We start from the raw sequence: 229,429 nt of genomic DNA, 5'->3' as shown, positions 1-229,429 counted from the left end.
GGCCTTGGGCGCGCGGTTGAGCACGACATCCTCGCAGGCCTCGCGCAGATCAGGCTCGATCGTATCGTAGACGGCGAGCTGGCCGGCATTGACGATGCCCATGTCCATGCCGCGCTGGATGGCATGGTAAAGGAATACGGCATGCATGGCCTCGCGCACCGGCTCGTTGCCACGGAACGAGAAAGACAGGTTCGACACGCCGCCAGAAATGTGGACATGCGGCAGCGTGGCGGTGATCTCGCCGGCCGCCTCGATGAAGTCGACGCCGTAATTGTCGTGCTCCTCGATGCCGGTGGCGATGGCGAACACGTTGGGATCGAAGACGATGTCCTCGGGCGGGAAGCCGGCCTGCTCGGTGAGGAGCTTGTAGGCGCGGGTGCAGATCTCGACCTTGCGCGCCTTGGTGTCGGCCTGGCCATCCTCGTCGAAGGCCATGACGACGACGGCGGCGCCATAGGCGCGGACCAGCCTGGCATGATGCAGGAAGGCTTCTTCGCCCTCCTTCATCGAGATGGAGTTGACCAGCGGCTTGCCCTGCACGCATTTCAAGCCGGCTTCGATGATCTCCCATTTCGAACTGTCGACCATGACAGGAACGCGGGCGATGTCCGGCTCGGCGGCGATCAGGTTGAGGTATTCGACCATGGCCTTCTTCGAATCGATCAGACCCTCGTCCATGTTGATGTCGATGATCTGCGCGCCGTTGGCGACCTGGTCGCGGGCGACGTCGAGCGCGGCGACATAGTCGCCCGCCGTGATCAGTTTCCGGAACTTGGCCGAGCCGGTGACATTGGTTCGCTCGCCGACATTGACGAAGGGGATCTCGTCGGTGAGCGTGAATGGCTCCAGCCCGGACAGGCGCATCCTGGGCTCAATGTCCGGAATGGCGCGCGGCGGATACTTCCGCACCGCCTCGGCGATGGCGCGGATGTGCTCCGGCGTCGAGCCGCAGCAGCCGCCGACGACATTGACCAGTCCCTCACGCGCGAAATCCTCGATCTGGGCGGCCATGAAGTCCGGGCTTTCGTCATACCGGCCGAATTCGTTGGGCAGGCCGGCATTCGGATAAGCGCAGACAAAGGTGTCGGCGACACCGGATATTTCGGCCAGATGCGCTCGCATGGCGTTGGCGCCGAGCGCGCAGTTGAGGCCGATGGTGAAGGGGTTGGCATGGCGCACCGAATGCCAGAAGGCGGTCGGCGTCTGGCCCGACAGCGTGCGGCCGGAGAGGTCCGTGATGGTGCCCGATATCATCACGGGCAGGCGCACGCCCTTCTCGATGAAGATCTCTTCCGCCGCGAAGATCGCCGCCTTGGCGTTCAGCGTGTCGAAGATGGTCTCGATCAGGATGATGTCGGCGCCGCCATCGATCAACCCGCGCAGCTGCTCGCCATAGGCGAGGCGCAAATCGTCGAAGGTCACGGCGCGATAGCCGGGATTGTTGACGTCGGGCGACATCGAGGCGGTGCGGTTTGTCGGCCCGAGCGCTCCGGCGACAAACCTTCGTTTGCCGTCCTGCTGCTCGGCCCGAACAGCGGCGCGCCTGACCAGCCGCGCGCCATCGCGGTTCAGCGCATAGACGGCATCTTCCATGCCGTAGTCGGCCTGGGCGATCGAGGTCGAGGAGAAAGTATTGGTCTCCAGGATGTCGGCGCCTGCGATGGCGTATTGATAATGGATCTCCTCGATCGCCCCGGGCTGGGTCAGGATCAAAAGGTCGTTGTTGCCCTGCTGATGGCAGGCGCAGCCGGCGAAAGCCTCGCCGCGGAATTGGTCCTCGTTAAACCCGAGGCCCTGGATCTGGGTGCCCATGGCGCCGTCGAGGATGAGAATGCGCTCGCGTGCCGCCGCTGTCAGCGCGGCAAGCACTTCCGGGCCGTCCGGTTTTGCCGCGACGGGGCCGAACAATGCGTCCAGCGAGGCAGAATTCTGCGACATTTTTTATCCCTTTGGCGACAGGCCTTTTCATGTCACATAAGGATATCTTTATGTCAATATACGACAGATGCGCGTGATTGTCACCCACCCAACGCGAAGGCGGGTCCGTGGCGCCGGTTTCCGACGGACCTACGCTATGTCGACGCTTGCCAGGAAGCGGGCGAGGACCGGATTGAAGCGATCCGGCGAATCCCAGAACGGCGCGTGGCCGGATTTGTCGAGCAGATGGGTCTTGCCTTCCCATAGATTGGAGAATTTCACAGCGGAGACGAAATCGGTGTTGACGAATGGCTCGTCGATGCCGTTCAGAACGGCGATCGGCGGCGTCTTGCCGGCCACGATCTCGCGCTGGTTCCGGCCAGTGCCGGCCGCGAACTTTTCGAACATCAGGCGCCGCGCCCGTCCATCGGTGCGCGCCACCGTGTCGATGAGAAACGGCTCGAACGGCTCGCCGCAAGTGCTGCGCGCATAGGCCTCCACGTCGGCGCCGGTGAAGGTCTCCTGCCCGGCGAGATGCATATGCGGGCTCGGCTTGAATCCGCTACCGACCTCCTCGGGCGAGACAGGCGGCGTGCCGGTGATCATCAAGCCAAGCAGGCCGGGAAAGCGGTCGATCATCTCAAGCCCGATATGGCCGCCGAGCGACCAGCCGAAGACGATGGCCTTGTCGATGCCGAGCAGCCCGAGCACTTCGGTCATGGCATCGGCATAGCCTTCCATGCTGTAGGAACGCTCTGGATCGATCGCATCGCCGGACGCTCCATGGCCGGGTAGGTCGGGAGCGATGAGGTGATATCGCTCGCCCAACGGGCCGTCCAACTGGTTGCGGAAAACGGCACTGGAAGATGAATTGCCGTGGATCAGCATGACAGCGGTTCCCTGGCCGCTGGTCTCACGCACCGCGATCTTGCCGTGGCTGGTTTCAAGGGTCTTCTGCGAGATCGTCATTGTCCGCTCCGTCGGGACTTGCCCTGTTTTAATGCAGTTGCGCAGCAAAGCGCCACGGCTTCCATACCTTTGCGGGAACCATCTTCCCGGCCAGGTTGCGTTGAAAAATCCTTTTCAAATAAGAACAATTATGCGTAGATTGTCAATTATCCAACTCCCGATGAACGGGAGGAAAACAGGGAACAGCACGATGAAGCCCAAATCCGCCGCAAGTCGAATCCGCCATATGCTGATGAGCACGACGTTGATCGGCATGTTTGCCGCATCAGCCGCCCCCGCCTTTGCCGACGTCGTCAAGATCGGCCTGCTTGCGCCGCTCACCGGCCCTGCCGCGGCGGACGGCCAGGAATTCCAGCGCGGCGTGCAGATGGCCATCGACGAAGCGAACGCAGCCGGCGGCGTTGCCGGGGATACGTTCGAACTGGTGGTCGGCGACGTCAAGGATCAGTCCGCCGGCAACGTCACCAGCGCCGTCGAACGCCTGCTTGGCGATCCGGGCGTACACTTCATGCTGACCGGCTATGCCAGCCTGACCAATTTCGAGATCGACAACATGGCCGAGGCGGAAATGCCCTACATGCTGGCGGCCACCTCGCAGCAGACCAGGGACATCATCGCGCCGAGCCCCGACAAATACATGTGCTGCTGGTCACTGACGCCTTCCTTCGACGCCTACAACACCGACGTCACCCTGTTCGTCGAGAAGCTCGCGGCCGACGGCAAGATCACCCTGCCGACCAAGAAGGTCGCCATCATCTCGTCCGACAATGCCTATTCGAAGACCATCTCCGAAGGCATGAAGAAGACGTTCAAGGAGAAGGGCTGGACCATCACCGTCGACGAGATCGTACCCTTCGGCGAAGTGACCGACTGGCGTTCGATCCTCGCCAAGGTGCGCGAGAACGTTCCCGATGTCGTCATCAACACCGACTATCTGCCGGGCAATTCGGCGTCGTTCCTCAACCAGTTCCTCGAGCAGCCGACCAAGAGCCTCGTCTTCCTGCAATACGCGCCGAGCGTTCCGGAATTCGTCGAGCTGACCGGCAAGAAATCGGATGGCATCATCTACAACCTGCTCGGCGGCGCGCTGACGACGCCGAAGAACCCGCGCGCCGATGAGGTGGCAGCCAAGTTCAAGGCAAAATACGGCGTCGAGAGCGGCACCTACGGCGTCGGCCTCTACGAAATGACCAATGTCTATTTCGATGCGGTCAAGAAGGTCGGGGGCGCATCCGACCATGCGGCGATCATGAAGGCGCTGTCGGAGACCGACAAGCAGGTCGCGGAAGGGCGGCTGAAATTCGATCCCGCCACCCACCTGGCCACGCAGGGCGACGACTATATTCCGATCACCTTCTTCCAGATCTGGGATGGCCAGCGCACGCTGATCTCGCCTGAGAAATATGCCACCGGCGCCTTCAAGCTCCAGCCCTGGATGAAGTAGGGAATGGCCCTGCTTGAACTGGACGACGTGTCGAAGGCCTTCGGTTCGCTGAAGGCCGTCGATGGCGTGTCGTTCAAGGTCGAGGCCGGCGAGATCTTCGGTATCGCCGGCCCGAACGGCAGCGGCAAGAGCACGCTGTTCAACATCATCACCGGCATCCCGTTCGGGCCCGACCGGGGCAACATCCGCTTTGACGGCATTGCCATAAACGGCAAATCGGGACACGCCATCGCGCGCCTCGGCCTTGCCCGGACCTTTCAGCGGGAGACCAGCTTCGACGGGCTGACCGTATTCGAGAACGCGCTGATCGGCGCCAGCTACGGCAAGCAGGAAAAGACAGCGGCCACGGCCCGCAATGCCGCCGCCGAGGCGCTGGAGTTCGTCGGCCTGGGATCCCAGTCGTTCGGCCGGCTTGCCGGCGAATTGTCCGTGTTCGAGCGCAAATGCCTGATGCTTGCCACGGCGATCGCCATGCAGCCACGCATGCTCTTGCTCGACGAGCCGGCATCGAGCCTGACCAAACCCGAGATCGAGACGTCGATCGGCCTGATCCGCCGCACCGCCGAACGCGGCATCACCATCCTGTTGATCGAGCACGTGCTGACTTTCCTGATGAGCCTTTCGCAGCATCTGCTGGTGCTCAACAATGGCCGCGTCCTGGCCGCCGGCGATCCGGCAGGCGTGATCGCCGATCCGCACGTCATCGAGGCCTATCTCGGCACGAGGAGGTCGGCGGCGTGAATCCCATTCTCAGCGTCGAAGGCGTCACCGCCGGCTATGGCCGCGTCACCGTGCTGCACGATATCTCGCTGGAGGCCGGCCGTTTCGGCAATGTCGGCCTGTTCGGCCCCAACGGCCATGGCAAGACGACGCTGCTGCGTGCTATCTCCGGGCTTCTGCAGCCGAAGAGCGGCCGCATCCTGTTCGACGGGCAAGACATTGTCGGCCACAGCGCACGCGCCATCGTCGGCGCCGGCCTGATCCATGTGCCGCAAGGCAACCGGCTGTTTCCCGATCTCTCGATCGCCGACTGCATGGCGCTCGGCGCCTATTCGCCGCGGGCCCGGCCGCATGAGGCGGAAAACCGCGAAAAGGTGGTCAAGCTGTTCCCGAAACTGGCGGAACGCTGGCGCCAGCGCGTGCGCACGCTGTCGGGCGGCGAGCGCCAGATGGTGTCGATCGGCACGGCGCTGATGAGCCATCCGCGCCTGCTGATCCTCGACGAGCCGACGCTTGGGCTGGCGCCCAAGATCAAGGACGAGCTCTGCGCCTCCGTCATGGACATTTCGCGCGGCGGCGTACCGCTCATCGTCGTCGAGCAGGACATCGAATTCCTGCTGGAACTGACGCAGCAACTCTACCTCGTCAACCATGGCGCCGTTGCGACCGAGATCAAGCCGGGCGAAAGCCTCGACCACGGCGAGATCATGTCGATGTATTTTGGCCATTAGGAAAATCCGAAGATGAGCGCATTGGCGGAAATCCTGTTCGGCGGCCTGTTCCAGGGCTCGCTCTACGCCATGATGGCGGTCGGGCTGGCTCTGGTCTGGACGACGATCGGCGTGTTCAATTTCAGCCATGGCGTGTTCATGATGCTGGGCGCCTACATCGCCTGGCAGCTGGTCGAACTCGGCCTGCCGGCGGCGGTCGCCTTTCCCATCGCCGTCGTCGTCATGGCCGGCGTCGGCTGGATCCTGCAGGCGAGTGTCGTGCGGCCGCTGATCGGCCGACCCAACATCGTGCTGGTCGTCGTCATCACCACGCTGGCAGCCGGGTCGCTGATCGAGAACGGCGCGCTGACCATCTGGGGACCGCGCTCGAAGCAGATCCCGGCGCTGATCACCGGCAACACCACCATCGGCGGCGTCGGCGTCTCCCTGCACCAGATCGCCATCATCGTCATCACGCCGCTGATCCTGGCCGCACTTTGGATGTTCCTCAACCGCACGCGGCTCGGGCTGGCGCTGCGCGCCGTGGCGCAGAATGAAGATGCCAGCCATCTGGTCGGGCTGAACGTCACCGCGCTCTATGGGCTGGCCTTCGCCATTGCCGCGTCGCTTGCAGGCCTCGCCGGCATCTTCATGGGCGGCTATCGTTTCATGTCGCCGGTGATGGGCAGCGACCCGCTGCTCAAGGCGCTGATCGTCGTCGTCTTCGGCGGAATATCGAGCATCTCGGGACCGATCTTCGCCGCCTATCTGATCGGCTTCTTCGAGGCCGCCTGCAGCTATTATTTCGGCCTGTACTGGACGCCGGCGCTGCTGTTCGGCGTGCTGATCCTGACCCTGATGGTGCGCCCCGAGGGCATCTTTGCCAGCCGCTCCCGAGGCCTAGCATGACCGACACGACATCGCCGATCACCCTTAGCCACACAGAGGCGGCAACCCCGATCGCTCCCGGCCGCACGCCGTGGAAGCAGGAGGCCATCGGCTTCGTGCTCGGCTTCGCCTTTCTGGCACTGCTGCCGCTGATCTTCGGCGACACCTATGCCCGCCACATTCTGATCATGGCCTTCATCTATGCGATCGTCGCCTCGAACTGGGACCTCAGCCTCGGCTATGGCGGCGTCTTCAATTTCGGCCATCTGGCGCTGTTCGGCATCGGCGTCTATGCCTACAGCCTGCTCACCAAGCTGGCCGAATTCGACCCGTGGATCGCGCTGTTTGCCAGCGGTGTCATCGCCACCCTGGCGGCGATCCTGGTGACCATCCCGATCCTGCGGCTGAAGGGCATCTACATCATCCTGGTCACTTTCGGCTTCGCGCAGCTGGTGATGCAAGTAATCATCAGCCAGTCCGCCATCACCGGCGGCACGCAAGGGTTGGTGCGCATTCCCGGGCTATACGTGTTCGACCACAACATGGTCCGTGACGGCAAATCAGCCTATTTCTACATCGCGCTGGCGCTGCTGGTGGCGAGCACCCTGTTCCTGCGCGTGTTCGTGCGCTCACGCACCGGGGCCAGCATCGTCGCCTTGCGCGACAATGAGGAATACGCCATCAGCCGCGGCGTCTCGATCGTGCGCCAGCGCATGCTGACGCTTGCCGCGAGCGCCTTCTTCACCGGCATCGCCGGCGCCTTCTACGCCGCCTACCAGCGCAATGCCTCGATCGACGTCTTCGGCATGAGCCTTGCGACCATCATCCTGTCGATGGTGCTGCTTGGCGGCACCAGCACTATTTACGGCGCCATCATCGCCTCTTTCGTGCTGACGATCTTCGCCGAATGGATGGCCGATTTCGGCGCGTGGCGGCCGATGATCACGGCGGTGCTGATCATCGGCGTGATGCTGGCCTACCCGAGCGGCCTGGTCGGCATGATCAAGGCTTCATGGGGCGCCGTCGCCGGACGCCTGAAGCGCCCGGCCTGACCGTTTCGGACTGGCGGCTCCGCCTCAGCGGATGCCGCACCAGTCGATGACCGAAGCGGCGATCACCTTGGCGGTCTCGACCACCGATTCGACTTCGACATACTCGTCGGAACCGTGAAATCCGTCGCCTGACGGGCCGAAGATGACACCGTCGACGCCGGCGCCGGCATAGTGCGCGGCATCGCACACGGCGACGAAGCCACGCGCCTGCGGCGCCTTGCCGACCATGGCCTTGCGCTTCATCAGCGATCTCACCAGCGGATGGTCGACCGGCGTGTTCATCGGCGGAAAATGCAGCCCGCCGAGCTCCCATTGGATCGCAGGCGGGTTGTCGCGCAGCCACGCATCGGTCTGCGCGAAATGGTGGACGAACGCCTCGAAATCGCGGCGGTAGTCGGCCGAATTCTCGTCGGGCAGGAATTTCATGTCGAGATCGAGCACCGCGACATCGGGAATGATGGCCGGGTTGGTCATCACGGTCGGCAGGCCGTGCTCGCCAAGGCCGGTGCCGCCATGCATGACGCCGATGTTGATGGTGTTCATGCCGAGCGGCAGCAGCGGATGCGATTTTGCTCGCGTCCGGTCCAGCTCATACTGGCGCACGGCGGCAATGAAGCGGGCGGCGATCTCGATCGCATTGACGCCCGGCTCCAGCCGGTCCTTGTCGTGGCGCTGCGGATAGATCTCGTTGTAGCGCAGCGCCGAATGGGCGTTGCGGCCACGGATCGTCACCCGCGCCCATTCCAGCCCGCCTTCGACCGGCAGGACATCGCCCCAGGTCGGTTCGGCGACCAGCACCGCCTTGGCGAGCTTGCCCTTCTTCACCGCGTCCATGGCGCCGAAGCCGCCGGCTTCCTCGTCGACGACCGAGTGGATGGCGAGCCGGCCCTGCAGCGTGATGCCCGCCTTGCGGATCGCGCGCGCGGCGGCGATGCAAGCGGCGACGCCGCCCTTCATGTCGACGGCGCCGCGGCCATAGAGCCGGCCATTGGTGATTTCGCCGCCGAACGGATCGACCGACCAGTCCTTCATCGCGCCGACCGGCACGACGTCGATATGGCCGCACAGGATCAGGCTGCGGCTCTCGTCTCCCGCCCATTCGCCGACCAGATTGGGCCGCCCGGGCAAGGCATCCCATTGCTCTGTCCTGAACCCGTCCTGCTTGAGGATCGGTTCGAGCAGCGCCTGGACATCCGCCTCGCGGTTGATCGCCGGATTGGGCTCGAATTTGGGGTTGACCGAAGGGATGCGGACCATGTCGCGGGTCAGGCCGATCAACCAGTCGCGATCGGTCTCGATCTCAGCCTGCACGGCGTCGATGATGGTCTGGTTGTCGGGCATTGTCGCTTCCTTTTCTGCGTCGCGGCGCTTTGCATCGCTGCACTGAGCGCAACGACACTATTTCCTTGTGGCTTTGGATTTGGCGGCGTCGTCGGCCGATGACGATAGGACGGTATCGAGCGTGACCGCGTTGGCGCTGCGGATCTTCTCGATGTCCTCGATGCGCTTGCGCACCCCGGCGCCATGGCCCTCCAGCGCGTGGGCAAAGACGGTTTCCATCTGGGCAACGGCCGTCGCCAGCGTGTCGAACGGCGAGTTGGCGTCGATCGCCGCGACCATGGTCAGGTCCGCGATGTCAGATATCGGCGACAGCCAGACATCGGTGAACAGCAGGATGGAGACGCCGCGCTCCTTGGCCTGCTGGGCAAAGCTCACCACGTCCGACTGGTAGCGCCGGTAATCGAACACGACGAGGAGGTCGCGCTTGCCAAGGTCGATCAACAGGTCGAAATCGGCGGGACTCAACGAACCGATGTCGCGCACGCCGGAGCGGAACTGCAGGAGATAGCCGGCCAGCATGGAGGCGATATGCCGGCTGAACCGGCCGCCCAGCAGCACGACCTGGCCCTTGCTCTCGAGCAGCATGTTGACAGCGCGCGTGTAGGCCTGCACCGGCACAGCCGTGCGCGTACGCTCCAGGCTGTCGGAAACCGAATGGAAATAGGCAAGTGCGGTGCCTTCGCTGGAGCCGCCCGGACGCTTGGCCTCCATCATCAAAAGCGGCGAATGCAGCCTGGATTCGACTTCGGTGAGCAGGCGTGCCTGGAAATCGGCAAAGCCGACATAGCCAAGCTTGGTCATCAGCCGCGTCACGCTCGGGTCGCTGACGCCGGCGCGCCGTGCCAGCCGGGTTGCGGTGCCCAGCCCCGACATCGGGTAATCGGCGAGCAGGACCTGGACGATCTTCTCTTCCGCGGAGGTGAACGCCACGGTCGTGTTGGCCAGTTCTTCGCGGATCGACATGGTCATCGCCTATCGCTGACGGAAGATGATTATCTTACAATTTTGTGAAATGGTGTCAAATCTGGAAAAAGTTTTACAGGATTGAATCTAGCCGCGTAGATCGCCCGCATCCGCCAGAATCCAATCCTTGCTCACTGCCATATGCACTTTCGATCTCGCTTGAGTATCTTGGCGGCGAGCCTGGTTCTCACGGACCCCGTTTCGGGGCCGGTTGTTACGGACGTGAAGTGAGGGTCATAACCTCAATCCAAAACCCCATCAAAGCGTCATTGGTGAACTGGTGCCCGCCGAACACGGATCGTGACGAAGCTGAACTGGCATTCGAACTTTTTCGCCAGTTGATGCATCTTAAGTCCATGGGCTACGAAACTCATATCGTGCCGAGTGATGCCGAACTGGCCCTTGCCGCTCGGGGCGGCGATTGTGGTTGCCTCGGCCTGCTGCTGGAACGTCATCGCGCACGGCTCTATGCGATAGCGCTGAACATGCTCGGCTATGGGTCGGACGCCGAAGATGCTGTGCATGAGACTTTCCTGATCGCGCTGAGGCGCATCGGCGAACTCAAGGATCCGCAAGCCGTCGGTGGCTGGCTTCGCACTGTGTTGCACCGCTGTTGCCTGCAACAATTGCGTCGACGACGACGCGAGATCTTGACCGCCGACATTCCAGACCGCCCAGACGAACGCGCAAGCATTGAGGAGCGGCTGGAGAAAGTCGCGCTTCGCGAATGGGTTTGGGACGCGCTACGCAAGCTTCCCGAGCCGCTGCAGGCTACCGCCATGTTGCGCTATTTCGGAAGCTATCAGTCTTACGAGGAACTGGCCGCCATTCTGGGTGTCCCGATTGGGACGGTTCGCAGTCGTTTGTCGCAAGCCAAACGCAAGCTTGCCGAGATGCTGCTGGAAACGGCGGGCCTTGCCGACACAGAGGCTCGCTCGCAGTCTCGCGAGCGCCAGCGATTCTACTCCGAAATTTTCAATGGGCTCAACCAGCATGGCGAGCGTGACCGCTTCCTTGGGCACTTTGCAGAGGACCTGCATCTTGTCCGCGGGACGAGCAAACCAGTGCTGGGTCGCTCATTCCTTGCCTGGGAAGTCGACGCCGACACGGAAGCCGGCGTCCGCCTGGAACCGCAGCGCATTCTCAGCGCCAGCCAGGTCACCGTGATCGAGGGACTATTCGTCAATCCGCCGGAAGACCCTTTCCACTGCCCGCCGGGTGTCGTCCTGGTGATCTTTCAGCGAGACGGCAAGGCCCGACGCTTGCATCTTCATCTTTCGCCGCGTCCGCCTAGAATCGACGACGACTGATCGAACTTTTTCTCCCGTCCGTGACTCCTTACAGCACGCGGGCATCATCTGGCCCGGACGCAAATGGTTCCAAAGAGGAGAGAGATCATGTTCGCCTTCGCAGTTTCCCATGTTGCTTCCATCGCACACCACGGCGAGCTCGGGCCCAGCCGCTCGCGCCGCCTCCTTCACACGGCGTTCGCATCGACTGTCGTCTGCGCCACATTGTTGTCATCAGGCTTAGGCTGGGCCGGTCAAGCTGAGGTCGACGCCACCTATAAGGACGTCGAGCGGACGCTCGGCTCGGTGCCGACCTTTCTCCATCAGGTTTCAAAAGCAGCGCTGCCGGGCGCCTGGGCAGAGGTGAAGGCTCTGCAGTTCTCCAGCGAAACCGCCCTGCCGCCGAAGGTCAAGGCTCTGATCTCGCTCGCCGTCTCCGCACAAATTCCCTGCCAGTATTGCATCTGGGAAGACACCGAGAGCGCAAAACAGGCGGGCGCAACGGAGGACGAGATCGAAGAGGCCGTCGCTATCGCCGCTCTGTCACGGCACTGGAGCACGATCTTCAACGGCATGCAGGTCGACTTTGAGACCTTCAAGAAGGATCTCGGCGGCGACGCTCAGGCTGCCGCGCCTGCCAAGTAGCGCGAGCCTTGTCGGCACATTGTCGGGATTGGGGCCAGGCCGCGGCAACCATCGTCGGCATCCGCGGACCGGAATAGGGAGTGGAATTCTCATTTTACAGGGAGGTAAAGATGCCAGTAGTCTTCGGAGAAACCGTCAGCACAGTCAAAGATATCGTGTCCGTGCTAAAGAAACACGGTGACGCGGTGCGTGGCACCTATCGTGCCCGCTACCGCTTCGACCCGCAATCAGGCGATCCTTACACAACACCGCTACTGGAGCGACCGGCGAGCCTCAAGGACAATTCGCCGACCGCCGTCTTTCCCTGGGAGCAGATCTTTGCCGCGGCGGCTGTGTGCGCCGGCTCGGATTATCCGATGCTGGCAGCGCATGCGGGGGTCGATCTTCGTTCGGTCGATTTCATCGCGGAAGGCGTGTTCGACCCGCGTGGCGAGTTCGACGGACTTGATGGGCTCACGGCGCCCGTGGACGCCCGGCATTGCTACGTGTCCCTGCACCTCAGCGCGACCGTGTGTTCTTCGGCGCCCCGCGCCGATCTGGAGAAAATTCATGAGCGCGCGATCTCGCACAACATGGTGCTTGGCGCCCTTAGAGGAATTCCCATGACCAGCGAATTGGTGATTCACCAGGCGTGATCCTTGTCGCAGAACTCGCCCGCTGGGCGGTCTGTGGCTTAGTCCCGCCGGTTGCGGCCGGCGGGCCAAATGTGCCTCGTGCACGTTTGCGCCACCACGATCCTGGCAATTTCGCGGGGCGATCTGCTCGAAAGGCAACGGATGGCGGCCGACAGCAACGAGCCGACTGCCCGCTGCAGTAGCGCGCTGCTCGCCAAGTGTTATAGCGCGGAAGGGTTCGGCATTGCGAACCCCGTGACCGCCCCGGCCATCGATATGGCGCAACACATTTCGATACTGGATCGAACGGTGCTTTCGCCCTCTATTTGAAACTGGCGATGGGCAGGAATTTCACCGCGGAGCCGGTGAAGCGGCGGTGATCGGACGTCCGTCCCCGCGGTTGGAATCCATCGAGATAGACATGCTCCGGCGCCGTGCGGATGAAATTGGCGGCAATCATGGGCGCCCCTGTTGATGCGGCCCCACCGGTAATAGCGCGATCTGCCTCGGAATCGGGGCGCCGCTGGACACGATCGGCCTTGGGGTTCGTCCTGACGCGATCTTCTGGCTTTGACGCCGGCGCCGCGATCCGCTCGCCGGCCAGCCCGTCGTCGGGGTGATGCATGGCCAGCAAGACACCGATGGCATCGCCAGATTTGGCTGCTTCCAACTGGCGCGTCGGGCTTGACTGGCTTTCCGGCCGCCATGTCGGCAATGGGACGTTGAGCGCCATCATCTCCGGCGCGACGCTCGTGGCAGCGGCATCGGCATTCGCGGCGTCCGGCTTGGCAACGGCCAGCTCGGCCTGCGCCGTGGACGCGCCGGCGATTGCCAACGGTGCGGTTTCCGGGGTGGGAACGGGTGCCGTGAACTCGGCGCGCGGTGCGAAGGCCGGCAGCGGCACTGAGCCCGGCGCCATCGCCATGACGATCGCTTCAGGCGTCTTCCCCTTCTGCCCGGCAAGCGGTTCTTCGCCTGGATCGCTGCCAGCAATCTGGATGTCAGCCCGCTGGGCATCCTGCGGCGGCACGATAGCGATACCCTGTCCGGCCGGTCTGGGTTCGACGGACCTCGCCGGTTTGCGTGGCGCCGGCACCGCTTCGGCGACATCATCGGACTCGTCTGCGCCGCCCCCGCCCAAGAGCGTCGCCAGCAGGCCACGCGGCCTGCGTTGGCCGCCGTCGACGCTTGCCAGCTCGATGTTGGGCGTGCCGGCGCCCTTGCGCGATTTGTAGGCGGCAAACGCCTGCTCATAGCCGGGCAGCGGTTTGCCGTCGCTCGGCACATGCAGTGTGTTGCCGTTCGGAAATACCTTGGCGAGTTCCTGGCGGCTGATGCCCGGCCAATGCCGCACATTGCCGACATCCATGTGTATGAAAGGCGAACCGGAGGTGGGGTAATAACCCACGCCGCCGCCCTGCATTTTGAGGCCGATGTCGCGCAGTTTCTTCAGCGGCACATCCGGCAGGAAGAAGTCCATCGCGCGGCCAACCATGTGTTGGCTCTCCCGGGCCACACCCTTCGAGCGGCTGCGCAGCATGGCGTTCGTCGCCGGCGAACGATAGGCGCTGACCACATGGATATAGGCTGTCGAGCCGCTGGCGCGATAGGCCTGCCAGACAAGATCGAGCAGGCGCGGATCCATCTTCGTCGGTTCGTTGCGACGCCAGTCGCGCAGCATGAGATTGATCTTCTTCAATCCCGCCGGATCATAGCGCCCATTGCGCTTGAAGACGATTTCAGCCTTCTCGCCCGTATGGAGATGTTGAATCCTCAAAGCACGCGTCTCCGCGAACGCGCCGGTAGCGCACAGGCAAAGGAACGCTGCGATGATGGCAGGCAGGGTCCAAAGACGGGAAGCACCGGGGGCGTTTTGCACGTTTTCGCTCACGTTCATGCCTTGCACGTTCTTTTGTTTCGGGCGATTTAGATTTCCGCCCAGATCAGGAGCCTTTCGGCCCTCTTCCTGACAAGCATGGATCTGACCGGCGAAGACGGGCATCCATGCCACAATACGTCATGTCGATGAATAGCATCTTGGTTAATGAATCGTGTCTTGCCGGAATGCGCTTCGGCTGGATTTGCCTGTGGCAGCCATTTTCTGAAGCAATGAACCGCTGATCGGGTCTGCCGGCACGAGGGCCGCGCCATCCCATGTACCCGCCTCGCCCTCGCAAATGCAGAGGACGATCGTGCGGCAACAGGGATGTTGGAAACTGGTGCTGCGAGAGAGGATTGAACTCTCGACCTCTCCCTTACCAAGGGAGTGCTCTACCACTGAGCTACCGCAGCCGCTGATGGCGGGGCTTCTGCCATATCGAACCGGCAAGCGCAAGGCCAAGTGCAACGCTTCTGTGAAAGGCTTTGCCGGATGGCTTTTAATGACATGGCAGTGCCACAATGTTGGCTATCCCTGAACAGCAAGCTGGTGGGTCGCCGGCGGGATGGGCGATGGACGACAAGACAATTCCAGTGAAAAAGGATGGTCCACCGAAAAGCAGCGCAACAATCCGCAAGGATCGGCTCGCCGAGCAATTGCGCGCCAATCTGCAGAAGCGCAAGGCGCAGTCGCGCTCGCGGCGGACCGGCGAGGCCGACCTGCGTCCGGACGGGCTCGCTGCATCGAAGAAAATACAAAAAGATTAACTCAAATAGGTCACTCTTGGCCTGGGGTGGGCGAAATCCTATTTCTTGAACCAGATTGGCCAATGGTCTAGACGGGCCGCTACTCAAACGATTGAACCGGCCCTTTTTTGGCCGAGAGGGACGTTCTTCCATGGATCGCATCAGAATTGTCGGGGGCAACAAGCTCTCCGGAAGCATTCCGATCTCGGGCGCGAAAAACGCGGCGCTGCCTTTGATGATCGCCTCGCTTTTGACCGACGACACACTGACGCTGGAAAACGTGCCGCATCTGGCCGATGTTGAGCAGCTGATCCGCATCCTGGGCAATCACGGCGTCGATTATTCGGTCAATGGCCGCCGCGAGAAGCAGAATGAGGGCTATTCGCGCACCATCAACTTCTCCGCCCGCAACATCGTCGACACCACAGCGCCCTACGAGCTGGTGTCGAAGATGCGCGCCTCGTTCTGGGTGATCGGCCCGCTGCTGGCGCGCATGGGCGAAGCAAAAGTGTCGCTGCCGGGCGGTTGCGCCATCGGCACGCGGCCGGTCGATCTGTTCCTCGAGGGCCTCCAGGCGCTGGGCGCTGATATCGACGTCGACACCGGCTATGTCATCGCCAAGACCCGGAATGGCCGCCTTGTCGGCAACCGCTATATCTTCCCGAAGGTCTCGGTCGGCGCCACCCATGTGCTGATGATGGCCGCGGCACTCGCCAAGGGCGAGACGGTGCTGGAAAATGCCGCCTGCGAGCCCGAGATCGTCAATCTGGCCGAGTGCCTCAACGCCATGGGCGCGAAGATTTCCGGCGCCGGCACGCCAACCATTGCCATCGACGGCGTCGAATCGCTCTCCGGTGCGCGCGTGCGCGTCATTCCCGACCGCATCGAGACCGGCACCTATGCGATGGCCGTCGCCATGACCGGCGGCGACGTCGTGCTCGAAGGCGCGCGTGCGGACCTGCTGCAGACCGCACTGGACGTGATCGCCCAGACGGGTGCGGAGATCACGCCGACCAATTCCGGCATCCGGGTGAGGCGCAACGGCGCCGGCATTTCGCCGGTCGACGTGACGACAGCACCCTTCCCGGCCTTCCCGACCGATTTGCAGGCGCAGTTCATGGGCCTGATGACCATGGCCAAGGGTAAGTCGCGCATCACCGAGACGATCTTCGAGAACCGCTTCATGCATGTGCAGGAACTGGCGCGGCTCGGCGCTCACATCACGCTTTCGGGCCAGACGGCGATCGTCGACGGCGTGCCGAAGCTGAAGGGCGCGCCGGTCATGGCGACCGATCTTCGCGCCTCTGTCTCGCTGGTCATCGCCGGCCTGGCGGCGGAAGGCGAGACCACGGTCAACCGCGTCTACCACCTCGATCGCGGCTTCGAGCGGCTGGAAGAAAAGCTGTCCAACTGCGGCGCGGTGATCGAACGGATTTCGGCGTAGCCCGCGACCTCGGCTCCTCTCTAGCAGCGCAGGAGATTGGCGAAATCCTTCGCGGCAGCGTCCTTCTCCCCGTCACTATCCGGGGAGAAGTGCCCGGCAGGGCGATGAGGGGCAGCGCAGAGCTGCAGCTGTTGGTGCGGTTGCACCGATCGCCAAGACCGCCTAACAGAAGGCTGAACAATCAACCTTCAGGTGCGAAATCCGTATGACCGCCCTTAAGCTTATCGCGCTCGACGACCAGGATCTGAGCATCGTTTCGGCTCATGTCCAGGATGCCGTGCTGAAAGTCAGCGACCTCGAATTCCTCCCCGCGGCCAAGCGTTTCCTGCTGACCATGAACCGTTTCGTCTGGGAGGCAAAATCCGGCCTGTTTCGCCAGCATAATGAGCGACGGCAGGCCGTGCTGCATTTCGACCGCGTGCTCGGGGCCAAGACCAGCGGTATTGACCGCGACAAGCCTGCCGAAGTCCTGTCGCTGCTGGCGATCAGCTTCATCGAGATCAGCAAGCCGGCCGGCATCGTCGAGCTGATCTTCTCGGGCGGCGGTGCGATCATGCTCGACGTCGAGTGCATCGAGGCCCGTCTTGCCGACATCGGCGGGGCGTGGGAAGCCACCTCGCGCCCCATCCACAAGGCCTGAGCGTCCGATGGCCATCACGCTTCGTCAGTCCGATGCCGATTTCGAGCAACGTTTCGCCGCCTTCCTCACGACCAAGCGGGAGGTCTCCGCCGATGTCGATGCCGCGGTGCGCGACATCATCGCGCGCGTGCGCGCCGAGGGCGACGCGGCACTGATCGACTATACGCGGAAATTCGATCGCGCCGATTTGACCGGCCTCGGCATTGCCGTGTCTAAGGAAGACATCGCAACCGCCTACGAAACGGCCGACCCAAAGACGATCGAGGCGCTGGAGTTCGCGCGCGACCGCATCCGCTCGCATCATGAACGGCAGCGGCCGAAGGACGATCGCTATACAGATGCCGCCGGCGTCGAGCTCGGCTGGCGTTGGACGGCGATCGAGGCCGTCGGGCTCTATGTGCCGGGCGGTACGGCGAGCTATCCGAGCTCGGTGCTGATGAACGCCGTGCCGGCCAGAGTGGCCGGCGTCGAGCGCATCGTCATGGTCGTGCCGGCGCCGGGCGGCATCATCAATCCGCTGGTGCTGGTGGCAGCGGACATATCAGGCGTGTCCGAAATCTACCGCGTCGGCGGCGCGCAGGCGATCGCCGCCCTCGCCTATGGCACCGAGACAATCCGGCCGGTCGCCAAGATCGTCGGCCCGGGCAATGCCTATGTCGCGGCAGCCAAGCGCCAGGTTTTCGGCACCGTCGGCATCGACATGATCGCCGGGCCATCGGAAGTGCTTGTCGTGGCCGACGGCAGCAACGATCCGAACTGGATCGCTGCCGACCTGCTGGCCCAGGCAGAACACGACGCTTCGGCGCAGTCGATCCTGGTCACCGACGATCCGGCTTTCGGCATCGCGGTCGAACAGGCGGTCGAGCGCCAGTTGCAGAGCCTGCCACGCGCTGAAACGGCAGCGGCGAGCTGGCGCGATTTTGGTGCCGTGATCCAGGTGTCGACCATCGACGCCGCGCTGCCGCTGGTCGATCGCATCGCCGCCGAACATGTCGAACTGGCCATCGACGACGCCGAGGGCTTCCTGTCGCGGATGCGCAATGCCGGTGCGGTCTTTCTCGGCCGCCACACGCCGGAAGCCATCGGCGACTATGTCGGCGGCTCTAACCATGTGCTGCCGACGGCGCGCTCGGCGCGTTTCTCGTCCGGCCTGTCCGTGCTCGATTTCGTCAAGCGCACGTCGATCCTCAAGCTTGGACCGGAGCAGTTGCGTATCTTGGCGCCGGCGGCGATTGCGCTGGCCAAGGCGGAGGGTCTTGACGCGCATGGACGCTCCGTCGCCATACGGTTGAACATGTAGGCGGCGATGTCTGGCCCCGATCAAACCCGCGCCAGGCTGATCGATGTCGAACTCGATGAATCGATCGGCCGGTCAACGCCGGATGTCGAGCATGAACGTGCAGTGGCGATCTTCGACCTGATCGAGGAGAACAGTTTCCAGCCCGTCAATGACAGCGGCGACGGCCCTTACCGGCTGAAACTGTCGCTGGCCGAGCAGCGGCTGGTGTTTGCCGTGGCGCGCGAGGATGGCACCGCCGTCGTCACCCATATCCTGTCGCTGACGCCGCTCCGGCGCATCGTCAAGGATTACTACATGATCTGCGAAAGCTACTACGACGCCATCCGCTCCTCGACGCCGAGCCATATCGAGGCGATCGACATGGGCCGCCGCGGCCTGCACAATGAAGGTTCGCAGACGCTGATGGACCGGCTGTCCGGCAAGATCGACATCGACTTCGATACGGCGCGCCGGCTGTTCACGCTGGTCTGCGTGCTGCACTGGCGGGGCTAGCCCTGTCGCCCGGCGCCCTGCCCCGTTCGATCCTGTTCCTGTGCGGCATGAATGCCGTGCGCTCGCCAATGGCGGAGCAGCTGGCGCGCCGGATGCTGCCCGCCACCGTCTTTGTCGCTTCGGCCGGCGTTCGCGCCGGCGAGCGCGATCCGTTCGTCGATGCGGTGCTGGCCGAAGAAGATCTCACGCTGGGCGAGCGCCACCCAAGGACGATGGACGATCTCGAGGACGACTATTTCGACCTCATCGTCACGCTGGCACCCGAAGCGCACCACGCCGCACTCGAACTCACCCGCTCGCTCGCCGTCGAGGTCGAATATTGGCCGACGCCGGACCCGACCGACGCCGGTGGCACGCGCGAACAGATCATGGCAGCGTACCGGGACGTCCGCGAGCGGCTGAAGGTGCGCATAGGCCGACGTTTCTTGCTTCCAGAGGCAAAAAACGCGACGGATTAAGCGTGTTCACAAGCGGACGATTATCATATAGGTTCCGCCGAAATTCCGGCCAGGGTGCTGGAACTACCATCCAAGCAAAGGTATCGAATGCCGAAGGAAGAAGTCCTCGAGTTTCCGGGTGTCGTGACGGAATTGTTGCCGAACGCGATGTTCCGGGTAAAGCTCGAAAACGAACACGAAATCATCGCCCATACGGCCGGCCGCATGCGCAAGAACCGCATCCGCGTGCTGACCGGCGACAAGGTTCTGGTCGAGATGACGCCATACGACCTGACCAAGGGCCGCATCACCTATCGTTTCAAGTAAGCAAAGCCCGACTGGTCCGCGATGAGCATTTTGCAGAAGCTGGTGCTTGCCTCGGGTTCGCCGCGCCGAATCGAGCTCTTGCAGCAGGCCGGGATCGAGCCGGACCGCGTGCTGCCGGCCGATATCGACGAGACGCCGCTGCGTGCCGAGCATCCGCGCTCGCTGGCCAAGCGGCTGTCGAAGGAAAAGGCCGAAAAGGCGTTTGCGTCACTGAAGACCGAAGCCGACTATGCGCCGGGTTTCGTGCTGGCCGCCGACACGGTGGTTGCCGTCGGGCGGCGCATCCTGCCCAAGGCAGAAACCCTCGACGACGCCGCCAACTGTCTCGGGCTGTTGTCGGGCCGTTCGCATCGGGTCTATTCCGGCATCTGCCTTATCACCCCGGGTGGCAAGCTGCGCCAGCGCCTGGTCGAGACGCGGGTGCGTTTCAAGCGGCTGCCGCGCGAAGAGATCGACGCCTATATCGCCTCGGGCGAATGGCGCGGCAAGGCGGGCGGCTACGCCGTCCAGGGCCTCGCCGGCGCCTTCGTCGTCAAGCTGGTCGGCTCCTACACCAACATCGTCGGGCTGCCGCTGTATGAGACCATCGCGCTGCTGAGCGGCGAAGGCTTCAAGGTGCATGGCGGCTGGCTGGCGGGAACCCGGCTGTGAATTCCGATCCCAAAGTCACGCCCTTGCGCCCAAAGCGCCCCTGTCCCGAATGCGGCAAGCCCTCGGCGCGCGACAGCTTTCCGTTCTGCTCGACGCGCTGCAAGGACATCGACCTCAACCGCTGGCTGAAGGGCGCCTATGTCATCAAGGCCCGCGATGACGAGGAAGAGACGGATCCCGACGCTCCGAAATGAGGTCGTCAGGCGGCCTCGGTCTTGCGCGCCACCCGCGCCCAGCCCGGCAGCCAGTCGCCGTGAGCGGCCAAGAGATCGTCGACCAGTGACCAGATCTGGTCGAGATCGAGTTCGGCCGCGGTGTGCGGATCCATCATCGCCGCGTGGTAGATGTGCTCGCGGTTCTCGGTCATCAGAGCCCGCACCGTCAGTTCCTGCACGTTGATGTTGGTGCGGATCAGCGCGGTCAATTGCGGCGGCAGCTCGCCTATATAGGTCGGCTGGATGCCGGAGGCATCGACCAGGCACGGCACTTCGGCGGCGCAATCCCGAGGCAGCGAGGTGATGCAGCCATTGTTGCGGACATTGCCGTAGATCACCGACGGCTCGCCGGTCCAGACTGAATTCATGATCGAGGAGGCATATTCCCGGGACTGCTCTACCTCGATGCGATCGGCCGAGCGATAGGCTTCAGCCTGCCCCTTCCAGCGCTCGATCTGCTCGATGCAGCGCTTGGGATATTCATCAAGCGGGATGCCGTACTTCTCGATCAGGTCCGGGCGGCCGTCCTTGATGAAATAGGGCGTATATTCGGCAAAATGCTCCGAGCTCTCGGTGACGAAATAGCCGAGCCTGGTCAGCATCTCGTAGCGCACCTTGTTGGCACAGCGCGGGTTCCAGCCGGGCTTGGGCGCGCGGCCTTCGCGATAGGCGCGCACGAGATCTGGGTAGAGGTCGCGGTAGGAACCGTCCGGCTGGCGATGCTCGAACTTCAGATAGAACGCCATGTGGTTGATGCCGGCCGAGCGATAGCGGATCCCTTCGTAGGGAAGGTCGAGGTCTTCAGCCAGCTCCATTGCCGTGCCCTGCACCGAATGGCAGAGGCCGACCTGCCTGATCTCAGGGTATTTCTCTGCTATCGCCCAGGTGTTGATCGCCATCGGGTTGACATATTGCAGCATGATCGCCTGCGGGCAGACGGCGAGCATGTCTTCGCACACCTTCCACAGATGCGGCACGGTCCTTAAGCCCCGCATGATGCCGCCGACGCCGAGCGTGTCGGCGATCGTCTGGCGCAGGCCGTATTTCTTCGGCACCTCGAAGTCAGTGACGGTGCAGGGCTCGTAGCCCCCGATCTGGAAGGCGACGACGACGAAATCGGCGCCGGCCAGCGCCTTGCGCTGATCCGAATGGGTCTCGGTCTTCGCCTTGACGCCAAGCGTCGCGATCAGCTTGTTGACGACAATGGCGCTCTCTTCCAGCCGCTGCGGATTGATGTCCATCAGCGCGATCGTCGCGCCGGACAGCGACGGGCGCTGCAGCACGTCGCCGACAATGTTCTTCATGAACACCGTCGAGCCGGCGCCGATGAACGTGATCTTGGGATTTCTTGCCATGCTAACCTCCGGCATATGTTCAGGCCACATCGAAAGCGGCCCTGACGAGCCGTTCGGTGTAAGCGGTCTTGGGATTGGACAGGACGTCGTCGACGGGGCCCTGCTCGACGATCTTGCCGTTCTGCATGACGATCACGCGATGGCATAGCGCGCGCACCACCTTGAGGTCGTGCGAGATGAAGAGGTAGCTGAGGCCGCGCTCGTCCTGCAGCTTGCGCAGGAGGTCGATGATCTGCGCCTGGACGGAGAGGTCCAGCGCCGATGTCGGCTCGTCGAGCAGGATGAATTCTGGTTCGAGCGCTATGGCGCGGGCGATCGCGATCCGTTGTCGCTGGCCGCCGGAGAATTCGTGCGGAAACCGCGACAGAATATCGCCCGGCATGCCGGCGCTGACCAGCGCGTCGCGCACCCGTTCGACCCGCTCGCGCCGCGTCGCCCCTATGCTGTTGACGATCAGCCCTTCCTCGATGATCTGGCCGATCGTCATGCGCGGGTTGAGCGAGGAGAACGGATCCTGGAAGACGATCTGCATGCGCGAGCGCAACGGCCGCATCTCGGCCCGCGACAGGCCGTGGATCGGCTTGCCGTCGAAACGGATCTCGCCGCGCTTGGCGTCGATCAACCGGAGCAGGGCCTGGCCGAAGGTGGTCTTGCCGGAGCCGGACTCGCCGACCAGCCCCAGCGTCTCATGACGACAGAGTTTCAGGCTGAGATCGTCGACGGCGACCAATTCGCGCCAGTCGGGTTTCAGAAAGGTGCCGTGGCGCAGCATGAATGAGACGCGCACGCCGCTGGCCTCGAGAATGGTGCCACAACCCTCCGGCAGCGGCTTCGGCTGCCCGTGCGGCTCTGAAGCCAGCAGCCGCCTCGTATAGGGATGCCGCGGATCGCCGAACAGCCGTTCGGTGGCGTTGTGCTCGCACATTTCGCCATGCTGCATGACATAGACGTAGTCGGAGAACTGGCGCACCACGGTGAGGTCGTGGGTGATCAGGATCACCGCCATGCGCAGCTCTTTCTGCAGGCTGCGGATCAGGTTCAGGATCTGCGCCTGGACGGTGACATCGAGCGCCGTGGTCGGCTCATCGGCGATCAGCACGTCGGGATTGTTGGCCAGCGCCATGGCGATCATCACCCGCTGGCGTTGCCCGCCCGAGAGCTGATGCGGGTATTGTCTGAGCCGCGCGGCAGGATCGGGAATCTGCACGTGCTGCAGAAGTTCGAGCGCTCGCGCCCAAGCCTGTTTGCGGCTGACCTTACGATGCACCCGGATCGCCTCGACGATCTGGCTGCCGACCGTATAGATCGGGTTGAGCGAACTCATCGGCTCCTGGAAGATCATCGAGATGCGGTTGCCGCGCAGCTTGCGCCGGGCGCTCTCGGGAAATTTCAGGATGTTTTGCCCGTCATAACAGACGCTCGAGCCGGGCGACACCGTGGCGCGCCGTGACAGCAGGCCCATGACGGTGCGCGCCGTCACCGACTTGCCCGAACCGGATTCGCCGACGATGGCGATCGTCTCGCCGCGATAGAGCTGGAACGAGATGTCCTTGACCGCTTCGACGACGCCATGCTCCACCTTGAAGGCCACGGCGACGTTGCGGGCATCGATGATCGGCTGGTCCTGGCGTCCATCATGGTCGTGACGGACGATCGGTGCGAAGGATTCGGCGAGCGCGACGGACATCTCAGCACCTCAATAAGGGTCGACGGCGTCGCGCAGGCCGTCGCCCAGCGCGTTGAAGGCAAAGACGGTGACCAGCACAAAACCGACCGGCGACAGGATCCAGGGATAGGTGCCGATGACGGAATAGGTCGCGGTGTCCTGAAGCATCAGGCCCCACGAGATCAGCGGCGGCTTGACGGCGAAGCCGAGGAAACCGAGGAAGGATTCGAGCAGCACCACGGTCGGGATCGCCAGCGTCACGGCGACGATCACATGGCTCATCACATTGGGGAAGATGTGCTGCATGATGATGCGCCGGTCGGTGGCGCCGACCGCCATGGCGGCGCGCACATACTCGATCCGCGCCAGCGCCAGCGTCTTGCCGCGCACTTCGCGCGACATCTGCGCCCAGCCCAAGGCCGACATGACGATGATGACGAAAGCGAGGAAGACGTTGGTGGGAGCGGTGACCGGGATCAGTGTCGTCAGCGCCAGATAGAGCGGCAGCTGCGGGAAGGCGAGCACCAGTTCGACGAAGCGCTGCATCCAGACATCGAACCTGCCGCCGAAATAGCCGGAAACCATGCCGACGGTGGTGCCGATGACGGTGATGATGAAGACGACCGTCAGGGCGATCATCAGCGAGACGCGCGAGCCGTGGATGGCGCGCGACAGCACGTCACGGCCGAACTTGTCGGTGCCTAGGAAATGCACCGGCTGGCCGTCCAGCGAGCCGAACAGATGCCGGTCCGCCGGCAGCAGCCCAAACAGCTTGTAGGGCGCGCCATGCACGAAGAAACCGAGCAGCCTAGGATGATCATAGTCGGGGCCGACGACGGGCTGGAAAGTGACCGGATCGAGGTCCGCCGAATCGGCCAGCGCATAGACCCTCGGCCGTGCGGTGAAACCGCCGTCTCTGTCATGGAAGCTTGGCACCTGCGGCGGAGCGAAGCCGACATCCGTGACCTTCGGGTCCATTGGCGCGATGAATTCGGCGAATACGGCCATCACCAGCAGCAGCACGACGAGCCAGAGCCCGGCCATGCCGGTCCAGGAGCGCTTCAGCCGGCGCCAGACAAGCGCCATGTAGCTTTCGTTGCCATGCGCCGGTTCGGCGACGATGGGCCCTTCGGCAGGCAGCGGTGGAGGGGATGGATCGCGCGCCAGCATCTCAACGCTCCCCGAACTGGCGCACGCGCGGATCGAGCAGCACGAGCAGCATGTCGGCGATGATGTTGCCGACGATGAGCGTCGCCGACAGGACCATCATGAAGGTGGCGGTGACATAGACGTCGCCGACAGCCATGGAGCCGACGATCGCCGGGCCGACGGTCGGCAGTGCGAAGATGATCGCCGTCTCGATCTCGCCGGTCAGCATATAGGGCAGCACCACGCCCTGATACATGATGAGCGGATGCAGCGCGTTGGGCACGGCGTGGCGCATGACGACGGCAGCACCCGTCAGCCCCTTGGCCCTTGCCGTCTCGACATATTGCGCGTTCAGCGTATCGAGCAGATTGCCGCGCATGACGCGCATATTGTAGGCGAGGCCGCCGAAAGTGGCGATCGCCACCACCGGCCAGACATGTTTGTCGAGGTCGACGAATTTGGCCCACGACCACGGCGCACCACCATATTGCGGCGAGAAGAATGAGCCGATCTCAGACACGTTGAACTGGAAGACCAGGAGATAGACGATGATCAGCGCCATCAGGAAGCGCGGCACCGTCATGCCGAGGAAGGAGATGGCCGACAGTGTCGAGTCGATCCAGGTGTATTGCCTTGTCGCCGCCCATATGCCGAATGTGATGCCCAGCACCGAGGCCAGCAGATGGCAGACCAGCGCCAGAAGGAGCGTGCGCGGCAGGCGCTCTCCGACCACATCGGCGACCGGTTTGTTGTAGTACAGGCTGTAGCCGAAATCGCCGCGGGTGACGATGCCGACGATCCAGTTGAGATACTGCACGGGCAGCGGCTTATCGAGGCCATGCTCGATGCGATAGGCCTTTGCCTGCGCGTCGGCCTCGGCAAAGGAAGCTCCACCCTGGTTGATCGCCTGCGAGCGGATGTAGTCGGCATAGTCACCCGGCGGCGCCTGGATGATGGCAAAGGTGGCCAGGCTCAAGATGGCGAGGACCGGGATTGCCGACGCTATGCGCGTGAGCAGGAATCGCAGCATGGACGGTTCATTTCCTTGTCTCGCCGATCGCGCCCTTGGTTGCGTCCGGAGGTTGGTTTGTCCGGCCGCGCCAGCGGCGCGGCCGGAGGTCTCTCAGTCAGGGAGGTAAACCTAATTCATCAGCCCCTTCTCTCCGGGTTTGCCGGGCAGCTCATCGGGGAACAATTCATATTTCGCCTGCTTGTCTGCGGCGACAAATACCCGTTCGCGGATGATCGAATCCTCGGCCCAGTTGAACATGAAGATCGGCGTGCCCTGCGGAATGTTCGAGAATCGCTTATTGACGATCAGCGCGCCGGGATATTCCGTCAGGCCGACATTGTAGACGTGCTCCGTCGAGATCTTCTGGAATTGTTTCATCAAGCTGGCGCGCTGGTCATTGTCCTGCGTGGAGACGAACTTGTTGACGATGTCGACGAGGTCCTTTTCGAACGGCATCACATCGACCTCGCCATTTTCCGGCGCACGATGGTCCCAGCTGGTGCGCGGGCCGACAGGGGCAAGCTGCACGGTGTTCTGCACCACCGAGGTCAGTTCCTGTTCGTTGCGCCGGACCAGCCAATCGAAGCGGCCGGAGTATTGCGAAGCGTCCCGCTGGGTGCCGTTGAGGCCGTTGAGCACGACCCGCAGCCCGAGCTTTTCCATCTGGGCGACGACGCCTTCGGCAAGGCTTTTGTCGGTCGTGTAGTCGTTGTTGACCAGCATCACGATCTCGACATTCTTGCCGCCGGCGGTGCCGGAAGGGAAATTCACGAAGCCGTCGCCGTCCGTATCCTTGAGGCCGGCCTTGGCGAGTTCAGCCTTGGCGCCATCGAGGTCGAAGGGGTAGTAGACCGTCGAATTGCGGTCGTAGAAGCTGGTTCCTGACGACAAGCCGCCGGGATAGATGGCGGTGAACGGCCCCTTGACCAGCGAGTCGCCGAGCGCCTTGCGGTCGAGCGCCATGGTGACGGCCTTGCGGAAATCCTCGTTGCGGTTCAGCTCGCGGATCGCCTGGCCGCGTTCGTCCGGATTGCCCCAGCCATTGGCGGAAAAATTAAAGCGCAGATTGTAGCCGATGAGCCGCGGGCCGAAAGCAAGACGGGCAGGCGCGTTCGCCTCCGCCGCACGCTTCAGCGAGGCGACGAAGTTTTCCGGCTGCTCCAGATTGGAAAAATCAGCCGCGCCGGCCACCGCCTGGACGTCGCGATCGGCCCAGGTCGACAGCTTGTAGTGCAGTTCGTTGAGATAGGGCAGTTGATTGCCCTTTTCGTCGACCTTCCAGTAATAGGGATTTCGGCGCATGACGATGATGTCGTCCGGCCGGTATTCGACCGGGACCCAGCCGCCCATCACCGGCATGTTCATGAATTCCGGCGGGAAGGCATTTTTGAACTGGTCATAGGTGTTCTTCGAATATTTCGGATGCTGCGGCTTCAGGATGTGCGCGGGACCAGGACAGAAGGTGCCGTAGGCCATGGCATACAGGTACTGCTTCGGGAAGGCGTCCTTGAAGGTCCATTCGACGGTGTAGTCGTCGATCTTCTTCAACGTCGTGCCGACGCCGAAGGTTTCCGGCGTGGCGCCGTTCAGCGGCGAGACGTTGGGATCGACGACCTCGTCGTCCCAGTAGAACATGACGTCGTCGGCATTGAACGGCACGCCGTCCGACCACTTCGCGCCTTCGATGAGGTGCATGGTCAGCTTGTGGCCATCGCTCGACCAATCCCAGCTCCTGGCCAGGTTCGGCAGCGGCTCGGTGTCCTTGGCCTCGACCTGGAACAGCGGGGCGGTGCGCGTCAGGCATTCGGAGAGGCCGATGTCGATGCCGCCCCAGCCTTGCGTCTGACCGGCGCCGTAGTTCCAGCCTTCCGGCCGCCCTCCGATGACGTGGCGCATCGTATCGCCATAGACGCCGATGCCGTCTTGCATATTGCCCGTCTTGAAGACCAGCGGCTCCTTCGGCAGCCTGTCTCTCACCGGCGGAAGCTTGCCGGTCTTGACGTATTTCTCGGTGACCCAGTCGGGCTCGTGATATTCGGGAAGCGCCTTGAACTCCAGAATGGAGTCGCGCGCGACATAATTGATCTTGCCTTCGGCGGGAAACGGTGTCGGCGCCGGCGGAACCGTCGGCTCGGAAGCGTATGCACTGAGTGCCGAGACCGAGACGCTCAGCGCCAGTCCGGCAGCAAGGCCGATATTGCGTAAATTCCTCACTGTCTCTCTCTCCCTCTTGTTGGTCCGGAGCGTTTGCACCCGCTCCGCCTCTCCTCGAATTCAAACGGCTTCGTGGCAGTGGATCCGCCTCCCATGGATCCACCATCACCGCATGAATTTCCAGCCGGCCCGTTTCAGCCGGCCCGTTTCAGCCGGCTTGCTTCAGCGCGGCTTTTTCGGCGCGCAATTCCTCGATCGAGCGAATGCTGCGCCGTGCGGCGCCCGCCCACTCGCGGGTCTTCACCTTGGATGTCGACAGCCGCTCCCTGGCGGCCGGAACCGCATGGGCGTATTGCGGCAGCCAGGCTGCCTGGGCGACGACCATTTCGTCGACCATCTGCCAGACCTCCTCCGGCGTCGAAACCGCGCCGACCAACGGGTCATGCAGCACGGCGAGCTTCAGAAGATCGATGTCGCCCGATATCGCGGCATGCACCGACATGCGCTGGACGTTGATCGAAGCGATGCAGGTGGCGGCGCAAGCCTCCGGCAACGTGATGCCGGCGGCCATGTTGATGCCGAAACGGTCGACGAAGCCCGGCGACTCGATGATGGCATCGTGCGGCAGGTTGGTGATCACCCCATTGTTCTTGACGTTGAAGTGGCCGCGATAGACGCGGTTGGTCTCCAGCGCCTCCAATATGTGGCTGGCATGCTCGTTGGAGCGTTTCTCGCGGTCGATCGGCTTGGACGCCGCTTCGAGGAACTGCGGATATTCCGTCTCGAACCAGTTGCGGGTTTCGGTGGAGTAGCGGAGATAGCCGCCGGTCTCGCCGTGAATCCAGTCGGACATATCGATCCAGCGCGTGATCTCGTCGGGACGTTTGCGGTACCAGGGCAGATATTCGGAAAGATGACCGTTGCTTTCGGTCGAATAGACGCCGAAGCGCTTCAGGACGTCGATGCGCAGCTTCTCCTGCCTGGAATAGACCGGATGCGCCTCGAAAGCGGCCACCAGTTCATCCTTGCCAATGGGGCGGCCGTTGAGGCGCAGATCGATGAACCAGGTCTGGTGGTTGATGCCGGAACAGACATAGTCGAGCTCCTGCGTGGACTTCGCGCCAAGCACCTCGGCGATCTGCTCGGCGCCGTGCTGGACGCCGTGACAGAGCCCGACAGTGTCGACCTTGCCGTATTCGATCGCCGCCCAGGTGTTCATCGCCATCGGGTTGGCGTAGTTCAGGAATTTGACGTTCGTCTCGGCGACCTCGCGTATGTCCTTGCAGAAATCCAGGATCACCGGAATGTTGCGCTGGCCATAGAGAATGCCGCCGGCACAGATCGTATCGCCGACGCACTGGTCGATGCCGTATTTCAAGGGAATGCGGATATCGTCGGCGTAGGCTTCGAGGCCGCCGACCCGCACGCAGCTGATGACGTAGCGAGCGCCTTCGAGCGCCTTGCGGCGGTCGGTGGTCGCCGTCACCGTGGTCGGCAACCTGTTTGCCTGGACGATCCTGTCGAGGATCGCCTTGATCATCTGAAGATTGTGCTCGCTGACGTCGGTCAGCGCGAATTCGATGTCCTTGAATTCGGGCACGCACAGGATGTCGGTGAACAATTTCTTGGTGAAGCCGACGCTGCCGGCACCGATGATAGCGATTTTGAAACTCATCAGCCGCACCTCATTCCATTTCGAATTGCAGGCAAGGAATGACAATGGGAGGCTCTAGCCACATGCCGCGACATGTATGCAGGACAAGCCGGAATCCGGCTCGCCAACCTCCCTGTCCGCTCCTTGACTGCGGATCTCTCTCGCTTTTCGATGGGGATTATGCGCTTATTCGCGAGCGCGACCAGAGAAGGATTATGCTTTCAGGGGTAATTTTGTGCTGCATGATTTGATAGAACACGGACAGTCCATGCGCACGATCTCGCTGCCGCGCGGCCGCCAGCGCCTGCACGCCATGCCGACGAGCACGGGCTACGAAGTGCGCGAGGACGAAATCTACGACTGGGACGGCCGCAAGCGCGGTCAGACACCGTTCACCGTGCTCCAGCACACGATCAGCGGGACTGGCCGGCTGCGCTACGAAAACCGCAACTACCGCTTGCAGAAGAACGACACATTGCTGGTGCTGGTGCCGCACAACCACCGTTACTGGCTGGCTGGAGATGAGCGCTGGGAATATTTCTGGATTTCGATGAACGGCGAGGAAGCGCTGCGCATCCACAAGTCGATCCTCAGCGTCTCGGGTCCTGTATTTCGGCTGCAGCCGGCGACAATCGATCATCTTGCCGATTGCAGCCTGCGCCTGATCAAAGGCGCCGCTTCGCCGGGTGCTGCTTCCGCGATAGCCTACGAGGCTGCGATGGCGCTCTATGACGATGTCTTCGGTTCCCATGCCTTCGCCGAAAAACTAAGCGCCATGCAGCCGGTCATCGATCACATCAACGCCAATCTCGACAAGCCGCTGCCGGTGGCGGACCTGGTCCAGATCAGCGGCCTCAGCCGAGCCCATTTCTCACGCTGTTTCGCCGAGAGCGAAGGCCTGCCTCCGGCCGAGTTCGTGCTGCAGCAGCGCCTGCAACGCGCGGCGAAGCTGCTGACCAAAGCGGATTTTTTGCCGGTGAAGGAGGTCGCCATCCTGTGCGGCTTCGAGGAAGCGAACTATTTTTCAAAGGTCTTCCGCCGCTGCTACGGCATCACACCGAGCCAATTCCGCACCACAGGCATGTACGCGAATTTGCGGACTCCGGCCAGGCGCGGCGTCAGGGCGTTCGATGACGAGACCTGACGCCGCCACGGTTAAACAGGCAGCCAACTAGGCAGCGCGCAGGCTGCCGCCGTCCAGCCATTCGAGATCGGCTTGCGAAAGCGTGATGTCGAGAGCGCGCAGGCTGTCGTCCAGTTCATCCAGCGTGCGTGGCCCGATCAGCGGGATGGAGGGGAAGGGCTGAGCGAGCACATAGGCCAGCGCAATATGGATCGGGCTCTTGCCCAGTCTCGCGGCAAGTTCGATCGCCCGGTCGCGGCGGCCGAAATTCCGCTCGGAGTACCAGACCCGCACCAGCTCCTCATTGTCTTGCTTGTCGCGACCCGCCCGATCGGTGAAGAAGCCGCGCCCTTGGCTCGACCAGGCGAAATTCGGCATCTTCCTGGATGTCAGCCAGGCCTTCCACGCATCCGTGGAGGACGTGACGCAGCCAGCCCAGATCGGCTCCAGCATTTCGGCCAGCGAGAAATTGTTGGACAGCGCACCGGGCTTTTGCTTGCCGGTGCGTTCGGCGTAGGCAATTGCCTCATCCATGCGTTCCATCGTCCAGTTCGAACCGCCGAACGGGCCGCGGATGCGGCCGGCCTTGACCTCGCGATCCATCGCATCGACGAATTCGCCGACCGGCACATCCGGATTGTCGCGGTGCATGAAGTAGACATCGACATGATCGGTCTGCAGGCGTTCGAGCGTCTGGTCGAGCTGCTTGCCGATCACATCAGGATAGCACAGCGGCGAGTGCGCGCCCTTGGCGATGACCACCGATTGCGCGCGCACGCCACGGTTTTTCAACCATTCGCCAAGCAGCTTCTCGGTATAGCCGCCGCCATAGACATAGCCGGTATCGAAGAGATTGCCGCCGGCCTCGAAAAAGGCATCGAGCAGGATCGAACCTGAGGAAAACGTACGGAAATCCTCGAAGCCGAGCGCCACCACCGATGCCGGTTTCGACAGGCCAGGAATGGTGCGCTTGGCGACCGCCGTGCCGCCGGACCGTAGCGGCCGGCCGGAGATGGTGTTGGTGCGCTGCTCGGCCTTCTCGATCCCGTATTCGAGGCCGGCTGCCGTCCGCCATTTGTCCAGCACACGCAAGGTGCCGAGGCTTTCCGCCCACGCCATGCCCGGCCAGGCGAATTCTTGGCCGCCGGCGCGGATCGCCTCGCCGGCTGCGTCGACCTCGAAGGAATAGACATGGCGCTTCTCGTCGACGCTGATGGTCTGGCGCGTACCATCGGAGGCGATGACGTCTATCCGGCCGAGACCGACATCGCGGTTGCCGCCGGCGAACCAGAAGTCCGGCACTTCGATGCGGCCCCTTGTGCCCAGGATGCGCAGCACATTGTCCTGGTTGAGCGAGATGCTGCAGGAGACTTCGGCGACAATGCCGCCGGGGAAATGCAGCAGCGCGGAGGCCCATTCGTCGACGCCGGACTGGCCCAGATGGGCGGTGCCGACCACCTTGTCTGGCTCGCTGAAGGGCTTTCCGACGGCCGCACCGGCAATCAGCCGGACCATCGAGACGGGATAGCCGCCGACATCGAGAATACCGCCGCCGGCGAGATCGTTGGCATAGAGCCGGTGCTGCGGCATGAAGCCCGGCATGGCGAAACCGAAGCTCGACTTGATCATCCTGATCTCGCCGATGACGCCGGACCTGATCAGCTCCACCAGCTTCTTGGTCTGCGGGTGCAACCGGTACATGAAGGCTTCGCCGAGGAATGTGCCGGCCTTGCGCGCAGCATGCATCATGGCGTCGGCCTCGAAGGCGGTCAGCGCCAGCGGCTTTTCGCACAGCACATGCTTTCCGGCCTCGGCCGCCTTGATCGCCCATTGCGCATGGCCTGGATGCGGTATCGAAATGTAGACGGCGTCGATGTCGGGGTCGGCGAGCAGCGCGTCGTAGCCGTCGAGGATACGGGCACCGGGAAAACGCTCGGCAAGCCCCGGCTTGGCGGGATTGCGTGCGCCGATGGCGACCAGCTTGCCGGTGTCCGAAGCGGCCACGCCACCGGCAAAGGACTGGGCGATGCTGCCCGGGCCGAGAATGCCCCAGCGAATGGGCGTGGTTGCGGTCATTGTCATTCTCCTTGAAGGCTGGAAAGGGCTGGCGGTCAGCGCAGCCGCAGTCCTTTTTCGTCGAACAGGTAGGATTTGCGGATGGAAACGGTGATCTCGGACGTGTCGGGGACCTTTGCCGCGTCGCGCTGGATCACCACGTCGTCACCGTTGGCCGTTCTGGCATAGAGGAAACTTGTGCCGCCCAGGTGCTCGATCACGTCGATGGCAACCACAAGGTCGGCGTCGCCTTCTCCGGCATTGCCGAAATGTTCGGGCCGCACACCGACAATGACCTTGCTGCCGATTTTTGGGCTGCCTATTTCGGGCGCAGTGCCAGTCAGCGGTAGCGTGATGCGGGTCTTCTCCTGGCCCGCCAGTTCGACCACGACGCCAGGTGCATCGTGCCCGACAACCCGGCCTTTGATGAAATTCATCTTCGGCGAGCCGACAAAGCCGGCGACGAACTGATTGTCGGGGTTGTCGTAGAGATCGAGTGGCCGGCCGATCTGCTCGATATGGCCGGCGCGCATCACGACGATCCTGTCGGCGAGCGTCATCGCCTCGGTCTGGTCGTGGGTGACATAGATCATTGTCGTGCCCAGTTCCTTATGGAGCCGGGAGATCTCGACGCGCATCTGGACGCGCAATTCGGCGTCGAGATTGGAGAGCGGCTCATCGAACAGAAACACCTGCGGTTCGCGTACGATGGCGCGGCCGATGGCGACGCGCTGGCGCTGGCCGCCTGAGAGTTTTTTCGGGCGCCTGTCCATCAATTCGCTGATGCGCAGGATCTCGGACGCCCGCTTCACCCGCCGTTCGGTGTCGGCTTTTGGATTGCCGGTCATGCGCAGGCCGAAAGAGAGGTTCTGTTCGACGCTCATATGCGGATACAGCGCGTAGGACTGGAACACCATGGCGATGCCGCGGTCGGCCGCCTCGACATCATTGACCACCTTGCCGCCGATGGCGATTTCGCCGCCGCTGATGTCCTCGAGCCCGGCGATCATCCTGAGCAGCGTCGATTTTCCGCAGCCGGAGGGGCCGACGAAGACGACGAACTCGCCGTCCTTGATGTCCATGCTGGCGCCATGGACGACCTCGAAGACGCCGAAGCGCTTGACGACATTGGTGAGCGTGACCGTTGCCATGCTGCCCCTTACTTGACCGCGCCGGCGGCAATGCCGGCGATGAAATGGCGCTGCAGCAGCACGAAGACGACCAGCATCGGCACCGTCAGCATTACAGCGCCCGCCATGATGCCGCCCCATGACACCTTGGTGAGGCCGATCAGCGTGCCGAGCGCCACCGGCGCCGTCATCGAACCAGGCTGGCTGTTGATCAAAAGCGGCCACAGATAATTGTTCCAGGAGGCGAGGAACAGGATGATGGCGAGTGCGGCCAGCATCGGCCGCGCCAAAGGCAGCGCGACAAAGAGGAAGATGCGCCACTCCTTCACGCCCTCGACGCGCGCCGCATCGAAGAGGTCGTCCGGCATCATCGAAAAACTCTGCCGCATGAACAGCACGCCGAGCGAATTGAACAGCGGCGGAACGATCAGCGCCACCCAGGTGTTGGCGAGCTTGAAGTCGCGCGCCACCATGATGAACTGCGGGATCAGCACGACCGCATAGGGCAGCGTTATGGTGCCCAGTATGATGGCGACGACCGCGCCCTTGCCGAAGAACTGGTATCGGGCCAGCGCCCAGCCGGCCATCGACGTCAGCAGCACCGACAGGATGGTGTAGGTCACCGCCACCGAGACCGAAATGCCGATGGCGCCGACGAAGTTCGTGTCACGCTGCAGATTGTTGAAATTGTCGATGAAATTGCCGTGCGGCAAAAGCTCGATGCCGGGGCTGAAGATGCCGTTGTCGGGCATGGTCGAGAACACCACCATCATCCACAGCGGAAACAGCCAGATCAGCGCCAGCGGCGTCAGGAACAGATGCAGAGCGATGCTGCGTCCCAGCCTGGCGGAGGAGCGCGAACTCATTTCGGTTCCCTCGTCAGCCACAGCTGCGCCAGCGTGATGGCGATCGCCAGCCCGGCCATGGTGTAGGCGACGGCCGAGGCGTAGCCGAAGTTGAGCGACCGAAAGCCCTGGCGGTAAAGCAGCAGGCCAAGCGTCTCCGTGCCGCCGCCCGGCCCGCCGCGCTCGGTGATCAGGAAGGGCTCGGTGAACAGCTGCATGGTGCCGATGATCGACAGCACGAGACAGAACACGATGACCGGCTTCAGCAGCGGCAGGGTGATGTAGAAGAACTGCTTGAGCTTGCTGACGCGGTCGAGCGTCGCCGCCTCGTAGACGTCTTCGGGAATGGACTGCATGCCGGCGAGCAGGATGATGGCGTTGTAACCGGCCCAGCGCCAGGTCACCGCGATCATGATCAGCGCCATCGCCGGCGTGACGTTGGAGAACCAGTCGATCTTGGGCAGGCCGACGCTGTTCAGGAGCTTGTTGATGATGCCGAAATCGAGGTTGAACATCAGCCGGAACACCGCCGAATAGGCAACCTCGCCGACCACGACCGGGGCGAAGAAGGCGAAGCGGTAGAGGCCACGCGCCTTCAAGAGCGGCGAGTTCAAAAGCACCGCCATGACGAGCGCCAGCGAGATCATCACCGGCACCTGGATGACCAGGATGAGCAGCGTGTTCTTCAGGGCGTTGAAGAAGGCCGGATCGCCGATCAACCGGCCCCAGTTGAAGCTCGGCGCGAACCGCCACGGCACGGTGCGCGTTGCCTGGAAGGAGATCATGAAGGAGCTGATGATCGGCCACACCCAGAAGATCGCGAAGATCAGCAGATAGGGCGTGAGGAAGCGATAGGCCGTGGCGTTACGATTGCGCATCTTGCTCCTCCTTCTACCGCTTGTTGTTTCACGCCGTCGCCTGGGTCTTCCCTTCTCCCCTTGTGGGAGAAGGTGTCGCCGAAGGCGACGGATGAGGGGGTGTTCCAGAGAACGCAAACGTCTCACTCCGCTGGAGCACCCGTCATCCGTCTCGGCGCTATCGCGCCGATCCACCTTCTCCCACAAGGGGAGAAGGAGAAGCGGTGATCAAGATTTGACGGGCAGTCCGGTCGCCGCCGCGATCTGGCTTGCGGCATCGTCGAGCGCCGCCTTGGCGTCAGGATAGCCGCCGGCCAGATACTTGGTCTGCACGGCGCGGACGATGATTTCGGCGTCGCTCTGGAACTGCGTGCCGCGGCTCGGAACAACCTTCGGCAAGGTGCCGAGAATGTCCTTCCATACCGCCTGGCCGCCCCAGTAAGACAGGCCTTGTGCGACATAGGGATCGTCGAGTGCCGAGACCAGGGACGGTACCAGGCCGAACTCCTTCAGCATCGTGATCTGGCCTTCATTGGTTCCGAGCGTGTATTTCAGATAGGCGTAGGCAGCCTCCTTGTTCTTGGAAGCCGAGGTGATGGCCAGCGAGGACCCGCCGAGATTGGCGGCGCGCGGCCCGTCGGCGGTGAGGCTCGGCATCAGATAGACGCCCCATTTGCCGTTTTCGCCGGCAGATTCGGTGCGAATGGTGCCCTCATACCAGCCGCCATAGATCTGGGTGGCGACGGTGCCGGCGGTGTTGTTGGTGATCTTGGTGCCCCAGTCGGCCGACGAGATGATGCCGGCGTCCTTCATCTCCTTGACCTTGGTCATGGCATCGATGCATTTGGGCTGGTTGACCGTGATCGATTGTCCGTCCTCGGAGAAATAGGCGCAGCCCTGTTCGTTGGAGATCATGCGGAAGAATTCCGAGTCGCCATTGAAATCGGCATTGGTCATCGAGACGCCAGGATTGGCGGCCTGGATTTTCTTGCCGGCGGCGATGAAATCGTCCCAGGTCTTGATCGAAGCCGGATCGACGCCGGCCTTTTCGTAGAAGTCGCGGCGATAAAAGGCGGCCACCGGGCCGGAATCCCACGGCATCGCGTAGGCCTTGTCGCCCACTTCCAACTCGGTGCGCTTGAAATCGGGGAATTTTTTCTGGTCGTCGGCTGTGTAACCGAGCGTATGCAGGTCGACGAAGCAGTCGGGGAACTGGCTCCAGTAATTCTCGGCCTCGCCGTTCTCGATGGTGACGACATCAGGCAGCCCGACGCCGCCGGCGGCGCAGCCGGCGATCGACTTGTCGTAAGTCGGCTGGTTGCCGAGATCCTGGACCGTGACCTTGACGTCGGGAAATTGCTTGTTGAAGCCGGCAATGGTCGCTTTCAGCGATGAAGCCGCGACATTCCAGCTCCAGATGGTGATTTCGCCGGATTGCGCGAAGGCCGGGGCTGAGCCCAGGGCAAGCGCGAGCGCGGCGCAGGTCATTGTGATGCGCATTGAAATCCTCCCATTTCATTTGCTCTCTCACTGTGAGCGTGGCTAGACTATGCACCGGGCAAGGCCTGTCGCCGTCAAAGGGAATATGAAATTGGCGGAAAGTAAGATGCCTGAACGGCCGTTCTACCAGCCTGGGGCCAGCAGCGTGGAAGGCCTGCCGCTGCTCCTGCAGATGTTTCACACCAATCCGTTGGTGATGCTCAAGCCGCATTGGCACGCCCAGGTCGAGGTTAATTTCATCGTGCGCGGCAGCGTGCATTACCGCATGAACGACCACGAGATTTCGCTTTCGGCCGGCGAGATGTGCCTGTTCTGGGGTGGCCTGCCGCACCAGATGGACGATTTGTCCGACGACGCCATCTATGCCGGAGCGCATCTGCCGCTGGTGCATTTCTTCCGGCTGCACCTGCCCACGGACATAAGGCACCGGCTGATGACGGGCGCAACACTGGTGACATCGGCCACCGACCAGTCCGACAACCATAATTTCGAGCGCTGGAACCGCTACGCCCGGTCCGGCGACCAGGCCAAGGCCGAACATGCCGTCAACGAATTGCTGCTGCGGCTGGAGCGAGTGCGGTTCGAGCCCTATCGGCTGGTATCCGCAACTCCGACCGACCAAGAAACAGGCAGCCCCTTTGACCAGCAATCGTCGCGGAATGTCGGACGCATGTGCGATTTCATCGCCGAAAACTTCCTCTATGACATCGATTGCGTGAACATCGCCGCGGCCGCCGACATCCATCCCAAATACGCCATGAGCCTGTTCAAGAAATCCACCGGCATGACGCTCAATGAGTATGTGAACCTGTTGCGGCTGAGCTATGCGCAGGCGCTTTTGATGCATCAGGACGCCAATGTGCTGCGTGTCGCCATGGATTCGGGTTTCGGCTCGCTCAGCGCCTTCAACAAGTCGTTCCGCAAGCTCGCCGGCATGTCGCCTTCCGATTTTCGGCGCGGCGTGACCGGCGCCAGATAGGCGATGGCGACTTGCGGGCGCCCAGTGCCGCGAGCATTGCTGCGCCTCGACCGCCGGCTAAAAGACATGTCACGGCGTTTCAGCCTGCAATAACGACGCCGACCAGGGTGAAGAAGGCCAGATAGTGCCATGCCGTGCGCGATTCCGGCCCGCAAGCGGCATGGAAACCCGGGCGCCGCACGGCATCGCTTTTCCTGCCTGAAATCGCCACCTAGGCGCTGGACAGGCCGAATTCCCGTGCTATAACCCACGCGCTTTCAAGGGGCGCCCCACGGCGCCTCGATGAATTCCGGCCTGCGAGTTTTCGTTTGCCGGAACAGGCCCAGATAGCTCAGTTGGTAGAGCAGCGGACTGAAAATCCGCGTGTCGGTGGTTCGAATCCGCCTCTGGGCACCATCCCCTCCTGGTCCGTTCTGGGCACCCCCCGTCGCGTCGCCGCCTGCATCGCCAAGTGGAATCACTTTGCGCACATTGGCCCGCCGGCGGATTTAATTTGCTTGGCCACCCCTCAACCCTGGGGCAAACTGCCCGTTGGGGCTGCAGGAGGTGAAATGAGAGCACGCGCAGCAACGCTTGGGGATCTGGAGGATGTCTTTCGCGGTCTGTCCAAGCGAATGTCGGACGAATACGTCGCTGCCGGCAAGGACAGCAAGATCGCCTACGACAACCTTATGATGAATTTGAAGGAGGGCCGCGCGCACGCGCTTGTCGAGGGTGACAAGGCCGTGGCGATCATCGCCTGGCATGAGAACAGCGACGCCGCCGACACGCTGTTCGCCGCACGGGAGGACTTCTTCCGGGCCACGACCGTCCGTTTCTGCAAGCGGCATATCAGGCATATCCAGGCGCTCGCCGGCAACCTCGCCATCCATTCGCGCAGTTGGCTCCAGGGGCCGGATGTCGCAAGATGGTTCGGCGTCATCGGCTATGTCGAGCGCGGCCGGGAGAACGGCGCCACTTTGTTCGAGCTGCCGCCGGCTCGCATCGGCTAGGAAACCCTGGGCTGGTCAAGATCCCTTGCCGCAAACACCGCCACCCTCTCGCGATCGCCCGCACAGGTTCGTCGATGCGGGTCACCGTCTTCGGCTCCAGGATCCCTTGCTCGGCGGCCTTCTGAACTGCCTTAGCAAGCGGCTTGCGCCGGGCGCCGATTGGCGGGATGTTATGGGAGGGCAACCGGGGGGCAAACCGGCACGCCGAGACAGATATGGCTGCTGGAAATGTCACGAGCTTGCTTCGCCTTTCTTGCCTTTGTTGCCTTGGTGAGGCCGGTAGGGGCAGGCGAGTGGACGTCTCATCTGCTTGACCGCCCAAGCCTGGCAACCGCCTATTTTCGCCAAGCCGATCTTGTGACTGCATACGCGACCGCAATGGCGCGCTTCCGTCTGCAGCTCGCAGGGCGTGCCGGCGAAAACAACCTTGCGGTCCCTCTCGAACCACTGCTTTTGCGGGCGGAATTCCGTGCGCGGACATGGCGCTCGGCGGACGGCAGCCTGTTGCAAGGCTTCGCCGGCAAGGGCGGCTTCCGGCTGACTATCGGCAACTGCCTGGCGCGCATCTGCGCTGCCAGCGAATGCAGCGATGCCGGTTGGCCGGTTTACGCCTGCAGCGACGGAGGCAAGCGCAAGATGTCCGTCACGGATTTTGTGACGGCAAACTTCGGCGGCGTCTCCTACCGCCGATTGAGCGCCTCCCCTTCACAGGAATGACAGCGCCGACCGTCTTGCTGCGGCGTTCAGCAAAGGGCGGTGTCCCTCCTCACCGCAAACGCCGCCTGCACCGCGCGATTGACGGTGACCGGCAGGATCGACATGTGGTTCTCGCCGGCATGCAGTTCGAAACTGGCGCGCACGCCCGGGAGAGCATCAAGACGCTGCGCCATTGCCCGCGCGAATGCGTCGGTGCGTGTCACCTTTTTCTGCTTCAGGCGCTTTTCCTCGTCCTCGGCGCCAATCTGGAACGGCGCCAGCTTCTCGGTCTCGTACTCGCCGGCCGACAGGATCATGGTCGCCGCCAAACCATCGGGAATGGCGGCCTCGAAGGCTTCGAGAAAGCGGTCGATGGCACGCTCTTCCCAATAGATGGCGGGGCTCGCCGCGATCCAGGTCTGAAAGGAAGAAGGCCGCGTGAACAGGGCGTAGAGCGCAAACAGGCCACCGAAAGAATGGCCGTAAAGCGCCTGGCGGCTGGCATCGACCGTGACCCGGCTGGCGACCCACGGCTTCAGCTCATCCTCGATGAAAGCAAGGAATTTCCCTGCCCCACCGGTCCGGACTTCGGACGTGCCTTCGTGGAAGGGCGGGTAGGTCTTGCCTGGCGGCGGGCCGAGATCCCATGAGCGGCGCAGCGGATCATAGGCGCCGTCGACGGGATAGCCGATGGCGACGATGACGCCCCAGCCGACATTGGTGCCCGTGGGATAGAAGGCCTGCGCGCGCATGGCGTCGACCGCCGTGCCGATGACGGCGTTGCCGTCGGTCATGTAGAGGACCGGCCAGCCGGCCTCGGGCACCGGCCCGGACGGCACATGCAGGAATATCCGCCAGGGCGCGCCGCCCTGCGCCGGAACAAGATCGTGGACCGCCGTGTTGGCGATCAGGGCTGGCGTCGCGTTGGACATGGATATCTTGGACATGGATATCTCCAGGCAAAACGGTCAGCGGCGGCGCAGCAGCCACATCAGCACCGGGCCGCCGATCAACGTGGCGACGAGACCGGCCGGGATCTGGCGCGGGAAGATGGCGATCCGGCCCACCCAGTCGGCGGCGACCATGATCAGCGCGCCGGCGAGCACCGCGCCAATGGCCTGCGGCAGCGCACGGGAAAGGCCAAGGCGACGAGCAAGATGCGGCGCCATAAGGCCGATGAAGGTCAGCGGACCGACGATCAGCGTCGAAGCCGCGGTGAGTGCCGCGACGGCCAGCAGCACGAGAAGCCGCGCCCTCTTCAGGTTGATGCCAAGGCCCTGAACGGCGGCGGAGCCGAGCGGCAGGATGTCGAGCCAGCGCATGAAGAAAGGCGCGAGCGCGAAGAGGCAGACCGCGATACCACCGGTCAGCAGGGCGTCACCGACATCGACGCCATAGGTCGAACCGGTCAGCCAGTTGAGCAGCAGCATGGCGCGAGGATCGCCGGTCGCGGTGAGCACCAGGATCAGCGCGTCGAACAAGGCCGTCAGGGCAACGCCGGCAAGCAGCAGCCGCTCCGGCGCATAGGCGGCACGACGGCCGATCGCCAGCGTCACCAGCAAAGCGGCGAAGGCCCCGATCGTTGCCGCCGCCGTCTGAACCGGGCGCCCGGCATCGACGAGCGCAAACAGCGCCACCATCATGCCAAGGGCGGCACCGGCACTGATGCCCAGCACTTCGGGGCTGGCCATCGGATTGCCGGTCAGCCGCTGCATCATCAGCCCGGCAAGCGCCAGCATCGCCCCGGCACTCAGCGCGGCAAGCACGCGAGGCCACCGCCACGACAGCAAAGGCTGCAGCTCGTCGCCGAAGGCGAAGGTCCAGCCATGCGGACCCGGTTCATGGAGCAGGGCCAGCCCGAGCAGCAGAAGCAGAGCCAGGCCGAGTGCCATGAGAACAAGGCCGGGCCGGCTTGCGCGCGGCAGGCGCACGGCCATCAAGGTCGGGGCTTCCGAGCCAAGCGCAAGGCGCGGCAGCAGCCAGAGCAGCAGCGGCGCACCGAGAAGTGCTGTGATCGCTCCGGTCGGCAGCAGGTCGCCTTGCGGCCCGGTGGCGATCTGCACGCCTTGATCGGCGGCCCACAGCAACGCGCCGCCGATCAGCGGCGCCATCACCAGTTGTTGGCCAAGCCGCCGGCCACCGCCGATGCGCGCGAGCGTCGCCGCGGCCAGGCCGACGAAGCCGATGACGCCGACAGCGGCAACGACAAACGCGATCAGCGCGACGGCGGCCGCCAGTCCGGCGAAGCGATAGGCGCCGAGCGGCACGCCAAGGCTGCGCGCGCCTTCATCGTCGAGGCCAAGCAGGGTCAGGGGCCGCACCATGAAGAAGATCGCAAGCGCAGCAGTGCCGATGCGGGGCAAAAGCCACAGCGTCGTCGACCAATCCTGCTGGCCGAGCGAACCGGCGCCCCAGATGAACAGGCTGGCCAGCCATTCATGCCGCAGCACGATGAGAGCGGCACCGATGGCGCCGGCATAGAGGCTGACCACAAGCCCCGCCAGCACCACCGAAAGCGGCGACAGGCCCTTGTGCCAGGACAGAGCGATGACGGCGGCAAGGGCCATAAATGCGCCGGCCAGCGCCACCCATTCGCGGCCGAAGGCAAGCAGGGACGGTGACAGAAGCGTCGCCAGTGCCAGCGCCAGATAGGCGCCGGCCGAGACGCCAACGGTTTCAGGCGAGGCGAGCGGGTTGCGCAGAACCTGCTGCAGGACAGTTCCGGCAAGCCCGAGCGCCGCACCGCACAAAAGGCTGATCGCAAGACGGGGCAGGAAGGCATAGTGGACGAGCACCTGCCGCATGTCAGCGATGTCGGGAGCGGCGAGCGATTGGAGCCAGAGCGCCGATGGCAGTTGCACGGTGAGGTTCGAGACGGTTGCCGCTGCCGCAGCCGCGAGCAGCACCGCGCAAAGCAGGATCGCGCCTACCGGCTGATTGCTGGAAAAGCTCCACACGGGGGCCCGGCCGGCCGACGCAGGCTTCCCCCTTTGGGCAATGGCAGCATCCTCAGCCATGGGCGGCCTCCGCGGTCATCGCCGATGCCAGGACCCGAGCAAAACGGCTCGCGGATGGAAGCGCGCCAAACATCAGGACGGCAGGAAGGCGCATGATCGAGCGGTTGCGCACGAAGGGCATGGCATTCCAGACCGGACTTTCGGTCAGCGTGCCGCCGGCGCCCTCAGGCAAGGGTTCGAGATAGGCGAGGCGCGCATCGCTGGATGTCGCCAGCCCGTCGATGCCGACGGTCGAAAACCCCCAATAGTTGGTCTCGGCCGTCCACGCGTTGCTGAGCCCGATGCGGTCGAACACCTCCTGAAACAGGCTCTTTGCGCCGTAGACGCGCACATTGCGGGGGTCCAGGAAGCTGACGACATAGATCGGCCGTGCCGAAAGCGGCGCCAGTTGCTGGCGAACCTCCAAAAGATACGCGTCTGTCGCCGCGATCAGCGCCTCGCCTTCGCTTTCCTTGCCGACAAGCCCGGCGAGCTGGCGCGTCGCCTCGAGCGCGCGCCGATAGGGTTGCCCGGCCTCGGTATAGAGCCCGATCGTCGTCACTGGAGCCACGCGTTCGAGCAGCGGCTTGATGCCCTCGAGATACGGCATGGACAGGATGATGTCGGGCCTGAGCTGCTGCAGGAATTCGAGATTGGGCTCGAGCAGCGTGCCGAGATCGGCGACGTCGGGCGGCAGCCGCGGCTCGACCACCCATTTCTCCCAGACCTCCCGATCGGCAATGGCGACCGGGCTGACACCGAGCATGAGCAAGGTCTCGGTCAACCCGTCATCCAGGCAGACGATGCGCAACGGACGGGCTTCAGCCGTGGAGGACCTCATGCCGGCGAACGGCAGCGAAAAAAGCCCGAGCGCCTGGCGCCGGGTCATTCGGCTGCGCAAATGATCGGGCGCGGCTCTCGACTGGGGCTCTTGGTCTCTCTGCAATGCGGCCGGCCCTGCTTTTCGGGGGTTGGTCTCCAGTGACCACTGCCCGGTGACTATGAAACATGAGTATACTAGTCAACATTTAAGATGCCTGCCCAGTCAACTTTCACGCAACCGCATGCCAAGCGCAGACGCCCACTGGCCGCAAGGCGATTCGCCCGTACAACAACCCTGTGCGACGTCACCGTCCGAATCACGGTTTGCGAAGCCCAATCCGCGCCCCGCATCATTTTTCCTCCACGAATGCATTCCATGATAGAGGGAGCTACGGTCGCCTTTGGGCAGCCGTTTCCTGGATTGCCTGAGAGACCAAAGACGGCCAAGAACCAAAAGCCGGCAGCAAGCCGCCACCTGAAGACGTCAAGGACCGGTCGAACGCATCAAGGCAGCGTGATCGGGTTGCACTCGGCAAGGCTTGATGATTTGTTGCCGCTATACGGAGAACGAATGATGCGAGAGCCTGCCGGTCAAGACGAATACGGGTCGACGAACCCTTTCGATCCGGACGACCTGCCAACCTTGAACGCAATCGGCCCGAGCATGGGAAGCGGCAATGATTTCGAGAGATATGCCGTTGCCGTGATCATCGTGTTCGGTGCGCTGATCATCGGCGGGCTGATGGCCGCATCGATGGTCTTCGGGCACCGCAACGGCTTCCTCTTCGCGCTTGGCGGCGCCACATCCGCCTGGATCTCCGGAAATGCGCTGCTGCTCGACCGGCCGCGCATCTATGCGCTGTTCGTCGGCATTGCCGCCTTGATGCTGGTTGCGTCCACCCTCACGCTGGTCTTGTGACGGTCAAGTCGGTGTGAGCCGATCCACTTGAGCAGCGGGCGATCAACCCGAATCGCCACGCTGCTCCAAGCTTTTCCTCCGAGCTGTCAGTATCCGAGCGCCTCGCCAGAGGCCGCGCGGCTGTCGATGGCGCCGTTGTAGCGCGCGCCGCCGCCTTTCTCGATTTCCGCCAGGCTCTTGCCGCCGACCAGGATGCCGGCGGCCTGACCCCAGGTCTGGTCGGCGAGATCGAGGTGATATCCCATGCCGGCCAGCAGCTTTTCTGTGTCCGGCGACAGGCCGAACGGCTCGACATACACCTTGTCGGGCAGCCATTGATGGTGGATGCGCGGCGCGTCGATCGCCTCCTGGATGTTCATGCCGTGGTCGATGACATTGACGATCGCTTCCAGCGTGATGGTGATGATGCGCGAACCACCGGGGCTGCCGATGACCATGAACGGCTTGCCGTCCTTGGCGACCACGGTCGGGCTCATCGACGACAGCGGCGTCTTCTTCGGCTGGATGGCGTTGGCCTCCCCCTGGACCAGGCCATAGAGGTTGGGCACGCCGGGTTTCTGGGTGAAATCGTCCATTTCGTTGTTGAGCAGGATGCCGGTGCCGTCGGCGACGACGCCGGCTCCAAAGGAACCGTTCAACGTGTAGGTGACCGCGACCGCATTGCCCGCATCGTCGATGATCGAATAATGCGTCGTCTCCTTGCTCTCGCCAAAGCCCTTCGGCATCAAATCCTGCGACACGCCGGCCCGGAACGGGTCGATCTTGTCGCGGATATCCTTGGCATAGGCCTTATCAAGCAGTTTCGAGACCGGGTTATCGACGAAATCAGGATCGCCAAGCGCTGAATTGCGGTCGACATAGGCGTAGCGCATCGCCTCGACCATGACGTGGACCGTCTCGGCGGAACCTGCGCCGAGATAGGACAGCGGGTAGCCCTCCAGCACGTTGAGGATTTCGCAGATGATGATGCCGCCGGAGCTGGGCGGCGGCGAGGAGGTGATCTCGTAGCCGCGATAGGTACAGGTCACGGGCTTGAGCTCACGCACCGCATATTGCTCGAAATCCGGCTTGGCGAGAATGCCGCCCTTGGCGCCGCTCGCCTTGATGATGGCGTCAGCGATGGCGCCTTTATAGAAGGCATCCGTACCCTTTTCGGAAATGGCGGCGAGCGAGGCGGCGAGGTCGGGCTGGACCAGCCGCTCGCCGATGCCATAGGGCTTGCCGTCGGGTTTCAGGAATATGGCGGCGGCCGCGGGGTCCTTCGCCAGCCTGTCGGCACTGCCGGCAAACGAGGCAGCGTCGCCCTGGTTGAGGATGAACCCGTCCTTGGCGTAGCCGATTGCCGGCGCCATCAGATCCTGGCGGGACAATTTGCCGTATTTTTCACGGGCCATCTCGAAGCCAGCCACAGAGCCCGGTACGCCGACGGCGAGATAGCCGTCGAGGCTGGCGCCCTTCACCGGGTTGCCGTCCTTGTCGAGATACATGGTTTTTGTCGCCGCCAGCGGCGCCCGCTCGCGGAAATCGAGAAAGGTCGATTTGCCGTCCTTGAAGCGGATGGTCATGAAGCCGCCGCCGCCGATATTGCCGGCATTGGGGTAGACGACGGCGAGCGCATAGCCGACGGCAACCGCCGCGTCGACAGCATTGCCGCCCTTCTTCAACACCTCGATGCCGACTTCGGACGCCAGATGCTGGGCCGTCACCACCATGCCGTGCTCGCCCTTGGCCGGCGCCGGCGAGGCGGCGAAGACACTCGTCAACGGCGCCAGGACAAAGGTGATGGAAAGACTGGCGGCGATCAGTGTCCGACGGTTGAGAGGCATGGCGGTTCTCCGGGCGGGGGGATGCCTAGAAGACCGTGTTGGACGGATCGAGTCCACTAACAATTAAGGGAGCACGAGAAAGAGCCCCCTCACCCGGATTGCCAACCGAATTGCGAAGGGCAATTCGGGGCAATCCGACCTCTCCCCGAGGGGAGAGGAGGTGTCAGCGCTGACGCCAGTCTCTTCTCCCTGCGGGGGTGAGGCGTGGTCCGCGCAGCGGGCGAAAAGCCAACTGCTTGGCTTTTCGAACAACGAACGCCCGGAGGGCGGTGGCCGCAAAGCGGCCGGATGAGGGGGCCGGCTCGGCCTCAGACAATGCCGCCCGAACCGCCAGCGACTGCAGGGCGTTCCGCTGCAACCTTGGCGCGGTAACCCGCCGCTCGATAGGCGGCGACCGGGTCGATGGCGCCGCCGGTCTTCAGCCGCGCCATGGCGAGGATCGGCTCGACATCGGTGCGGTAGGCCGCTTTCAGCGTCTGCGTCGCCATCAGCGCGTCATTGCTATCCTGAAAATCTTCCAACGCCTTGCGGTCGACCAGCAGCGCCTGCGCATAGGCGCGCTGCACCTCGACCGCCGATAGCATCAGGCTTTCGATCGGATCGGTGACGTTGTGGCTCTGGTCGAGCATGTGGGCCGGGTCGAACCCCTCGGCGCCGGAAAGTTCGGCGTCGACCAGTTCGTTGAAGACGAGAAACAGCCGGTAAGGATCGATCGAACCGGCATCGAGATCGTCGTCGCCATATTTCGAATCGTTGAAGTGGAAGCCGCCGAGTTTTTTGAACTGGATCAGCCGCGACACGATCATCTCGATGTTGACGTTTGGGGCATGGTGGCCGAGGTCGACGAGACAGAACGCCTTGTCGCCCAGCTCCTGCGCGATCATGTAGTTGGTGCCCCAGTCCTGCACGACGGTGGAATAGAAGGCCGGCTCGTACATCTTGTGCTCGCTGAACAGCTTCCAGTCGGCGGGCAGTCCGGCGTAGACCTCTTTCATGGCGTCGAGATAGCGCTCGAATGCCTTGGCGAAATTGACCTGGCCGGGAAAGTTCGAACCGTCGCCGATCCACACCGTCAGCGCCTTGGAGCCGAGCGTCTTGCCGATCTCGATGCATTCGAGATTGTGCTCGACCGCTTGCCGGCGCGTGCCGGCGTCGGCATGCGACAGCGAGCCGAATTTGTAGGAGAGCTTCTGGTCCTTGGCGTCGGAAAAGGTGTTGGAGTTCATGGCGTCGAAGCCGAGGCCAAAGCGCGAGGCCGCTTGCTTCAGCCGGTTCGGATCGGCCTTGTCCCACGGAATGTGCAGGGAAACGGTCGGCGTCGCCTGCGTCAATTGCTGGATGACGGCGCAATCCTCGATCTTGTCGAAGATATCGCGTGGCTCGCCGGCACCGGGAAAGCGGGCAAAGCGCGTGCCGCCGGTGCCGACGCCCCAGGACGGGATCGCCACCGCGAATTTCTCGACCTTGTCTCTGATAGCGTCGATGGCGATGCCGCGACGGTCGAGCCGCTCGCCGAGCGAGGCGTAGTCGCGCTCGAGGTTTGCCTTGCGCGCGGCGTTGTCCTTGTCGACGAGGTCGGCGGAGATGATGTGTTCCATCGTCCCCTCCGCTCAGCGCGTGAACGACTGGGCGTTGCCCGCGTCGACATTGATGATGTTGCCGGTCGACTTGGCCGACATGTCGGACGCCAGGAAATAGATCGCCTCTGCGATGTCTTCCGGGAAGACCGAGCGCTTCAGCATCGAACGCGAGCGATAGTGCTCCTCCAGATCGTCGGTCGACATCTTGTAGGCGGCGGCGCGCTGTTCCTTCCACTCGCCGGTCCAGATCTTCGAGCCGCGCAGCACCGCGTCCGGGTTGACGACATTGACCCTGATCTGCGCCTCCGCGCCCTCCAGCGCCAGGCAGCGGGCGAGATGGATCTCGGCAGCCTTGGCGGTGCAATAGGCGGCGGCGTTCGGCGATGCGGCAAGGCCGTTCTTGGAGGCGACGAAGACGACGTTGCCGCCAATCTTCTGCGCGCGGAACAGCCGGAACGCTTCCCGCGAGACCAGGAAATAACCGGTCGACAGGATGTCCATGTTCTTGTTCCACAGCGCCAGCGTCGTCTCCTCGATCGGCGCCGAGGAGGCCAGCCCTGCATTCGATACCAGAATGTCGATGCCGCCGAACTCGACCGCTGTCTCGGCAAAGCCCGAAATGACCTGCTCCTCCGAGGTGACATTGATCAGCACCGGCCGCACGAAGTCCCTGCCGTAGACTTTCGCCAGTTCGTCATTGGCGCTGGCCAGTGCTGTCTCGTCGATGTCGGCCAGCACCACGCAGGCGCCTTCGCGCAGCAGGCGGTTGGCCGTGGCGCGGCCGATGCCGCCGGCGCCACCCGTGACCAGGGCGATCTGGCCGGCAAGCGACTTCGGCTTCGGCATACGCTGCAGCTTCAGGTCTTCGAGCAGCCAGTACTCGATGTCGAAGGCTTCCTGTGCAGGCAGGCCGACATAAGACGACACGGTGGAGGCGCCGCGCATGACGTTGATGGCGTTGACATAGAATTCGCCCGAGATGCGCGCCGTCGCCTTGTCGCCGGCGAAGGTGAACATGCCGACGCCGGGCATCAGGTAGACGACGGCATTGGGATCGCGGATGGCGGGCGAGTCCGGATGCTTGCAGCTGTCGTAATAGGCCTGGTAGCCAACGCGATATTCGGCGATGTCGTCGGCAAGACGCGCGATGACGGCATCGACATCGGGCTTTGCCGGATCGAATTCGATGACCAGCGGGCGGATCTTGGTGCGCAGGAAATGGTCGGGGCATGAGGTGCCGAGTGCCGCCAGCGGGCGCAGATCCCTGGAGTTGACGAATTCGAGCACAGCAGTGGAATCGTCGAAATGGCCTGTTTTGTGGCTCCTTTCCGAGATCAGGCCGCGAATCCTCGGCATCAGTTTGGCCGCGATGGCACGGCGCTCAGTGGCGTCGAGCGACTTGACCGCTTCACCGCCGAAGATAGCGACACCCTCGGAGCGGCGCTCGAACCATTCGATCGCCTGGTTGATCACTGAGATCGTCGTCTCGTAGCATTCCCTGGGGGTGTCGCCCCAGGTGAACAGGCCGTGGCTTTCCAGGATGACGCCCTTGGCGGCTGGGTGTTCGAGGCAGAATTTCTCCAGCCACAGGCCAAGTTCGAAGCCAGGGCGCTTCCACGGCAGCCAGCCGATGGCCTCGCCGAAGATTTCTTTCGTCAGCGCCTTCGAATCCTTCGCCGCGGCAATGGCGATGATGGCATCGGGATGCATGTGGTCGACAAAGGGCTTCGGCACGTAGGCATGCAGCGGCGTGTCGATCGAAGCCGCACGCGGATTGAGGTTGAAGGTGCAGTGCGGCAGGAAGCCGACCATCTCGTCTTCGTGCTCGACGCCGCGATAGAGGCCTTTGAGCGCGCGCAGCTTGTCCATGTAGAGCGTGGCAAAGCCGTCCAGCTTGATCGAGGCGCTGTCGCCGCCCGATCCCTTGACCCACAGCACTTCGACATCCTCGCCGGTGAGCGGGTCTTTCTGCCAGATCTTCGACGACGTGTTGCCGCCGCCATAGTTGGTGACCCGCTTGTCGGAACCAAGTGTGTTCGAACGGTAGACCAGAAGTTCCGGCCCGCTCATGGCGTGAGCCTTGGCCTCGTCCCACAGATTGGCGAGGCGCGCGCCGGTGCGCTTGTCGAGCATAAGAAATCCTCCCGAAGGCACGCAGAAGGCGCGGCCATTTGGCCCCGAATTTCCACGGAAGCGCTCGGCTTGTCAATCACAAACGATCAATATCGATCATACTGCACTGCACAATGAAATTATATGATCGGAAATGATTGACACTGCGCGTTTTGGGTGCCTAGATGCCCGGGCAGGGAGGAACCATGCACGAAAAAGAGCGCCACAGGATCATTCTGTCCGCCGTCCAGGAAAAGCCTGTGGTGACGGTGCAGGAGATGGTCGACCTGACGGAGTCCTCCGAGGCGACGATCCGGCGCGATATCGCGGCTCTCCACGTCCAGAAGCGCCTGCGCCGCGTGCGCGGCGGCGCCGAGGCAATCTCGCCGCCGCAGTTCATCGGGCTGGCCGGCCGGCCCTTTTCCGTCAACGAAACCATCAACGCCTCGCAGAAGCGGGCGATTGCGCGTGAAGCGGTCGAGCTGTGCAACGACGGCGAACCGATCATCATCAATGGCGGCACCACCACCTTCCAGATGGTGCATTTCCTGACCGGCCGCCGCATGCCGATCTTCACCAATTCGTTCCCCATCGCCGAGCATTTGCTCAAGCATTCCAAGAATACGGTGATGCTGTCGGGCGGCACCATTTATCGCGAGCAGAACATCATCCTGTCGCCCTTCGACAACGACGTGACGCGCAATTTCTATGCGCGCCGCATGTTCATGGGTGCGCAGGGTCTGGGGCCGCTCGGCCTGATGGAGGGCGATCCGCTCTTGATCCAGGCGGAGCAGAAACTGATCGACCAGGCCGACGAGTTGGTGGTGCTGGTCGATTCCTCGAAATTCCGCAAACGCTCCAGCCTCATCCTGTGCGGCCTGTCGCGCATCGCCACCGTCATCACCGATGACGGCATCGACGATCGTGAAGCCAAGATGCTGGAGACCGCCGGCGTGACGCTGATCGTCGCCCGCACATCCGCAACCAACAAGGAAGAATCTTCACTGCAGGCCTGAGGCCAACTCGCGCTCGCAGCGGCGATGGAATGCAACGCTCAAGGGAGGAAATTCGATGAGCTTCTTGAAGAAATTGATGGTGACGGCTGCATTCTCGGCCGCCATGTTCGTGAATGCCGCCTATGCCGAAAACGTCAAGATCGCGCTGGTGGTGAAGTCGCTCGGCAACGGCTTCTTCGATGCCGCCAACAAGGGCGCCGAAGAGGCGGCCAAGGAACTCGGCGATGTCGACATCATCTACACCGGCCCGACCAAGGCGACCGCCGAAGCGCAGATCGAAGTGGTCAATTCGCTGATCGCGCAGAAGGTCAACGCCATCGCCATTTCGGCCAATGACGCCGACGCTCTGGTGCCGGTGCTGAAGAAGGCCATGGAACGCGGCATCACCGTCATCTCGTGGGATTCGGGCGTCGCCAAGGAAGGTCGCCAGCTTCACCTCAACCCGTCCGACACCGGCCTGATCGGCGAGACCATCATCAAGCTCGCCGCCGACCACCTGCCGGAAGGCGGCGAGGTCGCCATCCTGTCGGCCTCCTCGACCGCGACCAACCAGAACGCCTGGATCGACGCGGCCAAGAAGATCCTGCCGGAGAAGTTCCCCAAGATCAAACTCGTCGCCACCGTCTACGGCGATGACGATTCGGCCAAGAGCACCGACGAAGCCAAGGGCCTGTTGAAGTCCTATCCGAACCTGAAGGCGATCATCGCGCCGACCACCGTCGGCGTCGTTGCCGCCGCCCAGGTCGTCACCGACGAGAACCTGATCGGCAAGGTCAATGTCACTGGTCTCGCACTGCCGTCCGAGTTCAAGAAGTTCATCGACAACGGTTCCAGCCAGGCGGTTGCCCTGTGGAACCCGATCGACCTCGGCTACTCGGCCGTCTACCTCGCCCATGATCTGGCGGTGAAGAAGGAAGAGGCCAAGCCCGGCGCCACGCTGTCGATCGGCCGCGTCGGCAAGGTCACGCTCGACGACACCAACTCGGCTGCAATGGCTCCGCCCTTCCAGTTCGACAAGTCGAACATCGAAAAGTTTTCCAAGATCTATTGATCTGGAGTTCTCTAGAGCTGACGCGGCGGGGCTCACGTCCCGCCGCGGCTTTAAACGAACCTTGTTTCAGGGCTTGATACGACTATGGACACGACAGCCCAACACGGCGCGGTGAAGGAGCGGCCTCCGGCCCCGGCTCCACGCCTGACGCTGTCCGGCATCTCCAAGAGCTTTCCCGGCGTGCGCGCGTTGCACAATGTCAGCCTGTCGCTCTATCCGGGCCAGGTGACAGCGCTGATCGGCGAGAACGGCGCCGGCAAGTCGACGCTGGTCAAGATCATGACCGGCATCTACCAGCCCGACGGGGGCACGATCAGCATAGACGGCCACGCCGTCACCCTGCCCAGCGCGCATGCCGCCTTCGGCCATGGCGTCACCGCCATCCACCAGGAAACCGTGCTGTTCGACGATCTGAGCGTCGCCGAAAACATCTTTCTCGGCCACGCGCCACGCACGCGTTTCGGCACCATCGACTGGCGCACGATGCGCAAGAATGCGCGCGAAGTGCTGGACACCATGCATGCCGGCCATATCGACGCCGACGCGCGGCTGAAGGACCTCGGCATCGCCAACAAGCATCTGGTCGCGGTTGCGCGTGCCATGTCGATCGACGCGCAGATCGTCATCATGGACGAGCCGACCGCCGCGCTTTCCATGAAGGAGATCGAGGAGCTCTTTTTGCTGATCGAATTCCTCAAGAGCGATGGCAAGGCGATCCTGTTCATCAGCCACAAGTTCGACGAGATCTACCGCATCGCCGACCGCTACACGGTGTTCCGCGATGGCGAGATGGTCGGCGAAGGCCTGATCAAGGATGCCGGCCAGAGCCAGATCGTGCGCCTGATGGTCGGCCGCGCGGTCGATCACATCTTCCCGCAGCGCAAGGCCGAGATCGGCGCACCGGTGCTCTCCGTTTCCGGCCTGTCGCATCCGACCGAATTCAACGATATCGGCTTCGAACTGCACAAGGGCGAGATCCTCGGCTTTTACGGCCTTGTCGGCGCCGGCCGCAGCGAGGTGATGCAGGCGATATCGGGCATCACCCGCACCTCAGCCGGCACGATCACGCTGGAAGGCAAGACGATCGCGCCGAAATCGGCTGCGGATTCGATCGATGCCGGCATCGTCTACGTACCGGAAGAACGCGGCAAGCAAGGCGTGGTGATCGGCCTGCCGATCTTCCATAACGTCTCGCTGCCTTCGCTCAAGCGCACGTCGAAATCCGGCCTGCTGCGGCTGTCGGAGGAGTTCGATCTGGCCCGCTCCTACACCGAGCGACTCGACCTCAGGGCCTCTTCGCTCAGCCAGGATGTCGGCACGCTGTCGGGCGGCAACCAGCAGAAGATCGTCATCGCCAAATGGCTGGCGACGTCGCCCAAGGTGATCATCCTGGACGAGCCGACCAAGGGCATCGACATCGGCTCGAAGGCCGCCGTGCACGGCTTCATGGCCGAGTTGGTGGCGCAAGGCCTGTCGGTGATCATGGTGTCGTCCGAGCTGCCCGAAATCCTCGGCATGTCCGACCGTGTCGTGGTCATGCGCGAGGGGCTAGTCGCGGCGGTCTACGACAACAAGGGGCTGGACGCCGAGACGCTGGTTCGGACGGCAGCGGGGATCGCGGCATGAAGGCTTTCCTCAAATACCGCGAAATCTGGCTGGCTGCTGCCATCATCGTCTTGATCGGGCTGATCTCGACGCGTTTTCCGGCCTTCGCCGATCCGGCCAATCTGCGTCAGGTGTTCAACGACACCTCGATCCTGATGATCCTGGCGCTTGGCCAGATGGTGGTCATCCTGACCCGGTCGATCGACCTGTCGATGGCGTCCAACCTCTGCTTCACCGGCATGGTGGTGGCGATGCTGAACGCCGCGCATCCGGCGATCCCGATCCCGCTGCTGATCGTCATTGCGCTGGTCGTCGGCCTGGTGCTCGGCGCCATCAACGGCCTTTTGGTCTGGCGGCTGAACATCCCCTCGATCGTGGTGACGTTGGGCACGCTGACCATCTATCGCGGCGCCACCTTCGTCCTGTCCGGCGGTGCCTGGGTCAATGCCGACAAGATGAGCCCGGAGTTCATCGGCTTCCAGCGCGCGGCCTTCCTCGGCATTCCGGTGCTGTCGTGGATCGCCATCCTGGTCATTGCGCTGTTCTTCGTTGTGATGACACGCACCGCGCTCGGCCGCTCGATCTACGCAATCGGCGTCAACCCGACGGCGTCGGTCTATGCCGGCATCGATGTCGGCCGGACGAAATTCATCGTCTTCTGCATCTCCGGCATGATTGGCGGCCTGTCGGGCTATCTCTGGATCTCGCGCTACGTGATCGCCTCGGTCGAGGTCGCCAATGGCTATGAGCTCAACATCATCGCCGCCTGCGTCATCGGCGGCATCTCGATCGCCGGCGGCATCGGCTCGGTCGGCGGCGCGGTATTAGGGGCGCTGTTCCTCGGCATCATCTCCAACGCGCTGCCGGTCATCAACATCTCACCCTTCTGGCAGATGGCGATTTCGGGCAGCGCAATCATTCTGGCCGTCGTGCTCAATGCGCGCGGCGAGCGCCAGCAAGGCCGCATCATCCTCAGAAAGGTGGAGGCGTGACCGACAGCCCTGCCCCGCGCCACATTCCCGACCGGCTCGACAAGCCGCTGCGTTCGGCGATCTTTTCCTGGGAAGCGCTGCTGGTCGTGGTGGCCGTCGCCATCTTCGCCATCAACAGCTTCGCCTCGCCCTATTTCCTCGATCCGTACTCGCTGTCCGATCTGACCTTCAATTTCACCGAGAAGGGCCTGATCGCCTTCGCCATGGCGCTGCTGATCATCTCGGGCGAGATCGATCTGTCGGTGGCCGCCATCATTGCGCTGGCGTCGACCATGATGGGCATGGCGGTGCAGGCCGGCGCCGGCACGCCAGTGCTGGTGGCAATCGGCATCGTTGTCGGGCTCGGCTGCGGCGCCTTCAACGGTCTGCTGGTGACAAGGCTCGGCCTGCCCTCGATCGTCGTCACCATCGGCACGATGAGCCTGTTTCGCGGCATCGCCTTCATCATCCTCGGCGACCAGGCCTACAAAGGCTATCCCTCAAGCTTCGCCTTCTTCGGCCAGGGCTATGTCTGGTGGGTGGTGTCGTTCGAGCTGGTGCTGTTCCTGATCGCGGCTGTCGTCTACTGGTTCCTCTTGCACCGCACGAGTTTCGGCCGACGCGTCTTCGCCATCGGCAACAATCCGGTCGCTGCGCAATTTTCCGGCGTGCGCGTCGGCCGCACCAAGTTCATCCTGTTTTGCCTGACCGGGCTGATGTCGGGCATCGCCTCGGTGCTGATCACCTCGCGCCTCGGTTCGACGCGGCCCTCGATCGCGCAGGGTTATGAACTCGAAGTCATCACCATGGTGGTGCTCGGCGGCGTCAGCATCCTCGGTGGCGCCGGCAGCATTCTGGGCGTCGTGCTCGCCGCCTTCATCATGGGGCTGGTGACCTTCGGGCTCGGCCTGCTCAATGTGCCGGGCATCGTCATGTCGATCTTCATCGGCCTGCTGCTGATCATCGTCATCGCCTTGCCGATCGTCTGGCGGCGGCTGCGCGGAGGGCGTTGATGGCCGAGAAATACGCGTTCAAGATGAAGCTGAAGCCCGGCATGAAGGCAGAGTACAAGAAGCGCCATGACGAGATCTGGCCGTCGCTGGTCGCGCTGCTGAAGCAGGCCGGCGTCTCCGATTATTCCATCCATCTCGACGAGGAGACCAATATCCTGTTCGGTGTGCTGTGGCGGCAAGACGACCACCGCATGGACGAATTGCCCGGGCATTCGGTGATGCAGCGCTGGTGGGCCCACATGGCCGACATCATGGAAACCAGGCCGGACAACGAGCCGGTGGCCGTGAAGCTGGAAACAATGTTCCATATGGCATGACTGCGATGCGCCACATCGCCGTCATCGACATAGGCAAGACCAACGCCAAGGTGGCGCTGGTCGACCTCGCTGCGTTGAGCGAGGTGGCGCTGCGCCGCATGGCGAATGCGCCGGTGCGGCAGGCGCCTTACCCACATCACGATGTCGAGGCCTTGTGGGCATTCATCCTCGAAAGCCTTGCCGGCCTCAACCGCGAACAGCGCATCGACGCCATTTCGATCACCACCCATGGCGCGACCGGCGTGCTGGTCGACGCGGCGGGTGAACTGGTGCTGCCGGTGCTCGACTATGAGTTCGACGGCCCCGACGGGATGGCCGAGGATTACGACGCGATCCGCCCGCCTTTTGCCGAGACCGGCACGCCGCGCCTGCCGCTCGGCCTCAATCTCGGAGCACAATTCTTCTGGCAGCAGAAGAGCTTCCCGGCGGAATTCGCCAGGGCCGCGGCGCTGCTGATGTACCCGCAATACTGGGCCTTGCGCCTGACCGGCATCGCCGCCAACGAGGTCACCTCGCTCGGCTGCCACACCGACCTGTGGAACCCGTGGACAGCGGATTTTTCATCCCTGGTCGAGAGGCTGGAGTGGCGAAGCCTGACGGCGCCGGTGCGGCCAGCCGGGGACCGCCTCGGCCCGATCCTGCCCGCTGTTGCGGTGCGAACCGGACTCGATCCGCAAACGCCGGTGTTCTGCGGTCTGCATGATTCCAACGCGTCGCTGCTGCCGCATCTGCTGTCCGACAAACCGCCTTTCTCGGTGGTCTCGACCGGCACCTGGGTGGTGTCGATGGCGGTCGGCGGCAAGCAGATTGTGCTGGATGCGGCGCGCGACACGCTGGTCAATGTCAACGCGCTCGGCGATCCCGTTCCCTCTGCGCGCTTCATGGGTGGCCGCGAGTTTTCGGTGCTGACAAAGGATCAGCCGGAGCCGTGGACCGAGGATGATGTCGGCGCCGTGCTGGCGCGAAAGATGCTGCTGCTGCCGTCGACCCAGCAAGGTTCGGGGCCGTTCCCGCACCATGCCGCGGCATGGCTCAACGCCGACGGCATCAACAAAGGCCAGCGCTTTGCCGCCATCTCATTCTATCTGGCCCTGATGACGGCGACCTGCCTCGACTTGATCGGTGCCGACGGCCCGACCACGGTCGAAGGCCCCTTTGCCCGCAACCGGCTCTTTGTCGGCATGCTGGCGGCAGCCACGGCGCGCGCCGTGGTTGCGTCGGAGGCCGCCACCGGCACCAGCATCGGCGCGGCGCTGCTGGCATGCGATCGGCCGGCGACGCACGGCAAGGGCGAAAGAATAGAACGGCCTATAGACCCAGCATGGGTCGACTATGTCAGCGCATGGCGGGCGGCAGTGGAAGTGCAGGGCTGATCAGAGAATCCGTTTGCCGAAGGCAGACATGACGAAGTTGACCGCGTCGGTGCCGATCCGCGGCTCCAGATCCGCCGTCAGGCCCGAAACATCCATCGACAGCAAGCCGCCGGAGAGCGCGATCGCCTCCATCGCCTGATGTGTTTCGCGCACGGTCAGCCCACCGGAGCCCGCAGCCCAGCCGGCGAATTCGGTCGCGGTCGGCGAATAGCTGACATGAAAGCCTTGCGTGCCTGATGTGGCGATACGGATCGCTTCATGCATCAGGTCGCGCATGCCCATGGCGTCGATATCGGTCATGGTGAAGGCGGAGACGCGCGAATCCTTCAGCACCCGCGCCTCGGCCGGATCGGCGTGGCGCAAGCCGACGATGACGACATTCTCCGGCGACAGTTGCGGCTGCAGGGCGCCCGCCTTGTGGTCGAGGCCAAGCGATCGCGCCAGGACCGAGCCTTCCGGCAGGTCGATGCCGTCCTCGTCCTCAGGCATCAGGGCGGCGATGGAATCGATCCAGATCAGGCCGAAGGAATGCGTGGCGCGCGCCGTTGCGGTCAGAGCCTTATGCGCGACGCGACGGTCGGTGCCGGCGGCCAGCCGGATCAGCCCCGATGGCGGCCGCTCGACATCGGCGAGTTCCACGACATCGAAATTCATCGCCTCCAGCCGCGCGCCGGTGCCTTCCCGGGCCAGGATGCCGGCAGCCCCCGGCCCGGCGGAGATCTGCACCATCTTGCGGCCGGAAAAATCCTCGACATCGTGCATCGGGGCCTTCTCGACATATTCCGAGGTCATCGCCAAAAGCATGGCGCCATAGCTCATGCGGAAGGCGACGCGGTCGCCGACGGCCAGCGGCGGGTCGGCATCGGCGACATCCAAAAGCAGATGGTCGCTGGAGGCGCCCAGCACCCGGATCCCCCTGGCGATCGGCGTCAGCCCCTCGACCAGCACGTCCTCGCGGCCGATATTGGCGATGGCGCGCAGCCTATCGCCCTCGTCGGGGAAGACCGGCTGGTTGCCGAAGGCGTCGTAGCCCGATTGGCCGATCGGCCGTGACGGCTTGAGCTTGACCTCGATGATGTCGCTGGTCAGCCGGCAGGCATCGGGCTCGAGCTCGGCCCATGGCACATCGCGGAAGGTTTCGACGCCACCTTGCAGGATCGCCTCGCCGACGCGCAGATTGTTGATGCCGGCCGGAAGCCTGCCTTCGAGCAGCAGCGGCAGCGACGACGAGGCGCCGCCGGAAATCACGTCGAGGCTTTTGCCGGACAGGCGCTCGGTCTTGTAGGCATGGGCGACGAGCTGCCCAAGGTTTTCCGGCGTCGGCATGATGGCGCCGAAGCAGCCGAGATTGGTGCCGATGCCGGCGATGCGCACGCCCTTGAACTGCAGGATCTGCTCAACCGTGGGGATCAGGTCGTTCGGCCAGATGCCTTCGCGGAGATCGCCGAGATCGATCATCAGCATGATGTCGTGGACGCGGCCCATGCGCTCGGCGATGCGCGAAACTTCGCGGATGGTGGCGAGTTCCGATTGCAGGCTGATGTCGACGGTGCGCACCACCTCCTCGACCCGCGCCATCGGCGGGCTGCGCAGCAGCATGATCGGTGCGTTGATGCCGCTGTCGCGCAGCCGGCGGATGTTCTCGAAACGCGATTCGGCGATGCCGGCGACACCGCCGCGCAGCATGGCGCGTGCCACTTGCGGCATGCCGCAAGTGCCCTTGGTGACGCCGAACACTTTTATGCCCGACAGCGCGCAGCGCTCGACGATGGTGCGCGCGTTGCGCTCGATGCGGCCAAGGTCGATGGCGACTTGCGGTCCCGACATCCTAGCCCCCGTAAACCAGCCCCTGCGGGTCGATCTCCGGCTTGCGGCCCGAAACGAGGTCGGCGAGGAATTTTCCCGAACCGCAGGCCATCGTCCAGCCGACATGGCCGTGGCCGGTGTCGAGATAGAGATTCTTGTAGCGCGCCTGGCCGATGACCGGCACCGAGTTCGGCATCATCGGGCGCAGACCCGCCCAGAACACAGCCCTCTTCTCGTCGAAGGCACCCGGGAAAAGATCCTTGCCGGTGCTGATGATCGTCTTGAAATCGGCGGGCTTGAAAGTGCGGTCGAAGCCGGTGAATTCGGCCGTCGAGGACATCCGCAAGCGGTTGCCCAGCCTTGAATAGCCGATCAGCCGGTCCTCGTCGGCGCCGCCCATGGTCGGTCCCCTGCTTTCGTCCTCCAGGGGAATCGTCGCGGTATAGCCTTTTACCGGATAGACAGGCAGGTCGATGCCGTAACGGCGCCCGAGCAGGCCGCTTTCCGGCCCCATCGAGATGACAACCGCATCGCCGGCGACCGGGCCGGCCGAAGTCATCACCGCGCGCACCCGGTCGCCCTCGATGTCGAGGCCTTCGACTGTCGTGCCGAACAGGAATTCGACGCCGAGCTTCTCGGCCGCATAGGCGGCCAGCCTGTCGACAAACTGCTTGGAATCTCCGGTCTGGTCGGTTGGCGAATAGACGCCGCCGGCAATCTTGTCCTTGACGCCGGCAAGGCCGGGTTCCAGCTCGACCAGCCGGTCGCGGCCGACGATTTCGATCGGCAGGCCGTGCTTGGCAAGATAACGGTAATTGTCGGTGCCGGTGTCGAGGCTCTTTTGCGAGCGGAAGAAATAGAGAATGCCCTTCTTGCGCTCGTCGTAATGGATGCCGGTCGCTTCCGAAAGCGCATTGATGCAGTCGCGCGAATAGAGCGCGAGCCTGAGCTTGATGTCGGTGTTGGCGCGCAGGCGCGCCACCGTGCACTGGCGCAGGAAACGCAGGCTCCAGGCGAGGAAATAGGGATCGAGGCGCAACCTGACCTTGATGCCGAGATCATGGTTGTAGAGCCCGCGCAGGAAGGTCTTCAAAGCCGCCGGCGAGGCCCAGGCGGTGGCGTCACCCGGTGACACCAGGCCGGCATTGGACTGGCTGGTGCCTTGTGCCGCCGCCGGATGGCGCTCGATCACCGTCACCTCATGGCCGTCGCTGGCCAGATAATAGGCGGCCGCCGTACCGACGACACCGGCCCCGAGCACCGTTATTTTCATGCCATCCCCCCAAGATCTCCTCGCGGCGCCGCGCGTCCGCGCCTTGCCGCGAACGCCTTCAATAGCGCTTCACTGCCCGGCTTGCGAGCCCTTGGGAGAACCCGGCTCAGCCGCGCGCGGAGTTCTTGCCGGTCAGGATGCGCTCCCAGGCGAGCGCATCGGCGACGATCTGGTCGAGATCGTCGCGTTGCGGGGTCCAGCCGAGCTCGGCGCGGGCGAGATCCGAATTGGCGACAACCGCCGCGGCGTCGCCAGGGCGGCGATCACCCATCTTCACCTCGAAATCATGGCCAAAGGCGCGGCGCACGCTGTCGATGACCTCCAGCACCGAATAGCCATGGCTGTAGCCGCAATTGGCGACGAGGCTCTGTCCCCCGGCGCGCAGCCGCTGCAAAGCCAGGCGATGCGCCGCCGCCAGGTCGCTGACATGGATGTAGTCGCGCATGCAGGTGCCGTCCGGCGTAGGATAATCGGTGCCGAACACCTGCATGAACGGCCGCTTGCCGAGTGCCGTCTCGCAGGCGACCTTGATCAGATGGGTTGCGCCCGGCGTCGACTGGCCGGTGCGGCCCTTCGGGTCGGCGCCGGCGACGTTGAAGTAGCGCAGCGCCGTATAGCGCAGGCCATGCGCGATCGACGCGTCGCGCAGCATCCACTCACTCATCAGCTTGGACAGGCCATAGGGCGATTCCGGCGCCAGGCGGGCGTCCTCGCGCACCGGCTCCAGCCCGGCGCCGCCGTAGACGGCGGCGGTCGAGGAAAAGATGAAATTGGGCACGCCTTCGCGCACCGCGGTTTCGATCAGCGTGCGCGTCTTCGAGGTGTTGTTCTCATAATAGCCGAGCGGGTCGGCGACCGATTCCGGAACCACGATCGAGCCGGCGAAATGAATGATCGCGTCGACCTTGTTCTCCCTGATGACCGCGCCGACCAATTCCTTGTCGGCGACATCGCCGACGACCAGCTTGGCCTCCGGCGCCACTGCCCATTCGAAACCGGTGGAAAGACGGTCGAGAACGACCACGCTTTCGCCGGCATCCAGCAGCTCCCAGACCATATGGCTGCCGATGTAACCGGCGCCGCCTGTCACCAAAACTGTCATCCGCGTCCTCGCTTATCCAAGATTTATCGGAAACTGTCTCAACCCCGCTCTACTGGAAAGCCCGCCGCATGGCCATTGGAACCCCCTGGTAACCGGCATTGCCGGCCAGTGGCATTGTCCTGAAACAAAGTTCATCCACATCAAGGGAATAGGCCACGATCCGCGGTCGTTAGGAACAGGTCCGGGGCGTGGCATTTTGACCAAAAAGGCCAGGTGGACGACCAACGGGCCAATGATTATGATCCCGCGCAAAAATTGGGAAGTCGACATGAACTATCAGCGGTTCTTCGAGGAAGCGATCGACCAGCTCCATGCCGAGCGTCGCTACCGCGTTTTCGCCGACCTCGAGCGGATCGCGGGCAAGTTCCCGCGCGCCATCTGGCGTTCCAATGGCCGTGCCGAGGAAATCACCGTCTGGTGCTCCAACGACTATCTCGGCATGGGCCAGCATCCCGACGTCATCGCCGCGTTCCAGAATACCGCTGGCAAGATGGGTTCGGGCGCCGGCGGCACCCGCAACATTTCCGGCACCTCGAACCCGCTGGTCGAGCTTGAGGTGGAGCTTGCCGATCTGCACGACAAGGAAGCGGCACTGGTCTTCACCTCCGGTTTCGTCTCCAACGAGGCCTCGATCTCGACCATCGCGAAGCTTTTGCCCAACTGCCTGATCATCTCGGACGAATTGAACCACGCCTCGATGATCGAAGGCGTGCGGCGTTCCGGCGCCGAAAAGAAGATCTTCCGCCACAATGACGTGGCGCATCTGGAAAGCCTTTTGCAGGCGGCGGGGCGCGAACGTGCCAAGCTGATCGTCTTCGAAAGCGTCTATTCGATGGATGGCGACATCGCGCCGATCAAAGAGATCGTCGAACTCGCCGAGCGCTACAACGCCATGACCTATATCGACGAGGTCCATGCCGTTGGTATGTACGGGCCGCGCGGCGGCGGCATCACCGAGCGCGAAGGCCTGGCCGACCGCATCGACATCATCGAAGGCACGCTGGCCAAGGCATTCGGCACGCTGGGCGGCTACATCACCGGCACCAGCGCTGTGATCGACGCCGTGCGCTCCTATGCGCCGGGCTTCATCTTCACCACGGCACTGCCGCCGGCGATCGCTGCCGCCGCGGCCGCTTCGATCCGCCATCTCAAGCGCTCGCAGGCCGAGCGCGACGCCCAGCAGCAGCAGGCCGCGAGAACCAAACACATCCTGTCGGCCGCCGGCCTGCCGGTGATGGATTCGCCGACGCACATCGTGCCGCTGCTGGTCGGCGATCCCGAGGCCTGCAAGATGGCCAGCGACCGCCTGCTCGGCGTGCACGGCATCTACATCCAGCCGATCAACTACCCGACCGTGCCGCGCGGCACCGAGCGGCTGCGCATCACGCCAACGCCGTTCCATTCCGATGCGCTGATCGCCGAATTGCAGGATGCGCTGGTCGAGACCTGGGATGCGCTCGGTATCCCCTACGGCTCCGCCGGTCGGCCTTCGGTGGCCAAGAGCGACCGCATCATTCCATTGCTGGTGCCCAAGTCAGGCGGCTGATGCCGTTTGGAACTCTACTCCGGCGGCCATCTGGCTCGCCGGAGCGATTTCAATTCGGGCTTCGTCAGCGGCTCAGGCGTTCTTCATCCACTTCGCCAGCCGGTGTGCCGCTTCCTCGATCTGGTCGAGACGGCGGTGGAAGCACAGCCGCAAAAACGCCTCGCCGCCGGGGCCGAAAGCGGTGCCTGGCGCCAGGCCGACATTGGCCTTGTCGACGATGTCGAAGGCAGCGGTGCGTGAATCGGTGATGCCCTCGACGGTGAAAAACAGATAGAACGCGCCCTGCGGCACCGTAAACCCAGCGCGGCCGGTGGCGCCGAGGATGCCGCAGACAAGGTCGCGCGCCTTGCGCGCCCGCTCCACCTGTTCGGCGACGAAGGCGTCGCCCTCGTCAAGGGCGGCGACCGCACCGCGCTGCATGAACTGGGCGACGCCGGAGCTCGAATACTGGATCAGGTTCTCGAACACCTGCTGCAAGCTCGGATGCGTCTTGATCCAGCCGACGCGCCAGCCGGTCATCGCCCAGTTCTTGGAAAAGGAGTTGACGTACAGGATACGGTCTTCCGCCGACGCTATGTCGAGGAAGGACGGCGCGCGGCCGTGGCCGTAGTGGAACAGTGAATAGATCTCGTCGGCGATGATCCAGAGGTTTTTCGCGCGCGCCAGAGCGAGGATCGCCTGCAAGGTCTCGTGATCGGCGGTCCAGCCGGTCGGATTCGACGGCGTGTTGATGAACAGCGCCTTTGTGCGCGGCGTGATCGAAGCGGCGATCTTCTCGACGTCGCAGGACCAGCCATTGCCGGAATGATCGAGCGTGACCGCGACTGGAACGGCTCCCGCTATCCCTGCTGCGGCATCGAAATTCGGCCAGGCCGGCGACAGGTAGACCACCTCGTCGCCGGCGCCGGCGAGCGCGTCGAGCGCCAGCTGGATGGCATGCATGCCGGAGCCGGTGACGATGAATTCTTCCTCCGGGAAATTCTTGCCGAAATGCCTGGCATAGTAACGGGAGAGTGCCTGCCTGAGATCGGGGATGCCCCTTTGCCAGGTGTAGAATGTCTCGCCGCCGGCCAGCGCCTTCGACGCGGCATCGGTGATGAAGGCTGGCGTCGGCAGGTCGCCTTCGCCGGCCCAGAGCGGAATCATGCCTTCGCGCAGGCGGCCGTAATTGACGACGGCGACAATGCCACTTTCGGGTGCCGCACGGGCCTCGGTGCGCAAGCTGTCGATCAGGGTCATGGGCGGATCCGTTTTTGGTCTGCGGTTTTCGTCAGCGGTCCTTACCAGATGCGAAAACAGAAAACCCCGGCCGCCAACGACCGGGGTTTTGGTCCAGCAATGCTGCCCGTGGTCAGCGCCTGGCGAGCAGATCGCGAATTTCGGTGAGCAGCGCGACGTCGGCTGGCGGCGGAGCCGCCGGTGCAGCGGGCTTCTCGCGCTCAAGCCGCTTGCGCATGTTGTTCACCGCCTTGACCATCAGGAAAATGATGAAAGCGAGGATGAGGAAGTTCAACGCGACAGTGATGAAGCTGCCGTAGGCAAAGACCGCGCCTTGCTTCTTGGCGTCGGCCAGCGAGGTGGCGTTGACGGCCGAGGAGAGGCCAAGGAAATAATTGTTGAAGTCCAAGCCGCCGAAAATCGCGCCGACGATCGGCATGATGATATCGTTAACAAGGGAATCGACGATCTTGCCGAAGGCCGCGCCGATGATGACGCCGACCGCAAGGTCCATCACATTGCCCTTGGAAATAAATTCCTGGAATTCTTTCAGCATTCGACCCTCCTTGTCGTGACTGGCCGAGCTGCCGTTTCCGTCCTTGCGGCATCGACCTGAGGCAACATAACAAAAACCTCCTGACGCAACATGGGTAAAAGGGAGAAAACAACCGCTTTCTCCTTACCTTACGGCACTTTGGGCGGCAGCTCTGCCGAATTTGACGCGTTGCGTACAAGGGCGTGAAATTTCATATCCCCGCGATGCAAATCGACACAGATGCCGCCGAATCACTGCAAAACGACCACGCTGGACCAGATTGCCGCCGAGCACGGCATGGGCCCCTGGTTGTTGACGCGAGCGATCAATCGCTCTTTGCAAGGTTTCCCGCATTGACGGCACGGCAAAGCCAGCATTGAATTTCTGGAAATTATAGGCGTTTTCGCCTATAATGTTCTCATGAACATGCTCGAAACCATCAGCATTGATGTTTATCCGTGGGCGGCTCCAACAAAGGAGCAGCGCGCTTGGTTTGACGCGCTTTCGCCCGACGAGAAGCGGAAAGCGATTCAGGCGGCGATCAACGAAGGTTTTGAGAGCCCGGTCAGCGAAAAGTCGATCGACGACATTATTCGGGAAGCGCGTGCCGAACTCCCGCATGCGCCATAGGATAACGCATCGCGCCGAACGCGATCTGAAAGACATTTACCGACACACCTTCGAAAACTTCGGCCACACTCAGGCCGAAAAGTACCTGCGCGAACTCGACGCGGTGTTTGAGTTGCTCGGCGACTATCCGAGTATGGGCCGGCTCTATGAAGGCAGGACCCATCAGTTCGTCCACGGCAAGCACATCATCCTCTATCGCATGGGTTTGGAGGAGGTCGTCATTGGCCGTATTTTCCACGGCGCTCAGCGGCGATCTTCACCATAACGACACCGACGCGCCGCCCTGATAGCCGTCCTGCACAGCTCTGCAATGGACTCGGACGCCAAGCTGTGGTTGCGTCCGGGCAAGCCGGATAGAAAGACGGCAGAGGAGGAAAGTCCAAGCGTGCAGGGCTTGTTCATCGTCATCATCGCGGTCGCCTATGTGACGCTGCTGTTTGCCATCGCCAGCCTCGGCGACCGCCGCTCGGCCATCTCCGAGCCGAGCCGGGGGCGGCCTTTCATCTATGCGCTCAGCCTCGCGATCTACTGCACATCCTGGACTTTCTTCGGCTCGGTCGGTCTCTCTTCCGAACGCGGCCTCGAATTCCTCGGCATCTATACGGGCCCGGTGCTCGTCTTCGTCTTCGGCTTCCCGCTGCTCAACCGTATCGTGCGGCTGGCCAAGACCGAGAAGATCACCTCGATCGCTGATTTCCTCGGCGCACGCTACGGCAAGAGTTTCACCGTCGCGGCGATCGCCACGCTGATCGCCACCATCGGCGCGGTGCCCTATATCGCGCTGCAGTTGAAGGCGATATCCGGTTCGGTCAGCCTGATGGTCGAGCACTATACGGGATCGCCGCCTTCGTTCGATCCCTTCGTCAGCGACATCTCGCTGGTCGTCGCCATGCTGTTGGCGCTGTTCGCGGTGCTGTTTGGAACCCGTCACGCCGACGCCACCGAACACCAGGACGGACTGGTGCTGGCGGTGGCGGTCGAAACCGTCGTCAAGCTCGCCGCCTTCCTGGCGATCGGCCTGATGGTCACCTTCCTGATCTTCGGCGGCCCGGGCGACATGTTCGACAAGCTCGCCGAGAACGCGCAGGTCCGGCAGGCGATGAGCTACAACACCTCGCTCGCCACCTGGCTGGTGCTGACGTGCCTGAGCGGCTTTGCCATCATCATGCTGCCGCGGCAGTTCTACGTCACCATCGTCGAAAACCGCGGCGAGGCCGAACTGCGCACCGCGACATGGGTGTTCCCGCTCTACCTCGTGGCGATCAACCTGTTCGTGCTGCCGATCGCCTTCGCCGGCCTGTCGCTGGTCGGCACCGGAACCAGCAGCGATCTCTATGTGCTGTCGCTGCCCCTGTTCAGCGGCCATGATGTGCTGGCGATGGCGGCTTTCATCGGCGGCCTGTCGGCGGCGACGGCGATGGTGATCGTCGAAAGCGTGGCGCTGTCGATCATGATCTCCAACGATCTCGTCATTCCGCTGTTCGTGCGCCGCCTGCTCAAGACCTCGACCTCCGAGACCGAGGACTGGTCGACGCTGATCCTTAATGTGCGGCGCGGGGCGATCTTCATCCTGTTGTTCATCGCCTTCCTCTATTACCGCGAGAGCACCAACAGCGCGCGCCTGTCGTCGATCGGCCTGATGTCGTTCGCGGCCATCGCCCAGTTCGCCCCCGCCCTGATCGGCGGGCTGATCTGGCGCGGCGCCAACGGCCGGGGTGCGGCACTCGGCATGGTCGCCGGCATCCTCGTCTGGGGCTACACACTGCTCCTGCCGTCGCTTGCCGCGGCCGATACCGGCATCATCGTGCACGGGCTGTTCGGCTTCGAGGCGCTGCGGCCGCAGGCCCTGTTCGGCACCGTCGCCGAACCGCTGAACCACGGCGTGTTGTGGAGCCTGTCGATCAATGCGGTGTTTTTCGTGCTTGGCTCGCTGTCGCGCGCGTCGGTGCCGCTGGAACGCATCCAGGCGTCGATCTTCGTGCCGCGCGATGCCGGCCCGATGCCCAGCCTGCGCCGTTTCCGCACCGCCATCACCGTCAACGACCTGAAGGACACGATCGGGCGCTATCTCGGCGTCGAGCGCACCGAGCGCTCTTTCCAGTCGTTCGAAAAGACCAACGGAACCTCGCTGCACGGCAACGAACAGGCGAGCATGGACGTCATCCGCTTTTCCGAGCAGCTGCTGGCCAGCGCCGTCGGCTCCTCCTCGGCACGGCTGATCCTGTCGCTGCTGTTTCGGCGCCACGACCGCGAATCCCGAGATGCCTTCCGCTTGCTCGACGACGCCACCGAGGCGCTGCAGCACAACCGCGACCTCTTGCAGATCGCGCTCGACCAGATGGAACAGGGCATCACCGTCTTCGATCGCGATTTCCGCCTGATCTGCTGGAACCGCCAGTACCGGGCGCTGTTCGACCTGCCCGACGAGATGGGCCAGGTCGGCGTCTCGCTCGACCGCATCCTGCGCCATCTCGCCGAGCGCGGCGACATTCCCGCCGATCAGCGTGTGGCCATGCTCAACCGGCTGACCAGCTTCGTCAGCCCGTGGCAGATGGAGCTGAAAACCTCGGGCCGCATCCTGGAACTGCGCTCCAACCCGATGCCGGACGGCGGCATCGTCGCCACCTATGCCGACATTTCCGGGCGCGTCGAGCAGGATCTTGCGCTGAAAAGGGCCAATGAATCGCTGGAGCAGCGGGTCAAGACGCGCACCATCGAGCTGACCCGGGTCAATGAGGAACTGGCGCAGGCACAGATGCTGGCCGAGGAGGCCAATCTCGGCAAGACGCGCTTCCTCGCCGCCGCCGGCCACGACATCCTGCAGCCGCTGAACGCCGCCCGGCTCTATTGCTCCTCGCTGATCGAGAAGGCCGGCAAGGGACCTGCCGGCAAGGCGGCCGTGAACATCGAATCCTCGCTGGAATCCGTCGAGACCATTCTCGGCGCCGTGCTCGACATCTCCCGCCTCGATGCCGGCGCGATGAAGCCGGATGACACCGCCTTCAACCTCGACGGATTGCTGCGCCAGATCGGCAACGACTTCCGGCCGCTGGCCGCCGAAAAGAAGCTCGAGCTGACCATCATGCCGTCATCGCTGACGGTGACGACGGACCGCAATTTGCTGCGCCGCCTGATCCAGAATCTCGTCTCCAACGCCATCAAATACACGCGCCGCGGCCGCGTGCTGGTTGGCGTCAGGCGGCGCGGCGAATTGGCCGAGATCCAGGTGATCGACACCGGCATCGGCATCGCCGGCGACAAGCTGAACACCGTCTTTCGCGAATTCACCCGGCTCGACGAGGGCGCGCGCGAGGCCGAGGGCCTCGGTCTCGGCCTCTCCATCGTCGACCGCATCGCCCGGGTGTTGCGCCTGGAGATCCGCATCTTTTCCAGTCCGGGCAAGGGCACGCGATTCTCCGTTATCCTGCCCGTCGCGGCCGTGCAGGCACGACGCGAGATCGAAGCCAGGGCTCCCGCCCGCGCGACAGCCTCGCTGGCCGGTCTGCACGTGCTGTGCATCGACAACGACGCCCGCATCCTCGAAGGCATGCGGCTCCTGCTCGAAGGCTGGGGTTGCAACGTCGACACCGCGTCCGGTTCAAAGGATCTGGAGACCGCGAAGATACATCGCCCGGACATCGTCCTTGCCGACTACCATCTCGACGGCGAAACCGGCCTCGAACTCGTCGTCAGGCTGCGTGCGATCCATGGCGACACCCTGCCGGCCGTGCTGGTCACCGCCGACCGCTCCAACGAGGTGCGCACGACCGCCGGCGGGCTCGAGATTGCGGTGATCAACAAACCGCTCAAACCAGCGGTACTGCGCTCGATGATGGCCAGGGTCAGGCCGCTGGCGCCGGCGGCGGAATAGGGGTCTAACCCGCCGGCTGCAGCGGGTCGCTGCCGATCTTGGACAGCAGGATCACCGCCTGGGTGCGGCTGTCGACGCCGAGCTTCTGCAGGATGGCGGAGACATGCGCCTTGATGGTGGCCTCGGAGACGCCGAGTTCATAGGCGATCTGCTTGTTGAGCAGGCCCTCGGCCAGCATGCCGAGCACCCGGGTCTGCTGCGGCGTCAACGCCTGCAGCCGCTTGATCAGGTCGGATATTTCAGGGTCGCGCTCGATGCCGAGATCGACGCCGACGGGTGCTGCAATATCGCCGGCAAGCACCGATTGCACGGCGCTGCGGATTTCTTCCATGCTGGCCGATTTGGAGATGAAGCCGGAAGCGCCGAGGTCGAGCGCCCGCCTGATGGTCGCCGGATCGTCATGCGCCGACACCACGACCAGCGGCACCGCCGGATGGATGCCACGCAGCGAGATCAGGCCGGAGAGGCCGCTGGCGCCCGGCATCGACAGGTCGAGCAGCACCAGATCGACGTCCTCGTTGGCCACGACCAGCGCCTTGGCGCTCTCGAAATCGCCGGCTTCATGGATGGCGGCGACATTGCCGATGCCGGCGAGCGCTTCGCGCAGCGCACCGCGAAACAGCGGGTGATCGTCGGCGATGACGAAAGAATAGCCTGCCGGCAAATGTCCCTCCCCGAATCCCCGATGATTTTTGGCTTTTCGGGTTCAACTGGACGATTATGAGCGGCTGCGCGCTGTTTTCAAGCGGCAAAGCCAGTGCGCCGCCTCCCGTGGTTGAAACGCTCAGGTCTTCTGCGAATTGGGCTGGGCGCCGTTGTCCTTGTCCATATCCCTGACGATGCCCATGAAGCCGCGCAGGAAGCGCTCCATGTAGCCCATCGTCTTGTTGAAATCCTCTTCGCTCGGCAGTTTCGATTCGAGGCGGGCGGAGAGCGAATTCTCGAGCTTGGTGACGCGCTCGTCCATCGCCTTCATCGAGGTCTGCAAGCGGTCGACCTCGTCCTGGAAAGCGGCGCGTTCGTCGGCCGCCATCTTGCAGACGAGCTGGCCGGAGCGTTCGTCGCAGATCGACATGGCGCCGGTCTGGGTGTCCATGCGGATATAGCCGGTGGCCGACTTTTCCAGCCGGTAGCGGTCGGTTTCTTCCGAATAAGCTGAAGCCGCGACCAGCGAAACGAGCGCGGCGGGGATCAAGATGTGCTGCAGACGCATGTTGTCCTCCATGGCAAAGGCCTCAGATATCGCATGTTTGCGCCGGAAATGGGGAAGACCCTTGGCGTGGCCTTTCCCGAATGGCTGGTTCGGAATCTTTTGAAGCAATTCCCAAGGGAAAGCGCTATGCGCTTTTCCCGGGAAAACCGTTTCACACTTTTCCTGGAACTGCTCTATAGCGCAACCATGTCTCAGATTATCTACAAGATAACCCCGCAGGCGCTTTGGCGCGAGGCCGAAACGCATGGCCGCTTCACCGGCGCGCCGATTGATGTCGCAGACGGCTTCATCCACTTCTCCACGGCGGCGCAGGTCAAGGAAACGGCGGCAAAGCACTTTGCCGGCCAGACCGACCTTCTGCTGGTCGCCATCGACGGCGCCAGCCTGGGTGCTGCGCTGAGATACGAGGTCTCGCGCGGCGGTGCGCTGTTTCCGCATCTTTATGGTCCGCTCGGCCTCAAGGCTGTGCTGTGGGTCCGGCCACTGCCGCTTGGCTCCGATGGTGTGCACCAGTTCCCGGCACTGGAGGGGCAATGAGCGTGCTCGACCGGCTCGGCCAGAAGCTGCTGTTCGCCTTCGATCCGGAAACCGCGCATGGCCTGTCGATCGCGGCCTTGCGATGCGGCGTTCCGGTTGGTGCACCAGCGATCCGCGACCACAGGCTGACGGTCAGCATCTGCGGCCTCGATTTTCCCAATCCGCTCGGCATGGCGGCCGGCTATGACAAGAACGCCGAAGTGCCCGACGCGCTGCTTGGCCTGGGCTTCGGCTTTGCCGAGGTCGGCACGATCACGCCGCTGGCGCAGGCCGGCAATCCGAAGCCGCGCATTTTCCGGCTGACGGCCGACGATGCGGTGATCAACCGATTGGGCTTCAACAATGAAGGCCATGCGGCGGCCGAAAAGCGCCTTGCCGCGCGCAAGGGGCGTGGCGGCATCGTCGGCGTCAACATCGGCGCCAACAAGGACAGCAGCGACCGCATCGGCGACTATGAGCGCGGCGTCGCCCGGTTTGCGCAATACGCCAGCTATCTGACCGTCAACATCTCCTCGCCCAACACGCCGGGCCTGCGCAACATGCAGGCGCGTGAGCAGCTTGGCGAGCTCTTGTCGCGGGTCATGGCAGCGCGCGCCGCGGCAAGCGCCCAGCCGCCGGTGTTCCTGAAGATCGCGCCGGATCTGGTCGAGGCAGAGCTGGAGGACATCGCCGCCGAAGTCACGGAAAAGCGGGTGGACGGCGTCATCGTCTCCAACACCACCATCTCCCGACCGCCACTGCGCAGCGGCGACACCGCGCGCGAGAGCGGGGGGCTCTCCGGCAAGCCGCTGTTCGAGCGTTCGACCATCGTGCTGGCGAAGATGCGCAAACTGCTCGGGCCGGAGCTTGCCATCGTCGGCGTCGGCGGCGTCGATTCCGCCGATACGGCGCTGGACAAGATCCGTGCGGGTGCCGATCTGGTGCAGCTCTACACCGGCATGATCTATGCCGGGCCTTCGCTGCCAGGCCGTATTCTTTCCGGAATGGCCCGTTTCGTCGAAAAAGAACGGCTGAAGTCGATTTGCGAGTTGCGCGACAGCCGCCTCGACTTCTGGGCGTCCAGGCAACTCTGAACTGCTCTCAGGAGCGCAGGTCGCGGCTGACGGCCCGCTCGCAGATGGTGCAACGAACTCGGGTCAAAGGGTTCCTTCGGAGCTTTCGCCGGGCGTTGGCTGACGGCGCATCAAACAAAAAACCCGCCAGTGCGGCGGGTCATTGGCGCAAATCAGCACCATGGGCAAAAATCTACCACAGCTGAGGTCACCGAGTCAAGAAAAAATTCCTATCGCGAAGCTGCCGCTCAGTGTCCTGGACGGCGCAGGGCCTTCCGGGGGACACCGTCTAAAACGCCGTCCGCACCCTGAGCCGCAGGATCGTCAGCAGGCTGAAGCCTCGCACCAGCAGGAAGACGTGCAGCGCCGCCCAAAGTCCAGTGTTGCCGAAGGCCGGCGCAAGGGTCAGCAGCGCGGCCGCGAAAACCAGGAACGACAGCAGCATCATGTTGCGCATGTCGCGGGACCAGGTCGCGCCGATGAAGACGCCATCCATCTGGAACGCCAGCACACCGCTCAGCGCCGTGAATGCCGCCCATGGCAGGTAGATGTCGGCCACCGAACGGACGTCCTCCGATGTCGTCACGAGAGCGACCAGATTGGCGCCACCAGACAGCATTACCAGCGTCGCGGCTCCCGCCAGCCCGAAACCCCAGAACAGCGTCAGCCGCACGGCCTGGCGGAACGGTGCGGCGGCACGTGCGCCGACGGCACGGCCCGCCAGCTGTTCGGCGGCGGTGGCAAAGCCATCGAGGAAATAGCCGGCGACGAGGAAGAAATTCATCAGCACGGCGTTGGCGGCCAGCGTCACCGTGCCGAACTGCGCGCCCTGGCGGGTGAACAATGCAAAGGCGGCGAGCAGCGAGAACGAACGGATCATGATGTCGCGGTTGAGCGACAGCATGCGCAGGAAGGCGGTCATGTCGAGCAGGCGATGGCGCGGCAAGGGCGGGGCCGCGCGAAACCGGCGGATCACGATGGCCAGGCCGAGCAGCATGGCCAGGAACTCACCGGTGACGGTCGCCCAGGCAACGCCGGCGACGCCCCAGCCAAGTTCCAGCCCAAGCAGGAAGCACAGCGCGATGTTGATGCCGTTCAGCACCAATTGCAGCACCAGTCCAAGCCCGCCCTCGCCCCGCCCCAGCACGTAGCCGAGGATGGCGTAGTTGATCAGCGAAAAGGGGGCTGCAAGCAGCCTGATCCTGATGTAGACGCCCATCGCCTCGCTGACGCGCGGTTCGGCGCCCATGAATTTTTGCCCGGCGATGGCGACCAGCGGCGCAAGGGCAGCGAGCACGATGCCGGCGATAACCGCGATCAGCACGGCGCGCCAGAACACCGCCTGTTCCTCCAGGGCATCGCCACGCCCGAACGCCTGTGCGACAAGGCCGGTGGTGCCCGAGCGCAGGAAATTGAAAGAGGTGAAGACGACGTCGAAGATCAATGCGCCGGCCGCCAGGCCGCCAAGCAAGGCGGCATCGCCGAACTGGCCGACGACAGCCGTGTCGACCAGGCCGAGCATCGGCGTCGTCAGATAGGCTAGCGTCATCGGCACCGCGATGGCGAGCACGGAGCGGTTGGTGACGACAAATGATCCGGAGTGAATCGGCGATCCCGAGAGGATCGGGGATCCGGCGTCGGCTGGGGTTGCACCTTTGTCCAAGGATTGCTGCCTTGCTGATTGCGGCTTGATGGAACCGTCGATGTGCCCCATTTTCCGGCCACCGCGCAATCACCTATCCCTTGACGGCCAACCGAAATCCCGGTCTGGCGTGAGCCAGCCGGATACGAGTTCATGCCTCTGCAGATCGTCCATCATCCCGACTACGACGCCGGCTTCGCCGTCAACCATCGCTTTCCGATGAGCAAATATCCCCTGCTGATGGAGGCGCTGCGGACACGCGGCCTCGCCGGCCCCGAGGCGCTCAGCACCGCCGAACCGGCGCCGGCTTCATGGCTGGAGCTTGCCCATGCGGCGGACTATGTCGACCAGGTCGTCAACTGCCGCGTGCCCGAAAAGATCGAACGCGAGATCGGTTTTCCGATCGGCCCCCGCGTCTCGCTGCGCGCGCAGCTTGCCACCGGCGGCACGGTGCTGGCGGCGCGGCTGGCCTTGCGCCACGGTATCGCCTGCAACACTGCCGGCGGCAGCCACCATGCGCGGCGCGCGCAAGGCGCGGGCTTCTGCACCTTCAACGATGTCGCCGTCGCCGCATTGGTGCTGCTGGCCGAAGGCGCGGCACGAAACATCCTGGTCGTCGATCTCGACGTGCACCAGGGCGACGGCACGGCGGATATTCTCGCCGATGACCCGCGCGTGTTCACCTTTTCCATGCATGGCGACCGCAACTACCCCGTGCGCAAGATCGCCTCCGACCTCGATGTCGCGCTGCCCGATGGCACGGGTGACGCTGCCTATCTCGAGAGGCTCGCCGCCATCCTGCCGGAGCTGTCCGCCCAGGCGCATTGGGACATCGTGTTCTACAATGCCGGCGTCGACGTCCATGCAGATGACCGGCTTGGCAGGCTGTCGCTGTCGGATGACGGTCTGCGCGCCCGTGACGACATGGTCATCAGCCATTTTCGCGCGCAGGGCGTTCCGGTCTGCGGCGTCATCGGCGGTGGCTATTCCACCGATGTGCCCGCCCTTGCCGCGCGCCACGCCATCCTGTTCGAGGTCGCCGCAGGCTACGCCCGGTAGTTCTTCAAGCATGATCTCGGGACAAACGGTTTCCGTTTGTCCGAGAAAACCGGTTCCCACTTTTCGGGATCATGCTCTACTTCCGGTAGTTGGCAAGCCTGAGCAGGATGAAGGCCGGCACGACGATAGCCGCGCCCAGCAGGATATAGCCGAGGAAGCGGTCGATGGCGTGGAAGCCGAGATTCCACAGGTCCATGAAGAACTTCCGGATGCCGTAGAGCACATCCATCGGCGACCAGCCGAAGGCATTCATGACCAGGCCGACGAGGAAAGACACCACCAGCAGTTTCAGGATCACCTTGAGCGGCGAGTCGCCAAGAAAGCGCGTCAGTGCGGACAAGGCTCGTCTCCCGATTGAGGCACCCAGGCTCGAGGGCGTCGGCCAGACATACGCACTTGGCTTGTCCGCTTCAAGCCGGGAGTTTTGCGGGATGCCAACGGCCTGCACCGCGCGATTGCATGGCAGGCTTGTGCTGCCAAACGGACTAAACCCGCGCCAGACTGTTAAATTTGCGTAAACAACATCGCTTTAATTTATTGAAAACAAAGCGAAAAACCTTCATTTTTCGATTTCCCGCAATGTGCGTGCAATTTTCGCCTGCGAGACGGTCGGCGTCTTTCAGGCGATTGGCCGCGCGGGCGATCTGACCCCCTACCACAACTGGCGAAAGCCAGTCCCAGGACCGCGCAACCATCCCTGAAAGACACCAAATCGGAGCCCGACCGCCTCAACGGTCGAGTTCTTCGGGAAACCTGCGCATCGATTGCCGGATGCGCGCGTGTGTTGGAGTAATGCAGTGTTCTCTCAAGCAAAGATCATCCTGACGGCAAGTGCCCTTGCCATGTACCTCCTGGGGCCGGCGATGGCCGCCGACCTTTCGCCCGCCTACAATGATCCCCCCGCGTTCCAGTGGAGCGGCGCCTATGTCGGCGTGCATGGCGGCACGGCGTTCACCGGGATGCCGAACCCGTTTGCCGGCAGGAATGGTCTCAGCGGCGGCGTTCAGGCCGGCTACAACCAGCAGATGGGTCCAGCGGTTCTCGGTGCCGAGATCGAGGGCTCCTATCTGGGCGGCGCCGAGCACGACGTCCGGGGCGGCAAGATCAAGGAAAAATGGCGCGGTGCCGCCAAGGCCAAGGCCGGCTTGAGCTTCGACCAGACGCTGCTGTTTGGAACCGGCGGCGTCGCCATGACCAAATTCGACAAGGGCGACAAGGTGAACGATATCGACGGATGGAAACTCGGCTATCTGGTCGGCGGCGGCATCGAGCAGGGTTTTGCCGGCGGCCTCTCGGCCAAGGTCGAATATGACTATGTGCGCACCCCAGGCGTCGAAACGACGTCCGCCCTGGGCAAATCCAAGGCGACGATCGGCAGCCATGAACTGAAGGCCGGCATCAACTACCGGTTCTAGGGCAGGCCATGGGTTCCGTTGAACCTGTTCTGTATTCTGCTTGAACGACCTTGCGCGGCGCCCGGATGCAACGGGGCCGCGCGATTGCTTTGCCTCCATCCGCACCGTCATCGACGCATGTCGGCAGACCGCATTTGGGTGCCAGGTCCTGCGTAATGCCGATGCAATCTTCACGTCCTAAAGCGCGTCGCATCGAAACGGATCATGCGGCCCGCTTCAGGTTTTGTTTTGTGCATGTCGTTGTCCCAAAACCGGGACCGCTTTTGGGCGACATGCATTCGGTGCCGCGGATGACCTTGATGACGGGAATCGGATATGTCCAAACGCAGCGCAAACCATCTGGTGTGGATCTCCAAGGCGTTCTTCATCGCGATCGTGCTGGTGCTGACGGGATGCGCCTCCGACATCATGAAGAACTACATCGGGCAACCGGTCGAATCGGTCATTCTGGACTACGGGCCGCCGACCGCCGTCGTTGATCTCGGCCGGGGCGAGCGGGCCTATCAGTGGCGGAAAATATCCACCAATGCGGTTTCCGGAAGCTCCAGCGGCGAAGTTCGCCACACAAAACACGGAACCGTCTACGAAGAAACCGAAACGCCTGGCTATATCGAGCGCCAGGAATGCTTCTATACGTTCTATGCCCGCGCCTCGGGCGGCAGATGGTTCATCACCAATTTTCGTCAACCGAAGCTGGAATGCGAATGAATTGCCACAGCGTGCCGGCTGCCTGTGACGGAGAGTGCGCATGCGCATCCTGCTGATCGAGGACGAGCCGGAAATGGCCTCGGTGCTGAAGACCGCGCTCGAGCGCCAGGACATCATCGTCGACCATGCCGCGACACTGGCGGATGCCGAAGCCGTGGCGCGGCTCGGCCACCATGACGCGGTGGTGCTGGACCGCCGGCTGCCGGATGGCGATGGCCTCAGCCTGATCCCGCGCCTGCGGGCCTTGCATCTGGACGTGCCGGTGATCGCGTTGACGGCGCTCAGCGGGCTCGACGATCGCGTGGCGGGGCTCGACGCCGGCGCCGACGACTACATGGTCAAGCCGTTCGCCACGGTGGAACTGGTCGCCAGGCTCAATGCCTTGCACCGGCGTTCGTTCACCACGCGTGCCAATCAGGTGATGGTCGGCCGCCTCACCTATGATTTCCGCCATCGCGAGGCGCTTGTCGAGGACCAGGCGCTGGAACTGCCGCGGCGCGAGCGGCTGGTGCTCGAAACGCTCATCCGCAGGCCGGGGCGGACGATCATGCGCGGGGCGCTGGAAGAAGCCGTCTATGCTCTCGACGACGAGATCGGCTCCAATGCATTGGATGCGCACATTTCGCGGCTGCGTCGCAAGCTCGACGACGTCGCTGCCGGCATCGAGATCAGGGCGATCCGCAACCTCGGTTATCTCTTGCGGGCCGCCTCGTGAAGAAGTCGCGCACGCGATCGCTGCAATGGGTGCTGGTGCGGCGGATGATCCTGTTGCAGGCGGCGACGCTTCTTGTCTTCATCGTGCTGTGCGCGGCCGCGCTGTGGATCGCCGATCCACGGCTTCTTGTCGACAACGAGGCTGCCGTCGCCACCCTCAAGGATGCCGTCGATCGTGACGGCAACGGCAGATTGATCGTCCATGAGACCGATGGATTGCGTTCGTTTCGTAAGGGGTTCCCCAATGTCTGGTACATCATCCGCGACAACAACGGCCAGAGCATCCGCTTCGGCAGCATACCCGACGTCTACACCAGGAATTTTGGCGATCTGCTGGGCCAGGCCGATCACGCCACCATCGGATTTTCCGAAGATGATTTGAGGCCGGAGGCCTACCTCGAAAAAGTTTCGACCAAGGCTGGCACGGTTCAGATCATTGCCGCGACGCGATCGTCGCGGGAAGAGACCGACGGCCTCGAAGTCACCATTTCGGCCACCATCGACGTCGCCAAGAACCCGGACGGCAGCAGGAACTGGGAGAAGGCGCTTCCCGCTCTCGCGGCCATCATCGTCATCCTGCTGCTGCCGATCGTCCTCGTCATGGGAGCCACGACCCTGGTGACGACGCCAGCCGTCGTGCGCCGGTCGTTTGCCGGCCTCGTCGACACCGTCCAGCAGGCCGCGCGCATCGACATCGGCACCCGTGCGATGCAGCTGCCGGTCAAGAATGTGCCGCAGGAGATCGCGCCGCTGGTGCATGCCTTCAACCAGACGCTGGCGCGCCTCGCCCAGGGCTATGACCGGCACAACCGCTTCCTCACCGACGCGGCGCACGAACTGCGCACGCCGATCGCCATCCTGCGCACGCGCGCCGAATTGCTGAAGCAGGAACCGCAAAGCGCGCGCCTGCTGCATGACATCGAGCGCCTGTCGCATCTTGCGCAACAGCTGCTCGACCACCAGCTGCTCGACCGCCCGGCGGACCAGCGCCAGATCATAGACCTCTGCGATCTTGTCGGCCGGGTCGCCGCCGACTTCGCCCCGCTCGCCATCGAAGCAGGCTACGATCTTGCCTTCGAGCCGCCAGCCAACAAGGTCCATGTCGAGATCAACGTGCTGCAGATCGAGCGGGCGCTGGCAAATCTCGTGCGCAATGCCATCGATCATGGCGGCGGTTCCGGCACGATCACCATAGCGATCGATGAAAACGGCGGCGTCGAAATCCGCGACGAAGGCCCAGGCATTCCAGCCGATGAGCACGAGAACGTTTTCGAGCCCTTCTACCGACTGCGGCCGCAATCGCGCGGCGCGGGCCTGGGATTGAACCTTGCCCGGCAGATCGCACTGCTGCACGATGGCTCCATCCGGATATTGGCCGGCTCCTGGCAAGGCGCCCGCATCCGCATGGAGTTGCCGGTTCGGGCGGTGGCCGCGTGCGGCAGAAATGATGGCCGGCCCACGGTTGCGGCCGATCCCGCTGGCTTATCTGTTTTCTAACCAATTGCCGCTATTCCCAATCGGATAGCGGGAGCAAGGCTTTGGTGGAGACGGAGAGAAACACCGCGCGACGCGGCGTCATGCTGTCGGTGGTCATCCCATGCTACAACGAGCTGGATGGCGTGGCCGAACTGCATCGGCGGGTAACGGCCGCATGCCTTGGGCAAGGCCCTTCCTACGAGATCGTCCTTGTCGTCGATGGCGCGACCGACGGTACGCGCGAGGCCATTCTGCAGCTGGCCGAAAAGGACGACCATATCGTCGCCATCGACCTTGCCCGCAATTACGGCCACCAGATCGCGTTGAGCGCCGGGCTCGAATTCTGTCGCGGCCAGCGCATTCTCATTCTCGATGCCGACCTGCAGGATCCGCCTGAACTGCTCGGCGCGATGATGACGAAGATGAACGAAGGCTTCGATGTGGTTTACGGCCAGAGGCTGACGCGCGATGGCGAAAGCTGGTTCAAGCTCGCCTCCGCATCCATGTTCTATCGCTTGCTGCGCCGGATGGTCGACGTCGACATAGCCCCGAATACCGGTGATTTCCGACTGATGAACCGTCGCGCGCTCGACCATCTGAACGCGATGCCAGAACGTTACAGGTTCATTCGCGGCATGGTGAGCTGGATCGGGCTGAGACAGGTGGCTTTCCCCTATGAGCGGCACCGCCGCTTTGCCGGCACCACCCACTATCCGCTGAAGAAAATGCTTCTTCTGGCGGTCGACGCCATGACCAGCTTCTCCATCGTGCCCTTGCGGTTCGCCTCGCTGCTCGGAATGATGTTCGGGCTTCTGGGGCTGGTCGTGCTCGGCTACACGCTGCTCGAATGGTCGGTCGGAAACGTGTTGCCCGGCTGGACCAGCCTCGCCGCGATCGTGCTGATCCTCGGCAGCGTCCAGCTTATGGTGCTTGGAATCTTCGGCGAGTATCTCGGGCGCATGTACATGGAGACAAAGCGGCGGCCGCTCTACTTCGTCAACGAGATCGTTTCGCGCAGCCAGGCGGTGGAGGACGGCGAATTGCCGGTCCATCGCCTGCAGGAGATGGCAAAGAGGGCCGCACGTGCTTGAGGCGGAATTCGACCAGTTTGCGCGGGAATATCAGGAGCAGCATGCCGCAAGCATAAGGCTGAGCGGCGAAAACCCGGATTTCTTCGCCAGGTACAAGATCGACGACGTCGCCGCGACGCTGCGGCGGGCCGGTGTCAAACCGCGACGAATACTGGATTTCGGCGCCGGCGTCGGCAATTCGCTCGGCCATATGCGCAACGCGTTTCCCGACGCGGAGATCACCTTGCTCGATCCTTCGCGGGAATCGCTCGACATCGCCAGCAAGCGCTTTCCCGGCCAGGCCGCCTTCACGCATTTCGACGGCAAGACAATTCCCTTTGCCGACGGCAGCTTCGACCTGGCCTTCGCGGCCTGCGTCTTCCACCATATCCCCGAGAACCTGCAGATCGGACTGTTCGCCGAGATCGGCAGGGTGCTGGCCTATGGCGGCAGCTTCTTCGTCTTCGAACACAATCCTTGGAACCCGCTGACCACGCACGCGGTGAGGAACTGTGCCTTCGACGAAAACGCGGTTTTGATAAATTCGCGCGAGATGCGCGGGCGCATGGCCGAGGCGGGCCTTGCCAATACGAGGATCGTCTACCGGATTTTCTTTCCTCGGATGCTTGCGAGACTGAGGCCGTTCGAGCGCTTCCTCACCAAGGTACCTGTCGGAGCCCAATATTTTGCGCATGTGGTCAAGCCTGCCGTTTGACTTCCCGAGGATGCTGCGATTTGGCGCCGTCGGTCTGTTGAACACGGCGCTGGGATACGCGGTCATTCTGGCCGGGCTTGCGCTGGGTCTGGGCGACATCCTTGCCAACGCCACGGGCTATGCCGCCGGCCTTGTCCTCGGCTTCTTCCTCAACCGCCAATGGACCTTCAGCAGAGCCGATGGCTTCAAGCCCGGGACCGCGCTGCGCTATGGGGGTGTCTTTCTGGTCGCCTACAGCATCAATCTGGCCGTCGTAATCGCCGCCCGTTCAGCAGGCATCGTCGAAAACCCGCTGGTCCACCTCGCGGGAATCTGCGTCTATTCGGTTGTTTTCTATCTTGGCTCGGCTCGCTTCGTGTTTGTGGGGCGTGGGGACGACAGCACCGACCGCACAGTTCGGGTGGCCGACAAGCCTCGGCGGCAGCCCGCCAATCCAACACCTTGAACACCCAACTGTCACCGGAACCGATTAGAGGCGGCGCAGCATGAACGACGCTCAGGCCAGTGCGGCGGCCGCGACATACAACGAGCGGAGCAGGCTGATCTTCTGCCTGCTCGCGGCCTTGGCGATGGCGGGTGCGTTGGGTGCCCAGGCAGGCGCCACCCTGCAGGATCCCGACAGCTGGTGGCAAGTGAAGGTCGGTCTGGATTTCCTGACTAACCGGACATTTCCGACCGTCGATCCCTATTCCTACACGTTTGCCGGCCAGCCCTGGATTGCCAAGGAATGGCTGGGGCAGGTCCTGCTGGCTCTTGCCTACCGGGCGGGCGGCTGGAACGGGGTCGTCAACGCGATCATCGCCTCGATCTCCCTGACGGTTTTCCTGATGGGGTGGTTTCTCAGCGCATGGCTGAAGCCGATCCTGGCGATTACACTGGCGTTCGCCGCGGTGTTCCTGATCAACCCGATCTTCACGGCGCGTCCGCATGTCTTCACCTTCCCGATCATCGTCATCTGGACAGCGGTCCTCTTCGGTGCGGCAAGGGAAGAACGGGCGCCGCCCTGGTGGCTGCTTGTGCTGGTCGTATTATGGGCGAACCTGCACGCCACCTTCACCTTGAGCTTCGTCATCGCGGCTTTCGCCGGTCTCGATCTGCTGGCGCGCACGGGCCTGTCGAAACCGTCCCTGCTGGCGAAGTGGATCGCGTTCGGCCTGCTTTGCCCGCTGGTGAGCCTGATCCACCCCTACGGCGTCCAGGCCATCCTCGCGACGCTCGCCGTGGCCTACGGCAATGAGGCGGTGTCGCTGATCATGGAATGGAAACCGTTCAGTCAGCCGGACAGTCCTGTCCAGGAAGCGGCGATGCTGCTGGCGCTTTTCGGGCTTCTGGTGTCCCGGTTGCGAATTGGCTGGGCCAAGGCGTTGTTCGTCGTCTTCACCCTGCATGTCTATCTCGCCCATGTGCGCTTCATGTATCTGTTCTTCCTGCTGATTCCGCTGGTGATGGCGGCCGAGGTCGCACAGCAATATCACTCGCTTTCAGCCACCGCATGGCTGGCCGAAAAGCGCGACGGGCTGGAGAGATTCTTAGCCAGACGGTTCTACGCCATCTGCGGCACGGCAGCCGTTCTGCTGATCGGCGGGATCGCCGTGCTCGGCAGCGCCTATCAGGTCGCGCCGAGCCCGAAGACATCGGCCAGCGGGGCGCTGGCCTTCGCGCAAAGCCATCATCTGTCCGGCAATGTGTTGAATTCCTACAATTTCGGCGGCACGCTGATTTTCCATGGGTTCAAGACCTATATCGACGGACGGACGGACCAGCTGTTCCTGGGCGGCTTCACAAAGAGCGACAACGACACCGGACGCGGAGACGGCAAGCCGCTCCTCGAAGCCCGCCTGAAGAAATACGCAATAGATTGGGCGCTGCTGTCGGCCGACGACAGCCGGATTCCCTTCTTCGACCAGTTGGGCTGGAAACGGGCCTACTCGGACGATTACGCGGTAATCTATCTGCCCGGCGCCTGATCCTGTGCGTTCCTGGCGGATTTCGCGACAGCCAATATATGCCTTGACACCCATGTTGCAGCGCAGCAAAATTGCTGCCTGAGGGTAAGCCTGTGAGACCGACGAGCCGGGATTTTCAGCACGACCGAAGGCATCGCCGCATGAGCGTGTCGGGTGCGGCCGCACGGATCATGGTGGTCGCGCGCGAGCCGGCCGGATGAACTACCGGCGCGACATCGACGGCCTGCGGGCCGTTGCGGTGCTGCCCGTCGTGCTCTTCCATTTCGGCGTGTCCGCCATTCCTGGCGGCTTCACCGGTGTCGACATCTTCTTCGTCATATCGGGCTATCTGATCAGCGGCAGCCTGCTCGATGATCTTGAGCGGGGCCAGTTCTCGATCGGCCGCTTCTACTGGCGCCGCGCCCGGCGCATCCTGCCGGCGCTGACCTTCGTCATCCTGCTCTCGAGCATTGCCGCCTGGTTCATCCTTCTGCCTTCGGATCTCCACGAATTCAGCCTTAGCGTGATCGCCGCCGCGACCTTCTGGTCGAATATCTATTTCTGGAGAACGATGAACTATTTCTCCATCGACGCAGAACTGCGGCCGCTCCTGCACACATGGTCGCTTTCGGTGGAAGAGCAGTATTATATCTTCGCGCCGATCCTGCTTTATCTGATCCACCGATACGTCTCGAAGCGCTGGCTGACGGTACTTCTGCCGATGGCCGTCGGCAGCTTTGCCCTGGCAGTCATAGCAACCTCGCTGGCACCGACGGCAGGCTTCTATCTCTTGCCGACGCGCATATGGGAGCTGGCGCTGGGCGCCATGCTGATGTTGCGGAAGCCTCCGGTCCTAGCCGGTCGGCTGGCGGTGGAACTGATCGGCCTCGCCGGCTTTGCCCTGATTGCGTTTGGCTTTGTGATGATTTCGGACAGCGATCCGTTTCCCGGCTACAATGCCCTATTCCCCTGCATCGGAACAGCACTGCTGATCTATGCTGGCCAGGATAACGCGGACAGGCCGGCACCTGTCGCCACTCGCGTGCTTCGGTTGGCGCCGCTGGTCTGGGTCGGCCTGATTTCCTATTCGCTTTACCTCGTCCACTGGCCAATCAACTCGTTCGTCCATTATCTCTCGCTGAAGACCGTCGGTGTGCCAACGATTGTCGCGATGACGGTGGCCAGTTTCGCCCTGGCGGCATTCTCCTGGAAATATGTCGAGCAGCCCTTCCGCCAGAAACGAGCCTATACCGCACCGCTGCCTATCTTCGCTTTTTCGGCGACGGCCATCGCGCTGCTGTGCGCCGGTGGTTTGGCCGGTGCACTGGGCAACGGTTTCCCGCAACGGTTCCCGGACTTCTCGACCGAACGTATCCGGGTCGGCGACTGGCGCAACGGCATCTGCTTCAACGAAAACGGGACCCGCATCGAAGACTGGAATCTCGCCGACTGCACCCGTACAACGGGCTTTGCCACCAATGTGCTGCTGTGGGGCGATTCTTTCGCTGCCCATTATGTATCGGGACTTGAGCCCAACGCCCAGAAAATCCAGGCCAATGTCATCCAATACACCTATGCCGGCTGTCCGCCCGACCTGACCTATTTTTCCTATGCTCGGCCCGCCTGCACCCGCTTCAACGAACGGGCCTTGTCGATCATTCGCGACGCAAACATCCAGGCGGTGATCCTGAGCGGCCGATGGACCGACTACCAGGCCAGGGGCTTCGCCGGCCTGCAGAAGACGATCGACCGGCTTCGCGAGATGGGGGTCAAGGTCTATACCGTCGGCCAGTCTCCGGAATTCATCGCCGACGTCCAGAAGATCGCTTTCTTGGTGAAGCGGGAGCATGCCGGAACCACATCCTGGCCTATGGCTATGGATCCGGGCATCAACGCACGGGTTCTGCCGTTCACCAAAGGGGCCGATTTCATAGATCCGCTGACGTATCTGTGCGACTCGGCCGGTTGTTCATACGCCGACGCCAAGACCAATGAATTTCTCTACTTCGACTATGGCCACTTCTCTTCCGCCGGCGCGACGCTGGCCATCTCGAAATACTGGCCAAGTTTCGCCACCAGCGACAAGGCCGCGAAGGCAAACCGGCAATTCACGGCCGCAGGCGCGCCGTGATCCGCAGCACGACGGCGTCGTGCCGAAACGGACCGCTTTGCGATTGCCCGAAGGCCAACCCTCATGCTAACGAGGGCGCACGCGGGTATGATGTAATGGTAGCTTGTCAGCTTCCCAAGCTGAACGCGCGGGTTCGATTCCCGCTACCCGCTCCAGCCTAAGGCGTCAGAACCATTTCAGCGCCTGCCTGTTCGTCGAACACAACCGAGCAGCCTCTCGCCAGCGCCACCGTTGCGAGGGCGTTTGCCGCCGCGTCATCCGATGAAACGAAGTCGCCGGTCAACACCCGCAATTCTTCCACGCCTTCAGCCATGGACACGAAATTGCCGACCGATCGATCGTGCTTGCAGGCCTCGATCACGCAAAGCAGGTCGATGATTTCGAAGCTGCGCATGTTCAGCCTCCAGAAGAAATCGTCCCTTGCAAGATCATGAACGCATCGGCGGGAAATAATGTTCCCAGTTCGCTTTCGCTGGCCTCGGCCTGGCGGCGCTTTCGCCGGAGAAGCTTACCTGATCCAGCCATCATCCCACTTCCCTCAGAATGAAGTCGTGCAGCATCTTGGCGGCCGGCGACAGCGCGCGATTCCTCACCGTGATCAGGCTGTAGGGCCTGACCTCGATGTCGAATTCGGTCTGGACGACGTCGATGGCGCCGGCCAGCCCGTCAGGGTTCTGGATGAATTTCGCCACCTGGACAGAGACCGGTGCGATGGCATCGGATTGCGCGACCATGACCAGGGTCAGGAGCAGCGAACTGGTGTTCAGGATACGGTCCGGCAAAGCGATGTTGCGGTTGAGGAAGTTGCTCTCCATCGCCTGGCGCAAGGGCGAGCCGCCCGACTGGAAGACCCAGTCATAGGCGGCGGTGTCTTCCAGCCGCACCACGCTGCCCCTGGTGAGCGGGTGGCCACGGCGCACGATCAGGCAGGCTTTCTCGACGCCGATGACGCGCGACTCGAACAGCCGCGGATTGAGGTCGTCCGGGATGCGCGCGATGATGAAGTCATGGCGCGTGGCGATCAGCTCGCGTGCCAGCACATTGGAGGTCTCGACCTGCATGGTGATCTCGATGCGCGGATAGATGCGGCGGATTTCACGAATTGCCGGCACCGCCAGCTCGATTGCCGGCGCGGTCACGGCACCCAGGAAAACCGAACCACCCTTGCCCGCCTTGAGCTCGGAAATCTCGCGGTCGACCTCGCGCATCTCCAGCAGGATCGAGCGCGCGCGCCTGGCCAAAGCCTTGCCGTATGGCGTCAAGGTGATGCCGCGCGGCAGCCTCTCGCACAGCTTGACCTCCAGCACCGCCTCCATCTCCGCGATCATGCGCGAGGCCGCCGGCTGCGAAATGTTCAGAACCTGGGCTGCCGCGCTGACCCGGCCATGGTCGTCGAGCGCGACGATCATGCGCATGTGACGCAGACTGAGACCGCTGCGCAGCAGGGTTTCGCCATCGCCCGGTGCTTCTCTGTAACCATCTGAAGCTGTTGTCGGATTCGCTGGCCGCGCCATCGCTTTCCCTGCCTTCTGCTCGTGTACGACCGACATCGGGGTCAGCCCGTCACGTCGCAATACATATACCAACCATGATATAGCAACCATCAAAGATCGCATTTGACAGTTATGGCAAAGACCCACACCCTCCGCGCGTTCCAAGACGTGACGGTCGCCGACGAGAAAAATCGTATCGATTGAATCAGCGTCTCGGGGCCATGGGAGGATACCGGAGATCGATATGACGGCAGCGGTGCCTTGGCGCTTCTGCACGATTGCGCGGCCCGCGACCCCCGGGGTGCCGCGTCCATCAAACAGGGAGAGTTAAAGTGAAAATCATCAAGACACTGGCCGCCGTCGCGGCCCTTGGCATCGCTGCCATGACCTACTCGGCGCACGCAGCCGACAAGGGTCTCGTCGGCGTGCTGATGCCGACCAAGACCTCGCAGCGCTGGATCAATGACGGCGATGCCGTCAAGTCCCAGCTCGAGGCTCTCGGCTACACCGTCGACCTGCAATACGCGCAGGACGACATCCCCAACCAGCTCAGCCAGCTGGAAAACGAAATCACCAAAGGCCCGAAGGCGCTGATCATCGCTTCTATCGACGGCACCACCCTGTCGGATGCTCTGCAGAAGGCCGCTGACGCGGGCGTCGTCGTCGTCGCCTATGACCGCCTGATCAAGAAGACCGCCAATGTCGACTACTACACCACCTTCGACAATTTCGGCGTCGGCGTGATCCAGGCGAATTCGCTGGTCAAGGGCCTCAAGGAACGCTTCCCGAACACCAAGCCGTGGAACGTCGAACTGTTCGGCGGCTCGCCCGACGACAACAACGCCTTCTTCTTCTACAATGGCGCCATCTCCGTCCTGCAGCCGCTGATCGACGACGGCTCGATCAAGATCAAGTCCGGCCAGACCGGCATGGACAAGGTCGGCACGCTGCGTTGGCTCGCCGCCACCGCCCAGGCACGCATGGACAATCTGCTGTCGGCCAACTATTCGGATGGCAGCCGCGTCGATGGCGTTCTTTCGCCCTATGACGGCCTGTCGCGCGGCATCACCGCCTCGCTGCGCGCCGTCGGCTACGGCACCGAGGCTCAGCCTTGGCCAATCGTGACCGGTCAGGACGCTGAGACCGCTTCGGTCAAGCTGATCATCTCGGGCGAGCAGTACTCGACCGTGTTCAAGGACACCCGCGAACTGGCCAAGGCCACCGTCGAGCTCGTCGACAAGGTGCTCTCGGGCGGCAAGCCGGACGGACTCGATGAAAAGACCTACAACAACGACGTCAAGGTCGTTCCCTCGATCCTGTTGACGCCGCATGAAGTCGACAAGTCGAACTACCAGGCGCTGGTCGTCGACTCCGGCTACATCAAGGCCGACGAACTGAAGTAATCCCGGTTACAAAGTCAGGGGGTCCTGCGCAACGCAGGGCCCCTTTTCGTTCACCAGCGAGCCCGGTATTGTCACCGACCTCGCCGGCAATATTTGCCGAGCTCTCAAGGAGCGGTAGTCCCCATGGCCCCGACGATTTTGGAGATGCGCGACATCACCAAGACGTTTCCCGGCGTGAAGGCGCTGTCGAACGTCAATCTCAGCGTCGAGGAAGGCGAGATCCACGCCGTGGTCGGCGAAAACGGCGCCGGCAAGTCGACGCTGATGAAGGTGCTGTCGGGCGTCTATCCCTCCGGCACCTATGACGGCCAGATCATCTTCCAAGGCCAGGAATGCCAGTTCAAGGGCATCCAGGACAGCGAACACAAGGGTATCGTCATCATCCACCAGGAGCTAGCGCTGGTGCCGATGCTGTCGATCGCCGAAAACATCTTCCTCGGCAACGAGCACGCGAAATTCGGCGTCATCGACTGGGACGCCAACGAGGAGCGCACCAGTGCGCTGTTGAAGAAGGTGGGCCTTAAGGAGGACCCCAAGACGCTGATCACCAATATCGGCGTCGGCAAGCAGCAGCTGGTCGAGATCGCCAAGGCGCTGAGCAAGGAGGTCAAGCTCCTGATCCTCGATGAGCCTACGGCATCGCTCAGCGAAAAGGACAGCCAGGCGCTGCTTGACCTGCTGCTCGAATTCAAGCGGCAAGGCATGACCTCGATCCTGATCTCGCACAAGCTCAACGAGATCAACCGGGTCGCCGACAAGGTGACGGTGATCCGTGACGGGCGCACCATCGAGACGCTGGCCAAGAAGGACATCTCCGAAGACCGCATCATCACCTCGATGGTCGGTCGTTCCCTCGACGACCGCTATCCGCCGCGCGAGCCTGATATCGGCGAGATCGTGTTCGAGGTGAAGAACTGGTCGGTCTATCACCCGCTCCATGCCGAGCGGCAGGTGATCAAGGGTATCGACATCAATGTGCGCGAGGGCGAAGTGGTGGGCATTGCCGGGCTGATGGGCGCCGGCCGCACCGAATTCGCCATGAGCCTGTTCGGCCGCTCCTACGGCCGCCGCATCACAGGCGAGGTGCTGCTCAAGGGCAAGCCGATCGATGTGTCCTCGGTAAGCAAGGCGGTCCAACACGGCATCGCCTACGTCACCGAGGATCGCAAGACCTACGGGCTCAACCTCATCGACCATATCAAGCACAACATCACGCTGGCCAATCTCGGCGGCGTGGCCCGCCACAGCGTGATCGACGACATGCGCGAGCTCGCCGTTGCCAACGACTATCGCAAGAAGACCAATATCCGCGCTTCCAGCGTCTATCAGTTGACCGGCAATCTTTCCGGCGGCAACCAGCAGAAGGTGGTGCTGTCGAAATGGCTGTTCGCCGACCCGGACGTGCTGATCCTCGACGAGCCGACACGCGGCATCGATGTCGGCGCCAAGTACGAAATCTACACGATCATCGCGCGACTCGCCTCGGAGGGTAAGGCGATCGTGGTCATCTCGTCGGAAATGCCGGAATTGCTCGGCATCACCGACCGCATCTACGTCATGAACGAAGGGCGCATCGTGGGCGAAATGCCCGCCGCGGAAGCAAGCCAGGAAAAAATAATGCGCGCCATCGTTCGTGGAGAAGGAAAAGCAGCATGAGCACCGAAAGCGCCCCCGCCCCGCACGGCAATGTCGCCGAAGAGCAGCGCGCACGCATCGCCGTCTCGGCGCTGGCCACGAACCTGCGCGAATACGGCCTGATCATCGCGCTGATCGTCATCATGCTGTTTTTCCAGTTCACCACGTCGGGAACGCTGTTCAAGCCGGTGAACCTGAGCAACCTGGTGCAGCAGAACTCGTTCATCATCGTGATGGCGCTGGGCATGCTGCTGGTGATCGTTTCCGGCTATATCGACCTCAGCGTCGGATCGGTCGCCGGTTTCATCGGCGCGCTGGCGGCAAACATGATGGTCATCTGGCAACTTGGACCGCTCAGCAATCCGCTGGTGGTTTCGATCATCTGCCTCGTCGTGGGCGGCCTGATCGGGGCGGCGCAAGGCTACTGGATCGCCTATCACAGAATACCGAGCTTCATCGTGACACTGGCCGGCATGCTGATCTTCCGCGGCATCTGCCAGGCGCTGCTGGGCGGCGGATCCTCGGTCGGTCCGCTTCCCGACGACTTCAAAATGCTCAGCTCGGGCTTCATCCCGGATGTCATCGGCCCGCTGACGCTGATCCCGCCGACGGTGAACGCGGCCGGCAAGACCATCATGGGCAGCGGCCTGACGCTGCACATGACGACGATCGTGCTGGGCCTGATCGCCGTGCTGGCCTATGCCTATTTCGGGGTGAGGACGCGTCGCAAGCGCGAACGCCATGGCTATGAGGCCGAGCCCTTTGCCCTGTTCGTCGTCAAGACGCTGGTCGCCAGCGCCCTGGCGCTGTTCCTGGTCTATGAGTTCGCCAGCTACAGAGGCCTGCCGGTCGTGCTGCTCGTCATGGGCGTGCTGATCTCGCTGTTCGTCTTCGTCACCAAGCGCATGACCATCGGCCGCCGTATCTACGCCATGGGCGGCAATGCCAAGGCCGCGCAGCTGTCAGGCATCAACACCGAGCGGCTGACGCTGATGGTGTTCATCAATATGGGCGTGCTGTCGGCGCTCGGCGGCCTGATCATCGCGGCGCGACTGGGACAGGCGGTGCCGGCCGCGGGCCTCGGCAGCGAGCTCGACGTCATCGCCGCCGTCTTCATCGGCGGCGCCTCGGCGATGGGCGGCGTCGGTCAGGTCATCGGCGCGGTGGTCGGCGGCTTCATCATGGGCGTGATGAACAACGGCATGTCGATCATGGGCGTCAATGTCGACTGGCAGCAGGTGGTCAAAGGCCTGGTGCTGCTCGGCGCCGTGATCTTCGACGTCTACAACAAGAACAAGGCTTGAACGGACTTAAGAGCAATTCCAGGAAAAGTGTGAAACGGTTTTCCGCCCGGAATTGCGCCAAGACAATGAGTTAGAGCGGTTCGCCGTTTCCGTGAAACGGTGAACTGCTCTGATCGAGGAAAGCAGGAGGCATACGATCGCGACGCTGCCGGCAACCCGCCGGTAACAGAAGTCCCTGAGGGACCAGGCCCGCGAGCGCAATCCGAACTGAGAATTTAAACCGTGGCATGGACGAGGTCCCGGCCGCGCTGAGCAAGGTTTGCCGTTTTGGCAGCCCTGCCAAGGCAAATGAGAGAGGATTCATCATGCTGATCTCCCAGATCCTTGACGACGCCGAGACCATCCGCGTCGTCGCCCGCAATGGCGGCAAGACCCGGATCATCAATGGCGCCCGCAGCGTCTATTCGCTGGCGATGGAGGCCGCCCGCACCGGCGTCGGCCTCGTCGCGCTGATCGAACGCAAGGGGCTTGGCGAGACGGTCGATCTCGAGGCCGCTTACAAGAAGGGGCGGCTGCTGTCGCCGATCAATCACCCCGATCCGGCGCATCTGCACCTGACCGGCACCGGGCTGACGCATCTCGGCTCCGCCGCGACGCGCGATTCCATGCACAAGAAGCTGAGCGCCGACGGCGAGGAGCAGCTCACCGATTCCATGAAGATGTTCCGCATGGGGCTGGAGGGCGGCAAGCCGGCGAAAGGCCAGATCGGCGTGCAGCCGGAATGGTTCTACAAAGGCAACGGCACGATGGCGGTGGCACCAGGCGCCGCACTCCTGTCACCGGCCTTTGCCAAGGACGCCGGCGAAGAGCCCGAGGTCGCCGGCATCTACGTCATCGGCGACGACGGCGCACCTTTCCGCGTCGGCTTCACGCTGTCGAACGAGTTTTCCGACCACGTCACCGAGCGCGTGAACTATCTGTTCCTCGCGCATTCCAAGCTGCGCAACGCCTCGTTCGGGCCGGAGATCCTGATCGGCGACCTGCCGTCCGACATCCGCGGCACCTCGCGCATCGTGCGCGACAGCGAGGTGCTGTGGGAAAAGCCGTTCCTGTCCGGCGAAGCGAACATGTCGCACACCATCGCCAATCTCGAACATCATCATTTCAAATACGCGGCCTTCCGCCAGCCGGGTGACGTGCATGTGCACATGTTCGGCACGGCGACGCTGTCCTTCGCCGACGGCATCACGACCGAGGCCGGCGATGTCTTCGAGATCGAGGCCGGGGATTTCGGCCTGCCGCTGCGCAACCCGCTCGAGATCGAGCAGCCGGTGAAGGTGGCTGTGAAGGCGCTTTGAGAGCGCGCCTTTTCCTTCTCCCCAAGTGGGAGGTGGATCGGCGCGTTAGCGCCGAGACGGATGAGGGGTGTTCCAGCGGAGTGAAACGTTGGCGTTCCCTGGAACACCCCTCATCCGTCGCCTCCGGCGACACCTTCTCCCACAAGGGGAGAAGGAAAAGGCGCCTCTGCCTCAATAAATATCGAAGTCGAAATACTTGGCCTGGATCTTCTTGTAGGTGCCGTCGGCAACGATCGCGTCGATGGCCGCGTTGAGCTTGTCGCGCAGGGCCGTGTCGTCCAGGCGCACGGCGATGCCGGCCTGGGTCTCGGTGCCCTTGACGTCGCCGACCAGCTTGCAGCAGCCGTCGCTTGCCTTCTTCAGCCAATCCATCAGCACGAACTTGTCCGAGATCACGGCGTCAAGACGACCGTTGGTCAGGTCGGTGATCGCCTCTTCCTGGGTGGGATAGAGTTTGGCCTCCGCGCCCGCCTTGCCATATTCATTCTGGGCATAGTCGGCCTGCGTGGTCGAAGCCTGGGCACCGACCGTCTTGCCGGCAAGGGCCGCCGGTTCGGTCGAGGTGAGATCGGTGTCCTTCGGCGCCACCAGAGCCAGCGGTGTCGTATAATATTTGTTGGTGAAGGCGACCTGCTTCTTGCGCTCCTCGGTGATGCTCATCGAGGCGATGATGGCGTCGAACTTCTTGGCCTGCAAAGCGGGAATGATGCCGTCCCAGTCCTGGGTAACGATCTCGCATTCGACCTTCATCTGCGCGCACAGCGCATTGGCGATGTCGATGTCGAAGCCTTCGACCTTGCCGTCGGCGGTAATGGTGTTGAACGGCGGATAGGCGCCCTCGGTGCCGATCTTGATTTTCTCCGCCGCCTGCACCGACAGAGAGCCGGCCAGTGTTGCCAGCATGGCAGCGCCCGCCGCCGATATGACCCATTTCGAAAATCGCATTTTCTTGGTTCCCCTTGAACGCCGCCAGCTTGACGGGCGGCAAGGCAGCCAAGCATGGCGAGCCGGTACAGGCAAGTATTTTGCCTTGGGGCAATGAGGGTCAGCGCGCGGCGCGGAAATGCTTGGACAGCTTCAGGCCCTGCGCCTGGTAGTTGGAGCCGAGATCGGTGCCGTAGAGCGCCTGCGGCCGCTTCAGCATATGCTCGTAGACCAGCCGGCCGACGATCTGGCCGTGGTCGAGGATGAACGGCACTTCATGGCTGCGCACTTCCAGCACCGCCCGGCTGCCGGTGCCGCCGGATGCGGAATGGCCGAAGCCCGGATCGAAGAAGCCGGCATAATGGACGCGGAATTCGCCGACCAGCGGATCGAAGGGCGTCATCTCGGCGGCGTAGAGCGGCGGCACATGCACCGCCTCCTGGCTGACGAGGATGTAGAATTCATCGGGGTCGAGCACCAGTTCGCCGGCGCCGCTCTTGTGGATCGGTTCCCAGAAGTCGACGACTTCCTGGGCCGCGCGCTTGTCGACATCGACGAGGCCGGTGTGATGCTTGCCGCGATAGCCGACCAAGCCGCTTTGATCGCCGTTGAGGTCGATCGACAGCGCGATGCCGCCGCCGGAAATGTTCGGCGGCTCGGTGGCGACAAGCATCTGCGTGCGATGCAGGTCGTGCAACTCGGCTTCGGAGAGCAGCGCATTGCCGGTGCGGAAACGGATCTGCGACAGGCGCGACCCGGTGCGGACGACGATCGGGAAGGTGCGCGGGCTGACTTCCAGAAAGAGCGGGCCATGATAGCCGGCCGCGATCTTGTCGAACTCGTGGCCGCGATCGGTCATGACGCGGGTGAAGATGTCGAGCCGTCCGGTCGAACTCTTCGGATTGGCCGAGGCTGAAATGTCCGCCGGCAGCGCCAGGCTTTCAAGCAGGGGCACGATGTAGACGCAGCCGGTCTCCAGCACCGCGCCCTCGGCCAGATTGATCTCGTGCAGCTGCAGCCGGTCGAGCTTTTCCGAGACCTTGTGATTGGGGCCGGGCAGGAAGGAGGCGCGCACCCGCCAGGCCTTGTCGCCGAGCCTGAGATCGAGGCTGGCCGGCTGGATCTGGTCGGTGTCGAGCGCACGCGCCGACTTCAGCGCGCCGGACTGGAGCAGCGCCGATATGTCCTGGTCGGGAAGAATGCCTGTCTGCCGCAAGGCTCCACTCCTGCTTGGTACAAACCTCTTAATGAAGCCGGCAATTGACGCAAGCGCGGTGCGGGTCTAAAGGGTCGTTATCCCGTGGTGATTTGGCCGGTCGGCTTGCAGCCACGTTAAACAAGTCGCTAAAGGACCGTCGGGCCGCAAGGCCGTATGGACCGGTTGCGACTTTCGCGGCCGGTTTTTTTGTGTCTGGAAGAAAAGCGATGAGCACCAAGAAGCGCAACTGGAAGCCTCAGACGGCACTCGTGCACAGCGGAACGCTGCGTTCCGGTTTCGGCGAAACGTCAGAAGCGATCTATCTCACCCAAGGCTATGTCTACGAAACGGCGCAAGCCGCCGAAGCCCGTTTCAAGGGCGAAGAGCCGGGTTTCATCTATTCGCGCTACGCCAATCCGACCGTCGACATGTTCGAGAAGCGCATGTGCGCGCTGGAAGGTGCGGAAGACGCGCGCGCCACCGCGTCGGGCATGGCCGCGGTGACGGCCGCCCTTCTGTGCAGCGCCAAGGCCGGCGACCATATCGTGGCGGCGCGTGCGCTGTTCGGCTCCTGCCGCTGGGTGGTCGAGACGCTGGCGCCGAGATACGGCATCGAGGCGACGCTGGTCGACGGCACCGACATCGCCAACTGGGAAAAGGCGATCAAGCCGAACACCAAGCTGTTCTTCCTGGAAAGCCCGACCAATCCGACGCTGGAAGTGGTCGATATCGCCGCTGTCGCTTCGCTTGCCAATTCGATCGGCGCCAGGCTGATCGTCGACAATGTCTTCGCCACGCCCCTGCAGCAGAAGCCCTTGCAGCTCGGCGCCCATATCGTCGTCTATTCGGCGACCAAGCACATAGACGGCCAGGGGCGCTGTCTCGGCGGCGTCATCCTGTCGGACAAGAAGTGGATCGACGAGAACCTGCACGACTATTTCCGCCATACCGGCCCAAGCCTTTCGCCTTTCAACGCCTGGACGCTGCTGAAGGGCCTGGAAACGCTGCCGCTGCGCGTACGCCAGCAGACGGAAAGTGCCGGCCGGATCGCGGATTTTCTGGCCGAACGGCCGGAAATCGCGCGCGTCATCTATCCCGGCCGCGCCGACCATCCGCAGGCCGACATCGTCAAGAAGCAGATGTCGGGCGGCTCGACGCTGATCTGCCTGGACGTCAAGGGCGGCAAGCAGGCGGCCTTCGCCTTGCAGAACGCGCTCGACATCGTCCTGATCTCCAACAATCTCGGTGACGCCAAGAGCCTGATCACCCACCCGGCGACGACGACGCACAAAAATCTCAGCGACGAGGCGCGCGCCGAGCTCGGCATCGGGCCGGGCACGCTCAGGCTGTCGGTTGGCCTGGAGGATGCCGACGATCTGCTCGAGGACATCGCGCAGGCGCTGAAGGCCAGGTAGGAGGCCTTCAGGCGCCGGACGGCGTCTCTTCCAGCTCGGCCGTCTTGGTGCCGATGGTCATCGCATTGCCGCGCCAGTCGACGGCGCCGCCGAGCCAACCGCGCCCCCACATCGCCGGCAGGATCAGGTCGCGCGCCATGATCGCGGCGACCATGCGTGGCGACAGGTACCAGCCCTTGGACCAGGCCAGGGCGCACTCCGGAAGATAGAAGGCCGCCAGCACGGCAAGGGCGGTTGCCCAGAGGCTGAAGCCGGCGCTTGCCGCTGCAATCAGCGCAAGCACCAGCGGCACCACGGCGCCCGTCAGGATTTCGGGTGCGAAGAACAGCGGGAAAGTGACGCGGCGCAGGCGCGCCCAACGGGCCTGACGCGACCAGATCTCGTCAAACGAGCGCCGGCCAAGCGGCTGCTCGAAGGGGGCGGCGACGAGATTGACGCGCAGGCCGAGACTGTTCACCAGCTTGGTCGCAGCGGCATCCTCGGCGATCTCGGCGGCCAGCACGCGGATGCCGCCATTGGCATCGAGCATCGGCTTGTTCCAGAGCATGCTCTTGCCCTGGGCAAAGCCGAGGCCGAGCGCCTCACCGGCATATTGCCAGCGCGCCTGCAGCGTGTTGAGGAAAGCGCATTCGACCTCGGCCCAGAAGCCGGCCGGCCGCGAGCCGATCGGCGTCGAGCAGACAAGGCCGGTGCCGGGCCGCCAGGCAGCCATCAGGTGCTGGATGTAGTCCCTCGGCATCAGCACGTTGGAATCGGCCAGGACGACCCAGTCGTGCCGCGCCGCTTCCCAGCCCTTGACGCAATTGTTGAGTTTCGGATTGGCGCTGATGCGGTCATCGCCGACAAGCAGCCAGGCCGGCACTTTCGGAAACCGGACGATCGTCCTGTTTATCAATTTGATCACCGGATCGTCGGCATGGGCGACGCAGAAAATCAGCTCATAGCGCGGCCAGTCGAGCGAGAAGGCGCGCTCCAGCGTCTCCTGCGTGAACGGCTCGACGCCGCGCGACGGCACGACGATCGACACCGGCCGCGGCTTGCCGGCCGGCGGCGCAATGGTGCGACGCCGTCTCAGACGCGACACGGCGAGCACGATGCTGGCGAGATTCGAGAGGATGAGGACGGTTGAAAGCGTGGCGGCTATGAGAGTGAGTTGCATCGAGATCCGGTCACTCCAGGAAAACCGGTCCGCAAGATGACCGGTTTCAACAGTTCAGCAGAGCGCCCGAGTCGCGCGTCACCAGTCCGCGCACACCATCATTGTCATATGTCACTTAAATGACATTCTTTGTCGGCACCTGCCCGCGAGGCCGGCCAGAGGAGGCTTCGATCGGTTGACCTAACCGCACGGAGCGCCGAAAGTTCCGCTGGAACCGTTTTTTGGAGCCGCTTATGTATAGCGCCGTCACGCGCAACATCGAAGTGCAGGTCAGGCCGTTCTATCTGGAGGACCGTTCGGATCCCTCGGAGAACCGCTATGTCTGGGGCTATCAGATAACGATCGACAATCAGTCGGACGATTTCGTGCAGCTTCTGTCGCGCTATTGGCACATCACCGACGGCACCGGCCGGGTCGAGGAAGTGCGCGGCCCCGGCGTGGTCGGCGACCAGCCCGAACTCAATCCCGGCGACAGCTACCAGTACACGTCCGGTTGCCCGCTCTCGACACCGTCCGGCATCATGGTCGGGCATTACACGATGCGCAACAAGCGGGGCGAGACGTTCGACATCGCCATTCCGGCGTTTTCGCTGGACTTGCCGGGGACGCGGCGGACGGTGAATTGATTTCGCCTCACCGGCCGCGGAGCGACCGGTGAGGCGTGGTTTCTACTCTACTGGGCCGCAAATTCCGCCGGGTCGAAATCATATTGCTTCGAACAGAATTCGCAGGCGACGTGGATGCCGCCGTCTTCGGTGCTGTCCTTGATCTCCTGGGCGGAAAAACCCTCGAGGATGCCGCGGATCTTGTCCCTGGAGCACGAGCACTGGTCGGCGACCGGAACGCCGCCGAAGACGCGCACGCCATGCTCGTGGAACAGCCTGTAGAGCAGCCGCTCGGCGCCGATCGTCGGGTCGATCAGTTCGGTCGGCTCGATGGTGCCGAGCAGAGCCAGCAACTCCTGCCAGGAATTGTCGACCGGATCGTGGATCTCCTCACGCGGATCGCCATCGCCGCCCGGCAGGTCCGGGACGCGCATGCGCTCGGGCGACTGCGGCAGGAACTGCGCCAGGATACCGCCGGCGCGCCATTGCTCGCGGGCGCCGCCGGGACCGGGCGTCAAAAGCTTGGCCACCGACAGCCTGATATCCGTCGGGATCTGCTCCGACTGACGGAAATAGGTGCGTGCCGCGTCTTCCAGGGTCTCGCCATCGAGCTGGACGATACCCTGATAGCGCTGCGTATGGGCGCCCTGGTCGATGGTCAGCGCCAGCACGCCACTGCCGAGCAGCGTCTGTTGGGAGGTTTCGCCCGCCGCGACCAGCGCTTCCAGCCGGTCGGCATCGAAACGCGCATAGGCGCGCAGCGCCGAGGGCGTGGAAAAATCCGCAACCAGCATGTCGACGGGTCCGTCGGTGCGGGTCTGCAGGATGAACTTGCCCTCGAACTTCAGCGAAGTGCCGAGCAGCACGGTCAGCACACAGGCCTCCGCCAGCAGGCGGGCGACCGGCTCGGGATAATCGTGGCGGCTGAGGATGGCGTCCAGCATCGGCCCGAGTTGGACCGTGCGGCCGCGCACGTCGAGAGGGCCGACCTCGAACGGCACGACGTGATCGTCGCCGGCATAGCCGAATTCGCCGAGTTTGGGGTGATGTTCAGTCACTTGATAGGTTTCCAACATGACAAAGCTCCAGGGCGCGGCCATGCCGCCCTCCGGGGCGCATGCGTCGAAACGCGCTTGATTTGCGTGATGCGGCGCAAATAGGCATCACACGCCCGCAGATCAAGCTCCCAGGGATCAAGCGCCCAGACACTTCAAGCGCCTAGACACCAGGCAAGCACGGCCTTCTGGGCATGGAGCCGGTTCTCGGCCTCGTCGAAGACCACCGAATGCGGTCCGTCGATAACCTCGTCTGTCACTTCCTCGCCGCGATGCGCCGGCAGGCAGTGCATGAACAGCGCGTCCGGCTTGGCTCTCGCCATCAGCTTGGCATTGACCTGGTAGGGCGAGAACACATTGTGGCCGCGGGCGCGATGCTCCTGGCCCATCGACACCCAGCAATCGGTGACGATGCAGTCGGCCTGATCGACGGCTTCCTCGGGCGAGCGGGTGAAGTGCAGCTTGCCGCCATGCGCCTGCGACCAATCGATATGCTTCTGCGCCGGCTCGCTGCCTTCGGGAACGGCGACGTTGAGGTTGAAGCGGAACCGGGCCGAGGCCTCGAGCAGGGAATGCAGCACATTGTTGCCGTCGCCGGTCCAGGCGATGGTCTTGCCGGCTACCGGACCGCGATGTTCCTCGAAGGTCATGATATCGGCCATCAGCTGGCAGGGATGGGTATCGTCGGTCAGTCCGTTGATCACCGGCACGGTGGCGTTCTCTGTCAATTCCAGCAGCCGCTCATGCGAGGTGGTGCGGATCATGATCGCATCGACATAGCGCGACAGCACCTTGGCGGTGTCGGCGATGGTCTCGGAACGGCCGAGCTGCATCTCGGTGCCGGTCAGCATGATGGTCTCGCCGCCGAGCTGCCGCATGCCGACGTCGAAGGAGACGCGCGTGCGCGTCGACGGCTTGTCGAAGATCATCGCCAGCACCTTGCCTTCGAGCGGTTTGGTGCGCTCGCCGGCCTTGAGCCGCGCCTTTCGCACCACCGCGTCGTCCAGCATCAAGCGCAGGTCGCCTTCGGAAACGGTGGAAAGATCGGTGAAATGGCGAACTGACATCAGCAATGATTCCGGGATTACTTCGCCGCGGCGGAAGCGATCGCCTCCGCCAGGCCCTTGGCGCCGGCGCGGATGCGGTTGAGCGCGTCATGGATCTCGGCGTCGGTGACGGTGAGCGGCGGCAACAGGCGAATGACGTTGTCGCCGGCCGGAACCGTCAACAGGTGCTGGTCGCGCAAGGCCATGTTCACCTTGGTGTTGGGCATGGCGCATTTGAGGCCGAGCATCAGCCCGGCACCCCTGATGTCCTCGATGATTTCGGGAAACTCGTCGGCGACCGACGCCAGACCCTGCTTCATCAGCAGCGCCTTGCGCTGGACATCTTCGAGGAAGCCGTCTTCCAGCACGACATCGAGCACGGCGTTGCCGACCGCCATGGCAAGCGGGTTGCCGCCGAACGTGGTGCCATGCACGCCGGCGGTCATGCCGACCGCCGCTTCATCCGTGGCAAGGCAGGCGCCCATCGGGAAGCCGCCGCCGATACCCTTGGCAATCGCCATGATGTCGGGCGTTACACCCGACCATTCATGTGCGAACAGCTTGCCGGTGCGGCCGATGCCGCACTGGACCTCGTCGTAGATCAACAGCAGGCCGTGCTGCTCGCACAATTGCCTGAGCCGCTTCAGCGACTGCGTCGGCACCGGGCGGATACCGCCCTCGCCCTGCACCGGCTCGATCAGGATCGCGGCCGTCTCCGGCGTGATCGCCTTTTCGGCGGCGTCAATGTCGTCGAAGCCGACCTGGTCGAAACCTTCGACCTTGGGGCCGAAGCCCTCGAGATACTTGTACTGGCCGCCAGCCGCGATGGTCGCCAGCGTGCGGCCATGGAAGGCGCCTTCGAAGGTGATGATGCGAAAGCGCTCGGGATGGCCTTTGACGAAATGGTAGCGCCGCGCCGTCTTGATCGCGCATTCCAGCGCCTCGGCGCCGGAATTGGTGAAGAACACCTTGTCGGCGAAGGTGGCGTCGGCCAGCCGTTCGCCAAGCCGGCTCTGCCCGGGGATCTCGTAGAGGTTGGAGACATGCCACAGCTTGGCTGCCTGCTCGGTGAGTGCGGCGACCAGGTGCGGATGGCTGTGGCCCAGCGAATTGACGGCGATGCCGCCGGCGAAATCGAGATATCGCTCGCCCTTGTCGGTAATCAGCCATGTGCCTTCCCCGTGGTCGAAGGCCAGGGGTGCGCGAGCAAAGGTCTCGTAAAGCGCCGAACCGCTCATTATATGCGTCTCCGGTACCGGAAAATCAAAAAAGCCGCCAAAGCGGCGGCCTGTGCGGCTTATCCTGTTTTTCGGCCATGAAGTCAACGAAAACGTCGCGTAGTGGCGCGCGGCAAGCCCCCCGACGGGACGCCGGCTCATAAGCGACCGGGCAAGTTGGGGAAAACCGAAAAAACCGATTCGTGTTGCACTTGGGACTCTTGTCACCGAGTCAGCGCATAGAGTAGTTGTAGTCGAGAAATAACTAGATTTCGTGCGGCGGACCTAATCACCAGATATATGTGGTGTCTGCCCTGGCAAATGTTGCCGGGTCGGGAGAAGGATTCCGATTGCCGCACGCTTAGAGGAGCGCGGTCTCATGAACTGGACTGACGAGCGGGTAGAACTCTTGAGAAAACTGTGGTCGGAGGGTCTGAGCGCAAGCCAGATTGCTGCGCAGCTTGGAGGGGTCAGCCGCAATGCGGTCATCGGGAAGGTGCATCGGCTGAAACTGTCGGGCCGCGGTCGCTCGACCGCCACGCCAACACGCCAGAAGAAGGCAGCGCAAGGATCGACTGTCCAGAAATCGGTATCACGCGCCGCAACCACGGCACGCCATGTCACGACATCGGTCGGCGCGACCGCTTTGCAGACGCAGTTCGACGCCGAACCCGTGGCACGCCATTACATCCGCCCGGTCGAAAATGTCGTGCTGCCGATCTCGCGGCATCTGCAGCTGGTCGAGCTGACCGAGCGGACCTGCAAATGGCCGAACGGCGATCCGCTTTCAGAGGACTTCCATTTCTGCGGCAACGATGCCGCCGAAACCGGTCCCTACTGCAAGTACCACGCCCGCGTGGCATTCCAGCCGGCATCGGAGCGGCGGCGGAGCAGGTAGATAAGGGAATAGGGGAGTAAGGCAGTAGGGCAGTATGTGCGCGGAAAGTCGCGCTCACGAAATGCCACCCTACTGCCCTACTGCCCTACTGCCCTACTGCCCTACTGCCCTACTGCCCTACTGCCCTACTGCCCTACTGCCCTACTGCCCTACTTCACAACCAGCCATTCTTCCTGAACCGCCAATACAGAAACGCGCAGATCAGCGCGATCGTGGCCAGAACCACCGGATAGCCGTATTCCATCTTCAGTTCCGGCATGTCGCTGAAGTTCATGCCGTAAATGCCGGCGAGCGCCGTCGGCACCGCCAGGATTGCGGCCCAGGAAGCGAGCTTCTTGGTGTTGGCCGTTTCCTGACTCTGGCCGACCAGCAAGCTCGCCTCGAAAGCGAATGCCAGCACCTCGCGCAGGCTGTCGATCTTCTCCTGAACGGTGCGGATGTGATCGGTGACGTCGCGGAACAGCGGATGCATGGCGGTGTGGATCTGCGGCAGCTCGGCGCTGGTCAGCCTTCGGCAGACTTCGACCAGCGGAAGCGCGGCATTGCGCAGGCGCAGGAGATCGCGGCGCAGCATATAGAGCCGCTCTATGTCGGGAGCGGTCATCGGCTTCAGCAGAACCTTGTCCTCGATCGCCTCGACCTCGTCCTCGATCTGCTCGAGCACCGGCATGTAATTGTCGACGATGAAATCGAGGATGGCATAGAGGACGAAATCCTCGCCCTTGGCCAGCGAGTGCGGGCAGCTTTCCCAGTGCTGACGAACGGCGGCATAGGACGTCGAGGGACCGTGCCTGACGCTGACTATGTAGCCTGAGCCGACGAACAAATGGGTCTCGCCGAAGGTGACCCGGCCCTCGATCAGCTGCGCGGTGCGGGCGACGATGAACAAGGCGTCGCCATATTGCTCGATCTTCGGCCGCTGGTGCGGGTGCTCGGCATCCTCGATCGCCAGCTCATGCAGGTGAAACTGCGCCTGGACGCGCAGCAACAGGTTACGGTCGGGCTCCAACAGGCCGATCCAGACGACGTGACCGGATTTTTTTGCCCATTCGCCGGCTTCCTCGATGGGAATGTCGGCGATGCGGCGGCCCGCGGTGTAAACGCCGCAAGCGATAATGCCGGATATCGGCGCAGGCGCCGGGGTCAGGTTCCGAACATTTTCCATCACGACCTCCCGGAGCAAATCCACGGACGAGGATAGAGGCAAAGCCCGGAAAGCTTATCGTAAATCGGGTGACGGTTCGAGAGGCGGCGTTCACTTCACCGGCTGCGTCTCGGAAAGGCTGATTTTGTCGGTCTTGTCGCCCTTGGGCCGCTCAGCCGGCAACTGATCGCCGGTGACGATGTAGTAGATGGTCTCGGCTATGTTGGTGGCGTGATCACCGATACGCTCGATGTTCTTGGCGCAAAACAGCAGATGCGTGCAGGGCGTGATGTTGCGCGGATCTTCCATCATGTAGGTCAGCAATTCGCGAAACAGCGATGTGTACATGGCGTCGATCTGGTCGTCACGATCGCGCACGAAGCCGATCTTCTCCACCGAACGGGACGCGTAGACGTCGAGCACTTCCTTGAGCTGGGTCAATGCCAGGTTGGACAGAGCCTCGAGGCCGCGGAACAGGCTGGTCGGCTGGCGTCCGTCGGTGACGGCGACAACCCGCTTGGCAACGTTCTTGGCGAGATCGCCAACCCGTTCGAGGTCGGCGGAGATGCGGATGGTCCCGACTATCTCGCGCAAATCCGCCGCCATCGGCTGACGCTTGGCAATGATGATGATCGCCTTGTCGTCGATTTCGCGCTGGCCCTCGTCCAGTACGGTATCGTCGCGGATGACCTTCTGGGCAAGGCCCGGGTCGGCATTGACGAGAGCGGTGACCGCCTGTTCGACCATGCGCTCGGCATGGCCACCCATCGCGGCGATGCGCTTCGACAGATATTTCAACTCCTCGTCATAAGCGCTGACGATGTGCACGGACTGCATGGCAAATGCCTTCCCACGGGGTGTTTTGATTTTGAGTCGTTTCCTCGAATCCCCGCTGATACGCTAGCCGGATGACAGAAAAAAGAAACAGTGCCCTTGAATTAGGGCGATATCAGTGCGCCGGCAAATGAACCGAGAATGCCGCGCCGTTGCCGACTTCGGACTTGATCGAAAGCCGGGCGTTGTGGCGCGTCAGGATATGCTTGACGATCGACAGGCCGAGGCCGGTGCCTTTCTGGGTCCGGCTGGTCTCGACATCGACGCGGTAGAAGCGCTCGGTAATGCGCGGAATGTGCTCCTCGGGAATGCCAGGGCCAAAGTCCCTGATCGTCACGTCGATGCCCGGCTCTGGTCCGGCATCGCTATGCGCTATGGATACAACCACGCGCCCACCCGACTGCCCGTATTTGCAGGCGTTTTCCAGGAGGTTCTCGAAAACCTGGAAAAGCTCATCGCGATCGCCAGGCACATGAAGCGGTCCGTCGGCGTAGCGCCGCTCGATGGCAACGGCGTTTTCGCTGGCCAGCGGTCCGAGCGAGTCGATGACGCTGTCGACGGTCTGGCGCAGGTCCACCTCGGTTCCCGGCTTCAGATAGGGTTTCATCTCGAGCCGCGACAGCGACAACAAATCGTCGATCAGACGCGCCATGCGGCCGGTCTGGCTCTGCATGATCTGCAGAAACTGGTCGCGCGCCGCCGCGTCGTTGCGGGCTGGCCCGCGCAGCGTTTCGATAAAGCCGGCGATGGAGGCAAGTGGGGTGCGCAGTTCGTGGCTGGCATTGGCGATGAAGTCGGCGCGCATGCGGTCGATCCTGCGCGTTTCGCTCTGGTCCTTGAACACCAGCACATAGAGATCGGTGGCGTGACCGACCGAGGACACGCTCACCCGGTAAGCCCGTTCGACCGGCAGCTTCTCCGTATAGTCGACGATATCGGAGGCGACATCGCCCGATAGCACGCCATCCAGCAGAGCCTGCATTTCCGGCGCCCGGAATTTCAGCGACAGCGACATGCCTGGCGCGATGCCGCCGAAAGCGGCGAAGGCGGCGGCGTTGGCATGGACGATGGTGGCAGCCCGGTCGAAGATGATCAGCGGATCGGCGACGGCGGCGGCCAGATATTCACCCGAGAGCCTCTGCAGGCCGGTGGCCTCGATGGCGGCTCCGCTGCCAGTGGATTGGCGCGCGCCGGCGGCCGGCAGTATTGCCGCTGCAAATAGCAACAGCAGCGCCGCGAGGACGACATAGGCTGAAATCCCGGCCAAGGCATAAACGGCGACGACCGCGACGACGCCGGCCGCAAGCAGCCAGCGGCTGTTCCACAGCCGTGCGGCCATGGTTTGCGCGATGCCTCTCTGCTCTGTGTCCAGGTCAGCCATCTGCCCGCGGGCCCGCACCCCATGCCTTCGCACCCGGTCCACGGTGGCGGAAAAACTTCCACTAGACCGTTCCGGAGGCTCCCCATAGCATGAGTCCGGAAGCTGGAAAGGGTTCGTCTCGATGAAAAAAGCCAAGGAAAGTCCCGCCGCGCCAACTTCGGGGCCGCTGAAGATCAGGATCGGCGGCAAGGAACGGGAGTTCGACATCGAAAACCCCGTGCTTCCCGACTGGGTCGAGGACAACAAGCTGACTGCCGGCGGCTATCCCTACGACAAGAAGATGAAAAGTGATGAGTATGACGAGACGCTCGAGAAGCTGCAGATCGAGCTGGTCAAGGCGCAGGCCTGGCTGCAGTCGACCGGCAAACGGGTGATGGCGCTGTTCGAGGGCCGCGACGCTGCCGGCAAGGGCGGCACGATCTTCGTGGTGCGCCAGTACCTCAATCCGCGCACGGCACGCAACGTGGCGCTGACCAAGCCGACCCCGACCGAACTGGGGCAATGGTACTACCAGCGCTATGTCGACCACTTCCCGACTTCAGGCGAATTCGTCACCTTCGACCGCTCCTGGTACAATCGCGCCGGCGTCGAGCCGGTGATGGGTTTCTGCACGCCGCAGCAGCACGAGCAGTTTCTCGACGAGACGCCGCATTTCGAGCGGATGATCTCCAACGAGGGGATTCACTTCTTCAAATTCTGGCTGAACATCGGCCGGGAAACGCAGCTCGAGCGCTTCCACGACCGCCGCTACAGCCCGCTGAAGAGCTGGAAGTTTTCGCCCATCGACGTTGCGGGCATCACCAAGTGGGACGACTACACCAAGGTGCGCGACACAATGTTCGAGCGCACCCACAAGGAATTCGCGCCGTGGATCATCGTACGGGCCAATGACAAGCGGCGCGCGCGGCTTGCGGTCATGCGGCGCATCCTGTCGTCTCTGCCCTATGAGGGGCGCGATCTCGAAATCATCGGCAAGGAAGACAAGAAGATCATCGGCGAAGGGCCGTCATTCCTGGGAAAACAGGATTGACGCTTTTTTGCGTCGCGCGGCAGGAACCGCGCGACGCAATCATGATGCTTAAGCCGCCAGCCTGGCGATACGCTGCAATCGCCGCAGCGTCGTATCATCCTGCAGCGCCTGCTGGAAAAGCGAGATCTCCTGATCGATGCGATCGCAGAGGGCCTCGGTGTTCCCCTTCAGCAGGCCGCGCGTCTGCAGCAGGGCGGCGACCGGCTTCTTGACGAGCTGTCTTGCCCGACCAAGGGCCGCCTCCTCGACGGTGCCTCCCGGCACGATCTCCGCGACCAGGCCGAGCGCCCTGGCATCTTCGGCGCGAAGCGTGTCGCCGAGGCAGAAGAAGCGGAAGGCACCGGCGTAGCCGAGCTTCTGCGGCGCCAGGATGCTGGTCGCCGCATCCGGCACCAGGCCGAAATCGACGAACGGCACCCTGAACGTGCTCTCATCGGACGCGATCACCATGTCGCAATGGAACAGGATGGTGCAGCCGACACCGACGGCATCGCCATCGACGCAGGCAAGGATGGGCTTTGGAAACGTCGCCAGCGTGCGGAACAGGTCGGTGACGGCGGCGATCAGTTTCTGGTGCTTGGTGGCGTCGAGGAATTCGGAGAAGTCGCCGCCCAGACAGAAACAGCCTGCCAGGCCGCGCAAGACGACGACGCGAACCTCCTCATTGTCGGCTGCTTCATGGAAGGTCCTTGCCAGGCTTTCATAGGCCCTCCTGTCCAGCACCGGCCGGCCGTCACTCGACGACACGGTGACCACCAGCGTGTGGTTGCGAAGTTCAGGTTGCGGATGTGTGCTCATGACTGTCTCCGATCTCATGACGCACGCCTTTGCCCGAGCATGTCGGGATATCCCCTGGCCAGCACGGGAGCAAAATGATTGCGGCGCGACCGCACCACATCGAGTGTGTGCTCGTTGAAGGTCAGCAAGGTGGCGACCACCTGCTGGTTGCCATAGGTGCGCTGATAGCCAAGCGGGGTCGCCAGGAAATGCAGTTGCAAGGCGCGCAGCACCCACATCGGCTCGAACTCGATGATCACCTTGTCGACGCCGCGCTTCAGCCCCCACTCGACGAAACCGGCAATCAGTTCGGTGCCGACGGTCGAAACGCCGCGACGGCCATCGCGAAAACCGGGAGCCACCGCATAGCGGGTCAATTCCCAGATGTTTGGACCCGACGGCGGCGTTCCTTCGGAAAGATCGGTCAAGACCTCGGTCAGCAGATGTGGCCGCGTCGTCGGCAACATCCTCTGATAACCCGCCACTTCACCGCCCCTGATGACGATCTGATGGACCGCCTCGTCGTGATCGAACTGGTCGAGTTCGAGCCCGTCGGGGCGTCTGAGGTCATCCCACCCCATCTCCTCGACGAATATCTTGTAGCGCAAACGATGGACGGCCTCCCAAAGGTCGGGACGTTCCATCAATTCCTGGGTTGTAAGGGAAAAAAGCATTCCGCCGTCTCCTGCGTTCAGAGGAAGATACGGCCGTGCTTTGATGAGAAAATTGCGTGATCGCGTAGGCAAGGATTTCAGGTCGGCACGGCCGACCTAACTAATGTAGCCGCGCCGTATCGCTTCCGCGACGGCCTGCACCCTGTTGACGGCACCTAGTTTGCTTTTGGCGTTAAGAAGATGTTTCTCCGAGGTGTGTTCGGAAATGCCGAGGATTTGCGAAATCTCCCATTCGGACTTGCCGACGGCGGCCCATTGCAGGCATTCGCGCTCGCGCGGCGTCAGCACGATATGATCGATGGTCCTGTTCGCCATGGTGTGGAGTTGCATGGCGCGGCCAACCGCGTAGGTCGAGACCAGCGACACCTGGCCGAATTCGGCGGCGGACAATTCCACGGCCTCGCCGCCCAGCGACACCATGACGATCTGGCCGTCGAGCGTGATCAGCGGAAAGGCCAACCCATCGCGCAGTTTGAAGGCGCCGGCATCGCCCATCACCTCGCCGCTGCTCTTGTCTATGCGGATGCCTTGGGACGCTTCGTGCCACTGGAAGGGCGCCTGCAACTGTTTCATATGGCTGACGACCGGGTCATGATCGACATAGTTGCGCGCGACATAGCGCTCCAGCCACTCGCCAGGCCAATCGCAGAGAAGCACATGCTGCTTTTGCTGGCCGGCCGGCGTGCCTGGCTGCGGGACGGTTCCCGCCATCAGTGCGGTGAGACCGAAATCCGATGTTATGCCCAGCAGCCTTTCGCAGACCGCCGCCGCCGTTGCGGCGTGCTGCAGTTGGTCTATGTATTCCAGCGTGCGATCGAACTGACCCATCGCAACATCAACCCCATGTTGCCTTGTGCATTGCGGCCAATGATGCGTGCCTGATTTACACTTCGCCACCGACCACGGATTGCAAATCGCATACTTATTTTGTGGCTCCCTCTCATCGAGGCGACCGAAGCTGATTTGCAAACCGGCTAAATCATATCCTGAAATCGGCGTGTTGAAATCAAAAACCATTGTGCCTGTACCATTTTCGTACCAAAACCGGTGCGAGCACGACTGTGGCGGAGTTTTATCTTGGCGTTCCGGTGGAGGTCCTTCGCCTTTGCGATGCTGATCGGGTTGCTGTCGTTCGCCGACGGTGCGCGCGCCGCGGCGCCTCAGGTTCCGGTGCTGTGGGATGCCAAGGAGCGGCTGCCCAAGCCAGACCTTTCGAAGCTGCCCCGGCTGAGATTCCTCACCACCACGGACTTCCCGCCTTTCAACTTCCTCGACGGTGCGGGAAAGCTGTCCGGCTTCCACATCGATCTGGCACGCGCCATCTGCGCCGAGCTTGGCATTGTCGAAAAATGCCAGATCCAGGCCCTGCCCTGGGCCGAGCTGGAAGGCGCACTGCGGAAAGGCGAAGGCGAGGCGATCATCGCCGGCATCGCCGCCACACCGGAATCGCGCGCGACCTACGCCTTCTCACGCTCCTATCTGCAGTTTCCGGCGCGCTTCATCATGCCGAAGGGCAAGGCGCTGACCGAGCCCGTCTTTGACAAATTGCACGGCAAGCGTGTCGGCGTGATATCAGGCTCGGCGCATGAGCGCATGCTGCGCGACTATTTCAACACGGTCCAGGTCGTCCCTTTCGACAGGCCGGAAGAACTGTATGCCGATCTCAAGGCCGGCAAGGTCGACGCCGCCTTCGGCGACGGCATGCGCCTGGCTTTCTGGCTGGGCGGCTCGGACGCGGCGGGCTGCTGCCGCTTTGCCGGCGGGCCCTATCTGGCGCCCGAATATCTGGGCACGGGCATGGCCATCGCCACCAAGGCTGACAATCCGGCGCTGGCCGCAGCGATCGACTACGCGCTGCAGGAAATTTCAATGAAAGGCACGTTCGCCGAATTTTATCTGCGCTATTTCCCCGTCAGTTTTTTCTAAAGCCAAGGACTTTCAGGTCAGGGTACGCAGCCGCGCCTTGGCCGCGCGGCCGATGGCAGCAACCGTCAGCGTGTCGAGATCGAGCTGACGCCGGATCAGCTGCAGCACCCGCACCTCTTCCATGCGCATTTCGAGGTCGACGGCGGCAACCTCGAAGGCGGCGGCATAGGCGGTGTCGCGCAGCCGCTCGGGCAAGACCTCGGCGACTTCAGCCAGCACGCCCTCCAGCCCATCCTTTTCGTGCAGGCGCTTCTGGCAGCCCTGGGCGACGCCGACCAGCCTGTCGTGGTTGAAGTCCTCGAACACCGGCCAGGAGCGGACGACCTCGCCGATCCGCGCCAGTTCAACATCGGTCATGTCGCGGTCGGAGGCCGAGGTGATGACCATCAGATAGATCAGGGCTTCATGAGGTGTCGGCAATTTTTTCTCCTTGAACCGGGCCTCGAAGTTAGGAACGCCCGTTCTGCACCGCAAGGAAAAAGCGCCGCACGCGTTGACGCTCCGGCGCTGCACGCCTAGAGACCGGTTGAAAAACCCTTGCTGCGGCCCGCCTTCGGGCCGGCAGATGATTTGGAAAACTGTGACATGGCGGGATCAAACATCATCGATCTCAACCCCGAGCTGCTGGCGGCCGCGACCGAAAGCAAGGCGTGGCCGTTCGAGGAAGCCAAAAAGATCATCGAGCGCTACAAAGGCGCCGACTTTCCGCAAACAGTCCTGTTCGAGACCGGCTACGGGCCGTCCGGCCTGCCGCATATCGGCACGTTCGGCGAGGTGGCGCGCACCTCGATGGTGCGCCATGCCTTCCGTGTCCTGACGCAGGACAAGGTCGCGACCAAGCTGCTGTGCTTTTCCGACGATATGGACGGCATGCGCAAGATACCCGACAGCGTGCCGGACCGCGCCGCACTCGAGCCGCATCTGCACAAGCCGCTATCGTCGGTCCCCAACCCCTTCGGCGGCGACTATGCGAGCTTCGCCGACCACAACAATGCGATGCTCTGCCGCTTCCTCGACACGTTCGGCTTCGACTACGAGTTCGCCAGCGCGACGCAATACTACAAGGCCGGCCGTTTCGACGCGATGCTCAAGCGCGCCGCCGAGCGCTATGAGCAGATCATGGCGGTGATGCTACCGACGCTCGGGCCCGAGCGGCAGGCGACCTACAGCCCGTTCCTGCCGATCTCGCCGAAGAGCGGCCGCGTGCTTTACGTGCCCATGAAGCATGTCGACGCCAAAGCCGGCACCATCACCTTCGACGACGAGGGCACCGAGACCACGCTTTCGATCACCGGCGGCCGCGTGAAGCTGCAGTGGAAGCCGGATTTCGGCATGCGCTGGGCAGCGCTTGGCGTCGATTTCGAAATGTTCGGCAAGGACCACCAGACCAATGCGGTGGTCTACGACCGTATCTGCAACATTCTGGGCGGACGGGCGCCGGAGCATTTCGTCTACGAACTGTTCCTCGACGAGAACGGCCAGAAGATCTCGAAGTCGAAGGGCAACGGGCTGACCATCGACGAGTGGCTGACCTATGCGCCGACCGAAAGCCTCGGGCTCTACATGTACCAACGGCCGCGGCAGGCCAAGAAGCTGTATTTCGACGTTATCCCGCGGGCCGTGGATGAATACTACACGTTCCTCGCCGCCTATCCCCGCCAGGACTGGAAGGAGCGGCTGGGCAACCCGGTCTGGCATATGCATGACGGCAACCCGCCAGCGATCGACATGCCGGTGCCGTTCTCTCTGCTGCTCAATCTGGTCAGCGCTTCCAACGCGCAGAACAAGGATGTGCTGTGGGGGTTCATTTCACGTCATACGCAAGGCGTGACGCCGGCGACGCATCCAGAGCTCGACCGGCTGGTCGGCCATGCGATCCGCTATTTCGACGATTTCGTGAAGCCGACGAAAACCTTCCGGCCCGCCGACGAGGTCGAGCGCGAAGCGCTGGCAGCCCTCGACGAAGCACTTGGCGCGCTGCCGGCGGACGCCAGCGGCGAAGCGATCCAGAACGCCTCGCTCAACGTCGCACGCAGGATCGAGCGCTATCAGGATCATTCCAAGCAGAGCCCGGAAGGCGGCCCCGGCGTATCGGGCGCCTTCTTCCAGATGATCTACCAGGTGCTGATCGGCCAGGAGCGCGGCCCGCGCTTCGGCTCGTTCGCAGCACTCTACGGCGTTGCCGAGACGCGTGCGCTCATTGAGCGGGCGCTGGCTGGTCAGCTGGCTTGAGCACGCCGTCGACCTCTTCCAGGATCGAACCCGGCGCCTGAGGTGCCGGGCCTGGCGCGGCCGGCATCGCCGGCATGCCCGACAGATCGGGCGCCGATCCGAAAATGCCCTTCTTGCCCATGCGCGCCTTGTCGCCGGCCTCGACATAGGGGCCGCCCTTGGCGGCGCGCGCCCAGCCATTTTCGACCAGCCACTGACCTACATCCTGCTTGCCGATCCGGCACTCGGCTGCGATCAGGTCGCGGCCGCCCTGCGGCGGCACCGTGCAGACCACCGCGCGGCCGCGCAGGAAGGCGCGGAACGCTGTCCTCGCCCGGACGCCGCACGGCCAGGACTTGCCGTCCTCGCTGCAAATCTCGTCCTGCCTGACGATGTCGATGCCGGAAACCGCGACCGAGTAGCCCTTCGCCTCGATCAAGCCGGCGGCCGGCGCAACCGGCTGGAACAGCTTTGTGCCGTTCCAGTCGTCAGGCATTTTCGGCTTGGGCGGCACGGCCAGCGCGAGTTTGCTCAGCGGCTCGCGCGGCTCGATCCGTTCAAGCCCGTCGGCGGGCAGTTCCGGCGGCGCGACGATTTCGGGATCGATCGCCCTCGAATGCGTCGCCGGCTGCGGAGCTGCGATGGCCGATGTGGCCGGCTCCTCGGGCAGCGTCCCGGCAGCCTGCTGCGCCATCGCATCGGCGCCCGGATCAAGCTGGTCCACGGTGATGACGCTTTCACTACCTTTCAGAGTGTGACCGCCAGTGACGACAATGGCTGCCATCACAGGGACCATCAGAACCGCCAGCGCATGATGGAGAAGCCGCACCAGCTTGACCTATTGGCTTGCCCAGACAATCCGCGCCACCCATTCGACATCGCGCATGGGAATATCGCGGTCGGGATGATCGGGATTGAGCGAGACCAGCGCAATCGACCTGACGGTCTGGCGCTCGAGCACCTTGGCCATCACTTCGCCTGATGTGGTCTTGACGACGACGCGATCGCCCTTGCGGGTAACGGCGCCCGGTTCGACGATGAGGACGTCGCCATTGCGGTAGAGCGGCAGCATGGAATCGCCCTGCACCTGCAAAGCATAGGAACTCTCGGTCGATTGCGTCGGCAGTTCGATCAGATCCCAGCCCTGCCCGGCTGGAAAGCCGGCATCGTCGAAGAAGCCGCCGGCGCCGGCCTGGGCAAAGCCGAGCAGCGGCACGGAGCTTCGGCGGGCGACCGAAGCCGCATGGCTGGCCCCGGCCCGACCTTCAATCAAACCGGTGAATTCGTCGAGGGAAGCGCCCGTTGCCTCCATAATCTTTGCCAGTGATTCGGTCGAGGGCCAGCGCGGCCGGCCATCCGACGACAGGCGCTTCGACTTGTTGAAGGCGGTGGAATCGAGCCCCGCACGCTTGGCCAGCCCCGAGGCCGAAAGCGAATAGCGCTCGGCAAGAGCATCAATGGCAGCCCAGACACGGTCATGCGAGAGCATGTGTCGCTCTCCTTTGAACAGGAAAAAATACCTTCCCTGTTCTAACCCCGGACCGCCATCTTGTCCACAGTGCAAGGCTTACTCACGCCGCTTTCCTGGTCTCGCCTTTCGCATAGGGATCGAAGCGCTGATAGAAGCTCTCACCCTTCTCGGCCATGTCGAGCAGCAGCTTGGGCGCCTTGAACTCGGCGCCGTATTTCTTCTGCAGGTTTCTGGCGATCTTGACGAACGCCTTGGCGCCGATGCCGTCGATGTAGGACAGCGCACCGCCGGTATAGGGAGCGAAGCCGAAGGCGAGGATCGAGCCGACATCGGCCTCGCGCGGGTCGGTGACGATGCCTTCTTCCATCACCCGGGCCGCTTCCAGCGCGATGGTGACCAGCAGCCGCTGCTGCAGTTCCTCATAATCGACCTTCTCGGGCGCAAGCTGCGGATAGAGATCCCTGATGCCCGGCCACAGCTTCTTCTTGGCGGGCTTTGCCGGATAATCGTAAAACCCCTTGCCGTTCTTGCGGCCGAAGCGGCCGTGATCGTCGACCATGGTGTTGATCAGCGCCATCTGCTTGGGATCGACCGCCTTGTCGCCCAAATCCCTGATGGTCTGCTTCATGATCTTCTGGGCAAGGTCGATGGCCGTTTCGTCGGTCAGTGCCAGGGGGCCGACCGGCATGCCGGCTGCCTTCGCCGCGTTCTCGATCATCGGCGCGGGCACACCTTCGATCAGCATCTTGTAGGCTTCCGACATGTAGCGCAGCACGCAGCGGTTGACGTAGAAGCCGCGCGTGTCGTTGACGACGATCGGCGTCTTCTTGATGGCGCGAACGAAGTCGATCGCGGTGGCCAGCGCCTTGTCGCCGGTCTTCTTGCCCAAAATGATCTCGACCAGCATCATCTTGTCGACCGGCGAGAAGAAATGGATGCCGATGAAATTCTTCGGCCGCGCCGAATTCTTGGCCAGCGACGAGATCGGGATGGTGGAGGTGTTCGACGCGAAGATCGCCGATGGCTTCAACACGGCTTCCGCCTGTTCGGTGGCGCTCTTCTTGACGCCCGAATCCTCGAACACCGCCTCGACCACCAGATCGCAGCCGGCAAGGTCGGCGTAGTCCGCCGTCGGCGTGATCAGCGACAGCAGTTTGTCCTTGTCCTCCGGCTTGGCGCGGCCCTTCTTGACCTGATCCGAGACCAGGCTGTCGGAATGCGCCTTGCCCTTGGCGGCCGACTCCAGATCACGGTCGAGCAGCACCACCGGGATGCCGGCCTTGGCGGTGACATAGGCGATGCCGGCGCCCATGAAGCCGGCGCCGAGAATGCCGATCTTCTTGAACTTGGTTTCGGGCACGCCGGCCGGGCGGCGGGCGCCCTTGTTCAGTTCCTGCAGCGACACAAACAGCGAGCGGATCATCGCCGCCGCTTCCCTGGTCTGCATGATCTCGGTGAAATAGCGCTGCTCGATGCGCAAGGCGGTGTCGAATGGCACCAGCAGGCCTTCATAGACGCATTTGAGGATCGCGGCGGCGGCCGGATAGTTGCCATAGGTCTCGCGGCGCAGGATGGCGATGGCCGGCGGCCACAGATTGAAACCGGCCGGCGAATAGATCTGGCCGCCGGGCAGCTTGAAACCTTTCTCGTCCCATGGCGCCACCGGCTTCAGGCCATTCCTGATCATCGCCTTGGCGGTCTCGACCAACCTTGTCGGCTCGGCGATCTCATGGATCAGGCCCATCGACTTGGCCTTCTGCGGCGACAGCGTCTGGCCGGAGGTCAGCATCTGCAACGCCTGCTGCTGATCGGTCAGCCGCGGCACGCGCTGGGTGCCGCCGGCGCCCGGGAAGATGCCGATCTTCACCTCGGGAAGCGCCATCTTCACCTTGTCGCTATCGGCGGCGACACGGCCGTGGCAGGCGAGCGACAATTCGAAGGCGCCGCCCATGCAGGTGCCGTTGATCGCCGACACCCACGGCTTTCCTGATGTTTCCAGCTTGCGGAACAGGCCGGTCATCATGCCGGCATTGTCGAACAGCGCCTTGGTCGCCTTTTCGGCGTCCTTGCCCTTTTCCGCGGCGAAGGTCGTCAGCATCTTCTGCAGCAAAGAGATATCTGCACCGCCGGAGAAGGTATCCTTGCCGGAGGTGATCACGGCGCCCTTGATGGCGGCGTCACCAGCCACCTTGTCGACAATGGCGTTCAATTCCCGCATCGCCTCTTCGGTGAAGACGTTCATCGAACGGCCGGGCATGTCCCAGGTGACCAGCGCAATGCCGTCGGCGTCGGTGTCGAGGGCGAAATTGGTGTAGCTCATCGTTTCTCTCCCCGTCAGACGCGTTCGATGATGGTTGCGGTGCCCATGCCGGCGCCGATGCACAGCGTCACCAGAGCGGTGTTGAGATCGCGCCGCTCGAGTTCGTCCAGCACCGTGCCGAAGATCATCGCGCCGGTGGCGCCGAGCGGATGACCCATGGCGATGGCACCGCCATTGACGTTGATCTTGTCATGCGGAATGTCGAAAGCCTGCATGTAGCGCAGCACCACCGAAGCGAAGGCTTCGTTGAGCTCGAACAGGTCGATGTCCGAGAGCTTCATCTTGGCGCGCTTCAACAGCTTCTCGGTGACGTCGACCGGACCGGTCAGCATCAGCACAGGCTCGGAGCCGATGTTGGCGAAGGTGCGGATACGCGCGCGGGGCTTCAGCCCCATCGCCTTGCCGGCCTTCTTCGAACCGAGCAGCACGGCCGCCGCACCATCGACGATGCCGGACGAATTGCCGGCATGATGGACGTGGTTGACCTCTTCCACTTCGGGATGCTTCTGCACCGCGACCGCATCGAAGCCGCCCATTTCGCCGGGCATGACGAAGGACGGGTTGAGCGAGGCCAGCGACTGCATGTCGGTCGACGGGCGCATATGCTCGTCATGGTCGAGGATGGTCAGGCCGTTCTGGTCCTTGATCGGAATGACGGATTTCTTGAAGCGGCCATCCGCCCAGGATTTGGCGGCGCGCTTCTGGCTCTCGACCGCATAGGCGTCGACGTCGTCTCTGCTGAAGCCGTATTTGGTGGCGATCAGGTCGGCCGAGATGCCTTGCGGCACGAACCAGCCGGGCAGGCCGACCGAAGGATCCATGAACCAGGCACCGCCCGAGGCGCCCATGCCGACGCGCGACATCGATTCGACACCGCCGGCAATGACGATCTCGTCCGCTCCCTGCGCGATCTTGGCGGCACCGAAATTGATGGCGTCGAGCCCGGAAGCGCAGAAGCGTGAGATCTGCATGCCGGGCGCCTTGGTGTCGTAGCCGGCCTCGAAGGCGGCGGCGCGCGGAATGACCGAACCCGCCTCGCCGACCGGATCGACGCAGCCGAAGATGATGTCGTCGACGTTTGCAGTGTCCAGCCCATTGCGGTCGCGCAGCGCCTCGAGCGTCTTGGCGGCAAGCCGCACCGCCGGCACCTCGTGCAGCGATCCGTCTTTCTTGCCCTTGCCACGCGGTGTGCGCACGGCGTCATAGACATAAGCTTCAGCCATTTGCTTGCTCCTTGGGTTTGCCTGATGTCGCCTTCAGAGAGAGCGTCCGATCAGCAATTTCATGATCTCGTTGGTGCCGCCGTAGATGCGCTGGACGCGGGCGTCGCGGAACATGCGGGCGATCGGGTATTCATTCATGTAGCCATAGCCGCCATGCAGTTGAAGGCATTCGTCGACGACTTTTCCCTGCAGGTCGCTGAGCCAGTACTTGGCCATCGACGCTGTCACGGGATCGAGGCCGCCCGCGATGTGGCGGGCGACGCAATCATTGTAGAAGACGCGGCCGATGGTGGCCTCGGTCTTGAGTTCGGCCAGCTTGAACTGGGTGTTCTGGAAATCGATGATCGCCTTGCCGAACGCCTTGCGCTCCTTGACGTAGTCGATGGTCAGCGCCAGCGCCCGCTCGATCATGGCGATGGCGCCCGTGCCGATCTGCAGCCGCTCCTGCGGCAGTTGCTGCATCAACTGGACGAAGCCCTGCCCTTCCTCGTGGCCGAGCAAATTGGAGGTCGGCACGCGCATGTCGTTGAAGAACAGCTCCGACGTGTCGTTGGCCTTGAGCCCGATCTTGTCGAGGTTACGGCCGCGCTGGAAACCTTCGACCTCGTCGGTCTCGACGACGATCAGCGAGGTGCCCTTGGCGCCCTTCTCCGGATCGGTCTTGGTGACGACGATGATGAAGTTCGCAAGCTGGCCGTTGGTGATGAAGGTCTTGGAACCATTGATCTTGTAGTGGTTGCCATCCTTCTGCGCCCGCGTCTTGACGCCCTGCAGATCGGAACCGGCGCCGGGCTCGGTCATGGCGATGGCGCCGATCAGCTCGCCGGTCGCCAGCTTCGGCAGCCATTTCTTTTTCTGCTCCTCGGAGCCGTAGTGGAGGATATAAGGGGCGACGATCGAATTGTGCAGGCCGATGCCGAACCCGTCGACGCCGACATGGCCAATGGCCTCGATGATGGCGCTCTCATGCGCGAAGGTGCCGCCGGAGCCGCCATATTCCTCCGGCATAGAAGCGCAGAGCAGGCCGGCGGAACCTGCCTTCAGCCAGCTTTCGCGATCGACCATCTCGTTCTTCTCGAACTCGTCGTAGCGCGGCGCGATCTCCTCCGACATGAAGCGATGCGCCATGTCGTAGAGCATGCCGACCTCGTCCGCCGCCCAGGCGGGCTTCGGCAAAGAGAGCACTTCGGCGGGATTTGTCGCCACGATTTCCTCCGCGTATCGACAGACAGAAAGGCCAGTGAAGTCGAGCTTAGAACGCTTCCGCCGGCAGTGCCATCAATGTGTCAGCGCCGCTCGAAATGCGGGCGAGATGCGCCGATGTCTCCGGCATGATCCGCTCCATGAAGAAGCGCCCCGTCACGATCTTGTTGTCGTAGAAGGATTGCGCGCCATTGGCGTCCGTCTTGCCAAGTGCCACCTTGGCCATCTGCGCCCACATATAGCCCAGAGCGACCAGGCCGAAGAGATGCATGTAGTCGGTCGAGGCGGCACCCGCATTGTCGGGCTTGGCCATGCCGTTCTGCACCAGCCACATGGTCGCTGCCTGCAAATCGTTGAGACCTTTCTTCAACGCCTTGGTGAACGGCGCCATCTTCTCGTTAGCGCGGTTCTCCTCGCAGAATTCGCCAACCTCCTTGAAGAAGGCCTGCACGGCGCGGCCGCCATGCAAACCAAGCTTGCGGCCGACGAGGTCGAGCGCCTGGATGCCATTGGCGCCTTCATAGATCATAGCGATGCGGGCATCGCGCACGAACTGGCTCATGCCGTGCTCTTCGATATAACCGTGACCGCCGAACACCTGCTGCGCCATGACGGCGTGGTCGAACCCTTTGTCGGTGAGCACGCCCTTGACCACCGGTGTCATCAGGCCGGTGTAGTCGTCGGCGGCCTGGCGATCCTTGTCGTCGCCGGAGCGGTGGGCGATGTCGGACTTGATCGCCGTCCACAGCGCCAGCGCGCGGCCGGCCTCGTTGAAGGCTTTCATGGTCATCAGGCTGCGGCGGATGTCGGGATGGACGATGATCGGATCGGCCTTCTTGTCCGGCGCCTTCGGCCCAGACAATGAGCGGCCCTGCAAACGGTCCTTGGCGTAGCCGACAGCGTTCTGATAGGCGATCTCCGACAGCGACAACCCCTGCAGGCCGACACCGAGGCGCGCCTCGTTCATCATCGTGAACATCGCCTTCAGGCCGCCATTGGGCTCGCCGAGCAGCGTGCCCTCAGCCTCGTCATAGTTCATGACGCAGGTCGAATTGCCGTGGATGCCCATCTTCTCCTCGATCGAGCCGCAGGAGACGGTGTTCCTGTTGCCCGGATTGCCCGACGGGTCGAGCTTGAGCTTCGGCACGATGAACAGCGAGATGCCCTTGACGCCTTCCGGCGCACCCTCGATGCGGGCCAGCACCAGATGGACGATGTTGTCCGACATGTCGTGTTCGCCGGCCGAGATGAAGATCTTCTGGCCTGAAATCTTATAGGTGCCATCGCCGTTCGGCACCGCTTTGGTCCGCAACAGGCCGAGATCCGTGCCGCAATGCGGCTCGGTCAGGTTCATGGTGCCGGTCCAGGCACCCTCGATCATCCTCGGCAACCATGTCGCCTTCTGCTCGTCGGTGCCGTGGGTGATGATTGCCGCGATCGCGCCCTGCGTCAGGCCCGGATACATCATCAAGGACATATTGGCCGAGACCATATATTCGGCGACGGCGGTGTGCACGGCATAGGGCAGGCCCTGGCCGCCGAACTCGACGGGTGCGGCCAATCCCATCCAGCCGCCCTCGCGGTACTGGTCGAAGGCCTCCCTGAAGCCTTTCGGCGTGGTCACCGAGCCATCGTCGTGACGCACACAGCCTTCCATGTCGCCGACACGGTTCAGCGGATGCATGACGTTTTCGGCGAGCTTGGCGCCTTCGGCGAGGATCGCCTCGAGCACATCGGGCGTGGCGTCGGCAAATCCGGGAAGGTTCGAATAACGCTGGTAACCCAGAACCTCGTTGAGCACGAACAGCGTATCCTGGACCGGAGCCCTGTATGTCGGCATGCTTTTTCTCCACCCTGCAAACCCGGTCCGAATGCCCCGAAGACAAGCCAGGGCGGCATGCGGACCCATATTGGGAGCGGGATAGCAAAAATTGACGTTTGCGTAAACGTCAATTTTCTCGATGCGACAAGATTCCCCGCCCCCTGGAGCAATGAGCGTAGCGGCGCGACGTTGCGCAAGCCAGCGCCGAAAGGCCATAAGAGTGGGCCAGGACAACGAAAAGCCGCGTGGCAGGCCACGCGGCTAGACAGAACTCGGACAATCAGCAGACGACTTGGTGTCTGGCGCAATTCCTGACGGAATTGCTTCAGCTGGCGGCGCTCGCCTGCGGCGCCGAACGCTCGCTCAGCATCTGGCGCACCGCCGACATCGAGCCGCTGAGCTCGTTGATGGCGTCGTCGATCAGCGCCCGTTGCTTCTGCAGGCGGGCAAGCTGCTTTTCCGACTTGTCCAGCGCAAGCTTGAGCTGCTTGGTGTTTGAACCGGTGGGATCGTAGAGATCCATCATCTGCTTGACGTCGCGCAGCGAGAATCCGACCTTGCGGCCAAGCAGGATCAGCTTGAGGCGGGCCTTGTCGCGGCGCGTGTAGAGACGGGTCGAACCGTCGCGCTGCGGGTTGAGCAGGCCCTTGTCTTCGTAGAAACGCAGCGTGCGCAGCGTCACTCCATATTTCTTCGCCATCTCGCCGATGCGGACGAGGTCCTCGCCGGCTTCGGCAGACATATTGGTATTGGCCGCGGTCTCGCCGGCCGAGATAAGCTTCATGGTCACTGGCTTTCCCCGTCTGGTGGCGTCGCGGTCCTGGACCGTGCGTCGCCTGACTGGAAGCGGGGGCCTGCTTCCAGTCGTGGTTTCAACAAACAAATCGCAAACATGCGCTCAATGCGCCTTTTACGTTTACGTCAATTCTATACCGATTGCCGCAGGATGACGCAAGGGCGTTCTGCGCCCCGCCCTTTATGCCGCACCGTCAGGCCAGCAGCCAACATCCTTTCGATTTCTTAAGTTTGGTTAACGCGTTGTTTACCACGTTGGGGGAAATGTGGGCGCGTCGGCTACCCGTGTTTATCCTGTATCGAATTTTTCACGGTTTTTCGGAGCGCGGGCGAGAGCCCGGGAAGCTCGTCTTCCGCCGCGGCATCGCCGCCGGTCGCCTTCGTTCCGATAGGGACCTGGGGGAACTGGCCGCGAGCCAGCCATTCTGAAAGACGGACGCACCGATGAACAGCAAGCGGTCCTATCTCGATACACTCAATGCCGGCAGGCAGCGCAGGCCGCAGACCACGCTCGATCAGTTGAACCAGTCGCTGGAGACACTGGAGCAGCGGCTGGAGCGGACGCGCGAGGATCCGATGGCACGTCCCGAACTCCGCCAACCCGATCCCCGCCAATATGGTGCCGATGCGCGCTACCCCGCCGCCCGGCCCTCTGGCCAGCAGCGCTGGTATGAGGACCCGCAGCCCGCGTCGCGTCCGAAGAGCCCGATGCAGGGAGCCGCCGCTTTCGAGCAGAATTACCAGGCCATTGCCCGCGATATCGATCGCGTGCGCGGCCAGGAGGATGGCGTTGCCATGGTCGGCAAGATCGCCGGCGAATTGCGCGGCATGCGCGAGGAATTGCGCCACCAGATGACCGCAGGCCTGCAGCGGGAATTCGAAGCGCTGCGCAAGGACATCGAGCGGGCCTTCCAGTCAGGCGCAAGGCCCGGTGCTTCGGCCAAGGGCAGTGCTGAACTCGGCCTTGAGTTCGAGCGTCTTTCGGGCGCCATCCAGACCCTGGCCGAGAAGAGCGACGACAGAAGCGTCAACATGCTGCGCCTCGAGCTCGAACAGGTCAAAGCCGCACTCGAAACGCTGGCACGCGAAGAGAGCGTGCAGAAGGTCGACCGCCGCTGGGACGATTTCGATCGCCGCTGGACGGCGTTCGAAGACCGCCTCGACGCCGACCAGCGCAAGCGCTCGGACGACCCGGGCCTGTCTGCTCTCACCGCCCGGCTCGAGCAGATCAGCAATGCCGTCAACAATTTGCCGGAATCGTTGTCGCTGCGCTCGCTGGAGGAGAAGGTGCGGACGCTTGCCGGCGCTGTCGACCATTTCGCCAGCCAGCAAGACAATCGCGGCAGCGACACGCTTGGCATGATCGACGAGCGGCTGGACGAGATTTCCCGCGCCATCGTGGCATCGACGGTCGCCGCGCAAGCCAATTCATTCGACCACGAGGCTTTCGAGCGCATAGAGAGACGGATCGACTCGCTTGCCGGCCAGATCCAGGAAGTGGCGCAGGATCGTCCCGGCAACGCGGTCATGGACCGGTTGAGCACGCTGTCGGGCCGGGTCGACGAACTCGCCGGCCGCGCCAATCTGCCGGAGCAGGCGATGGAGCGCCTGGCCAAGCAGATCGCATTCATCGCCGACAAGATCGACCAGGCACCCGCCATGCCTGACGCCGACTACATCTTCCATGGGCTGGAGCAACGCTTCGACGTGCTGTCGAGCATGATGGAACGCCGCCAGGGTGACGCCATCGAACAGGGCAACATGCTGTTCCGCGATCTCGAGCGCAGGCTGGACGAGGTTGCTGACAGGCTCGACCAGCGCATGCCGCAGGTCGACAGCGTCGGCATCATGGAAGCCATCGATGCCCGCTTTACGGCGCTCGCCAAGCGCCTTGAAACGCGTGTGCCCGATCCCGCGGGCGAAGCGGCGATCCGCGGACTGGAGAGCCGGCTCGAAGACATTTCAAGCCGGCTGGACGCGTCGGCCGCACAGGTCGCCGGCATCGATCCGGCGCTGATCCGCAGCCTGGAAGCACAGGTTGCCGGCCTGTCGGCTCATCTTTCCAAGCCCAGCACCCCGCTGCCGGAATTCGAGGACATCAGCCCGCGTCTCAACGAAATTGAAAAGTCGCTCGCAGGAACCCGCGATTCCATTCTCGGCGCGGCGCGCGAAGCGGCCGAGAACGCAGTGCAATCGCTGGCCGGTTCGAGCGCCAATGCGACCGCGGTTTCCGGCCTCGCCCAGGATTTGAAGACGCTTGAAACACTGACGCGGCGCTCCGACGAACGCAATTCGAGAACGTTCGAGGCCATCCACGATACGTTGCTCAAGATCGTCGACCGGCTGGGTTCGCTCGAACCCGGCGAGCCGGTCGAGGCGATGAGCGAATTGCTGGATGCGGCACCGGCCGAGCCGAGCAACTGGCGCGGCGTGCGCCGACCCAAAATGGCCGTCGACGCGCCGTCGATGGATATCGATCAGCCCCTGCCATTGACTGGGGACATGGCAGATCTCGATGGCCGTGCCGCCGCCATCCTGCGCAATGAGCCGGGTGCACGCGGCGACCTGGGTATGCGTAGCGACCTCGGTATTGGTATTGGCACGCGCACGCCGGCCGAGGCTGCCGCGGCGGCGGCCATGGCCGCGCTCGGTTCGGACACGATCGCCGAGAAAGGCGGACAGGCCGGCGGCCGCAAATCGTTGTTCGGCGGGCTGGCCCGCGCCTTCAAGGGCAAGAAGGAGGCGGATATCCCGCCACTGGCCGGCTCAGCGCCGAGTGCCCCAATACCGAGCGTCGATCTCGACGAGCCGCTCGATCCGAAAATGGCCAACCGGCCGCTGGAGCCCGGCTCCGGCGCACCTGACCTCAATGCCATCATGAAGCGCGTGCGTGACGAGCGCGGCCAGCCGGCCAAGCCCAGCGACACCGATGCCGCGAAATCGGATTTCATCGCCGCTGCCCGGCGCGCGGCGCAGGCCGCGGCCGCCGAGGCCGATGCGCTGAAGCGCCAGTCGACGGTGACCGGACCGGTGAAGGCACTGCGGATCGGCGACCTGCTCAAGGCACGGCGCAAGCCGATCCTGATGGGGACAACCGCGATCCTGCTGGCGCTGGGCGCCCTGCAACTGGGCAAGGCCTTTTTCGCCGATCCGGCCCAGGTGGCGAGCAACGATGTCGTGCCGATCGTCGCCTCGCAGCCGATGCAAACCGCCTCGCTCGATGCCGCGAGCCAGCCAAAGACGGACGCGCAGCCCGCGGCAGTGGAAAGCGCGCCGGACCATGCCGTCAGACAGGCCGAGCCATCCGCACCGGCAACCAAGGACGACATGGCCGCGCAAAGCATGATTGCCACGCCGTCAGGCGCCGAGCCGTCGATGGGTGCCGCGCCGATCGCAGAACCGGTTCCCGCCCCCGTCGCCTTGGCTACATCGGCCGATGCAAACCCAGCGGCGTCCGAGACGACGACAGCTTCGGCTGCGCCGGCCTCGACCGTTCCGGTCGCCGCCGAACCTGCCGATACCGATACCGCCACCGGCATCCAGCCTATGGCGACAGAGCCGACCACCGCCAAGGACACCACGGGCGCGGTTCCGCCGGTGGACGCTTCGCCGGCGACGACGGCAAAATTCGACATTCCCGCTGACGCCGGCCCGGCCGCCTTGCGTGATGCCGCTGCCAGCGGCGACGCCAAGGCGCTGTTCGAAATCGGCTCGCGCTATGCCGAGTCGCGCGGCGTCAAGGAAGACATGGCGGCAGCGGCCAAATGGTACGAGAAATCGGCGGAACTCGGCTTCGCGCCGGCCGAATACCGTATCGGAAATTTCTACGAAAAGGGCATCGGCGTCGCGCGCGACATCAAGAAGGCGAAGACCTGGTACCAGCTTTCCGCGGCACAGGGCAACGCCAGCGGCATGCACAATCTGGCCGTGCTGTTTGCCATGGCGGCTGACGGCGTGACCGACAATGAATCGGCCGCGCACTGGTTCCAGGCGGCGGCCGACGTCGGCGTCAAGGACAGCCAGTTCAATCTCGGCATCCTCGCCGCCAAGGGCGTCGGCATGAAGCAGAACCTCGAGGAGTCCTACAAATGGTTCGCGCTCGTCGCCAAGACAGGCGACAAGGATGCGGCGGCCAAGCGTGACGAGATCGCCAATGCGCTGCGGCCCGAGCAGCTCGAGCGCGCCCGCGCCGCGACCGAGCTGTGGAAGGCCAAGCCGCTGGATGCGGCAGCCAACTCGGCCGACATTCCCGAGTCCTGGCAGGACGGCGCGCCGCAGACGACCGCCAGCATCGACATGAAGAAGGCCGTCCAGAACATCCAGCGCATTCTCAACAAGAACGGCTACGACGCCGGCGGCGCCGACGGCAAGATGGGCCAGAAAACGAAGACCGCGATCATGGCTTTCCAGACCGACAACAAGATGGCGGCGACCGGCGAAGTCGACGAAAACCTGGTGAAGGCACTGCTGGCGCGCAAATAACGGCAGAGGCGTCGCTTCCACGACGCCCTTGCCACACATTCGCCTGTTAACTGATTGAGATGTTTTTTGTTTCGGCGGCGTAGCGCGGTTTGACTTCGCAGCACCTCCGGCGCAAGAACGAATTGGCTTGTCGGTCCAAGATGCCCGCAACGGTTGCATTCGCCGACAGGCAGAACTGATCGAGACTGACGGGTGGGCATCTATCTCCCGATCGCGGAAATTTCCGTCAATATCTTCGTCCTGCTGGCCATGGGCGCGGCGGTGGGTTTCCTGTCGGGCATGTTCGGCGTCGGCGGCGGCTTCCTCATCACGCCGCTCTTGATCTTCTACAACATCCCTCCGGCGATCGCTGTCGCCACTGGCGCCAACCAGGTCATCGCCTCCTCCGTCTCCGGCGTCCTTTCGCACATGAAGCGCGGTACGCTCGACCTCAAGCTCGGCGGGGTGTTGCTGGCCGGCGGCATTGTCGGTTCCACCGGCGGCATCTACGTCTTCGCCTTCCTGCGCAGGCTCGGCCAGCTCGACCTGTTCATCTCGCTGCTCTACGTCGTGCTGCTCGGCACCGTCGGCGGGCTGATGCTGGTCGAAAGCGTCAATGCGCTGCGCGCGACGCGCAGCGGTGCGGCGCCGGTGCTGAAGAAATCCGGCCAGCACAACTGGATCCACCGCTTGCCGCTGAAGATGCGCTTCAGGGCGTCAAAACTGTTCGTCAGCGTCATCCCCGTACTTGGGCTTGGCGCCGGCATCGGCTTCCTGTCGTCGATCATGGGCGTCGGCGGCGGCTTCATCATGGTGCCGGCACTGATCTATCTGCTGAAAGTGCCGACCAATGTCGTCATCGGCACCTCGCTGTTCCAGATCATCTTCACCTCCGCCTATACGACGCTGGTCCACGCCACCACCAACCAGACAGTCGATGTCGTGCTGGCCTTCCTGTTGATGGCGGGCGGCGTCGCCGGCGCGCAGTACGGTGCCAAGGCCGGCCAGAGGCTGCGCGGCGAGCAGCTCAGGGCCTTGCTGGCACTGCTGGTGCTGGCGGTGGCGATACGATTGGCGATCGATCTTTTCGTCACCCCGCCCAACCTCTATTCGCTGTCTGCCGCGGGCCTCAACTGATGAAGGCTCGCAGCACATTCGCAACCGCCATTGTCCTGTCGCTGCTTGCGGCCGCCGTGCCGGCGAAGGCACAGGTCCCGCTGACCGAAGGCATCCAGATCGGTCTCTCCACCGACAACGTCTCGATCACCGCCGGTTTTTCCGGGGCCGATCTGACCATCTTCGGTTCGCTGGAAAACCCGGATCCACTCGTCGCGCGCCAGGGCCGCTACGACGTCATCGTCGTGCTCGAAGGTCCGCCCAAACCGGTGGTGGTGCGCCGCAAGGACAGGGTGCTCGGCGTCTGGGTCAATCTGGACTCTGAGACCTTCGAAAACGTGCCGGTCTCCTATTCGGTGGCGACGACGCGGCCGCTGCAGGACATCACCGAACCCAACAGCTACAAGCAGCTGTCGCTCGGCGCCTCCAACCTCTATATGCAGCCCGCCGATGCCGGCGACAGCCCGGCGACGATCGAGGAGTTCACGGCAGCACTGCGGGAGCGCAAGTCAGCGACCGGCCTCTACAGCGAGAATGTCGGCGGCGTGCAATTCCTGTCGCAGAACCTTTTCCGCGCCACCGTCAGGCTGGCGCCGAATGTGCCGGTTGGAACCCACAAAGCCCGCGCGTTCCTGTTCAAGAGCGGTCTGTTCATCAAGGAAAGCTCGGCCCAGCTCGAAATCCGCAAATCCGGTTTCGAGCAGTCGATCTTCCGTGTCGCCCACAATTATTCCTTCCTCTACGGCGTCTTCGCGATATCGCTGGCCATGCTGACCGGCTGGCTCGGAAGGCTGATCTTCCGGCGAGATTAGGATTTTCCCCGAAAAGTGGTTTCCCTTTGCCGAGGCATGCGGTAGATCGCGCTCCCCAGCCAAATGGCAGACACAAACAATTCGGTTCGGCAGAGCAGCCCGTCCCCGGACAGCGCGCGATTTCTCATGGCGCCTGTCGGCTCGCCGACGACAAATGCAGGAACTTGTCATGCGACCAGCCTTCGGCGGCATCGACTTCGGCACTTCGAACTCCACCGTGGGCGTGGTCCGCAACGGGCAGCCGCGCCTCGTCGCGCTGGAGAACGGCCAGGTCACGCTGCCCAGTGCCGTGTTCTTCAACTTCGAGGACAACCGCACCTGCTTTGGCCGCCAGGCCATCGCCAATTACACCGACAGCATCGAAGGCCGGCTGATGCGTTCGCTGAAGAGCGTGCTCGGCAGTTCGCTGGCCCATGAAAAGACCCGCATCAAATCGCGGTCGATCGGCTTCATGGAGATCGTCGGCATGTTTCTTGGCCATCTCAAGAAGAGGCTGGAAGCCGATGCCGGCGATACGGTCGAGACCGTCGTTCTTGGCCGGCCGGTGCAATTCGTCGATGACGATGCCGAGGCCGACGCGAAGGCGCAAAGCGAACTCGAGAACGCCGCACGTGCCCAGGGCTTCAAGCACATCGCTTTCCAGTTCGAGCCGATCGCGGCGGCGCTCGACTACGAGCAGAAGGTGACACGCGAGGAACTGGCGCTGATCATCGATATGGGCGGCGGCACGTCGGACTTCTCGATCGTGCGGGTCTCGCCGCAGCGCTCCCGTTCGCTCGACCGCAAGGACGACATCCTGGCCAGCCGGGGCGTCCATATCGGCGGTACGGATTTCGATCGGCTGCTGAGCATCGCCCATGTCATGCCGCAGCTCGGCTATTTGACGCCGACCAAGGACGGCAAGCGCAACCTGCCGGCAAGCTATTTCATCGACCTCGCCACATGGCAGCGCATCAACCTGGTCTACACCGCCAAGGCGATGACGCATCTGCGCCAGATCCGCTACGAGGCCGAGCGCGCCGACCTCGTCGACCGTTTCATCCACGTCGTCGAACACCGCTACGGACACGCGCTGGCCGCACGTGTCGAGAAGGCCAAGATAGAGCTGACCGACAGGTCATCCGCAGAGGTCGCTGTGAAGCTGCCGGGTGCGGAGTTCACCGCCGAAATCACGCGCAGCGGGCTCGACGCGACGATTGCCAGGGACATCGAGCGGGTCACCGCAACGGTCGGGCAGACTATCAGGGACGCTGAGGTGAAGCCGTCCGACATCACCGCGGTGTTCCTGACCGGCGGATCGACCGCGATCCCGCTGGCCAAACGAGAGATCCTGTCGCTGGTGCCGCAGGCATCCGTCATCGAAGGCGACATGTTCGGCTCGGTCGGACTTGGCCTGGCGCTGGATGCGCAACGCAAGTTCGGCTGAGGCTTTCTTCGAGCGGTCCAGCTTTTCAGAGATTACTGATCCGCTTTAGGCCAGGTCGTGTACCCATAACCTTCGGCGTGATGCGATGAAGATCACGTCCGCTTTGCGCCGATAGCGACCAAGCTCGTGCGCCAGCGCGATATGTCGCAATGGGCCAGAAGCTGTCGTGGGGCCGCCGTGACAGATGCCTACCCGCGTGTCGTCAAAGTCGAGAGCTGGTCAGTATCGTAGCGGTTCCGCAGCTCAGCGAGGGCTTTTGGGTCCGGCGCACCCTGCGCCGCGAGTTTGGCAAGTTCTTCGAAGTAGCGTTCGTGGCCAGGCGGAGAGACGGTCATCAGCACGCGGGCGGGTCTCTCACTGACATTCGTGATGTCGTGCGGCACTCCCGGTGGAATGAACAGATAGGTTCCGGGCGTTGCGCGAACCGTCTTGTCGCCGACATGCCACGCACACTCGCCTTCGAGCAGGTAGAACGTCTCTTCCTGCACACGGTGAACATGCCGTCCGGTGGCGAATCCCGCTGGGATCGTCCAGTCGAACATGCTCGTGTGCTTGGTGTTTTCGCCGGTGACGAGGAAGACCATAGGTTGACCACGCAGCATGATCCCCTTCTTCTCGTCGGGCATGCGAATAATGGCATTGGCGCTCATAGGATCCTCCTTTGACTGGGTGCTTACTTCCGGCAAGCACCTGTGCGACATTGGCCGTCGATGCCGGGAAAGTCGTGAATTCGTTCCCAAAAATTTGCTAAAAGCGTTGGATGACAATCGGAGGCGACCTTTATCAGTTTGGCCCGTTCCGTCTCGATCAGGTGGCGGGCATTTTGTATCACGGCACCGAGCCAACCATGCTTGGGCAACGCGCCGTTTCGCTTCTGCGTTTGCTGCTCCAAAACGCGGGCGTACCGGTATCCAAAGACGCGCTGGTCGAAGCCGGCTGGGGCAAATTGGCGGTTGCCGACAACAACCTGACGGTCCAGATCGCGGCCTTGCGCCGGGTATTGGCCGACGCAGCGGATGCTGAGAGCTGGATCGAAACACTGCCGCGCCGAGGCTATCGCTATGTAGGACCGGCTGTTGCGACGAGTGTCCCTGATCGTTTTGCAGCCGCCCGCACCGCGTCGGCGCCGACCTTGCCTGAGAAGCCTTCCGTGGCGGTCCTGCCGTTCTCGAACTTGAGCGGAGATCCGCAACAGGAGTACTTCGCCGATGGAATGGTCGATGACATCATCACCGGCCTGGCACGCATAAAATGGCTTTTCGTTATCGCGCGAAACTCGACCTTCGCTTACAAAGGCCGCGCCGTGGACGTGAAGCAGGTCGGCAGCGAGCTTGGCGTACGATATGTCCTCGAAGGCAGCGTGCGCAAAGCTGGCGGTAGTGTGCGCGTAACCGCTCAGATGATCGATGCATCGACCGGCGCGCACGTGTGGGCCGAGCGCTACGACCGCAGTTCGGAGGACATTTTCGCGCTTCAGGACGAAATCGCGCTATCAGCGGTGGGCGCGATTGCTCCAAGCTTGCGAAAAGCGGAAATTGAACGTGTCAGGCGGAAGCGCCCAGAGAGTCTCGACGCATACGATCTCGTGCATGATCGCGCCGCTGCATTCACGGCATTAGACGCAGCCCTCGCCATTAGCCCGTCATCGGCGCTGACTTACATTCTTGGCAGCGTCGTTCTCGGATGGGCCGGCGAAGCAGAGCGCGCGATAGAATGGAGCGAGAAGGGTATCCGGCTAAGCCCGTTCGATTCGTGGGCTTGGGCCGCGTTTGACGCCCAAGCAATGAGCCATTTGCTGCGCGGGCGTTACGAAGAAGCTTGTCGCGCAGCCTACAAGTCCGTTCAAGCCAATCCGGCACACAGCATCACCTACGTGCAACTGACCGCTGCGCTCGCCAAACTCGGCCGGCTGGACGAAGCGAGGGCCGCCGCCGCGCGCGTGCGCGAGCTTCAGCCGGGCTTCCGCTACAGCCGCCAATTTGCTGGCGTGCGCTGTGCGCCAGCGCTCGCGGAGACTCTGGGAAGCGCGCTGCGGGACGCCGGATTGCCAGAGTGACGGCTGGGCGTCGAGGCGGACAGCGCTAGCGAGCCCATCTGGGGAGGAAGGTCGTGGTGAGGCGTTTCAATCAGCCACTCGATACAAAGTACCAAGACCTCCGAGCCAACGGCAAAGCCGCAAACTCTGATACTCTAGCCCGCCGACGGGGCATCCGCCTTGCCGTCGAGATGCGCCTTAAGCGCCATCTGGGCCAGGCTTGCCTGGCGATCGCGATGGGTGATCATGGCGAAGTCGCGTTTCGGCAATTCGAGCGGCACGGATCTGAGACTGCCTTCAGCCACGGCGCGGGCCACGACAAGCTCCGAAATGATGGTGGCGCCGGCTCCCGCCTCGACCGCCTGGCGGATAGCCTCGTTGCTCGGCAGCACCAAAAAAATCTGCAAGTCGGCGAGCGAAATGCCTTCGTGGCGCGCCAGATCCTCCAGCACTTCGCGTGTGCCCGAACCGCCCTCGCGGATGATCCAGCGCAGGTCCTTGATGTCGGAGTGGCCGGGCGCAACTTCGGCGATCTCCGGATGCGTGCTGGCAACCACCAGCATCAGCCTGTCGACGTCGACCTTGGTGCGGCGCAGGATGTCGGACTCGGTGCGCCCCTCGACCAGGCCGAGATCCGCCGCGCCATCGAGGACATTGGCCTCAACCTGCCTGGTGTTGCCGATGGAGACGCTCAGCCTGACGGCCGGATAGGCTTCATGGAAGGAAGCCAGCCGGCGCGGCAGCCAGTAGCTGGCGATGGTCTGGCTGGCGGCGATCGAGAGGCTGCCGGTGACGGTCTGCGAGACATGCTCCAGCACATTGCGGGCGGCGGCGGCCCGTTCGAGCACGGCCTTGGCCTCCGGCAGGAACCGGTGGCCGGTCTGGGCAAGCTCGATGTTGCGGCCGACCCGGTTGAACAGGTGGACGCCGTGCTGTTCTTCAAGCGCCCGGATGGCCGCCGATGCCGCCGACTGCGAAATGCCCAGCAGTTCCGCCGCCTTGGTCATGTGGCCGCGCTCGGCGACGGCGACGAAAATCCGCAACTGATCCAGGGTCATGTCCACATTAAGAACCAATATCGATCGAATTTACAAGAACAACTGATTAGACAGATCGATACCTTTATTCTAAGTTTTCCGGCGAAGTTAGAAAAAATTCGCCGAAAGATCGCAGAGAGCAGAATGATCGGGCGGCTCAGATCCCTGCTTGCGCATTGGACCCGCGGCTTAAGGCGGCGGCTGGCCGGCGATCGCTATCACCCGGAAGAGCACTATATGCGCGGCCCCGGGCCGAAGACGCGGGCCAAATCCATGCGCCGTACAGGCGCCACCGGATCATGATGCAGGGACCGCCGCGCGGCGCGAATTCGGCACCATCGCAACGCCCGCTTGCCGACACGCGAGCGCCCGATGAAGGCGACGGCGTCGACACCTCGCCTGCCGTTTCCGACAGCATCGCCAAGACGACCTGCTACATGTGCGCCTGCCGCTGCGGAATCGATGTACACATCAAGGATGGCAAGGTCCGCTACATCAACGGCAACAAGGACCACCCGGTCAATCGCGGCGTGATCTGCGGCAAGGGCAGCTCCGGCATCATGCAGCATTACAGCCCGGCAAGGCTGAAGAAGCCATTGCTGCGCGCCGGCCCGCGCGGCTCCGGCGAGTTCCGCGAGATCGAGTGGGAGGAGGCGTTTTCTATCGCTACGGAACGGCTGTCGAACATCCGCCGGACCGACCCCAGGAAACTCGCCTTCTTCACCGGCCGCGACCAGTCGCAGTCGCTGACCGGCTGGTGGGCGAGCCAGTTCGGTACGCCGAACTTCGCCGCCCATGGCGGCTTCTGTTCGGTCAACATGGCGGCCGGCGGCCTCTATACGATCGGCGGTTCGTTCTGGGAGTTCGGCGAGCCCGACTGGGACAACACCCGGTATTTCATGCTATTCGGTGTCGCCGAGGATCACGATTCCAACCCGATCAAGATCGGTCTCGGCAAGCTCAAGGCGCGCGGCGCCAAGGTCGTCTCGATCAATCCGTGCCGCACCGGCTACAATGCCATTGCCGATGACTGGATCGGCATCCGGCCCGGAACAGACGGCCTGTTCGTGTTCGCCCTCATCCACGAATTGCTCAAGGCGGGTCGCGTCGATCTCGAGTATCTGCTGCGCTACACCAATGCCCATGTTCTCGTCGTGCAGGAGCCAGGTGCTGCCGATGACGGGCTGTTCGTGCGCGATGCCGACGGCAATCCGCTGGCTTGGGACAGGGTGGCGAAGACACCGGTCAGCGCCGCCGATGCCGGTGCGAAACCGGCGCTGACCGGCAGCTTCACGATCGGCGGGCGCCGCTGCGTCCCGGTGTTCCAGCTGATCGCCGACCGCTACCTCGATGAGAGTTACGCACCGGACTCGGTCGCCGAGCGCTGCGGCATTGCCGCCGACACGATCCGCAGGATCGCCGCCGAACTCGCCCATGTCGCCTTCGAACAGACGATCGAATTGCCGATCGCCTGGACCGACTGGGCCGGGCGCCGCCACGAGACGATCAAGGGGCGGCCTGTCTCGATGCACGCCATGCGCGGCATCTCTGCCCATTCGAACGGTTTTCACACCTGCCGCGCCATCCATCTCCTTCAGGTGCTGTTGGGCACGGTGGATGTCCCCGGCGGCTTCCGCTTCAAGCCGCCCTACCCTCGATCCGCGCCGCCCGGACCGAAGCCGGCGGGCAAGACCGTCAAGCCGATGACGCCGCTCGACGGCATGCCGCTCGGCTTCGTCTGCGGGCCGGACGATTTGCTGGTCGGCGAGGCCGGCACGCCGCTTCGCATCGACAAGGCCTATTCGTGGGACGCGCCGCTGGCCGCGCACGGCCTGATGCACACCGTCATCCGCAACGCCTGGGCAGGCGATCCCTACAAGATCGACACGCTGATGATGTACATGTCGAACATGGCGTGGAATTCCTCGATGAACACCGTCGAGACCATGGCGATGCTGACCGACAGCGACGAAGCGGGCAACTACAAGATCCCTTTCATCATCTATTCCGACGCCTATTATTCCGAGACCGTGCCGTTCGCCGATCTGGTGCTGCCGGACACGACCTATCTCGAGCGCCACGACTGCATCAGCCTGCTCGACCGGCCGATCAGTCATGCCGACGGACCGGGCGACGCCATCCGCCATCCCGTCATCGAGCCCGACCGCGACGTCCGGCCGTTCCAGTCGGTGCTGATCGAACTCGGCGCCCGGCTCGGCCTGCCTGGTTTCGTCGATGAGGACGGCTCGGCCAGATACCGCGACTATGCCGACTACATCGTCAACCATGAGCGCACGCCCGGCATCGGCCCGCTCGCCGGCTGGCGCGGCAAGGATGGGACCTCGACCGGCAGGGGTGAGGCCAACCCGGACCAGTTGCAGCGCTACATCGACAATGGCGGCTTCTGGCATCATGATTTCGCGGACGACCAGCGCTATTACAAGATGGCCAACCGCTCCTATCTCGACTTCGCAGTGCAGATGGGTTTTATCCCGAAAGCCGAACCGATCGTTTTCCAGCTCTACTCGGAGCCTATGCAGCGCTTCAGGCTCGCCGCGCGTGGCCATGGCCGTGTGGTGCCGCCGAAAGGCGATCGCCAGCGCATCGAGACCTACATGGACCCGCTGCCCTTCTGGCACATGCCCTTCGAGGAAGCGGTCGTCGACCTCGAAAAATATCCGCTGCATGCGCTGACGCAGCGGCCGATGCACATGTACCACTCCTGGGGTTCGCAGAATGCGTGGCTGCGGCAGATCACCAGCCAGAACCGGCTGTTCGTGCATCACCGGACGGCAGCCGGTCTCGGCCTTGTCGATGACGACTGGGTGTGGATCGAAAGCATCAACGGCAGAGTGAAGGGGCAGATCAAGCTGATCGACGGGGTGAACGAAAGCACGGTCTGGACCTGGAACGCCATCGGCAAAAGGCGCGGCAGCTGGGGGCTGAAGGACGACGCGGCCGAGAGCAACCGCGGCTTCCTGCTCAACCATATCATCGGCGACCAGACCTCGGCCGACGCTCAGGGCAAACGCTATTCGAATTCCGATCCAGTGACGGGCCAGGCTGCGTGGTTCGACCTGCGCGTGCGCATCGTCAAATGCGCAGCCGAAGAAGCCGGGTTCACCGAGCCGCAGTTCCAGCGTTTCCTGCAGCCGCCGCATTTCGAATCCTCGCCCGACAGACTGACTTTCGGCGCCGAATTCCGCAGGGCGAGAGAGGCGACCAAATGACCTGTCTGCCAAGTCAAAGCGGCAAGAAGCTCGGCCTCGTCATCGATCTCGACACCTGCGTCGGCTGCCAGGCCTGCGTCACCGCCTGCAAGGAATGGAACACCGGCGGCCACATGGCGCCGCTGACCGACATCGATCCCTATGGCGGCCATGTCGACGGCGTCTGGTTCAACCGCGTGCACAGCTATGAGCACACCACCGAGATGGGCGGACGGACGGTGAACTTCCCGCGCTCCTGCCTGCATTGCGAGACGCCGGCCTGCGTCACCGTCTGCCCGACTGGCGCCTCCTACAAGCGGGCTTCGGACGGCATCGTGCTGATCGACGAGGACAAGTGCATCGGCTGCAAATTGTGCAGTTGGGCCTGTCCTTATGGAGCACGCGAATTCGACACCGATGTCGGGGTGATGAAGAAATGCACGCTGTGTGTCGACCGCATCTACAATGACAATCTGGCCGAAGAAGACCGCGTGCCGGCCTGCGTCGCCGCCTGCCCGACCAGCGCCCGGCATTTCGGTGATCTCGGCGATCCCCTGTCGGCGGTCTCGCAACTGGTGGCCGAGCGTGGCGGCGTCGACCTGATGCCGGAGCTCGGCTATCGCCCGACCAACAAATATTTGCCGCCGCGCGCCCACACCGCGCGCGCCGCATCGGTGGCCGCGCCGGCATTGGAACCGGTGCGGGCCGAAGGCGGTTTCCTCGGCTGGGTCGACCGCATGCTTTCGAATTGACCCATGCATCCAGCCTTCTCCGTCGTCTTCTTCACCACTGCCACCGGCGCGGGCTACGGCCTGCTCGCGCTGCTGGGCACGCTCGGAGGCTTCCAGATCATCCCACCCGATTTCTGGCTGGGCTTCATCGGCATGGGGCTGGCGCTCGGCCTGATCGTAGCCGGCCTGTTGTCCTCGACGGGTCATCTCGGCCGCCCCGAACGCGCCTGGCGGGCGTTCTCACAATGGCGCAGTTCATGGCTGTCGCGCGAAGGTGTTGCCTCGGTCATCACCTTCATTCCGGCGGGACTGTTCGGCATCGGTTGGATATTCTTCGGCAAGACCGATGGCTGGGTCGGCATCGCCGGATCTCTGGCCACCATCGGCGCAATCATCACCGTCTGCACCACCGGCATGATTTATGCGTCGCTGAAGCCGATCGCCCAATGGCATAGCCGCTTCACCCTGCCCGGCTATCTCATCTTCTCGGCAATGACCGGCAGCGTGCTGCTGAACGCGCTGCTGCAGGGCTTTGCGCTTGGTTCGAAGGTGCAGCTGGCGGCTTGCCTGCTGCTGACCTTGACCGGCTGGGGCTGGAAGCTGGCGACCTGGCGCTACAATGACCGGCTGGAGATCCCGACCACCGCCAACACCGCGACCGGGCTGGCGGGAGGTACGGTGCGGTCGCTGGAATGGCCGCATACCGAAGAGAATTACCTGCTCAAGGAAATGGGTTTCCGCATCGCGCGCAAGCATGGCGCGCGGCTGCGTCAGATCACGCAGCTTCTGGCCTTCGCGTTGCCCTTGGGGCTGCTCGCCATTGTGTTCGCCCTGCCCTGGCCGCCGGCAGCGTTGCTGTCGGTACTCGCTGCTGCAATCCAGTTCGCCGGCATGCTGGTCGAGCGCTGGCTGTTTTTTGCAGAGGCGAAGCACACGGTTACGCTTTATTACGGCAGGTAGGGCTGTTTAGCCCGGCCGCAGCATCGAGCCGGAAATGGCAAAGATGCGTTGGGCGCCCAGCATATAGGCCATCAGCGTGTCCAGCCGGAACAGCCCGGCATAGGCGCGGTCGAGAACGTTGAGCGAACCGGTATAGGCGCCGAAGGCCGGCATGATCATGCGGCCTCCGTCGCCGGCAAAGCAGCGCCGCCGCACCGAGCGGCCCTGCTGGACGATGCGGGCGCAGGGATGCAGATGGCCCGCTATTTCGCCTTCGACACGCTGCTTCGACGGCTCATGCCGGAACAGCAGCGAGCCGATGGCAAGTTCACGCACCGTCTCGCCAGGCAGGTCGGCTGGCGCTTCCGGGTCATGATTGCCGGCGACCCAGAACCATTGCCGGCCTGATATCAACGCCTCCAGCCGCTCGCGGAAGCTTGCATGCATGCGCTGGGCGCCACCGCCATCGTGAAAGCTGTCGCCCAGGCTGATGACGATAGACGGCTGGTAGTCAGCGATGACGGCCTGCAATCGCAGCAAGGTCGCGCCGGTGTCGTAGGGCGGGATCAGCGTGCCGCGGCGTGCCAGCGACGAACCCTTTTCCAGATGCAGATCGGACACGGCCAGAAGCCGCAGATCCGGAAAATAGAGCACGCCGCGCGGGTCGCAGACGGCGCGCTTGCCGGCGATGCCGACAAGATCGGCCTCGGCGATCAGCGATGTGCGCGCCAGCGAAAAATTCATTCCTCGACCATCTCCGGCCCCATGGCCTCTGCGACCAGCGTCGCCGCATCCATCAGCAATGTCTCATCGGCTTCGCCGTTCACCGGCATCTTGCCGATCTCGAGCATGATCGGCACGGCGAGCGGCGATATCTGTTCGAGTGCCTTATGCACGATTCGACCCTGGATGCGCGAGAGCATGTCGGCAAGTCTGCTGACATCGAGCAGGCCGGCCGCCGCATCGGCACGCGTCGCCTGCAGCAGGATGTGGTCCGGTTCATGGCTGCGCAGCACATCATAGATCAGGTCGGTCGAGACGGTGACCTGGCGGCCGCTCTTCTCCTGGCCAGGGTGGCGTTTCTCGATCAATCCGGAAATCAGCGCGCAGTTACGGAAGGTGCGCTTGAGAAGCCAGCTGTCGGCCAGCCAGGCTTCGAGGTCGTCGCCCAGCATGTCCTGGTCGAAAAGTGCGCTCAGCGAAGGCTTCCTGGCTTTGAACATCGCGCCCATGTCGCCCAGTGACCATATAGCCAGCGCATAATCGGTGGCGACGAAGCCGAGCGGCCTGGCTCCTGCCCTGTCGAGGCGGCGGGTGAGCAGCATGCCGAGCGTCTGGTGCGCCAGCCTGCCCTCGAACGGGTAAGCCACCAGATAGTGGCGATTGCCGCGTGGAAAGGTCTCGATCAGCAGGTCGTCGCGCTTGGGCAGCACCGATTTGTCGGCCTGGAAGCGCAGCCAGTCGGCGACCTGCTCGGGCAGCTTTTTCCATCGCTGCGGGTCATCGAGCATGATGCGGACCTGTTCGGCGAGATAGGTCGAAAGCGGAAACTTGCCGCCTCCATAATAGGGCACCTTGGCATCGCTGCCCGGCGCGTTCGACACGAAGCATTCATTCTCGCGGATGCCCTCGAAGCGCAGCACCTTGCCGGCGAACATGAACGTGTCGCCATGCGTCAACGTTTCGAGGAAGGCCTCCTCGATCTTGCCGAGGACCCGGCCGCCACGCGAAGCCGCGCCTTTGCTGCCGGCCTGCACATATCGAACATTCAGCGCCGGCACCTCGATGATGGTGCCGACATTCAGCCTGTATTGCTGGGCGACGCGCGGATTGGACACCCGCCACAACCCGTCCTTGTTCAAACGGATGCGGGCATAGCGCTCGTAGTTCTTGAGCGCATAGCCGCCGGTGGCAACGAAGTCGATGACGCGGTCGAATGTCGGCCGGTCGAGGCTGACATAGGGTGCTGCCGTTCGCACCTCCTCGTACAGGTCATCGGCACGGAACGGCGCGCCGCAGGCGCAGCCGAGCACATGCTGGGCCAGCACATCGAGCCCGCCATTGATCAACGGAGGCGTGTCCTGCGCGCCTAGATAGTTCGCGTCGAGGGCGGCCCGGCATTCCAGCACCTCAAAGCGGTTGGCGGGGATGAGGATCGCCTTGGACGGCTCGTCCATGCGGTGGTTGGCACGGCCGATGCGCTGTGCCAGTCGGCTCGCCCCCTTTGGCGCGCCGACATGCACCACCAGATCGACATCGCCCCAGTCGATGCCGAGATCGAGAGTCGAGGTGGCGACGATGGCGCGCAGCGCGTTTTCGCCCATCGCCTTCTCGACCCGCCGGCGCTGGGCGACGTCGAGCGAACCGTGATGCAGCGCGATCGGCAACGTGTCCTCGTTGACCCGCCACAATTCCTGGAACAGCAGCTCCGCCTGGCTGCGCGTGTTGACGAACAGCAGGGTCGTCTTGTGGCGCTTGATTTCGCGATAGATTTCCGGCGTGGCGTAGCGCGCAGAATGTCCCGCCCATGGCACGCGCTCTTCGGAGTCGAGGATGGAAATCTCCGGTTTCGCACCCCCGGTGACGACGATCAGTTCGGCCATGTCATGGCCTGTCGAACCCTTGGGTGGATTCTGGCTGACCAGCCAGCGCCGCAACTCGTCAGGTTCGGCCACCGTCGCCGATAGCCCGATGGTTTGCAGACCAGGGACAAAGCTGCGCAACCGTGCCAGGCCGAGCGCGAGCAGATGCCCGCGTTTCGATGTCACCAGCGAATGCAGTTCGTCGAGCACGACGTAGCGCAGATCTTCGAAGAAGCGTCTGGCATCGCCGGCCGCAATCAGCAGCGCCAGTTGTTCGGGCGTGGTCAGCAGGATATCGGGCGGCACCAGTTTCTGGCGCTGGCGCTTGTGCGCCGGCGTGTCGCCGGTGCGCGTCTCGATGGTGACGGGCAGCCCGATCTCTTCCACCGGTTTGCCGAGATTACGCTCGATATCGACGGCAAGCGCCTTCAACGGCGAGATGTAGAGCGTGTGGATACCGCGCTGCGCCTGGCCCGGCTTTCTCTTTGGCCGGTTGGCCAGTTCGGTCAGCGAAGGCAGGAAGCCGGCCAGCGTCTTGCCGGCACCGGTCGGCGCGATCAGCAGGACCGACTGACCGGCCTGGGCCTTCGCCAGAAGTTCGATCTGATGGGCGCGCGGCGACCAGCCTTTCTCGCCAAACCATCTGAGGAATGGTTCGGGCAGGGCCACGGCGGCATTCTGTTCGGCAAGGCGCGGCTCAACTGTCACCCGCCAGAGGTAGCGCGACGGCGCGCGAACGCCAAGGAAAATCGGAACAAAAGGTGATCGAGGTGAGCTTTCCTCGCCCCGGTACGGGGAGAGGATGCCGGCAGGCAGGTGGGGGGCGGCGCGAACCTCTCAATGCTGGCGCTGTCCCTCATCCGCCCTCGGGCACCTTCTCCCCGTGAACGGGGCGAAGGAAGAAAGGCTACGGCCTCCTGAACCCTGTCGGGCCACCATAGAGATAACCGATGCGGTCAACCGCATCCTTCAGGCCTTCGCGCGACACCAGCATGGTGTGGCCGTTGGCGTGGATCATCGTGTCGGCATCGGTCATGACGGCGACATGGCCCTTCCAGAACACCAGATCGCCGCGTCGCAAGCCGGAGAAATCAGGTCCCGGTTCCAGCGGCTCGCCAAGGGCCGCAGCCTGCATGTCGGAATCGCGCAGCACGTCTCTGCCGGCCATGCGCATCGCCAGTTGCACCAGCCCCGAACAGTCGATGCCGAAACCGGAAGTGCCACCCCAGAGATAGGGTGTTCCTAGAAACGCCTCGGCAACCGCGACATAGTCGGACACAGCTTCACTGAGCGGCCGCAGGTGACCTGCGATCAGCGCCTCGCCGGACGGCAGGACCGCATAGTGCGTACCGCGCGTCTCGGCCGCCTCCGTCACTGTCACCGTCGATCCCATCGACAATTGTCCGGCGATCGGAAAGCGCAGATCCGGCGCGGGATAGAGGAAGGTGCGCGGCACGCAGACGATGTGCGTCGGCGTATGGTCCCGTTTGCCCAGCATCGTGTCGGCGACATAGCCGACATAGCCGTCGCGTTCGGCCTGGACCCAGGCCCAGCCTTCAGCGACATCGAAGACCAGGACATCGTCGCCGAACAGGGCTTGCGTGTTGACGCCGGCATCCGCCCGCGGCGCCTTGCGCATATCGGCCACTGACGCGATGACCCGCGCCGGCCGGCCGGCGACGAAGCGGTCAGCGGCGACCTCACCCTTCAGCCGTGCATCGGCAAGGTCCGAGCGAAAAGCGTGAAGGCGGGCATCCCTGGCAGTCAAATCGAGCACTCTGTTGAAAAGGTCGCTCACATCGGCAGTTCGAGCGCCTTGGCGATGATACCATCGCCGAAGCGCTCGACAAAGAGCGCGCCCTCGACCGTGCGCCTGATCAGAACATTGCGCTTGTCGAGCTCGTCGCGATGGCGCGAGACGAGTTTCAAAGCGCCCATCGTGTCAAGGGCGCGGGTGATCACCGGCTTGGTGACATTGAGCCGGGCGGCGAGCCCGCGCACGGTGTGCGGCGGCGGATCGAGATAGATGGTGAACAGGATTGCCGTCTGGCGCATGGTCAGATCGGGCGCGTCGTCGCGCACCTGCGACAGCATCACCTGCTGCCACAGTCGCAAGGCCTGGCTCGGGCGCATCGCAATCGACATCGCGCCAGCATGACGGCAAATTGTTTCGGTTCCGTTTCAGTCAAAGCGATTGCCGTCTTTCGCCTGCGACTGTCAGCCATAGCGTTTCGCGATGATCCGCTCCAGCGCGCGGATGCCCTGTGCCTCGCCGCCGGCGGGGCCATGCGGACGATCAGCCGGATTCCAGGCGAAGATGTCGAAATGCGCCCAGCCCGCGGTTTTTTCGACAAAGCGCTTCAGGAACAACGCCGCTGTGATCGAGCCGGCGAAACCGTCCGTGGTGACATTGTTGATGTCGGCGATCTTCGACGACAGTTTTGCATCGTAGGGCCGCCACAGCGGCATGCGCCACAGCGGATCCTCCGTCGCGACGGAAGCCTCCGCCAGATCGGATGCCAGCGTTTCGTCGCCGGTGTAGAACGGTGGCAGATCGGGGCCGAGCGCGACACGGGCAGCCCCGGTCAGCGTCGCCATGTCGACCAGAAGCTGCGGCTCCTCCTCGTCGGCCAGCGCCAGCGCGTCGGCCAGCACCAGCCGTCCCTCGGCATCCGTGTTGCCGATCTCGACAGTGATGCCCTTGCGGCTCATCAGCACGTCGCCAGGCCGGAAGGCGTTGCCGGCAATCGAATTTTCCACCGCGGGAATGAGCACGCGCAGCCGCACATTCAGCCCGGCAGCCATGATCATCGAGGCGAGGCCAAGGACATTGGCGGCACCGCCCATGTCCTTCTTCATCAGCAGCATGCCGGACGATGGCTTGATGTCGAGGCCGCCCGTGTCGAAGCAGACGCCCTTGCCGACCAGCGTCACCTTCGGTGCGTCTTGCTGTCCCCATCGCATGTCGATCAAGCGCGGTGCGCTGGTCGACGCACGGCCGACCGCATGGATCATCGGGAAGTTCCGGTCGAGGAGATCGTCACCCTTGATCACCGAGACTTCGGCCTTGTGCCTGGCGGCCAGGGTCCGCACCGCCTGCTCCAAATCTTCCGGACCCATATCGCTGGTCGGCGTGTTGACCAGATCGCGTGTCAGGAAGACGCCATCGACAATGCGGCGAACGCGCCCGGCATCGACGTCGGCCGGCAGGCCGAAGCGCAGCGCCCTGCCTGGCTTCTTGCCGTAGCGGGTGAAGACATAACCGCCGAGCAGCAGCGCGATCGCCGCGAGTTCGGCCTCGGCCGGCGCCAAGGCGAAATGCCAGTCGCCTTCCGGCAAGGCTTTCGACAATGCGCCGAGGGCAAGCGCGCCTTCGCCATCGCCGATACCGAACAAGGCGCCGCCGAGCGCCCCGTTTTCGCCGGGCACGACCAGTGTCCTGCCTGCCTCGCCGGAAAAGCCGTTGGCCCTGGCCCAGGCGATGGCGGCCGGCGCAAGACCGGCCGCGTCCAGACCGTCCCTGGCGACCAGATGGACCGGCAACGCGCCCGGCAATGTCTTCCCGACGAGTTCGACAGGCATGCGATGTTCTCCGTGTGAGTCGCCGTTCTTAACCGTCCGTTAGGGTTAACAGAATATTTCTGCGAGAGGGAAGACGGCCACGCAATGGCCGCGCATGAATGGAGGCTTAGGGTGCCATGCCGACCAACCGCAGGATCAATATCAGGGGAAAACGGCTCATCACCATGGCTCTTGTGCTGGCGCTGACGGCGGGCGTCGCCGGTTGCGGAACCGACAAGCTCTCCACCGGCTCTATCGCACGCACCAGCGGCAAACCGCTTGAAAGCATGTCGGCCGGCGAACTGCACAATGCCACCGGCGCACTTGGCCAATCCTACGCGAAGAACCCCAACGACAAGCGGATAGCGACGAACTATGCGGCGGCGTTGCAGATGGATGGCGACGCCGACCAGTCGCTGGCCGTGATGCGCAAACTCGCCATCGCTTTGCCCAAGGATCGTGACGTGCTTGCCTCCTACGGCAAGGCGCTGGCCGCCAATGGCCAGTTCGAGGCGGCGCTCGACGCCGTGCGCCGCGCTCAGACACCGGAATATCCCGACTGGAGGCTGGTGTCGGCGGAAGCGGCCATTCTCGACCAGACCGGCCAGAAGGACGATGCGCGCCAGCTTTACCGCAAGGCGCTCGACCTCAAGCCGAACGAGCCTTCCGTGCTCTCCAATCTTGGCATGTCGTATGTGCTGGAAGGTGATCTGCGCACCGCCGAAACCTATATGCGCTCGGCCGCGCAACAGCCGAATGCGGACAGCCGGGTCCGCCAGAACCTGGCGCTGGTCGTCGGCCTGCAAGGCCGGTTCGACGAGGCCGAGAAGATCGCCTCACAGGAACTGTCGCCCGAACAGGCGCAGGCAAATGTCGCCTATCTCAGGCAGATGCTGGCCCAACAGAACGCCTGGAGCCAGCTCAAGGACCAGGACAAGCCGAAATCCGCAACCAACTGAGACCACAATTCCGATGCCCCAACGAAGAGGCCGCGTTGCATGCAGCGCGGCCTCTTCGTTTGAAGTGTACTGCAGGAATTTGCCTTGCCGCTACTGGGCGTTTGTTGCCGGCGCCGCATGATCGCCGAAGATACCGCGTTGGCTGACCTGAATGCCGGCGGGACCCAGGATGATGGCGAAAAGCACCGGCAGGAAAAACAGGATCATCGGCACGGTAAGTTTTGGCGGCAGGGCGGCCGCCTTCTTCTCGGCCGCATTCATGCGCATGTCGCGGCTTTCGGCGGCAAGCACGCGCAGTGCATGCGCCACCGGCGTGCCGTAACGCTCGGCCTGGACGAGCGCCTGCGACACCGACTTGACCGAATCCAGGCCGGTGCGGCTTGCCAGGTTCTCGTAGGCCTGCTTGCGCTCCGGCAGATAGGAAAGCTCGGCATTGGTGAGGATGAACTCTTCCGCCAGCGCCACCGATTGCGCGCCGATCTCGTCGGCGACCTTGCGCAATGCTGCTTCCACCGACATGCCCGATTCGACGCAGATCAGCATCAGATCGAGCCCATCCGGCCATGCCATCTGGATCGACTGCTTGCGCTTGGTGGCGCGGTTGTTGACGTAGATGACCGGCGCGTAGAAGCCGCCGTAAGCAACGAGGATGCAGACGAACAGCCTGATGACCAATGGCTTGTCGGGCAGTCCTCCGAGCACGAAGATGTAGATTGCGGCCAGCGCGAAACCGACAAAAGGAAGCACGAGACGAAAGAAAAGAAACCGCGTCAGCGGATTCTGTCCACGAAAACCGGCCACCTTGAGTTTCTGCAAGGTGCCTTCATCGGCGAGCGCGCGTCTCAGATCCAGCCGGTCGACGATGTTGCGCATGCCGATCGACTGTTCCTCACGCAAGCCCTTGCGACGGCGGTCGGCCTCGACCGCAAGCCGGGCGCGCTGTTGCGCACGCAGTTCGTCGCGCTCCAGCGCAACGGATTTCATGCGTGACTTGAGCTGGTTTCCGCCAAACGCCGGCAGCAAGGTGAAGACGGTCGCAAACACCGCTATCGCGACCAGCATCGCGATCAGGAAGCTCGGATCCGTCAGGGTCTTGATGACTTGCTCGGTCATGCCAGCATCCTAGACTTCGAAGTTCATCATCTTGCGCATCACCAGGATGCCGATCGACATCCAGACCGCAGAGCAACCAAGGATCAGGTTTCCGACGCTGGTGTTGAAGAGCGGCATCAGGTAGGCCGGGCTCGACAGGTAGACGAGAAAGGCGACGATGAAGGGCAGCGCACCGATGATCGCGGCGGATGCCTTCGCTTCCATCGACAGCGCCGCGACCTTGGCTTTCATCTTCTTGCGATCGCGAAGCACGCGCGAAAGATTGCCCAGCGCCTCGGAGAGATTCCCGCCGGCTTGCGATTGAATCTGGATAACGATGCCGAAGAAGCTTGCCTCGGTGCAAGGCATGGTTTCGGGCATGCGCAAGGTCGCGTCGGGGATAGAGAGGCCCATCTGCTGTGAATCGACGATGCGGCGAAACTCGGTCTTCACGGGTTCGGGCGATTCGTTGGCGATCAGGCGCACGGCATCGTTCAGCGGCAGGCCGGATTTGACCGCGCGCACGATGATGTCGAGCGCGTTTGGAAATTCGTTGAGGAATGCCTTGACCCGGCGGGCGCGGCGAAACGTGACGAACCAGCGCGGCAGGCCCAGCCCCCCGGCCAGCAGCACGCCCGGCAAGGCGATCAGCGGGGCTCCGGCCACGAAAGCGGCCATCGTCAAAACGATGCCGCATATTGCGGAATATATATAGAAACGCTCGATGGTGGTCTTGAGGCCGGCCTGACGAAGCTGGGCTTTCAGCGGCGGCTTCTTGACGCGGCTGTCCTTGGTTTTCTGCTTGGCGTCGAGTTCGTTGAGAGAATCCTGAACCGATTTGCGCCGCTTGGCGGCTTCCGCCACGCGGTCGCGCGAGGCCTTGACGACGGAGCGATCCGTCTCGGCGGTCCTGATTGTTTCGAGCCGCTTGCCGACCTGTTTCTCGTTGCTGATCCGGGTGAACAGAAATGCATAAGCGACGGCGCCGGCGCTGAAGCCGGCGAGCACGACAAACGCCAGTACTGTGCCGTCAATTCCAAACATTGGCCCGAACCCTTACACCCCAGCAGACGTCAGTCAGCGCGTTTCTCCATCGCCTCGAGCGCAATGGCGAGACGCTGCTCCTCGCCGTAATAGCGTGCACGCTCCCAGAAATGCGGACGGCCGATGCCGGTCGATACGTGCTCACCCAACAGCCGGCCGTTGGCGTCCTCACCCTTGATGTTGTAGAGGACGATATCCTGCGTGATGATAACGTCGCCTTCCATCCCGATCACCTCGGTGATGTGGGTGATGCGGCGCGATCCGTCGCGCAGGCGCGCTGCCTGGATGATCACGTCGATGGAGCCGACGACGATTTCGCGCACTGTCTTCTGCGGCAGCGAATAACCACCCATGGCAATCATGGATTCAATGCGGTTCAGGCATTCGCGCGGGCTGTTCGAGTGGATCGTTCCCATCGAGCCGTCATGGCCGGTGTTCATCGCCTGCAGAAGATCGAACACTTCGGGTCCGCGCACTTCGCCGACGATGATGCGCTCGGGCCGCATGCGCAGGCAGTTCTTGACCAGGTCGCGCATCGTCACCTCACCCTCACCCTCCAGATTGGGCGGGCGGGTTTCGAGGCGCACCACATGCGGCTGCTGCAATTGCAGCTCGGCCGAGTCTTCGCAGGTGATGACGCGCTCCTCGCGGTCGATATAGTTGGTCAGGCAATTGAGCAGCGTGGTCTTGCCCGAACCGGTACCGCCCGAGATCACGATGTTGCAGCGAACACGGCTGATGATCTTGAGAACTTCGGCGCCCTGCGGCGAGATGGCGCCGAACTTGACCAGTTGGTCGAGCGTCAGCTTGTCCTTCTTGAATTTGCGGATGGTGAGCGTGGCGCCGTCGATGGAGAGCGGCGGCGCGATGACGTTGACGCGCGAGCCATCGGGGAGGCGCGCGTCGCAGATCGGGCTGGATTCGTCGACGCGGCGGCCAACCTGGCTGACGATGCGCTGGCAGATGTTGAGGAGCTGCTGGTTGTCCCGAAAGCGGATGCCGGTCTGTTCGACCTTGCCGTTGACCTCGATGTAGACGTTCCTGGAGCCGTTGACCATGATGTCGGCGATGTCGTCGCGGGCGAGCAGCGGCTCGAGCGGCCCATAGCCGAGCACGTCGTTGCAGATGTCCTCGAGCAGCTCTTCCTGCTCGGCGATCGTCATTGCGAAGTTCTTGATCGCGATGATGTCGTTGACGATATCGCGGATTTCCTCGCGCGCACTTTCAGGATCAAGCTTGGAAAGCTGCGACAGATCTATGGTGTCGATGAGTGCGGAGAAGACCTGGCTCTTGGTATCGTAATAGGTTTCGCTTTTTTCGCGCTGTGCCCGCTTCGGCTCAGGCGCCAATGGCGGTGCCTCGACCGCACGGCGCGCCGGCGGCGCGACAGGCGCGCTTGGCGCCGCGGGCCGTGTCAGAACCGCCGTGTCCACGGAACCTGCAGCCGGTGGCGCAACAGGCGCCGGTGCTGGCTGGCGAAATTCCGGCGTGAACCGGTTGCCGTCGTCGCTGCCTCTTTTACCAAACATGATCGACTACCGATTCCACTGCTGAAGCGTCACTTCTTGTTGCGCGAGAGCTTGCCGAGCAGGCTGCCGAGCCCGGCCTTCTTCCTGATCTTGATTTCGCTGCGCCCGGTCAGCACATGCGCCATTTCGTTGATCATTGCGACGATCGGGTTCTTGGCATCCATTTCGCCAAGCATGCGTCCGTTGTTGGCGGCATTGCCGAACAGCAAGGGATCAAAAGCAATGACCGACATTGGCGACAGACCGAGCGGCTCGGCGAAATCGGCCGGCGAAATCTCCGGGCGTTTCGGGACGCCGGCCTGGTTGATGATCAGCTTGGGCGGCGGATCATTGGGACGAAGCCGCTTGAGCATATCGATGAGGTTCTTGGTGTTGCGCAGATTGGCAAGTTCCGGTGTCGCGGTGATGACGATCTCGTCGGCCTTGACCAAGGTGTTCTTGGTCCAGCCCGTCCAGGCATGGGGGACGTCGAGCACCAGAAGCGGCACGCTGCGCTGGGCGGTGTCGATGAGCTGAACGAAGGCCTCTGGATCGAAATCATAGACCCGTTCGAGCGTCGAAGGCGCCGCCAGCAGCGACAGATGCTCGGCGCACTGGGTCAGCAGCCGGTCGAGATAGACTTCATCGATGCGTTCCGGTGAAAACACCGCCTCGGCGATGCCTTGCGCCGGATCCTGGTCGAAATTGATGTTGGCGGTGCCGAAAGCCAGATCGAGATCGGCGACGACCACTTCGGATTTGAACAGGGAGGACATCGCCCAAGCCACATTGTGGGCGATCGTCGAGGAGCCGACACCGCCCTTGGCGCCGACGAAGGCGATCGAGCGGCCGAGCGGCTCGGCTTCCGGATCGATGAAAATCGACGACACCACGCTGACGATGTCGGCCATCGAGACCGGAGCGATCACATATTCGGAAATGCCGTTGCGGATGAGTTCCCGGTAGAGGCCGACATCATTGTAGTGGCCGATCACCACCACCTTCGACGTCGGATCGCAATATTCCGAAAGCTGGGCGAGTTGTTCCAGCAATTGCTTGGGCTCGCTGCGCGATTCCAGCAGGATCAGATTGGGCGTCGGCGCCGATTGGTAGAATTCGATGGCAGTGGGAACACCGCCCATGTGGACCTTGAGATGCGCCTTCGTCATGCGACGGTCCTCGCCGGCGCGCTCGACCGGGTTGGCAACACCCTCGGTCTCGCAGAATGCCTGGATCGAGATGCGCGGGATCGGCCGCAACGCCTGCATCGCGGCGATGTCCTGCTGCGAGGTATCGCTGCCGTCCACCGGGGCGTCGTAGGCAAGGTTGCTCATCGTCATGCTCTCTCCCGTGGCCTGTTCTATCCGAGATTTGCGGCTCAGTACGTCACTTCCGAATTGCCGAGGAACTCTTCCGAAATGCCTCTCTTTTGGTAAACATCGATGGCTTGGCTACGATTTGCCGGATCAATATTGGCAGATTTACGCGGGCCGAGCAGGTCGGCGGGATTGGCCATCTGGGCGGCAAGATTGTTCTGATAGGAGCAGCCGAAGTCGGCATAGTGCTTGTTCTCCGATGTCTCCATAAGATCTTCGGGCCAGCGGCCGCACTTATCGGTCTGGGCTTTCACCGAGATATAAGCAACGCGAATCGGGGCAGAGGCTTCGGCGGAGGCGGACTGATAGGAGGTCACGACAATCCGATTGCGCTTGATGCCGCTGGCAACCGCCAGCCGGGCGAAATCGCGGGCCGCCGTGGTCGCGGCGACCTCGTTGGCCGATCCGCTCGGGACCTGGATCGTCAGCGTCGGGGCGGCACTTCTGTCATAGCCATCCAGGAAGCCAAGAAGCGTATCGCGCTGGGAGCCGGTCATGCCGCGGTCACCGGCGCCGACAGGCAGGTCGATCTTCTGATTCTTCTCGGCGATGACGATCGGATGGTTGGTGCGGTAATCGTCCGGAATGGCGCCGACCGTGATGCTGTCGCGCTGGGCGCAGCCGGCGAGCAGCGCCGCCACCGCAACCGCCAGGACAGGAACGGCTCGCCGGCAGACCCGTGAACGGCCGAGACGGGTCGTTGCGGCGATGGTGCTTGCCTTCAATGCTGACTGAGACATGTCCGCTTCCCCGCTTACTTGTAGATGAAGCCGACAACGCCGTGGTAGCGGCCATTGGGCTTGTCGGTCTGCATGGTGCCGTAGACGCGATTGACGCGGCCAAGGAACATGCCGGCGCCATCGCTGGCGGCGTTGAAATTGTCGTCCGGCTTGGCAAGGTCGTTGCGCGCCACCGGCTTAACCAGATAGGGCGTGATGATGATGACGAGCTCGGTCTCGTTTCGCACGAAATCCCTGCTGCGGAAGAGCGCGCCAAGCACCGGGATCTTTGTCAATCCAGGCAATCCGTTGACGGCTTGCCTGACATCGTCGCGAACCAGGCCGGCGATCATCATGGAGCCACCGGATGGCAATTCCACCGTTGTGTCGGCAAGGCGCTTGCGCAGCGACAGGGCATTCATGCCGGGACTCGTCACGCCTGAGGAGAACGATACGGATCCCTCGGTTGTCGGCTCGGAAACCGACGTCCTGACTTTCAAACTTATGCGGCCGGGAGACAACACAACCGGCTGGAATTCCAGGCCGATGCCGTACTCGATCTTTTCGACGCTGTAGGTCTTCAGGCCGGTCTGGTTGTCTTGCGATACATTTGCCGAGACACCCGTGACCATATTGTATTCACCGCCGACCTTGAAGGTTGCCTTCTCGCCCGACACAGCCGTCAAGGTCGGCTCGGCCAAGGTCTTCATCACCCCGGACTGCTCCATAGCGTTCACATAAGCCTGCAGTCCTGAAGCGCCGATTTGAAAGCCGGAATTCGACAGCTGTTTGCCGAGACCCGTGAAGTTGTCGCTGATTGCGCCGTAACTAATGCCGTTGCTGCCGCCGCTGCCAACCATGTTGACGCCGAGCTGCTTCATCACCGAGCGGCTGACTTCGGCGACCGTGACCTTCAGCGTGACCTGGTCGTCGCCAATGATCTGGATCAGGTTGACGATCTGGCTGGTGCGGCGCTCCTGGTCCGGATTGTTGATGTCGACACCGCTCTGGGCCGAGCCGCCAGCCGCGGTCTGCGAATATTGTCCCGTCGTCGCTTCACCACCCGACACGAACATGTTCGCCAACTGTTCGGCGCGCTTGGCATCCAGGGGGGTATCCACGGTTCCTGTGAGAACGACGTTGTCGTTCAGCAGTTCCACCTTGACAGCCGACGTCGGCAGGAAGCGCCTGATATAATCTTCAAGGCCGGCAACGTCGCGTTCGACGGCCAGGTCCAGGCTGACGATCTGCTCGCCATTGGGGCCGAAGACAAAGATGTTCGTCTCGCCGACCGCCTTGCCGAACAGATAGATGCGCCTTGCGGTGCGGGTCACCGCATCGGCAACCGCCGGATTGGCGACGAGAATGTCATAGGCATCGCTCGGCAGGTCGATGACCACCGACTTGTTGAGGCCGAGCTTGACGCGCTGGGTGGCCGTCGATGCCGTGACCTGCGCGTTCTTTGCCTCGACGACGCTGCCTTGCACATTCGTTCCGACGAGCAGCAGGCCGAATGCCGCGGCTACGATTGCCGGCAGTTTGCCACCTAGCTTCATTTCCTTGCTCCCACTTCGGAAACTTCGCCCGACTTGATCAGCCTCACCGTTCCCCTGCGGCCATTGCCGGAAACGAGATAGTCGGCCTCACCCACATTCTTTTCCTGCGTGTCCGCGACCGCCCGCAGCGCCAGGGTCAGGCGATCCGCCATCTGCTGGGCGACGGTGATAATCTCCGCCTGCTTGGGCGTCAGTTCCAGCGTGGCGGTCTGGCCCACCCTGGTCTTCTTGCCTTCCTCGTCCTCCTGAATGGTCTGGTCGATGGCCAGGACGCGGATGTTCTTGAGGATGGTCTCGGTGTTGAAGCCGGCGGCACCGCTGGCGGCATCGGCCCTGCGGGTCATGATGACGTCGACGAAATCGTTGGGAAGAATGAAGCCGCCGGCCGACGTGTCGGCCGAGATGGCCGTGGCGACCGCCCGCATGCCGGAAGGCAGGATCGACGACATGAAGCTCTGCCCCTCCCCGATCAGCTTGGAACGCCGCAGCGGCTCTCCGGCATACATCGCCACACGGGCAATGGAACCCTTCAGCTTGTCCAGCGCCTCGGGCTCGGCGGTGCGGGTGATGAAATTCGCGTTGACGCCGTCGGCGGGCCAGGATTGCCAGGCGATGTTGTTTTGGATCGGGCTGCCCATCGGAACGTCGCCTGAAAGCACAAGCACATCCTGGAGTGCCACTGCCGGGGCCTGGGGAGCGGAATCAACGACGACCTGGGGCGGCGGTGCCACCATGTTCTTCGCGACATAGCCAGCGCCACCCGCCGCGGCCACCGCCACGCTCAGAATTATCAATCGCGATGCTGGCATCTGTCCGAACCCTTGCCCTGGCAAACCACGTAGCCAAGCCGGACTTTGCAGCGGCAATCGTCAAAACAAGGTTAATGTAATGCTTACGATCGTGATTAATTTAACGTTTACATAAATTAGCCGGACTATAGCCGGACCGGCCAAAACAGCCGGGCCGACCCCGTTGAGAACGGGGTCTCGGCAATGCTGACAGACAATAAAATAATATCGTGGTCAGGCCGCCAGCCTGGCCAGCGCCCATATCATCAAAGGCGAGTCCGGATAGGTCAGCAACCCGCCAAGGCCGAGCGCGACGCCATAGGGAACGCCTTTTGCCTCGTCGGCGAAATGGCGCAGAAACGGATTTTGGCCGGTAACGGCCGCAAGCATCGACTTCCGGTAGAGGATGATCGCGAGCGTCAGCAGGCCGCCGATGATTGTCGAGGCGACAAGATACTCCACGAGATTGACATTGAGGCCCATCCACATCGCGGTTGCGGCCAGAAGCTTGGCGTCGCCGCCGCCCATGCCGCCTATTGCAAACAGGCCGAACGTCACGGCCAGGACCAGGGCGCCGGCGGCGAAATGTCCGCCATAGGCCGCCCAGTCCATGCCTGTAAGGGGCGCGACCAGCGCGAAAACGACGACGAGCAGCACCGGCACGCGGTTGGCGATCGTCATCGACAGCATGTCGGAGATCGCGGCAAACAGCATGCAGAACGGAAAGACGACGAAGATCAGGGCTTCAAGCATCGGCGCCACGCCTATTGTCCGATTTTATTGGGCTCAATCTAAGATATGTTCGATTAACGATTGATGAGGCCAGGAACGAAAAGACGACCTATATTGGCAGCGGCATAAAAAAGGCCGCCACGCGGCGGCCCTTTTCCAGAAAATGCGATGCAAGTGCTCGGCGATAAGCCGATCAGCTGCCGGTCGGCGCGTTGTTCAGGGTGCTGCCAATGTTGGTGAACTTGGCATTCAGCGCATTGCCGAGCGTGCCGGCGCCAGTGATGATGGCGAGCGCGATGAGAGCGGCGATCAGACCATATTCGATAGCGGTCGCGCCGGATTCGTCCTTCACAAAACGTGCGATGAGATTAGACATTCGAGAGCTCCTACTCCACGTGTTACAGCACTTCCGTCAACTTCTGTGATGGTTGATCGGATGCTGCCAATCTAGGGAGAAGCTCTTTCGATCGGCTTAAGAAACAGCCTTACCGATTCCTTTCCCGGTTCGAACATATTGCGTGGTTAACTTCGGGCTAAAGTACCGCCGCGCCTTCCAGTCCCAGGTTTGGCAGGCTTGCGCCCCGACTGGACCGCGCCTCGCGGGGCGCCCTTATCGGCCATTGCAGGATTGGCAACATCGCAGGCTTAACCGTTGGTTCACCAATCTCGTTCATGTTCCGTTGATCAGTCCGCCTGCGTGGAGCGCCTCAATGGCCCAGCCGAGATCGTCAATCCTGATTGCCGCGCTTCTTGCCGTCTCGAGCTTCGTCGCGCCCGCCATGGCCGGCGCCGGCATCGAGGTCACGATGAACCAGGCCAAGATCGTCAAACTGTCGCGTCCCGCAGACACCATCGTGGTCGGCAACCCGGCAATCGCCGACGCTTCCGTGCAGGACGCTTCGACGATCGTGCTCACCGGCAAAGGTTTCGGCGTCACCAATCTGGTCGTGCTCGATACCGACGGCAGTCCCATCGTCGATGAGCAGGTTACCGTCGTGCGGCAGGCTGCTTCGTCGGTGCGCATCTATCGGCGTGCCGAAATCCAGACGATGTCCTGCACGCCGTATTGCGAAAGCTCCTACAAGAGCGAAGCGGAGAAGTCTTCCGAGGCGGAGATGAGCGTCAGCCGATAGGTGGCGTGACCGGCTGCCGGTGCGGTTATTGGCCGGTTAAGAGGCCTGCGCCGACTTTAACGATCATCCAAACCGGACCTCAATCGGTTTGCGTTAATGGTCCTTCCGAGACCGCATAGAGATCGGCAGGATCGGACATGAGCAAGGGATACGGCCGCGCAGGCGACCACAAAGTGAGATGCCCAAGGTTTTTCGCCCGTTTTCTTCGTGACCGGCGCGGCGCCACGGCAATCGAATTCGCGATCCTTTCAGTCCCCTTCGCGCTGCTTGTCTTCGCCATTCTGGAAAGCTGCATCTCGTTTGCCGCGCAGGAAGTGATGGCCAACATCACCGACGATGTCGCGCGCAAGCTTCGCACCGGCCAGTTGAGGGCGGTTGACGTCGCCGGAACCAACTTGCGGGACATGATCTGCACAAAACTGCAGATCATCGTTTCCCAGGATTGTCCCAATCAACTGCTGGTGGATCTTCGCCAATATACATCGTTCGCGGATGCGGCCACGGCCGGCTTCAAGATCCAGAACGGCGATGTCGTATTGACGAAAGGCACCGCAACCCAGTCGTTTTCAGTGACAGCGGGTGCGGCGGAGTCGAGGAACATGCTGCGGGTCTTTTACAAATGGCCGATCATGACCGACCTGCTGGCCAAATCAATGGGCGGCAACAAGACGCTGCACTTCGCATCGGTGACCTGGCAGAACGAACCGTTCGACAACTGAGCGGAATGCACGAGCAGTATAAGAAAAGGGCAATGGGCATGATGCGTGCGGGGGCACATCTTATGATTACGGGAGTTTGGCGGAAAACAAGTCTGTTCTGGTCCGATCGTCGTGGCATCGCGGCGGTCGAATTCGCGTTGATCATGCCAATTCTGCTGATCATGTATTTCCTCACAATGGAAGCGTCGCAAGCCATCGAGACCAGCAAGAAGGTCAGCCGTATCGGCAGCATGGTGGCCGATCTCGTCACCCAGCAGACAAGCGTCCTCAAGGCAGATGTCGACGCCATCATGCAGATCGGCAGCGTCACCCTTCAGCCCTACAACCGCTCAAATCCGACCATCACCGTCACGGCAATCCAGGTCTCGGCCGATGCGACGAGGGCACTGGTGGTGTGGTCACGCAAATTGGTAGCCGGCGTCGCCAGCCCTGGCGCCGCCGCCACCACCGAGACAACGATCCCGGCGTCGCTCAGAGTCGCCAACACTTTTCTCATCCGCGTTGAAAGTAACCTCGGCTATACGCCGGTCATCGCGTGGAGCGCGAGCAGTCAACAGAAGCTTGGGCTGACCTCGGCTTTCAGCAACATAACCATGGGCGAAACCTATTTTCTGCGCCCCCGCAGAAGCGTGACGATCCCTTGCAGCGACTGTTGAACAGAGGCAGCCAGGCGTGCGCAGGCCGCTCCAGCTACTGCTGCGGCCCACGGTCCGAAACGAAGCGCACGATAGCAGCGGCCATCTCGTAGTCTTTTGGCGCCACGGTGGCGAAGCCGCCGGAATGTTTCGATTCCAGGAGATCGTAGATATCGGGCGTCGTCGACTTGAGGTTGGTGAGGAACACGGCAAGCCGGCGCTTGGCTTCGGGGTCGAGATCGCTGCGGACCGCATGGGGGCCGTATCTCAACAGGCCCGACGTCCATACGATCCGAAGCGCCGTCACCGAGAGCCCTGCCGCCTCCAACCTCGCCTGCGTGCCCGACGGTTCTCGCGGGCCGTCGGCAGCGGCCGTCACCCAGCCGAACAGGCCATCGGCTTTGCCGTCGACCAGCATCGTCTCGGCCGCCGCGGCCGAATCGGCATGGACCAGAAACGGTGCATCTTCCGCGATCTTGCGGCCTTCCGCCGCCAACGCCGCCAATGGCAAGAGAGAACCGCCGACGCTGTCAGGAGGCGCCATGGCGATACGATGGCTGTCCATCGCCGCAAGGTCGGGCAGCTTGCCGTCCCGCGTCAGCAGAACCGAGCGGATGCCGATCGCGCCGTCTGAATCGACCGGAGCCACAAGCGGTTCGATACATAAGCAGCGCTGCGAGGCCGTCGCATATGCGGTGGCCGAATAGATCGCATATTCGATGCGGGCATTGGCCTGCGCCTCGATCAGCGCGGCATAGTTGCGGGCAACGACAAACTCGACCTTCATGCCCAAGGCCTTGGTGTAGGCGTCGGTCAACAGTGCCAGCCCCGGAACGGAGTTGCCGGCGCCTGGCTCGGCAACGATGCCGATGCGAAACGTGCCGATATCGTCGCGCCAGTCGGCATGCGCCGGATTTGACCAGAGCGCGACCTGCGCCAGCATGAGAGCGGCATAAGTCTTCAGCGCAACCCTCATGACAGGAACCACGGTCTGTTGTCCTCGATTCATGCCCATGCCCGGAGCATTTGTGCATATCGCAGCCCAAAACCGCTGCGCACCGTTGGGCGACATGCATCTCTGTTTGTGCATGTCGTTATCCCAAAACCGCTGCGCACTTTTGGGCGACATGCATCTCTGTTTGTGCATGTCGTTATCCCAAAACCGCTGCGCACTTTTGGGCGACATGCACCAGACTATCACGCCAAGCCGTTGCCGTTTGGTTTCCGAATTGCCAATGAAGTCGCGGAACCCTATGTCTGGTCGGTCAAACTGGCAACAACTCGATGGCACGCGCTTTCCTCTTCGTTCTGGACTCCTTCGGCATCGGTGGAGCGGCCGACGCCGACCGCTACGGCGACGCCGGCGCCAACACATTCGCGCACATCGCAGAAGCCTGTGCAGAGGGCCGCGCGGATCGCGAAGGGCTTCGCAGTGGACCGCTGTTTGTCCCCCAGATGGCCTCGCTCGGGCTTGGCAAGGCTGCCGAAACCGCAACGGGGCTGGGCTTTGCCAGCAGCGGGACGGATCTGCTCCCAACTGCCTTTCACGGCGCCGCACAGGAGGTTTCGAGCGGCAAGGACACGCCGTCGGGCCATTGGGAGATCGCCGGCCTGCCGGTGCGCCTCGACTGGGGCTATTTCCCGGATACGGTTCCCGCCTTTCCGGCCGAACTGACCGAGGCGATGATCCGCGAAGGCAAGGTGCCGGGCATTCTCGGCAATTGCCATGCGCCGGGCACCGAAATCATCGAGCGCTTTGGCGAGGAACACATCCGGACCGGCAAGCCGATCTGCTACACGTCGGTCGACTCGGTCCTGCAAATCGCCGCGCATGAAGTCCATTTCGGCCTCGATCGGCTTTATGAATTCTGCCAGGTGGTGCGCAGGCTGGTTGACCCGCTCAGGATCGGACGGGTGATCGCGCGGCCGTTCGTCGGCGAAACCACCGCCACTTTCGAGCGGACATACAACCGTCATGACTACGCCGTGCCCCCGCCGGAACCGACCCTGCTCGACCGGCTGACGGCGCGTGGCAGCCGTGTCATCGCCGTCGGCAAGATCGGCGACATCTTCGCCCATCGCGGAATTTCGCAAGTGCGCAAGGCGGCAGGCAACATGGCTATGTTCGACGAAGCGCTGGGTGCGATGGATGATGCCGGCGACGGTGACCTCGTCTTCGCCAATTTCGTCGACTTCGACACCGAATTCGGTCACCGCCGCGATGTCGCGGGCTATGCTGCAGCGCTCGAGGCCTTCGACCTGCGGCTGCCGGAGGCATTTGCGAGGCTGCGGCAGGGCGATCTTCTCATCCTGACGGCCGACCACGGCAACGACCCTACCTGGGCCGGGACCGATCACACGCGCGAGCGCGTTCCGGTGATCGGCACTGGACCGGGTCTCAAGGGCGGCGACATCGGACTGAGAACGACATTCGCCGACATCGGCGAAACCGTGGCCGAGCATCTCGGGCTGGCGCCCGGACGCTACGGCACTTCTTTCTATGCGGCGATCGGCGGTCATGCCTGAGTTACCGGAGGTCGAAACCGTCCGGCGCGGACTTCAGCTGGTTCTGGAAGGCGCCACCATCGCCCGCGTCGAGGCGCGCCGACCGGATCTGCGCTTTCCATTTCCCGAGAAATTCGCGCAGCGACTGGCCGGCAAGACGATCACGGCACTCGGCCGCCGGGCCAAGTATCTGACGATGGACCTGGAAGGCGGCCCCGCGCTGATCTGCCATCTCGGCATGTCGGGCTCATTCCGCATCGAGACGGCCGATGGCAGCGACATGCCCGGCATCTTCCGGCACGACCGCTCGAAGAGCTCCAATCACGACCACGTCGTCTTCCATGTCGTGTCTCCGGCCGGTACCCGATCGCGCGTGATCTTCAATGATCCGCGCCGCTTCGGCTTCATGTTGTTTGCGGAAGGACTGCCGGACGTTCATCCGATGCTGGCTGGACTTGGCGTCGAGCCTACGGGCAACACATTGGACGGTGCGCTGCTTTCCTCATTGATGAAGGGGCGGAGATCACCGCTGAAGGCAGCGCTTCTCGACCAGAGGCTGATCGCCGGGCTCGGCAATATCTATGTGTCGGAGGCGTTGTGGCGTGCGGGCCTGTCGCCGCTGCGCGAGGCGGGCACGATCGCCAGGCCCGGAAAGAAAGCCCAGGCCCAAAGCGAACACCTCGCGCAAGCCATTCGTTCGGTGATATCGGATGCGATCGCAGCCGGCGGTTCCTCACTGCGGGACTATATGCAGACCGATGGGTCGCTGGGCTATTTCCAACACGCCTTCGCCGTCTACGACCGCGAAGGCGAGGCCTGCTCCAAGCCCAGTTGCGGCGGCCACATCGAGCGTGTCGTGCAGAGCGGCCGATCGACCTTTTATTGCCGGACATGTCAGCGATGAGTCAGAGCAATTCCAGCAAAAGCGGGGGCGGTTTTCCGTCCGAAATTGGTCAAGACAAGGAGATGGAGCGGTTCTGCGTTTCCGTGAAACGATGAACCGCTCTAGACGAGCGTAAGCAAGGAGAAGCAGCCATGAGCTATGAGACGATCATCACCGAGACGCACGGCAAGGTCGGGCTGATCACGCTGAACAGGCCGCAGGCGCTCAACGCGCTGAACTCCCAGATCCTGACCGAGGTGGTGGCAGCCGTGAACGGGTTCAGCGCCGATCCCGGTATCGGCGCCATGGTCATCACCGGTTCCGAAAAAGCTTTCGCGGCGGGCGCCGATATCAAGGAGATGCAGTCCATCTCCTATGCGGACGCCTACGCCCAAGACTTCTTCGTCGGCTGGGAGGAACTGACGCGGGCGCGAAAGCCTATTATCGCGGCGGTGGCGGGCTATGCACTCGGCGGCGGTTGCGAGCTGGCGATGATGTGCGATTTCATCATCGCCGCCGACACGGCCAAGTTCGGCCAGCCCGAGATCACGCTCGGCGTCATTCCAGGCATGGGCGGGTCACAAAGGCTGACCCGCTTTGTCGGCAAGTCGAAGGCGATGGACATGTGCCTGACCGGGCGGATGATGGATGCCGCCGAGGCCGAGCGTTCTGGCCTGGTGTCGCGGGTCGTGCCTGCCGGTGAACTTGTCGAGGAGGCGCTGAAGGCCGCGGCCAAGATCGCCGCTTTCTCGCTGCCATCGGTGATGATGGCAAAGGAAGCTGTCAACCGCGCCTTCGAGACGACGCTTGCCGAGGGATTGCGGTTCGAGCGCCGGCTGTTTCACTCGCTGTTTGCACTGGACGATCAGAAGGAAGGCATGGCGGCCTTTGCCGAGAAGCGGAAGCCGAATTTCACCAACCGCTGACGCCAATCCCTTGGCTTCGAAGAAGATGGTTGTTGGCCGCCAAAAAGAAGGCCAGGCAGCGTTGACGCGCCGGAAAAGCTGAACTATAAGCCGCACCAACCGAGGCGGCCCTGTGGCAGCCCGTTTGTTTTTTGCGCCCTGCGGCATCCCGCATGCGCCGACCAGATCAGAAGAGAGGCATCATGGCCAATACATCCTCGGCCAAAAAGGCAACGCGCAAGATCGTCCGCCGCGCAGCGATCAACAAGAACCGTCGCTCGCGCGTCCGCACCTATATCCGCCAGGTCGAAGAGGCGCTTGCCTCCGGTGACAAGGCTGCCGCACAGGCTGCCTTCAAGATCGCGGAGCCGGAATTGATGCGCGCCGCAACCAAGGGCGTGATTCACAAGAACACGGCGTCCCGCAAGGTGTCGCGACTGGCTCAGCGGGTCAAGGTACTGTCGGCCTGACATTACTTGCCTAGACTGACGTTCTTCGAACCCGGCCGTTTGTGCCGGGTTTTTTCGTTTGCCGGCAAGCACTTAAAAAGAATGTCCGGAAACGGCGTCTTATGCGGATTTCACAATAGGGAATAGTTTGCCGGCATATGCATGCCTGCTGTTGATCGGCACGCTTGAAAATCGCCGGCCTAATGATTCTTGGCTGTCAAAAATAGCTTATATTTTTCAAACGCTTACAGATGGTGATCCACAGCTTGTCCACACCGGACTGGCCCGATCGGGGAGAAGTCGCTGTCAAGCGAATTATTTCAGAATATTTCTGTCAGCGCCCGGTTTTTCATATTCGCCGGAAAAGGGTTTGAATCACAATGGCTTTGTTAAAATGTGCCGTCGCGGCATGCCACTCGAACCCGCCTCCACTAACCAGATTCCTTAAAAATCCGTTAGACGTGGCCTTGCCCTATCCACAGCGATTTCGGTAGTGTCGATCTATCGAAAGGGACGGGCTCTGGCTCTTAACCCAAGCCTGAATCGGCCAGCTTAAATTGGCGGGATTTGCAACGCGGATCAAGTCCGCGGACGGCTTTGGTTTGTCTTTTTCGATACGGTAGGGGACTGGCGTAACTAGACATGGCAGGTAGACGGCGCGCCGGCGCTCTTTTCGCCGGACGGTGTTGTATTGCCCTGACATACCCAACGCGGACTGGCTTCCATGGGCCGGCACCGGTTCCCACGGATAATGGGCGACGTTCACCTGCCGGCGGCGGCAGCGGACATCGTAGCAAAGACTTAGGTCGCCGGAACCGGATGCAGGAGGCGCATCCCCGGCGGAAAACAGGTACGGAAGGACAAGGAAAAGATCATGCAGAGCGGCATCGAAAGGGAACTTACGGGCGACCTCCCATTTCCTGGAACTTTGATCGGAGCAAACGACATGGCGGTGTCCAGCGACGCGGAACAGAAATTCGACCGGGTCAAGACCCAGTTGAAGGCGCGCCTGGGAACCGAAGTCTATTCGAGCTGGTTTGGCCGCATGAAAGTCGCCGAGGCTTCCAAGGGCATTGTCCGCATCTCGGTGCCTACCGCCTTCCTGCGCTCATGGATCAACGGCCACTATCTCGACCTCATCTCCGAGCTGTGGAAGCAGGAGGATCCCGATCTTCTCAAGATAGACATCGTCGTGCGCACGGCAACCCGTCAGGGACGCGCCCAGGCCGAGCCAGAGGTAACGCCGGCACGCAGCAAGGTGACACGGCAGACGCAGACGGCGCTTGCCGCAGGCACAGTCAGCCCCAGCCGGGTGGAGCGCGCATCGACTCCGCGTCCGGGCACACCCATCGAGAGCGAATTCCGCCACAACGTTCTGGGGTCACCGCTCGATCCACGCTACACGTTCGGCTCTTTCATCGAGGGGCCGTCGAACCGGGTGGCCTTCGCCGCCGCCAAGGCAGTGGCGGAATCGCAATCGAGCGCGGTGCGTTTCAATCCGCTCTTCCTTCACGCAACCGTCGGGCTCGGCAAGACCCATTTGCTGCAGGCCATCGCCGCGGAATCGCTGAAGCAGAACCCCAAGTCGCGCGTCGTCTATCTCACGGCCGAGTATTTCATGTGGCGCTTTGCCACCGCGATCCGCGACAACAACGCTCTGACGCTCAAGGAGCAGCTGCGCGACATCGACCTGCTCATCATCGACGACATGCAGTTCCTGCAGGGCAAGTCGATCCAGCATGAATTCTGCCACCTGATCAACATGCTGCTCGACAGCGCCAAGCAGGTCGTCGTCGCTGCCGACCGGCCACCATCGGAACTGGAATCGCTCGAACCGCGGGTCCGTTCGCGCCTCAATGGCGGTGTCGCGCTTGAAATGTCGGCGCCCGATTTCGCCATGCGCCTCGGCATGCTCAAATTGCGCCTTGCCACGGCCAGGAGCGACGACGCATCCCTCGACATTTCGGAGGAGATCCTCAATCACGTCGCCCGCACCGTGACCGGCAGCGGACGCGAGCTGGAAGGCGCCTTCAATCAGCTTTTGTTCCGTCAATCCTTCGAGCCGCAGATCACCATCGACCGGATCGACGAAATCCTCGGCCACATCTATCGCACAGGCGAGCCGAAGCGTGTCCGTATCGAGGACATCCAGCGCATCGTGGCGCGTCACTACAATGTGTCGAAGACCGAATTGCTGTCCAACCGGCGCACGCGCACCATCGTCAAGCCGCGGCAGGTCGCCATGTACCTGTCGAAGGTGATGACGCCGCGCTCGCTACCCGAGATCGGACGGCGTTTCGGCGGCCGCGATCACACCACGGTGCTGCATGCCGTGCGCAAGATCGAGGACCTTTCCGGCAACGACAACACGCTGGCGCAGGAACTTGAGCTTCTGAGGCGGCTGATCAACGATCAGGCCTGACCCTCCGGGAGGGCCGAACCGAAACAACGCCGGGATTCAATGGCTTGCCAGTGCGGCGCCGGGCCTGCATCGGGCTCGTGGCATCGCCTGGAAGCGATCTGGATTTCGGTTTTTCGACACTGGCTCGCGGACTTCGGGCGCGTTATCCCCAGAAAGCCCGCGTAGCCGGCCTGAACCGGCGGCGCGGGCTTGCGTTTGCTGGTTTTTTCCTGTCAGTTTACGCAGATTCTGAGCCTATTCAGACCTTTCGCGGGACGCCGCTCACTGGTGACCCGTCATTCATTCAAGCGAGCCTGTTTCGTCATGCGTGTTATCCTGGAACGGTCAAATCTCCTGAAGTCGCTCAACCACGTCCATCGTGTGGTCGAGCGGCGAAACACCATACCGATCCTGTCCAACGTGCTGCTCGGCGCCGAAGGCGCCAGCCTTGAAATGAAGGCAACCGATCTCGACCTCGAGGTGACCGAAGCGACGCCCGCCAAGGTGGAGCGCGGCGGGGCGACGACGGTCCCGGCACATCTGCTCTACGACATCGTGCGCAAGCTCGCCGATGGCGCCGAGGTGATGCTGAAGACGGACGAGGACGGCAACGCCATGACGGTGACGTCCGGCCGCTCGAGCTTCCGCCTTCAGTGCCTGCCGCAATCCGACTTCCCGGAGCTTTCGGCCGGATCCTTCTCGCATATCTTCCGTCTCGACTCGGTTGCCCTGAAAGGCCTGATCGAGAAGACCCAGTTCGCCATCTCCACCGAGGAGACACGCTATTACCTGAACGGCATCTACCTGCACACGCATGAGGTTGGCGGCAAGCTGAAGCTGCGCTCGGTGGCGACCGACGGCCACCGCCTGGCGCGCGCCGAGATCGACGCGCCGGCGGGTTCCGAGGGCATGCCGGGCATCATCATTCCGCGCAAGACGGTGAGCGAGCTGCAGAAGCTTGTCGACGATCCGGATGTTGCGGTGACCACCGAACTGTCGGACACCAAGATCCGCTTCACCATCGGCAGCGTGGTTTTGACCTCGAAGCTGATCGACGGCACCTTCCCCGATTATCAGCGGGTCATTCCGACAGGCAACGACAAGAAGCTGATCATCGACCGCCAGAGCTTTGCCGCCGCCGTCGATCGTGTTTCGACCATCTCTTCCGAACGCGGTCGCGCGGTGAAGCTGTCGATCAGCGAGGGTCAGGTGACGCTTGCGGTCAACAATCCGGATTCAGGCAGCGCCACCGAAGAACTGTCCGCTGACTATTCATCCGATCCGATCGAGATCGGCTTCAACGCCAAGTACCTGCTCGACGTTGCCGCGCAGCTGACCGGCACGGAGGCCAAGTTCATGCTGGCGGATGCCGGTTCGCCGACGCTGATCCACGACATGGCCGACGAGACCGCACTCTATGTGCTGATGCCGATGCGCGTGTAGCGGCGCGGTGTCAGCACTTCGGTCCTGTTGTGGACCGGCGGCAAGCGCGATATTTACGGCGACTTCTATAGGCGGATAGCGGTTGCCGGCACAGAACCATATAAGTAAGCTAACACTTACTAATTTCCGCAACTATGCGGCGCTGACGATCGATCTGGCGCCAGGTGCCGTGGTTTTTTCCGGCGACAACGGCGCCGGCAAGACCAATCTCCTCGAAGCGATCTCCTTTTTGACACCGGGACGTGGCTTGCGCCGCGCGCCCTACGCCGATGTCGCGCGCGAGGGCGGCGACGGCGGCTTTGCGCTGCATGCCCGGCTCGACGGACCTGATGGCCAGGTCGAGATCGGAACAGGCATTTCCGGCGGTGACACCGCCGGCGAAGGCGGCAGGCGGGTACGCATCAACGGAGCTTCGGCGCGTTCGGCCGAGGACATGCTGGAATGGCTGCGCGTGGTTTGGCTGACGCCAGCCATGGACGCGTTATTCACCGGACCGGCCGCGGATCGCCGGCGCTTCCTCGACCGGCTGGTGCTGGCGATCGACCCCGGCCACGGGCAACGTGCGATCGACTACGAGAAGGCGATGCGCGGTCGTAACCGACTGCTTACCGAAAGCTCTCGGGACGACCGCTGGTTCGACGCTATCGAGACGCAGATGGCCGAAACCGGTGTGGCGATTGCCGCGGCGCGCGCCGAGATGGTGCGCCTGCTGGCCGCCATGATCGACAGGCTGCCCGACACGGGACCGTTTCCGCAAGCCGATATCGGCCTTTCAGGCGAGCTGGAAGCCGAGATTGCCGTGGCGCCGGCGGTCGATGTGGAGGAACGCTTCCGTCGGACGCTTGCCGAGGGCCGCGAGCGCGATCGCGCCGCCGGACGTACGCTCGACGGCCCGCACCGTTCGGACCTGGTGGTTCGGCACCGCCCCAAGGCGATGCCGGCCGAGCTCTGCTCGACCGGCGAGCAGAAGGCGCTGCTGGTCGGCATCGTGCTGTCGCACGCGAGGCTGACCGGCGAAATGTCGGGCATGACGCCGATCCTGCTGCTCGACGAGATCGCTGCGCATCTCGACAGCGGGCGGCGCGCGGCGCTGTTTTCCATCCTGGAGGAACTGAACTGCCAGGCATTCATGACAGGAACCGATGCTGCGCTGTTTTCCAGTCTCCAGGGCCGTGCGCAATTCCTGACCGTCGACCACGGGACGGTTGGGCCAACCGAAGACCCCTGACAAGGTTTTTCCGTGCCTGTATGATCAGGCAATGACCACTGCCGCCCTGACCGCAGACGAGATCGAACGCTATGCCCGCCACATCGTGCTGCCGGAAATCGGCGGCGCCGGACAGCAGAGGCTGAAGCAGGCCCGGGTGCTGGTCATCGGCGCCGGCGGGCTGGGCGCCCCGGTGCTTGAATATCTTGCCGCCGCCGGCGTCGGCACGCTCGGCGTGGTCGATGACGACACCGTTTCGCTCTCCAACCTGCAGCGTCAGGTCATTCACGGCACCGACACTGTCGGCCTGCTGAAAACCGACAGCGCCAAGGCGGCAATCGCCCGCATCAATCCCAATACCACAGTCGAACCGCATACGTTCCGGCTGACCACGGACAATGCGCCTGCCCTCGTCGCCCGCTATGACATCGTCGTCGACGGTTCCGATAATTTCGAAACGCGCTACGCCGTGGCCGATGCCTGCGCGAGCGCTGGGAAACCGCTGGTGCATGCCGCCGTCGGACGCTTCGACGGCTCGGTCACGGTGCTGAAGCCATTCGAAGACGGCAAGGACGGCAAGCCCAACCCAGGCTATCGTGACCTGTTTCCCGAGGCGCCACCGCCGGGCCTGGTGCCGTCCTGCGCCGAAGTCGGCGTGCTTGGCGCGCTGACCGGCGTCATCGGCACGCTGCAGGCCATGGAGGCGGTCAAGCTGATCACCGGCGTGGGCGAACCGCTGGTCGGCCGGCTGCTGCTTTATGATGGGCTGGCGGCGCGCTTCGACACCATCCGTTACAAGAGAAGCTGAATTCTTGGACCTGATCGAAGCAGTCTCCATCAGGCGGATCCCGACCGATTTCGACCGTTGGGACGATGTGCTCGCATTGATCATGCGTGCCTTCGCCTCGATGGACGACGTCATCGACCCGCCCTCCTCGGCCCACCTTTTGACCGCCGACACTCTGCGGGACAAGGCGCGGCGGGAGACCGGCTTCGTGGCGCTCAGGGGTGATCGGATCGTCGGCTGCGTCTTTGCCCTTGAAAAGGTGGCAGAGTTCTATGTCGGCAAGCTCGCCGTGGCGCCGGACTGCCAGGGACAAGGCATCGGCCGGCGGCTGATGCAGGCGGTCGAAGACCTTGCCCGCGGCCGCGGCAAGGCCGCCATCGAGCTTCAGACGCGGATCGAGTTGACCGCGAACCACGCGGCCTTTGCTCGCCTCGGCTTTCGCGAAACTGGACGGACGGCGCATGACGGCTATGCCAGGCCGACCTCGATCACCATGCGCAAAGCTCTCCCGTAAGTCTTATCTTACGGTTTGTGGGCCACGGATATCGCACCGCGACAGTGTCAGGTCCTGAGCGGCAGCACGCGGTCTGGTGGGCGGTGGCCGTCAACGAAGGCGCGGATGTTGATGATGACCTTTTCACCCATGTCGATACGGCCCTCGAGCGTCGCCGAGCCCATATGCGGCAAAAGCACGACCTTGTTCTTGGCCGCGAGCTTCAGCAGCTTGCCGTTCAAGGCCGGCTCGTGCTCGTAGACATCGAGGCCGGCGCCGGCGATCTTGCCGTCCTGGATCAGCTTGACCAGTGCTTCCTCGTCGATGATGTCGCCGCGCGCGGTGTTGACGACATAGGCGGTGGGCTGCAGTAGCGCCAGCCGCCGCGCCGAAAGCAGATGGAAGGTTGCCGGCGTCGAGGGACAGTTGACCGAGATGATATCCATGCGGGCCAGCATCTGGTCGAGGCTTTCCCAATAGGTCGCCTCCAGCCCGTCTTCCACGGCCGGCAGCACGCGGTGGCGGTTGTGATAGTGGATCGACAGTCCGAAGGCCTTGGCCCGCCTGGCTACGGCCGTGCCGATCCGCCCCATGCCGACAATGCCGAGCCGCTTGCCCCAGATGCGCCGGCCCAGCATCCAGGTCGGCGACCAGCCGGCCCATTTCTTGTCGCCGGTGAGCACATTGGCGCCTTCCGCGAGCCGCCGCGGCACCGCCAGCATCAGCGCCATCGTCATGTCGGCGGTGTCTTCGGTCAGGACATTCGGCGTGTTGGTGACGGTGATGCCCCTCTTGGCCGCAGCCGCGACATCGATCTTGTCGACGCCGTTGCCAAAATTGGCGATCAGCTTGAGGTTGTCGCCTGCCTGAGCGATCAGCGCCGCGTCGATATTGTCGGTAATGGTCGGCACCAGAACGTCGGCTTCCTTGACCGCCGCGACCAGTTCCGGCTGCGTCATCGGCCGGTCCTCGACATTCAGCCTTGCGTCGAACAGTTCGCGCATGCGGGTCTCGACCGGGTCGGGCAGCTTGCGCGTGATGACGACGAGAGGCCTTTTTTTGCCTGCCATTGTTTCCCTCTCGAGTATTTGCCGCAATTCCGAACGCAAAACCGCTTCACAGGTTTGCTGGAATTGCTCTAACCCGATCTCGTTGAGACCTCTTTAACCAAGACCGGCGAAACTGAAAGCCGGTCGCGGTGCCGATTACCCATGTAACAAGCGGTGCCGCCGAAGACAAAGAAAAAGGGGCGCCGAGGCAAGCGCCGAAAGGAATGAAAGTGTCTGGTTTCGCGTCGCTTCGCCTGGCCCTCAGTGCAGCATTTTTCGGCGCTCTGCTTTATTCTCCGCTTACGGCGGCACAGAGTGCGGCTGCACCTGCCCAGAGCGTCGTCACGCTCGGGCCGAGCGGCCTGCCGCTGCCGCGATTCGTCAGCCTGAAATCCGGCCGCGTCAACTCGCGCGTCGGCCCCGGCGCCAACTACTCGGTCGACTGGATGTACATGAAGGCCGGCCTGCCGATGGAGATCATCCAGGAATTCGACACATGGCGCCGCGTGCGCGATGCCGATGGTTCGGAAGGCTGGATCAACCAGTCGCTGCTTTCCGGCCGACGCACGGCAATCGTCGCACCATGGCAGCGTGGCAAGGGCACCCGGATCAATCTTCTCAACAGCCCCGACAAGGATGCAAGGGTGGTCGCGATGATCGAACCTGGCGTCATGGGTACGATCAAATCCTGCGACGGCCAGTGGTGCGAAATGACGTTCGACGGCCACACCGGCTGGCTTGCCCAGTCGGTCGTCTGGGGCGCCTATCCCGGCGAACGGGTCAAGGACTGATTCTCTTTCGCGGTCCTGGCTTTATGCCCGATACGGCCGAGATGGGTGTCCTGGAAGCCGGTCGGCAGCTTCAGACCGTAGCCCAGCGCACGGTCGATGGCGATGTGGGCGATCCATATCAGCGCAACCGCCATCGCGGCCGCATTGCCCCACATGTGCCCGCCGAGCAGCAGCAGCACGGGCACGATCAGGATGTGCAAGGCGTTGTAGGCAAGGGCACCGACGCGCGGACCGGCCAGATAGCCCGACATCGATAGGTCAGGCGCCAGGATAAGCAATCCGAAGAGCCACCAGGAGATGCCGGTCGAACCGTAGAAAATGACGGCAGCCAGTGCCACGATCGCCCATTCGAGCCGGATTACGAGATCGAGGGGTTTCATCCCTGGCCGATAATTCTGGCTTGGCAGATGATTCCGGCCTCGCCAGTCATTCGCGGCGTTTGGGGCGCAGCCTCACGACGATGTCGACATTGGCGATCTCCATCCCTTCCGGAGGCTCCGGCAGGTTCGCAACCGTCACCGGACCGCTGTCGATGTCGAATATACGGTTTTCGCCTTCGATGTAGAAATGGTGGTGGTCGGAGGTGTTGGTGTCGAAATAGGTTTTCGCGCCTTCGACGGCGAGGATGCGCAAAAGTCCCGCCTGGGTAAACTGGTGAAGGGCATTGTAGACGGTGGCCAGCGACACCGGCACGCCGGCGGCAACCGCCTCCTCGTGCAGTTCCTCGGCCGACAGATGCCGGTCGCCCTTGGCGAAAAGCAGATCGGCCAGCGCAATGCGCTGACGCGTCGGCCTCAGCCCGGCTTCACGGACCCGCTTGTCCACAGCGACATTTTCCTTCCGGCCGTCCAGGTCCATCTTCTCGTCGAACCCCACAGTTCCGCCCCAAGACACGCCCAGAATGGCAAAAAAATGAACGTCTGCCGAAACCGGACCTCTCAGGACATATATTCTGTCGTCCGAATGCGATCAATAGCGCGCATTGACCCAGGCAGACGAGCAGGCTAAGCGCAAACGCCGGTTTCCGGCCTGAAACAGATTGTGTTAGGAAACCAACGACAAGGGCACCCGATGGCCCGGAACGATATGGGATGAGATTGATGGCGGGTAAATCCAGCTACGAGTACGACGAATTGCTGGCCTGCGCCCGCGGCGAACTGTTCGGACCGGGCAACGCCCAGCTTCCCTATCCGCCAATGCTGATGTTCGACCGCATCACCGAGATCAGCGAGACCGGCGGCGCCTTCGAGAAGGGTTTCATCCGCGCGGAGTTCGACATCAAGCCGGACCTGTGGTTCTTTGCCTGCCATTTCATCGGCAATCCGATCATGCCGGGGTGCCTCGGCCTCGACGCCATGTGGCAACTGACGGGCTTCTATCTTGGCTGGCTTGGCGAACCCGGGAAGGGAATGGCGCTGTCGACCGGCGAAGTGAAATTCAAGGGCATGGTCACGCCTTCGGTGAAGAAGGTCGAATATGGCATCGACTTCAAGCGCGTGATGCGGGGCCGGCTGGTGCTCGGCATCGCCGATGGCTGGCTGAAGGCGGATGGCGAACCCATATACGCGGCAACGGATTTGAAAGTCGGTCTGTCCAAGCAGTCGGCGGTCGGCTGACCGGCACCCCTGGCCGGCCCCCTTTGGCCAGCATCCCTGGAAGGAGTTGCGAATGAGACGTGTCGTAGTCACAGGCCTCGGCATCGTGTCGTCGATCGGCAACAATGCCAACGAGGTGCAAGCCTCGCTGCATGACGCCAGATCAGGCATCAGCTTCTCGGATTCCTTCGCCGAACACGGCTTCCGCTGCCAGGTCTGGGGAGCGCCGACGCTCGATCCATCGGCGATGATCGATCGCCGTGCGATGCGCTTCCTGAGCCAGGGTGCTGCATGGAACCACGTCGCCATGGACCAGGCGATCGCGGATGCGGGCCTCGGCGAGAGCGACATCACCAATGAGCGCACCGGCATCGTCATGGGATCGGGCGGACCATCCACCCGCACCATCGTCGAAGCTGCCGAAACGACGCTGAAGAACGGCAGTCCCAAGCGCATCGGTCCATTCGCGGTGCCGAAGGCAATGTCGTCGACCGCATCGGCGACGCTTGCCACATGGTTCAAGATCCACGGCGTCAACTACTCGATCTCGTCGGCCTGTTCGACCTCGGCGCATTGCATCGGCAATGGCTATGAATTGATCCAATGGGGCAAGCAGGACATCGTCTTCGCCGGCGGCCACGAGGATCTCGACTGGACGATGTCGGACCTGTTCGACGCCATGGGCGCCATGTCGTCGAAATTCAACGACAAGGCATCGACCGCCTCCCGTGCGTATGACGTCAATCGCGACGGCTTCGTCATTGCCGGGGGCGCCGGTGTGCTGGTGCTGGAAGAGCTTGAGCATGCCAAGGCGCGCGGCGCCAAGATCTATGCCGAGATCGTCGGCTATGGCGCGACGTCGGATGGCTACGACATGGTTGCTCCTTCAGGCGAAGGCGCGGTCCGCTGCATGCGCCAGGCGCTGGCCACGGTTTCCACGCCGGTCGACTACATCAACACCCATGGCACCTCGACGCCGGTGGGAGATTCCAAGGAAATGGGCGCCATCCGCGAGGTGTTCGGCCCAGAGATGCCGTACATCACCTCGACGAAGTCGCTGACCGGCCATTCGCTGGGCGCGGCCGGCGTGCAGGAATCCATCTACTCGATCCTGATGATGCAGGGCGGTTTCATCGGCGAAAGCGCCCATATCGAGACCCTCGACCCCGAATTCGAGGGCATGCCGATCGTGCGAAAGCGCATCGACGACGCCAGGATCGACACTGTTTTGTCCAATTCGTTCGGCTTCGGTGGCACCAACGCCACGCTCGTTTTCCAGCGCTATTCCGCATAAGGATTTGCCGGCCATGGACGGATTGATGAAGGGCAAGCGCGGGCTTGTCATGGGTGTCGCCAACGATCATTCGATCGCCTGGGGCATCGCCCGGAAATTATCCGAACACGGGGCGGAACTCGCCTTCACCTATCAGGGCGATGCCTTCGGACGCCGGGTCAAGCCGCTGGCCGACAAGCTCGGCGCCTCGCTGGTCGTGCCGTGCGACGTCGAGGACAGCGCTTCGGTCGCCGCCACGTTCGAGACCCTGGGCAACGAATGGGGCGGGCTGGATTTCATCGTCCACGCCATCGGCTTTTCCGACAAGAACGAGTTGAAAGGCCTCTACGCCGACACCAGCCGGGACAATTTCGTCCGCACCATGGTGATCTCCTGCTACTCCTTCACCGAGGTCGCCCGCCATGCGGCCACCTTGATGAAGGACGGCGGATCGATGATCACGCTGACCTATGCGGGCTCCGTCCGCGTCATGCCGAACTACAATGTCATGGGCGTCGCCAAGGCCGGACTGGAGGCCAGCGTGCGCTACCTCGCCAACGATTACGGTCCGCGCGGCATCAGGGTAAACGGCATATCGGCTGGGCCCGTGCGCACGCTCGCCGGCGCCGGCATTTCGGACGCCCGCCACATGTTCTCCTACCAGCAGCGAAACTCGCCACTGCGCCGCACGGTGACCATCGACGAGGTCGGTGGTTCGGCGCTTTATCTGTTGTCGGATCTGTCTTCCGGGGTTACCGGCGAAATCCACTATGTCGATTCCGGCTATCACATCGTTTCCATGCCGACGCTCGACGAATTGAAGCAGACCGACGGCGGGCGAGACTAACGCCTGTCGGCCAAAGGTGCGCGACGGTTTTGAAATGGCGGACATCTGAAAACACGAAGCTTAAAGCGCGCGGCTAAACCCCGTTTCAGCGCCAGTCGCATTGATCCGCTCAAGAAATACTTCCGGTCCAATAAAATTGGATTCATTCGCGGAAACTCATTTTAAGGAGATATCCGGTAGAAAGCTCCGTACTCAGGGGAACTTTCAATGCTCGCCGTCAGCAACCCGAAGCGAACACCGGTGTTCCGACTGCTCACCATAGCGAGTTCGGGTCTCGGCAGTTTCGTCCTCGGGCTCTGGGGCCTGAAGCTCGGTCTCGGCGATGGCTTTGCCGGCATCTCCGCCGACATGATGGTCTCGGTGATGGCCGCTCTTTGCGCACTGGCGGCGTCGGTCGCCGCGATGTCCTTCTTCGCCGGCGTCGATGAATCGGCGGATTTCGTCTTCACGGAAACCCATTTCGACAAGCTGACCGGCCTGGTGGCACGTCCGGCGATGGTCGGCAAGATTGCCGAGGCGGCATGCGCGACCAGCCGGACCGGCGAGCCGATGTTCCTCATCGATATCGACATCGACCGGTTCAAGCAGATCAATGACGCCATCGGCTACAGCCAGGGCGACGAGCTGATCCGCGCCTTCACCAAGCGCTTGAAGACGTGCGTGCCGCCGCGCGCGCTGATCGGACGCATCGGCGCCGGTGAATTCGCGATCCTGCTCCCCGACAACCAAGTCGCAGGGTCCTTGGAAAGCACCATAGAGAGGCTCATCGACGAGATGATGGAGCCCTATGATCTCGGTACGCACCTGCAATCGGTCAGCCTGTCGGTCGGCATCGTGGCGATGCCAAAGGACGGTGTCGATCCCGTCCTCATCCTGCGCCGCTCCAATCTGGCGCTGCAGAACGCGCGCGCCAGCGGCGTCGGCAACTGGTCCGTCTTCCATGCCGAAATGGGCAGGGTCGCCGACCATCGCCAGTGGATCGAATCCGAACTGCATACAGCCTTCGAGCGCGGTGACTTCGACCTTCATTACCAGCCGCAGCTCGATCTCCCGACCGGCCGCATCGTCGGCTACGAAGCGCTGATCCGCTGGCGGCATCCGGAACGCGGCATGATCCCGCCGATGGAGTTCATTCCGATCGCCGAGGAAACCGGCATGATCGGCCCGATCGGCGAATGGGTGCTGCGCAAAGCCTGCAGCGACGCCCGGCATCTGCCCGACGACTGCTTCGTCGCCGTCAACATCTCGCCCGTCCAGTTCATGACCAAGGACTTCGTCGGCATCGTGCGCGACACCATGACGAGCACCGGCATCAAGCCGTCACGGCTGGAACTGGAAGTGACCGAGACGGCGATGATGCAGGATCGCGACCGCGCCGCCGCCATCCTGAAGGAGCTTGCGGATATCGGCATTTCGGTCGCCGTCGATGATTTCGGCACCGGCTATTCCAATTTGAGCTACCTGATCGATTTCTCATTCGGCAAGCTGAAGATCGACCGGTCCTTCGTCAGCCGCCTCGACACAGATTCCAGCTCCGGCGCGGTCGTCTCGACCATCGTCGGGCTTTCGCGCGCGCTCGGCGTCAGCATCATTGCCGAAGGCGTCGAGACCGAAAGCCAGGCGACACTGCTCAGGGCAGCCGGCTGCGAGGTGGTGCAAGGCTACCTGTATGGCAGGCCCGCCCCCCTCAAGATCAGGGTCGGCGACGTGCATATCACCGATGAGGTCCGGCGCGTTGCCAATCTGCATTGAGTGCGACGCGATATCTGTTTTTGAGCATGATCTTTTCCGAAACCGGTATCCACTTTCGGGATCATGCTTCAACGACGAGCGGAAAGCACCTTGAACATGCCGTCACGAGCGAGTTCGGCATGGCTCGAAAAGACAGCCGCCAAGATCGGTTCGTAGGGAAGCTGACGGTTGGCGACCATGAACAGCCGCCCACCCGGCTTCAAGGCCTTGGCCGCCGCTCGGATCATGCCGGCGCCGATCTCCGGCTCGGCCGCCCGGCTGCGGTGAAAGGGCGGGTTCATGGCAATCGCGTCGTAGCGCTTCTCGACTGGTTCCTTCAGCAGATCGATCCAGAAGAAATTCCTGGCGGTCGGCTGGCTGACCGCTGCCAGATTGAGCTTCGCGGCTTCAAGCGCGGCGAAATCGGCCTCATAGAGGTCGAGCGCCTGAACGCCGGGGGAGCGGGCGGCGATCTCGGCCGCCACATAGCCCCAGCCGGCGCAGAGATCGGCAATGCTGCCACGCAGGTCATTGGGCAGGTTCTCGACCAGCAATTTCGATCCGGTATCGATCCGGTCGAACGAGAACATGCCGGGCGCGGTGTGGCACCGGCCTTCAACCAGCAGAGCGGGGTTGGCAGCGCGCAATTCTTCCGCGGCGGCCAGATCGGCGGGACGTCGCAGCCAGAAGGCAATGCCGTGATATTTGGGCAAATGGCCTTCAAGCGGCACAAGCTCGTCAACGCGCTTGCGCAGGCTGGCAATGCCATCGTCCTTGCCGCCGGCAATGACGACCAGGCCGCCCGGCGCCACGCACTCAAGCGCCTGCGCGATGCGCACTTCGTTCAAGCCGCGATGCCGGCCGGCAAGCACAAGTGCCATATCGAAGCCATCGCCTTCCACTTGCGCGGTGACGACGAAGCCAGACGCCTGCAGCACGCTAAAATGCGGCCGGAAGCCCTGTACGAGGTGAAGCGTCGCCTCAAAGCCTTCAGGCAGGCGAAAACCCGGCTCAGCGCCGAAAAACAGGGCGCGCGTGCCCTTTCCCGGCAAAGCAACAGCCTCCGCCTCGAAGGGATGGAAAAGCGTCTTCAACGGCTCGGCGGACATTGTTCGATCTCGACTTGTCTAAGCGCTTTGAAACCCAGGCTGAAAATGAAAACGGGCGCGACATAAGCCGCGCCCGTTTCGATTCATGATCTCAGACCAATCAGGCGGCGTTTTCTTCGCCTTCGGTCTTCTTGTCGCGGGCGAGTTCCTTGCCGGTGGCCTGGTCGACGACCTTCATCGACAGGCGGACCTTGCCGCGCTCGTCGAAGCCCATCAGCTTGACCCAGACCTTGTCGCCTTCCTTGACCACGTCCGAGGTCTTGGCGACCCGGTCGTTGGCAAGCTGCGAGATGTGGACGAGGCCGTCACGCGGGCCGAAGAAGTTGACGAAAGCGCCGAAGTCCGCGGTCTTGACGACCGTACCTTCGTAGATCTCGCCGACTTCCGGCTCGGCGACGATGGTGTGGATCCACTTCTTCGCCGCCTCGATCTCCTTGGCATTGGACGAAGCGATCTTGACCGTGCCGTCGTCCTCGATGTTGATCTTGGCGCCGGTCTTTTCGACGATCTCGCGGATCACCTTGCCGCCCGAGCCGATCACGTCACGGATCTTGTCGGTCGGGATGTGCATCACTTCGATGCGCGGTGCGAACTCACCCAGTTCCGAACGCGCGCCGGTCAGAGCATGCGCCATCTCGCCGAGGATGTGCTGGCGGCCATCCTTGGCCTGGTCCAGCGCGATCTTCATGATCTCCTCGGTGATGCCTTCGATCTTGATATCCATCTGCAGCGAGGTGATGCCGTTGGCGGTGCCGGCGACCTTGAAGTCCATGTCGCCGAGGTGATCCTCGTCACCGAGGATGTCGGATAGAACGGCGAAACGCTCGCCTTCCTTGATCAGGCCCATGGCGATACCGGCGACGGGCTTGGCCAGCGGCACGCCGGCATCCATCAGCGCCAGCGAGGTGCCGCAGACGGTGGCCATCGACGACGAACCGTTGGACTCGGTGATCTCCGAGACGACACGCAGCGTGTAGGGGAACTGGTCGGCGCTCGGCAGCATCGGGCGAATGGCGCGCCAGGCGAGCTTGCCATGGCCGATTTCGCGGCGACCCGGCGAACCCATGCGGCCGGTCTCGCCGACGGAATAGGGAGGGAAGTTGTAGTGAAGGAGGAACTTCTCCTTGTACATGCCGGTCAGCGAATCGACATACTGCTCATCCTCGCCGGTGCCGAGCGTGGCAACGACCAGCGCCTGGGTCTCGCCGCGGGTGAACAGCGCCGAACCGTGGGTGCGCGGCAGGACGCCGACTTCGGAGACGATCTTGCGGACCGTCTTGAGGTCACGGCCATCGATGCGCGAACCGGTGTCGAGGATGTTCCAGCGCACGACCTTGGCCTGGAGTTCCTTGAATACCGAACCGATCTGCTCGGAAGTGTACTTGGCATCTTCGCCTTCGGCCGGGGCAAACGCTGCCTTGACCTTCGCCTTGACGGCGTCGACGGCGGCGTAACGCTTCTGCTTGTCGACGTTCTTGTAGGCGTTGCTGAGTTCGTCGCCGACGATCTTCAGCATCTCGGCTTCAAGCGCGGAATAGTCCGGCGCGGTGAAGTCGCGCGGCTCCTTGGCGGCGACTTCGGCCAGCTTGATGATGGCGTCGATGACCGGCTGGAAGCCCTTGTGGCCGAACATGACGGCGCCGAGCATCAGCTCTTCGCCCAATTCCTTGGCTTCGGACTCAACCATCAGCACAGCGTCGGCGGTGCCGGCGACAACGAGGTCGAGCTTGGATTCCTGCATCTCGTCGACATGCGGGTTCAGAACGTATTCGCCGTTGATGTAGCCGACGCGGGCGCCGCCGACCGGGCCCATGAAGGGGACGCCGGAGAGCGTCAGGGCGGCCGAAGTGGCAACGATCGACAGGATGTCGGGATCGTTCTCGAGATCATGCTGGACGACGGTGACGACGATCTGGGTGTCGTTCTTGTAGCCGGAGGCGAAGAGCGGGCGGATCGGGCGGTCGATGAGGCGGGAAACCAGCGTTTCCTTCTCGCTCGGACGGCCTTCACGCTTGAAATAGCCACCCGGGATCTTGCCGGCGGCGTAGGTCTTTTCCTGGTAGTTGACGGTCAGCGGGAAGAAATCGAGGCCGGGCTTCGGCTCCTTCATCGAAACGACGGTGGCGAGGACCTTGGTCTCGCCGTAGGTGGCGAGCACCGCGCCATCAGCCTGGCGCGCGATCTTGCCGGTTTCGAGGATGAGCGGACGACCGCCCCATTCGATTTCCACTTTGTGGTGATTGAACATCTCTTGTCCTTAATATGAGGAAAGGGCCGCGCCGTTTCACGGTGCGCGGAGATGCCCTTTCCCTGGCTTCCTTTCTCGGGCAGCCACGGGCAAGACAACGGGAGGCTCGGGTGATTTCGGCGCGGTGCGCGCGCGAGCGTCCTGCAATCCTGCCCCATGACCGTCCATGGGCGGTTTCGAGTGCCCTCTGCACGATCGAAACCGGGTCTGGCCAGTCGATACGACTGGCAGAATGCGCGACCGGCGGGCTCTCCTTCGAAAGCCCGCCGGTCAATTCGTCAACGACGCAGACCGAGCTTCTCGATCAGCGTCTGGTAGCGCGCGTCGTCCTTGCGCTTGAGATAATCAAGCAGGCTGCGGCGCTGGGAGACGAGAGCAAGCAGACCACGGCGGGAATGGTTATCCTTCTTGTGGTCCTTGAAATGGTCGGTCAGGTTCTTGATGCGCTCGGAAAGGATGGCCACCTGGACTTCCGGAGACCCGGTATCGCCCTTGGCGGTTGCGAATTCACCCATCAATTCCTGTTTGCGCTCGGCAGTAATCGACATCGTGTTTTTCCTTATCTGTTTGAGGAAACGGGTCGCCCTCAGCCGGGATGTCGTCCAGCAGGGGCCGGTGCAAGCAAAGCGTCATAGCGCTAAGCTGCGGCGCATATAGTGCAATTCCCCGGAAAACACCAGCCCAATTCACAAGCCGGCTTTTCAGGCCAAAATGGCAGGTTTATCCCTGTCAAAGCCATTTCTTCCATTTGAAGAAGGCGATCAGCCCGAACGCGACAAGCGCCATGAACAGCAGCGACAAGGGATAGCCGTAGTAGGCCTTCAGTTCCGGCATGTTCCAGGGCGAAGACTCCGGATCGAAATTCATGCCCCAGATGCCGACCAGGAAGGTGAGCGGCATGAAGATGACCGAGACGATGGTGAGATAGCTGATAACGTCGTTGGTGCGCGCCTGGCTCAGCGACAGGTGCATCTCGATCAGGCCGGTCAGCATATCGCGCTGGGTCTCGACCAGCTCGATCAGCCTGAGCGCATGGTCGAGCGTGTCGTTGAGGAAGATCTTGGTCTCGGCCTTCACATAGGGCACATCGTTGCGGATCAGCGTCGCCAGCGCATCGCGCATCGGCCACAGCACGCCTTTCAGCACGTTGGCGTCACGCCGCAATTCATGCAGCTGCCGCATCTGGTGTTTGTGCGGCGAATGCAGCATCTGGTCCTCGATGCTGTCGACCATGTCACCGGCGGCCTCGATCGGCGGAAAATAGCTGTCGACGATGGCATCGATCAGCGCATAGGCAAGATAGTCGGCGCCGCGGGCGCGCAGCCGGTTGGGCGCCGAACTTTCAATGCGCTTGCGCACCGGATCGAATGGATCGCCTTCCCGCTCCTGGAAGGTAACGACGAAGTTGCTGCCGAAGAAGACGGCGATCTGCTCATAGCGGTGCGAGGTGACATCGTCGATCATCCTGACGACGACGAAGGCATGGTCCTCGAAGAAGTCGACCTTAGGCCGCTGGCCGGTGTTGACGACGTCCTCCAGCGCCAGCGGATGCAGGCTGAAAATGCGGCCGATCTCCTCGATCAGCGGGATGTTGGCGAGGCCGGTGCAGTCGAGCCAGAGGACCGGCCATTTGTGGCAATGGGTGTTGAGGTCGTCGATGCTGGCATTTTCGATAGTCTTGAATTTTTCGGGCGAGATCAGCGTCAGACGCAGTTCCGAGCGACGCGCCGACGGGTCGGCGATCAGCGTGCCGGGCGACGCACCGACCGGCGGCCGCCGCGTTTTCGCCGGTGCCCGCGTCTTCACGGTCTCAGCCTTTGCCATATTCCCCTCGTGCGAGTCCTCGCCTCGACATTAGACGACAGGAATCAACCGGCAAAGACCCGCTTGGGCTTGAACATGCCTTGCTCAATGGCACCGATGGCGACCAGCTTGCCGCGCGCCGTGGCGCAGGCTTCTTCGGCTTCCACCGGTGCGTCGCGGCCGCGGATGATGACCGGGTTGCCGAGGCGGATCTTGGTTGCCGCGTCATCGCTGATGGCGATCTGCGGCAGGCAATCGAGGGCAGCCGATGTGTCGACCAGAAGCGCATCGATGGCGTCGAAGTCGATTGGCGCTTCCACCTTGTCGGCAGCCTCTGCCTTGTCAGCGGCTTCTGTCGTGTCCGAGCTGTCGACCTCCTCCACACCGAAACGGGCGGCTTCCAGTTCGGCGATGGTGACGAAGTCTTCCGAGGTGAACGGCTCGACCTCGACCCGGCGCAATTCGGAGATGTGACCGAAGCAGCCGATGTCGCGGCCCATGTCGCGGGCCAGCGAGCGCACATAGGTGCCCTTGCCGCACTCGACCTCGAAAACAGTATGGTCGGCGCCATGCTCGACAACGTCCAGACGGCCGATCTCGATCTCTCGCGCGGGTATGTCGACCGTCGCGCCGTCGCGGGCCAGATCATAGGCGCGCTCGCCTGCGATCTTGATGGCCGAGAATTGCGGCGGCGTCTGCATGATGACGCCGGTGTATTTCGGCAGCAGGGCGAGCACTTGGGCTTCCGACGGACGCAGGTCGGATTCTTTCGTCACCGGACCTTCGAGGTCATCGGTCGAACGCTCCTGTCCCCAGGCAACGGTGAAGCGATAGATTTTGGCGCCGTCCTGCACGTAAGGCACGGTCTTGGTAGCCTCGCCAAGCGCGATCGGCAGCATGCCGGACGCCAGCGGGTCGAGCGTGCCTGCATGGCCGGCCTTTTCCGCCTGGAACAGCCATTTGATCTTGGAGACGGCTTCGGTCGAGCCCATGCCGACCGGCTTGTCCAGGATCAGCCAGCCCGAGATCGGCCGGCCCTTCTTCTTGCCGCGACGCGCCACTATTCGGTGTCCTTGTTGTCGTCTTTGTCCTGGTCTGCGTTTTCCTGGTCCTCAGGACCCAAATCGCGCGCCACTTCCGGCGATTTCAAGAGGTCGTTGATCCTGGCAAAATTGTCGAAGGAGGTGTCGAGCTTGAAGCGGAACTCCGGCATGAACTTCATCTGCCGCAGCGCGCCGGAGACACGGCCACGGACGAATTTCGCATGCTTGTTCAACGCCTCGACCACCGCATCGGCATCTTTGGCGCCGAGCGGCGAGACGAAAGCGGTAGCGACCTTCAAATCGGGCGACATGCGCACTTCCGAGACCGACACCACGGTGTTCTCGATCAGCGGATCGATGATCTCGCCGCGCTGCAGGGTTTCGGATAGCGCATGGCGCACCTGTTCGGCGACGCGCAGCATGCGCTGGGATGGGCTGGATGCGGTTGGACGGGGCATTTTTCTCAATCCTGAAAGCGTGAGGCGCGGGATGGAACCGTGCCGCATGTCTCATATGGGCATTCTCAATAGACTTGGGGCGGCGGCCTTTCGACCACCGCCCGGTATGGACAAGTCACTCGAACTCAGAGTGTCCGGGTCACCATCTCGACGCGGAAGCACTCGATGACGTCGCCGACGCGCATGTCCTCGTAGTTCTGGAAGGCCATGCCGCACTCCTGGCCGCCGGGGACTTCCGAAACTTCGTCCTTGAAGCGCTTCAGCGTCTTCAGCGTGCCTTCGTGGATGACGACGTTGTCGCGGATCAGGCGCACGCCCGCACCACGCTCGACCTTGCCTTCGGTGACACGGCAGCCGGCGATCTTGCCGACCTTGGTGATGTCGAAGATTTCGAGGATCTGCGCATTGCCGATGAAAGTCTCGCGACGCTCCGGCGACAACAGGCCCGACAGAGCCGCCTTCACGTCATCCACAAGGTTGTAGATGATCGAGTAGTAGCGGATCTCGATGCCAGCCGCCGCTGCAGCGGCACGTGCCTGGACGTTGGCGCGGACGTTGAAGCCGATGATCGCGGCACCCGAAGTCTCGGCCAGCGACACGTCGCTTTCGGTGATGGCGCCGGCGCCAGCATGGACGATGCGTGCACGCACTTCGTCGGTACCGAGCTTGTCGAGTGCGGCGTTGATCGCCTCGATCGAGCCCTGCACGTCGCCCTTGATGACCAGCGGGAATTCCTTCAGCCCGCTTGTCTGCAACTGCGACATCATCTGCTCGAGCGAACCGCGCTGGCCGGCATGCTTGGCAACCGCCTTCTCGCGCGCCAGACGCTGGCGGTATTCGGTGATCTCGCGGGCACGGGCCTCGTTGTTGACCACGGCGAAGCGATCGCCGGCCTGCGGGGTGCCCTGCAAGCCAAGCACTTCCACCGGCATCGCCGGCGGCGCTTCCTTGATCTGCACGCCACGATCGTTGACCAGCGCACGCACCCGGCCCCATTCATTGCCGGCAACGAGGATGTCGCCCGGCATCAGCGTGCCGGTCTGCACCAGCACGGTGGCAACGGGACCACGGCCCTTGTCGAGCTGGGCCTCGATGACGACGCCTTCGGCGGTACGGTCCGGATTGGCCTTCAGGTCGAGAATTTCGGCCTGCAGCAGGATCGCCTCGAGCAGTTTGTCGAGATTGGTGCCCTTGGTCGCCGACACTTCGACGTCCAGAACTTCACCGCCCATGGATTCGACGAAAACCTCGTGGCGCAGCAGTTCGGAGCGCACCTTCTGCGGATCGGCATCATGCTTGTCGATCTTGTTGATCGCCACGATGATCGGAACGCCGGCCGCCTTGGCATGGCTGATCGATTCGATCGTCTGCGGCATGACGCTGTCATCGGCCGCAACCACCAGGATGGCGATGTCGGTCGCCTGGGCGCCACGAGCACGCATCGCCGTGAAGGCGGCGTGGCCGGGCGTGTCGATGAAGGTGATCTTGTGACCATTCTTCTCGACCTGGTAGGCGCCGATATGCTGGGTGATGCCGCCGGCTTCGCCGGAGACGACATTGGCGTTGCGGATCGCGTCGAGCAGCGAGGTCTTGCCATGATCGACGTGACCCATGATCGTCACGACCGGCGGACGCGAAACCAGGTCCTCGGCATTGTCGGCGATGTTGAACAGGCCTTCCTCGATGTCGGATTCGGCGACGCGGCGGACCGTGTGGCCGAATTCGGTGGCGACCAGCTCGGCCGTGTCGGCGTCGATGACGTCGCCCGGCTTCAGGATCTGGCCCTGCTTCATGAAGAACTTGACCAGGTCGACCGCGCGCTCGGACATGCGTTGCGCCAGTTCCTGGATGGTGATGGTCTCTGGCAGGATCACTTCGCGCATGACTTTCTCGCGCGGCTCATTGTGCATCGCGCGCTTGAATTTTTCCTGGCGGCGACGCATCGACGACAGCGAACGGGCTCGCGCATCTTCGTCGGACAATGCCGAATTCAGCGTCAGCTTGCCACGGCGGCGATCTTCCTCGCTCTTGGTCGGCTTGGCCGGACGCGCCACTTCAGGCGTGACCGGACGGCGCACCGGTGCGCCGGCACCAACCCGCTTCGGCTTGGCCACTTCCTCGTCATCGACTGTTGCCAGTTCGGCAGCCAATGGCGCGCGGCGACGCGCCTCTTCCTCGGCCCGACGGCGGGATTCGGCCTCGGTCTGCAACCGTGCTTCTTCCTCGGCCTGGCGGCGCGCGGATTCATCGCGTTCGCGCTTGCGGCGCTCTTCGTCCTCGGCGCGACGCTTGGCATCCTCGGCGGCGCGCTGGCGGTCCTCGACCTCGCGAACCTTCGAGCCCTCGAGCGCCCTGCGGCGTGCTTCCATTTCACTGCGCGACAGTTCGTTCAGCACCATGCCGCTGCGCTCGACCGGGGCCGGGGGCGGCGGGGGTGGCGGCGCCTTCGGTGCTTCCGGCACGACGACGGGTGCGGCCACGACCGCCGGCTTCGGTGTGAAGACGGGGGCGGCAACAGGCTCCGGCTTGTCGCCGGGCATCGAGAACTTGCGCTTCTTGGTTTCGACGACGACCTGCTTGGTGCGGCCGTGCGAGAAGTTCTGGCGCACAGTGCCCTGTTCCATACCGGGGCGCTTCAGCGTCAAGGTCTTCTTCGGCGTCACACTCAGCGTATTGTCGTCACCCGATTTCGTATCGCTCATTCCATATCCTCTGCGGCATCATCTTCGTCAGCAACAGCCGCAAGCATTGCCAGATCGTCCGGGGAACCGCCCCGATACCGGTCGAGCGCAACCATGCGCTTCTGGACCGCCCTGCCCGCGTCTCCCGCGAGAACGGCAGCATGTATCACATTTGTACCCCCCAATGCCAAGCTCAACTCGGCCTCGGAGAAAAGTTTGTAGGCAAGGATAGCGGGCCCACCGAGATGGACCGTCGCCCGTCGCGCCTGGCTGATCTTGCGCACGCCGTCATCGGACGCCTCGGAAGCATGCAGCACGAAAAGCGCCAATCCGCCGCGCACCGCGCTCTCGACCTTGGTAGCACCAAGCGAAATTGCGCCTGCCTTGCGGGCAAGACCAAGCATGCCCAGAGCGTGCCTGGAAAGCAGCCCGTCGACCATGCCGCCAAGATCGGGCGGCACGACCACCTGTGCCTTGAAGGCGCGGGCAAAGAGGTTCTTCGCCGCAGCCTTGTCGATATGTAGGCGGTCGGCGCTCACCCAGCAACCGCGGCCGGGCAGATTTCTCTTGATGTCGGGAACGACGGCCGAATCCGGGCCGACGACGAACCGGATCAGATCATCCGGTTCGGCTTGTTTGCGCGTAACGATGCAGGTGCGATCGTTCATCTCGTCCAAGGGCGGGTTCGGTGCGATGCGGTTTCACCTCACGCACCAACGGCTTCGTCAGCCGAGACTTCTTCGGCTGCAAGCTCGTCTTCGGTGATCCAGCCGGCCTTGAGGCGGGCGGCCAGAACCATCTGTTCGGCGTCTGCGCGGGTCACGCCATGATTGGCCAGCACGCCCGGATAGACTTTTGTCTCGCCGTCCTTGCGTTCCTTCCAGCCGGTCAGGTCGTCGGCGGCATAGCCGGCGAAATCCTCGATCGTCTTCACGCCGTCCTCGCCAAGCGTCACCATCATGGCGGTGGTGACGCCGGGGATTTCGCGCAATTCGTCCGAAACGCCGAGCGCCTTGCGCTTGTCGTCGTGCTCGGCCTCGATCTTCTCCAGATATTCGCGGGCGCGGGTCTGGATCTCCGAAGCGGTGTCCTCGTCGAAACCATCGATAGAGGCGATCTCGCCGGAATCGACATAAGCGACTTCCTCAACGCTGGTGAAGCCTTCGGAGGCCAGCACCTGGCCGACCATCTCGTCGACGTCGAGGGCTTCCATGAACAGCGACGAACGCTCGACGAATTCCTTCTGGCGGCGCTCGGATTCTTCGGCTTCGGTCAGGATATCGATATCCCAGCCGGTCAGCTGCGAAGCCAGACGCACGTTCTGGCCGCGGCGACCGATGGCCAGCGACAGCTGGTCGTCGGGAACCACGACTTCGATGCGTTCGGCATCCTCGTCGAGCACGACCTTGGCGACTTCCGCCGGCTGCAGCGCATTGACGATGAAGGACGCCGCAGAAGGCGACCACGGAATGATGTCGATCTTCTCACCCTGCAATTCGCCGACGACCGCCTGGACGCGGCTGCCGCGCATGCCGACGCAGGCGCCGACCGGATCGATCGATGAGTCCCGCGAGATGACGGCGATCTTGGCGCGCGAACCTGGGTCGCGGGCGACCGACTTGATCTCGATGATGCCGTCATAGATTTCCGGCACTTCCATGGTGAACAGCTTGGCCATGAACTGCGGATGGGTGCGCGACAGGAAAATCTGCGGGCCGCGCTGCTCGCGGCGCACATCGTAGACATAGGCGCGGACGCGGTCGCCATATTTGTAGTTCTCGCGCGGGATCAGCTCATCGCGACGGATGATCGCTTCGCCGCGGCCGAGATCGACGATGACATTGCCGTATTCGACGCGCTTGACGGTACCGTTGACGATCTCGCCGATGCGGTCCTTGTACTCGTCATACTGGCGGTCGCGTTCGGCCTCGCGGACCTTCTGGACGATGACCTGCTTGGCCGACTGGGCGGCGATGCGGCCGAAATCCATGGGCGGCAGCTGTTCGGCAATGAAGTCGCCGAGCTGGGCGTCGGGATTGCGCTCGCGAGCCGAGGAAATGGCGATCTGCGTGGCGTAGTCATCGACCTTCTCGACCACTTCCATCAGCCGCTGCAGCTTCATCTCACCGGTGTTCGGGTTGATGTCGGCGCGGATGTTGGTCTCCTGACCGTAACGCGAGCGCGCCGCCTTCTGGATCGCATCGGCCATGGCGGCGATGACGATCGACTTGTCGATCGACTTTTCACGCGCGACCGCGTCGGCGATCTGCAGCAATTCAAGTCTGTTGGCGCTTACAACCATCGTTTTTCTCCCGAGCTTGTTTGCCGGACCTTTGCGCCCGGCAGCTCAATCATAGTTCCTGTTCGTGTTCTTCCGTGGCGTCCGCTTCCGCACCCGACTCGTCGTCGTCCGGTTCGCCACGGCGCTTCTTGGCTTCCTTGCGCGCCCTGTTGTCCTTCGACAGGGCATCGCGGATGAGATCGTCGGTCAGGATCAGGCGCACATCGGCAATCGCGTCATAGGGGACGCGCACCGTCGGCTCCTCGCCATAGGCTGCCTTGTCGCGCTCGATCAGCACATCGTCTTCGCCGGCTTCGGCGATCTTGCCCTTGAAGCGCTTGCGGTCGGCGACGACGATCGATGTTTCCATTTTCACCAGATGACCCGTCCAGGTCGTGAAATCCGATTTGCGGACCAGCGGCCGGTCGATGCCGGGCGACGAGACTTCAAGATGGTAGGCCTTTTCGATCGGATCATCGACATCGAGCGCCGGCGACACCGCGCGGCTGACCTCTTCGCAATCCTCGACGGTCATGGTGCCGTCCTCGCGTTCGGCCATGATCTGCAGCGTCAGCCCGTTCTGGCCCGACAGATGCACCCGCACGAGGCGGAAGCCGATGCCGCGCAGAACCGGCTGGACGATCAGCGCGATGCGCGCATCGATGCCGCTTTCGCGGATGATGCGATCGTCGCCCTCGCTTGCCGTTGCAGTCATTGAAGCCCTGTCGTTCTCTACCAAGTTATCGGCAGGTAATAAAAAAGAGCGGGACCGGGTGGACCCACTCTTCGTCATACCGACCAAGAATTTGAGGCTGATATAGACGATCGCGGCCTGTGTTTCAAGCCCGCTATGCTGGTCGGGCAACGCTGCCATCGAGGTGGCCCCCGCCAGCGTTGCATGGAGCGCATGGCGCCCATGCGGCGGCCCCAATGGGATTGGCGCTGAAACGCACCTACTTACGCTGCGCTGCACAAAGGTGGCCGTGCGTCACACGTGCGCGAAAGGACATGATCATGAGCAATCGCAAGATATTTTCTGCAATAGGCGACTTCTTCACCGTATTCGGCAGCGCCGTGGCCGCTTCACGGGCCGTAGAAGCCGGTCGCAGGCCGCGCGCCGACGACCTGCGCAACCTCGGCGTCGAGCCTGCCGCCTTCGATCGCATCGGCCGCCGATTCTAGCTTTGACGCAATTCCGGACGGAAAACCGTTTCACACTTTTCCTGGAATTGCTCTAAGACCGCGAGCCTATTTCCGAATGAAGGTAAGATAGGCCGGCCGCCGGCCCTCACGAATGGCCTTGGCCTCGTAACGGGTGCCCGGCCAACCATCATAGGGCCGGTGCCAGTCCGCCGCCTCGCAAGCCTGCCATGCGAACGCGCCATGCGCGCGGCAATGCAGCAAGGTCCAGTTGACATAAGTGTCGATGTCGGAGGCGAAGCGGAATTTTGAACCAGGCTTCAGCACGCGCGCGAACCGCTCGAGATTGACCGGGCTTACGAAACGTCGCTTCCAGTGTTTCTTCTTCGGCCAGGGGTCGGGATAGAGCAGATCGAGGCCGCCGAGCGAGGCCTGCGGCAGCCAGTCGAGCAGCCTTGTGGCGTCGTCGTCATAAACCCGCAGATTGGCGAGCGGTTTCTCGCGCACCGCCATCATCATCTTGGCCATGCCGTTGACGAAGGGCTCGACGCCGATAAAGCCGATCGAAGGCGCCTCGGTCGCGCGGTGCAGGAGATGTTCGCCACCGCCGAAGCCAATCTCGAGGCGAACCGCGCTGACATCGGTCTGAAACAGAGTTTGCAGATCGGCCGGCGGCTCGGCCGCCAGATCGAGCCGATATACACCGAAGCCGCTTTCCAGCGCGGCCGCCTGTTGCGGACGCATGGTCTTGCCGCGCCGGCGACCGAAAAAGGCTTCGGTCGCGCGGCTTGGTCTGTCCTTCGGATCCATGGCGGGACTTCGCGGCGCCGCTGTCAGGCGGCGACCGCGTCCTTGAGCGCCTTGGCGAGATCGGTCTTTTCCCAGGAGAAAGACCCATCACGGCCGGCCTTGCGGCCGAAATGGCCGTAGGACGACGTCTTGGCGTAGATCGGTTTGTTGAGATCGAGGTGACGGCGGATGCCCGACGGCGACAGATCCATCACCGTGCGCAGCGCGTCCTCGAGCTTTGCCTCGTCGACCTTGCCGGTACCATGCAAGTCGACATAGACCGACAGCGGCTGGGCGACGCCGATGGCGTAGGAAAGCTGGATGGTGCAGCGGTCGGCGAGTTTCGCCGCCACCACGTTCTTGGCCAGGTAGCGCGCCGCATAGGCTGCCGAACGATCCACCTTGGTGGTGTCCTTGCCGGAGAAAGCGCCGCCGCCATGGGGTGCGGCACCACCGTAGGTGTCGACGATGATCTTGCGGCCGGTCAGGCCGGCGTCGCCGTCCGGCCCGCCGATGACGAACTTGCCGGTCGGATTGATGTACCACATGCAATCGTCGGCGATCTTGAGGTCGCCCAGCGCCTCGCGGATATAGGGTTCGACGACCTTGCGGACCTTCTTTGAATCCCAGCTCGCATCGAGATGCTGCGTGGACAGCACGATCTGCGTCGCCTCGGCGGCCTTGCCATCGACATAGCGAACGGTGACCTGGCTCTTGGCATCCGGCCCGAGCCTGCCGGCTTCACCGCTGCCTTCGTGACGGGCAGCAGCCAGCAGTTCGAGGATCTTGTGGCTGTAGTAGATCGGCGCCGGCATCAAATCCGGCGTCTCGCGGCAGGCATAACCGAACATGATGCCCTGGTCGCCGGCACCCTCTTCGCCCTGACGGTCGGCAGCGTTGTCGACGCCCTGGCCGATGTCAGGCGACTGGCCGTGCAGCAGAACCTCGATCTTCGCCGTTTTCCAGTGGAAGCCGGCCTGCTCGTAGCCGATTTCGCGGATCGCCTTGCGGGCGACCGATTTGAACTTGGCCGGATTGACGACCGGATGGCCGGCGGCATCCTTGAGGATGTTGCCTGCCTTGTCCTTCTTCAGCAGCGTTTCCGGGACGCGCACTTCGCCGGCGATGACGACACGGTTGGTGGTGGCCAGCGTCTCGCAGGCGACACGGACTTTCCACGGGTCCATGCCGGTCTTCTTGGCTTCGCGATAGACCAGATCGACGATCTCGTCGGAAATCCGGTCACAGACTTTGTCAGGATGGCCCTCGGCAACGGATTCCGAGGTAAAGAAGTAGTTCTGCCGCGTCACGGGTGTCCCCTCTTGAAAAACGATCGGCAGGCTGCCGATTTTGGCGCGCCACGTGTTAGCGGGGCGAAGCGCCGCTCGTCAAGCGGTGCTTCGGCTCTGGCATGAATGTCGATGCCGTTATCTTGTGCCACCGGCGGCGGGGCGCCGCCGGTCCTGGCGTGATTGAGGATCAGTCGGGATCGTCGGCGGAGAGGGACTTGACCAGGTCTATGATCCTGCGGCGCACCTTGGCGTCGGCGATCTTGACAAAGGCCCGGTTGAGCTGAAGGCCTTCAGGGCTGCCGCAGAATTCGACAGCGAAAGCCATCGAAGCGTCCTCGGCAAATCCACGGCCCGCCACAGGCTCCTGGCCGGGCGCATCCTCAAAAAAGAAAGCGACAGGCACGCCGAGTATGGACGCGATCGCCTGCAGACGGCTGGCGCCGACGCGGTTGGTGCCCTTTTCATATTTCTGAATCTGTTGAAATGTGATGCCGAGGTTTTCTCCCAGCTTTTCCTGGCTCATTCCAAGCATGTTGCGGCGAAGCCGAATGCGACTGCCAACATGGATGTCGATCGGATTCGGTTTCTTCTTGTTATCTTCTGTCATTTTTTCCTCGCCGAATTTTTTCGGCTTTCTCTATTTTTTTTCCTGCCCAAACAAAGCCGGAGGCAACTGCCCCAACAGAACGATCCACCGGCTTCGAGAAATTTTCAGGCACTTACAGTATGAGTTTCTAATGTGTTGGCTGTCAATTCACCCGTAGCCTTTGCCTTACGTTCAACAGCGCTGCCCCAACGGCAAACAGCAACATGATCAGCATTCCGTTAATGCGCCGTTGGCCGGGAGATATGAGCGCCTGTCCGGAAATCGGTATGTGGGCATCGATGGCGCCGCGCGCGTCGATAGCAAGCGCATCGACGATGCGCCCGCGCGGATCGACGACGGCCGAGATGCCGTTGTTGGCGGCACGCACCAATGGCAATCCATTTTCCACCGCACGGATCTGGGCCTGCCTGAAATGCTGATACGGACCCGGCGTGTCGCCGAACCACGCATCATTGGTAACGTTCACAATAAGCTGCGCTGACGCAGCGTCAACTGCCACAAGATCGGGAAAGATCACCTCATAACAGATAAATGGCAGCGCACGGATGCCGTCGGGTAGCGTGATGGCGTGCCGCTCATTGCCGGCCGCGAAACTCATCGGCCCGGCAACCAGTTGCTCGATGCCGAAACGCTGGAGCAGATCGGCGAAAGGCAGGTATTCGCCGAACGGCACCAGGTGAACCTTGTCGACGGCGTCCGTGATTTCACCCTTGTCGTCGATCGCCACCACGGAGTTGTAGTAGCGGCTGTCGGCATTTGCGGCCGAGCCGCCTTCCTCGCGGACGACGCCGGCAATCAGCATCTGGCCGGGTCCGAGCATATCCCCCAGCGCCGTCAATGCGTCCGGACGCTCGGTGAAGAGGAACGGCACCGAGGTTTCGGGCCACAGGATCAGTTGCGGCTTTTGATGGCCTGGATCCGGCGCCTTGCCCGAGAGCCCCATCAGGACCGCGAAGATGCGGTCGCGCACCGAGGCATCCCATTTTTCCGACAGGTCCACGGCCGGCTGGACAATGCGGACATCCAGGCTGCGTGAAGCTGGCGATTCGGGAGCGGCAAGCCTGATATAGCCGAAGCCGACATGGGCAGCGACGAGCACGACAAACAGTGCCGCGCCGAGGCGCAGGTGCCGACGTGCCGCCAGCAGTGCCGGCAGTGCGAAGACGAACACCGCGAGCGCGTTCATGCCGATCATGCCCGTCACCGAGACGCTCTGCATCAGCAGCGGCACGGGCATGGCCGCGTAGCCGACGGCATTCCAGGGAAAACCGGTGAACAGGAAATCGCGCAGCCATTCCGCCAGGCCGAAGCCGAAGGCAAGGGCGGCGATGCGGCCAATGTCGTTGCTCCACAGCAGCCGGGCAACGATTGCCGCAAAGCCGTAGAAAAAGGCGAGCATGAAAGGAATGCCGACCACCGCGAAGGGAAGCGCCCAGGCAAAGCTGTCGGCCTCGACCAGCAGCGCCGAGCCGATCCACCAGAGGCCGGCGAGGAAATAGCCGAAACCGAACCACCAACCGACGGCGAAAGCCGGCCGCAGACGCCGGAACAGACTGCCTGAAGCTTCGCCGGTGGCGCCGTCGAGCAGCCAGACCAGCAGCGGGAACGAGACGAAACAGGCGGCGAAGAAGTCGTAAGGCGCCTGCCCAAGCACCGCGAGGGCGCCTGCGAGAAACGCCACGAGCGCACGCCGCCAACCCCAAAGCAGAATTATCCGGCCGGTGAGGCGCTCCATGCATACTTCCGAGTCGCGAATCAGGACACAAGATTTAACAGGCTGCGCTCCGCGCTCCAAACGGCGCATGGGCTAGCTGAGATGCACAGCTCCGGCCCTGCCTACCGGTGCCAACCCTCGATTTGAACGCCCCCCAGCCGCTCGGCCTCCTCGCGCTGAACCGAACGGATGGTCTGCGTGAAGGTCCAGACATGGCCCTCGGGGTCGCGTGCACGATACTGGCGCTCACCCTAGAACTGATCCGCCGGCTCCTGGATTATATCAGCGTCGAGCGCCCGCGCCTGCTCGCAATGCGCATCCAGGCCACCCTTCAGCCTGACATAGATCGACTGCGTGTTCTTGCCCGAGAGCGAAGCCGGGCTGGCGACGTAATCGCTCCATTCGGAATCGACGATGATGTAGCTGTCGCCGAACCGCATCTCTGCATGGATGAGCTTTCCCTCGGCATCGCTGACCACCATGCTGCGCTCGAAGCCGAAAGCCGCCTCGAGCCAGTCCAGCGCGGCATGCGGATCCTTGTAGAAAACACCAGAGCCCAGACTTGGATGCTTGAACGGGTCGTCGATAGTCATCGTGCGAGCGAAACGCTCACGCCTGTTCGGTGCGCGCCGTGGCACGCCGGCGACGCTCACCCTTCTGGCTCTGCACGATGCGCACGCGCTTGACGCGGCGCGGATCAGCGTCGAGGACGTGAAATTCGAAACCGGGTATGGCCTGCACCACCTCGCCGCGGGCCGGAACACGGCCAAGCGTGTTGAAAATCATGCCGCCGATGGTGTCGACATATTCGCCATGTTCACCGGCGGCGAAATCCCCGCCGATCATCTTGGCGACGTCGTCGATCTCGGCCTTGCCATCGACGATGAACACGCCGTCGCCGCTCTGGGTGATCATTGGCTCGTCGTCGTCATGCTCGTCCTCGATGTCGCCGACCACCATCTCGACGATGTCTTCCAGCGAGGCAAGGCCGTCGGTGCCGCCATATTCATCGATGACCAGCGCCATTTGCGTGCGCGTCGTCTGCATGCGAGCCATCAGGTCGGAGGCGAGCATCGACGGCGGCACGAACAGCACCGGGCGGATCAGATTGAGGTCGCCAATGGTGCGTGCGAGATCGACCTGGGCGAGATCGAGAACCGTGGCGACGGGTGCTTTCCTGGTCGAGCGGCCCTTCTTGACGCGCGCGATCTTGGTGATGTGGGCCAGCACATCACGGATATGGACCATGCCGCGCGGATCATCGAGGGTCTCTGAATAGACCGGCATGCGGGAATGGCCGGATTGCTCGAAGGTGCCCAGCAGATCGCCGAGCGTCGTCGTGATTTCGACCCCTTGAATGTCGGCGCGCGGTACCATGACGTCCTCGACGCGCACTTCGCGCAGCCGCAGGATGTTGTTGAGCATGGCGCGTTCGCCGGGCGAGAAGGCGCCGGCATCGCTCGTTGTCTCGGCAAGCGCGCCGGCGATTTCCTCCCGCAGGCTGGTTCCGTTGCGTTGCCTGAACAGGCCAAGAACGCGGTCGAACAGGGAGGGACCGGCAGGCGATGTCTCGCTGGCAGCGCTGCCGATGCTGGCAGCACCAGAGGTGCCGGCAGCAGCAGAGGTACTGCTAGCACCAGAGGCAACGGTACTCGGACTTGATCCCTCTTCCGACGTATCGGAAGCCTTGGTTGCACTGCCGGCGTCGGGGCGGGCGGCAGTCTCTGGTTTGTCGTTCATCGTCGTCCGGTCAATTGGTCAGATGTAGTTACGCGTAGGGGTCGGGAATGGCAAGCCTTGCAAGCGCCGCGCGTTCGACGGCTTCCATCGCCTCGGCCTCGGCCTCGGTCTCGTGATCGTAGCCCAGCAGATGCAGCAGGCCGTGGATGACGAGATGGGTGATATGGTTCTCGACAGGCTTGTCTTCCAGTACCGCTTCATGGGCGACCGTTTCGGCGGCCAGCACGATGTCGCCCAGCATCGGCGGCAACGGACCGCCCTGCGCAAACGGAAAAGCCGGGAAAGACAAGACGTTGGTCGGTTTGTCCTTGCCGCGCCAGCCGGCGTTGAGAACCTGGATATGGGCGTCGTCGGAAAAAACGAGACTGAGTTCGGAACGGCCCGCCACGCCGGTTTCGGCAAAAGCCGCCTTAACGGCCCGATCGACCAGCCGCGTCAGGCTTGCCTCGTCGGGCCAGTTGCCCGCCTCAACCGCTATGTCGATGTCGACGGGAATATTCCCGTCGCCGGATATTATGTCCTCAGGCATGAAGCCGCATCGCCAACATCAATTCTCGGCGCCGAGGCCACGCGCCAGCTTGGCGTCCCGGTCGTAGGCCCTGACGATTTCCGCCACCAGCGGATGGCGAACCACGTCGCCGTCGTTGAAGCGCACGGTGACCGCGCCCGCCACGCCGTCCAGCACCCGCAAGGCTTCGACCAGACCCGATTTGGTGTTCGAGGGAAGGTCGATCTGGGTCGGATCGCCGGTGACGATCATGCGCGAGTTTTCGCCCAGACGCGTCAGGAACATCTTCATCTGCATCGGCGTGGTGTTCTGCGCCTCGTCGAGGATAACGGCGGCATGCGCCAGCGTGCGGCCGCGCATGAAGGCAAGCGGCGCGATTTCGATCACTTCGGCGGCAATGGCGCGCTCGACCTTGTCGGCCGGCATCATGTCGTAGAGCGCGTCATAGAGCGGCCGCAGATAGGGATCGACCTTCTCCTTCATGTCGCCGGGCAGGAAGCCCAGCCGCTCGCCGGCCTCGACCGCCGGCCGCGAGAGAATGATGCGCTCGACCATGCCGCGCTCGAGCAGCATCGCCGCGTGCGCCACCGCCAGGTAGGTCTTGCCGGTGCCGGCCGGGCCGATGCCGAACACCAGTTCCGACCGTTCAAGCGCCCGCATGTAGGCGTCCTGGTTGAGCGAACGGGCATAGATCGTCTTCTTGCGGGTGGCGATCTGGGCGGCGGAGACCTTGCCCTTGCGTTCCAGCGTTGGCAGGGTCAACTGATCGTCGGCGGCAATCGCCATGCGCACGGCGCCGTCAACGTCGGACTGGCCGATATCGACGCCTTTCTGGAGAATGCCGTAAAGATTGTCCAGGGCGCGGCGCGCCTGCTCGGCGGCAGAAGCGGACCCTTTGATGGTCAGCTGGTTGCCGCGTGAGCGGATGTCGACGCCAAGCTTCTGCTCGAGCCGGGCGAGGTTTTCGTCGAACTGACCATAGAGGGCGCTGGCAAGCTTGTTGTTGTCGAAAGTCAGAACGATGTGCGCCATGTCAGAAGCCCCAGATGCCGGTACCGGGGGCAGGTTCTTCAGCTCTGCTGCGCTCAACCGTCTCTCCTCATCTGCCGAGACCCTCAGGCCAATTCGGCGAACAGGCTGTTGTAGCCCGTCTTCGTGATTCGCACCTGGATAATGTCACCGATTTCGCCGGCCTTTTCATCAACAATAACCGGCTGCAGCCAAGGTGAGCGGCCTACCTTCTGGCCGGCCTGGCGGCCGGGCTTCTCGATCAGCGTGTCGATGGTGCTGCCGATGAGGCTCAAGCCGAAGTCCTGCTGCTGCTTCACAAGCAGAGCCTGCAGCCGCTGCAGGCGCTCGTCCTTGACCGTTTCCGGCACATGATCGGCCATTTCGGCGCCTGGCGTGCCGGGGCGCGGCGAATATTTGAAGGAGAAGGCCGAGGCGTAATTCACCTGACGCACCAGCTCCATGGTCGCCTCGAAATCCGCTTCTGTCTCGCCGGGAAAGCCGACGATGAAGTCGCCGGAAAGCGCGATGTCAGGCCGGGCAGTGCGGATACGGTCGAGCAGCGCCAGATAATCCCTCGCCGTGTGCCGGCGATTCATCGCCTTGAGGATGCGGTCGGAGCCCGATTGCACCGGCAGATGCAGATAGGGCATCAACGCCGGCAGATCGCGATGGGCCGCTATCAACTCGTCATCCATGTCGCGCGGGTGGCTGGTGGTGTAGCGCAGACGCGCCAGCCCGGGGATTTCGGCCAGCCTGAACAGCAGGCGGCCAAGGCCCCACTCGTGGCCGTTCTCGCCCTGGCCATGCCAGGCATTGACGTTCTGGCCAAGCAGCGTCACTTCGCGCACCCCGGCTTCAGCCAGGCGCTCAGCCTCCGCGACAATCTGCGCCACCGGCCGGGAAACTTCGGAGCCTCTGGTATAGGGCACGACGCAGAAGGTGCAGAACTTGTCGCAGCCTTCCTGCACGGTGAGGAAGGCGGTGACGCCGCGCTTGATGACCTCGGCGCGCTTGGACTGCGGCAGATGCTCGAACTTGTCCTCGATGGCGTAGTCGGTCTCGACGATCTTTTCGCCGCCGCGCACCCGCGCCAGCACGTCGGGGAGCCGGTGATAAGTCTGCGGGCCGATGACCAGGTCGACGGCCGGCGAACGGCGGATGATCTCGGCGCCTTCGGCCTGCGCCACGCAGCCGGCGACGCCGACCAGCATCTCGCGGCCGGCCAGGGCACGCTCGGCTTTCATGTCGCGGATACGGCCGAGCTCGGAATAGACCTTTTCGGCCGCCTTCTCCCTGATATGACAGGTGTTCAGCAGCACCAGGTCCGCCTCGCCAATGGCATCGGTCGCGGAATAGCCGTCGGCAGCCAGCGCATCGGCCATACGCTGCGAATCATAGACGTTCATCTGGCAGCCATAGGTCTTGATGAAGACTTTTTTCGCTGCCGTGGAAAGCACTGCCGGCTGTCCAGCCATAGTGCCGATGTCGTCGCTTTCTATCGTGTTCAAGTCCATAAGGCGGCTTCTAACGCCTTTCCGTGACAAAAAACAGACGATTCTCGGCCCGCGCCAGCAAGGGCATGCCGGGGCTAGCGGCTCGGCCGCGGGTCGGCAAGCGCCGCCTGCATCATCTCACGCACCTGGCTTTCCATCAGTTTCGACGTCTCCTTGCGGTTCGAACCCTTGGAAAAGGCGATTGCCTCGCCGAAATGCACCTCGACGTCGAGCGCGCCCTCCGCCAGCAATACCTTGAGATGCGGCATCAAATCCTCATCGCCGATCCAGGCGGCAAGCGGGCGATGCCGGCGGCCGAGCGGCACGCCGTGCAGACGCGTATAGGCGATCGCCACCGGCTGGATGAACACCTGTTCCGCCGCGCCTTCCGAAATCGCCATCGAGGCGGCGCCGAACAGCGTGCTCTTGAACGGCAGGACCATATTGCCGTCGCCGGTCGAGCCCTCGGCAAACAGCACCATCGCATCGCCCTTGGCCATGCGGCTGGCAATCTCGCTTGCCTGGTCGCCCGACGAACGCTTGCGCTCGCGCTCGATGAACACGGTACGCTGCAGCTTCGAAAGCATGCCGATCAGCGGCCAGCCTTCCATATCAGCCCTGGCGATGAATTTTACGTCGGCAAAAGAGCCGAGCACCATGATGTCGGTCCAGGAGATGTGATTGGACGCAACCAGCAGCGGGCGCTTGTCGGACAGCGTCCCCTTGACATGGATGCGCATGCCGAGCGCCCTGATGATCAGCCTGTGCCAGATCTTGAGGATGAAGGTTTCCGGCCACCAGCCGGTCTTCATCGACAGTATCTGTAACGGCACGAGGACCAGCGAACCGGCGACAACGAGGCCCAGCGCCAGGAAAATCCTGATTTTCTTGATCATCGCCCCATCCCGGCCGTCTCGCTAGCGAAGATCGCGGCGCATGACAAGCGCGCCGGTCGGTCCGTGTTCGGCCGACCTGTAGTAATTCGGCCGCTTGCCGACCTCGCGGAAGCCCAGCCGGCGATAAAGCGCGATCGCCGCGACATTAGTCTCGTCGACCTCGAGGAACAGCGCTTCGGCGCGCTGCGCGTGCAGTTCGCGCAACACCGCGTCCATCAATTGCCAGCCCAACCCCTGCCGGCGATGCGATCGCGCCACCGCGACGGTCAGGATCTCGCCCTCGCCTGCCGCAAGCCGCGCCAGCACGAAGCCGACGGGCGGCTTGGAGCCCTGTCCGGTTTCGCGCGCGGCATAGCCGAACACGGTGTCCTGTTCGAGCAAGGCGGCAAATTCGCCATCGGTCCAGGGGCGGACAAAGTCCTCGCGATGCAGCAGCGAGACCGCCGGACTGTCGGCGATCCTCAGCGGCTCGAGCGCATAGTCCCGGCGGCGTGATTGGAGAAAAGGTATGCGCATCTAATTTTTGTTTTCTTGTTTGACCATGATCTCTGGACAAACGGGAACCGTTGTCCGTGAAAACCGGCTTCCACTTTTCGGGATCATGGTCTGATCCTTGAAAGAATGAACCCGGCCTGCGGCTTGGCGTCGGCGCCGCGCAGATAGAGTGGTTTCGGCCGTTCGCCCGCGCCCTTGGCGGCAGCCAGGCGGGCGTAGGTGACAATGTCGGCGGTGGCCGTCCGAGGGCCGACATCGAATTCGCGCCCGGCCGATGCGCTGATGAGCGCTGCAGCGGTGCCGGCAAGCACCAGAGACGTTGCCTTCGCCATTGCCACCACGTCGGCCAGCGTGGCCACGGCCGGACCGTAAGTCAAGACTAACCTTTCGTCGTAAAAAGCCGCGTGGATCTCCTCACGGCCGGCATCCAGCGCCGCCAGCACGGCGCGACCGGGAAATGCCGTCGCTGCTTCGGCAGCCAGCGCCTCCAGTGTCGTCACTCCGATTGCCGGTATCTTCAGCGCCAGCGCCAGGCCACGCGCGGTCGAGACGCCGACCCGCAGACCGGTGAAGGAACCGGGGCCGACAGACACGGCAATGGCGCCAAGACCTGCATAGTCGGTTGCGCCTGCCTCCAGCGCTTCGGCGATGACCGCCATCAGCTGCTCGGCATGGCCCTTGCCGAGATCGAGCACCGAGCGGCCGAGCTCCCGCTTCGCCGTCGCGTCATAGACGCTAGCGGCGCAGAGGTTGGCGGCACAGTCGATGGCAAGCAATTTCATGAAGCAACCGGTTCGAAAGACAATTCCCTGTGCCCGCCACGGCCCGCCACCGCAAGGGGATAGTGCATAATTCGTTAAGCGGCTTCGCTTGTGGCCTATGCGGCCTGCTCGATGCGCAGCATGTGGTTGTCCCAGACATAGTCCGGTTCGGAGCGTGTCGCACCACTGCCCTCGACGATCTCGCCAGCGCCGGTGGTGGCCATGAAGCCGGTTCCATCGGGAGCCACGCCGCAGACCTCGACCAGCGCGCTGTTCGCGACGACCCGTCCGCTGGCCGCATCGAGCACGACAAGCGAGTTGCCTTCCGGCGAGGAGACCGCGACCGTGCCGGCAGCCGGATTGGCGGCGACCGAGCCTATGTAGTTGCGGAAGCCGGACAAAACGTCCTGCGGCATGTCGAGCAGTTGCAATTCCTTGCCGCGCACCGCGCGGCCGACCAGCAGCGGACGATCGGTGCCCGGGCCCCTGTACTGGCAACCGAACCAGACCGTGCCGGACGGATCGGTGTCCATGTGGCGGATCGACAGCTGATGCAGTGCGGCCGGCAATTCGTGCTTCTCGATGAGGTCGCCGGTGACGCGGTCTATCAGCACGTAGGACGGCTTCATGGTCGCAATGTTGAGCTCGGCGCGGCCGTAATCCGGATGGGTCTCGATGCCGCCATTTGCTACCGCAATCGTCCTGCCATCGCCCAGGAGCAGAAGCTCGTGCGGACCCATTCCATAGGTCGGGAACTCGCCGACACGGCTGAATTTCGCCCGCGCATCGTAGACGCCGACGACGCCGGCGGCGTTGTCGAAGTCGTTTTCGGTGGCATAGAGCAGCGCACCGTCGGCCGAAAACACGCCATGGCCGAAGAAATGCCGGCCGGCGATGCTGGCGATGGTCAGCGGCGCATCACGGCCCGAATGGTCGAAAACCACGGCAAAGGTGCCGGGTTGCCGCGCGAAGACCACCGAGCGTTTCGATATGGGATCGAAGGTGACATCGTGGCCGCGATCGGGCAGATCGATCGCATGCAGGACTTTGCCGGCCTCGGACAGGACGGCAGCGCCAAAGCTGCCGTCGCGTTTGACGAAAGCGGTGGCGAAGACGGCGTCGGTCGAAAGCGTCGTTGCCCAGGCCGATGGCGCCATCGCGGCCATGAAGCCAACGCCTGCAGCTCTCAGGAAATCGCGGCGATCTATCAGCGGGGTTTTCAATTCAGTCCCCATCCAGCGAGGAGAAGCCTGCGGTCAGGCCGAATTCAGCGGTCAACCTGGTCCCGATCAGGGTCGACAGGCTGGAGGTGATCAGCGCGAAATGATCGAGCTTGTCGCGCAATGCCGGATCGGCAAGCGCCTTGTCGATTGGACCGCTGACGGCCTTGGCGGTGGCGACACCGTTGACCAATTGGATGTGGATCGCTTCGGCCATCCAGCGCGCATCGGCCGGCAGGGCGTCGCCAAGTTTCGAGGCCTGGAACAGCGTATCGATGCCGGAGAGATTGCCGGCCAGTGACGCGGTGGTGTTTTGCGAGCGCCAATAGATCGCTTGTTTCGGCTTGTCCGCGTCCGGCTTGCCGCCGAAAAACCCTTTCAGGCGCACGTCACGCACCATTTCCAGCTCGTTGATGAAGACGCCGACCAGTTCGGTCACCGCTTCATTGCCGTCGCGGTAGAGCGGGTTCTGCGGCCCCGGATTGGCCCAAAGCGCTGCAAAGCCGTCCGGTTTGTTCCAGGCGGCGCTGACCTCGCCGGCCATGGTTTCGATGTTGCCGGCAACAGCAGTGCCATAGGCGCAGCGGTAGGAATCATCCTTGCCGGCCAGTGCATCGGCGCCGTCGCCGTAAAGCACGAACTCCAGCGCGCCCAGCCCCTGCATGGCGACGCTCTTGCCGGCCAGCTGTGCCGGATCTGTGGCGGTTGGATCCTTCGCCGACAGCGCCGCCTGCACCTGCTTCAGGCCAATGCTCTTGCGATCCGGCCAGAACAGCATGCGTTCCAGCCGGTTGTTCTCCTTGATCGGCCCGAAGCCGATGATTTCGGCTGACGACCAGGCATAGACGGTGGCGGAGAATTCGGCGCGTGCGGCATCGAGCTCTCCTTGCGAGGGCGTGACGCACAGCTTGCGCATGGATCCGGTCAAGGCTTCCGCATGCTCGTGCAGGCCGGCATAGGCCGGGCGGACGAAGCCATCGATCGCCCGCTGGATGATGTCGGAGGCTTTGACCGCCGCCGACGCAGGGACAACGCCCAGCAGGGCCAGCGGAAGAGCGAAAAACAATGCAGAACGCTTGAACATCACAGTGACTCCAGGAATTTGAGCAATGCGTCACGCTCGGTCGCGTTAGCGGCGGCAAAACGGTCGCGCGCTTTCTGCGCCTCGCCGCCATGCCACAGGATCGCCTCAGCCAGGCTGCGCGCGCGCCCGTCATGCAGAAAGAAGGAATTGCCGTTGACTGTCTCGGTCAGGCCGATGCCCCACAGCGGCGGCGTGCGCCACTCATTGCCCGTCGCATCGCCCACGGCCTGGCCATCGGCCAGATCAGGCCCCATGTCGTGCAGCAGGAAGTCGGAATAGGGCCAGATCAACTGGAAGGCCTGCGCCTTATTGGGCGTATCGCGGCGCGTGACGAATTTCGGCGTATGGCAGGCAATGCAGCCGATCTCGTAGAATGTCTTTTTGCCCGCGAGCACGTCCGGCCGGTCGAGGTCCCGGCGCGACGGCACGGCCAGGTTCTGCGAATAGAAGGTGACGAGATCCATCACCGGCGGCGGCGCCTCGACCGGGCCAAGACGCTGCTGCACGCCGTTCGGCATGGCGAGGCATTTTGCCTCCGCAGCAGTGCAATCGCCCCAATGCCTCGGCTCTTCGAGCGTCGAGATGCCGATGTCGCCGGCAAAGGCATCCGCCGCCTGCTGGCGGATCGACGCGGTCTGCGCCTTCCAGCCGAAGCGGCCGAGCGTCAGTTCCCCGTTCAGGCTATCGCGCACGATGTTCGGCCTGCCGGAAATGCCGTCGCCGTCCCTGTCGTCCGGATCGGCTTGGGCGAGAATATCAGACGGCGCGATCTGTTCGATCAGGCCCAGGCCGATCATCGGCGGGGTCAGGCGCGGCGACAGTGTGGTGCGTGGGTCAAGCGGCCCGTAGCCAAGGCCGTCAACCGAATAGCTCGGCTTGCGCAAGGAGATCACAGCGCCGTCCGTCAGCTCTACCTTACGTTCCTGATAGTCGATATGCATCCTGCCTTCACCGGGCAGGCCGGGTACGGCGAGCTCCTGCAATTGCCTGCCGTAGACCGGGTCGGGGAAGTTGAGCACCTCATGGTCGGCAAGCGCCGCCTTCTCTTCCACGCTGCTGGCGTCGCGGGCCAGCCGCAGGAACATCGACGTGGTGCCGGCGTCGCCTTGCGGCGGGCGGCCGCGGCCGTCCTTCAGATGACAGTTCTGGCAGGCACGTTCGTTGAACAGCGGGCCGAGCCCGTCCGACGCCTGCGTCGAGGATGGCGACGAGACCCAGTTCTTGCGGAAAAGGGCATTGCCAAGCTTGAAGTCGCCCTGTTCCTCGAAGGTGAGGTTGGCCGAGGATTGCGAGAAGGAATCGCGGCTGACGTCCTTTCGGGACGTGCCGGCGCCACCTTGCATCAGTTCGAACGGCTCTGGCCTGGAAAAATCCGTGGTCGGCCTGGTGACGGCGATGGCGCGCGCCTGATCCTTCGCATTGAGGTCGGTGCGCGTGGTAGCGAAGCCGGCCGGCTGAAGATCACCCGCCATCGCCGAAGAGGTAAGCGCCAACACGAGCATGACACAGCGCCGACGCGCCAATCCGGCTGGCGTCTTCTCAGGGGGCGGCGAGCCATTGGCCCGCCGCGAGCGGCGCACGAATTCTAGCAGGCGCCGCATTCCCGCATGCCCTTACTCCGCCTCGTCTGCCGATGCGGCGTTGAGCTGGCCGTATTTCTCCTCGCCGATCGAGGCAAGCAGGTCGAGCTGCGTCTCAAGAAAGTCGATGTGACCCTCCTCGTCGGCCAGCAATTCCTCGAACAGCTTCATCGTCACGTAGTCGCCGGCGTCGTTGCAGATTTCGCGCGAACGCTTGTAGGCGGTACGTGCGTCATATTCTCCGGCAAGGTCGGATTCGAGCACTTCCTTGACGTTCTGCCCGATGCGCAGCGGCGCCACGGACTGCAGGTTCGGATGGCCTTCGAGGAAGATGATGCGGGCGACGAGCTTGTCGGCATGGTGCATCTCCTCGATCGATTCCGCCCGCTCCTTCTTTGCCAGCTTCGCGTATCCCCAGTCCTCAAGCAGACGGAAATGCACCCAGTACTGATTGACGGCCCCAAGCTCCAGAAAAAGGGCCTCGTTAAGCCGCTCGATGATCTGCGGATCGCCTTTCATGAATTCTGCTCCCGTATTGGATGCGCAGGCCTCTGACGCGATCCAGGTGTGAAACGACATCCACGCCGCTCGCCTCCGAGCGGGCGTGGTAGTTTTCGGTGACCCGAATGATCGTTTCCACCACATTTGGGAAGCAGCCGCAACAGCGACCGCGCTTTTGCATTGCATGATAGATCTTCGCCGGCACGATCAACTGCCAGGGATCCTGGTCCAGCAGCCCGACGATCGTCTGCTCGATCTCCTTCTCGGTGATGATGTTGCAATGACAAATCAGCATTGGCTTGCTCGGCTGGCTGACGGCGTCTCCCGCGCCGTGTGGCTTGATCTTCTGGCGGAGGCCGTTCCAAAGCCGGTTGTCCGGCTCCGGGTCAGTCTCCGTCGTTTACCCCTTACTTGAACACCTTGTCCGGCGCGTCGAGGCTGTCGGACCCTTCGAAGGCGATGGTGCTGAGCTTCAGGGAGCCGACGGCGCGCTCAATCGACTTGGTCTGATCGATCAGCGCATCGATCGCCGCCTGGACGGTGGCATTGCCCTCAATGTTGCCCTCGGCGATCTGCTGGTCATAGGCCTCGCCGGCCAGTGCACGCGCCTTGATCGCCTCCATCTTGGCGACCGAAACATCGAGCTTGTCAGACAGTTCCTTGTCGATCGCCGGGTCGGCCGCCTTCACCATATCGGCCACCGAAGGACCCGAAACGATGGTGCCGTCGAGACGCGTGTAGCTCGCATGATAGGCCGCGCGAATGCCGATGGCGTCGTAGAGATGCGAATTGTAGGTGTTGTCGGAGAAGCAATCGTGCTCCTCTTCCGGATCATGCAGCAGTAGGCCGAGCTTCATGCGCTCGCCGGCCAGTTCGCCGTAGGACAGCGAGCCCATGCCGGTGAAGATCGTCGAGATCGCCGTGTTCGGCTCGCCATCGACAAGAGCCTTGCGGGCGGCGCCGTCTTCCTTCCAGTTGCCGACCATCTCCTGAAGATCCGAAACCAGAAGGTCGCTGGCCGATTTCAGATACTCGGCGCGGCGGTCGCAATTACCGCCGGTGCAGTTCTTGAGGTCGTAGTCGGTGTCGGGGCGCTCGCCGGCACCCGGGCCGGTGCCATGCAGGTCCTGGCCCCAGAGCAGGAATTCGATGGCGTGATAGCCGGTGGCGACATTGGCCTCGATGCCGCCGGCTCCCTGCAGCGTGCCGGAGAGGAATTCCGGCGAAAGCTTCGATGCATCGACCTTCTTGCCGTTGATCTCGATCTCCTTGTTGGCGATCACATTGGCCGTGTAGAGCGCGTTCGCGTCCGATTCGGTGCCGTAGCTCTTGGCGACATAGTCGATCAAGCCTTCATCCAGCGGCCAGGAATTCACCTTGCCTTCCCAGTCGTCGACGATCTTGTTGCCGAAGCGGTAGACTTCGGTCTGCTGGTAGGGAACGCGCGATGCCTTCCAGGCGTCACGGGCAGCGTTGAGGGTTTCCACCGATGGCGTGGCGAGCAGCGCGTCGACCGCCTTGTCGAGCGCCTGCGCGGTGGTCAGCGAATCTTCGTATTTCGCGAGCGCGATGTCGGAATAGGTCTTGATGACCGCCTTTACATCGGTTTCCGCCTTTGCCGGCAACACGAATACCGCCGCCGTCAGCAGGGCAGTGGCGCCGATCGCCGCAAGCCTGCTGCCATATCGTGCTGTCATGATCACTCTCCAGTTTCTCGGAAATTCTGTAAACGGCGCGCGCAGCAACCGGCGCCAGGCCATCTGCGGGCCATTGGGCGCAAGAGATGCCGCGCCATCGCGCGGTTCGCGGAAGAAAGACACCAAAATGCCTCCAATCGAAAGGGTTCAAGGCCCAGACATTAAAGGGATGCGCTGACGCGCGAGCTTCCATAAAGCTGCGACACCGTCGGATGTCAATGACAATCCGCAAGAAAAGTCAATCGAAACAACAGTTTAGAATTATTCTAAACTGCGACTGTCAACTTTATGCATTTTCCTGCACCGGTCTTGCCGCTGAACTGTGCGATTGACAGCCGCCATCCCGGATGCGACCCGCAAAAGCTCGCTTGCAGCGGTGCCAGACAATTGCCATCTGGCGGAACATCCTAGGGTAGAATCGGGATTGAGTGCGATGAAGAACGGTGTGGTCATTGTCGGCGCGGGCCATGCGGGCGTGCAAGCGGCCGCAAGTCTGCGCGAGGACGGTTATGACGGACCGGTAATCCTCGTCGGAGATGAGGACGAACTGCCCTACCACAAGCCGCCGCTGTCGAAGACCTTCATCAAGGATGCCGAGGCCAAGCCACAACCCTTGCGCGGCGAGGCCTTTTACACCGGCAGCGCCATCGACTACCGGCCTGGCGTCAGGATCGATCGCATCGATGCCGGACGCCGCAGTTTGGATATTGCCGGCGGTGGTGCGCTTGCCTTCGACCACCTGATCCTGGCGACAGGCTCGCGCCCGCGCACGCTGCCGCTGCCCGGTGCCGATCTGTCCGGGGTGCTGTCGCTGCGCTCGCTGGCCGATGCGCGGCTGATTCGCGACCTCAGCGCGCAAACCGACGAAGTCGTCATCCTCGGCGGCGGTTTCATCGGGCTGGAGATCGCAGCCACGTTGAGGGCCGCCGGCCGCACGGTGACAGTGGTCGAGGCGGTGGACCGGCTGCTCGGCCGCGCCGTGGCGCCGGTGGTGGCGAGCCACGTCCGGCAACGGCTGGAAGCGACGGGCGTGCGCATCCTCACCGGCACCTCGATCGCCGGGCTCGAAGGCGAAAACGGTCATGTCGTGGCCGCGATCACCTCGTCAGGCGAAAGACTGCCGGCGCGCATGGTCATTGTCGGCATTGGTGCCGTGCCGAATGTCGAACTGGCACAGGAAGCTGGCCTCGGCATCGCCAACGGCATCCGCGTCGATCACCAGATGCGGACTTCGGTGCCGGAGATTCTCGCTATTGGCGATGCTGCCTCTTACCGTCACTGGTTCACCGGCGGCGACGTGCGGCTGGAATCGGTGCAGAATGCCACCGACCAGGCGCGGCTTGCCGCGCGCACGATATCAGGCCATGCCGACGCCTATTCTGCGGTGCCATGGTTCTGGTCCGACATCGGCGACATGAAGCTGCAGATGGTCGGCCTGACCGCCGGCGGCGACAGCCATGTCGTGCTGGGCGGCCTTCCCGACAACAAATTCTCGATCTACCACTATGCCGGCGACCGGCTGCTCGGCATCGAATCGGTCAACCGTCCGGGCGACCATATGCTTGGCCGCAAGATGTTGGGCGCCGGCTTCTCGCCGACGCCGCAGACGGTGGCCGCTGGCCCCGAGGGGCTGAAAGCGGCACTGGCTGCTTTCCTCGAGAATGAGCCCGCCAGAGCGGCGGGATAATTCCGTCCCTCAGGCGCGGCACCTTACTGATCAGGCGGCGCAGACTTCGCGGATCGAGCTTTCCAGAATGTCGAGTGCTTCGTTCATGACTTCGTCCTGGATGGTGATCGGCGCCAGGAAGCGGATGACGTTGCCGTAGACGCCGCAGGTCAACAGGATCAGGCCCTTGTCGAGCGCCTTCAACCGGATCGCATTGGCGATCTCGGCTGAGGGCAGGCCCTTCTTGACGTCGTTGAACTCGACCGCGTTCATGAAGCCGAGACCTCTGATGTCGACGATCTCGGGCACGTCGTCGCGGATCGACTGCAGCCGCTGTTTCAGCCTTGCGCCCAGCGTATTGGCGCGGTCGCACAGCTTTTCATCCTCGATCACGTCGAGCACGGCGTGCGCCGCGGCAACGCCGATCGGACTGCCGCCATAGGTGCCGCCGAGCCCGCCGGGGCCGGGCGCATCCATGATTTCGGCGCGGCCGGTGACCGCCGCCAGAGGAAAGCCGCCGGCCAGGCTCTTGGCCATGGTGGTGATGTCGGCGGCCACCTCATGGTGATCCATAGCAAACATCTTGCCGGTGCGGGCAAAGCCGGTCTGCACTTCGTCGGCGATCAGCAGCATGCCGTGCTGGTCGCAAAGCTTGCGCAGCGCAACCAGGAAATCCCGCGGCGCGTCGTAGAAGCCGCCCTCGCCCTGAACCGGCTCGATGATGATGGCGGCGACGCGCGCCGGATCCACATCGGCCTTGAACAACCGGTCGAGCGCCGCCAGCGAGTCGGCGACCGAGACACCGTGCAGCGGCACAGGAAACGGCGCATGGTAGACATCGCCCGGCATGGCGCCGAAGCCGACCTTGTAAGGCACGACCTTGCCGGTCAGCGCCATGCCCATGAAGGTGCGGCCATGGAAGCCGCCGGCGAAGGCAATGACCGCCTGACGGCCGGTGGCATTGCGGGCGATCTTGATGGCGTTCTCGACAGCCTCGGCCCCGGTGGTGACGAAGATCGTCTTCTTCTCGAACTTGCCGGGCAGCATGCCGTTCAGCCGTTCGGCCAGGCGCACATAGCTCTCATAGGGCACCACCTGGTGGCAGGTGTGGGTGAAGCGGTCGAGCTGTGCCTTGACCGCCTCGATCACCCTGGGATGGCGATGCCCGGTGTTGACGACGGCGATGCCCGACGAGAAATCGATATAGCGACGCCCCTCGACATCCCAGATTTCCGAATTCTCAGCCCGGTCGGCATAAATCTGCGTGGTCATGCCGACGCCGCGGGAAATCGATTGGTTCTTGCGTTCGGAAATGGCTGAATTCTTCATCGTATCCCTCACCGGGCCGGCGCCCGTCCTGTTTGATGCCGTTGAGATGTCTTCTGACCTTATTTCACGTTTTCCTCAAGTCGGCACCACCGGCAGGCGATTGGGCCTGCGGTGGGCAGATCCCGGCGCTTAGCCAGTCGGGCGATACACGTACGAGACCGGTTTCCTTTTCCCGGGGATCGACTATCCTCTGGATGGCCGCGAGGCACCGCGATCAGCGAGCGGCCCGCGGTCGGGAGAGCCCATGAGCAGGAACGTGACTTCGCCCGTCTCGCAGCCATCGGTCAAAGCTCCCGGTCTTTTGTCTTTTCCAGCCGCCCCGGCGCTTTTCGCCTGCACGGCGGCGCTGCTTCTGGCCGGCTGTCAGAAGCAGGAAGCGGCGGACAAGAAACTGCAGATCATGGTGCGCACCGAAACGGTGGCGATGGCCGACTATGCGCCAAGGACTTCGCTGACCGGGGTGATCGCGGCGCGTACGCTGAACAATCTGTCGTTCCGGGTCGGCGGTCGCGTCGCCGAACGGTTTGTCGATGTCGGCCAGCATGTCGATCAAGGCACGGTGCTCGCCCGCATCGACCCGCAGGAGCAGGAATCCGACCTGCGCTCGGCGCAGGCCGATCTTGATGCAGCCAAGGCGCAACTGACCCAGTCCGTTGCCGCCTTCGAGCGGCAGAAAACGCTGCTGGCGCAGGGCTTCACCACCAGGCGCGACTATGACGCCGCGGACCAGGCCCTGAAGGTGGCACAAGGCAGCGTCGAAGCCGCGCAGAGCGCTTTCTCCAACGCCCAGCAAAACCTGTCCTTCACCGAGCTCAAGGCCGGTGCCGCCGGCGTGATCACCGCCCGCCAAGTCGAAACCGGCCAAGTGGTGCAAGCCGCGCAAACCGTCTTCACCGTCGCCGAGGACGGCGACCGCGACGCGGTGTTCAACGTGCAGGAGACGCTGATCGCCAAGACACCGGCATCGCCTGCGGTGACGATCACGCTGTTGTCCGATCCGCAGGTCAGGGCAACGGGCAAGGTCCGCGAAATCTCGCCTGCGGTCGACCCGGCTTCGGGCTCGATCCGGGTCAAGGTCGCCATTCCCGACACGCCCGCCGGCATGCCGCTGGGAGCAGCCGTCATCGGCTCGGTAAGCGCCAAGCCGGCGAAGGCGATCCTGCTGCCCTGGCAGGCGCTGACGTCCAGCGGCGGCAAGCCGGCGGTCTGGATCGTCGATCCCTCGACCAAGGCGGTGACGATGGCGCCGGTCGAAGTGCTGGCGTTCAATTCGGGCACGGTCGTGATCGCCAGGGGACTGGACGAAGGCCAGAGCGTCGTCACCGCTGGAGGACAGCTGCTCAGCCCTGGACAGACGATCGAGATATCGGGAGCGGGCCAATGAGCCGGACGCCGCGCATCCTGCTCGGCGTGCTCATGCTCGGCGCGCTGGCATCCTGCTCCAGGTCGGAGGAAAAGCCGCCCGAGATCATCCGGCCGGTGCTGTCGATGGTGATCGAGCCGCGCACCACGCAAGTCTTCGGTTTTGCCGGATCCGTCGAACCGCAGGTCAGCGCCGATCTGGCCTTCCGTCTGCTTGGCCGGGTCGTCTCGCGCGACGTCCAGGTCGGCGACATCGTCAGCAAGGGCACGACGATAGCGGCACTCGATCCGACCGCGCTGGAGTTGTCGCTCCAGGCGGCCAAGGCGGAACTGTCCAATGCCGAGGCGCAGTTCGCCAACGCCGCCGCCAGCGAGGAACGGCAGCGCCAGTTACTCGCCTCGGCCAACGCCACGCAAGCTGTCTTCGACGCCGCGCAGCAGGCGCGCAAAGCTGCGGAGGCAGGTGTCGAGCGGGCCAAGGCCTCGCTTGCCAAATCGCAGGAACAGCTCGGCTATGCCAGGCTGTTCTCTGATTTCGACGGTGTCGTCACCGCTGTCGGCGCCGAAGTTGGCCAGACGGTCTCGCCCGGCCAGACGGTCGTCACCGTGGCGCGCTCGGACCTGCGCGAGGCGGTGGTCGACATTCCCGACCAATTGACCGGTGATCTCGCGGCCGGCACGCCCTTCCAGGTCATCCTGCAGTCGCTGCCGACGATCCAGACCGGGGCTAAGCTGCGCGAGATCGCACCGCAATCCGAGGGCTCGACCCGCACCCGGCGCGTCAGGTTGACGCTCACGGATCCGCCACAGGCCTTCCGGCTCGGCTCCACGGTGACGGCGACCCGCGTGACCAAGGTGGCACCGACGATCGAACTGCCCATGTCGGCGCTGTTCGAAAAGAACGGTTCCGCGAAAGTGTGGATCGTCGACCCGCAGACATCGAGCGTGAACGCACGCGACATAAAGGTCGCGTCGAAGAATGGCGGCACCTTCACGGTGACCGAGGGGCTGGAGGCCGGCATGCGTGTTGTCACGGCGGGCGTCCACAGCCTGAGCGAAGGCCAGAAGGTGACAGTGCCCGAGGGAGGGGCCTCATGAAAGGCTTCAATCTCTCCGACTGGGCGCTCAACCACCGCTCCATGGTCTGGTATTTCATGCTGGTCTTCGTCGTGGCTGGCGTGTTCTCCTACCTCAATCTCGGCCGTGAAGAAGATCCCAACTTCACCATCAAGACGATGATCATCCAGGCCAACTGGCCGGGCGCCTCGGTCAAGGAAACCGTGCAGCAGGTGACCGACCGGATCGAGAAGAAACTCGAGGAACTCGACAGCCTCGACTACACCAAGTCCGTCACCACGGCCGGCCAGACCGTCATCTTCGTCAACCTGAAGGACACCACCAAGGCACGCGATGTCGTGCCGAACTGGATTCAGGTGCGCAACATGGTCAATGACATCGGGGCACAGTTTCCGCAGGGTGTGCAGGGCCCGTTCTTCAACGACCGCTTCGGCGACGTCTATGGCAACATCTACGCCTTCACATCGGACGGGCTGACGCCGCGCCAGTTGCGCGACTATGTCGAGGATGCCAGAACAAAGATCCTGACCGTGCCCAACGCCGGCAAGGTCGACCTGGTCGGCGCCCAGGACGAAGCGATCTATCTCGAATTCTCAACCCGCCAGATCGCCGCCCTCGGCCTCAACCAGCAAGCGATCGTCGCCAGCCTGCAGGCGCAGAACGCGATCACGCCGTCCGGCGTCATCCAGTCCGGGCCGGAGCGCATCAGCGTGCGTGTCGGCGGGCAGTTCACCTCCGAGGAAAGCCTGCGCGCCATCAATCTGCGCGTCAACGACCGCTTCTTCCGCCTGAGCGACGTAGCGACGATCACACGCGGCTATGTCGATCCGCCGACGGCACTGTTCCGTTTCAACGGCCAGGACGCGATCGGGCTCGCCATCGGCATGAAACCCAACGCCAACCTGCTCGAATTCGGCGAGGCCCTGCACAAGGAGATGGACAAGGTGCTGGCCGACCTGCCGGTCGGCGTCGGCGTGCATCTGGTGGCCGACCAGCCGGTCATCGTCGAGGAGGCCGTCTCGGGCTTTACGCGTGCGCTGTTCGAGGCGGTCGCCATCGTGCTCGCCGTGTCGTTCATCAGTCTCGGCATGCGCGCCGGCTTCGTCGTGGCGCTGTCGATCCCGCTGGTGCTGGCCATCACCTTCACCGTCATGGCCTATCTCGGCATTTCGCTGCAGCGTATTTCCCTGGGTGCGCTGATCATCGCGCTCGGCCTTCTGGTCGACGACGCGATGATCGCGGTCGAGATGATGGTGGCGCGGCTGGAGGTCGGCGACAATCTGCGCAAGGCAGCGACCTATGTCTACACGTCGACCGCCTTTCCGATGCTGACCGGTACGCTGGTAACTGTCGCCGGCTTCATCCCGATCGGCCTCAACAACAGCGCCGCCGGCGAATATACCTTCACCCTGTTCGTGGTCATCGCCGTTTCGCTGCTGGTGTCATGGATCGTGGCGGTGCTGTTTGCGCCACTGCTCGGCGTCACCATCCTGCCGGCGACGATGAAAACCAAGCATCACGACCAGCCGGGCCGCTTCACCTCACTGTTCCGGCGCGTGCTTGTCGGCTCGGTGCGCCATCACTGGCTGACCATCATCGCCACCGTGTCGTTGTTTGCCGGCTCGATCGCCGGCTTCGGCCTGGTGCAGCAGCAGTTCTTCCCGCCATCGGACCGGCCGGAGCTGATCGTCGACTGGAACCTGCCGCAGAATTCTTCGATCGCCGACACGCGCGACCAGATGGAGCGGTTCGAGCAGCGGGCGCTGGTCGGCAATCCCGACATCGACCATTTCTCGTCCTATATCGGCCAGGGCGCGGTGCGTTTCGTGCTCGCCTATGACGTGCAGCCGGCCAACCCCTATTTCGGCCAGACCGTCATCGTCACCAAGAGCATCGAGGCCCGCAACCGGGTCAAGCCGGCGCTGGAAAAGCTGCTGCGCGAGGAGTTCGTCGGCACCGACGCCTTCGTCAAGCCGCTCGAACTCGGACCGCCGGTCGGCCGCCCCGTGCAATACCGCGTCGGCGGTCCCGACATCCAGACGGTGCGCGAACTGGCGCAGCAATTCGCCGGTGTCATCTCCGCCAATCCAAAGCTCGCTGCGCCGACCTTCGACTGGAACGAGCCGCAGCGGGTGCTGAGGGTCGACGTGCTGCAGGACAAGGCACGCCAGCTCGGCATCACCTCCTCCGACATCGCCAGCGCGCTGAACAGTACGGTCGGCGGCGCCACCATCACGCAGGTGCGCGACGCGACCTACCTGATCAATGTCGTGGCCCGCTCCCGCGGGGCCGAACGCGGCTCGATCGAGACGTTGCAGAACATGCAGTTGCCGACCAGCACCGGCGAGGCGATCCCGCTCGCGGCGGTCGCCAACTTCCGCTACGATCTGGAGCAACCGACGGTGTGGCGACGCGATCGCATCCCGACCATCACCGTGCGCGCCGGGCTGGTCGGCGACGTGCTGCCGGCCACGGTCGTCAACGAACTGAAGCCATCGGTCGATGCCTTCACCGCCAAGCTGCCGCCGGGCTATTCGATCGCCACCGCCGGCTCGGTCGAGGAGAGCGCCAAAAGTCAGGGACCGATCGCCGCCGTCGTGCCGTTGATGCTGTTCGTCATGGCAACGATCCTGATGGTGCAGTTGCAAAGCTTCCAGCGCCTGTTCCTGGTCGTGGCGGTGGCGCCGCTCGGCCTGATCGGCGTGGTGGCGGCCCTGGTGCCGAGCGGAGCGCCGCTGGGCTTCGTCGCCATCCTGGGCGTGCTGGCGCTGATCGGCATCCTGATCCGCAATTCGGTCATCCTGATCGTGCAGATCGAGGATCTTGTTCGAGAGGGCAAGGACCGCTGGGCGGCGGTCATCGAAGCGACCGAACACCGGATGCGGCCGATCGCACTGACGGCGGCGGCCGCCAGCCTGGCGCTGATCCCGATCGCGCGTGAAGTGTTCTGGGGTCCGATGGCCTATGCGATGATGGGCGGCATCATCGCGGGTACCGCAATCACGCTGCTGTTCCTGCCGGCGCTTTATGTGACGTGGTTCAGGATCAAGGAGCCGAAGGGCCGGGAAGAGCCACCCGTTCTGGAGAGCGGCGAACTGGCGCAAGGCTCAGCCTAAGGCTTTGCCTGATCATTCGTTGTCGTTGGAGGGCACAGGGCGCGACCTGGCGCGTTGCCATGGCGACGATTTCGAGGTGCGCCAAGCGTGCCAGCCTTCTGGCAAGTCCGCCAACGCCTGGATGCTTTCGTCCCGCTGCACAACGTTTTGCAAGCTGACGATCATGATATCGCCTTCGTCAACAGGTCCGGTTTCGCTGTTGTGGAATTGCCAACTGCCGTCGTCATCGTCATGTGAGACGTATGTAATCCAATCGCCGCGGGTAACGACTGCCCTATCCACAAACACCGCGACATTGGGCGGATCCGCAAACTTCCATTCCTCCATGGGAATTCCCCAAGATGGTTGTTCGGCGCAAAAGAGAAAACGAATTCAAGCGGTTCTCACAAACCCGTCGCTGGCCCGCAACAGATTGCGCGTATAGTCCTTGGTCACGCGGCGCTCGACAAGGTCTGCCGCCGCCAGATTCTCCACCGCCTCGCCGCTTTGCATCACCATCAGCCGCTCGCACATATGGGTGATGATGGCGAGGTCGTGGCTGACCATCAGGAAGGTCAGCTTGCGGCGCTTGCGTACCTCTTCCAGCAGGTTGAGCACTTCCGCCTGCACCGAGGCATCGAGCGCCGAGGTCGGCTCGTCGAGCAGCAGGATCGACGGTTCCAGAATGAGCGCACGCGCGATCGCCACGCGCTGGCGCTGGCCGCCGGAGAGCTGGTGCGAATAGCGAAACCGAAAACCGTTGCCGAGGCCGACTTCGTCGAGCGCCCGCTGGATACGCTTTTCGCCGTCGGCAAAGCCATGGATGGCAAGCGGCTCCTGCAGCAGACGGTCGACGGTCTGGCGCGGGTGCAGCGACCCGTACGGATCCTGGAAGACCATCTGCACTTCACGGTAGAAGGCCTTGTCGCGGCGCGCGCCGAGCGTCTTGCCGTTGACGACGATGCCGCCCGATGCAACCGGCGCAAGGCCGGCGATGGCCCGCAGCAGCGTCGATTTGCCGGAGCCGGATTCGCCGACCAGGCCGAAGGATTCGCCCGGCTGCACGTCGAGGCTGACGCCTTTCAGTGCGCGAAAACGGTCGAAGATCACTTCCAGCCTGTCGACGGCAATCGCAGAAGTCATGCCGCCCACTCCGGCTTGCGGTCGAGCACCGGCAGCGGGTGGCGGTCGGCACCGATCTTGGGCATGCAATTGAGCAGGCCGCGCGTGTAGGGATGCTGGGCCTGGCCGAGTTCGGACGCCTTGAGCTGCTCGACCACCTTGCCGGCATACATGACGATGACGCGGTCGCAGAAGGACGAGACCAGGCGCAAATCGTGCGAGATGAAGATCAGCCCCATGCCACGCTCACTGACCAGCCGGTCGAGGATGCCGAGCACATCGAGCTGCACGGTGACGTCGAGCGCCGAGGTCGGCTCGTCGGCGATCATCATTTCCGGACCGGCGATCAGCATCATGGCGATCATGGCGCGCTGGCCCATGCCGCCCGAAACTTCATGCGGATGCAAATTGAAGACGCGAGAGGGATCACGGATCTGCACCGCCTCCAGCATGGCCAATGCACGGTCGCGCGCCTCCGCCTTGCCGACCTTTTCATGGGTGCGCAGCGTCTCGACGATCTGGCGACCGATGCTCATCACCGGGTCGAGCGAATATTTCGGATCCTGCAGGATCATGGCGATGCGCTTGCCGCGCAGCTTCCTGCGTTCGCGTGGCGAGACGGTGAGCAAATCGATGCCGTCGAAGGCGAGCTTGTTGGCCGATATCCGCGCCTGCGGTGGCGTCAGGCCCATGATGGCGCGGCCGGTCTGCGATTTTCCCGAGCCGGATTCGCCGACGATGCCGAGCCGTTCGCGGCCGAGCGAAAAGGAAACGCCGCGCACCGCCTCGATCAGCCCGGTGCGGGTCGGGAAGGTGACGCGCAGGTCGTCTACGTTGAGAAGCGTTTTCGTTTCTCCGCTCATTGGTCGCCGCTCATTGGTCGCCACTCCGCGGATCGAGCGCGTCGCGCAGGCCGTCGCCAAGCAGGTTGAAGCCGAGGCTGACGATGAGGATGGCGAAGCCCGGCGCACCGGCCACCCACCACTGGTCGAGCACGAAGCGGCGGCCGGACGCGATCATCGTGCCCCATTCGGGCAGCGGCGGCTGCGCGCCGAGGCCGAGGAAACCGAGCCCGGCGGCGGTCAGGATGATGCCGGCCATGTCGAGCGTCACCCTGACGATCAGGGACGAAATGCAAAGCGGCATGATATGGCGCAGCACGATGCGGAAGGGCGAGGCGCCCATCAGTTGCACCGCCTTGATGTAGTCGGAATTGCGCACCGTCAGCGTCTCTGCCCGCGCGATGCGGGCGTAGGGCGGCCATGAGGTGATGGCGATGGCCAGCACCGCATTCTCGATGCCGGGGCCAAGTGCTGCGACGAAGGCCAGCGCCAGGATCAGCTTGGGAAAGGCGAGGAAGATGTCGGTGATGCGCATCAGGATGGCATCGGTCCAGCCGCCGGCATAGCCGGCCACCGTGCCGACCAGAAGGCCGATGGGTGCGGCGATGATGGCGACCAGGATGACCACGTAAAGCGTCCAGCGCGAGCCGTAGAGGATGCGCGACAGGATATCGCGGCCGAGATCGTCGGTGCCGAACCAGTGCTCGGCGCTCGGCGCCAGCAGGCGCGCGTTCTTCAGGTCGCCGAACGTTGGCGAATAAGGTGCCAGCACGCCTGCAAGGGCGGCAACGACCAGCAGGGCAATGATGATGAGCAGGCCCAGAAACGCCAACCGGTTGGCGGAAAAGCGCCGCCACGCCACATAGGCGCGGCCGAGCCTTGCCTGCATGCGCGAGGCCGGCCGCTCGCTGAGCAGCCAGTCGCGACGGCTCTGGATGGTGTCGACGCTCATGCGGACTTCGTCCTCGGATCGAGCACCCGATACAGCAGGTCGGAGAGAAGGTTGATGGCGATGAACACCGAGCCGATGACGATGGTGCCACCGAGCACCGCATTCATGTCGGCGTTCTGCAGCGAATTGGTGATGTAAAGGCCGATGCCCGGCCATGAGAAGACGGTCTCGGTCAGCACCGAACCTTCCAGCAGTCCGGCATAGGACAGCGCGATCACCGTCACCATCGGCACCGCTGCGTTGCGCAGCGCGTGGCCCCAGATGATGCGGGTTTCCGACAGGCCCTTGGCGCGCGCCGCGACGATATATTCCTGCGACAATTCGTTGAGCATGAACGAGCGCGTCATGCGGCTGATATAGGCGAGCGAGAAATAGCCGAGCAGCGAGGCCGGCAGGATGATGTGGCGGAAGGCGTCGTAAAAAACGTCCCACTGCCCCTGCATCGCAGAGTCGAGGAGATAGAAGCCGGTGATCGGCGTAAAGGTGTATTCGTAGACGACGTCGAGCCTCGCCGGGAAGGCAACCCATTGCAGCTTGGCGTAAAACAGCACCAGCCCAAGCAGCCCCAGCCAGAAGATCGGCACGGAATAACCGATCAGGCCGATGACGCGCACGATCTGGTCGATGAGGCTGCCGCGCCTGACCGCGGCCAGCACACCGAGCGGCACGCCGAACAACGCGCCGATCAGCGTTCCGAGGGTCGCCAGTTCCGTCGTGGCCGGAAGCGCCCGGCGAATGTCGGTCATGACCGGATTGGTGGTCAGCACGGAGACGCCGAAATTGCCGTTCAGCGCATTCTTCACATAGATGTAGAACTGCTCGATCAACGGCAAATCGAGGCCCATCTCGCGGCGCGTGCGCTCAACCACATTGGCCGGCGCCCGGTCGCCGAGCACCGCCAGCACCGGGTCGATTGGAATGACGCGGCCGATGAAGAAGGTGACCGCGAGCAGACCAAGATAGGTCGTGATCGCAATGACCAGGAAACGGCCAAGCGATGATGCAACAGCGACGGCGCGGGCGCTGCCGCGCCCCGCCGCCACTTCTTTTTCAACCGCGCTCATGCGGCGTGTCCGCGAGCACTATTCCTTGGACACCGGTCCGACGAAGTTGGTGTCGAAGCTCGGGCCGAGCGCAAAGCCCTTGAGGTTCTTGCGCAGGCCGGCCACTTCCAGCTGCTGGTGGATGACGACGAAGGGGCTGGTGTCGAGGATTTTCTTCTCGAGATCCTTGTACATGTCGGCGCGCTTGCCGGCATCCTTCTCGAGCAGTGCCGCTTCCGTCTGCTTGGTCAGGTCCGGAATGTCCCAGGCGTTGCGCCAGGCCAGCGTCTTGGTCTTGGCCCCATCCGAATTGTCCGGGTTCGAGGCAAAGGTCTGGGCGTTGGAGTTCGGGTCGAAATAATCCTGGCCCCATTGGCCGATATAGATGTCGTGGTTGCGGGCGCGGTATTTGGTGAGCGTCTGCTTGCCGTCGCCCGGGATGATCTCGAGCTTGATGCCGGCCTGTCCGAGCGTCTGCTGGATCGATTCCGCCATCCCGGTCGTCGGCTGGCCGGTGCGTACGTCCATGGTTACGCTGAAGCCGTCGGGCAGACCGGCCTTGGCCAGCAATTCCTTGGCCTTGGCGACATCGAGCTTGAACGGATTCTCATCCAATTCGCCGAGCACGCCCTTGGGCAGGAAGGTCTGATGGATTTCGCCGATGCCCTTGAGGATGGTGGAGCTCAAGGCATCATAGTCGACCAGATACTTGAACGCCTGGCGCACCTCCGGCTTGGCGAGGTTCGCGTTCTTCTGGTTGAGGCTGATGTAATAGACCGTGCCCTTGGGCGCGCTGGTGGTGGTGAGGTCGGCGTTCTTGGCGATGGCGTCGAGGTCGTTCGGTTCGAGATTGCGGGCAACGTCGATGTCGCCAGCCTCGAGCGCCAGGCGCTGGCCCGAGCTTTCCTTCATGTTGCGATAAATGACGCGGGCAAGCTTGGCTTTTTCGCCGTAGTAATTGTCGTTGCGCTCGAGAACGACGGCTTCGTTGGCCCGCCATTCGCGCAGCTTGAAGACGCCGGAGCCGGCATAGCCGGTCTTCAGCCAGGCATTGCCGAAGTCATTGTCCCATTTGTAGTCGGCGCTCGGCGTGACCGAAGCGACATGCTCCTTGACCAGCTTGGCGTCGACCACCGAAGCCACCGTTGCCGACAGGCAGTTCAGCACGAAGCTCGGCGCATAGGCCTTGTCGACGGTGAACTGGAAGGTGCCGTCGTCGACAGCCTTGGCCTTTTCGGTGACGTTGTCACCGCTGATGCCAAACTGGCCGATGATGAAGGCCGGGCTCTTGTCGAGCTTGATGACGCGCTCGAACGACCAGGCGACATCGGACGCCGTGATCGGATTGCCGGAAGCGAATTTCAGGCCGGGCTTGAGCTTGAACGTGTAGGTCAGGCCGTCATCGGAGACGGTCCAGCTTTCGGCAAGGTCGCCCTTGACCTTGGAGGTGTCGCTGAGGTCGAGACGGACAAGCAGATCATAGGTGTTGCCGGTGACCTCGGCGGTCGACAGCTCGAACGCCTCGCCCGGATCCATGGAGATGATGTCGTCGATCGCGAAACCTTCGACCAGCGTGTCGGCGGGCGTGACCGCACCGGCGGGCGCGCCGGCCAGAAGCAGCGCCGACATGGCGGCACCCGCGAGCAGGAAGCGAGAGCGTAGAGCAAACTTTTCCATCATCATTGTGATTGTTCCCTGTTTTGTTGTTTGTTGACCTGAGTTCCCGGCTCAGGGTTGCGGAATTTTTTCGGGGCCTGGAGACGGCCCCTCTGCCCACTTACCGTCGTGGTTTTTGTCCAGTTGGTCAACACCATACCCGGCGGCCCCGTGGCGGGCAACGAGCATTTATACGACGGCTCATTGGGCCAGAAAGGCCGGTGGGGTGTCGACGCATAGGCCAGCCAATCGAGGCTGCCGATCGAGAAAAATCTGCTAATTTCGGAGCTATTTCAGCACTGCGACCAGATCGGCGTCAGGAAAGCAGGTGGCGGCGCGGCCGTTCTTGGCTTGCCATATGCCGATCGAGCGGCGGGTCTTGAAGCCGGGCAGGCCATCGGCGCTGCCGACATCATAGCCCTTGGCCTCCAGCGCCCGCTGCAGGGCGGCGATGTCCGAACGGTGCAGCCCGCCGATCGCGCCCCAGCTGCCGGCGAAGTTCTGATCGCCATGGGCGATGCGATCGGCGCCATGGCCGATGAACAGCGCGTACAGGTCGCTGGTGTTGTATTGCTTCAGCACGTAGAAATTGGGCGTGGCGACAAAGGCCGGGCCGCTGCGCCCTGCCGGCATCAGCAGAAAGCCTTCGGCCTTCAGCTCACTCACTGGAAACGGTTTGCCGCCGACGCGCTTGATGCCCATATCAGCCCATTGCGAGATTTTCTTGCCCTGGTCCGGGCCTTCCAGCGAACAGGAAACGCTTTCCGGCACCGTCACCTCGAATCCCCAGCCACGACCCTTTACCCAGCCATAGTGGACGAGATAATTGGCGATCGAGGCCAACACGTCGGGCGTCGAGTTCCAGATGTCGACGCGGCCGTCGCCGTCGAAATCGACGGCATGTTTCAGGAACGAGGTCGGCATGAATTGCGGCTGGCCGAGCGCGCCGGCCCAGGACGATTTCATCGCGCCGACCGGAGCCAGCCCGCGCTCGACGATCTCGAGTGCGGCAAGCAGTTCGGTGCGGAAGAAGTCCTTCCTGGTCGACATGAATGCCTTGGTGCCCAGCACTTCGAAGGCGTCATAAGGCATCTTCGCCGCGCCGAATCCGGTCTCGCGGCCCCAGATCGCCAGCAGCACTTCGCCCGGCACGCCATAGCGCTTTTCGATGGCCGCAAGTGTCCTGGCATTGGCGGCTTCGCGCGCGCGCGCGCCCGCCGTCACCGCGCGAACCGTCTTCTCGGCGAAATAGGCGCCGGGTGAGCCGAATTCGGCCTGGTGCTGCTTCTGGGGCGTGGCCGCCTTCTCGCCCGGCTTGACCAGGTCCGGCAGCTTCAGATTGGGCTTGATGCCGTCGAAGGCGGCATCAAAGGTGGTTTTGGAAATGCCTTTCGCCTTGGCCTGCGGCCAGAGGTCGTTCTGCAGCCAGGCGCGGAACTGGTCGTCGATCTTTGCGGCGGAGGCGGGGGTGGAAAAGACCGAGAGAAGAACTGCAAAAAAGGAAAACAGAGCCAATCTGAGAGGTTTGCGTTCCTTCGCACCCCCCTCTGTCCTGCCGAGGGGGGTGCTTGGCACCAGCCTTGGTGGACACGCAAAAATCATGCTCCGCATCCTCTGCCGCAACTTTGTCAAAACGCCGTCCGCGAACGCAGCGCCGCGGCCAGCGTGCCCTCGTCGAGATAGTCGAGTTCGCCGCCGACCGGCACGCCATGCGCAAGGCGCGTCACCTTGATGTCGAAGCCGGACAACTGGTCGGTGAGGTAATGCGCGGTCGTCTGGCCCTCGACCGTCGCATTGACGGCGAGGATGATCTCCTTGACCTCGCCGCCGGCGACGCGATCAACCAGCGAGCGCATGTTGAGCTGCTCGGGGCCGATGCCGTCGAGCGGCGACAGCGTGCCGCCGAGCACGTGGTAGCGCACATTCATCGCCGCCGCGCGCTCCAGCGCCCACAGGTCGGAGACGTCCTCGACGACGATGATGGTGCCGGCATCACGGCGCGGATCGGTGCAGATCATGCAAGGGTCCGATGTATCGACATTGCCGCAGGTCGAGCAGATGCGCACCTTGTCGGCCGCCTCGGCCATGGCGGCGGCAAGGGGCGACAAAAGCTGCTCTTTCTTCTTGATCAGATGAAGGGCGGCACGCCTGGCCGAACGGGGTCCCAGCCCCGGCACCTTGGCCAGGAGCTGGATCAGACGTTCGATCTCGGGACCGGCGATTCGCTTCGACATCGCTCTGATCTAGAGCAATTCCAGGAAAAGTGCGAAGCGGTTTTCCGTCCGGAATTGCGTCAAAACGAAAAGCTGGAGCGGTTCACCGTTTCCGCGAAACGGTGAACCGCTCCAGGATTTTTCAGAGCGCTTTGGAACATCTGCATCCGCATGACCGCCATATTGGGCCTTGGCGGACCGCGGGGCGCAGATCAGTTGGTCTCGAGCGGCCGGCCCTGGCTGACAATCATCGCGCCAATGGCGTCTGTGTTCTCAGGCGTCGACTGGAACCCCATCGACGCCTCTTGCGGCGCGTCTTGAACCGACGAGATGACCCTTGTGTTCAAGCTTCCGCCAAAACGCGCGGCATCCGGCTCTTCCATCGGCTCCTGCATCGCCACCACCGTCGGCTCTTGCGAGACACGCGCGGATTTCGCGGCCGGCGCGGCGGCGGCGGTCACATAGGTCTGCTGGGCGGGAGCGGATCGAACGGTTGCCGTCCTGGCTGGACGCACCGGCTCGGCGGACGCGACCATCGTCACCGGCGCGGCTGACTTGTCGGGCGCCGCCGAGGCAATAGCGACCTGCGGCTCATCCGGCAGCGGCTGCCAGTTGCGGCCGCGCTTCTCGTAGAAGGCATTGCCGCCGGCAACCATGGTGTAGTGCATGTTCTTGTAGGGGAAGCGGAGGCCGGCTGTGTGGAAGAACATGGTGTTCTTGAGCTTGGACTTGCGCTCGCCCTTCAGCACCGCGTCGGCGGCTTCCTCGACATCGGGCATTGCGCGTGAATTCATCGGCCTTGTCATGACACCAGGCGCGAACTGCCCGGGCTCGCCCACCACTTGGCAGATGGTGCTGCCATGATTGCCGGAGCGCAGCCGGTTCATCACCACCGTGCCGACCGCGATCATGCCGTCGCGGCTCGAGCGGTTGGACTCGAAGAACATCGCCCGTTCCAGGCATTCCTTGTCCTTCGGCGTGTGGCTGTAGGCCCCTGAACTCAGGAAACCTGGCGTGATGGCGTCGGTCAGGCTGGCGACGGACATGCCGTGTGAAGTGGTCTGGCTGCAGGCAGCCAAAAACAGGGGTGAAATGACGGCGCCGAGCAACAGCGGCGTCTTCCATCGCGTGGAAATCAACAGGTAACCCTCTCACTTCGTGCCCGCCCCCAGGCTGCGGCAAGAATGAGACACTTTCGGGCAAAATGATGGCCAAAACGTTATTAACAACGTACTGTTGCCAAATTGGCACAATTTCGTGGCTTTCCAGATAGATCGAGCCGTCATTTCACAAAAGCGATGACCGCTCTCTCTTTGTTTCGCCGCAATTGCCCCAAGGGAAAGCACCACGCGATTTTTCCTGAAGCGATCTACCGCCCGGCCGCTATCGCGGCCGGCTGGCCAGGCTCAAGCTCCTCGACCTTCTCCGAAAACAGGCCGCGCCGGAGGAACAGCGTCCGCGCCTCCCTGGCCGTCGGCGCGATCTTTCCCGGCCAGTCGCTGTCTATGAACTCAGCCTTGGTGAAGTCCGGATTTGTCTCGCTTGCCGCCTCGAGGAATTCGGCGATCTCCAGCACGATCGCGCGCTCGTCCTTCGAAAGCGCGGATGTGCCGGCTTCGATCGATGGGCGATGGAGGAAATCCTCGAACAGATAGAAATAACCCTTGATGCCGACGAGATCGACGCCGTCGTCACAATCGGCCAGGATTTCCAGGATCTCGTAGATCCTGTTGCGGATACGCTGCTCGATCAGTCTTTCGGACGGCTCTTCGGCCATGGCCGCACCGAAGGCTAGAAGGGCAGTTTCATTCCCGGCGGGATCGGCAGGCCCGCGGTCAGCGCCTTGGTCTTTTCCTGCATGATCTGCTCGACCTTGGTCTTGGCGTCGTTGTGAGCGGCCAGCACCAGGTCTTCCAGGATCTCGACATCGTCTTCCTTGAACAGAGACGGATCGATCTTCAACGACTTCATCTCGAATTTTCCGGTCAGCGTCACATTGACCAGGCCGCCGCCGGCCTGGCCGGACGCTTCCAGCGTGGCGATCTCGTCCTGCATGGCCTGGAACTTGGCCTGCATTTCCTTCGCCTTGCCCATCAGGCCGAGAAGATCTTTCATGGTCGGGTCCTTTGCGGATTCGTGGCTGGATCAGGGTTCATCGTCGTCAGCCGGCGGCTCGACCGGCACTTCGGCCTCTGCCGTTTCGGCTTCCGGCGCGTCCGGAATGCGCACGTCGATGATCTTGGCACCGGGAAAGCGCGCCAGGATGGCGGCCACTGTCGGGTCGCTCTTGGCATCGAGAAAAGCCGTCTCGCGTTTGGCCGATTCCATTTCGGCGAGCGTCTGGCCGCCCTCTTCCTTCGACAGCGAGACAAGCCAGCTGCGACCGGTCCAGGCGCGCAATTTCGTCGTCAGGTCGTTGAGCAGCATCTTGGGCGCATCGCTGGTCAGGCCAACGTCGATGCGGCCGGGCTCGATGCGTACAAACCGGATGCAGCTTTTGACCAGCACCTTGAAGGCGATGTCGCGCTGCGCGTCTGCCAGGGCAATGATGTCGGCCAGCGATTTCAGCGGCGCCGATTGCGCCTCCGTGACCGGCTCCGGCGGAGCGACGTAGGGAACGGGCGCAGGCGAGGCTTCGACCAGCCGCATGGTCTGCGCGCCGCCCGGGCCAGACGGCATGCGCGTCTGCGCCACCGCGCTGGCGCCGTTGCCTCCCCCTGCAGGCGCCCCATTTGGGCGCAGCGCGCCATTCTGCGCCGGCGCGGCGCCTTCAAGCGATCTCAACGCCTCGTCCAGCGTCGGCAGGTCGGCGGCATGCGCCAGCCGGATCAGCACCATTTCGGCGGCACTGACCGGCCGGTTGGAGGACTGCACCTCTGGAATGCCCTTGAGCAGCATCTGCCACGTCCGCGACAGCACCCTGACCGACAGCGTCCTGGCGAAATCGGCGCCGCGCTGCCGCTCGTCCTCGGATAGCGAGGCATCCTCGATGGCCGTCGGCACGAAACGCAGCCGGGTGACGAGGTGGTTGAATTCGGCAAGGTCGGTCAGCACGGCGGCCGGATCGGCGCCGGTATCGTATTGCGCACGGAATTCGCCAAGGGCTGCCGCGATATCGCCTTTCATCACATGTTCGAACAGGTCGACGATGCGGGCGCGGTCGGCAAGCCCCAGCATCGCCCGAACGGCATCGGCGCCGACAGAGCCGGCGCCATGGGCGATCGCCTGGTCGAGGATGGAGAGCGAATCACGAGCCGAGCCCTCGGCGGCGCGCGCGATCATCGCCAGCGCATCGTCGTCGACCGAAATGCCTTCCTTGGCCGAGATCGAAGCGAGATGCCCGACCAGCGCGCCGGCGTCGATGCGCCTCAGGTCGAAGCGCTGGCAGCGCGACAGGACGGTGATCGGGACCTTGCGGATCTCGGTGGTGGCAAAGATGAATTTGACGTGCGGCGGCGGCTCTTCCAGCGTCTTCAGAAGGCCGTTGAAGGCCTGCGTCGACAGCATGTGCACTTCGTCGATGATGTAGACCTTGTAGCGGGCCGAGACCGGCGCGTAGCGCACGCGCTCGATGATATCCCTGATGTCGTCGATGCCGGTGTGCGAGGCGGCGTCCATCTCGATGACGTCGACATGGCGGCCTTCCATGATCGCCTGGCAATGTTCGCCGAGGACGGCAAGGTCGACCGACGGCTGGTCGATATCAGCGGTTTTATAGTTCAGGGCGCGCGCGAGGATGCGCGCCGTCGTGGTCTTGCCGACGCCGCGCACGCCGGTCAGCATCCAGGCCTGGGCGATACGGCCGGTGGCAAAGGCGTTGGTGAGGGTGCGCACCATCGGCTCCTGGCCGACCAGCTCGGAGAAGTTCGAAGGACGGTACTTGCGTGCCAGCACGCGATAGGCGGCGGCCTTGCCTATCTCCAGGCTTTTTGGTCCCGAATTTCCGGCTTCGCTCATACGCCCGTAAAGCTCCAAATGGCCGCGCCCGAAGGCGGCCGATTCCTGCGCATAGTCTCGCCCGCGCTGCAATGCGTCGTCAATGTCGCGAGAGGGGCCGATGAGGTGGGAGGCTGGAACAATGACCCGTTCCGGGCTCGTTAGGGCTGCTTCCTTCCGGACCTGACCCGGTTGGCGAGTGGATCGTCCACCACCAACCTCCCGCTTTCCATATCGGCAATTGCGCGACGAAATGCAAGTGCGCCGCAGAAATCGCAAAAATATGGAATTGGCGCACCAAAGCGTGAGGGGCGCAATGATTCGCTTGCAGCCCCCCTGCCGCCGCTCTAGCGTTCCTGCGTTTGAGGAAAACAAGAAAAGCAAGGGAAACGCCGATGCTGCCGGGCCTGAAGGCCGGATTCACGCTGGACGCACGGCTGGAGGCGGACAGCGAGCAGTTGATGTGGCTTGGGCTGTGCGAGCTGCGGGTGATGAACGACCGCCGCTGGCCCTGGTTGCTGCTGGTGCCGCAGCGCCCCGGCGCGGAGGAAATCCACGACATGACGCCGCTCGACCAGGCGATGCTGACCTTCGAGACCAATATGGTGGCGCAGGCGCTGAAGAAAGCGACCGGCTGCACCAAGATCAACACCGGCGCGCTCGGCAACATCGTGCGCCAGTTGCACATCCATGTCATCGCGCGTTCGGAAGGCGATCCCGGCTGGCCAGGTCCTGTGTGGGGACATGGCCTGCGAGAGCCCTATCAGCGTTCCGACTTGCGACGGTTTGCCGAAACGATCAAGGCGGCGCTATAAGCGTTCCCCGTGTCCATCCCTCAACATATTCCAGAGTCCCCATGAGCTTCCGCCTGTTTGACGCGCCTTTGCGCGAGCCGAGCCAGTTCGTCGGCTTCGCCGGCAACACGATCGACCGGCAGTCCGAGAACCGCGCCGACGATTCGGTCGACAAAGCGCTGGCCGATCCGGCGACGCGGCTGCTTCTGATGCATGGCGGCCGGCTCTATCTGAAGCTCGGCGATGGCGGCGCTCTCGATCCCTGGTTCGGTGCGACCGAGAGCGAGCCCTTCAAGGTTTCCCTGGCGCAAGGCATCCTGCTCGGCTTTTCCGAACGAGGACCGGTGCTGGCCGTGCCCGCCGGCGTCGAACCCGAACAGCTTCCGGAAACAGTCAAGGCCATCGACTACCGCTCGGTCTACATGCAAGGGCTGATCGACGAGGCGGCGGCCGGCGCGATGGCGCAAGGGGCGGCTTTGCTCGCCTGGCATGCCAGCCATCGCTTCTGCAGCAAATGCGGCACGGAATCGCAGATGCGGGCCGGCGGCTACAAGCGGCATTGCCCGAATTGCGGCACCGAGCATTTTCCGCGCACCGACCCGGTGGCGATCATGCTGACGGCGACGCGGGAGAAGTGCCTGCTCGGACGCGGTCGGCATTTCGCGCCGGGCATGTATTCGGCCCTCGCCGGCTTCATCGAGCCGGGCGAGACGATCGAGGCGGCGGTGCGCCGCGAGACGCTGGAGGAGGCCGGCATCCGGCTTGGCCGCGTCGTCTACCACGCCAGCCAGCCCTGGCCGTTCCCCTATTCGCTGATGATCGGCTGCTTCGGCGAGCCGCTCAATGACGATATCCAGGCCGACCTCAACGAGCTTGAGGACTGCCGCTGGTTTTTTCGCGACGAGGTGCGCCGGATGCTGGAAAGGACGCACCAGGACAATCTGATCACGCCGCCGAAAGGCGCCATTGCGCATCACCTCATCCGCGCCTGGGTCGATTCAGAATGATGGCAGCGAACACCTAAAGACATTGCAGGAGCAGGACATGATCCGTCACACCGTCGTTTTCACGCTGAAGCATCCGCCGCATTCGCTGGAGGAAAAGCGGTTCCTGGTCGACGCCAAGAGGATCCTCACCGCGATCAGGGGCGTCACGCATTTCGAGCAATTGCGGCAGATCAGCCCCAAGAACGACTATCGTTTCGGCTTCTCGATGGAGTTCGCCGACCAGGCCGCCTACACCAGGTACAACGACCATCCAGACCATGTCGCCTTCGTGCGCGACCGCTGGGTGCCGGAGGTCGAGACCTTCATGGAGATCGACTATGTGCCGCTGGGCGCGGTGATCTAGTCCGCAACCTTCCACTGCTCACGCGACTCGCTGGCCGGATAGACGCCGAGAATGCGCACTTCGCGCGAGAAGAAACGAAGCTCGTCCAGCGCCAGCTTGACCAGCGGGTCGTCGGGGTGGCCCTCGATGTCGGCGTAAAACAGCGTCGCCGTGAAAGCGCCCAGCTGGTAGCTCTCCAGCTTGGTCATGTTGATGCCGTTGGTGGCGAAGCCGCCCATGGCCTTGTAGAGCGCGGCCGGCACGTTGCGGACGCGGAAGATGAAGGTCGTCATCATCTTGACGTCGGGCGAAGGACGCTCGGCCCATTGCTTGTTCTTGGTCAGGACGACAAAGCGGGTGACGTTTGAGTCGGTGTCCTCGACGTTTTGCTCGATGATATCGAGCCCGTAGAGGGTCGCGGCCAGGGCCGGCGACAGCGCCGCCATGCTGCGGTCCTTGACCTCGGAGACCATTTTGGCGGCGCCGGCCGTGTCGCCGGCGACGATCGCCTTCCAACCGTTCTTGCGAACGTATTTGCGGCACTGGCCAAGCGCATGGATGTGGCTGTGCACCGTCTTGATCTCGTCGCGCTTGACGCCTGGCAGCACCATCAGCTGGAAATGGATCGGCAGGAAATATTCGCCGACGATGTGCAGCTTCGATTCCGGCAGGAGATGATGGATATCGGCGACGCGCCCGGCAATGGTGTTCTCGATCGGGATCATGGCGAGGTCGGCCTTGTTGGTCTCGACCGCGTTGAAGGCATCCTCGAAGGTCGGGCAGGGCAACGGCTCCATCGAAGGGAACATGTTGCGGCTGGCGGTGTCGGAATTGGCGCCCGGTTCGCCCTGGAAGGATATTCTGTTGGTCTTTTCAGGCATGCCGATATCTCAGGTTGAAAGGATTGTTCTGGCGCGTTCGAGGTCTTCAGGCGTGTCGACGCCGAGCGGCAGCGACTGGACGATCTCGGCGTCGATGCGCATGCCGGCTTCCAGCGCCCGCAACTGTTCCAGCCGCTCGCGCCGTTCGAGCGGCGACGGCTTGAGCGCGACGAAACGCTCGAGTGCTTCGCGGCGATAGGCGTAGAGGCCGACATGATGGTAGAGCGGCCCCTCGCCCCAAGGCGCTGTGGCACGGGTGAAATAGAGCGCCCTCAGCCTGCTGCCGGAAAGCGGCGAGCCGACGATCTTGACGACATTGGGATTGGTCTTTTCCTCATCGCGGACGATCTCGACGCCGAGCGTGGCGATGTCCACCGCACTGTCCTCGAAAGGCCTGAGCGACGCGGCGATGATCCGGGGATCGATGGTCGGCAGGTCGCCCTGCACATTGACGATGGTTTCGACCTTGCGCCCGGGGTCGAGAGCGACCAGCGCCTCGTGGATGCGGTCGGAGCCGGATTCGTGATCCATACGCGTCATCACGGCCTCGAAACCGTGCGCGCGCACCGCTTGCGCCACGCCTTGCGTGTCGGTCGCCACCACCACCCGGCCAAGGCCGGCTTCGGCGGCGCGGCGGGCGACATGGACGATCATCGGGGCGCCGGCGATGTCGGCCAGCGGCTTGCCCGGCAGGCGGGTCGAAGCCATGCGGGCCGGGATCAGGATCAGCGTGGACATTTCGGGTGCAAGGCGTCTCGAAAGAGGACAGGGAAAGTGGCAAAAGGTCTCACTGGAAGCGCCCTTATAGGTGTTGCAACGCCGCAGCAAAAGACCTAGTTTCCGCCCGATTTGACCGCCCTGGCAGGACGGTCACGATACCGACGGACGGAGTGGACGGTTCTGTCCGCCGGAAAAGGGAGCAAGGGGCGTATGGATTCCAACGAAGTCAACAAACTGCTCGCCGGATTGCTCGGAACCGTTTTCGTCGTCTTCTCGGTCGGCATTGTGTCCGATGCGCTGTTTGCGTCGCCGGCGCCGGAAAAGCCTGGTTTCGCCATCGAGGCCGCCGAGCCCGCCGAAGGCGGTCCGGCCGCGCCCGCCGCCGCGGCCAAGCCGATCGCCGATCTGCTGGCGACCGCCAATGTCGAGCAGGGTGCTGCCGTCTTCAAGAAGTGCCAGGCCTGCCATTCCGGCGAAAAGGGCGGCCCCAACAAGGTCGGCCCGGACCTGTGGGACCTCGTCGACCGTCCGGTCGCCGAGCATGAAGGCTTTGCCTATTCGGCCGGCATGAAGGAATTCTCCAAGGGCGGCACCGAGAAGTGGACCTACGACAACATCAACCACTTCATCACCTCGCCGAAGAAATTCGTGAAGGGCACCGCCATGGGCTTCGCCGGCCTGCCCAAGGACGAGGACCGCGCCAACGTCATCGCCTATCTGCGCACGCTGTCCGACAATCCCAAGCCGCTGCCGGCACCCGGTGCCGCCGCCGATGCAGGCGCCAAGCCTGCCGATGCAGCCGCTCCGGCAAAGCCGGCTGAGGGTGCCGCGCCGGCCGCTCCCGCCGCCCCGGCTCCGGCCGCACCGGCACCGGCGCCTGCCCAATAATTTCGATATCATCTCGACGACCTTGAAAAAGCCGGGTTCAGCCCGGCTTTTTTATTGGGAAAACCGCATAGGCGGCGACAAAGCCGCGCATGACGGTTTTCACGAGCGCCAAATCATCTAGATTGCCCATGAACGGGCATCGCGAAGAGGATAGTGCATGACGGTTGGCCGAACGCTTCTCAAGTCGTTGCTGGCGGCAGCCCTTCTGGCGGCGGGATTGCAGGCTGCCCGCGCCGACGAATGGCGCACCACCTCATCGCTGATCGGCGAGTCCAAATACGGCGCCAATTTCCAGCACTACGATTACGTCAATCCGAACGCGCCCAAGGGCGGCACGCTGAACTCGGTGGAACTCGGCACCTTCGACAGCTTCAATCCTTTCATCGCACGCGGCACCCCTGCCGCAGGATTGAACTATCAGGGTGGGCTCCTCTACCAGTCGCTGATGGCGAAATCCCTTGACGAGGGCAGCGTCAACCATCCCGAGATAGCAGACGCCTACAAGTACCCAGCCGATTTTTCATCCGCAACTTATCGGCTCGACCCGCGTGCCAGATGGCATGATGGCCAACCGATCACCGTGGATGACGTGATTTGGTCATTTAACTTTCTCAAAAAGGAAAGTCCGCAGTTCAACCGCTATTTCGCCAACGTCACCGAGGCGGTCGCCGTTTCAGATCGGGAAGTCGAGTTCCGTTTTGATCAGAAGGGTAATCGCGAGTTACCGCTGATCATGGCGGATGTGGTGGTGCTGCCGAAGCACTGGTGGGAAGGCACCGATGCCAACGGCAAGAAGCGCGACATCACCCAGCCAAGCCTTGAAATCCCGCTCGGCTCTGGACCCTACAAGATCGAGAGCTTCAAACCTGGTTCGGAAGTCGTCTGGCGACGCGTTCCGGACTTCTGGGCCGCCGATCTGGCCATCAATGTCGGGCGCAACAACTACGACACCAGACGCTACACCTACATTCTCGATGACAACGCCGCGTGGCAAGCCTTCACCAAAGGCGGATATGAGGACATCCAGGCTGAAAACAGTGCGCGATTATGGATGACGCGCTACAATTTTCCGGCTCTCAAAGCCGGCGATGTCATCAAGCGGGAGTTCAAGGCGACATCACTCGCCTCGATGCAAGGTTTCATGCTGAACACGCGACGGACAAAGTTCCAGGATCGGCGCGTGCGCGAGGCGCTCGGTTACGCCTTCGACTTCGAAACCTTGAACCGCACCCAATCCTTCGGCCTCAACACCCGCTCCAACAGCTATTTCATG

The 229,429-nt window shown here is 63.1% G+C and carries 206 protein-coding genes, 3 tRNA genes, 1 other RNA gene, 1 pseudogene and 1 riboswitch (2 of these 212 running past the window's edge); of the genes and pseudogenes, 93 read left to right on the top strand and 118 right to left on the bottom strand.

What is annotated here, in order from left to right; translation table 11 throughout:
• Together metH and EOC83_RS05200 are read right to left on the bottom strand one after the other, a co-directional pair.
• Nucleotides 1-1,938, bottom strand: the 5' portion of a protein-coding gene (gene metH / locus EOC83_RS05205) for a methionine synthase (protein ID WP_063170052.1). 1,872 nt of this gene lie to the left of the window's left edge; 1,938 of the gene's 3,810 nt are visible here — the first part of the coding sequence; the start codon lies at nt 1,936-1,938; its stop codon lies off the left edge, out of view.
• 129 nt (nt 1,939-2,067) lie between these two features.
• Entirely contained in the window at nt 2,068-2,886 is an 819-nt protein-coding gene (locus tag EOC83_RS05200; protein ID WP_063170051.1) for an alpha/beta hydrolase, read from the bottom strand.
• Between the two features lie 190 nt (nt 2,887-3,076).
• Between EOC83_RS05200 and EOC83_RS05195 the strand changes: the two genes are divergently transcribed.
• The 5 genes from EOC83_RS05195 to EOC83_RS05175 are packed head-to-tail and all read left to right on the top strand — an operon-like array spanning nt 3,077 to nt 7,700.
• Nucleotides 3,077-4,330: an ABC transporter substrate-binding protein gene (locus EOC83_RS05195; protein ID WP_063170050.1), complete on the top strand. Its 1,254-nt coding sequence runs from the start codon at nt 3,077-3,079 to the stop codon at nt 4,328-4,330.
• Nucleotides 4,331-4,333: 3 nt separating this feature from the next.
• Complete coding sequence (locus EOC83_RS05190) at nt 4,334-5,071, top strand: ATP-binding cassette domain-containing protein (RefSeq protein WP_024504790.1); 738 nt, start codon at nt 4,334-4,336, stop codon at nt 5,069-5,071.
• Nucleotides 5,068-5,781: an ABC transporter ATP-binding protein gene (locus EOC83_RS05185; protein ID WP_013530211.1), complete on the top strand. Its 714-nt coding sequence runs from the start codon at nt 5,068-5,070 to the stop codon at nt 5,779-5,781. Before EOC83_RS05190 ends, EOC83_RS05185 begins: the two co-directional genes overlap by 4 nt.
• Nucleotides 5,782-5,793: 12 nt before the next feature.
• Nucleotides 5,794-6,669 carry a branched-chain amino acid ABC transporter permease gene (locus tag EOC83_RS05180; RefSeq protein ID WP_063170049.1) on the top strand — a complete coding sequence of 292 codons (876 nt, stop codon included), beginning with the start codon at nt 5,794-5,796 and terminating at the stop codon, nt 6,667-6,669.
• Nucleotides 6,666-7,700 (top strand): branched-chain amino acid ABC transporter permease, encoded by a 1,035-nt coding sequence (locus EOC83_RS05175; protein WP_027162307.1) that lies wholly within the window; start codon nt 6,666-6,668, stop codon nt 7,698-7,700. The genes EOC83_RS05180 and EOC83_RS05175 overlap by 4 nt, the downstream gene beginning before the upstream one ends.
• Nucleotides 7,701-7,724: 24 nt before the next feature.
• Here the strand turns inward: EOC83_RS05175 and EOC83_RS05170 are convergent, their stop codons facing one another.
• Nucleotides 7,725-9,041, bottom strand: a complete 1,317-nt coding sequence (locus EOC83_RS05170) for an ArgE/DapE family deacylase (RefSeq protein WP_063170048.1) — start codon at nt 9,039-9,041, stop codon at nt 7,725-7,727.
• A gap of 57 nt (nt 9,042-9,098) precedes the next feature.
• On the bottom strand, nt 9,099-10,004 hold the full coding sequence (locus EOC83_RS05165; RefSeq protein ID WP_013530207.1) for a MurR/RpiR family transcriptional regulator: 906 nt from the start codon (nt 10,002-10,004) through the stop codon (nt 9,099-9,101).
• A 227-nt stretch (nt 10,005-10,231) separates the two neighbouring features.
• Here EOC83_RS05165 and EOC83_RS05160 point away from each other — a divergent pair, with 227 nt between their 5' ends.
• The 3 genes from EOC83_RS05160 to EOC83_RS05150 all read left to right on the top strand — a co-directional run bounded on the left by EOC83_RS05160 (nt 10,232) and on the right by EOC83_RS05150 (nt 12,573).
• A complete protein-coding gene (locus EOC83_RS05160) occupies nt 10,232-11,314 on the top strand; it encodes a sigma-70 family RNA polymerase sigma factor (RefSeq protein WP_164745812.1) in 1,083 nt (360 codons plus the stop codon).
• Between the two features lie 87 nt (nt 11,315-11,401).
• On the top strand, nt 11,402-11,938 hold the full coding sequence (locus EOC83_RS05155) for a carboxymuconolactone decarboxylase family protein (protein ID WP_024504783.1): 537 nt from the start codon (nt 11,402-11,404) through the stop codon (nt 11,936-11,938).
• A gap of 110 nt (nt 11,939-12,048) precedes the next feature.
• Nucleotides 12,049-12,573 carry an OsmC family protein gene (locus EOC83_RS05150; protein ID WP_013530204.1) on the top strand — a complete coding sequence of 175 codons (525 nt, stop codon included), beginning with the start codon at nt 12,049-12,051 and terminating at the stop codon, nt 12,571-12,573.
• 301 nt (nt 12,574-12,874) lie between these two features.
• On the opposite strand, the gene EOC83_RS05145 is transcribed toward EOC83_RS05150, so the two are convergent.
• Both EOC83_RS05145 and EOC83_RS05140 read right to left on the bottom strand, forming a co-directional pair.
• Complete coding sequence (locus EOC83_RS05145) at nt 12,875-14,449, bottom strand: DUF882 domain-containing protein (RefSeq protein WP_063170045.1); 1,575 nt, start codon at nt 14,447-14,449, stop codon at nt 12,875-12,877.
• A 320-nt stretch (nt 14,450-14,769) separates the two neighbouring features.
• Nucleotides 14,770-14,844, bottom strand: a tRNA-Thr gene (locus tag EOC83_RS05140).
• A 159-nt stretch (nt 14,845-15,003) separates the two neighbouring features.
• Here EOC83_RS05140 and EOC83_RS05135 point away from each other — a divergent pair.
• From EOC83_RS05135 to yacG, 9 genes are all read left to right on the top strand, one after another.
• Entirely contained in the window at nt 15,004-15,198 is a 195-nt protein-coding gene (locus tag EOC83_RS05135; protein ID WP_013530202.1) for a hypothetical protein, read from the top strand.
• Nucleotides 15,199-15,328: 130 nt separating this feature from the next.
• Complete coding sequence (gene murA / locus EOC83_RS05130; RefSeq protein ID WP_013530201.1) at nt 15,329-16,621, top strand: UDP-N-acetylglucosamine 1-carboxyvinyltransferase; 1,293 nt, start codon at nt 15,329-15,331, stop codon at nt 16,619-16,621.
• 205 nt (nt 16,622-16,826) lie between these two features.
• Nucleotides 16,827-17,261 (top strand): DUF2948 family protein, encoded by a 435-nt coding sequence (locus tag EOC83_RS05125; protein ID WP_013530200.1) that lies wholly within the window; start codon nt 16,827-16,829, stop codon nt 17,259-17,261.
• A 7-nt stretch (nt 17,262-17,268) separates the two neighbouring features.
• A complete protein-coding gene (gene hisD / locus EOC83_RS05120) occupies nt 17,269-18,561 on the top strand; it encodes a histidinol dehydrogenase (RefSeq protein ID WP_024504780.1) in 1,293 nt (430 codons plus the stop codon).
• A gap of 6 nt (nt 18,562-18,567) precedes the next feature.
• Complete coding sequence (locus EOC83_RS05115) at nt 18,568-19,053, top strand: UPF0262 family protein (RefSeq protein ID WP_013530198.1); 486 nt, start codon at nt 18,568-18,570, stop codon at nt 19,051-19,053.
• Nucleotides 19,041-19,511, top strand: coding sequence for a low molecular weight phosphatase family protein (locus EOC83_RS05110; protein ID WP_013530197.1), 471 nt, complete (start codon nt 19,041-19,043; stop codon nt 19,509-19,511). The genes EOC83_RS05115 and EOC83_RS05110 overlap by 13 nt, the downstream gene beginning before the upstream one ends.
• Nucleotides 19,512-19,598: 87 nt before the next feature.
• Nucleotides 19,599-19,817: a translation initiation factor IF-1 gene (gene infA, locus EOC83_RS05105; protein ID WP_006200926.1), complete on the top strand. Its 219-nt coding sequence runs from the start codon at nt 19,599-19,601 to the stop codon at nt 19,815-19,817.
• A 21-nt stretch (nt 19,818-19,838) separates the two neighbouring features.
• The gene (locus tag EOC83_RS05100) at nt 19,839-20,468 is read left to right on the top strand and encodes a Maf-like protein (RefSeq protein ID WP_013530196.1); all 630 of its coding nucleotides are present in this window, start codon (nt 19,839-19,841) and stop codon (nt 20,466-20,468) included.
• Nucleotides 20,465-20,662: a DNA gyrase inhibitor YacG gene (gene yacG / locus EOC83_RS05095; RefSeq protein WP_013530195.1), complete on the top strand. Its 198-nt coding sequence runs from the start codon at nt 20,465-20,467 to the stop codon at nt 20,660-20,662. Before EOC83_RS05100 ends, yacG begins: the two co-directional genes overlap by 4 nt.
• Before the next feature lie 5 nt (nt 20,663-20,667).
• Here yacG and EOC83_RS05090 read toward each other — a convergent pair whose 3' ends face one another.
• From EOC83_RS05090 to EOC83_RS05065, 6 genes are all read right to left on the bottom strand, one after another.
• A complete protein-coding gene (locus tag EOC83_RS05090) occupies nt 20,668-22,038 on the bottom strand; it encodes an alpha-glucosidase/alpha-galactosidase (protein WP_063170044.1) in 1,371 nt (456 codons plus the stop codon).
• Between the two features lie 19 nt (nt 22,039-22,057).
• The gene (locus tag EOC83_RS05085) at nt 22,058-23,725 is read right to left on the bottom strand and encodes an ABC transporter ATP-binding protein (protein ID WP_063170043.1); all 1,668 of its coding nucleotides are present in this window, start codon (nt 23,723-23,725) and stop codon (nt 22,058-22,060) included.
• 9 nt (nt 23,726-23,734) lie between these two features.
• Nucleotides 23,735-24,874 carry an ABC transporter permease gene (locus EOC83_RS05080; RefSeq protein WP_063170042.1) on the bottom strand — a complete coding sequence of 380 codons (1,140 nt, stop codon included), beginning with the start codon at nt 24,872-24,874 and terminating at the stop codon, nt 23,735-23,737.
• A gap of 1 nt (nt 24,875) precedes the next feature.
• Nucleotides 24,876-25,883: an ABC transporter permease gene (locus EOC83_RS05075; protein WP_063170041.1), complete on the bottom strand. Its 1,008-nt coding sequence runs from the start codon at nt 25,881-25,883 to the stop codon at nt 24,876-24,878.
• A 111-nt stretch (nt 25,884-25,994) separates the two neighbouring features.
• Nucleotides 25,995-28,079 (bottom strand): ABC transporter substrate-binding protein, encoded by a 2,085-nt coding sequence (locus tag EOC83_RS05070; RefSeq protein ID WP_063170040.1) that lies wholly within the window; start codon nt 28,077-28,079, stop codon nt 25,995-25,997.
• Nucleotides 28,080-28,227: 148 nt separating this feature from the next.
• Nucleotides 28,228-29,694 carry an alpha-glucosidase/alpha-galactosidase gene (locus EOC83_RS05065; protein ID WP_063170465.1) on the bottom strand — a complete coding sequence of 489 codons (1,467 nt, stop codon included), beginning with the start codon at nt 29,692-29,694 and terminating at the stop codon, nt 28,228-28,230.
• Between the two features lie 247 nt (nt 29,695-29,941).
• On the opposite strand from EOC83_RS05065, the gene EOC83_RS05060 reads away from it, so the two are divergent.
• Nucleotides 29,942-30,817 carry an AraC family transcriptional regulator gene (locus EOC83_RS05060; RefSeq protein WP_082826649.1) on the top strand — a complete coding sequence of 292 codons (876 nt, stop codon included), beginning with the start codon at nt 29,942-29,944 and terminating at the stop codon, nt 30,815-30,817.
• 27 nt (nt 30,818-30,844) lie between these two features.
• On the opposite strand, the gene EOC83_RS05055 is transcribed toward EOC83_RS05060, so the two are convergent.
• From EOC83_RS05055 to EOC83_RS05035, 5 genes are all read right to left on the bottom strand, one after another.
• Nucleotides 30,845-32,872: an aldo/keto reductase gene (locus EOC83_RS05055; protein WP_063170039.1), complete on the bottom strand. Its 2,028-nt coding sequence runs from the start codon at nt 32,870-32,872 to the stop codon at nt 30,845-30,847.
• Between the two features lie 35 nt (nt 32,873-32,907).
• Nucleotides 32,908-34,002, bottom strand: a complete 1,095-nt coding sequence (gene ugpC, locus EOC83_RS05050) for a sn-glycerol-3-phosphate ABC transporter ATP-binding protein UgpC (RefSeq protein ID WP_024504772.1) — start codon at nt 34,000-34,002, stop codon at nt 32,908-32,910.
• Nucleotides 34,003-34,010: 8 nt separating this feature from the next.
• Nucleotides 34,011-34,847, bottom strand: a complete 837-nt coding sequence (locus EOC83_RS05045; protein WP_013530185.1) for a carbohydrate ABC transporter permease — start codon at nt 34,845-34,847, stop codon at nt 34,011-34,013.
• Complete coding sequence (locus EOC83_RS05040; protein ID WP_013530184.1) at nt 34,844-35,704, bottom strand: sugar ABC transporter permease; 861 nt, start codon at nt 35,702-35,704, stop codon at nt 34,844-34,846. Before EOC83_RS05040 ends, EOC83_RS05045 begins: the two co-directional genes overlap by 4 nt.
• Nucleotides 35,705-35,911: 207 nt before the next feature.
• Nucleotides 35,912-37,183 (bottom strand): extracellular solute-binding protein, encoded by a 1,272-nt coding sequence (locus tag EOC83_RS05035; RefSeq protein ID WP_063170038.1) that lies wholly within the window; start codon nt 37,181-37,183, stop codon nt 35,912-35,914.
• A gap of 85 nt (nt 37,184-37,268) precedes the next feature.
• Here EOC83_RS05035 and EOC83_RS05030 point away from each other — a divergent pair, with 85 nt between their 5' ends.
• The 4 genes from EOC83_RS05030 (at nt 37,269) to EOC83_RS05015 (ending at nt 39,871) form a co-directional block, all read left to right on the top strand.
• Nucleotides 37,269-38,162: a helix-turn-helix domain-containing protein gene (locus tag EOC83_RS05030; protein ID WP_024504770.1), complete on the top strand. Its 894-nt coding sequence runs from the start codon at nt 37,269-37,271 to the stop codon at nt 38,160-38,162.
• A 320-nt stretch (nt 38,163-38,482) separates the two neighbouring features.
• Nucleotides 38,483-38,558 (top strand) — tRNA-Phe (locus EOC83_RS05025).
• A 155-nt stretch (nt 38,559-38,713) separates the two neighbouring features.
• Entirely contained in the window at nt 38,714-39,154 is a 441-nt protein-coding gene (locus tag EOC83_RS05020) for a hypothetical protein (protein ID WP_013533589.1), read from the top strand.
• Between the two features lie 378 nt (nt 39,155-39,532).
• The gene (locus tag EOC83_RS05015) at nt 39,533-39,871 is read left to right on the top strand and encodes a hypothetical protein (protein WP_013533590.1); all 339 of its coding nucleotides are present in this window, start codon (nt 39,533-39,535) and stop codon (nt 39,869-39,871) included.
• 26 nt (nt 39,872-39,897) lie between these two features.
• On the opposite strand, the gene EOC83_RS05010 is transcribed toward EOC83_RS05015, so the two are convergent.
• From EOC83_RS05010 to EOC83_RS05000, 3 genes are read right to left on the bottom strand one after another with little or no spacing between them, the layout of a single operon-like run.
• On the bottom strand, nt 39,898-40,797 hold the full coding sequence (locus tag EOC83_RS05010; protein WP_063170037.1) for an alpha/beta hydrolase-fold protein: 900 nt from the start codon (nt 40,795-40,797) through the stop codon (nt 39,898-39,900).
• A gap of 21 nt (nt 40,798-40,818) precedes the next feature.
• Nucleotides 40,819-42,867, bottom strand: a complete 2,049-nt coding sequence (fhuB, locus tag EOC83_RS05005) for a Fe(3+)-hydroxamate ABC transporter permease FhuB (RefSeq protein WP_082826648.1) — start codon at nt 42,865-42,867, stop codon at nt 40,819-40,821.
• Nucleotides 42,860-43,735 (bottom strand): ABC transporter substrate-binding protein, encoded by an 876-nt coding sequence (locus EOC83_RS05000; RefSeq protein ID WP_024503125.1) that lies wholly within the window; start codon nt 43,733-43,735, stop codon nt 42,860-42,862. Before EOC83_RS05000 ends, fhuB begins: the two co-directional genes overlap by 8 nt.
• Nucleotides 43,736-44,239: 504 nt before the next feature.
• Between EOC83_RS05000 and EOC83_RS04995 the strand changes: the two genes are divergently transcribed.
• Nucleotides 44,240-44,587 (top strand): hypothetical protein, encoded by a 348-nt coding sequence (locus tag EOC83_RS04995; RefSeq protein WP_032808338.1) that lies wholly within the window; start codon nt 44,240-44,242, stop codon nt 44,585-44,587.
• A gap of 86 nt (nt 44,588-44,673) precedes the next feature.
• On the opposite strand, the gene ggt is transcribed toward EOC83_RS04995, so the two are convergent.
• From ggt to EOC83_RS04980, 3 genes are all read right to left on the bottom strand, one after another.
• A complete protein-coding gene (ggt, locus tag EOC83_RS04990; protein WP_063170036.1) occupies nt 44,674-46,413 on the bottom strand; it encodes a gamma-glutamyltransferase in 1,740 nt (579 codons plus the stop codon).
• 308 nt (nt 46,414-46,721) lie between these two features.
• Entirely contained in the window at nt 46,722-48,011 is a 1,290-nt protein-coding gene (gene rhaI / locus EOC83_RS04985) for an L-rhamnose catabolism isomerase (protein ID WP_063170035.1), read from the bottom strand.
• 12 nt (nt 48,012-48,023) lie between these two features.
• Complete coding sequence (locus EOC83_RS04980) at nt 48,024-50,126, bottom strand: bifunctional rhamnulose-1-phosphate aldolase/short-chain dehydrogenase (protein ID WP_027161700.1); 2,103 nt, start codon at nt 50,124-50,126, stop codon at nt 48,024-48,026.
• A 185-nt stretch (nt 50,127-50,311) separates the two neighbouring features.
• On the opposite strand from EOC83_RS04980, the gene EOC83_RS04975 reads away from it, so the two are divergent.
• The 7 genes from EOC83_RS04975 to EOC83_RS04945 all read left to right on the top strand — a co-directional run bounded on the left by EOC83_RS04975 (nt 50,312) and on the right by EOC83_RS04945 (nt 57,451).
• On the top strand, nt 50,312-51,121 hold the full coding sequence (locus EOC83_RS04975; protein ID WP_063170034.1) for a DeoR/GlpR family DNA-binding transcription regulator: 810 nt from the start codon (nt 50,312-50,314) through the stop codon (nt 51,119-51,121).
• Between the two features lie 55 nt (nt 51,122-51,176).
• A complete protein-coding gene (gene rhaS, locus EOC83_RS04970; protein ID WP_013533599.1) occupies nt 51,177-52,172 on the top strand; it encodes a rhamnose ABC transporter substrate-binding protein in 996 nt (331 codons plus the stop codon).
• 84 nt (nt 52,173-52,256) lie between these two features.
• Entirely contained in the window at nt 52,257-53,798 is a 1,542-nt protein-coding gene (locus EOC83_RS04965; RefSeq protein WP_063170033.1) for a sugar ABC transporter ATP-binding protein, read from the top strand.
• The gene (locus tag EOC83_RS04960) at nt 53,795-54,769 is read left to right on the top strand and encodes an ABC transporter permease (RefSeq protein WP_013533601.1); all 975 of its coding nucleotides are present in this window, start codon (nt 53,795-53,797) and stop codon (nt 54,767-54,769) included. Before EOC83_RS04965 ends, EOC83_RS04960 begins: the two co-directional genes overlap by 4 nt.
• Nucleotides 54,766-55,761 (top strand): ABC transporter permease, encoded by a 996-nt coding sequence (locus tag EOC83_RS04955; RefSeq protein ID WP_063170032.1) that lies wholly within the window; start codon nt 54,766-54,768, stop codon nt 55,759-55,761. Before EOC83_RS04960 ends, EOC83_RS04955 begins: the two co-directional genes overlap by 4 nt.
• Nucleotides 55,761-56,078, top strand: coding sequence for an L-rhamnose mutarotase (gene rhaM, locus EOC83_RS04950; RefSeq protein ID WP_024503130.1), 318 nt, complete (start codon nt 55,761-55,763; stop codon nt 56,076-56,078). Before EOC83_RS04955 ends, rhaM begins: the two co-directional genes overlap by 1 nt.
• Nucleotides 56,075-57,451: an FGGY-family carbohydrate kinase gene (locus EOC83_RS04945; protein ID WP_063170031.1), complete on the top strand. Its 1,377-nt coding sequence runs from the start codon at nt 56,075-56,077 to the stop codon at nt 57,449-57,451. Before rhaM ends, EOC83_RS04945 begins: the two co-directional genes overlap by 4 nt.
• Here EOC83_RS04945 and EOC83_RS04940 read toward each other — a convergent pair whose 3' ends face one another.
• The 3 genes from EOC83_RS04940 to galE all read right to left on the bottom strand — a co-directional run bounded on the left by EOC83_RS04940 (nt 57,452) and on the right by galE (nt 61,632).
• On the bottom strand, nt 57,452-59,278 hold the full coding sequence (locus tag EOC83_RS04940) for an alanine racemase (protein ID WP_063170030.1): 1,827 nt from the start codon (nt 59,276-59,278) through the stop codon (nt 57,452-57,454).
• 1 nt (nt 59,279) lies between these two features.
• Nucleotides 59,280-60,530 (bottom strand): D-amino acid dehydrogenase, encoded by a 1,251-nt coding sequence (locus EOC83_RS04935; protein ID WP_063170029.1) that lies wholly within the window; start codon nt 60,528-60,530, stop codon nt 59,280-59,282.
• 106 nt (nt 60,531-60,636) lie between these two features.
• Nucleotides 60,637-61,632 carry a UDP-glucose 4-epimerase GalE gene (gene galE / locus EOC83_RS04930; protein ID WP_063170028.1) on the bottom strand — a complete coding sequence of 332 codons (996 nt, stop codon included), beginning with the start codon at nt 61,630-61,632 and terminating at the stop codon, nt 60,637-60,639.
• A 268-nt stretch (nt 61,633-61,900) separates the two neighbouring features.
• On the opposite strand from galE, the gene hemA reads away from it, so the two are divergent.
• On the top strand, nt 61,901-63,178 hold the full coding sequence (hemA, locus tag EOC83_RS04925) for a 5-aminolevulinate synthase (protein WP_063170463.1): 1,278 nt from the start codon (nt 61,901-61,903) through the stop codon (nt 63,176-63,178).
• Between the two features lie 72 nt (nt 63,179-63,250).
• Here hemA and EOC83_RS04920 read toward each other — a convergent pair whose 3' ends face one another.
• Together EOC83_RS04920 and mscL are read right to left on the bottom strand one after the other, a co-directional pair.
• On the bottom strand, nt 63,251-64,417 hold the full coding sequence (locus EOC83_RS04920) for a pyridoxal phosphate-dependent aminotransferase (RefSeq protein ID WP_013533609.1): 1,167 nt from the start codon (nt 64,415-64,417) through the stop codon (nt 63,251-63,253).
• Nucleotides 64,418-64,529: 112 nt separating this feature from the next.
• A complete protein-coding gene (mscL, locus tag EOC83_RS04915; RefSeq protein WP_013533610.1) occupies nt 64,530-64,952 on the bottom strand; it encodes a large conductance mechanosensitive channel protein MscL in 423 nt (140 codons plus the stop codon).
• Nucleotides 64,953-65,351: 399 nt separating this feature from the next.
• On the opposite strand from mscL, the gene EOC83_RS04910 reads away from it, so the two are divergent.
• The 3 genes from EOC83_RS04910 to EOC83_RS04900 all read left to right on the top strand — a co-directional run bounded on the left by EOC83_RS04910 (nt 65,352) and on the right by EOC83_RS04900 (nt 69,432).
• A complete protein-coding gene (locus tag EOC83_RS04910; protein WP_024503137.1) occupies nt 65,352-65,561 on the top strand; it encodes a hypothetical protein in 210 nt (69 codons plus the stop codon).
• On the top strand, nt 65,551-65,826 hold the full coding sequence (locus EOC83_RS04905; RefSeq protein ID WP_013533612.1) for a type II toxin-antitoxin system RelE/ParE family toxin: 276 nt from the start codon (nt 65,551-65,553) through the stop codon (nt 65,824-65,826). Before EOC83_RS04910 ends, EOC83_RS04905 begins: the two co-directional genes overlap by 11 nt.
• A 120-nt stretch (nt 65,827-65,946) precedes the next feature.
• Nucleotides 65,947-69,432: a PAS domain-containing hybrid sensor histidine kinase/response regulator gene (locus tag EOC83_RS04900; protein WP_063170462.1), complete on the top strand. Its 3,486-nt coding sequence runs from the start codon at nt 65,947-65,949 to the stop codon at nt 69,430-69,432.
• A gap of 4 nt (nt 69,433-69,436) precedes the next feature.
• Here the strand turns inward: EOC83_RS04900 and EOC83_RS04895 are convergent, their stop codons facing one another.
• The gene (locus EOC83_RS04895) at nt 69,437-70,096 is read right to left on the bottom strand and encodes a response regulator transcription factor (protein WP_024503139.1); all 660 of its coding nucleotides are present in this window, start codon (nt 70,094-70,096) and stop codon (nt 69,437-69,439) included.
• A 120-nt stretch (nt 70,097-70,216) separates the two neighbouring features.
• The gene (locus EOC83_RS04890) at nt 70,217-70,645 is read right to left on the bottom strand and encodes a hypothetical protein (protein WP_013533615.1); all 429 of its coding nucleotides are present in this window, start codon (nt 70,643-70,645) and stop codon (nt 70,217-70,219) included.
• Nucleotides 70,646-70,831: 186 nt separating this feature from the next.
• On the opposite strand from EOC83_RS04890, the gene EOC83_RS04885 reads away from it, so the two are divergent.
• Together EOC83_RS04885 and EOC83_RS04880 are read left to right on the top strand one after the other, a co-directional pair.
• On the top strand, nt 70,832-71,182 hold the full coding sequence (locus tag EOC83_RS04885) for a DUF952 domain-containing protein (protein WP_024503140.1): 351 nt from the start codon (nt 70,832-70,834) through the stop codon (nt 71,180-71,182).
• Nucleotides 71,179-72,255, top strand: a complete 1,077-nt coding sequence (locus EOC83_RS04880) for a quinone-dependent dihydroorotate dehydrogenase (RefSeq protein ID WP_063170027.1) — start codon at nt 71,179-71,181, stop codon at nt 72,253-72,255. Before EOC83_RS04885 ends, EOC83_RS04880 begins: the two co-directional genes overlap by 4 nt.
• A 268-nt stretch (nt 72,256-72,523) precedes the next feature.
• On the opposite strand, the gene EOC83_RS04875 is transcribed toward EOC83_RS04880, so the two are convergent.
• The gene (locus EOC83_RS04875) at nt 72,524-73,897 is read right to left on the bottom strand and encodes an MATE family efflux transporter (protein ID WP_082826726.1); all 1,374 of its coding nucleotides are present in this window, start codon (nt 73,895-73,897) and stop codon (nt 72,524-72,526) included.
• A 132-nt stretch (nt 73,898-74,029) separates the two neighbouring features.
• Between EOC83_RS04875 and EOC83_RS04870 the strand changes: the two genes are divergently transcribed.
• A complete protein-coding gene (locus tag EOC83_RS04870) occupies nt 74,030-74,935 on the top strand; it encodes a histone deacetylase (protein WP_063170026.1) in 906 nt (301 codons plus the stop codon).
• 76 nt (nt 74,936-75,011) lie between these two features.
• On the opposite strand, the gene EOC83_RS04865 is transcribed toward EOC83_RS04870, so the two are convergent.
• Nucleotides 75,012-75,275 (bottom strand): DUF6460 domain-containing protein, encoded by a 264-nt coding sequence (locus EOC83_RS04865; RefSeq protein WP_013533620.1) that lies wholly within the window; start codon nt 75,273-75,275, stop codon nt 75,012-75,014.
• A gap of 457 nt (nt 75,276-75,732) precedes the next feature.
• Between EOC83_RS04865 and EOC83_RS04860 the strand changes: the two genes are divergently transcribed.
• The 10 genes from EOC83_RS04860 to EOC83_RS04815 all read left to right on the top strand — a co-directional run bounded on the left by EOC83_RS04860 (nt 75,733) and on the right by EOC83_RS04815 (nt 85,265).
• A complete protein-coding gene (locus tag EOC83_RS04860) occupies nt 75,733-76,350 on the top strand; it encodes an outer membrane protein (protein ID WP_082826646.1) in 618 nt (205 codons plus the stop codon).
• 315 nt (nt 76,351-76,665) lie between these two features.
• Nucleotides 76,666-77,058, top strand: coding sequence for a hypothetical protein (locus tag EOC83_RS04855; RefSeq protein WP_013533622.1), 393 nt, complete (start codon nt 76,666-76,668; stop codon nt 77,056-77,058).
• Between the two features lie 40 nt (nt 77,059-77,098).
• Nucleotides 77,099-77,773: a response regulator transcription factor gene (locus tag EOC83_RS04850; protein ID WP_013533623.1), complete on the top strand. Its 675-nt coding sequence runs from the start codon at nt 77,099-77,101 to the stop codon at nt 77,771-77,773.
• Nucleotides 77,770-79,269 carry a HAMP domain-containing sensor histidine kinase gene (locus EOC83_RS04845; RefSeq protein WP_063170024.1) on the top strand — a complete coding sequence of 500 codons (1,500 nt, stop codon included), beginning with the start codon at nt 77,770-77,772 and terminating at the stop codon, nt 79,267-79,269. Before EOC83_RS04850 ends, EOC83_RS04845 begins: the two co-directional genes overlap by 4 nt.
• Before the next feature lie 80 nt (nt 79,270-79,349).
• On the top strand, nt 79,350-80,339 hold the full coding sequence (locus EOC83_RS04840; RefSeq protein ID WP_181172679.1) for a glycosyltransferase family 2 protein: 990 nt from the start codon (nt 79,350-79,352) through the stop codon (nt 80,337-80,339).
• A complete protein-coding gene (locus tag EOC83_RS04835) occupies nt 80,332-81,033 on the top strand; it encodes a class I SAM-dependent methyltransferase (RefSeq protein WP_063170022.1) in 702 nt (233 codons plus the stop codon). Before EOC83_RS04840 ends, EOC83_RS04835 begins: the two co-directional genes overlap by 8 nt.
• Nucleotides 81,011-81,478 (top strand): GtrA family protein, encoded by a 468-nt coding sequence (locus EOC83_RS04830; protein ID WP_063170021.1) that lies wholly within the window; start codon nt 81,011-81,013, stop codon nt 81,476-81,478. The genes EOC83_RS04835 and EOC83_RS04830 overlap by 23 nt, the downstream gene beginning before the upstream one ends.
• Before the next feature lie 40 nt (nt 81,479-81,518).
• Complete coding sequence (locus EOC83_RS04825; protein ID WP_063170020.1) at nt 81,519-83,000, top strand: hypothetical protein; 1,482 nt, start codon at nt 81,519-81,521, stop codon at nt 82,998-83,000.
• A 196-nt stretch (nt 83,001-83,196) separates the two neighbouring features.
• On the top strand, nt 83,197-85,110 hold the full coding sequence (locus EOC83_RS04820) for an acyltransferase family protein (RefSeq protein ID WP_063170019.1): 1,914 nt from the start codon (nt 83,197-83,199) through the stop codon (nt 85,108-85,110).
• Between the two features lie 81 nt (nt 85,111-85,191).
• A tRNA-Gly gene (locus EOC83_RS04815) sits at nt 85,192-85,265 on the top strand.
• Nucleotides 85,266-85,267: 2 nt separating this feature from the next.
• Here the strand turns inward: EOC83_RS04815 and EOC83_RS04810 are convergent.
• A complete protein-coding gene (locus EOC83_RS04810; RefSeq protein ID WP_024503153.1) occupies nt 85,268-85,504 on the bottom strand; it encodes a hypothetical protein in 237 nt (78 codons plus the stop codon).
• Between the two features lie 130 nt (nt 85,505-85,634).
• Complete coding sequence (locus EOC83_RS04805; protein WP_027161714.1) at nt 85,635-86,624, bottom strand: LysR family transcriptional regulator; 990 nt, start codon at nt 86,622-86,624, stop codon at nt 85,635-85,637.
• A gap of 311 nt (nt 86,625-86,935) precedes the next feature.
• Here EOC83_RS04805 and chvE point away from each other — a divergent pair, with 311 nt between their 5' ends.
• The 4 genes from chvE (at nt 86,936) to araD1 (ending at nt 92,243) form a co-directional block, all read left to right on the top strand.
• Entirely contained in the window at nt 86,936-88,006 is a 1,071-nt protein-coding gene (gene chvE / locus EOC83_RS04800) for a multiple monosaccharide ABC transporter substrate-binding protein (protein ID WP_027161715.1), read from the top strand.
• A gap of 123 nt (nt 88,007-88,129) precedes the next feature.
• On the top strand, nt 88,130-89,662 hold the full coding sequence (gene mmsA / locus EOC83_RS04795; RefSeq protein ID WP_063170018.1) for a multiple monosaccharide ABC transporter ATP-binding protein: 1,533 nt from the start codon (nt 88,130-88,132) through the stop codon (nt 89,660-89,662).
• Entirely contained in the window at nt 89,659-90,945 is a 1,287-nt protein-coding gene (mmsB, locus tag EOC83_RS04790; protein ID WP_063170017.1) for a multiple monosaccharide ABC transporter permease, read from the top strand. The genes mmsA and mmsB overlap by 4 nt, the downstream gene beginning before the upstream one ends.
• 305 nt (nt 90,946-91,250) lie before the next feature.
• On the top strand, nt 91,251-92,243 hold the full coding sequence (gene araD1 / locus EOC83_RS04780; RefSeq protein ID WP_013533635.1) for an AraD1 family protein: 993 nt from the start codon (nt 91,251-91,253) through the stop codon (nt 92,241-92,243).
• A 171-nt stretch (nt 92,244-92,414) separates the two neighbouring features.
• On the opposite strand, the gene EOC83_RS04775 is transcribed toward araD1, so the two are convergent.
• Both EOC83_RS04775 and EOC83_RS04770 read right to left on the bottom strand, forming a co-directional pair.
• Nucleotides 92,415-93,188: an ABC transporter substrate-binding protein gene (locus EOC83_RS04775; RefSeq protein WP_024503157.1), complete on the bottom strand. Its 774-nt coding sequence runs from the start codon at nt 93,186-93,188 to the stop codon at nt 92,415-92,417.
• A 100-nt stretch (nt 93,189-93,288) separates the two neighbouring features.
• The gene (locus EOC83_RS04770) at nt 93,289-94,383 is read right to left on the bottom strand and encodes a 2'-deoxycytidine 5'-triphosphate deaminase (protein WP_063170016.1); all 1,095 of its coding nucleotides are present in this window, start codon (nt 94,381-94,383) and stop codon (nt 93,289-93,291) included.
• Nucleotides 94,384-94,457: 74 nt separating this feature from the next.
• Nucleotides 94,458-94,535: riboswitch (SAM riboswitch) on the top strand.
• A gap of 57 nt (nt 94,536-94,592) precedes the next feature.
• Between EOC83_RS04770 and EOC83_RS04765 the strand changes: the two genes are divergently transcribed.
• Nucleotides 94,593-95,780, top strand: coding sequence for an O-succinylhomoserine sulfhydrylase (locus EOC83_RS04765; protein ID WP_063170015.1), 1,188 nt, complete (start codon nt 94,593-94,595; stop codon nt 95,778-95,780).
• Nucleotides 95,781-95,787: 7 nt separating this feature from the next.
• On the opposite strand, the gene EOC83_RS04760 is transcribed toward EOC83_RS04765, so the two are convergent.
• Nucleotides 95,788-96,939 carry a ceramide glucosyltransferase gene (locus EOC83_RS04760; RefSeq protein WP_063170014.1) on the bottom strand — a complete coding sequence of 384 codons (1,152 nt, stop codon included), beginning with the start codon at nt 96,937-96,939 and terminating at the stop codon, nt 95,788-95,790.
• A gap of 233 nt (nt 96,940-97,172) precedes the next feature.
• Here EOC83_RS04760 and apaG point away from each other — a divergent pair, with 233 nt between their 5' ends.
• Nucleotides 97,173-97,565 (top strand): Co2+/Mg2+ efflux protein ApaG, encoded by a 393-nt coding sequence (gene apaG, locus EOC83_RS04755; RefSeq protein ID WP_013533640.1) that lies wholly within the window; start codon nt 97,173-97,175, stop codon nt 97,563-97,565.
• Between the two features lie 47 nt (nt 97,566-97,612).
• On the opposite strand, the gene EOC83_RS04750 is transcribed toward apaG, so the two are convergent.
• The 3 genes from EOC83_RS04750 to EOC83_RS04740 form a co-directional block, all read right to left on the bottom strand.
• Nucleotides 97,613-98,644: an Hsp33 family molecular chaperone gene (locus EOC83_RS04750; RefSeq protein ID WP_013533641.1), complete on the bottom strand. Its 1,032-nt coding sequence runs from the start codon at nt 98,642-98,644 to the stop codon at nt 97,613-97,615.
• A gap of 110 nt (nt 98,645-98,754) precedes the next feature.
• On the bottom strand, nt 98,755-99,666 hold the full coding sequence (gene argF, locus EOC83_RS04745; RefSeq protein ID WP_013533642.1) for an ornithine carbamoyltransferase: 912 nt from the start codon (nt 99,664-99,666) through the stop codon (nt 98,755-98,757).
• 17 nt (nt 99,667-99,683) lie between these two features.
• Nucleotides 99,684-100,883, bottom strand: coding sequence for an aspartate aminotransferase family protein (locus EOC83_RS04740; protein WP_063170013.1), 1,200 nt, complete (start codon nt 100,881-100,883; stop codon nt 99,684-99,686).
• Nucleotides 100,884-101,241: 358 nt separating this feature from the next.
• Here EOC83_RS04740 and EOC83_RS04735 point away from each other — a divergent pair, with 358 nt between their 5' ends.
• Nucleotides 101,242-101,760: a GcrA family cell cycle regulator gene (locus tag EOC83_RS04735; protein ID WP_063170012.1), complete on the top strand. Its 519-nt coding sequence runs from the start codon at nt 101,242-101,244 to the stop codon at nt 101,758-101,760.
• Nucleotides 101,761-101,914: 154 nt separating this feature from the next.
• Here the strand turns inward: EOC83_RS04735 and EOC83_RS04730 are convergent, their stop codons facing one another.
• The 3 genes from EOC83_RS04730 to EOC83_RS04720 all read right to left on the bottom strand — a co-directional run bounded on the left by EOC83_RS04730 (nt 101,915) and on the right by EOC83_RS04720 (nt 105,119).
• Nucleotides 101,915-102,925, bottom strand: a complete 1,011-nt coding sequence (locus EOC83_RS04730; RefSeq protein ID WP_013533645.1) for a magnesium and cobalt transport protein CorA — start codon at nt 102,923-102,925, stop codon at nt 101,915-101,917.
• 90 nt (nt 102,926-103,015) lie between these two features.
• Complete coding sequence (phoU, locus tag EOC83_RS04725; RefSeq protein WP_013533646.1) at nt 103,016-103,741, bottom strand: phosphate signaling complex protein PhoU; 726 nt, start codon at nt 103,739-103,741, stop codon at nt 103,016-103,018.
• A gap of 112 nt (nt 103,742-103,853) precedes the next feature.
• Entirely contained in the window at nt 103,854-105,119 is a 1,266-nt protein-coding gene (locus EOC83_RS04720) for an ATP-binding protein (RefSeq protein WP_063170011.1), read from the bottom strand.
• A 121-nt stretch (nt 105,120-105,240) separates the two neighbouring features.
• Between EOC83_RS04720 and ppk2 the strand changes: the two genes are divergently transcribed.
• Nucleotides 105,241-106,149 carry a polyphosphate kinase 2 gene (gene ppk2, locus EOC83_RS04715; protein ID WP_013533648.1) on the top strand — a complete coding sequence of 303 codons (909 nt, stop codon included), beginning with the start codon at nt 105,241-105,243 and terminating at the stop codon, nt 106,147-106,149.
• 48 nt (nt 106,150-106,197) lie between these two features.
• On the opposite strand, the gene EOC83_RS04710 is transcribed toward ppk2, so the two are convergent.
• From EOC83_RS04710 to EOC83_RS04700, 3 genes are all read right to left on the bottom strand, one after another.
• Complete coding sequence (locus tag EOC83_RS04710; RefSeq protein ID WP_013533649.1) at nt 106,198-106,947, bottom strand: enoyl-CoA hydratase-related protein; 750 nt, start codon at nt 106,945-106,947, stop codon at nt 106,198-106,200.
• 14 nt (nt 106,948-106,961) lie between these two features.
• Nucleotides 106,962-107,600, bottom strand: coding sequence for an acyl-homoserine-lactone synthase (locus tag EOC83_RS04705; RefSeq protein WP_013533650.1), 639 nt, complete (start codon nt 107,598-107,600; stop codon nt 106,962-106,964).
• Between the two features lie 96 nt (nt 107,601-107,696).
• Nucleotides 107,697-108,428, bottom strand: coding sequence for a LuxR family transcriptional regulator (locus tag EOC83_RS04700; RefSeq protein ID WP_013533651.1), 732 nt, complete (start codon nt 108,426-108,428; stop codon nt 107,697-107,699).
• A 249-nt stretch (nt 108,429-108,677) separates the two neighbouring features.
• On the opposite strand from EOC83_RS04700, the gene EOC83_RS04695 reads away from it, so the two are divergent.
• Nucleotides 108,678-109,526 carry a transporter substrate-binding domain-containing protein gene (locus EOC83_RS04695; protein ID WP_063170010.1) on the top strand — a complete coding sequence of 283 codons (849 nt, stop codon included), beginning with the start codon at nt 108,678-108,680 and terminating at the stop codon, nt 109,524-109,526.
• A 12-nt stretch (nt 109,527-109,538) separates the two neighbouring features.
• On the opposite strand, the gene EOC83_RS04690 is transcribed toward EOC83_RS04695, so the two are convergent.
• Nucleotides 109,539-109,946 carry a tellurite resistance TerB family protein gene (locus EOC83_RS04690; protein WP_127389928.1) on the bottom strand — a complete coding sequence of 136 codons (408 nt, stop codon included), beginning with the start codon at nt 109,944-109,946 and terminating at the stop codon, nt 109,539-109,541.
• A 165-nt stretch (nt 109,947-110,111) separates the two neighbouring features.
• Here EOC83_RS04690 and EOC83_RS04685 point away from each other — a divergent pair, with 165 nt between their 5' ends.
• Nucleotides 110,112-111,758, top strand: coding sequence for a lysine--tRNA ligase (locus EOC83_RS04685; protein WP_063170009.1), 1,647 nt, complete (start codon nt 110,112-110,114; stop codon nt 111,756-111,758).
• Here EOC83_RS04685 and EOC83_RS04680 read toward each other — a convergent pair.
• From EOC83_RS04680 to EOC83_RS04650, 7 genes are all read right to left on the bottom strand, one after another.
• On the bottom strand, nt 111,724-112,533 hold the full coding sequence (locus EOC83_RS04680) for a thermonuclease family protein (RefSeq protein WP_063170459.1): 810 nt from the start codon (nt 112,531-112,533) through the stop codon (nt 111,724-111,726). The genes EOC83_RS04685 and EOC83_RS04680 overlap by 35 nt on opposite strands.
• 42 nt (nt 112,534-112,575) lie before the next feature.
• A complete protein-coding gene (locus tag EOC83_RS04675; RefSeq protein WP_013533656.1) occupies nt 112,576-113,226 on the bottom strand; it encodes a helix-turn-helix transcriptional regulator in 651 nt (216 codons plus the stop codon).
• A gap of 82 nt (nt 113,227-113,308) precedes the next feature.
• Complete coding sequence (locus EOC83_RS04670; RefSeq protein WP_063170008.1) at nt 113,309-115,528, bottom strand: 3-hydroxyacyl-CoA dehydrogenase NAD-binding domain-containing protein; 2,220 nt, start codon at nt 115,526-115,528, stop codon at nt 113,309-113,311.
• Between the two features lie 14 nt (nt 115,529-115,542).
• Nucleotides 115,543-116,751, bottom strand: a complete 1,209-nt coding sequence (locus EOC83_RS04665; protein WP_027161729.1) for an acetyl-CoA C-acetyltransferase — start codon at nt 116,749-116,751, stop codon at nt 115,543-115,545.
• Nucleotides 116,752-116,784: 33 nt separating this feature from the next.
• Nucleotides 116,785-117,957, bottom strand: coding sequence for an acyl-CoA dehydrogenase family protein (locus tag EOC83_RS04660; RefSeq protein WP_082826644.1), 1,173 nt, complete (start codon nt 117,955-117,957; stop codon nt 116,785-116,787).
• 46 nt (nt 117,958-118,003) lie between these two features.
• A complete protein-coding gene (locus tag EOC83_RS04655; RefSeq protein ID WP_013533660.1) occupies nt 118,004-119,794 on the bottom strand; it encodes an acyl-CoA dehydrogenase in 1,791 nt (596 codons plus the stop codon).
• A gap of 307 nt (nt 119,795-120,101) precedes the next feature.
• A complete protein-coding gene (locus EOC83_RS04650) occupies nt 120,102-120,560 on the bottom strand; it encodes a MerR family DNA-binding transcriptional regulator (protein ID WP_013533661.1) in 459 nt (152 codons plus the stop codon).
• A gap of 455 nt (nt 120,561-121,015) precedes the next feature.
• On the opposite strand from EOC83_RS04650, the gene EOC83_RS04645 reads away from it, so the two are divergent.
• From EOC83_RS04645 to EOC83_RS04630, 4 genes are all read left to right on the top strand, one after another.
• Nucleotides 121,016-125,053: a peptidoglycan-binding protein gene (locus EOC83_RS04645; protein WP_063170007.1), complete on the top strand. Its 4,038-nt coding sequence runs from the start codon at nt 121,016-121,018 to the stop codon at nt 125,051-125,053.
• A 192-nt stretch (nt 125,054-125,245) separates the two neighbouring features.
• Nucleotides 125,246-126,169, top strand: coding sequence for a sulfite exporter TauE/SafE family protein (locus EOC83_RS04640; protein WP_013533663.1), 924 nt, complete (start codon nt 125,246-125,248; stop codon nt 126,167-126,169).
• The gene (locus tag EOC83_RS04635) at nt 126,169-126,960 is read left to right on the top strand and encodes a TIGR02186 family protein (protein WP_013533664.1); all 792 of its coding nucleotides are present in this window, start codon (nt 126,169-126,171) and stop codon (nt 126,958-126,960) included. Before EOC83_RS04640 ends, EOC83_RS04635 begins: the two co-directional genes overlap by 1 nt.
• A 169-nt stretch (nt 126,961-127,129) precedes the next feature.
• Complete coding sequence (locus EOC83_RS04630) at nt 127,130-128,386, top strand: Hsp70 family protein (protein WP_027161735.1); 1,257 nt, start codon at nt 127,130-127,132, stop codon at nt 128,384-128,386.
• A 188-nt stretch (nt 128,387-128,574) separates the two neighbouring features.
• On the opposite strand, the gene EOC83_RS04625 is transcribed toward EOC83_RS04630, so the two are convergent.
• Nucleotides 128,575-129,036, bottom strand: coding sequence for a cupin domain-containing protein (locus EOC83_RS04625; RefSeq protein WP_013533666.1), 462 nt, complete (start codon nt 129,034-129,036; stop codon nt 128,575-128,577).
• A 110-nt stretch (nt 129,037-129,146) separates the two neighbouring features.
• Here EOC83_RS04625 and EOC83_RS04620 point away from each other — a divergent pair, with 110 nt between their 5' ends.
• Nucleotides 129,147-130,442, top strand: coding sequence for a winged helix-turn-helix domain-containing tetratricopeptide repeat protein (locus EOC83_RS04620; RefSeq protein ID WP_063170006.1), 1,296 nt, complete (start codon nt 129,147-129,149; stop codon nt 130,440-130,442).
• A gap of 134 nt (nt 130,443-130,576) precedes the next feature.
• Here EOC83_RS04620 and EOC83_RS04615 read toward each other — a convergent pair whose 3' ends face one another.
• Nucleotides 130,577-131,479 carry a LysR family transcriptional regulator gene (locus EOC83_RS04615; RefSeq protein WP_063170005.1) on the bottom strand — a complete coding sequence of 301 codons (903 nt, stop codon included), beginning with the start codon at nt 131,477-131,479 and terminating at the stop codon, nt 130,577-130,579.
• A gap of 278 nt (nt 131,480-131,757) precedes the next feature.
• Between EOC83_RS04615 and EOC83_RS04610 the strand changes: the two genes are divergently transcribed.
• The 3 genes from EOC83_RS04610 to EOC83_RS04600 are packed head-to-tail and all read left to right on the top strand — an operon-like array spanning nt 131,758 to nt 136,358.
• On the top strand, nt 131,758-134,688 hold the full coding sequence (locus tag EOC83_RS04610) for a molybdopterin oxidoreductase family protein (protein ID WP_063170004.1): 2,931 nt from the start codon (nt 131,758-131,760) through the stop codon (nt 134,686-134,688).
• Nucleotides 134,685-135,419, top strand: a complete 735-nt coding sequence (locus EOC83_RS04605) for a 4Fe-4S dicluster domain-containing protein (RefSeq protein WP_063170003.1) — start codon at nt 134,685-134,687, stop codon at nt 135,417-135,419. Before EOC83_RS04610 ends, EOC83_RS04605 begins: the two co-directional genes overlap by 4 nt.
• 3 nt (nt 135,420-135,422) lie before the next feature.
• Nucleotides 135,423-136,358, top strand: a complete 936-nt coding sequence (locus EOC83_RS04600; protein WP_063170002.1) for a DmsC/YnfH family molybdoenzyme membrane anchor subunit — start codon at nt 135,423-135,425, stop codon at nt 136,356-136,358.
• 6 nt (nt 136,359-136,364) lie between these two features.
• Here the strand turns inward: EOC83_RS04600 and pdeM are convergent, their stop codons facing one another.
• The 5 genes from pdeM to EOC83_RS04575 all read right to left on the bottom strand — a co-directional run bounded on the left by pdeM (nt 136,365) and on the right by EOC83_RS04575 (nt 142,501).
• Nucleotides 136,365-137,081, bottom strand: a complete 717-nt coding sequence (gene pdeM, locus EOC83_RS04595; protein ID WP_063170001.1) for a ligase-associated DNA damage response endonuclease PdeM — start codon at nt 137,079-137,081, stop codon at nt 136,365-136,367.
• Nucleotides 137,078-139,627, bottom strand: coding sequence for a ligase-associated DNA damage response DEXH box helicase (locus EOC83_RS04590; protein ID WP_063170000.1), 2,550 nt, complete (start codon nt 139,625-139,627; stop codon nt 137,078-137,080). Before EOC83_RS04590 ends, pdeM begins: the two co-directional genes overlap by 4 nt.
• 199 nt (nt 139,628-139,826) lie before the next feature.
• A complete protein-coding gene (locus tag EOC83_RS04585; RefSeq protein ID WP_063170457.1) occupies nt 139,827-140,687 on the bottom strand; it encodes an NlpC/P60 family protein in 861 nt (286 codons plus the stop codon).
• A 26-nt stretch (nt 140,688-140,713) separates the two neighbouring features.
• Complete coding sequence (locus tag EOC83_RS04580) at nt 140,714-141,064, bottom strand: MarR family winged helix-turn-helix transcriptional regulator (RefSeq protein WP_013533675.1); 351 nt, start codon at nt 141,062-141,064, stop codon at nt 140,714-140,716.
• 72 nt (nt 141,065-141,136) lie between these two features.
• The gene (locus EOC83_RS04575) at nt 141,137-142,501 is read right to left on the bottom strand and encodes a M17 family metallopeptidase (protein WP_063169999.1); all 1,365 of its coding nucleotides are present in this window, start codon (nt 142,499-142,501) and stop codon (nt 141,137-141,139) included.
• Nucleotides 142,502-142,617: 116 nt separating this feature from the next.
• Between EOC83_RS04575 and EOC83_RS04570 the strand changes: the two genes are divergently transcribed.
• On the top strand, nt 142,618-143,439 hold the full coding sequence (locus tag EOC83_RS04570; protein ID WP_013533677.1) for a tetratricopeptide repeat protein: 822 nt from the start codon (nt 142,618-142,620) through the stop codon (nt 143,437-143,439).
• 90 nt (nt 143,440-143,529) lie between these two features.
• On the opposite strand, the gene EOC83_RS04565 is transcribed toward EOC83_RS04570, so the two are convergent.
• From EOC83_RS04565 to EOC83_RS04525, 9 genes are all read right to left on the bottom strand, one after another.
• Entirely contained in the window at nt 143,530-144,552 is a 1,023-nt protein-coding gene (locus EOC83_RS04565) for a type II secretion system F family protein (RefSeq protein ID WP_013533678.1), read from the bottom strand.
• 9 nt (nt 144,553-144,561) lie between these two features.
• A complete protein-coding gene (locus EOC83_RS04560) occupies nt 144,562-145,575 on the bottom strand; it encodes a type II secretion system F family protein (protein WP_013533679.1) in 1,014 nt (337 codons plus the stop codon).
• Nucleotides 145,576-145,604: 29 nt separating this feature from the next.
• The gene (locus EOC83_RS04555; protein WP_013533680.1) at nt 145,605-147,104 is read right to left on the bottom strand and encodes a CpaF family protein; all 1,500 of its coding nucleotides are present in this window, start codon (nt 147,102-147,104) and stop codon (nt 145,605-145,607) included.
• A 29-nt stretch (nt 147,105-147,133) separates the two neighbouring features.
• Nucleotides 147,134-148,423 (bottom strand): CpaE family protein, encoded by a 1,290-nt coding sequence (locus tag EOC83_RS04550; RefSeq protein WP_013533681.1) that lies wholly within the window; start codon nt 148,421-148,423, stop codon nt 147,134-147,136.
• 38 nt (nt 148,424-148,461) lie between these two features.
• Nucleotides 148,462-149,199, bottom strand: a complete 738-nt coding sequence (locus EOC83_RS04545; protein WP_013533682.1) for a pilus assembly protein CpaD — start codon at nt 149,197-149,199, stop codon at nt 148,462-148,464.
• A gap of 14 nt (nt 149,200-149,213) precedes the next feature.
• Nucleotides 149,214-150,734: a type II and III secretion system protein family protein gene (locus EOC83_RS04540; RefSeq protein WP_013533683.1), complete on the bottom strand. Its 1,521-nt coding sequence runs from the start codon at nt 150,732-150,734 to the stop codon at nt 149,214-149,216.
• On the bottom strand, nt 150,731-151,543 hold the full coding sequence (cpaB, locus tag EOC83_RS04535) for a Flp pilus assembly protein CpaB (protein WP_013533684.1): 813 nt from the start codon (nt 151,541-151,543) through the stop codon (nt 150,731-150,733). The genes EOC83_RS04540 and cpaB overlap by 4 nt, the downstream gene beginning before the upstream one ends.
• A gap of 213 nt (nt 151,544-151,756) precedes the next feature.
• Nucleotides 151,757-152,275: a prepilin peptidase gene (locus EOC83_RS04530; protein ID WP_013533685.1), complete on the bottom strand. Its 519-nt coding sequence runs from the start codon at nt 152,273-152,275 to the stop codon at nt 151,757-151,759.
• Between the two features lie 172 nt (nt 152,276-152,447).
• A complete protein-coding gene (locus tag EOC83_RS04525) occupies nt 152,448-152,630 on the bottom strand; it encodes a Flp family type IVb pilin (protein ID WP_013533686.1) in 183 nt (60 codons plus the stop codon).
• 334 nt (nt 152,631-152,964) lie between these two features.
• On the opposite strand from EOC83_RS04525, the gene EOC83_RS04520 reads away from it, so the two are divergent.
• From EOC83_RS04520 to EOC83_RS04510, 3 genes are all read left to right on the top strand, one after another.
• Nucleotides 152,965-153,387 carry a pilus assembly protein N-terminal domain-containing protein gene (locus tag EOC83_RS04520; RefSeq protein WP_013533687.1) on the top strand — a complete coding sequence of 141 codons (423 nt, stop codon included), beginning with the start codon at nt 152,965-152,967 and terminating at the stop codon, nt 153,385-153,387.
• 137 nt (nt 153,388-153,524) lie between these two features.
• Entirely contained in the window at nt 153,525-154,106 is a 582-nt protein-coding gene (locus tag EOC83_RS04515) for a TadE/TadG family type IV pilus assembly protein (RefSeq protein ID WP_063169998.1), read from the top strand.
• Between the two features lie 32 nt (nt 154,107-154,138).
• Nucleotides 154,139-154,762 carry a TadE/TadG family type IV pilus assembly protein gene (locus EOC83_RS04510; RefSeq protein ID WP_318014161.1) on the top strand — a complete coding sequence of 208 codons (624 nt, stop codon included), beginning with the start codon at nt 154,139-154,141 and terminating at the stop codon, nt 154,760-154,762.
• Between the two features lie 34 nt (nt 154,763-154,796).
• On the opposite strand, the gene EOC83_RS04505 is transcribed toward EOC83_RS04510, so the two are convergent.
• The gene (locus EOC83_RS04505) at nt 154,797-155,717 is read right to left on the bottom strand and encodes a PhnD/SsuA/transferrin family substrate-binding protein (RefSeq protein ID WP_063169997.1); all 921 of its coding nucleotides are present in this window, start codon (nt 155,715-155,717) and stop codon (nt 154,797-154,799) included.
• 308 nt (nt 155,718-156,025) lie between these two features.
• Here EOC83_RS04505 and EOC83_RS04500 point away from each other — a divergent pair, with 308 nt between their 5' ends.
• The 9 genes from EOC83_RS04500 to EOC83_RS04460 all read left to right on the top strand — a co-directional run bounded on the left by EOC83_RS04500 (nt 156,026) and on the right by EOC83_RS04460 (nt 165,835).
• Nucleotides 156,026-157,267, top strand: coding sequence for a phosphopentomutase (locus EOC83_RS04500; protein WP_013533691.1), 1,242 nt, complete (start codon nt 156,026-156,028; stop codon nt 157,265-157,267).
• Nucleotides 157,260-158,150 (top strand): bifunctional DNA-formamidopyrimidine glycosylase/DNA-(apurinic or apyrimidinic site) lyase, encoded by an 891-nt coding sequence (mutM, locus tag EOC83_RS04495; protein ID WP_013533692.1) that lies wholly within the window; start codon nt 157,260-157,262, stop codon nt 158,148-158,150. The genes EOC83_RS04500 and mutM overlap by 8 nt, the downstream gene beginning before the upstream one ends.
• A gap of 131 nt (nt 158,151-158,281) precedes the next feature.
• Nucleotides 158,282-159,055 carry an enoyl-CoA hydratase gene (locus EOC83_RS04490; protein ID WP_013533693.1) on the top strand — a complete coding sequence of 258 codons (774 nt, stop codon included), beginning with the start codon at nt 158,282-158,284 and terminating at the stop codon, nt 159,053-159,055.
• 182 nt (nt 159,056-159,237) lie between these two features.
• The gene (gene rpsT / locus EOC83_RS04485; protein ID WP_013533694.1) at nt 159,238-159,504 is read left to right on the top strand and encodes a 30S ribosomal protein S20; all 267 of its coding nucleotides are present in this window, start codon (nt 159,238-159,240) and stop codon (nt 159,502-159,504) included.
• 925 nt (nt 159,505-160,429) lie between these two features.
• A complete protein-coding gene (gene dnaA / locus EOC83_RS04480; RefSeq protein WP_127387494.1) occupies nt 160,430-161,905 on the top strand; it encodes a chromosomal replication initiator protein DnaA in 1,476 nt (491 codons plus the stop codon).
• A 303-nt stretch (nt 161,906-162,208) separates the two neighbouring features.
• Nucleotides 162,209-163,327, top strand: coding sequence for a DNA polymerase III subunit beta (gene dnaN, locus EOC83_RS04475; RefSeq protein ID WP_013527877.1), 1,119 nt, complete (start codon nt 162,209-162,211; stop codon nt 163,325-163,327).
• A gap of 82 nt (nt 163,328-163,409) precedes the next feature.
• Entirely contained in the window at nt 163,410-164,555 is a 1,146-nt protein-coding gene (recF, locus tag EOC83_RS04470) for a DNA replication/repair protein RecF (protein ID WP_013527878.1), read from the top strand.
• A 31-nt stretch (nt 164,556-164,586) separates the two neighbouring features.
• Nucleotides 164,587-165,342, top strand: coding sequence for a molybdopterin-synthase adenylyltransferase MoeB (locus EOC83_RS04465; RefSeq protein ID WP_013527879.1), 756 nt, complete (start codon nt 164,587-164,589; stop codon nt 165,340-165,342).
• Nucleotides 165,343-165,346: 4 nt separating this feature from the next.
• The gene (locus tag EOC83_RS04460; protein ID WP_127218679.1) at nt 165,347-165,835 is read left to right on the top strand and encodes a GNAT family N-acetyltransferase; all 489 of its coding nucleotides are present in this window, start codon (nt 165,347-165,349) and stop codon (nt 165,833-165,835) included.
• Nucleotides 165,836-165,882: 47 nt separating this feature from the next.
• On the opposite strand, the gene EOC83_RS04455 is transcribed toward EOC83_RS04460, so the two are convergent.
• Nucleotides 165,883-166,884, bottom strand: a complete 1,002-nt coding sequence (locus tag EOC83_RS04455) for a D-glycerate dehydrogenase (protein ID WP_013527881.1) — start codon at nt 166,882-166,884, stop codon at nt 165,883-165,885.
• 209 nt (nt 166,885-167,093) lie between these two features.
• On the opposite strand from EOC83_RS04455, the gene EOC83_RS04450 reads away from it, so the two are divergent.
• Complete coding sequence (locus tag EOC83_RS04450; protein ID WP_063170456.1) at nt 167,094-167,654, top strand: SH3 domain-containing protein; 561 nt, start codon at nt 167,094-167,096, stop codon at nt 167,652-167,654.
• Here the strand turns inward: EOC83_RS04450 and EOC83_RS04445 are convergent.
• Both EOC83_RS04445 and irrA read right to left on the bottom strand, forming a co-directional pair.
• Nucleotides 167,627-168,034: a DUF4260 domain-containing protein gene (locus tag EOC83_RS04445; RefSeq protein ID WP_063169996.1), complete on the bottom strand. Its 408-nt coding sequence runs from the start codon at nt 168,032-168,034 to the stop codon at nt 167,627-167,629. The genes EOC83_RS04450 and EOC83_RS04445 overlap by 28 nt on opposite strands.
• Nucleotides 168,035-168,080: 46 nt before the next feature.
• On the bottom strand, nt 168,081-168,512 hold the full coding sequence (irrA, locus tag EOC83_RS04440) for an iron response transcriptional regulator IrrA (RefSeq protein WP_024503471.1): 432 nt from the start codon (nt 168,510-168,512) through the stop codon (nt 168,081-168,083).
• A gap of 242 nt (nt 168,513-168,754) precedes the next feature.
• Between irrA and fabA the strand changes: the two genes are divergently transcribed.
• From fabA to EOC83_RS04420, 4 genes are all read left to right on the top strand, one after another.
• Nucleotides 168,755-169,270, top strand: a complete 516-nt coding sequence (gene fabA / locus EOC83_RS04435) for a 3-hydroxyacyl-[acyl-carrier-protein] dehydratase FabA (protein ID WP_013527885.1) — start codon at nt 168,755-168,757, stop codon at nt 169,268-169,270.
• 52 nt (nt 169,271-169,322) lie between these two features.
• Nucleotides 169,323-170,543 carry a beta-ketoacyl-ACP synthase I gene (gene fabB / locus EOC83_RS04430; protein ID WP_024503470.1) on the top strand — a complete coding sequence of 407 codons (1,221 nt, stop codon included), beginning with the start codon at nt 169,323-169,325 and terminating at the stop codon, nt 170,541-170,543.
• A 13-nt stretch (nt 170,544-170,556) separates the two neighbouring features.
• Nucleotides 170,557-171,369, top strand: a complete 813-nt coding sequence (gene fabI / locus EOC83_RS04425) for an enoyl-ACP reductase FabI (RefSeq protein WP_013527887.1) — start codon at nt 170,557-170,559, stop codon at nt 171,367-171,369.
• Nucleotides 171,370-171,576: 207 nt separating this feature from the next.
• A complete protein-coding gene (locus tag EOC83_RS04420; RefSeq protein WP_027161757.1) occupies nt 171,577-173,121 on the top strand; it encodes a bifunctional diguanylate cyclase/phosphodiesterase in 1,545 nt (514 codons plus the stop codon).
• 68 nt (nt 173,122-173,189) lie between these two features.
• Here EOC83_RS04420 and EOC83_RS04415 read toward each other — a convergent pair whose 3' ends face one another.
• The 10 genes from EOC83_RS04415 to rimP form a co-directional block, all read right to left on the bottom strand.
• Nucleotides 173,190-174,209 carry a class I SAM-dependent methyltransferase gene (locus EOC83_RS04415; RefSeq protein WP_063169995.1) on the bottom strand — a complete coding sequence of 340 codons (1,020 nt, stop codon included), beginning with the start codon at nt 174,207-174,209 and terminating at the stop codon, nt 173,190-173,192.
• Nucleotides 174,210-174,309: 100 nt separating this feature from the next.
• Nucleotides 174,310-176,457, bottom strand: coding sequence for a polyribonucleotide nucleotidyltransferase (pnp, locus tag EOC83_RS04410; RefSeq protein ID WP_013527890.1), 2,148 nt, complete (start codon nt 176,455-176,457; stop codon nt 174,310-174,312).
• Between the two features lie 278 nt (nt 176,458-176,735).
• Nucleotides 176,736-177,047, bottom strand: coding sequence for a 30S ribosomal protein S15 (gene rpsO, locus EOC83_RS04405; RefSeq protein ID WP_269470859.1), 312 nt, complete (start codon nt 177,045-177,047; stop codon nt 176,736-176,738).
• A gap of 139 nt (nt 177,048-177,186) precedes the next feature.
• Complete coding sequence (corA, locus tag EOC83_RS04400; protein ID WP_063169994.1) at nt 177,187-178,281, bottom strand: magnesium/cobalt transporter CorA; 1,095 nt, start codon at nt 178,279-178,281, stop codon at nt 177,187-177,189.
• Between the two features lie 44 nt (nt 178,282-178,325).
• A complete protein-coding gene (truB, locus tag EOC83_RS04395; protein ID WP_013527892.1) occupies nt 178,326-179,321 on the bottom strand; it encodes a tRNA pseudouridine(55) synthase TruB in 996 nt (331 codons plus the stop codon).
• On the bottom strand, nt 179,321-179,761 hold the full coding sequence (gene rbfA, locus EOC83_RS04390) for a 30S ribosome-binding factor RbfA (protein WP_024503464.1): 441 nt from the start codon (nt 179,759-179,761) through the stop codon (nt 179,321-179,323). Before rbfA ends, truB begins: the two co-directional genes overlap by 1 nt.
• Before the next feature lie 125 nt (nt 179,762-179,886).
• The gene (gene infB, locus EOC83_RS04385; RefSeq protein WP_013527894.1) at nt 179,887-182,463 is read right to left on the bottom strand and encodes a translation initiation factor IF-2; all 2,577 of its coding nucleotides are present in this window, start codon (nt 182,461-182,463) and stop codon (nt 179,887-179,889) included.
• Nucleotides 182,460-183,110 carry an RNA-binding protein gene (locus EOC83_RS04380; protein WP_024503463.1) on the bottom strand — a complete coding sequence of 217 codons (651 nt, stop codon included), beginning with the start codon at nt 183,108-183,110 and terminating at the stop codon, nt 182,460-182,462. Before EOC83_RS04380 ends, infB begins: the two co-directional genes overlap by 4 nt.
• A gap of 38 nt (nt 183,111-183,148) precedes the next feature.
• Complete coding sequence (gene nusA, locus EOC83_RS04375; protein WP_013527896.1) at nt 183,149-184,744, bottom strand: transcription termination factor NusA; 1,596 nt, start codon at nt 184,742-184,744, stop codon at nt 183,149-183,151.
• 49 nt (nt 184,745-184,793) lie between these two features.
• On the bottom strand, nt 184,794-185,438 hold the full coding sequence (gene rimP, locus EOC83_RS04370; protein WP_013527897.1) for a ribosome maturation factor RimP: 645 nt from the start codon (nt 185,436-185,438) through the stop codon (nt 184,794-184,796).
• A 299-nt stretch (nt 185,439-185,737) separates the two neighbouring features.
• On the opposite strand from rimP, the gene EOC83_RS04365 reads away from it, so the two are divergent.
• A complete protein-coding gene (locus tag EOC83_RS04365) occupies nt 185,738-185,905 on the top strand; it encodes a hypothetical protein (protein WP_013527898.1) in 168 nt (55 codons plus the stop codon).
• Between the two features lie 66 nt (nt 185,906-185,971).
• Here EOC83_RS04365 and EOC83_RS04360 read toward each other — a convergent pair whose 3' ends face one another.
• The 18 genes and pseudogenes from EOC83_RS04360 to EOC83_RS04275 form a co-directional block, all read right to left on the bottom strand.
• Complete coding sequence (locus EOC83_RS04360) at nt 185,972-186,673, bottom strand: tRNA (guanosine(46)-N(7))-methyltransferase TrmB (protein ID WP_024503462.1); 702 nt, start codon at nt 186,671-186,673, stop codon at nt 185,972-185,974.
• Between the two features lie 23 nt (nt 186,674-186,696).
• Entirely contained in the window at nt 186,697-187,962 is a 1,266-nt protein-coding gene (gene metK, locus EOC83_RS04355; protein WP_024503461.1) for a methionine adenosyltransferase, read from the bottom strand.
• 169 nt (nt 187,963-188,131) lie between these two features.
• Nucleotides 188,132-188,551 carry a helix-turn-helix domain-containing protein gene (locus EOC83_RS04350; RefSeq protein ID WP_013527901.1) on the bottom strand — a complete coding sequence of 140 codons (420 nt, stop codon included), beginning with the start codon at nt 188,549-188,551 and terminating at the stop codon, nt 188,132-188,134.
• A 142-nt stretch (nt 188,552-188,693) separates the two neighbouring features.
• Nucleotides 188,694-190,286: an apolipoprotein N-acyltransferase gene (lnt, locus tag EOC83_RS04345; RefSeq protein WP_063169993.1), complete on the bottom strand. Its 1,593-nt coding sequence runs from the start codon at nt 190,284-190,286 to the stop codon at nt 188,694-188,696.
• Nucleotides 190,287-190,387: 101 nt separating this feature from the next.
• A pseudogene (locus tag EOC83_RS04340) lies at nt 190,388-190,858 on the bottom strand (VOC family protein).
• A gap of 16 nt (nt 190,859-190,874) precedes the next feature.
• Nucleotides 190,875-192,005, bottom strand: coding sequence for a hemolysin family protein (locus EOC83_RS04335; RefSeq protein ID WP_063169992.1), 1,131 nt, complete (start codon nt 192,003-192,005; stop codon nt 190,875-190,877).
• A 28-nt stretch (nt 192,006-192,033) separates the two neighbouring features.
• The gene (gene ybeY / locus EOC83_RS04330; protein ID WP_013527905.1) at nt 192,034-192,534 is read right to left on the bottom strand and encodes an rRNA maturation RNase YbeY; all 501 of its coding nucleotides are present in this window, start codon (nt 192,532-192,534) and stop codon (nt 192,034-192,036) included.
• A gap of 18 nt (nt 192,535-192,552) precedes the next feature.
• The gene (locus EOC83_RS04325) at nt 192,553-193,545 is read right to left on the bottom strand and encodes a PhoH family protein (RefSeq protein WP_023758127.1); all 993 of its coding nucleotides are present in this window, start codon (nt 193,543-193,545) and stop codon (nt 192,553-192,555) included.
• A gap of 83 nt (nt 193,546-193,628) precedes the next feature.
• Complete coding sequence (gene miaB, locus EOC83_RS04320; RefSeq protein WP_244514371.1) at nt 193,629-194,999, bottom strand: tRNA (N6-isopentenyl adenosine(37)-C2)-methylthiotransferase MiaB; 1,371 nt, start codon at nt 194,997-194,999, stop codon at nt 193,629-193,631.
• Nucleotides 195,000-195,112: 113 nt separating this feature from the next.
• Nucleotides 195,113-195,913, bottom strand: coding sequence for a 1-acyl-sn-glycerol-3-phosphate acyltransferase (locus EOC83_RS04315; RefSeq protein ID WP_063169990.1), 801 nt, complete (start codon nt 195,911-195,913; stop codon nt 195,113-195,115).
• A 21-nt stretch (nt 195,914-195,934) separates the two neighbouring features.
• Complete coding sequence (gene rimI, locus EOC83_RS04310; protein WP_063169989.1) at nt 195,935-196,429, bottom strand: ribosomal protein S18-alanine N-acetyltransferase; 495 nt, start codon at nt 196,427-196,429, stop codon at nt 195,935-195,937.
• 83 nt (nt 196,430-196,512) lie between these two features.
• Complete coding sequence (gene tsaB / locus EOC83_RS04305; RefSeq protein ID WP_063169988.1) at nt 196,513-197,190, bottom strand: tRNA (adenosine(37)-N6)-threonylcarbamoyltransferase complex dimerization subunit type 1 TsaB; 678 nt, start codon at nt 197,188-197,190, stop codon at nt 196,513-196,515.
• A gap of 95 nt (nt 197,191-197,285) precedes the next feature.
• Entirely contained in the window at nt 197,286-198,392 is a 1,107-nt protein-coding gene (locus tag EOC83_RS04300) for a DUF1513 domain-containing protein (RefSeq protein WP_063169987.1), read from the bottom strand.
• A gap of 1 nt (nt 198,393) precedes the next feature.
• The gene (locus tag EOC83_RS04295; protein WP_063169986.1) at nt 198,394-199,473 is read right to left on the bottom strand and encodes an imelysin family protein; all 1,080 of its coding nucleotides are present in this window, start codon (nt 199,471-199,473) and stop codon (nt 198,394-198,396) included.
• Nucleotides 199,473-201,074, bottom strand: coding sequence for a di-heme oxidoredictase family protein (locus EOC83_RS04290; protein WP_063169985.1), 1,602 nt, complete (start codon nt 201,072-201,074; stop codon nt 199,473-199,475). The genes EOC83_RS04295 and EOC83_RS04290 overlap by 1 nt, the downstream gene beginning before the upstream one ends.
• A 12-nt stretch (nt 201,075-201,086) precedes the next feature.
• Nucleotides 201,087-201,572: a bacterioferritin gene (bfr, locus tag EOC83_RS04285; protein WP_013527914.1), complete on the bottom strand. Its 486-nt coding sequence runs from the start codon at nt 201,570-201,572 to the stop codon at nt 201,087-201,089.
• Nucleotides 201,538-201,849 carry a (2Fe-2S)-binding protein gene (locus EOC83_RS04280; protein ID WP_013527915.1) on the bottom strand — a complete coding sequence of 104 codons (312 nt, stop codon included), beginning with the start codon at nt 201,847-201,849 and terminating at the stop codon, nt 201,538-201,540. Before EOC83_RS04280 ends, bfr begins: the two co-directional genes overlap by 35 nt.
• A gap of 112 nt (nt 201,850-201,961) precedes the next feature.
• On the bottom strand, nt 201,962-203,251 hold the full coding sequence (locus EOC83_RS04275; RefSeq protein WP_063170455.1) for an imelysin family protein: 1,290 nt from the start codon (nt 203,249-203,251) through the stop codon (nt 201,962-201,964).
• A gap of 433 nt (nt 203,252-203,684) precedes the next feature.
• Between EOC83_RS04275 and EOC83_RS04270 the strand changes: the two genes are divergently transcribed.
• Nucleotides 203,685-204,938 (top strand): FAD-dependent oxidoreductase, encoded by a 1,254-nt coding sequence (locus EOC83_RS04270; protein ID WP_063169984.1) that lies wholly within the window; start codon nt 203,685-203,687, stop codon nt 204,936-204,938.
• Nucleotides 204,939-204,968: 30 nt separating this feature from the next.
• Here EOC83_RS04270 and EOC83_RS04265 read toward each other — a convergent pair whose 3' ends face one another.
• A complete protein-coding gene (locus EOC83_RS04265; RefSeq protein WP_013527918.1) occupies nt 204,969-206,246 on the bottom strand; it encodes a 4-aminobutyrate--2-oxoglutarate transaminase in 1,278 nt (425 codons plus the stop codon).
• Nucleotides 206,247-206,490: 244 nt separating this feature from the next.
• On the opposite strand from EOC83_RS04265, the gene EOC83_RS04260 reads away from it, so the two are divergent.
• From EOC83_RS04260 to EOC83_RS04250, 3 genes are read left to right on the top strand one after another with little or no spacing between them, the layout of a single operon-like run.
• Complete coding sequence (locus tag EOC83_RS04260; protein ID WP_063169983.1) at nt 206,491-207,630, top strand: efflux RND transporter periplasmic adaptor subunit; 1,140 nt, start codon at nt 206,491-206,493, stop codon at nt 207,628-207,630.
• Nucleotides 207,627-208,706 (top strand): efflux RND transporter periplasmic adaptor subunit, encoded by a 1,080-nt coding sequence (locus tag EOC83_RS04255; RefSeq protein ID WP_024503446.1) that lies wholly within the window; start codon nt 207,627-207,629, stop codon nt 208,704-208,706. Before EOC83_RS04260 ends, EOC83_RS04255 begins: the two co-directional genes overlap by 4 nt.
• A complete protein-coding gene (locus EOC83_RS04250) occupies nt 208,703-211,801 on the top strand; it encodes an efflux RND transporter permease subunit (RefSeq protein ID WP_063169982.1) in 3,099 nt (1,032 codons plus the stop codon). Before EOC83_RS04255 ends, EOC83_RS04250 begins: the two co-directional genes overlap by 4 nt.
• Nucleotides 211,802-211,813: 12 nt before the next feature.
• Here the strand turns inward: EOC83_RS04250 and EOC83_RS04245 are convergent, their stop codons facing one another.
• From EOC83_RS04245 to ffs, 13 genes are all read right to left on the bottom strand, one after another.
• Entirely contained in the window at nt 211,814-212,128 is a 315-nt protein-coding gene (locus EOC83_RS04245) for a hypothetical protein (protein WP_063169981.1), read from the bottom strand.
• A 45-nt stretch (nt 212,129-212,173) separates the two neighbouring features.
• A complete protein-coding gene (locus EOC83_RS04240; RefSeq protein ID WP_013527922.1) occupies nt 212,174-212,923 on the bottom strand; it encodes an ABC transporter ATP-binding protein in 750 nt (249 codons plus the stop codon).
• Complete coding sequence (locus tag EOC83_RS04235) at nt 212,920-213,765, bottom strand: ABC transporter ATP-binding protein (protein WP_063169980.1); 846 nt, start codon at nt 213,763-213,765, stop codon at nt 212,920-212,922. Before EOC83_RS04235 ends, EOC83_RS04240 begins: the two co-directional genes overlap by 4 nt.
• A 10-nt stretch (nt 213,766-213,775) precedes the next feature.
• Entirely contained in the window at nt 213,776-214,696 is a 921-nt protein-coding gene (nikC, locus tag EOC83_RS04230; RefSeq protein ID WP_013527924.1) for a nickel transporter permease, read from the bottom strand.
• A complete protein-coding gene (locus tag EOC83_RS04225) occupies nt 214,693-215,760 on the bottom strand; it encodes an ABC transporter permease (RefSeq protein WP_013527925.1) in 1,068 nt (355 codons plus the stop codon). The genes nikC and EOC83_RS04225 overlap by 4 nt, the downstream gene beginning before the upstream one ends.
• A gap of 18 nt (nt 215,761-215,778) precedes the next feature.
• Entirely contained in the window at nt 215,779-217,422 is a 1,644-nt protein-coding gene (locus EOC83_RS04220) for an ABC transporter substrate-binding protein (protein ID WP_027161780.1), read from the bottom strand.
• A gap of 261 nt (nt 217,423-217,683) precedes the next feature.
• The gene (locus EOC83_RS04215; protein ID WP_063169979.1) at nt 217,684-218,997 is read right to left on the bottom strand and encodes a lytic murein transglycosylase; all 1,314 of its coding nucleotides are present in this window, start codon (nt 218,995-218,997) and stop codon (nt 217,684-217,686) included.
• 26 nt (nt 218,998-219,023) lie between these two features.
• Nucleotides 219,024-219,629, bottom strand: a complete 606-nt coding sequence (gene recR, locus EOC83_RS04210) for a recombination mediator RecR (protein ID WP_013527928.1) — start codon at nt 219,627-219,629, stop codon at nt 219,024-219,026.
• Nucleotides 219,630-219,820: 191 nt separating this feature from the next.
• The gene (locus tag EOC83_RS04205; RefSeq protein WP_013527929.1) at nt 219,821-220,747 is read right to left on the bottom strand and encodes a cell wall hydrolase; all 927 of its coding nucleotides are present in this window, start codon (nt 220,745-220,747) and stop codon (nt 219,821-219,823) included.
• Between the two features lie 230 nt (nt 220,748-220,977).
• Nucleotides 220,978-221,385 carry a hypothetical protein gene (locus EOC83_RS04200; protein WP_013527930.1) on the bottom strand — a complete coding sequence of 136 codons (408 nt, stop codon included), beginning with the start codon at nt 221,383-221,385 and terminating at the stop codon, nt 220,978-220,980.
• A 14-nt stretch (nt 221,386-221,399) separates the two neighbouring features.
• A complete protein-coding gene (locus EOC83_RS04195; RefSeq protein ID WP_013527931.1) occupies nt 221,400-221,723 on the bottom strand; it encodes a YbaB/EbfC family nucleoid-associated protein in 324 nt (107 codons plus the stop codon).
• A gap of 30 nt (nt 221,724-221,753) precedes the next feature.
• Nucleotides 221,754-223,565 (bottom strand): DNA polymerase III subunit gamma/tau, encoded by a 1,812-nt coding sequence (locus tag EOC83_RS04190; RefSeq protein ID WP_063169978.1) that lies wholly within the window; start codon nt 223,563-223,565, stop codon nt 221,754-221,756.
• A gap of 105 nt (nt 223,566-223,670) precedes the next feature.
• An RNA gene (gene ffs, locus EOC83_RS04185) (signal recognition particle sRNA small type) lies at nt 223,671-223,767 on the bottom strand.
• A gap of 172 nt (nt 223,768-223,939) precedes the next feature.
• Between ffs and EOC83_RS04180 the strand changes: the two genes are divergently transcribed.
• The 3 genes from EOC83_RS04180 to EOC83_RS04170 are packed head-to-tail and all read left to right on the top strand — an operon-like array spanning nt 223,940 to nt 225,688.
• Nucleotides 223,940-224,359: an HIT family protein gene (locus EOC83_RS04180; protein ID WP_013527933.1), complete on the top strand. Its 420-nt coding sequence runs from the start codon at nt 223,940-223,942 to the stop codon at nt 224,357-224,359.
• A 41-nt stretch (nt 224,360-224,400) separates the two neighbouring features.
• Nucleotides 224,401-225,345 carry an NAD(+) diphosphatase gene (nudC, locus tag EOC83_RS04175; protein WP_013527934.1) on the top strand — a complete coding sequence of 315 codons (945 nt, stop codon included), beginning with the start codon at nt 224,401-224,403 and terminating at the stop codon, nt 225,343-225,345.
• Between the two features lie 37 nt (nt 225,346-225,382).
• A complete protein-coding gene (locus EOC83_RS04170; protein WP_027161785.1) occupies nt 225,383-225,688 on the top strand; it encodes a Dabb family protein in 306 nt (101 codons plus the stop codon).
• Here the strand turns inward: EOC83_RS04170 and EOC83_RS04165 are convergent.
• On the bottom strand, nt 225,685-226,548 hold the full coding sequence (locus EOC83_RS04165) for a prephenate dehydratase (RefSeq protein WP_013527936.1): 864 nt from the start codon (nt 226,546-226,548) through the stop codon (nt 225,685-225,687). The two genes, EOC83_RS04170 and EOC83_RS04165, sit on opposite strands and share 4 nt — an antisense overlap.
• A gap of 9 nt (nt 226,549-226,557) precedes the next feature.
• Nucleotides 226,558-227,286, bottom strand: a complete 729-nt coding sequence (locus EOC83_RS04160) for a 3-deoxy-manno-octulosonate cytidylyltransferase (protein ID WP_063169977.1) — start codon at nt 227,284-227,286, stop codon at nt 226,558-226,560.
• A 192-nt stretch (nt 227,287-227,478) separates the two neighbouring features.
• On the opposite strand from EOC83_RS04160, the gene EOC83_RS04155 reads away from it, so the two are divergent.
• Both EOC83_RS04155 and EOC83_RS04150 read left to right on the top strand, forming a co-directional pair.
• Nucleotides 227,479-228,156, top strand: coding sequence for a cytochrome c family protein (locus EOC83_RS04155; RefSeq protein ID WP_013527938.1), 678 nt, complete (start codon nt 227,479-227,481; stop codon nt 228,154-228,156).
• 157 nt (nt 228,157-228,313) lie between these two features.
• Nucleotides 228,314-229,429, top strand: partial view of an extracellular solute-binding protein gene (locus EOC83_RS04150; RefSeq protein ID WP_063169976.1) — the 5' portion only. The gene runs 759 nt beyond the window's last position; only the first 1,116 of its 1,875 coding nucleotides appear in the window; the start codon lies at nt 228,314-228,316; its stop codon lies off the right edge, out of view.

The sequence above is a fragment of the Mesorhizobium sp. Primo-A genome (assembly GCF_003997175.1).
Taxonomy (GTDB): domain Bacteria; phylum Pseudomonadota; class Alphaproteobacteria; order Rhizobiales; family Rhizobiaceae; genus Mesorhizobium; species Mesorhizobium ciceri.
This window is presented reverse-complemented; position numbering and strand designations above follow the sequence as displayed.

Excerpts from the sequence above, each read along its gene's own strand:
- EOC83_RS05200 (WP_063170051.1), bottom strand. The coding sequence starts at position 2,886 with ATGACGATCTCGCAGAAGACCCTTGAAACCAGCCACGGCAAGATCGCG.
- EOC83_RS05195 (WP_063170050.1), top strand. The coding sequence starts at position 3,077 with ATGAAGCCCAAATCCGCCGCAAGTCGAATCCGCCATATGCTGATGAGC.
- EOC83_RS05190 (WP_024504790.1), top strand. The coding sequence starts at position 4,334 with ATGGCCCTGCTTGAACTGGACGACGTGTCGAAGGCCTTCGGTTCGCTG.
- EOC83_RS05180 (WP_063170049.1), top strand. The coding sequence starts at position 5,794 with ATGAGCGCATTGGCGGAAATCCTGTTCGGCGGCCTGTTCCAGGGCTCG.
- EOC83_RS05175 (WP_027162307.1), top strand. The coding sequence starts at position 6,666 with ATGACCGACACGACATCGCCGATCACCCTTAGCCACACAGAGGCGGCA.
- EOC83_RS05170 (WP_063170048.1), bottom strand. The coding sequence starts at position 9,041 with ATGCCCGACAACCAGACCATCATCGACGCCGTGCAGGCTGAGATCGAG.
- EOC83_RS05165 (WP_013530207.1), bottom strand. The coding sequence starts at position 10,004 with ATGTCGATCCGCGAAGAACTGGCCAACACGACCGTGGCGTTCACCTCC.
- EOC83_RS05155 (WP_024504783.1), top strand. The coding sequence starts at position 11,402 with ATGTTCGCCTTCGCAGTTTCCCATGTTGCTTCCATCGCACACCACGGC.
- EOC83_RS05150 (WP_013530204.1), top strand. The coding sequence starts at position 12,049 with ATGCCAGTAGTCTTCGGAGAAACCGTCAGCACAGTCAAAGATATCGTG.
- EOC83_RS05145 (WP_063170045.1), bottom strand. The coding sequence starts at position 14,449 with ATGAACGTGAGCGAAAACGTGCAAAACGCCCCCGGTGCTTCCCGTCTT.
- EOC83_RS05135 (WP_013530202.1), top strand. The coding sequence starts at position 15,004 with ATGGACGACAAGACAATTCCAGTGAAAAAGGATGGTCCACCGAAAAGC.
- murA (WP_013530201.1), top strand. The coding sequence starts at position 15,329 with ATGGATCGCATCAGAATTGTCGGGGGCAACAAGCTCTCCGGAAGCATT.
- EOC83_RS05125 (WP_013530200.1), top strand. The coding sequence starts at position 16,827 with ATGACCGCCCTTAAGCTTATCGCGCTCGACGACCAGGATCTGAGCATC.
- hisD (WP_024504780.1), top strand. The coding sequence starts at position 17,269 with ATGGCCATCACGCTTCGTCAGTCCGATGCCGATTTCGAGCAACGTTTC.
- EOC83_RS05115 (WP_013530198.1), top strand. The coding sequence starts at position 18,568 with ATGTCTGGCCCCGATCAAACCCGCGCCAGGCTGATCGATGTCGAACTC.
- infA (WP_006200926.1), top strand. The coding sequence starts at position 19,599 with ATGCCGAAGGAAGAAGTCCTCGAGTTTCCGGGTGTCGTGACGGAATTG.
- EOC83_RS05100 (WP_013530196.1), top strand. The coding sequence starts at position 19,839 with ATGAGCATTTTGCAGAAGCTGGTGCTTGCCTCGGGTTCGCCGCGCCGA.
- EOC83_RS05090 (WP_063170044.1), bottom strand. The coding sequence starts at position 22,038 with ATGGCAAGAAATCCCAAGATCACGTTCATCGGCGCCGGCTCGACGGTG.
- EOC83_RS05085 (WP_063170043.1), bottom strand. The coding sequence starts at position 23,725 with ATGTCCGTCGCGCTCGCCGAATCCTTCGCACCGATCGTCCGTCACGAC.
- EOC83_RS05080 (WP_063170042.1), bottom strand. The coding sequence starts at position 24,874 with ATGCTGGCGCGCGATCCATCCCCTCCACCGCTGCCTGCCGAAGGGCCC.
- EOC83_RS05075 (WP_063170041.1), bottom strand. The coding sequence starts at position 25,883 with ATGCTGCGATTCCTGCTCACGCGCATAGCGTCGGCAATCCCGGTCCTC.
- EOC83_RS05065 (WP_063170465.1), bottom strand. The coding sequence starts at position 29,694 with ATGAGTTTCAAAATCGCTATCATCGGTGCCGGCAGCGTCGGCTTCACC.
- EOC83_RS05060 (WP_082826649.1), top strand. The coding sequence starts at position 29,942 with ATGCGCACGATCTCGCTGCCGCGCGGCCGCCAGCGCCTGCACGCCATG.
- EOC83_RS05055 (WP_063170039.1), bottom strand. The coding sequence starts at position 32,872 with ATGACCGCAACCACGCCCATTCGCTGGGGCATTCTCGGCCCGGGCAGC.
- ugpC (WP_024504772.1), bottom strand. The coding sequence starts at position 34,002 with ATGGCAACGGTCACGCTCACCAATGTCGTCAAGCGCTTCGGCGTCTTC.
- EOC83_RS05045 (WP_013530185.1), bottom strand. The coding sequence starts at position 34,847 with ATGAGTTCGCGCTCCTCCGCCAGGCTGGGACGCAGCATCGCTCTGCAT.
- EOC83_RS05040 (WP_013530184.1), bottom strand. The coding sequence starts at position 35,704 with ATGCGCAATCGTAACGCCACGGCCTATCGCTTCCTCACGCCCTATCTG.
- EOC83_RS05035 (WP_063170038.1), bottom strand. The coding sequence starts at position 37,183 with ATGCGCATCACAATGACCTGCGCCGCGCTCGCGCTTGCCCTGGGCTCA.
- EOC83_RS05030 (WP_024504770.1), top strand. The coding sequence starts at position 37,269 with ATGAAATTGGCGGAAAGTAAGATGCCTGAACGGCCGTTCTACCAGCCT.
- EOC83_RS05020 (WP_013533589.1), top strand. The coding sequence starts at position 38,714 with ATGAGAGCACGCGCAGCAACGCTTGGGGATCTGGAGGATGTCTTTCGC.
- EOC83_RS05015 (WP_013533590.1), top strand. The coding sequence starts at position 39,533 with ATGGCGCGCTTCCGTCTGCAGCTCGCAGGGCGTGCCGGCGAAAACAAC.
- EOC83_RS05010 (WP_063170037.1), bottom strand. The coding sequence starts at position 40,797 with ATGTCCAAGATATCCATGTCCAACGCGACGCCAGCCCTGATCGCCAAC.
- fhuB (WP_082826648.1), bottom strand. The coding sequence starts at position 42,867 with ATGGCTGAGGATGCTGCCATTGCCCAAAGGGGGAAGCCTGCGTCGGCC.
- EOC83_RS05000 (WP_024503125.1), bottom strand. The coding sequence starts at position 43,735 with ATGACCCGGCGCCAGGCGCTCGGGCTTTTTTCGCTGCCGTTCGCCGGC.
- EOC83_RS04995 (WP_032808338.1), top strand. The coding sequence starts at position 44,240 with ATGATGCGAGAGCCTGCCGGTCAAGACGAATACGGGTCGACGAACCCT.
- ggt (WP_063170036.1), bottom strand. The coding sequence starts at position 46,413 with ATGCCTCTCAACCGTCGGACACTGATCGCCGCCAGTCTTTCCATCACC.
- rhaI (WP_063170035.1), bottom strand. The coding sequence starts at position 48,011 with ATGGAACACATCATCTCCGCCGACCTCGTCGACAAGGACAACGCCGCG.
- EOC83_RS04980 (WP_027161700.1), bottom strand. The coding sequence starts at position 50,126 with ATGCTCGACAAGCGCACCGGCGCGCGCCTCGCCAATCTGTGGGACGAG.
- EOC83_RS04975 (WP_063170034.1), top strand. The coding sequence starts at position 50,312 with ATGCACGAAAAAGAGCGCCACAGGATCATTCTGTCCGCCGTCCAGGAA.
- rhaS (WP_013533599.1), top strand. The coding sequence starts at position 51,177 with ATGAGCTTCTTGAAGAAATTGATGGTGACGGCTGCATTCTCGGCCGCC.
- EOC83_RS04965 (WP_063170033.1), top strand. The coding sequence starts at position 52,257 with ATGGACACGACAGCCCAACACGGCGCGGTGAAGGAGCGGCCTCCGGCC.
- EOC83_RS04960 (WP_013533601.1), top strand. The coding sequence starts at position 53,795 with ATGAAGGCTTTCCTCAAATACCGCGAAATCTGGCTGGCTGCTGCCATC.
- rhaM (WP_024503130.1), top strand. The coding sequence starts at position 55,761 with ATGGCCGAGAAATACGCGTTCAAGATGAAGCTGAAGCCCGGCATGAAG.
- EOC83_RS04945 (WP_063170031.1), top strand. The coding sequence starts at position 56,075 with ATGACTGCGATGCGCCACATCGCCGTCATCGACATAGGCAAGACCAAC.
- EOC83_RS04940 (WP_063170030.1), bottom strand. The coding sequence starts at position 59,278 with ATGTCGGGACCGCAAGTCGCCATCGACCTTGGCCGCATCGAGCGCAAC.
- EOC83_RS04935 (WP_063170029.1), bottom strand. The coding sequence starts at position 60,530 with ATGAAAATAACGGTGCTCGGGGCCGGTGTCGTCGGTACGGCGGCCGCC.
- galE (WP_063170028.1), bottom strand. The coding sequence starts at position 61,632 with ATGACAGTTTTGGTGACAGGCGGCGCCGGTTACATCGGCAGCCATATG.
- hemA (WP_063170463.1), top strand. The coding sequence starts at position 61,901 with ATGAACTATCAGCGGTTCTTCGAGGAAGCGATCGACCAGCTCCATGCC.
- EOC83_RS04920 (WP_013533609.1), bottom strand. The coding sequence starts at position 64,417 with ATGACCCTGATCGACAGCTTGCGCACCGAGGCCCGTGCGGCACCCGAA.
- mscL (WP_013533610.1), bottom strand. The coding sequence starts at position 64,952 with ATGCTGAAAGAATTCCAGGAATTTATTTCCAAGGGCAATGTGATGGAC.
- EOC83_RS04910 (WP_024503137.1), top strand. The coding sequence starts at position 65,352 with ATGAACATGCTCGAAACCATCAGCATTGATGTTTATCCGTGGGCGGCT.
- EOC83_RS04905 (WP_013533612.1), top strand. The coding sequence starts at position 65,551 with ATGCGCCATAGGATAACGCATCGCGCCGAACGCGATCTGAAAGACATT.
- EOC83_RS04890 (WP_013533615.1), bottom strand. The coding sequence starts at position 70,645 with ATGCGTCTGCAGCACATCTTGATCCCCGCCGCGCTCGTTTCGCTGGTC.
- EOC83_RS04885 (WP_024503140.1), top strand. The coding sequence starts at position 70,832 with ATGTCTCAGATTATCTACAAGATAACCCCGCAGGCGCTTTGGCGCGAG.
- EOC83_RS04880 (WP_063170027.1), top strand. The coding sequence starts at position 71,179 with ATGAGCGTGCTCGACCGGCTCGGCCAGAAGCTGCTGTTCGCCTTCGAT.
- EOC83_RS04870 (WP_063170026.1), top strand. The coding sequence starts at position 74,030 with ATGCCTCTGCAGATCGTCCATCATCCCGACTACGACGCCGGCTTCGCC.
- EOC83_RS04855 (WP_013533622.1), top strand. The coding sequence starts at position 76,666 with ATGTCCAAACGCAGCGCAAACCATCTGGTGTGGATCTCCAAGGCGTTC.
- EOC83_RS04850 (WP_013533623.1), top strand. The coding sequence starts at position 77,099 with ATGCGCATCCTGCTGATCGAGGACGAGCCGGAAATGGCCTCGGTGCTG.
- EOC83_RS04840 (WP_181172679.1), top strand. The coding sequence starts at position 79,350 with ATGCTGTCGGTGGTCATCCCATGCTACAACGAGCTGGATGGCGTGGCC.
- EOC83_RS04830 (WP_063170021.1), top strand. The coding sequence starts at position 81,011 with ATGTGGTCAAGCCTGCCGTTTGACTTCCCGAGGATGCTGCGATTTGGC.
- EOC83_RS04825 (WP_063170020.1), top strand. The coding sequence starts at position 81,519 with ATGAACGACGCTCAGGCCAGTGCGGCGGCCGCGACATACAACGAGCGG.
- EOC83_RS04820 (WP_063170019.1), top strand. The coding sequence starts at position 83,197 with ATGAACTACCGGCGCGACATCGACGGCCTGCGGGCCGTTGCGGTGCTG.
- EOC83_RS04810 (WP_024503153.1), bottom strand. The coding sequence starts at position 85,504 with ATGCGCAGCTTCGAAATCATCGACCTGCTTTGCGTGATCGAGGCCTGC.
- EOC83_RS04805 (WP_027161714.1), bottom strand. The coding sequence starts at position 86,624 with ATGGCGCGGCCAGCGAATCCGACAACAGCTTCAGATGGTTACAGAGAA.
- mmsA (WP_063170018.1), top strand. The coding sequence starts at position 88,130 with ATGGCCCCGACGATTTTGGAGATGCGCGACATCACCAAGACGTTTCCC.
- mmsB (WP_063170017.1), top strand. The coding sequence starts at position 89,659 with ATGAGCACCGAAAGCGCCCCCGCCCCGCACGGCAATGTCGCCGAAGAG.
- araD1 (WP_013533635.1), top strand. The coding sequence starts at position 91,251 with ATGCTGATCTCCCAGATCCTTGACGACGCCGAGACCATCCGCGTCGTC.
- EOC83_RS04775 (WP_024503157.1), bottom strand. The coding sequence starts at position 93,188 with ATGCGATTTTCGAAATGGGTCATATCGGCGGCGGGCGCTGCCATGCTG.
- EOC83_RS04765 (WP_063170015.1), top strand. The coding sequence starts at position 94,593 with ATGAGCACCAAGAAGCGCAACTGGAAGCCTCAGACGGCACTCGTGCAC.
- EOC83_RS04760 (WP_063170014.1), bottom strand. The coding sequence starts at position 96,939 with ATGCAACTCACTCTCATAGCCGCCACGCTTTCAACCGTCCTCATCCTC.
- apaG (WP_013533640.1), top strand. The coding sequence starts at position 97,173 with ATGTATAGCGCCGTCACGCGCAACATCGAAGTGCAGGTCAGGCCGTTC.
- EOC83_RS04750 (WP_013533641.1), bottom strand. The coding sequence starts at position 98,644 with ATGGCCGCGCCCTGGAGCTTTGTCATGTTGGAAACCTATCAAGTGACT.
- argF (WP_013533642.1), bottom strand. The coding sequence starts at position 99,666 with ATGTCAGTTCGCCATTTCACCGATCTTTCCACCGTTTCCGAAGGCGAC.
- EOC83_RS04740 (WP_063170013.1), bottom strand. The coding sequence starts at position 100,883 with ATGAGCGGTTCGGCGCTTTACGAGACCTTTGCTCGCGCACCCCTGGCC.
- EOC83_RS04735 (WP_063170012.1), top strand. The coding sequence starts at position 101,242 with ATGAACTGGACTGACGAGCGGGTAGAACTCTTGAGAAAACTGTGGTCG.
- EOC83_RS04730 (WP_013533645.1), bottom strand. The coding sequence starts at position 102,925 with ATGGAAAATGTTCGGAACCTGACCCCGGCGCCTGCGCCGATATCCGGC.
- phoU (WP_013533646.1), bottom strand. The coding sequence starts at position 103,741 with ATGCAGTCCGTGCACATCGTCAGCGCTTATGACGAGGAGTTGAAATAT.
- EOC83_RS04720 (WP_063170011.1), bottom strand. The coding sequence starts at position 105,119 with ATGGCTGACCTGGACACAGAGCAGAGAGGCATCGCGCAAACCATGGCC.
- ppk2 (WP_013533648.1), top strand. The coding sequence starts at position 105,241 with ATGAAAAAAGCCAAGGAAAGTCCCGCCGCGCCAACTTCGGGGCCGCTG.
- EOC83_RS04710 (WP_013533649.1), bottom strand. The coding sequence starts at position 106,947 with ATGAGCACACATCCGCAACCTGAACTTCGCAACCACACGCTGGTGGTC.
- EOC83_RS04705 (WP_013533650.1), bottom strand. The coding sequence starts at position 107,600 with ATGCTTTTTTCCCTTACAACCCAGGAATTGATGGAACGTCCCGACCTT.
- EOC83_RS04700 (WP_013533651.1), bottom strand. The coding sequence starts at position 108,428 with ATGGGTCAGTTCGATCGCACGCTGGAATACATAGACCAACTGCAGCAC.
- EOC83_RS04685 (WP_063170009.1), top strand. The coding sequence starts at position 110,112 with ATGGCGGGATCAAACATCATCGATCTCAACCCCGAGCTGCTGGCGGCC.
- EOC83_RS04680 (WP_063170459.1), bottom strand. The coding sequence starts at position 112,533 with ATGGTCCCTGTGATGGCAGCCATTGTCGTCACTGGCGGTCACACTCTG.
- EOC83_RS04675 (WP_013533656.1), bottom strand. The coding sequence starts at position 113,226 with ATGCTCTCGCATGACCGTGTCTGGGCTGCCATTGATGCTCTTGCCGAG.
- EOC83_RS04670 (WP_063170008.1), bottom strand. The coding sequence starts at position 115,528 with ATGAGCTACACCAATTTCGCCCTCGACACCGACGCCGACGGCATTGCG.
- EOC83_RS04665 (WP_027161729.1), bottom strand. The coding sequence starts at position 116,751 with ATGGCTGAAGCTTATGTCTATGACGCCGTGCGCACACCGCGTGGCAAG.
- EOC83_RS04655 (WP_013533660.1), bottom strand. The coding sequence starts at position 119,794 with ATGCCGACATACAGGGCTCCGGTCCAGGATACGCTGTTCGTGCTCAAC.
- EOC83_RS04650 (WP_013533661.1), bottom strand. The coding sequence starts at position 120,560 with ATGAAGCTTATCTCGGCCGGCGAGACCGCGGCCAATACCAATATGTCT.
- EOC83_RS04645 (WP_063170007.1), top strand. The coding sequence starts at position 121,016 with ATGAACAGCAAGCGGTCCTATCTCGATACACTCAATGCCGGCAGGCAG.
- EOC83_RS04635 (WP_013533664.1), top strand. The coding sequence starts at position 126,169 with ATGAAGGCTCGCAGCACATTCGCAACCGCCATTGTCCTGTCGCTGCTT.
- EOC83_RS04630 (WP_027161735.1), top strand. The coding sequence starts at position 127,130 with ATGCGACCAGCCTTCGGCGGCATCGACTTCGGCACTTCGAACTCCACC.
- EOC83_RS04625 (WP_013533666.1), bottom strand. The coding sequence starts at position 129,036 with ATGAGCGCCAATGCCATTATTCGCATGCCCGACGAGAAGAAGGGGATC.
- EOC83_RS04620 (WP_063170006.1), top strand. The coding sequence starts at position 129,147 with ATGACAATCGGAGGCGACCTTTATCAGTTTGGCCCGTTCCGTCTCGAT.
- EOC83_RS04615 (WP_063170005.1), bottom strand. The coding sequence starts at position 131,479 with ATGACCCTGGATCAGTTGCGGATTTTCGTCGCCGTCGCCGAGCGCGGC.
- EOC83_RS04610 (WP_063170004.1), top strand. The coding sequence starts at position 131,758 with ATGATGCAGGGACCGCCGCGCGGCGCGAATTCGGCACCATCGCAACGC.
- EOC83_RS04605 (WP_063170003.1), top strand. The coding sequence starts at position 134,685 with ATGACCTGTCTGCCAAGTCAAAGCGGCAAGAAGCTCGGCCTCGTCATC.
- EOC83_RS04600 (WP_063170002.1), top strand. The coding sequence starts at position 135,423 with ATGCATCCAGCCTTCTCCGTCGTCTTCTTCACCACTGCCACCGGCGCG.
- pdeM (WP_063170001.1), bottom strand. The coding sequence starts at position 137,081 with ATGAATTTTTCGCTGGCGCGCACATCGCTGATCGCCGAGGCCGATCTT.
- EOC83_RS04580 (WP_013533675.1), bottom strand. The coding sequence starts at position 141,064 with ATGTCGATTGCGATGCGCCCGAGCCAGGCCTTGCGACTGTGGCAGCAG.
- EOC83_RS04575 (WP_063169999.1), bottom strand. The coding sequence starts at position 142,501 with ATGCCTGTCGAACTCGTCGGGAAGACATTGCCGGGCGCGTTGCCGGTC.
- EOC83_RS04570 (WP_013533677.1), top strand. The coding sequence starts at position 142,618 with ATGCCGACCAACCGCAGGATCAATATCAGGGGAAAACGGCTCATCACC.
- EOC83_RS04565 (WP_013533678.1), bottom strand. The coding sequence starts at position 144,552 with ATGACCGAGCAAGTCATCAAGACCCTGACGGATCCGAGCTTCCTGATC.
- EOC83_RS04560 (WP_013533679.1), bottom strand. The coding sequence starts at position 145,575 with ATGTTTGGAATTGACGGCACAGTACTGGCGTTTGTCGTGCTCGCCGGC.
- EOC83_RS04555 (WP_013533680.1), bottom strand. The coding sequence starts at position 147,104 with ATGTTTGGTAAAAGAGGCAGCGACGACGGCAACCGGTTCACGCCGGAA.
- EOC83_RS04550 (WP_013533681.1), bottom strand. The coding sequence starts at position 148,423 with ATGACGATGAGCAACCTTGCCTACGACGCCCCGGTGGACGGCAGCGAT.
- EOC83_RS04545 (WP_013533682.1), bottom strand. The coding sequence starts at position 149,199 with ATGTCTCAGTCAGCATTGAAGGCAAGCACCATCGCCGCAACGACCCGT.
- EOC83_RS04540 (WP_013533683.1), bottom strand. The coding sequence starts at position 150,734 with ATGAAGCTAGGTGGCAAACTGCCGGCAATCGTAGCCGCGGCATTCGGC.
- cpaB (WP_013533684.1), bottom strand. The coding sequence starts at position 151,543 with ATGCCAGCATCGCGATTGATAATTCTGAGCGTGGCGGTGGCCGCGGCG.
- EOC83_RS04530 (WP_013533685.1), bottom strand. The coding sequence starts at position 152,275 with ATGCTTGAAGCCCTGATCTTCGTCGTCTTTCCGTTCTGCATGCTGTTT.
- EOC83_RS04525 (WP_013533686.1), bottom strand. The coding sequence starts at position 152,630 with ATGTCTAATCTCATCGCACGTTTTGTGAAGGACGAATCCGGCGCGACC.
- EOC83_RS04520 (WP_013533687.1), top strand. The coding sequence starts at position 152,965 with ATGGCCCAGCCGAGATCGTCAATCCTGATTGCCGCGCTTCTTGCCGTC.
- EOC83_RS04515 (WP_063169998.1), top strand. The coding sequence starts at position 153,525 with ATGAGCAAGGGATACGGCCGCGCAGGCGACCACAAAGTGAGATGCCCA.
- EOC83_RS04510 (WP_318014161.1), top strand. The coding sequence starts at position 154,139 with ATGGGCATGATGCGTGCGGGGGCACATCTTATGATTACGGGAGTTTGG.
- EOC83_RS04505 (WP_063169997.1), bottom strand. The coding sequence starts at position 155,717 with ATGAGGGTTGCGCTGAAGACTTATGCCGCTCTCATGCTGGCGCAGGTC.
- EOC83_RS04500 (WP_013533691.1), top strand. The coding sequence starts at position 156,026 with ATGGCACGCGCTTTCCTCTTCGTTCTGGACTCCTTCGGCATCGGTGGA.
- mutM (WP_013533692.1), top strand. The coding sequence starts at position 157,260 with ATGCCTGAGTTACCGGAGGTCGAAACCGTCCGGCGCGGACTTCAGCTG.
- EOC83_RS04490 (WP_013533693.1), top strand. The coding sequence starts at position 158,282 with ATGAGCTATGAGACGATCATCACCGAGACGCACGGCAAGGTCGGGCTG.
- rpsT (WP_013533694.1), top strand. The coding sequence starts at position 159,238 with ATGGCCAATACATCCTCGGCCAAAAAGGCAACGCGCAAGATCGTCCGC.
- dnaA (WP_127387494.1), top strand. The coding sequence starts at position 160,430 with ATGGCGGTGTCCAGCGACGCGGAACAGAAATTCGACCGGGTCAAGACC.
- dnaN (WP_013527877.1), top strand. The coding sequence starts at position 162,209 with ATGCGTGTTATCCTGGAACGGTCAAATCTCCTGAAGTCGCTCAACCAC.
- EOC83_RS04465 (WP_013527879.1), top strand. The coding sequence starts at position 164,587 with ATGACCACTGCCGCCCTGACCGCAGACGAGATCGAACGCTATGCCCGC.
- EOC83_RS04455 (WP_013527881.1), bottom strand. The coding sequence starts at position 166,884 with ATGGCAGGCAAAAAAAGGCCTCTCGTCGTCATCACGCGCAAGCTGCCC.
- EOC83_RS04445 (WP_063169996.1), bottom strand. The coding sequence starts at position 168,034 with ATGAAACCCCTCGATCTCGTAATCCGGCTCGAATGGGCGATCGTGGCA.
- irrA (WP_024503471.1), bottom strand. The coding sequence starts at position 168,512 with ATGGACCTGGACGGCCGGAAGGAAAATGTCGCTGTGGACAAGCGGGTC.
- fabA (WP_013527885.1), top strand. The coding sequence starts at position 168,755 with ATGGCGGGTAAATCCAGCTACGAGTACGACGAATTGCTGGCCTGCGCC.
- fabB (WP_024503470.1), top strand. The coding sequence starts at position 169,323 with ATGAGACGTGTCGTAGTCACAGGCCTCGGCATCGTGTCGTCGATCGGC.
- fabI (WP_013527887.1), top strand. The coding sequence starts at position 170,557 with ATGGACGGATTGATGAAGGGCAAGCGCGGGCTTGTCATGGGTGTCGCC.
- EOC83_RS04420 (WP_027161757.1), top strand. The coding sequence starts at position 171,577 with ATGCTCGCCGTCAGCAACCCGAAGCGAACACCGGTGTTCCGACTGCTC.
- EOC83_RS04415 (WP_063169995.1), bottom strand. The coding sequence starts at position 174,209 with ATGTCCGCCGAGCCGTTGAAGACGCTTTTCCATCCCTTCGAGGCGGAG.
- pnp (WP_013527890.1), bottom strand. The coding sequence starts at position 176,457 with ATGTTCAATCACCACAAAGTGGAAATCGAATGGGGCGGTCGTCCGCTC.
- corA (WP_063169994.1), bottom strand. The coding sequence starts at position 178,281 with ATGGCAAAGGCTGAGACCGTGAAGACGCGGGCACCGGCGAAAACGCGG.
- rbfA (WP_024503464.1), bottom strand. The coding sequence starts at position 179,761 with ATGCCCCGTCCAACCGCATCCAGCCCATCCCAGCGCATGCTGCGCGTC.
- infB (WP_013527894.1), bottom strand. The coding sequence starts at position 182,463 with ATGAGCGATACGAAATCGGGTGACGACAATACGCTGAGTGTGACGCCG.
- EOC83_RS04380 (WP_024503463.1), bottom strand. The coding sequence starts at position 183,110 with ATGAACGATCGCACCTGCATCGTTACGCGCAAACAAGCCGAACCGGAT.
- nusA (WP_013527896.1), bottom strand. The coding sequence starts at position 184,744 with ATGGTTGTAAGCGCCAACAGACTTGAATTGCTGCAGATCGCCGACGCG.
- rimP (WP_013527897.1), bottom strand. The coding sequence starts at position 185,438 with ATGACTGCAACGGCAAGCGAGGGCGACGATCGCATCATCCGCGAAAGC.
- EOC83_RS04365 (WP_013527898.1), top strand. The coding sequence starts at position 185,738 with ATGAGCAATCGCAAGATATTTTCTGCAATAGGCGACTTCTTCACCGTA.
- EOC83_RS04360 (WP_024503462.1), bottom strand. The coding sequence starts at position 186,673 with ATGGATCCGAAGGACAGACCAAGCCGCGCGACCGAAGCCTTTTTCGGT.
- EOC83_RS04350 (WP_013527901.1), bottom strand. The coding sequence starts at position 188,551 with ATGACAGAAGATAACAAGAAGAAACCGAATCCGATCGACATCCATGTT.
- lnt (WP_063169993.1), bottom strand. The coding sequence starts at position 190,286 with ATGGAGCGCCTCACCGGCCGGATAATTCTGCTTTGGGGTTGGCGGCGT.
- EOC83_RS04335 (WP_063169992.1), bottom strand. The coding sequence starts at position 192,005 with ATGAACGACAAACCAGAGACTGCCGCCCGCCCCGACGCCGGCAGTGCA.
- ybeY (WP_013527905.1), bottom strand. The coding sequence starts at position 192,534 with ATGCCTGAGGACATAATATCCGGCGACGGGAATATTCCCGTCGACATC.
- EOC83_RS04325 (WP_023758127.1), bottom strand. The coding sequence starts at position 193,545 with ATGGCGCACATCGTTCTGACTTTCGACAACAACAAGCTTGCCAGCGCC.
- miaB (WP_244514371.1), bottom strand. The coding sequence starts at position 194,999 with ATGGCTGGACAGCCGGCAGTGCTTTCCACGGCAGCGAAAAAAGTCTTC.
- EOC83_RS04315 (WP_063169990.1), bottom strand. The coding sequence starts at position 195,913 with ATGATCAAGAAAATCAGGATTTTCCTGGCGCTGGGCCTCGTTGTCGCC.
- rimI (WP_063169989.1), bottom strand. The coding sequence starts at position 196,429 with ATGCGCATACCTTTTCTCCAATCACGCCGCCGGGACTATGCGCTCGAG.
- tsaB (WP_063169988.1), bottom strand. The coding sequence starts at position 197,190 with ATGAAATTGCTTGCCATCGACTGTGCCGCCAACCTCTGCGCCGCTAGC.
- EOC83_RS04295 (WP_063169986.1), bottom strand. The coding sequence starts at position 199,473 with ATGTTCAAGCGTTCTGCATTGTTTTTCGCTCTTCCGCTGGCCCTGCTG.
- EOC83_RS04290 (WP_063169985.1), bottom strand. The coding sequence starts at position 201,074 with ATGCGGCGCCTGCTAGAATTCGTGCGCCGCTCGCGGCGGGCCAATGGC.
- bfr (WP_013527914.1), bottom strand. The coding sequence starts at position 201,572 with ATGAAAGGCGATCCGCAGATCATCGAGCGGCTTAACGAGGCCCTTTTT.
- EOC83_RS04280 (WP_013527915.1), bottom strand. The coding sequence starts at position 201,849 with ATGCTGATTTGTCATTGCAACATCATCACCGAGAAGGAGATCGAGCAG.
- EOC83_RS04275 (WP_063170455.1), bottom strand. The coding sequence starts at position 203,251 with ATGACAGCACGATATGGCAGCAGGCTTGCGGCGATCGGCGCCACTGCC.
- EOC83_RS04270 (WP_063169984.1), top strand. The coding sequence starts at position 203,685 with ATGAAGAACGGTGTGGTCATTGTCGGCGCGGGCCATGCGGGCGTGCAA.
- EOC83_RS04265 (WP_013527918.1), bottom strand. The coding sequence starts at position 206,246 with ATGAAGAATTCAGCCATTTCCGAACGCAAGAACCAATCGATTTCCCGC.
- EOC83_RS04260 (WP_063169983.1), top strand. The coding sequence starts at position 206,491 with ATGAGCAGGAACGTGACTTCGCCCGTCTCGCAGCCATCGGTCAAAGCT.
- EOC83_RS04255 (WP_024503446.1), top strand. The coding sequence starts at position 207,627 with ATGAGCCGGACGCCGCGCATCCTGCTCGGCGTGCTCATGCTCGGCGCG.
- EOC83_RS04250 (WP_063169982.1), top strand. The coding sequence starts at position 208,703 with ATGAAAGGCTTCAATCTCTCCGACTGGGCGCTCAACCACCGCTCCATG.
- EOC83_RS04245 (WP_063169981.1), bottom strand. The coding sequence starts at position 212,128 with ATGGAGGAATGGAAGTTTGCGGATCCGCCCAATGTCGCGGTGTTTGTG.
- EOC83_RS04240 (WP_013527922.1), bottom strand. The coding sequence starts at position 212,923 with ATGACTTCTGCGATTGCCGTCGACAGGCTGGAAGTGATCTTCGACCGT.
- EOC83_RS04235 (WP_063169980.1), bottom strand. The coding sequence starts at position 213,765 with ATGAGCGGAGAAACGAAAACGCTTCTCAACGTAGACGACCTGCGCGTC.
- nikC (WP_013527924.1), bottom strand. The coding sequence starts at position 214,696 with ATGAGCGTCGACACCATCCAGAGCCGTCGCGACTGGCTGCTCAGCGAG.
- EOC83_RS04225 (WP_013527925.1), bottom strand. The coding sequence starts at position 215,760 with ATGAGCGCGGTTGAAAAAGAAGTGGCGGCGGGGCGCGGCAGCGCCCGC.
- EOC83_RS04220 (WP_027161780.1), bottom strand. The coding sequence starts at position 217,422 with ATGATGATGGAAAAGTTTGCTCTACGCTCTCGCTTCCTGCTCGCGGGT.
- EOC83_RS04215 (WP_063169979.1), bottom strand. The coding sequence starts at position 218,997 with ATGATTTTTGCGTGTCCACCAAGGCTGGTGCCAAGCACCCCCCTCGGC.
- recR (WP_013527928.1), bottom strand. The coding sequence starts at position 219,629 with ATGTCGAAGCGAATCGCCGGTCCCGAGATCGAACGTCTGATCCAGCTC.
- EOC83_RS04200 (WP_013527930.1), bottom strand. The coding sequence starts at position 221,385 with ATGGCCGAAGAGCCGTCCGAAAGACTGATCGAGCAGCGTATCCGCAAC.
- EOC83_RS04195 (WP_013527931.1), bottom strand. The coding sequence starts at position 221,723 with ATGAAAGATCTTCTCGGCCTGATGGGCAAGGCGAAGGAAATGCAGGCC.
- EOC83_RS04190 (WP_063169978.1), bottom strand. The coding sequence starts at position 223,565 with ATGAGCGAAGCCGGAAATTCGGGACCAAAAAGCCTGGAGATAGGCAAG.
- EOC83_RS04180 (WP_013527933.1), top strand. The coding sequence starts at position 223,940 with ATGCTGCCGGGCCTGAAGGCCGGATTCACGCTGGACGCACGGCTGGAG.
- nudC (WP_013527934.1), top strand. The coding sequence starts at position 224,401 with ATGAGCTTCCGCCTGTTTGACGCGCCTTTGCGCGAGCCGAGCCAGTTC.
- EOC83_RS04170 (WP_027161785.1), top strand. The coding sequence starts at position 225,383 with ATGATCCGTCACACCGTCGTTTTCACGCTGAAGCATCCGCCGCATTCG.
- EOC83_RS04165 (WP_013527936.1), bottom strand. The coding sequence starts at position 226,548 with ATGCCTGAAAAGACCAACAGAATATCCTTCCAGGGCGAACCGGGCGCC.
- EOC83_RS04160 (WP_063169977.1), bottom strand. The coding sequence starts at position 227,286 with ATGTCCACGCTGATCCTGATCCCGGCCCGCATGGCTTCGACCCGCCTG.
- EOC83_RS04155 (WP_013527938.1), top strand. The coding sequence starts at position 227,479 with ATGGATTCCAACGAAGTCAACAAACTGCTCGCCGGATTGCTCGGAACC.